We start from the raw sequence: 225766 nt of genomic DNA, 5'->3' as shown, positions 1-225766 counted from the left end.
GATCTCGCTGGGCTCGCTCGTGCTCGCCTTCGGGTGGGGCATGGCCATCGCCTCCATGGCGGGGCTGCCGTGGCCGGCGGGGATCGCCGCCGGCGCCCTCACCACCGCGCTGTTCGCCTTCCACGGAAGGACCTTCCTGGCCTGGCGGCAGGCCAGGGGCACCGGCCGCGGTCTGGCGCTGTCCGCCCTGGCCGCCGCCGCGCCCGTCATCGTGCTGCTGGCGGCCGCCGCCCCGCACCTGCTGGACAACGCCGCGCCCGCAGGGACGCTGAATGTGCTCAGTCTCATGGTCGTGCCGTTCGCGCCCGTCATGGTAGGCGCGCAAGTATGGGTGTGGCGCACCTTCCGGCCAGTCAAGGGCGCCGACCGCATCCCGTCGTTCTTCTAGAGGACTCGTTGCACAAGGACCTTCTGCGGCTCATGCGAGCCGAGCGCGCGGTGCGCACGCACCTGACCGTCACCATGGCCGCCGCCGTGACCGCGGGTCTTCTCGTGCTGGTCCAGGCCGAACTGCTCGCCGGGGTGCTGTCGGGCAGGTTCACCACCGCGGCCCTGTCGGCGCTGGCGGCGGTGGTAGGGCTGCGCGGCCTGCTCGGCTGGGCGCAGGGCATCTTCGCGGCGCGGACCTCCACGGGAGTGAAGTCCGCGCTGCGCCACCGGCTGCTGGCCAGGCTGCAGGAACTCGGGCCCGCCCGCCTGACGGGACACCGCTCGGGCGAGCTCGTCACGCTCACCGGCCGCGGGCTCGACGCGCTCGACCCCTACCTGACCGGGTACCTGCCCGCGATGGCGGTGGCGGGCGTGGTGCCCGTCGCCGTTCTCATCAGGCTCTTCGCCGCCGATCTCACCAGCGCGCTCATCGTGCTGGTCACGCTGCCGCTCATCCCGATCTTCGGAGCGCTCGTCGGCATGCACACCAAGGCGGTGACCGAACGGCAGTGGCGGGCGCTGTCCAGGCTGGGCGGGCACTTCCTCGACGTCGTGCGCGGCCTGCCCACCCTGCGCGCCTTCGGCAGGGCCCGCTACCAGGCGACCGTCATCCGGCAGGTGGCCGACGCGCACAGATCCGCGACGATGCGGACCCTGAGGGTCGCCTTCCTGTCCTCGCTGGTGCTCGAACTGTGCGCGTCGCTCTCGCTGGCGCTGGTCGCGGTGCCGATCGGGCTGCGCCTGCTCGGCGGGTCGCTCGACCTGACGACGGCGCTGCTGGTGCTGCTGCTGGCACCCGAGGCGTACCTGCCGTTGCGGATGATGGGGACCCGTTTCCACGCCTCCATGGAGGGCGTCGCGGCCGCCGACGCCGCCTTCGCCGTCCTGGACGACACCGCCGATCCTTCGCAGGAGACCCAGGAGCGGGCCGGCGCCCGATCACCTCGGCCAGGGCCGGCCTCCGAGAGCGCCCCTCACCCTGTGCCGGCCTCCGAGAGCCACCCTCGCCCGGAGAGGACCTCCGAGAACCCGCCCGAGATCCGCCTGGAGAACGTCACCGTGCGCTATCCCGGCCGCGACGACCCCGCGCTCCAGGACGTCAGCCTCGTCATCACCCCTGGCGAGCGCGTGGCGCTGGTCGGCGAGAGCGGCGGAGGCAAGAGCACGCTGCTCCACCTGCTGCTCGGCTTCGTCCAGCCCACCGAGGGTCGCGTTCTCGTCGACGGCGCCGACCTCGGTGACCTCGACCAGGCCGCGTGGCGCGACACACTGGCGTTCGTGCCCCAGCGCCCGCACCTGTTCGCCACCTCCGTCGCCGACAACATCCGCCTCGGCGCCCCCTCGGCCTCCCTCGACCGCGTACGGCAGGCCGCCAGGGCCGCGCACGCCGACGAGTTCGTGAGCGCCATGCCCGGCGGCTACGACACGCTCGTCGGCGAGCGCGGCGCGAACCTGTCGGCGGGCCAGCGGCAGCGGCTGGCCCTCGCCCGCGCGTTCTGCAGGCCGGACACCGCCGTGCTGCTGCTCGACGAACCCACCGCGAGGCTCGACGGGCGCAGCGAGGCCGCGGTGGTCGCCGCCACGGCCGAGCTGAGCGACCGCCGCACCGCGGTGATCGTCGCCCACCGGCCAGCGATGATCGACCTGGCCGATCGGGTGATCCGCATCCACGAGGGCCGCGTGGTCTCCGACACCGCCGCCTCCTCCTCCGGCCGTCCTCCAGGGCCGGGCGGAGGACGATCATGCGACGGGGACACGGGGAAGGCGCGGACGGCGGCGCAGGCGGGAGACGAGCGATGACCACCACGCGGCAACCGGGGACGCCGGCCACCACGCGCAGGCGGATGAGCGCCCGCGTGGTGTGGGCCGTGCTGGCGGGCGCGGCGGCCGAGCTGGCGGGCGTGGGGCTCACCGCGTCGGCGGCCTGGCTCATCACCACAGCCGCCCAGCAACCGCCGCTGGCCGCGCTGAGCGTGGCGATCGTGGCGGTGCGGGCGTTCGCGACCAGCAAGGGCGTCTTCCGCTACGCCGAACGCCTCACGGGGCACGACGTCGCCCTTCGCGCCCAGGCCGCCACCCGCGAACGCCTCTACGAGTCGCTCATCCCGCCCAAGCAGCCCAGGCACGGCGGCGCCGACCTGCTCAGCAGGATGGTCGACGACACCGACGCCGTGCAGGACCTGCTCGTGCGCTGCCTGCTGCCCGCGACGGCCGCTCTCATCACCGGCGTGACCGCCGTCGTCGTCGCGTTCGCCGTCCATCCCGGCACCGCGCCGGTGCTCCTGGCGGGGCTCGTGGTGGCGGGCGTGCTCCTTCCCGCGGGTACGGCCGCCGCCGCCCGCCGCTGGTCGGCGCGCATCGCCCCGGCCAGGGCGGCGCTCGCCGAACGGGTGGCAGACCTGGTGCACGGCTCGGCCGACCTGGCCGCCTACGGCGCGGGAGGCAGGGCGCTGACCGACGCGCTCGACGCCGACGCCGCCCTGTCCTCCCTCGAACGCCGCCAGGCCCGCGTCCACGCGGCGGCGCTGGCGATCGGCGTGCTGGTGCAGGGGCTGACGGTGGTCGCGATCGTGTGGCTGGCGCAGAGCACGGGCGCGGGCAGCGTCGCGACTGCCGTCCTGGCGTTGACGGCGCTGGTCTCCTTCGAGCCCGTGCTCCCGCTGGCCGCCGCGGGGGAGCGGTACGCGGGGATCGCCGCCGCGCTGCGCCGGTTGAAGGAGATCGGGTCGGTTCCGCCGGCCGTGACCGAACCCGCCGCGCCCGCCGCGTTGCCGGACGGGCCGCTGACCGTCGAGATCGACGACCTGGTGGTACGGCACGCCAGGCCCGCCGCCCCGAACCCGGCGTCGGCGGAAGGTCAGGGGACGGACGCGCGAGGCACGCCGGCCGCGGCGGTCGACGGGGTGAGCCTGACGCTGACGCCGGGCAAGCGGGTCGCGCTCGTGGGACCCAGCGGCGCGGGCAAGAGCACCCTGCTGGCCGCGTTGATGCGCCTGGTCGAGCCCGAGTCGGGGGCGATCAGGGTCAACGGCGTCGACATCGCCGACCTCGACTCCGACGACGTCCGGACGCTGATGACCGGCCTCACCCAGGACCCCTACATCTTCCAGACCACCCTGCGCGACAACCTTCGCCTGGCCGGCCCCGCCTCCACGCCCGACGAGCGGGAGCAGGCCGTGCGCAGGGCCAGGCTGGACCGCTGGGTGGCGCGCACCGGCTGGGACGCCGAGCTCGGCGAGGACGGCAGGACGGTCTCCGGTGGCCAGCTGCAGCGCCTGGCCCTGGCCAGGGCCCTGCTGTACGACCCGCCCGTGCTGCTGCTCGACGAGCCCGCCGAGGCGCTCGACGAGGCGACCGCCGACGAGCTGATGACCGACCTGCTCGACGTGACGCACGGCCGTACGACGCTGCTCGTCACCCACCGGCTCAAGGGACTGGAGCACGTGGACGAGATCGTGGTGCTGGAGCAGGGGCGGGTCGTCCAGCGCGGGCACCACGACGACCTGGTCAGCGAGCCTGGCTACTACCGGGATCTGTGGCAGTCGGAGGCCCTGGTCTCGGGATGATCTCAACTATGTGCTGAAATCAAGGCACTTCTTGCATGTGTGAGATTTGTCCCGCGAATGTTCTCCCGTACAGATATGAGGGGGACACCGGATGCGGGGCCGGACGACGTGGGTGGTCAAGCGTGCGGCCGCCGAGCCCCTGCTCCCGCTGACGGCGTTCGCGGCGATCCTGCTGGCCACCACCACGCTGGTGTCGTTGGCGATCTCCATCTCCTCGGTGGTCGACGTCGGCGTCCGCTGGAGCGTGACACAGGCCGACCGGGCCAGGACCTCGGCCGAGGTCACCACGTGGGTCAAGCGCGAGAGCTTCGCCCAGGCCGACGCCGCCGTCCGCGCCCAGGCGGCGGAGTCCTTCCCCCGGTTCGCGCCACGCGTCGTCTCCGTCATCAAGTCCGGCCCCTACCAGGGCGAGGACGGAGAGCGGCTGCTCTTCGGCACCCGCTCCGATCTGGAGACCGGCGCCGAGCTGCTCCAGGGCACGTGGGCGCGCCCCGGCGCGGAGCCACTGCAGGCGACGCTGCCGCAGGAGACGGCGCAGCGGCTGGGGGTCAGCGCGGGCCAGGAGCTCACGGTACGGCGCCGCGAGGCGGACCAGCCGCTGACAGTGCTGGTCACCGGCGTGTTCGCCACGCCCGACGGCCTCCATCCCCCTGCCGACGACGCGCTCATGGTTCCAGGGGAGACGTTCCTGGCGAGGTTCGCCGACCAGGTGCTCGGCTACTGGCATGTCACCCCCGACCTGAAGAACGTCGCCACCGGCGATCTCGCCCCCCTCTCGGCGGCGGCCGCGGGCCTGCCCGACCGGCTCAAGGCCCGCCCCGCCTGCGCCGACTGCACGGTGCGCGAGGAGCTGTCGGCCTATCTCGCCCAGCTCGACCGCAGCGCGCTGGTCGGCCAGTCGACCATGCTGGTGCCGGTGCTCCAGCTGCTGATCCTGGCCGGGTACTCGCTGATGCTCACCGCCAGGATGCTGGCCGAGGGCCGCCGCATGGAGATGGCGCTGCTGCGCGCCCGAGGCGCGGGCATGGGCGGGCTGGTGTCGCTGAGCATGACCGAGGCACTGCTGATCGCGCTGCCGAGCGTGGTGATCGCCCCCTTCGCCGCCCCGCACGTCCTCAACGGCGTCAGCGGCCTGCTGTGGGCGCAGGCGGGAGCCGTACGGGTGCCCGCCGCGCCCGAACCGGTCACGTTCGCGATCGCGGCGGCCGCGGCGCTGGCCGGCGCCGCGCTGCTGGCCGCCTCCGCCGCGCGCAGCGCCCGCCGTACCTATGTCGAGGAACAGGCCGCGCGCGGCCGCGGCGACCGCGGGGGCGTGCTGGCCAGGGCAGGCGGCGACATCGCCCTGCTCGTGGTGGCCGGCCTGGCCGTCTGGCAGCTCACCAGGTACGGCTCGCCCGTCACCGCGACCGCCGGGGGTGGGCTCGGCATCGACCCCATGCTCGTCACCGGCCCGGCGCTGGCCCTGCTCAGCGGCGGCATGCTCGGCATGCGCCTGGTGCCGTGGACGTCAGGGCTCGTCGCGAGGCTCACCTCGCGCCGTGCCACGCTGGCCCCCGCGCTCGGCGCGTGGCAGGTCAGCCGCCGCCCGCTGCGCTACGTCGGCCCCGCCCTGCTGCTGACCATGGCCGTGGCCATCGGCGTGCTGTCGATCACCACGACGACCACGTGGGAGTCGTCGCAGCGCGACCAGGCCGGCCACAGGGTAGGCGCCGACCTGCGGATCTCCCCTGCCACGGGGCCGGGCGAGGTGGGCGGGCTCGGCGCCGGCAGGGTGTACGCGAGCCTGCCGGGCGTCAGCGCCGTCAGCCCCGCCGTCCGCGACTCGGTGTCGATCGGGTCGGGCTCGGCCGAACTGCTCGCGCTCGACGCCGACCGGCTCGACACCGTCATGAACCTGCGCGAGGACCTGTCGGCCGTCTCCCTGGCCGCCATGGCGGAGGGGCTCACAGCGGGAAGGCCCACGCTTCGCGCGGTCCCCGTTCCCGGCACGCCCTCCGAGCTCGCCGTGATCGTGCGCACGCGGGCGCCCGCCCCTCTGAAGGCCGAGCTCCTGATCAGCGACGCCGAAGGCGTGCGCTGGCGGCTCGACCTGGCCGACAGGGCAGCTGCCGGCGAGCGGGCGCTGGTCGCCGACCTGGCCGCGCTCGCCGGCAGGGCAGGCAGGATCGCCTATCCGCTCGCCGTGCGCGGCCTCACCTTCGGCGAGACGCCCGCACCCGTCGTGGTCGCCGCGCTCAGGGCGGGCGGCCACGACGTCCAGCCCCCCGGCGACCTGGCATGGGCCGGGTTCGAGCAGGTCGGCAGGTTCCAGGGCAGCGGGGTCGGCGACGGCGGCGTCAAGGAGGTCACGACGGGGCAGGGCGGCCTGTTCGGCATCGACGCCGTGCCCGAACGCGGCAAGGCGGTGGTGCTGGCCGTACCGCCCGGTACGCCGTCGCAGCGGCTGTTCGGCGGCACCGTCGGCGGTCGGGCGACGCTGCCCCAGCCGCTGCCCGTCGTCGTCACCGACGAGCTGGCCGCCGAGGAGAAGCTCTCGGTCGGCATGAGGCTGTTCCTGCCGTTCGACGCCACCACCTCGGCGCTCATCGTGGTCGCCGTCGTCGACAGCCTGCCCGGCATGACCGTCGGCGAGCCCGGCGTCCTCGTCGACCTGCCCACGCTCGCCGACAGGAACATCCTCACCGTCAACGCGCCGCCCAGGGTCACCGAATGGTGGGCGGCCGCCGAGGACGGCGACCCCGGCGCCGCCACGCGAGCGCTCGCCGCTCACCCCGGCTGGAGCGCGCGCGTCCTCGACCGGCAGAGCGTCTTCACCGAGCTGCGCGACGACCCGCTGGCCGGCGGCCTGCAGAGCGCGCTGCTGATCGGCTTCGTCGCCGCGGTCATCTTCGCCGGGCTCGGGTTCGCGGTCAACGCCGCGGTCGCCGCCCGTGAACGCTCGGCCGAACTCGGCCTCCTGCACGCGCTCGGCGTCACCTTCCGCCAGGTGCTCGGGCTGCTCGCGGTCGAGCAGACGTTCCTGATCGGGCTCGGCCTGGCGGGCGGCACCCTGCTCGCCGGCGGCATGGCGGCCGTCGTGGTGCCGCACCTGGTGTTGTCAGGGCAGGTCACGGCGGTGACCCCGCCCGTGCGGCTGGACATCCCCTGGGTCCAGACCGCCGTCCTGCTCGCGGTCATCGCGGCGGGCCTGTTCGCGATCGTGGCCGCGCTCGCGGGCTCGCTGCGTCGTCGCGGCCTGGCGCAGGCCAGGCATATCGGGGAGGACGCATGACCGCCATCCGGCTCGCGGCCCGCCTGACCCTGCTGCATCGGGGCATCGCCGCGCTGCTCGGCGTCCTCGTGCTCAGCATGACGCTGCTGGGCGGGGCGCTGCCGAGGGTGTTCGAGGACTCCTACGAGCGCTCGCTGCTGCAGGCCGTCCGCGAGACCAGGCCCGAGCTGCTGGAGATCGCCGTGGACGCGCAGTCGGTCGCGGTCGGCGCCCGCCCCGCCGACGCCGCCGCGCTGGCCACGCGCATGGACGCGCTGCGCAAGGCCATGCCGCCCGCCCTCGCCTCGCTGGTCGGCGAGGTGAAGTACGGGGTGAGCACCAACCGCCTCAGGCTCGTCGGCCACGTCGGGCGCGAGCCGCGCGCCGACAACTTCGTCGACCTGGCGTGGAACACCGGCGCGGCCAAGCGGGTCCGCTACGTCAAGGGCGTCCCTCCCTCGAACGTCACCACGGGCCCCAACCCGCTCACCGAACGGTCGACGCCCAACCCCCGGCAGGACGCGGCCCTCACCGTCCTGATGGCCAGGCCCCAGCTCACCACCGTCGAGGTCGGCCTGCCCGAGGACGTCACCGAACAGATGGGGCTCGACGTCGGTGCCACGATCGTCTCGGCGGGCGGGCTCCTCATCAAGGTCACAGGCCTGTACGAGCCGATCGACCCCGCCGACCCGTTCTGGTCGGTGTTCCCCTCGATGGCCCGCGTCTACATTCCCAACCCGGCCGCCAACGCCGCCTCGTTCGTGGTCACGGGCCTGGCCGACCAGAAGGTCGTGGCGGCGCTCAGCCAGGTCAGGGAGCGGATGAACTACCGCTGGGGGTTCTCCGCCGTGCCCTCGGCGTTCACCGTCGAGGCCGCTCCCCGGCTCGGGGCCGCGCTGGACGCCTTCACGGCGGCGGCGCGCCGGATGTCGACGCCGGTCATGCCGTACAAGGTGACCAGCAGGCTGCCCGCGACGACCGACGACTTCCTCGGCAAGCTGGGCGCCACCCAGACCCTCATGGGGCTGCAGTTCGCCGGGCTGTTCGCGGTCGCGTTCGGGGTGGTGGCGCTGGTGCTCGGCCTGCTGCTCGGCCGCGTCGCCGCCGGCCTGGTGGCCGCCAGGGCCAGGGCCGCCTCGACGGCCCAGTTCGCGGCCGTCGGCGCGGCGGTGATCCTCTTCGCCGTCGTCCCCGGGGCGGCGCTGGGCTTCGCGCTGTCCAGGCTGGCGCCCGGCCTGGACACGACGATGTCGCTGCTGGCGGCACCCGCGCTGGTCCTCGCCACCTTCCTGTACGGCATGGGCCACCTCCTCGTCGTCCACCGCGGCCCGCTGGTCGAGCGGCGCGACGACCTCGTCGTCAGGCCGTTCACACCGCGCAGGCTCGTCGCCGACCTCCTCGTCGTCCTCCTGGCGGCGGTGGCCGCCTACCTCGCGATCAGCCGCGGCGTGACGGCCGCCCCGCCAGGGTCGGGCGGCGACCCGCTCCTGGTGGCGGCGCCCACCGCCGTCGCGCTCGCCTGCGCGCTGGTCCTGCTGTGGGGTTACCCGTACCTGCTGCGCCTGTTGTCCCTCGCCGCGGCCAGGAGCAGGCGCCCGGTGCTGTTCCTCGCGGTCGCGGCGGCCGCCCGCTCCAGGACCGCCGCCACGCTGCCCGCGCTGATCCTGGTGCCCGCGCTCACGCTGTCGGTCTACAGCGCGCTCACGCTCGACTCGCTCGCCGAGGGGCAGCGCGCCGCCGCCTGGCAGCGGACCGGCGCCGACGCCAGGGTGTCGGTCGGGGAGGGCGCCATCTCGCCGGAGGCGATCGAGCAGGTGCGCGGGCTGCCAGGTGTGCGGAAGGTCATCCCCTTCGAGCTGCGCGCGGGTCGCCTGTCCGGCGGCACGCTCGCCTTCACCTACCTGCGGTTGGACACCGCCGCCTACGCACGGAGCCTCACCGACGCCCCGCCCGCCGTGTCGGTGCCCGTCACGGCCGTCAACAGGGCCGCCGACAGGTCCGCGGCGACCGCCAAGGGCTCCGCGGCCCCCGTCCTGGTGACCAGGGGCCTGGGCACGGCACGGGCCAGGCCGATCGTGCTGTCGGGCAACGACGCCACCCCCGTCGTGGTCGACCACGTGGGCCACATCGAGCGCTTCCCCGGCGTCGAGCCCGCCGGCGAGTTGCTCGTCCTGCCCACCTCGGTGCTGCCGGAGGAGAAGGCGCCGCTGCGCCCCAACGAGCTGTTCGTCTTCGGCGAGGGGATCAATGCGGCCGATCTGGAGAAGGCGCTCGGCGCGTGGGCCGTGGCCGGCACCCGCGAGGCGGACCTGGCCGCGATCGTGTCCACCCCGCTCACCAGGACGATCACGCTGGCCTTCCGGCTGTCGGCCCTCGCGCTCGCCGTCTACTCGCTGCTGGCCGTATGGGTGACGGTCGTCGCGGGCGCCGCCGAGCGGCGGCGCAGCATCTCCTACCTGTCGACGATGGGCATGTCGGGCAGGCAGGCACAGTCGATCACGCTCGGCGAGGTGTCACCCCTGGTGATCACGGCGGGGGTCGCGGGCATCCTGCTCGGCACCGCCTACCCCGCGGTCTTCGGCGGGGGAGTGGATCTGAGCGACTACGCGGGCGGGCTGCCCGTCGGCTACTCCGTCACCTGGACGACCCCGCTCCTGCTGGGCGCGGGTGTCACCGTGGCCGCGCTGCTCGGCGCCGTCGGGCACGTCGCCGCATCCGGCAGGCGCGGCGTCGGAGTGGCGCTGCGGGCGGGGGAATGAGCGTGTAATGCTTGAGGTTCTAAAAAGAGCAAGTTTGACGACGATATGAGGAGCCACTTGTGGCGACCATCGAAGTAACCGACCAGAACTTCAACGACATCGCCGACAAGGGGATCGTCCTGCTCGACTTCTGGGCGGCGTGGTGCGGCCCGTGCCGTACGTTCGGGCCGATCTTCGAGAAGGCTTCCGAGAAGCACGCCGACGTGACGTTCGGGAAGATCGACACCGAGGCGCAGCCCGGCCTGTCGGAGGGATTCGAGATCACCTCCATCCCGACGATCATGGCGATCCGTGACGGCATCGTCGTCTTCGCCCAGCCGGGCGCGCTGCCCGCGCCCGCGCTCGAGGACCTCATCGGTCAGGTCAAGGCGCTCGACATGGACGCCATCAGGGCGGAGCTGGCCCAGGAGATGGGCACCGCCTCCGAGCAGAACTAGAAGCGGACTCCCGGAGCCCTCGCCCGCATGGGGTGAGGGCTCCGCCGCTTTGTCAGCGCAGGACGCCGACGCCCGCGTAGCCGATCGAGCTGGCGCTGTCGCCGACCAGCGGCGGCTGCTCGGGACGCCAGTCCTTGGGGAAGACCAGGCCGGGCTCGACCAGCTCGTAGCCGTCGAAGAAGCGCCTGATCTCCTCCTCGGTGCGCAGCCTGAGCGAGGCGGTGGCGCGCTCGTAGATCTGCAGCGCCTCGGGCGTGGTGTCCGGCTTGGCGTCGATGGCGTGGCTGATGACCAGGTGGCTGCCCGGCGCGCTCGCCTCCCTCAGCGCGCCGACGACGGGATAGGCCTCCGTGTCGGGCAGGAAGTGCAGGACGGCGAGCATCAGGAACGCCACAGGACGCCTGAAGTCGATCAGGTCGCCGAGCTCGACGAGGAGCTTGCCCGGCTCGCGGACGTCCCCGTGCAGGATGTCGACGTTCGTCCCGTCGGCCAGCAGCGCCCTGCCGTGCGCGCAGACGACGGGGTCGTAGTCGACGTACACGACCCTCGCGCCCGGCGCGCTCTCATGGGTGTTGCCCTGAGTGGGCAGGCCCGAGCCCAGGTCGACGATCTGGTCGACACCCTGGCTGACCAGGTGGCGTACGGCGCGGCCGAGGAAGGCGCGGTTCTCCTTGGCCGACCGTCTGGTCTCGGGGAAGAGCTGGAGGATCTGCTCGGCGGCGGCCCTGTCGGCGGCGAAGTTGTTCTTGCCGTCGAGGTAGTAGTCGTACATCCGCGCGACGTTGGGGACGCTCGGGTCCACTCCCTCGGGGGCCGGCTGACCATCCACGATTACTCCACACCTGGGTGACGTTGTCCTGGCGATCATAGAAGACGATTCGGTTTCATGTCCGCCGTACCGCGGACAACCAGGAGGTCCGCGGCACCAGGGGAAGCGGGCCGCGGCTCCCAGGGGAAACCGAGCGCCCGCCCCCTGAGTGAGGGAGCGGGCGCGTGGCGTGGCGGGTCAGACCGACCGGTACAGCTCCGCCACCCGGAAGGCCAGGTCCAGCGACTGGCTCCGGTTGAGGCGGGGGTCGCACGCCGTCTCGTAGCGCAGCGAGAGGTCGTCCTCGACGATCTCCTGCCCGCCGCCGACGCACTCGGTCACGTCGTCACCGGTGAACTCGATGTGGATGCCGCCGGGGTGCGTGCCGAGCGCCCTGTGCACCTCGAAGAAACCGGCCACCTCGTCGAGCACGTCGTCGAGCCGCCTGGTCTTGTGCCCGCTCGGCGCCTCGAACGTGTTGCCGTGCATGGGGTCGCAGATCCACGCCACCTGGGCGCCGGACGCGGTCACCTTCTCCACCAGCACCGGAAGGTGCTCGCGGATCTTGGACGCGCCCATCCGCGTGATGAACGTCAGCCGCCCCGCCTCGTTCTTCGGGTTCAGCTTGTCGACCAGCGCGAGCGCCTCCTCGGGCGTCGTCGTGGGGCCGAGCTTGACGCCGATCGGGTTGCGGATGCGGGAGAAGAACTCCACGTGCGCCCCGTCGAGCTGGCGGGTCCGCTCGCCGATCCAGACCATGTGCGCCGACACGTCGTACGGCAGGCCGGTGCGCGAGTCGACCCTGGTGAGCGCCCTGTCGTAGTCGAGGATGAGCGCCTCGTGCGAGGAGTAGAACTCCACCGTGTGGAACTCCTCGGGGTCGGCGCCGCAGGCCCGCATGAACGCCAGCGCCTGGTCGATCTCCCTGGCCAGCTGCTCATAGCGGCGCCCGGCAGGCGACTCGGCCACGAAGTCCTGGTTCCACGCGTGCACCTGGCGCAGGTCGGCGTAGCCGCCCTTGGTGAAGGCGCGGGCGAGGTTGAGCGTGACGGCCGAGGAGTGGTAGGCGCGCAGCAGCCGCCACGGGTCGGGCTTGCGTGAGTCGGCGGTGAACTCGAACCCGTTGACCATGTCGCCGCGGTAGGCGGGCAGTTCCACGCCGTCGCGGACCTCGGTGCCCTTGGAGCGGGGCTTGGCGAACTGTCCCGCGACGCGGCCGATCTTCACGACCGGGACCTTGGCGGCGTAGGTGAGCACGATCGCCATCTGGAGCAGTGTCTTGAGCTTGTTGCGGACGTTGTCGGCGGTCGCGCCGGCGAACGTCTCGGCGCAGTCGCCGCCCTGCAGGACGAAGGCCTCGCCCCTGGCCACGGCGGCCAGCTGGTCCTTCAGCTGGTCGCACTCGCCCGCGAAGACCAGCGGTGGCAGTCCGCCGAGCTCGGCGACCACTTTCTCGAGCTCGCTGCGGTCGGGCCAGTCCGGCTGCTGGGCCGCGGTCATGGTTCGCCAGGAATCAAGGTTGCTCACGGCATACGAGGGTATTCCACCAGCCCCCCGCACGCCGACCTCGGCGTCCACGTTGTGAGAACGTGGCGGCGCCGGTGGCCGTGACCGTGTCCCCGAAAGGCCAGCGGGGCCGGACCTGCGCGCGCGGCCGTCCTGTCATGTCACCTGGTGGCCACATGTTCGGGACGGACGCCGTTGCCGATGAAGGTCCTGGCCAGTTTGTTGAGCAAGGGGACGCGCGTCAGGTCGGGCACCCGGGTGAGCCGCAGCGAACCCGACAGCGCGGGCGCGATCAGCCGCCTCTGCGCCACCTGCTGGGCCAGCTGCGTCACCCTGGTCGGGAACATGCGCCGCCGCTGGACCTCGCGCACCGCGGAGGGACCCTCCGCGAGGATGATGTTGGCCGTGGCGACCGCGTCCTGGACGGCCAGGTTGATCCCCACGCCGAACACTGGTGTCATCGCGTGCGCCGCGTCGCCGATGCACAGGAATCCTGGCCGATACCAGCGGCGTAGCCGGTTGAGCGCGACGGTGAGGGTGCTGACGTCCTCGAAGCTCTTGAGCAGCGTGACCCGCTCGCCGAGGAACGGCAGCAGCCGGCCCACCTGGCGGCGCAGTTCCTCGATGCCCGCGGCGTGCAGCCGCTCGGCCCCGCCCTTGGGGACGACGTAGCCGAGCTGCCAGTAGGTCTCCCTGTTGATCGTGGCCATGAGCCGGCCCGGCGAGACGCGCAGGAAGGTGTCGCCGGGGTCGGTGTCCTCACGGGGCATCCTGAACCAGACGACGTCCATCGGCACGCCGAACTCCTTCGGCACCAGGCCCGCCGCCTTGCGCAGGACCGAGCCGCGGCCGTCGGCCGCGACCGTGAGGTCGGCCCTCAGCTCGTGCTCGCCGTCCTCGTCGCGGTACCGCAGGCCGCGCACGGCCCCGCCCTCGCGGATCAGCCCGTACGCCTCGGCGTTCATGAGCAGCCGGAACGACGGATACTTCGCGGCCTGGGAGGTGAGGAGGTCGAGGAAGTCCCACTGCGGGACGAAGGCGATGTAGTCGTAGCGTCCCGGCAGGCCGCGCAGGTCGGCCAGGTGGCTGACCCCCGTGTCGGTCACCAGGTCGAGCCCGTACGCCTTGCGGTGCGGAATGCGGTGGAACTCCTCGGCCAGGCCCAGTTCGTCGAGCACCTGGAGGGTCGAGGGGTGGATCGTGTCCCCCCTGAAGTCGCGGAGGAAGTCGGCGTGCTTCTCCAGCAGCGTCACCTCGACGCCCGCTCTGGCCAGCAGCAGGGCGAGCATCGCGCCCGCCGGGCCGCCGCCTGCTATCACACAGCGCATGAATTCATCATGCGTTGAGATCCGTGGATGCGCAAGGGGCGCTCACATGACGTCGGGCGGCGTCCCGTACCGGCTGCTCCATGCCTGGTACGGCAGGCTGCGGTCAGCGACGGCCCGGTGCGCGGACACGGCGGCGGCCAGCACGGTCGCCGACTGCGCGGCCACAGGACCCGCGGTGCGCCAGAGCAGCACGTGCCGCATCCAGAGCGGATTCCCCCTGAGGGGCAGCACGGTCACGGCGGGCCCCGCGTCGTAGAGCGCCTGGCAGGCCGACACCGCGTGCCCCGCGCCGACCAGCTCGCGCCGCACCCCCGCCTCCACCATCTGGTAGCGCGCCCGCGGTGAGAACCCCGCCGCCGCGCAGGCCTCCAGCAGGTGCTCGGGCCAGCCCATACCGTCCGACGGAGGCAGCACCCATTGCTCGCCTGCCAGCTCCGCCAGGTCCACCTCGTCGCGGCCCGCCAGCGGATGCCCCGACGACAGCGCCACGAAGACCGGCTCGACCGCCACCACCCCGAGCCCGAGTGACGCGTGCGACCGTAAGGCGTGGCCCGGGTAGTCGGCCACCAGCGCGACGTCGAGCCGGTCGTTGGCCACCATGTCCACCAGCACCCTGACGAAGTGCTCGGTCTGCAGCGTGATGCGCGAGTCGGGCAGCGTTCTCGACAGGCTCTCCAGCAGCGTGACGACGATCGGGTTCTCGAAGCTGCCGACGCGCACCACCGGATGGGCGGGCGTGCGCGCCTGCAGCAGGTCGTCCACGCCCGCGATGATGGAACGCGTCCTGGCAAGGACGAACTCCCCGAACGCGGTCGGCGACACGCCTCGGTGGTCGCGCTCGAAGACGGGCCCGCCGAGCGTCTGCTCGATGCGGCGCAGCTGGGCGGTCAACGCGGGCTGCGAGACCCCGAGCGACGCGGCGGCCCTGGTGACGCTGCCCTGGTCGGCGATGGTTCTCAGCACCCTCAGATGCCTCAGCTCCAACTGCATGCCCGGACCATAACACCGGGATTATCCCCATATGGGATGTCCCTGCGACCGCCGCACAGGCCGATATTTCGGGGCATGCGGATATTTGTTGCAGCGGTGCTGGCCCTCGCGTGGCTGGTCCCCCTTCCCGCCCTCGCCGAGCCGGGCAGCGCCACGGTCACGCAGGTCCAGGTGACGGGCCCGCCCGGCAAGCGCTTCAACCTGATCATCATGGGTGACGGGTACACCGAGAGCGAGCAGGCGGCCTTCAGAGCCGACGTCGACCGGCACCTCAACGTGATGTGGTCCATCGAGCCGTTCAAGTCCTACCGGAACTACATCAACGTCTACCGCGTGGACATCGTCTCGGGGGAGTCGGGCGTCAGCTGCGACCCCGACCTCACCTCGCCGAGGAAGACCACACCCCTGAGCATGGGCTTCTGGGGCGGCTGCAACGCCTCCAGCGTGCAGCGCCTGATCACCATGAACAACGCGGCGGCCACCCGCTACGCCAACATGATCGCCGGGACCACCTCCGCCAACCGGCAGATCATGGCGCTGGCCAACAGCGGCACCTACGGCGGCGCCGGCGGCTCGTACGCCACGGCCTCCGGCAGCAACGCCATGTCGGCGCTGATCAGCCCGCACGAGCTGGGACACTCGCTCGGCGGTCTGCAGGACGAGTACGACTACTACCAGCGCGGCGTCCCCGGCGGCCCCTACACCGGTGGCGAGCCGAGCAGCGCCCACCACAGCCTGCTCACCGAGCAGCAGATGAAGGACCAGCAGCGCAAGTGGTGGCGCTGGCTCGGCGACGCCAGCGAGTCCGGTGGCCCCATCGCCCGCTACGAGGGCGGCCTGTACACGACCACGGGCGTGTGGCGGCCCAGCAGGCACTCCATGATGAAGACCCTCGGCTACTACTTCGACCAGGTCAGCCGTGAGGTCATGGTCCGGCGCATCACCGCCAAGACCGACGTCGTCCAGGACGCCACCCCCACCGCCGCCCCCGTGGGCGCCGACCGCGTGCTGTGGGTCGAGCCGATGCACCCGGTCGACCACGGCCTGGTCACCACGTGGAACGTCGACGGCGAGGACCTCCCGGGCGACGTCGACGTCCTCGACCTGCGCACGCTCGGCCTCACCCCCGGCACCCACACCGTGAGGGCGACCGTCGCCGACCCGACGGACTTCGTCAGGGACCCCGCGATCAGGACCGCCATGACGAGCACCCGCACCTGGACCGTCGACACCGCGATCACCACCCCGCCCGACGGCGTCACGCCCGCCATCGTCTCCTCCACCCCGACCGACCGGCCCGTCGGCGGTGCCGACGTCGTCCACGTCGAGACCACCCACCCCGCGGCCGCCGTCCCCGCCGTGACCTGGTCGCTGGACGGCAGGCAGATCGCCACCGGAACGGAGGTCGCGCTCAAGGGCCGCACCACGGGCGCGCACACGCTCACCGCCGCCCTCGGCGGCCAGACGCTCACGTGGAAGGTCGACGCCGTCGCCCCCACCACCGCCTACGAGCTGTCGAAGCCGCTGCTCAAGCCGGGCGCCGACACCTACATCTACAACGGGCCCTTCACCATGAGGCTCACCGGCGACGACGACAACGACGGTTACGTCGTCTCGGAGTCGCGGGTGGACGGCGACGGCTGGTTCAACTACTTCGGCTGGCCCACCTCCTCCGAGCAGCCGTGGACCTTCACCGAGACCGGCACCACCATCGACCACCTCGTGTACGGCAAGCTGCCCCGCGGCCGCCACACGATCGAGTACCGCTCGATCGACGCCTCGGGCAACCACGGCAGGGAGCGCGCCTTCACCGTCACCACGATCGCCCCGCCCCCCGCCTGCACGACGACCGTCACCGGCGCGCACCGCGGCCCGCTGACCGTGCGCGAGGGCGTGACCTGCCTGACCGGCGCCGAGATCACGGGCCCCGTCACCGTACGGCCGGGCGCCTCCCTCGTGGTGCGGGGCGGCACGGTCGAAGGCGCGCTCACCGCCTCGAAGGCCGCCGAGCTCCACCTGCTCGACACCGAGGTCGACGGCGCGCTCAGCGTCTCCGGCGGCGCGCTCACCGCCGTCGGCGCCAGGATCCGCGGCGCCGCCGTCCTGAACGGGACCACCGGCGCGATCGTCGCGGGCACCACGGTCAGGGGCGCGCTGACCTGCGCCGGGGCCACCCCCGACGACCTGGGCGCCCCCAACACCGTCACCGGCGCCACCACCTGCCGCTTCGCCGGCCAGGACGCCAGAGCCAGAACGCTGGGCGCCGAGGCGGGCCAGGACTACGAGGCGGTGACCAACTCCGCCGTACCCGAGCACGGCGAGGAGGGCCACCGGCACTAGAGCCGGTCGAGGACCTTGACCAGCGAGGTCATCGCCAGATCGCGCAGTGGAGCGTAGTCGGCCTCCGGGTACTGCCGGGGGCCGTTCTCCACCAGCAGGATGAGGTAGAGATACGCGCGATAGAGGTCGAGCCGCCGGTGTGCCCCAGGAGTCAGCTCCAGCGGGCGCACCGCGCGGTAGCCGGCCAGCAGCGGGTCGTCCTCGTCGATCTCGCGGAAGAGCGTCGGCGTGATCAGGTCGGCCAGCGGGTCGCCCCAGAAGGCGCGCTCGTGGTCGATGATCGCCTGGATGCGGGGGCGTCCCGTCAGGTCGAGGAAGACGTTGCCAGGCCAGACGTCGAAGTGGACCAGGTGCGGCGTGGTCACCTCGTCGAGCACGCCCGAGGCGCCCTCCAGCACCGCCCTCAGCTCGGCGACCGGGCGGGGGAGCGGGGTCGCCGGGTAGCGCAGCGCGTCGTCGAGCAGCGCCCCCACCATCCGCAGGTACGCCTCGCGCCACGTCGAGCCCGTCAGACCGTTGTGCGGGTAGCCGTACACCTCGCCGGTGACGGTGCTGAAACGGGCCAGATGGCCGCCCAGCTCGTACCGCAGCGCCGCGTTCGCGGCCTCGTCGAGCGCCGCCTGGTTCCACGGCGTGCCGTCGAGCGCGGACAGCACCAGGTAGTCGCCGCCGAGCACCGGATCGTCGAACCCCGCCTTCAGCAGCGCCGCCACCGGCACCCCCGCCGACGCCGCCAGCGGGTAGGCGGCCGCCTCCATGCGCAGCAGGTCGTGCTCGTAGGTGAGCTGCTCCAGCTCCGGCGGCGGCGACAGCTTCAGCACGACGCTGCGGCCGTCGTCGAGCGTCAGCCGCCACACCGCGTTGGCGAAGCCGTCGGCCAGCTCCACCGCGTCGCTCACGTGCGAGCCGACCGCCCGATGGGCGAGCCGCGACAACTCGTCCGCGGCCAGCCTGCGCTTGGTCCTGCTCTCCATCAGCGGACTCCGATCGTCCACGACGCTTCGTGCTCGTCACCCGGCTCCAGCACGACCAGGTCGGCTCCCGAGTTGAACGCGTCGGGCGGGAAGGTCATCGGCTCGACCGCCACACCCGTGTAGCCGAGGTGCGTGCCCGTGCAGACCTGCACCCACGGCATCACCGCCGGGTCCCAGCTCACCGTGATGTCGTCGACGGCGACCTCGCCCGACGACAGCCCCGTGAACGTGTGGTCGAGGGGGGTGTCTCCGAGCTCGCGGGGCTGCCTGAAGTCGTACGGCGTGCCCGCCACCTCCTCCAGCGAGCGCGGCAGCATCCGCTCGTCGGGCAGCAGCACCTTCTCGGCGGGCACGTGCAGCCGCCCGCCGAGAAGCCACGGGTGCGGGCCGCAGCCGTAGGGGGCGGCCCGCTCCCCGGAGTTCCCGCAGGAGACCGTCGTCGTCAGGCCCCGCTCGCCGAGCGCGTGGGTGACGAGGAACGACAGAGTGAAGGGGTAGCCGGGCGAAGGGGCGAGGTCGTACGCCAGCCGTACCCGCGACCCGTGCTCCTCGTCCACCCGCCACTCGGCCGCGTGGACGAGGCCGTGCAGGGCGTGGCCGCGCCCCGGCTCGTTGACCGGCAGCTCGTGGCGTTCGCCCGCGAACGTGTAGACGGCGCCGCCCACCCTGTTGGGCCACGGCGCCAGAAGGGTCCCCGCGAAGTAGGGGACGGGGCCGCCTTCGGGCCAGCTGGTGAGCAGCTCGCGCGCGCCGTGACGCAGGCCGCGGACGGCGGCGCCGCGGGTGCTGATCTCGGCGGTGTAGCCGGCGCCGGAAAGTGTGGGCACGAGGGGATTCCTTTCGACCGGCAAAGAATACAGAGGGGGTGCGCGGCGCTCAGGCGGTGCCGCGCAGCACCAGATGGGTGTCGAGGATGAGCACAGGCTGGCGCAGTTCCTCGCCGTTGATCCTGGCGACCAGCAGGTGCGCCATCTGCCTGCCCATCAGCTCCGTCGGCTGGTGGACGGTGGTGAGCGGGGGGTCGGTGTGCAACGCCACCTTGGAGTCCTCGAACCCGACCACGGCCACGTCGCCAGGGACGGAACGGCCCGCGGCCTTCAGCGCCCGCAGCGCGCCCACGGCCATCAGGTCGGAGGCGGCGAAGACCGCGTCGAGCCCGGGATGCGCCTCCAGCAGCTCGCGCATCGCGCTCTCGCCGCTCTCCTCGGAGAAGTCGCCGAAACCGACCAGCTCGCCCATGCCGGAGGCCAGCAACGCGTCGCGGTAGCCCGCGAGCCGGTCGACGCCCACGCCCATGTCCTGCGGGCCCGCGATCGTCGCGATCCTGGTGCGACCCAGGCCGAGCAGGTGCTTGACCGCCTGCCTGGCCCCCGCCCTGTTGTCCATGTCGACGTAGCTGAAGGCCTCGAGCCCGACGGGACGGCCGCCGAGCACGGTCGGCACGCCCATCGCCTCCAGCCTGCCGGGCAGCGGGTCCTCTCCGTGCAGCGACAGCAACAGCACGCCGTCGACGTGCTGCCCTGTCAGGTAGTGCTCCAGCCGCTCGTGCTCTTCAGGGGACTGCGCCATCGCGAGGATGAGCTGCAGCCCCGTCTCCGCCAGCGCCGAGCCGATGCCGCGGATGATGCCCGCGAAGTACGGCTCGTCGAAGATGCGTTGCTCCGACTCCGACACCACCAGCGCCACCGTGTCGGTACGTCGTGTGACCAGCGCCCTGGCCGCCCTGTTGGGGACGTAGCCGAGCTCCTCGATGGCCTTCAGCACGGCGTCCCTTGCCTTCGAGCTCACCTTCGGCGAGCCGTTGATGACGCGGGACACCGTGCCCCTGCCGACCCCTGCGAGCGCTGCGACCGCTTCGAGCGTCGGTCGGTTCATGGCCATTCAGCTATTGTGCCGGATCGTTTCCGCATACCACAGCGCGCTGTCCTTGGGGGTTCTGCGCTGGGTGGCGTAGTCCACGTGCAGGAGTCCGAAGCGCTTGCCGTACCCCCAGGCCCACTCGAAGTTGTCCATCAGCGACCAGGCGAAGTAGCCCTCCAGCGGCACCCCCTCGTCGATGGCGGTCCTGCAGGCGCGCAGGTGGGCGTCGAGGTAGGCGATGCGGTCGGTGTCCCGCACCCTTCCTTCGGACAGCACGTCGTCGAAGGCCGCGCCGTTCTCCGAGACGACCAGGGAGAGGCGGGGGTAGTCGGCGGCCACCCGCACCAGGATCTCCGTCAGGCCGCTGTCGTCGATCTCCCAGCCCATCGCCGTGACCGGCCGGCCGCCGTTGACGAACGAGACGTGCTCGCTGCCCACCCAGGGGGAGGCCGAGTCGGTCGGCGCGGCCGCGGCCGACGCTGCGCCACCGGGGGCGCCGGAGACGGTGAAGCGGCTGTAGTAGTTGACCAGCAGCATGTCGATGTGGGCCTTGATCGTCTCCTGGTCGCCGTCCTTCACGAACGCCATGTCCGTGACCTGCTCCAGGTCCTCCAGCACGTCGGCCGGGTAGCGGCCCTTCAGCAGCGCGTCCAGGAAGAACCTGTTCTGCAGCCCGTCGACGCGCCGTGCCGCGTCGAGGTCGGCCGCGGTGTCCGTCGCGGGGGAGATCGCGTACAGGTTCACGCAGCCGCCGACCCTGTTGCCGTCGTTCTTGAGCACCCGCGCCGACAGGCCGTGCGCCAGGTTGAGGTGGTGCGCGGCCCTGATGGCGCTCGCGGGCTCGCGCCGTCCCGGCGCGTGCTCGCCCGAGGCGTAACCGAGGAAGGCGGCACACCACGGCTCGTTGACCGTGGACCAGTTGCGCACCCTGTCACCCAGCGCCTCGTGCACGGCCGCGGCGTACTCGGCGAAACGGTAGGCGGTGTCCCGCTCGGGCCAGCCGCCCCTGTCCTCCAGCGACTGCGGCAGGTCCCAGTGGTAGAGCGTCACCCACGGTTCCACCCCGCGGCCGAGCAGCTCGTCCACCAGGCGCCGGTAGAAGTCGAGCCCCCGCTGGTTGATCGCGCCCATCCCGTCGGGCTGCACACGCGGCCACGAGATCGAGAAGCGGTAGGCGCTCAGCCCCAGCTCGGCCATCAGCGCCACGTCGTCGCGGTAGCGGTGGTAGTGGTCGATGGCCACGTCGGCGTTGTCGCCGCCCAGCACCCTGCCAGGCTTTCTGGAGAACACGTCCCAGATGGACTGGCCGCGCCCGTCCTCGCCGACCGCCCCCTCGATCTGGTACGCCGAGGTAGCCGCGCCCCACGTGAAGCCGGTGGGGAACAGCAGCCGGTCGTCGAGCCGGTCCTGTTGGGTTGTCACGCCTTGACCGCACCTTCCATGATGCCGCCGACGATCTGCCGGCCGAACGCGATGAACACGATGATGAGCGGGATGATGGACAGCGCGGTCCCCGCGAAGATCAGCACGTAGTTCGTGGAGAACCGCTCGTTGAGCGCCTGGATGGCGATCTGCACGGTGGGGTTGTCGGGCGTCAGCACGATCATCGGCCACATGTAGTCGTTCCACAGCAGCATGAAGGTGTTGATGCCGAGCACCGCCATGCCCGGCCGTACGGCGGGCAGCACGACGTTCCACCAGATCCGCATCGTCGAGGCGCCGTCCACCCTGGCCGCCTCGACCAGCTCGTTCGGGACCGCCTGCTCGGTGTACTGGGTCATCAGGAACACGCCGAAGCCGTTGAGCAGGTACGGCAGGATCACCGCCGTGAGCGTGCCCGTCCACTCCAGGTCGACCATGAGCCGGTAGAGCGGCACGACGCCCATCTGCTGCAGCGGCACCATCATCGTCACCAGGATCGTCAGCAGCAGTAGTCTCCTGCCCCGAAAGCGCAGCCTCGAGAACGAGAACCCGGCCAGGGTCGAGATCAGCACCACCGACACCGTCACGACGGTCGCCACGATGAAGGAGTTCATCAGCCCGGTCATGAAGTGGGCGTCCTCGTTGGCCAGCACCGCCTGGATGTTCTCGCCCAGGTTGCCGCCCGGCAGGAACGGCGGAGGGACCTCCACGGCGTCGTCGTTGGTGCGCGAGGCGATGACGAGCATCCAGTAGAGGGGGAAGGCCGACAGCACGATCGCGAGCACCAGCATGACCCTGGTCATGACGGTGGCGTTCCACAGCCTGGGGCTGCCTGAAGAGCCGGTCATCTGGTGCCCCCGATCCGGCGGACGAACAGGAAGTTGATCAGGGCGCCGAGGAGGATGAGCAGGAACAGCAGCCAGGCCGCCGCTGCGGCGTAGCCGTAGTCGAACTCCCTGAAGCCCTGCTTGACGATGAACATCGCCACCGTCTGGAACTGGCCCTGCGAGCCGCCGTCCACGTTGCCGTTGTAGAAGGTGGTCGGCTCGGCGAACAGGGTGAGGCCGCCGATCGTCGAGTTCAGCACCACGAAGATCAGCGTCGGGCGCAGCATCGGCAGCGTGATCTGCCAGAACTGCCTGCGCCGCGAGGCCCCGTCGATCGAGGCCGCCTCGTACAGGTCGCGCGGGATCGTCTGCATGCCGGCGAGGAAGATGATCGCGTTGTAGCCGGTCCATCGCCAGTCGACCATGGTGGCGATCGCCAGCCACGAGGGCAGCCGCTCGGCGCGCCAGTTGATCGGCTCGACGCCGAACCAGCTCAGCACCCAGTTCACCAGGCCCCAGTCCCTGGCGTACAGCTGGGTGAAGACCACCGCGACCGCCACCACCGAGGTGACCAGCGGCAGCAGCACGCTCATCCTGATCGCCAGCCGCAGGCGCAGGCGCTTGTTGAGCGCGTTGGCCAGCAGCAGCGCCAGCAGTAGCTGGGGGATGGTGGCCAGCAGGAAGATCCCGACGGTGTTGACGACCGCGTTCCAGAAGTCCTCGTCGGCCAGCAACTGGGCGTAGTTGCCCAGGCCCGCCCACTCGGTGGTTCCCGCCAGGTCATAGTCGTACAGCGAGTACCACAACGTGAAGGCCAGCGGGAACAGCCCGAAGAACGCGAAAAGCACAAAATAGGGGGAGATCAGGAAGTACGGCATGGCCCTGATGTCCAGGACGGACCGCCAGCGCCTGCCGTTCCTCGGCGGTGGCGGTGCGGCGACCCTCGAGGGCGCCTTTTCCAGGTGAAGGCTCATGGAGACCTCTCGCTTCGGGGACCGGCGACCGGCCCGCCTGCGACGGGTCGCAACGGCGGGCCGGAGCCGGTCACGGGATCGCGGCTGCCGGGCCTGATCAGCCCGCGGCCTTGACCGCGTCGTCCACGAGCTGCTGCCAGGCCTTGTCCTGGACGACCGAGCCGTCGTCCATGCCCTGCACCACCGACTCGACGGCGTTCTTGACCTGCGTGTGCTTGACGCCGAGGAACACCGGCTGCAGCGAGGCCGCCGACTTGGCGAAGATGTCGCCGATCGGGGCGTCGTTGAAGAAGGCGTTCTTCGCGCCCGTCACCGCCGGGTCCTGCTGGGCCTTGGTGTTGCTCGGCATGTTGCCGAAGTCGGTGAAGATGCCGGCCTGCACCTCGGCGCTGGTCAGGTAGTCGGCGACCTGGGCCGCCTCCTTCGGGTGCGCCGACTGCTTGGGCACCGCCAGCCACGACCCGCCCCAGTTGCCGCCGCCACCCGGAACGGCCGCGACGTCCCACTGGCCCTTGGCGCCCTCGCCCGCGTTGCCGCTGACGACGCCGAGCATCCACGAGGGGCAGCCGACGGTGGCGAAGGCGTTCTTCTTGGTGCCCGTCGCCCACTCCTCGGTGAAGTTGCGCAGCTTGGCCGTGAGGCCGAGCTGGGTCATCTTCTGGGCGAAGTCGAAGGCGGTCTTCACCGCGGGGTTCTTGTCGACGACGAGGGCGTTGGACTTGTCGAAGTACGTGAGGTTGCCGTTCTTGGCCGCCTCCTGGACCAGCACCACGTTGTAGAGGGTGTTGGTGCCGTCGGTGAACTTGGCGTCCTTCACCTTGCCCTGGAACCGCTGGCCGACCTTGAGGAAGTCGTCCCACGTCGGCCAGAGGGCGGCGACCTCCTGACGGTCGGTGGGGAGACCAGCCTTCTCGAACAGCGTCTTGTTGTAACAGACGCTCATGCCGCCGATGTCGGTGCCGAGGCCGAACACCTTGCCGTCGGAGGACACGCCGTTCTCCCACTTCCAGGAGGGGTAGTCGGCCTGGCGGCCGGACAGGCCCTGCTCGCCCAGGTCGGCCCACCACTCGGGGTGCGCCTTCGCCAGGCCCATGCCGCCCTCGTCGATGCCGACGACGTCGCCCGCGCCCTTGCCGGCCTGCAGCCACTGGATCATCTGCGGCCAGTAGACCTGCTCGAACTGGTCGGTGAGCACCTCCAGCTTGATCTGGACGTCCTTGTGTTCGGCGTTCCACTTGGCGACGGCGTTCTTGTAGCCGAAGTTCTCGCCGCCGCCGAACACCTGGACCTTCACGGTGACGGGCTCGGCGGCACCGGAGGCGGCGGGAGCGCCGGCGGGGGTGGAGCCCGAACCGCAGGAGGCGATCGCCAGGGCGGTCGCGGCCAGGGCGGCGGCGGTGAGGCTACCGCGACGCTTGGTGGTCATCATTCTGGACCCCTCTCGGGTGGTCGCGGCCTCGTCCCCGGCCGGTGAACCGCGATGGACATTCATTTGGGAGCGCTCCCACGAAGGGTGTCCGACGACGGGTCGGGGCGTCAATACGGCGCAACAGAACCGTTACCGGAGAGGTGTTTTCCAACTGTGAAGTCGTACTTCTCTGGATAAATGCCCCATAGACGACTTTGGGAGCGCTCCCATCACAGAACCACCGCAACCCTCAGTCGGACGTGACGCCGTCAGGGCGACAGCTCACCACAACCCCCGCTTTTGTGGGGCGCGGCGCTCTGGGTGGCGGCCCACCGCAAGCCGGGGCGCGGCCCACCGCAAGCCGGGGCGCGGCCCACCGCCAGGCCCTGTCGCCGGCGCTATCCTGCGGGCGTGCACTCGACGAAAGTCATGGCCCGCCGCGCCGTCGCCCTGACAGTGGCGCTGCTCCACGAGCACGCCGACACGGAGGGAGTCACCCGCGTCCTCCTGGAATACGGCGAGCGGCCGCCCCTCGACCTCACCCCGAACGACGTCGAGACGATGCGCGAGGCGGCCTCACGACTGGTCCGGGTGTTCGGCGCAGAGACCGTCGACGAGGCCGCCGCCCTGCTGAACGAACTCCTCGCCGGCTCCGCCGGTCCACCCCGCCTCACCAGCCACCACGGAACCAGTACCTGGCACCTCCACGTCGACGAGGCCGACGACGGGCCGTGGGGGTCATGGTTCCTCGCCTCCTCGGCGATGGCGCTGGCCGTCCTGCTCGCCGACCACCAGCGCCTGCCCGGCGGGCTGTGCGCCGCCGCGGGCTGCGGCAAGCCGTACCTGGACCTCGGAGGCGGCAGCCCCCGCCGGTACTGCGGGAGCCGCTGCGCCACCAGGGAACGCGTCGCCGCCCACCGCGCCTCCCACCCCTGACGCTCCGCCCGCCCGCTCCTCCGCCCGTCGGTCTGCCCGCCCGCCCGCCCGTTCGCCCGCCTGCCCGCCTGCCCGTTCGCCCGCCTGTCCATCCATCCGTCTGCCCGTCCGCCTGCTTGCCTGCCTGTCCGCGCGTCCGACCGCGCGGTTCTGGGTGCGGCCCGCACTCGACGACACGTGGGATTGCGGGCCGTGGCTTCGGGTCTCGGCGCTTGGGGCTTTGCCTGGATCGTCGAATGCGAGGCCGCGTCGGGCGGTGATGGTCAGGCGGCGGTCGCGGGGCGGGGAAGGCGGTGGGAGAGGAGGAAGGCGACCGCCGCCACGAGTTGGATGGTCGCGCCCGCCAGCAGTGCGGCGGCGGGGGAGTGGGCGGCCAGCGGTCCGGCCATCGCCGAACCCAGCGCGAACGAGGTGATCTTCAGGCTGGCTCCCGTGGTGAAGACCTGGCTGCGCAACCGGGGCGGCGCCTCGCGGTGCCGTACCGCGAACAGGGCGGTGAGCTGCGGTCCCTCGCCCAGCCCGACGAGCACGACGGCCAGCACCGCCATCGTGAACGTTCCCGCCAAGGCGGCGAGCGCCAAGCCCGCGCCGATGATCAGTACGCTCGCCAGCACGACGGCGTCAGGGCGCGTGGTGGGGAACCTGGCGAGCACCGCGTTCGCGGCCAGAGCGCCGGCGGCCAGCACGGACAGCAGCAGCGCGCCGTACCCGGGATCACCCAGCAGGCGCCCGCCGAGCAGCGGGGCGGTGACCGTCAGCGTCGCGAGGCCCGCGTAGGAGATCATCGAGGTCAGCGTGGCGCGCCTGAGGCTTCCCGCACGGGCGAGGGCCGCGAACCCGGCGACCAGTTCGTGGCGCATGCCGTGGCGCGGCGAATCGTCGGCGTCCCGGGTGGTCGGGTTCGATTCGACGGCGGCCTCGGCCGTGGACGACGCGGTGCCGGTCTTGAACTCCTGCGAGGGGCTGCCACCATCGGGCGTGGCGGGGGCTGCCTGCGACCGCGGAGGAGGAGGGACGGTAGCGGTCTTGGTGGTGGTCTGAACTGCGGCCCCGGGGGTGGTGTCGGGCGTTGCCCGGGCGGCGGGCTCGGGCGTGGCCTGGGCGGTGGCTTCGCGAACGGTCTCGGGCGTGGCCTGGGCGGTGGCTTCGCGAACGGTCTCGGATGTGGCCTGGGCGGTGGCCTCTCGAACGGTCTCGGATGTGGCCTGAGTGGTGGACCCGTGAATGGGCTCGGGGGTGGCCTGAGTGGAGGTCTTGGCGGTGGCCTCGTGAATGGCCTCGTGGCTGGGCTCATGGATGGGTTCGGCGGGGATGGGGAGTTGGCGGGAGGGGAGGGACCAGGCGGCCGGGAGGGCGGCGGCGACCAGGGCGGCGGAGGCGATGACGGCGACGTTCGCACCGGCGGAGGCCGCGACGAGTCCCGCGAGGGCAGGGCCCGCCAGTCCGGCGAGGTTGTAGGCGATGGAATCGAGGACGTTCGCGCGAGGCAGCCGGTCAGCCGGGACGAGACGCGGGAGTTGCGCGGTCCAGCCGCCCGAGAGGGCGGGGCCGAGCAGGCCCGCCGCCACCGCCACCCCGATCACGACCGGGTCCGGTGCCCCGCCGAGCAGCGCGAGGATCGCCAGGAGCCCGGCCGCGTATCCGGCCAGCAGGGCGGCGAGGAGGCGTCCAGGCTCGCGGGCTCGGTCGAGCGCGGCGCCGAGGACGGGTCCGCCAAGGGCCGCGGAGATCGTCAGCCCTGCCAGCAGCCATGACGCCACCGAGGGGGACCCGGTGACCGCCAAGCCCAGCACCAGGAGCGCGGGCCCGGACATCTCGTCGCCCGTTCGCGCGGCCACCACGGCCGTCATGTAACGCCTTAACACTCACAAGACGTTACAGCGTCGAGTCTATCCCGGATAGCCGTGGCGCCGGTTGGCCTGCACAGCGCCCTGGTAGGCGTCGATGAGACCCCAGACCCACAGGCCGAAGGAGACGGGCAGGAGCAGGAATCCGATGATCACGAACGCCAGAATGAACCCGAAGATCAACGTCGCGTACGACCCGACAAGGATGCCGACCCCCTTGGCGGTGTCCCCGTTGACGATCGATCCGACCCCGGGCAGGAAGAACGACAGCAGAACCGAGATCGACGGCTCCTTGCGCGGCGGCAGCGGGACAGGAGGTCGCCGTCTGGTGTACGGCACGGCGGGGTGCCCGAAAGGACCGGGGATTTGCTGGCCGTACGGGATCGGAGCGCTCGATGAGTCGTAGGGCCCTGAAGGGTAGCGCAGGCCGTACGGATCGGACGAGCCGTACGGATAGGGCTGCTGGTCGGACAAGACGACCCCCAGGGACGAGAAGGATTTGTCCCACAACACTATGCCCGGCCCCGCCGATCTGGCCGTGATCGTGGTTAGCCTGACGGTGTGCAGGCACTTATGCTGCGCCTGTCGATGCTCGACACGGGCGCGGAGAGCGCGGTGCGGGTCATCGCATACTTCGACTCGCTGGTGCGCGACCACGTCGGTATCGCGAAGCTACTGCAGGCCACGGCCACGCTGGCGCAGTGCCCCGTGGGGCTGCTCGACGCCTCGACGGGCAGGCGCTGGCGGGCGACACCAGGCAAGAACCCCGCGATCAGGCCGAAGACGCCCACCCAGCCCCAGACCGCCCCAGAACCCGAGGCCGCTGCCAAGCAGGCAGAAGCGACGCCAGGCCCCAACGCTCCGCTCGGATCGAACGCCCCACTGGGGTCGAGCACCGGGCTGGGGCCGAACACTGGGCTGGGGTCGAGCACCGAGCGTGGGTCGATCACGGGGGCGAGCGATGGGCCGAGGTCGACGGCCATCCGGGGATCGAGCGCGGAGCCGAGGCCGACGGCCACCTTACGGGCGGGCGTCGAGCCGGGGGCGAAGATCGCCCTGACGGCCAGGAGCGCGCCAGGGTCGAGCGCTGAGCCGAGGCCCACGATCACCTCGGGGACGAGCACCGTGCCTGGGGCCGACGGCGCGCCTGGAAAGGAGGCCGTCCCAGGACGTGGGGGAGCACCGGTGCACGGGGGCGTAGTGGACGCGGGCGCCGCCGGGGCAGGGTGGCTCGTCAGGGAGCTCGGCCCCGAACTCGGCACGGTCTGGATGGAGCGAGAGGGCGACCCGCACGGCCTCGACGAGATCGTCCTCGAGCGGCTCGCCGTCGCCGCCGAGGTGACGCTCGAACGTACCGCCTCGGCCGCCGACCCGGCGCTGGTCGAGCTCGCCCTGTCGGCGGACACCGGCGACGCCGCACGTGCCAGGGCGCTGCGACTGCTCGGCTTCGCGACGGGCGCGCCGCTGCAGGTGCTCGCCGTGCCCGCCGCCGACGGGCCCGCACTCATGGCGGGACTGCGCGCGCAGGGCACGCACGCCAGGACCACCACGGTAGGCGATGTGGCCGTCGTGATCGTTGCCGCCGAGGTCAAGGCATTGCCACCCACCGTGCGGGCCGGGGTGGGACCGTCCGTGCGCGCCACCAAGGTGGCTGACTCCTGGGAGGCGGCCCGCCTGGCGTTGCGCTTCACCACGGAGGAGTCGCGGGACCGCGTGGTGCGCTGGGCCGATCTGGGGGCGCTTGCGCTGCTGGCCGCCCACGTTCCCGACGAGGCCGTCGCCGAACTGCCCGACGTTCGCGCAATGCGCTCGCTGCCGCCCGAGGTGGCCGCCGCGGTGCGGGCGCTGTGCGAGGAGGGCTCGGTACGGCGGGCCGCCGTCGCCGCGCACCTGCACCACAGCTCGATGGCCGCCCGCATCGCCAGGGCGGAGGCCGCGCTCGGCTTCTCGCTCGCCGTACCGGCGGGTCGCCTCCGCGCCCACCTCGCGCTCTCCCTGGCCCGCCTGGTCGTCTGACCGTCCGGCTCCTGCTCTCGGTCGCCCGCCTGTTCGTCTGGCCGTCCGCGTCCTGTTCTCGGGTAGCCCGCCTGTTCGTCTGGCCGTCCGCGTCCTGCTCTCGGGTCGTCTGGCCGTCCGCCCCGCTCTCGGTCGCCCGCCTGGTCGTTTGACCGTTCCCCGGTCGTCTTGACCGATCGCGACCTCGGGGAGAGAGCCTTGGCACGCTGGCGTTCAGAGGGGTCGGAGAGCCTGGCGTGACCTGCGGGTTGAAGTGCGGCCGACAGCCTTGCGGCGGGGCTACCGGTACCGGCGGGCTCCGCCAGGGCGGCCGGCCGATCAGGCCAGGAGGGCTCGCCGCAGGGCGACGATGCGCGCGGCTCCCGCCTGTCGGCTCACCTCCGCGTCGGGGATGATCAGGTCGAAACCGTGGAACGCGCCCGCGTACAGGTGGAACTCGGTCGACACGCCCGCCTGCGAGAGCCGCTGCGCGTAGAGGAGGCATTCGTCGCGGAAAACCTCGAGCTCGCCGACGTCGATGAACGCGGGAGGCAATCCTGAGAGGTCTTCGGCCCTGGCAGGAGCCGCGTACGGCGAGACGTCGTCGGTGCCTTTGCGGTCGCCGAGCAGCGACGTCCACCCGAAGACGTTGGCCGCCCTGGCCCACACCACCGCGGACTCGAACTCCAGCGTGGACGGCGTGTTGTCGCGGTCGTCGAGCATCGGGCAGACAAGGAGCTGGTAGGCGACGGCGGGGCCGCCCCTGTCCCTGGCCAGCAGCACCGTGCCGGCCGCGAGTCCGCCGCCCGCGCTGGCTCCCCCCACCGCCACGCGTGCCGGGTCGATGCCCAGCTCGGCGGCGTTCTTGGCGGTCCAGGCCAGGCCCGCGTAGCAGTCTTCGACCGGCGCGGGATCGGGGTGCTCGGGCGCCAGGCGGTAGTCGACCGAGACCACCACGCACCCGACCTCCTTCACGAACCGCCCGACGAGCGCGTCGTCGGCGTCGGGCGTACCGACGATCATTCCGCCGCCGTGGATCCAGTAGAGGCACGGCAGCGGCCCGTCGGCGGCCCCGGCGGACCGGTAGACGCGCAGCCGCACGTCGGGAGCGCCCTCGGGGCCCTGCGCCCACCGTTCCTCGATCGTGACGAGCGGATCGTCGACCGCCGTCGCCGCGTACATGGCGGCCGCCTGAGCCCGCATCTCGGGCAGGTCCTCCGCGGTGAGGGTCGACAGGTCGGGAAAGGGCATCTCGAACCGGTCGAGCGCGGCGGCGAGTTCGCGGTCGAGGTTGGGGTGGTGGGGCATCGTCTGGCACCTTCCGGTTGACGGGGCGTGCATCTCGATGGTGCGTGGCGGGCACACCCCTCACAACCGCAAGACGGCGGGGATGCGCGCCGATCTGGCCGCCGGATGGCGGGCCGCTCGCCCCGCCGACCCGCACCGCCGACCAGCTCGGGTGCCGCGGTGGCGCGGGTGGTCACGGTGATCCGCACCGCCGGGTGTGTCGGTTGGCGCGGGTGGTCACGGTGATCCGCACCGCCGGGTGTGTCGGTTGGCGCGGGCGGTCACGGCGACCCGCACCGCCGGGTGTGTCAGGTGGCGCTGGTGATCACCGCGAAGCGGGCGCCGAACGGGTCGTCGAGCGCCGCGAAGCGGCCCACCCCCTCGACCGACTCGGCCGGCATGACGACGGTGCCGCCGAGCTCCTGGGCTCGGGCCACCGCGGCGTCGCAGTCGGCGACCTCGAAGTACGGCATCCAGTGTGGACTGTCGCCGACCGCCAGCGGGACGAGGCCGCCGATGCTCGGATCGTCACCCTGCGCGGTCGAGACCACGGTGTAGTCCATGGGACCCATCGGCACGGTCGCGACCGTCCAGCCGAAGACGGCCTGGTAGAACGGCTGGACCGCGGCGGGGTCAGGCACGTGGAGCTCGACCCAGCCGAGCGAGCCCTGGTCGGTGACCAGATCGAGGCCCGGGATGTCGCCGCCCTGCCAGACGGCGAACTGCGCGCCCGCGGGGTCGGTGAAGTGGGCCATCCGTCCGGCGGTGAAGACGTCGGACGGCTCCACGCGGACGGTGCCGCCGTGCTGCTCGACGAGCTTGGCCGAGGCGTCGGCGTCGGGCGTGGCGAAGTAGGTCGTCCAGGCGGCGCCGGCCCCCTCTTCCATGAGCGGCCCCAGGGCCGCGACCGTCTTGCCGTCCAGCTGCAGGAAGCCGTAGCCGCCGCTGTCGGGGCCCGCCGGCCGGAAGGACCAGCCGAAGACACCACGGTAGAAGGCGGCGGCCTGCTGGACGTCGGGCACGCCGAGGTCTGTCCAGTTGGGCGCGCCTGGAAAGAACTGAGTGGTGAGCATGGAGCCAGCTTGGCACCGTCCGCCGACGAAAACCGGGAACGCCGGAGATCGGCGCGGTTCGCGCGCCGCGGTTGGGCGCGTTTTCCGTGCGAAACCGGGTAGGTGATCGCGGTCATGTTCCACGGAGCGGGGAGGCCGACGATGCCGCTCATCGACACCGAATGCGTCCGGCAGCTGCTGGAGTCCGCGGACCCCGACGCGACCCTGGTGTTCGTGCGGGGCGACTGCGTGGTGATGCCGGGCGACCAGATCGACGAGGCCCACCGCGGCCTGGTCATCGCCAGGCGGGCGGACCTGCGAGAGTTCGTCCCCGGAGAGCACCCCACCGAGCAGCAACTGGAGACTCTCGCGCACCGGCTCGACAACGTGGTCCGCGACCTCGGCTCCTAGACCCGCCGTCCGTAAGGCCGGCCACGCCGAGCCCACGGCCCGGCGTCGGCGCCCCCTCTTGTGTCAGCGGTGCATCGAGGTCGGCACCCCGTCTCGTTCCAACGGCGCAACCGCTCGGGCGAGGTCGGCGTCTGGTTCCGACGGCGCAACCGCTCGGGCGGGCTCGGCGTCCGATGTGGTGGCGACGGCGCAACCGCTCGGGGAGCGGCGTCAGCGTCCGGTCTCGTGCCAGCGGCGCAACCGATCCAGGATCGGCCGCAGCTCGTCCAGGTCGGGGGCGGGCCCGCCGAACCGTTCGGCGCGGACGATCGACGTGGCCAGCCGTACGGCGTCGCTCACCGGAGCCTCCGCCACCTCGACGGTGGTGGTGCGCCGCCAGAGCGGCCAGTCGAAGGCGACCACCACGCCGAGCTCGTACAGCAGCTTGACGTCGCCGGTCTCGAACACCTCGCGCCAGCGGTCGGCGGGCTGGGCGGACAGCGCGGCGACGATCTCGTGGTTGGTCGGCCCTGAGGCGTCGACGGCCTGCTCGAAGGCGGCGTGCGCGTCGTGGCCGAACAGGACGAACCGCACCTCCTCCACGCTCGTGTGCGCGGCTTTGACGGTGCAGGCGGCGATGCGGGCCGCGGAGTCGAGCGGCCAGCCGTAGATCCCCGCGGAGATGGCGGGGAAGGCCACGCTCGTCGCCCCGAGCGAGTCGGCGACCCTGAGCGACTCGCGGTAGCAGGAGGCCAGCAGCGCGGAGCGGTCCTGCTCGGCGGAGTAGACGGGACCGACCGTGTGGATCACCCAGCGCGCGGGGAGCTCGCCCGCCGTGGTGGCGACGGCCTCACCGGTCGGCAGACCGCGACCGTACCTGGAGGCGCGCAACCGGCGGCAGTCCGCGAGGATGGCGGGACCGCCGCGCCTGTGGATCGCGCCGTCGACCCCGCCGCCGCCCATCAGGGAGGAGTTGGCGGCGTTGACGACGGCGTCGACACGCTGCTCGGTGATGTCCCCCTCGACCGTGGTGACCCTCATGTGACAGAAGCCTAGAACGACATCGCGGCGGACCGGCTGTTCTCGCCGCTGACCGGCCTCGCGGCGGGGGCGTGCCAGGAGCGGGCCGACTACGAGACCGGGGTGCCCCTCGCGGCCCTCGACCCGGACGTCGATACCCGGACGTCGATGCGGCCGACCCCGCGGAGATCGGCCGCCTGGCGTGAGGGCGGGTCAGAGACCGTACTCCTCCAGCAGCCGCAGCCACACCTCGCTGACCGTCGGGAACGACGGTACGGCGTGCCACAGCATGTCGAGCGGCACCTCGGCCGTGACCGCGACCGTGGCCGCGTGCAGCATCTCGGCCACGGCGGGACCCACGAACGTGACGCCGAGCAGCACCTTGCGCTCCTCGTCGACGACGATCTTGGCGCGTCCCGTGTAGCCGTCGCCCAGCAGGGACGCGCCCGCGACCCTGCCCATGTCGTACTCGACCACGCGCACGTCGAAGCCGTCGGCGCGGGCGGCCTGCTCGGTACGGCCGACCGAGCAGACCTGCGGGTCGGTGAACACCACCTGGGGCGCGCCCTTGCCGTCGGCCAGGTCGCGCAATCCGGTGGCGTCGTCGGGCCTGCCGTGCGCGCGGGCGGCGATGACGTCGCCGCACACCCTGGCCTGGTACTTGCCCATGTGCGTGAGCAGGTTGCGGCCGTTGACGTCGCCCACGGCGTACAGCCAGTCGGAGCCAGGCACCCGCATGCTGTCGTCCACCTGGACGGGGCCCTCCCCGTCGAGCCCGAGGTCGTCGACGGCGGGTCTGCGGCCGGTGGCCACGAGCAGTTCGTCGGCCTCGATGCTCTCGCCGTCCTCCAGGTGGACGGTGACGGGGCCGCCGTCCGCGGCCCGCTCGATGCGGGTGACCTTGACGCCGAACCGCACGTCGATCCCCGCTTCGCGCATCGAGTCGGCGAGCATCCGCCCGGCGAACGGCTCGGTCCGCCCGAGCAGCCCGCCGCCGCGCACCAGCAGCGTCGTCTCGGCGGCGCCGAGGGCGTGCAGCGCCTGGGCCATCTCGCAGGCCACCACGCCGCCGCCGAGGACGACCAGGCGTGCGGGCACCTCGCGGACCGAGGTGGCGTCCCTGCTGAACCAGGGCCGCGCCTCGGCCAGCCCCGGGATGGGCGGCACGACGGGGACGCTGCCGGTGGCCAGCACCACCGCGTGCCTCGCGCGCAGCGTGGTGATCGTTCCGTCCTTGTCCTTGACCTCCACCAGGCGCTCGCCCGCGAGGCGGCCCCTCCCGCGCAGGAGCGTCGCAGGCAGCTTGGTGACCCATTCGGCCTGGCCGCTGTCGTCGAGGTAGCCGACCGCCTTGTCCCTGCTGTTCAGCACCGCTGCGACGTCGATGGGCCCGTCGAGCGCCAGCCCCGGCACCCTCGACACCTCGGCTGCCAGCTCCATCGGCCGCAGCAGTGACTTGCTGGGAATGCATGCGTAATAGGAGCATTCGCCCCCCGTGAGGTGGTCCTCGACGACGGCGCAGGACAGGCCGCCGCGCACCACCCGCCCCGCCACGTTCTCTCCCGCGGGACCTGCGCCGATCACGACCACGTCCACGTCGGTGCTCTGCATCGTCATGTTCCGACCGTACGGCCTGCGCGAAACGGGGCCGTCACCAGGTGAGGTGGACGGCCTCGGGGGAGCGGTGGATGAGGGTGGGCGACATGCGCACGTCCTCGTCGGCCAGGCGCAGGCCGGGCAGTTCGCGCATCAAAGTGCGCAAGGTGATCTGCGCCTGCTCCTTCGCCAGCTGCGAGCCAGGGCAGCCGTGCGGCCCGTGCCCGAACGACAGCTGCCTGGACGCGGGCCTGGTGATGTCGAACTCGTCGGGGCGCGCGTTGGCGTCGGCGTCCCGGCCCGCCGAGGCGAAGGAGACGAAGAGCACGTCGTCCTCGTCCAGCCGGGTGCCGCTCAGCGTCACCTTGCCGGTGACCGTGCGGCGGAAGCCCTGGACGGGCGCCTCGAACCTGAGCGCCTCGTCGATCGCCGCGGGGACCAGTTCGGGCCGCTCGCACAGCAGCTCCCACTGACGGCGGTCGCGCAGCAGGTTGAGCACCAGCGTGCCGAGCAGCGCGGTCGCGGTCAGATGCCCGGCCAGCAGCAGGTTCTGCAGGTTGGAGACGATCTCCTTGCGCTGGTCGAGTGTCAGCTCGCCGGACCCGGGCGCCAGGTCCCTGACCATCTCGGTGATCAGGTCGTCGCGCGGGTCCTCCCTGCGGGCGCGAGCGTAGCCGTCGAGCAGATGCTGCAGGGCCACGATCTCCTGTGCAGCCTTCACCTGCTCGGCCTCCGTCAGCTCGGAGAACAGCAGGCTCTCGGCCCGCTGCGCGCCGCCGATCGCGCCAGGGACGTCGGAGGGGTCGAGGCCGAGCAGGTGCCCGATCACGTCGGCGGGCAGCGGCCTGGCATAGGCTGCCATCCACTCGACCTGGCCGTCGCCCGCGAACGCGTCGATGAGCGCCTCGGCGCGCTCGGTGACGAACGGGAGGGCGGCGGCCACCCTGGTGGGAGACAAACCCCTGGTGAGCGGCCTGCGCAGGCGGCGGTGCGCCTCGCCGTCGGCGGTGAGCACCGCCTGGACGCCGCCGAGCCCCTTGACCAGCTCTGAGAGCGCGGCGCGACCGGGGAGGTAGTCGGGCTTCAGCGCGCGAGCGGAGGAGAAGTGCTCGGGCCTGCTCAGCACCTCGCGCACGTCGTCCCGCCTGCTGACCAGCCACGCGCCGAGCTCGGGCAGGAAGGTCAGGCCGCGGGTTTTGCGGGCCTCGGCGTAGACGGGATACGGATCGCGGTGGAAGGCCTCAGCGCTCACCCGCCCCATGGTCGCGGGTGGCCGCGGGCAGGACAAGATCTGAGGGCGCCCGGCTATGCCGTCACGGTGTCAGCAAACACGAAACCCCAGGCCCGAGGGCCTGGGGCGTGCTGGTGGACGATACTGGGATTGAACCAGTGACCTCTTCCGTGTCAGGGAAGCGCTCTCCCGCTGAGCTAATCGTCCGAGGTGGAGACGGGATTTGAACCCGTGTGGACGGCTTTGCAGGCCGCTGCCTCGCCTCTCGGCCACTCCACCGAGGGAGGCCCTCAGCGATGGCCTCTCCGAGCGGAAGACGGGATTCGAACCCGCGACCCTCACCTTGGCAAGGTGATGCTCTACCACTGAGCCACTTCCGCGTTGCCGCTCGTTCGCGGCGACAAGGAAACTCTAGCGGAGTTTCCGAGCACATGCGTCATCCATCGTTCCTGCGTAGCTGCCTGGCCACGCTTCGCTCGGTCGACGGCAGGGTCAGGAAGATCTCCAGAATCCTGGTCAGCCGGTGAACCTCGATCCGGTGGAAGGCGGGCCCGTCGGAGCGGGCGAGGATCAGCGTGAGCGCCAGCGGCGGCAGGGGGGCGGCGATGATGTGCACGCCCGATTCGAGAGTGGAGGCGACCGGCCTGGGCGGGGTGGCCTCGGGCAGCGGGACATGCTCGGGCGCGCGCCAGCTGGCGTAGACGAGGGAGCGCGGGTCCCTGTCGGTGCCGGCGGCCGCCCAGTCGGCGCTGAACAGCACCGGCATGGAGTCGATCAGCGTGGACAGCGCCCTGTCGCCCGCCGTGGTGATGTACTTGAGAATCTCGAGCTCAGGGTAGGTGCCGGGGGCCTCCCGCGTGGTCCAGACCCCTTCCACGGTGACACCCTGCACGCTCGCCAGGCTCTTGGCGAGCGTCTCCTTCGAGGTGCTGTCGGGACAGAAGAGCGTGAAGTCGTCCAGCGCCCTTCCCGCGCCCCGCTCCAGCACGGTGACCTGGGTGATGTCGGCTCCTGCCGCACCGAGCGCGCGGGTGACCTGGCCGAGGGCGCCTGGCCTGTCGGGCAGCGCGATGCGCAGTCGCAGAAGCATCCATGGCCTCCCGATGTCGCAGGTCGATCCCCTGTCACACCCTATCCGCGAATAACGCTCACGGGTCCTGGTGCGCTAGAACTTAACAAACCGACCGTCGACGCATTCGCAGGAAGCGAGGGTGGCGTTCCGCCATGAAGATCGGGCCGCTCGAGGTGTGGCCGCCGGTGGTGCTCGCACCGATGGCGGGGATCACCAACGCTCCGTTCAGGGTGCTCTGCCGGGAGCAGGGGGCGGGGCTGTTCGTGTGCGAGATGATCACCACCAGGGCACTGGTGGAGCGCAACCCCAAGACCATGCGGATGATCAGGTTCGCCGACTCCGAGCGGCCGAGGAGCATCCAGCTCTACGGCGTCGACCCCGAGATCGTCGGCAGGGCCGTGAAGATGATCGCCGAGGAGGACCTGGCCGACCACGTCGACCTCAACTTCGGCTGCCCGGTGCCCAAGGTGACGCGCAGGGGTGGCGGGTCGGCGCTGCCGTACAAGAGGAACCTGCTGCGGCGGATCCTGCGCGCCGCGGTGGGCAACGCGGGCGCGCTGCCCGTGACGATGAAGATGCGCAAGGGCATCGACGACGACCACCTCACCTACCTCGACGCGGGCAGGATCGCGGTGGAGGAGGGCGTGGCCGCCATCGCGCTGCACGGCCGCACGGCGAGGCAGCACTACGGCGGCGTCGCCGACTGGGAGGCGATCAGGCGGCTGAAGGAGGCCGTCACCGACATCCCCGTGCTCGGCAACGGCGACATCTGGAGCGCCGACGACGCTGTGCGCATGGTGGCCGAGACCGGCTGCGACGGGGTCGTCGTGGGGCGCGGCTGCCTCGGCCGTCCCTGGCTGTTCAAGGACCTGGAGAACGCCTTCGACGGCAGCGCCGAACGGGCCAGGCCGACCCTCGGAGAGGTCGCGGACACCATGGCCAGGCACGCCGAGGGCCTCACCGAGTGCTTCGACATCGAGCGCTACGCGATCGCCGACTTCCGCAAGCACGTCGGCTGGTACCTCAAGGGCTTCACCGTCGGCGCTGACCTGCGGCGCGAACTCGCCACGGCCGAGTCGCTCGACGGGCTCAGCTCGAGCCTGGCCAGGCTCGAGCGCGACCAGCCGTGGCCGCCCAACACCGACACCCCGCGCGGCAAGTCGGGCGAGCGCGACCGGGTTCACCTGCCCGACGGCTGGCTCGACGACCCCTACGACTGCGTGGTGCCGCAGGACGCGGAGTCCGACATCTCAGGCGGCTGACCGCCCGGGCGAGATCGCCGTCAAAGATCTCTTGACTTTTGGTCGGTGCGCGTGGGTAACGTGCCCAGCGTGAGCGCCTCTGCAGCCGAGGACCTGATCGCCGAATTCGACGCCGAGCGGCCCGTCCGCAAGCTGAGCGGTCGTGTCTCGGCGCTTGTGACGATCATCGCGCTCGGGCTCGCGCTCTACGTGCTGTGGTGGACCTTCTTCCCCGGCGCGGTCCAGCCGTACCGGATCGGATTCCTCGCGGTCGTGCTGCCGCTGGCGTTCATCTGCTTCGGCCGCGACAAGGAGCGGCCCTCGATCCTCGACTGGGTGCTCGCGGCGCTCGCGCTGGTGGCCTGCCTCTACCCGCTGGTGGTGTTCGACGAGTTCATCAGGCGTGCGTTCGACCCGACGACGCTCGACGTCCTCGCCGGCCTGGCGATCACGGTGCTGGTGCTCGAGGCGGCGCGCAGGACCGTCGGCTGGATCCTGCCCGCGGTCTGCCTGATCTTCATCGCCTACGCCTACTGGGGAGGCTGGATCCCGATCGGCTGGTCGATCGGGCACAGGGGCTACGACATCGACCGCGTCGTCGTCGCCTTCACGATGGGCACCGAGGGCATCTACGGCGTGCCGCTCGACGTGGCCGCCACCTACATCATCCTGTTCACGATCTACGGCGCGGTCCTCGACCACTCGGGCGCGGGCAAGTTCTTCGTCGACGTCTCGCTGGCCGCCTTCCGCAGGTCACGCTCGGCTCCCGGCCGTACGGTGACCATGGCGGGCTTCCTGCTCGGCACGGTCAGCGGCTCCGGTGTGGCGACCACGGTCAGCGTCGGCAGCGTCGCCTGGCCGATACTCAAGCGCGCCGGCTACCCGAGGGAGCAGGCCGGAGGCGTGCTGGCCGCCTCCGGCATCGGCGCGATCCTGTCGCCGCCCACGCTGGGCGCGGCGGCCTTCATCATCGCCGAGTACCTGAGGGTCAGCTACCTCCAGGTGCTGCTCTACGCCACCATCCCGACCGTCCTCTACTACCTGGGCATCTTCCTGGCGATCGAGATGGACGCCAGGAAGTACGGCACGCGGGCCGTCGCCGTCGACGCGCCCAGGTTGTGGCCCCTGGTCAGACGGTACGGCTACCACTTCAGCTCCCTGTTCGTGATCATCATTCTGATGGCGCTCGGCCAGTCGCCGTTCCGCGCCGTGGTCTACGCGACGCTGCTGGCGTTCGCGCTGTCGTTCCTCGACCCCGAGCACAAGCTCACCCCGCGCAGAGCGGCCGAGGCGCTGGCGGCGGGGGTCAAGGGCGTGCTGCCCGTCGCGGCCACCTGCGCGGCGGCCGGCACGATCGTCGCGGTCGTCACGCTGACCGGGCTCGGGCTGAAGGTCAGCTCGCTCATCGTGGGCCTGTCGGGCGGCAACCTGATCGCCACGGCCGTGCTGTGCGCGGTGGCGGTGCTGCTGCTCGGCCTGGCCGTCCCGGTGACGGCGTCGTTCGTGATCGCGGCCGTCATCATCGGGCCCGCGCTGACCAAGCTCGGCGTGAGCTCCCCCGAGGCCTACATGTTCATCTTCTACTACGCGGTGCTGTCGGAGGTGAGCCCGCCGACCGCGCTGTCGGCCTTCGCCGCCTCGGCGATCACAGGGGGCAACGCCTACCGCACCATGATGGCCACGTGGAAGTACTCCCTGCCGGCCTTCCTCGTACCGTTCGCGTTCGTGCTGACCCCGGCTGGAGGCGCGCTTCTGGGGCAGGGGAGTCCGTGGCAGATCGCCTGGACGTTCGCCGCGTCGGCGTTGGCGGTCGTGGCGCTCGCGGTGGCCACGGGCGGTCTTGCGGGTCCCGTCGAGCGGGTCCTGTGCGGGGCGGCGGCACTGCTGCTCCTGGTGCTGTCGCCCGTGCCGATCGCGATCGGCGCAGGTCTCGTTCTGCTGGCGCTCGCCGTACACCTAGTGAGGAGACGCACATGAGGTTGTTGTCCGTGGTGTTCCTGGCGGTGGTCGTGGCCGTGGCCGGCTGCGGAGGTGACAGGGGCGCCGAACGAGCGGAGCAGACAGGGGGCGGCGGGAAGCGGCTGTCGATCGCGACAGGCAACACCACCGGCGTCTACTACATCATGGGCGGCGGCCTGGCCGACCTCATCAGCAAGAACCTGCCCGGCTACGAGGCCACGGCCGAGGCGACCGGCGCGTCGGTGGAGAACATCCAGCGCGTGGTCAAGGGCGACTCCGACCTGGGCTTCACCCTCGCCGACTCCGCGGCCGACGCGGTGCAGGGCAAGGGCGCCTTCTCCTCCGCGCAGCCGATCAGGGCGCTGGCCCGCCTCTACAACAACTACACCCAGGTCGTGGCCTCCGCCGAATCGGGGGTGAAGAGCATCGCCGACCTCAAGGGCAAGCGGGTCTCCACCGGCTCACCCAACTCGGGCACCGAGGTGATCTCGCTGCGCCTGCTCAAGGCGGCGGGTCTCGACCCCGACAAGGACGTCACCCGCCAGGCGCTCGGCCTGCCCGAGAGCGTCGACGCCCTGAAGACGGGCGGGCTCGACGCGCTGATCTGGTCCGGCGGCCTGCCCACGCCCGGCATCACCGACCTGACGACGACCATGAAGGAGAAGGCGGTCTTCGTGCCGCTGGACGACGTGCTGCCCAAGCTGCAGGCCGAGCACGGGCAGGTCTACTCGGCGGGCAGCATCGGCAAGGACGTCTACCAGGCGCCCGCCGACGTGGCCACGGTCGTGGTGCCCAACCTGCTGGTGGTCAACGAGAAGATGGATCCCGCCCTGGCCGAGAGCATCACGAAACTGATCTTCGATCACCACGCCGACCTGGTCGCGGTCTCGAAGGCGGCCACGGAGATCACCAAGGAGACGGCCGTGAAGACCGAGCCCGTCCTGCTGCACGACGGGGCGAAGAAGTACTTCGGGTCGTAGGCCCCTCAGGGGTGGGCAGGGCCGGATCGGCCACCGCGCGATCCGGCCGCCGCCCCTGTCACAGGTCGACCTGCCCGCCGCTGCGCCAGTAGACGTTGGCCTCCCTGCTCAGCAGGTCCGCCTCGACCAGGTAGCGCCGCAGCGCCGAGAAATCGTGGTGGAAGGCGCGCAGCACCACGTTCACGTCCTTCTCGGAGTAGCGGACGCCAGGCTCGAACAGCCTGGCGATGTGGTGCAGCACCACCAGCCGCTTCTCGTGCTTGGCGGGGATCTCCTTCAGCCGCCCGTCCACCAGGAAGGCCTGCAGGACCCGCTCCTCCTGCGTCAACGCCCGCGGCGGCGGGGCCGCCGCCTTCAACAGCTCGCGGAACCGCTCGGGCCGCGCGGCCCAGGTCCCGTCCTGCCTCCGTACGGCCAGGCCGCCCCGCTCCAGCCGTTCGAGGACGTCCTCGCCCGCCTCCGGCCGCTCGCCCAGCACCAGGGCGGCGAAGGCGCGCAACGTCGTGTCCTGGTGGAGGAGCCCGAGGACTCGCCGGATCTCTTCGTCGCTCATGCGGCTATTTTGAACCATTGGATCACCTCGAGCGTCTGATCCAGCGTGATGACCAACCTCCTGCTCGCCGGCGCCCTCGCGTTAGCCGCCGCGCCCGCCGACACCATCCCCAAGGGGTTCCTCCTCTGGGAGAGGGCCGCGGCCAAGAAGGACGACAACCCCGAGACGAACTGGGCCGTCAACAGGCGGATCACGGCCAGGCTGACGGTGAACCCGTGCGACAAGAACGCGCTCGCCTCGGCGGGACGCGTCGCGGCCCGCACGATCGTCTACACCTCGGTCCCCGACTTCCAGAAGTCCGAGCAGGTGATCCTCTACTCGAGCGGGGACCAGGCGACCCAGGCGCTGGCCGAGCTCAAGGCGGCGCTGCGGACCTGCGCCTCGGCGAAGACCGGGGGGTTCGCGTACAGGTACTCGGCCAAGCCGGTCACACTCGGTGACGAGGCGCTGGCCGTGACAGGGCAGAACTACGCGGGGCGCAAGCCGGCGATCGGCGGAGAGCGCGCGATCGTCTCGCGCAAGGGCAACGCCCTGATCCTGTACTCGCAGGCGGGTGAGTGGGGCAAGCCGGCGAAGGCGGACTTCACGGCACAGACCAGGGACGCGACGACGATGCTCGGGAAGATCTGCGCGATCGCGTCCTGCTGATTGTCACGAGCTTGAGACAAGATCATGACACGATCGCAGTGTCGTGACAGGGATCCTTGGGGGGAGACGTGTGCCGGGGCGCCCTTGCCAGTCCGTTCCGGCACACGTTCAGCTGTTTCCGCGTGCCCATCCGCTGCTGTCACGCCGTCGATGATCGATCCGGCGCCGGCGGATGTGGCCTCGCCACCGGCGCCGCGCCCGGACGCGTTCAGGGCAGGCGGCCCGCCGTACCCGCGTGGAAGACGCGGTCGCGGGCGAGGGAGAGGGCGAACTCCACCGCGCCCGCTCGGACGGCGTTGCCCGTGACGGCGCTCGGCACCAGCTCGACGGGAGCCTCGCACCGCGTGAGCCGGTCGGCCACGAGCCGGTGGAGCTCGATCCCTCCCGCCCGGAGCAGCGGGCCGCCGAGGACCACCAGGCCAGGATCGAGGACGCCGACGAGGCCGGTGACGGCCGCCGCCAGGCGGGCGGCGAGCTCGCCGAGGAGCGCGGCGTTCCCCCCGGCCAGCGCACGGGCCGCGATCTCGACGGCGCTCCCGCCTTCCACCCGCGTGCCGTGGACGCGGGTCAGCTCGCTCACCGCGGCCGCGTTCAGGAGCGTGCCGAGAGGGCGGCCGCCGGGAGTGAGGATCGAGCCGACCTCGCCGCCGCGGCCCGAGGCGCCGCGCCAGAGCCTGCCGTTCAGCACGACGCCCGAGCCGAGGCCCTGACCGAGCCAGAGCAGGGCGAAGGTGTCCCTGCCTTGGGCCGCGCCCGCGGCCTGCTCCTCCAGAGCGACCAGGTTGACGTCATTCTCCATGCGGACGCGGGGGTTGCCCAGCAGGTCGCGCAGCGGGCCGAGATCGTGCACCCCGCGCGGCGCGGGCTCCCGTGCGGCGACGTCGAGGCGGTCGCCGCCGCCGTCGACGATGCCGGGCATGCCGATCACGATCTGCTCGAGATCGGCCGCCGCCAGCCCCGCGCCGGCCGCCGTCTGCCTGAGCGCCCTGGCGAGCGTGGCGACGGGGTCGGCCTCGGCCGGGATCGCGGTCGTGTGCTCGGCGACCAGATGGCCCTCGAGATCGGCCACCGCCACGTCGAGACCGCAGGAGGTGACGTCGACGCCTGCCACGTGCGCCGCGGACCCCTCCAACGCCCACATCTGCGCGGCGGGGCCCGCGCTGCCGGGTTTGCGGCCGCCTTTGCGCACCAGACCCGCCCCCTCCAGCCGGCGCAGCACCTCGGCGGCGGCGGCCTTCGACAGCCCGGTCCTGGACTCCAGCTCGCCCCTGGTCAACGGGCCCTCACCGAGCAGGAGCTCGAGGGCGGCGCGCTCGTTGAGCGTCCGCAGCACGCGCGGGCTGCCCGACGTCATGACCGTCCTCTCCCGCTCCGTCGATCGATCCGCGGCCGCCCAGGCGGCGGCGGACGCGGCCGCCCGCGCCCGTGGGCGGGGGTCGCGGCCGCCGACGAGGGTCACAGGCGGTTCAGGCCGAGGACGTGGAGAACGGCGCGGCCCTCCTCGTCGGAGGCGGCCAGATCCACCTGGGCGTCGATGCCCCAGTCCCCGTCACCCGCCGGATCCTTGATGACCTGCCGCACCTTCCAGAGCTCCTTCTCCTCCGCGATGCGCAGCAGGCCAGGCCCGCGAGCGTCGGCGTCGGTGAAGATCTCCTCGTGCTCGTCGTAGTAGGCGTCGAGCGCCGCGCCCCAGTCGACGTCGGGCGCCAGCTCCTCCAGCTCGTCCTCCTTCTCCAGCGCGCACAGCTCGACCAGGCGGAACATCGCGTTCCTGACCAGGACCCTGAACGCGCGCGGGTTACCGGTGACGGGCCTGACCTTGCGCTCCAGCTCCTGCTCCTGCTCCAGCGCCGTCTCCGGGTTGCTCAGCTTCTCCCACTCGTCGATCAGCGAGGAGTCGACCTGGCGCACCAGCTCGCCGAGCCACTCGATGAGGTCGACGAGATCGTCGGTCTTGAGGTGCTCGGGGATCGTCCGGCTCAGCGTCCTGTACGCGTCGGCCAGATAGCGCAGGACCGCCCCCTCCGACCTGGACAGCTCGTAGAACTGGATGTACTCGGTGAACGTCATCGCCCGCTCGTACATGTCGCGCACGACGGACTTCGGGCTCACGTTGTAGTCGGCGACCCACGGGTGGCCGCGCCGGTAGGTCTCGTAAGCGCCGAGCAGCAGCGTCTCCAGCGGCATCGGATACATGATCTCCTGCAGCTGCTCCATGCGCTCCTCGTACTCGACCCCGTCGGCCTTCATCTGCGCCACGGCCTCGCCGCGGGCCTTCTTCAGCTGGGCCGACAGCACCTGGCGGGGGTCGTCGAGGATGGACTCCACGATCGAGACCATGTCGAGCGCGTAGCTGGGCGATTCCACGTCCAGCAGGTCGAAGGCGGCCAGCGCGAAGGTGGACAGCGCCTGGTTGAGCGCGAAGTCCTCCTGCAGGTCGATGGTCAGCCGGGCCTTCCTGCCCTGGTCGTCGGGCTCGCTCAGCTTCTCCACCACGCCGCCCGCCAGCAGCGAGCGGTAGATCGCGATCGCCTGGCTGATGTGCCGCCGCTGCCACTTGCGGTCCTCGTGGTTGTCGGTGAGCAGGTGCTTCATGGCGGCGAAACAGTCGCCCGGCCGGTTGATGACGGCGAGGAGCATGGCGTTGCTGACCTTGAAGCGTGAGGCCAGCGGCTCAGGCTCGGCCGTCTGCAGCTTCTCGAAGGTCTCCTCGCTCCAGCCGACGAACCCCTCCGGCGGCTTCTTGCGGGCATAGCCGCGGCGGCGCTTGGGATCATCGCCGATCTTGGCCAGCGCCTTGGCGTTCTCGATGTCGTGCTCGGGGGCCTGGCAGGCGACGTAGCCGATCGTGTCGAAGCCCGCGCGGCCAGCCCGGCCGGCGATCTGGTGGAACTCGCGGGCGCGCAGGCGGCGCACCTTGTTGCCGTCGTACTTCGACAGCGCGGTGAACAGCACGGTCCTGATCGGGACGTTGACCCCGACGCCGAGCGTGTCGGTGCCGCAGATGACCTTCAGCAGGCCCGCCTGGGCCAGCCGCTCCACCAGCCGCCGGTACTTCGGCAGCATGCCCGCGTGGTGGACGCCGATGCCGTGCCGTACCAGACGGGAGAGGGCCCGGCCGAACCGCGTCGTGAAGCGGAAGTTTCCGATCATCGCGGCGATGGCTTCCTTCTCGGCCTTCGTCGCCATGTTGATGGACATGAGGGACTGCGCGCGCTCCATCGCCGCCGCCTGCGTGAAGTGGACCACGTACACAGGCGCCTGGCCTGTGCTGAGCATCTCCTCGAGCGTCTCGTGCAGCGGGGTCATCCGGTAGGAGTAGACCAGCGGGACGGGGCGCTCGGCGTGCTTGACGACCGAGGTCTCCCTGCCCGTGCGCCTGGTGAGGTCCTCCTGGAACAGGGCGACGTCGCCGAGCGTCGCCGACATCAGCACGAACTGCACGTTCGGCAGCTCCAGCAGCGGCACCTGCCATGCCCAGCCGCGGTCGGGCTCGGCGTAGAAGTGGAACTCGTCCATGACGACCTGGCCGATGTCGGCCGCGGCGCCGTCACGCAGCGCCACGTTGGCGAGGATCTCCGCGGTGCAGCAGATGATCGGCGCCCCGGGGTTGACGCTGGCGTCGCCTGTCATCATGCCGACGTTCTCGGTGCCGAACAGCGCGACCAGGTCGAAGAACTTCTCCGAGACCAGCGCCTTGATCGGCGCGGTGTAGAACGTGCGCTGGTCGCGGGTCAGAGCCGTGAAGTGGGCTCCCGCCGCGACCAGGCTCTTGCCCGACCCTGTCGGTGTGGCGAGGATCAGGTTGTTTCCCGAGACGACCTCGATCAGCGCCTCCTCCTGCGCCGGGTAGAGGGTGAGCCCCCGTTCGGAGTTCCACGCGACGAACGCGTCGAAGATGGCATCGGGATCGGCGTCGATCTCTTCGGGAAGGCGGTCTATGAGGCTCACCCTCTCCATCTTGCCAAGGACATGGCCCAACCGGTTAACGAGATCCGGTCAGAACCGCGCACGGGAGGCGGTGAGGTTGGTGCCCGGCGGCGGTGGCGGGCGGGGAGAGGGCGGGTGTGGCTCGTCCGGTCAGAACCGCGCACGGGAGGTGGTGAGGATGGTGCCCGGCGGCGGCTCGTCCGGTCAGAGGCGCGCGCGGGGTGCGGTGAGGAGCAGGCCGGCGGCGATCGCGAGCGTCGACAGGACGGGCGCGCCTCCCGGGGCGAACCCGAAGGCGGTCAGTCCCAGCAGCCCGCCGCCGACCAGGGCCGCCGACACCAGCGAGCCGCTCCACGTGGCCACGCCGTACGGCAGCGCCGGCGGCTCCTCGAACCGGGCGAACGCCCGCAGCAGCGGCCAGATGAGCAGGCAGAGCGTCCCGAACCACACCGGCCATCCCACCAGCCAGCCGAGGCTCCCCGGCGCGGGGGTGTCGAGCCCGAGCCCGACGACCACGACGCCGCTCATCGCGAACAGCGCGGGCATGTGCCACAGGTACACCGTCATCATCCGGGGACCCGCCCACGCCACCAGCCGTTCGGTGCGCAGCCGCATGATCCACGGCCGCAGCAGCGTGACCAGGCCGATCTGACCGATCCCCACCCCCAGCATGGCCAGCGTGGGCGGCGCCATGTTCGACATCTCCGCGCCGGGCAGCCCGATCATGCTGCCGGGGTAAGGGCCGAAGGCCACCAGCAACGCGGCGGCGCCGTACCCGGCCATCGCCAGCAGCCCGGGACGGCCCAGCCTGCGGTCGACGTAGAAGAAGCCCAGCTGGTGGACGGCCAGCCACACGAAGCCGATGTTGAGGTAGCCGATCAGGTCGGGGCCGGAGGTGAACCTGACCAGGTCGGTGGCCACCGCGCCCGCGACCAGGACGGCGGGCGCCCGCCATCCGTGCCTGGCGTGCATCCTGAGCATCAGCGGCGTCGCGGTGACGGCGATCAGGTAGACGACCAGGAACCACAGCAGCTGCCCCGTCAGCCGGGACCCCACCTCCAGCGGCTGCTCCGGCACCCCGAACGTCGCCAGGACGTGCGGGAAGGGGATCCACACCGCCGCCAGCGGCAGCACCGGCCAGGCCAGGCGCCGCAGCCGTACGGCCAGCCACGCGGGCGCCGTGCCGGGAGCGCGGCGGAAGCTGATCGCGTTGGCCGCGCCGCCCGCGAAGAACACCAGCGGCATGACCTGGCTGATCCAGGTGACCACCCACACTCCCGGGGTGGACAGCGCGTTGCCCGTCGTCAGGCGGACGCCGTCGTAGCCCAGCACAGGGATCGTCCAGTGCTGGAGCACGACCAGGGCCATCCCCGCGAGCCGCAGGACGTCGATGAAGGAGTCCCTGGTCGTGGCGCGTACGGCTGGGCGTTCGAGCAGGACGGTCATGGGGGAGCCTCGATTCGGAAGGTGGTGACTCAAGGCTTCCGTCCGGGCCCGTCCGGCGCAGTGACGCGGTCCGCCGTCTTACGGTCAAGATCGCACTACCCCGGATGGTAGGGCTGGCCCTACCCCTTGACGCCTGCCCGCAGGGGCGAAGCAGGACCTGCGAGACTCGTAGCGTGATGTCATGCGCTCCCTGATGAGACGAGTCCTGCTGGACAGTCGTTACCTCCTGGTCGGCTTCCCGACCGCCGTGATCGCCTTCATCCTGCTCATCGCCGGGTTCGCGGCGGGGCTCGGCACGGTGGTCGTATGGATCGGCGTCCCGATCCTCTGCGGCACGCTGCTGGTCGCCAGGGGTTTCGCCGACGTGGAGCGCGGCTGGCTGTCCGACGTGCTCCGCCGCCCCGCCATCAGGCCGCGTTACAAGGAGGCGCCCGCGACGGCGGGCCGTTTCCGTCGCATCGTGAACCCGCTGACGTCCGGGCAGTCGTGGCTCGACCTGATGCACGGCATCATCAACTTCCCCATCGCCATCGTCACGTTCGTGGTGACGGTGGTGTTCTGGGCGATCCCGATCTTGGGCCTGTCCTACCCGCTCTACGGCTGGATCACCTCGCGCATCCCCGGCAACATGGAGCTTCCCGAACTGCTCGGGCTCGGTGAGGGCTACCTGGTCAACTCGGCCTTCTACGGCGGCGTCGGCCTGCTGGGCGCGTTCGTCATGCCGTTCATGGTCAGGGGGGCGGCGCTGCTGCGCGCGGGGCTCGGCAGGGCGCTGCTGACGAGCGTCGCCGAGCTGCACGAGCGCATCGACGACCTGGCCCAGGGCCGGGCGGCGGCGGTGTCGGCCGAGGCCGACGCGCTGCGCAGGCTGGAGCGCGACATCCACGACGGCCCGCAGCAGCGCCTGGTGTCGCTGGCGATGGAGCTGTCCAGGGCCCAGCGCCAGCTGAAGAAGGACCCGCAGGCCGCGCACGCGACGATCGCCGAGGCCATCACGGCCACCCGGGAGACGCTGGACGAGCTGCGCGCGCTCTCGCGCGGCATCGCGCCGCCGATCCTGGCCGACAGGGGCCTCGCGCCCGCGCTCGCCGCCCTGGCCGGCAGGTGTACGGTGCCCGTCGACCTCGACGTGCAGACCGCCGAGCGTTACGTCGCCGCGGTGGAGAACACGGTCTACTACGTGGTCGCCGAGTCGCTGACCAACATCGCCAAGCACAGCCGCGCCACGACCTGTTCGGTCCAGCTCAGCCGTACCGGGAACACGCTGATGCTGACGATCGGGGATGATGGGGTCGGCGGCGCACACGTCGCCAAGGGACACGGTCTGGCAGGGCTGGCCGACCGGCTGCGCGCGGTCGACGGCGAGCTGGTCGTGAGCTCCCCTGTGGGCGGGCCGACAGTGATCGTGGCGGAGGTGCCGTGCGGGTAGTCGTGGCCGATGACGCGGTTCTGATCAGGGAGGGCCTGATCAGGCTGCTGGAGGAGTTCGGCTGCGAGGTGGTGGCGGCGGTCGGCGACGGTGAGGCGCTCGTCGAAGCCGTGGCCTCGTTCAAGCCGGACGTGTCGGTGGTCGACGTGCGCATGCCGCCGTCCTTCACCGACGAGGGGCTGCGCGCGGCGGTGCGGGCGCGCACGCTGGTACCGGGGGCGCCCGTGCTGATCCTGTCGCAGTACGTCGAGGTCTCCTACGCCGACGACCTGCTGGCCGACGCCCGTGGCGCGGTCGGCTACCTGCTGAAGGACAGGGTCGTGGACGTCGACGAGTTCATGGAGGGGCTGCGGCGCGTCGCCTCGGGCGGCACTGTCTTCGATCCGCAGGTGGTGGCCCAGCTGATGGTGCGCAGGCGCAGGGACGATCCACTGGCCCAGCTGACCCCGCGCGAGCGGGAGGTGCTCGGTCTGATGGCGGAGGGAAAGTCGAATCCCGCCATCGGCAGGGACCTGGTGATCAGCGACGGCGCCGTGGAGAAGCACATCAGGAGCATCTTCTCCAAGCTCGGCCTCTACGCCGACGACAGCGACCAGCATCGCAGGGTGCTGGCCGTCCTGGCGTATCTCAGGGGCTGAGAAGTCTGAGCGCGTGGGCGTGCCCGCGTGTCTCGGAGGCTGAGGAGCCGCGGGCGCGTGGCCGCGCCCGTGTGTCTCGGGGGCTGGGGAGCCGCAGCGTGTGGCCGTGCCCGTGTGTCTCGGGGGCTGGGGAGCCGCGGCGTGTGGCCGTGCCCGCGTGTCTCGGGGCTGAGGCGCGCGGCCGGTCCTGGTGGACCGGCCGCGAGGGGACTCAGGCCCCGAGCGCGTCCACGAGCTTCTTCCGCTGCTGGGCGCCCAGGCCGCCGAGACGACGCTTCTCGTCGACGCCGGCCTCCTCCATGAGCGCGGTGGCCTTGGCGGGCCCGACGCCCTTGACGGCGCGCAGCGCCTGGGAGACCTTGATCTTCTTGGCGATGTCGTCGTCGCGCTCCAGCAGGTCGGCGAAGGTCAGCTCACCGGCCTTGACCTTCGCGAGCAGAGCGGTGCGGGCGGCGCGGGCCTCCGCGGCCTTCTCCAGCGCCGCCTTGCGCTGCTCCGGGGTAAGAGTGGGAAGTGCCATCTCGATCTCTCCTCGGGGAGTAATGCTTCGGGACTTTGTTACCCGTGGTGTCGCGGCTAATCATGGCGGATGCCAGCGGCTCTTGTTGCGGAAAGCCGCCGCTCAGCCGGTGCGCCAGACCGAAGCGGCCGCCTCGGCGCACGCCACGTCCTGCGCGACGGTGCCTCCGCTGACCCCCACACCGCCGACCACGCGTTCTCCTTCACCGTAGTCCGCCCACAAGGGGATGCCACCTCCGAAGCACACGAACCGGTCACCCGCGAGGCCGTACAACTCGCCTCCAGGAGCGGTCAGCGGCGCCAGGTCGGCGGTCGAGATCCGGTTGGCCACCGAGGTGTAGGCCTTGCCGGGAGCCAGGACTGGACCGGCGATCTCGGCTCCTTCCATGCGCTGGAAGCTCACCAGATGGCCGCCCGCGTCGACGACGGCGACGGACACCAGCGCGCCCTCCCTCGACGCCTGTCTGATCGCCGCCTCGCACATCCGTAACGCGATCTCCAACCCCACCGTGTCCCGAAATTTCATGAACACATGGGTATCGTCCCGTGCGTCCTGGTTGCAAGATCATCGTGGTTTCTGTCACATTTCGCGTTTCGGGCGTGTCGCACGCCAGAATTCGAGCCCCTCGCGGGTCAGGAAGGCGTCAAACACCGACTCCATCGCCCCGATGAGGGGGCCACGGTCGCCCAGCGCGGAGGGCAGGATCGGCGCCGGCTGCCGCCTGCGCATCTCCATGAGCGCCTCGTCGCAGGAGCGCCGCAACGTCTCGCCCACGAGCGCGACGCCGAGGCCCGACACGGTGACCGCGGCGGGGTCGAGGGCGTTGACGAGCGCGCCGACGCCCTTGCCGAGAGCCCTGGCGTTCGCCTCGATCGCCGCCGCCGCGGCCGGATCGCCCGCGGCGGCCGCGGCGACGATGCCTTCGGCCTGTTCCCTGCCCCTGCCCCGGCCCGCCTCGAGACCCAGGTGCCTGAGCAGGGCGTTGCGGCCCACCGCCAGGCTGAGGCAGCCGCGGGCACCGCAGGGGCACGGGTCGTCGCCGCCGGTCAGCGGCATGTGCCCGAACTCGCCCGCCGTACCGCCCGATCCCGCCAGCGGGCGGCCCTCGATCAGCAGAGCGCCGCCGGGGTCGAAGTCGACGTGGACGTGCAGGCCCACGTGCACGCCGCGCAGGTGACCGCGACGGGCCTCGGCGAGGCCCGCGAGCCTGGCGTCGTTGCCGACCCGCAGCGGCACCTCGCCGAGCGCGAGCGCCGCGGCCACGTCGACGTCGACCCAGTCCAGGTGGGAGATGTCGAGCAGGCCGTCCGCGCGCACGGGACCCGCGGCCGACACTCCCACGCCCACCACCCTGGGTCCGAGCCGTTCGCGCAGTGCCGCGCCCAGTGACCGCAGCGCGCCGGAGGGTGTGCCGTCGTGCTCTCGCGTGGCGAGCACGGTCGAGCCGCCGCCCAGCTCGCACGCCGCGATCGTCCAGGTGTCCTCGCGCAGGTCGGCGGCCAGGGCCAGCGGCCCGTTGGGGTGCGGTCCCGGCAATTGCGTGGGGCGGCCCCTGGCGTGCTCCTTCGGCGGGGCCTCCTGGAGCAGCTCCTCCTCGACCAGCCCGGCCACCAGCACCGAAGCCGTTCCGCGGGCCAGCTCCAGGTCGCGCGTCAGCTGCGATCGCGTACGGCTGGCCGCGCCGTCGTGCACCGCGCGCAGCAGTCCGAGGCGGTTGTGCACGCGCAGGTCTCCCACATCCATGGAACACAGTTTATGCTCTAGCCGTGAACAAAAGAGCTCGTATCGGTGTGTTCGGCTTCTTCTTCCTCTGCGGCCTTGTCATGGGCATGTGGGCGGCGGGCCTGCCCGCCCTGAACGAACGGCTCGCCCTCGGGCCGGAGCGGCTCGGCTTCGCCCTGTTGCTGGTGTCGTTGGGCGCGCTGGCCTCGATGCTGGCGGCGGGCAGGATCGTGGACCGGCTGACCAGCAGGACCGTGTGCTGGTTCGCGGGACCGCTGTCGGCCGTGGTGCTGCTCGGCCCCGCGCTGGCGCCGTCCTACCCGGTGCTGATGGTCACGGCGGTCGTGCTCGGACTGGGCCTCGGCGTGATCGAGGTGGCGATGAACGTCCACTCGGTCGAGGTCGAGCACGCCTACGGCCGGCCGATCATCTCCGCCTTCCACGGCACGTGGAGCCTGGGCGGCGCGACCGGCGGCGCGCTCACCGCCATCGGGCTCAAGCTCGGCGTGGACGGGCAGGCGCTGCTGGTCGGCGCCGCCGTCGTCGTGCCCTTCCTGTATCTTCCCGCCGCCCGCCTGCTGCTGCCTGGGCGGCCCGCGACAGAGCCGGCCGAGCAGGGGGGCGGCATGGGCGCGATGCGCTGGGGGCTGGTGGCGCTGCTCGGTCTGGTCGCCTTCGCCGGGCACCTGAGCGAGGGCGCGGCCATCGACTGGGCCGCGCTGCACGCGCGTCTGGTGCTCGACACCGATCCCGCCGCCGCGCCCCTTGCCTACACCGTGTTCTCCATCGCGATGACCTCGGTCAGGCTGCTCGGAGACCCGATCAGGGCCAGGTTCGGGCCCGTGCGCACGATCCAGCTCGCCGGCGTGTTCGCCACGGCCGGGTACCTGCTGGTGCTGTTCGTGCCCACCGTCGTCGGCGCGTGGGCGGGCTGGGCGCTCGCCGGCATCGGCCTGGCCACCGTGGTGCCCGTCGTCTTCAGCGCCGTGGGCGCGGCCGGAGGGGCGGTCGGGCGGGCGCTGTCGCTGGTGACCGCTTTCGGCTACTCGGGGCTGCTCGTCGGGCCCGCGGTCCTGGGCTTCGTGACGGAGAGGTCGTCGCTGCCCGTCGCGCTGATCATCCCCACCGTGCTGGCCGCGGTGGTCGGCCTCGCCGGCGCCCCGGCGATCCGCGCGATCAGCGCGGCCCCCGAGCCCGTGCCCGCAGGCCGCTGACCGGCCACCCACGGCTGCCTGGACAATGGCACGGTGGAGCTACACGATCTCTCCGCCGGTGACGGCGTGCTCGAACGCGTCGGCGCGGTGGCGCGGGCGGCGCTGGAGCGCTACGACGTGTCACCCGCGGCCACCGCGACGCTGATCAACGTCTCGGAGAACGCCACCTTCCGCGTCGACGACCCCGAGACGGGCGGCCGGTCGATCCTGCGGGTGCACAGGCTCGGCTACCACTCGGCGGCGGCCATCGGCTCGGAGCTGGACTGGCTGGAGGCCCTCAGGAGGGAGGAAGGCGTCCGCACGCCTGCCGTGATCGAGGCGGCCGACGGCGCGAAGGTGGTCGGGGCAGGCGGCAGGAACGTCGTGATGTTCGCGTTCCTGCCCGGCGCCGAGCCGCGAGAGGACCGCCTGGTCGACGGGTTCAAGCAGCTCGGCGCCGTGACCGCGCGCATGCACAGGCACGCCGTACGGTGGCGGCGGCCCGAGGGGTTCACCAGGTTCGCCTGGGACTGGGACGCCGCCTTCGGCGCGGAGGCCAGATGGGGACGGTGGCGGGACGGCGTCGGCGTCGACGGCGAGGCGCACGCCGTCCTGCGGCGCCTGGAGGACCGGCTGCGCGAGCGCATCGCGCGCTACGGCCGCTCACCCGAGCGGTTCGGGCTGATCCACGCAGACATGCGCCTGGCCAACCTCCTCGACGACGGCGGACCCGAACCCAGCGTCATCGACTTCGACGACTGCGGGTTCGGGTGGCACGTCTACGACCTGGCCGCCGCGCTCAGCTTCATCGAGCACGAGCCGGTGGTGCCCGAGCTCATCGACGCCTGGCTGGACGGCTACCGCAGCGAGGAGCCCTTCACAGCGGAGGACGAGCGCGAGATCTGGACGTTCATCCTGTTCAGAAGGCTGCTGCTGGTGGCGTGGATCGGGTCGCACCAGGGGGTGGACATCGCCAGGGAGCTCGGCGAGGGCTACACCCGCGGCGCCTGCGACCTCGCCGACCGCTACCTCGGCTCGGTCTGACGCCGCGCGGGCGACGGGCCCCGCGCGCCGGGAGGGACGCACGGGGCCCGTGCCTCACCCCACGTACGGCCGCTGCAGGAAGCGGCCGAGCGCGGGGTCGTACAGGCGGGCGCCCATGAGCACCGTGCCGCCCAGCGCCGCGGAGACGAACCTGCCGCCGAGCCAGCCGTACCTGCGCGGTCGCGAGGCGATGCCGAACTCGTCGAAGGCCAGCACCGTCGCCGCCCCCGTGTCGAGGTCGAGTTCGGTGCCGACGTCACCGTGCAGGGTGGTCAGCTGCACACGGACCGCGCCCGTCGCCGAGGTGAGCGCCGCCAGCTCGCCGCCGATCCCGGTGACGGTCCTGACGACCGACCCGCCTTCGGCCAGCCAGCGCGGCGTCTCGCCCTCCGCGCCGTAGTGGTGCACGGTCGCCGCGCCGGTCCCGCTCGTCTCCGACCTGACCCGGCCCATGGGGTCGCGCGCCCAGGTGAGCGTCTCGTCGCCCGCGGTCTGCTTCGACGGTGCGCCGTCGTCGAAGTAGTCGACGGTCCTGCCGCCCGGCAGGCTCGTCGTACGGCCGAGCCCGTCGTAGCCGTAGCCGTCCCCGGTCAGGCGGCCGTCGGCGTAGGTGTAGCCGGTGATCGCGGAGGCCGCGTCGTCGGCCTGAGGGCACTCCTCCTCGGAACTCTGGACGGCCAGCCGCGTCCTGTTGCTCTGGCCGTCGTAGGCGTAACGGCGCAGCGAGCACACGGGGAAGGCGATCTCCCGCACCGAGGTGAGCCTGCCCGCTCCGTCGTAGCCGAGCGTGCGGTCGGTCATCGTGTCGGTGCGCAGCTGGAGCACCGGCTGCCCGTGGACGGAGAGCCCGGCCTGGTCGATCAGCACGGGCCCCTCCACCCCGTCCCTGGTGTAGACGCGGGCGAACGGCCGGCCGATCTCGTCGAACAGCCCCGCCATCCGCAGGCCGCCCGGCAGCTCGCCGGCCACCACGCGGCCGTCGTCGTCGTAACGGGCGGTGAAGACGCCCGCCACCGAGTCGGTGACCGAGGTGAGCAGGCCGCGCGGCTCCACCGCGTGGTCGTATGCGTAGACGCTGGTCGAGGGCGCCGAGTCGCTCACCTTGGTCACGCGGTCGAGGTCGTCGTACTCGGTGCGGGTCACCGCCCCGTCCGCGTCGGTGTGGGAGATGAGACGGCCGAGCCGGTCGAAGCCGGAGACGACCTTCGCGGCCGCCTGCCTTCGCTCGACCACCCTGCCGCTGCTCGGGTCGTAGCCGAGCTCCCGCGCTCCGATCGCGACGGGCCTGCCCGCGCCGTCACGCCTGACGGTCGTGACGGAGGAGCCCTCCGTGATCGTGTCGACCTCACCCAGTGCCGTGTAGGTGAAGGTCCTGTCACCGTCCCTGCAGGTCAGCCCCGCCCATTCGGGGCGGCCGCCGCACTCGCCACCGCCGCCGGCGGTGAAGGGCACGGGCCTGCCGACCGTCTTGGTGACGGCCTGCCCGCCGGGGTCCAGGACGGTCCGCAGCGGCAGCCCGCTGCCCCAGTCGTACACGGTGGCGGTGGTGCGCACGTCGGCGTCGGGCATGGACTCCCGTCCGACGATCCTGGCCCCCTTCCTGAGCGTGGTGGGCAGGTCCCTGGCCAGGGCGTCGCCAGGCCGCTGCTCGTCGTAGGCGACCACGGTGCGCGTTCTGGCCCCGATCGCGAAACCGGCGGGCAGATCCTCGTTGATCTCGGCTTCGAGGTTGACGATGTGGACCGGGTCGAGCTCCTCCAGCTTCCTGCGGCCGGCTGGATCGTAGACGGCGCGGGTCGACAGCAGCTCGGCGCGCTCGGCCGGGCCGTACCCGGAGATGCCCAGCTCGCCGAGGCGGTAGTCGGTGTCGGGCCGCTGTGACAGCTCCCTGTTGCCCGCGGTGAGCGTACGGACGGCATGTCCGAAGCGGTCGTACTCGGCCGCGCTCAGCCGCCCGCCCGGCACCAGGGTGTTGACGGCCCTGCCTGCCTCGTCCAGGTAGGTGACCGTGGCCCGCGTCCACGATCCCGGCCGCTGGTCGGGCGGGAGCACGGCGGTGGCGGTGACGGCGGCCGCCTTCTGCCCCCAGGCCGCGACGTGCTCGGCCGCCACGTCGGCGGGGCCGCCGGCGGCCCGGTCGAGCGGCACGCCGTACACGAGGGTGGTGGTGGCCTGCCCCGCCACCTGGTCGGCGGTGCCCGGCCTGAGCGTGGCACGGGTGAGCGACAGCAGGCGGCCTTCCGCGTCGTAGCGAGGCGTCCAGGGCAGTTCGCCCGGCGGGGTGAGCGAGGTGAGGCGGCCCGCGGCGTCGTAGCCGTACAGGGTCTTGAGCGGGGGGCTGATCCGGGGATCCCACACCTCGGCCAGCCGTCCCGCGGCGTCGTAGGCGTACCGGGCGATCGCGAGGCCCTCGAAGCTCAGCGTGGTGACCCGGCCGTCCGCGCCGTAGGCCAGGTCGAGCCTGCGCCCCGCCTGGCTGATCGCCGTCAGCCTGACCTGGTCGCCCACGCTCTCGTACGCGTGCTCAGCCGGGAGGTAGACGCCTCCCTGCCTGGCGAAGACGGTCGCGCGGCCGAGGGAGTCGGTGAGGGTGTAGGAACCGGTGAGCGTGAGGTCCTCGGCGCCGAGCTCGGGCTTCCAGCCTCCGCCGGTCCTGGTGAACTGGACCGGTCTGCCGTCCTGGGTGATCACTTCGACCGACGTGGGGGAGGTCTCCCGCAGGGAGGCGACGGCAGGCGGCCACTCCTTGCCGAACGGCGTGATCGGACTGTTCCCGCCACGCGAGCCGTGGACCCTGGTGACCGACAGGCCGAAGGGGCCGCCCTCGGTGGCCCGCAGCCGGTAGTCGCCGGTCAGCAGGTTGACCTCGCCGGGGCCCACCTCGGCCCTGGCGGCCGCCGAGGCCGACCGGTCGGAGACGATGGTCGCGGGGGCGCTCTCGGCGGCGTTGCCGAAGACCACCGCGCGCACCTGGACGGCGGCGTCGCCCAGCTGCGCGCCGACGTCCCAGACCAGCCCGGAAAGGCGGCCTGGCGCGGCCACCGGCCAGGCGGTCAGCGGCTTGCCGTCGGCGCCGAGCACGTGGGCGACGGGGATGTCGGCCCAGGCGTCGCCGTCCGCTCTGCGGTACTGGAACGTGACCTGGGTGAACCCGGTGCCCGCCACCTCCAGCGGGAGCCTGCCCGTCGTGCGCCCGCCGTCCTTCGGCGAGGTGAGCACGGCAACGGCGGCGCCGGCGCCCACGTTGAAGGCGTAGGCCGTCGTGGGGGAGGCGTTGCCCGCCTTGTCCAGGGTGTACACGCGCAGGGTGTGGGGGCCCGTGGTCGGCGGCGTCACCTTGGCGGTGACGGCGGCGCCCGTGGTGAGCACCCTGGTCTCGGCGCCGTCGTCGAGCCTGTAGGCCAGCCAGCCGGTGTCGGAGCCGGCCGGGGTGAGGGTGAAGGTGCCCGGCCTGCCCGCGTCGCCGTACCAGCCGCCGTCGGAGGGGTAGTCGGCCGAGGCCGCCTTCGGAGCCGGGGGCTTGACGGTGTCGACGGTGAAGGCCGCGCTCTGGTACGCCTTGGACGACAGGGAGCCGTCGTTGGCCCAGGAGCGGATCGTGTACGTCTTGCCGTTGACGAGCTTCCCCGCGGGCACGGTGGCGGAGGAGAAGCCGTTGCTGGCCACATAGTCGCCGTAGAGATCGTTGACGACCAGGCTGGAGCCGTCGTAGACGTCGAACAGGCCGCGGGTGTTGCCCTTGTCGGGGTCGCGCACGTGGTTGCGCAGCTGCGGCGTCACGGTGTTGGTCCACCGCGTGCCCGCGTAGTCGCTGAAGGGCGAGACCCACGTCGAGACCGGCGTGTCCGGGTAGGAGTTGTAGGTCACCGAGATGTACGGCACGCCCGAGGAGGCGTTGCCCGAGTTGAAGCGCTTCCAGGCGAACTCGTCGGACTCGTTGGCGGCCCGCAGGCCCATGCCCGACTCCGTGTACGCCTTGTCCGCCCACATCTGGACCAGCGAGGTGACGTTGGCGCTCACCCAGCCGTTGGCGCAGCCGCTGCCCCAGCCCTTGGTCTCTGTCGAGGTGGCGTAGCGGGTCGCCATGGTGGGTCCGGGCCAGCGGGAGGAGGTCGAGGCGCGGTTGGCCGACCAGACCTCCCACGCCCTGGCGTTGCAGGACCAGGAGTGGTGGTTCCACAGCTTCAGCGACGCCGACAGGATCTTCTTGCCCGCGATGCCGGGGGTCTTCCACGTGATGAAGGATCTGGCGACCTGGCCGCTGCCGTTGTCGCCGATCTTCAGCTCGGTCGCGCCCGACTGGTCGGTGCCGTAGCCCTGCTGCACGAAGGTGTCGAAGACCTGGCCGAGGTTGAGCGAGGGGTCGACGGTGACCGGGTAGCGCGTGGCGGGGTCGTTCAGGAACGCGGGGTCGGGGGTGAGGACGAGGTCCTGGCCCGACAGTGTCATGGCCACGGGCGCCCGGTTCAGGTGGTCGCCCGAGCTCGGGTGCACCTGCGCGTCCCACATGACGGGTGCGGGGATGGTGGCGGCGACCTTGCCCTTGCGGTCGACCAGCTCGACACCGCCGTCACCCGATCGGCGGGCCGTCATCCCCGGTGCCCTGAGCCGCAGCGTGTACGACAGCGGCGTCGCGGGACGCCGCTTGAGCAGCAGGAACTGCTCGGCGCCCGTCCTGGTCGCGGTCACCATCAGATCGGCGCCCGGCAGCACCTCCGGGTAGGTGGCGGTCTCGGCCTGCAGCCGCGGCGTGGGCAGCGAACCCTTCCACCGCATGGTGACCCTGGACTCGCCCTCGCCCACCGTGATGAGGTCGCCGCCCCCGACACCGAGGGTGAGCCCGCGCCGGTGGCCCTTTGCGGCGATCCGGCCGCTCGCGTCCGTGGCGAGACTGATGTCGACCGGAGCCCAGCCGCCGTCGCGGCGGAAGCGGATCGGGCCGGCGAAGCTGTCGACGGTCGTCGAGCCGTCGGGGTTGGCGTAGGTGGTGGTCGTCTCCGTGCGGGCGGACTCGATCTCCACCCGACGGCCGTTCAGGCGGGCGGTGAGCTTGGCGGAGGCCTCGTCGGGCGCGCTCGTCGGCCGGGTCGCCGCCGGGAGCGGCGGTACGGCCGACGCGGCGGCGGAGGCGAGCGGGGTGAGGGGGATCAGGGGGAGGAGGGCGAGCGCGAGACCGCAGGCGACCGCCCGCGGCGTGATGGCAGGCATGGGTGCTCCGGAAGCGGACGTAGGGCGACGCCCCCGCCGCGATGACGGGGGCGCCGGACAAGCAGGGGGAGAGAAGGACTACCTGGTCGAGCAGCTCTGCTTGCGCACTTCACCCCAGGTGATCGGCCCGGGCCACTGCGCTCGGATGGCGAAACACTGGTTCTTCTGCGCGGCTTCGCGGATCTTGTAGATGAAGGAGGCGATGCCGGTCACGACCGCCACCTTGCAGATCAGCTTGACCCGCTTCTCCTTGATCTTGTCGCAGACGTACTTGAGCACCTCGGCGGCGGCGGCCGCGCCGCCGTACAGCCAGGCGTTGTGGATCCTCTTGGTGACGGTCCGCGAGAAGATGACCCTGCACATGGCCTTCCACCAGGTGCACTGCAGCTTCAGCGCCGGATCGGCGACCACGGGGTAGGCGGCGCCCGCGTGGTTGACGGTCTGGACCAGCGTCATGCCCTCGACGCGGTAGGTGGTGGGAACGGGGTTGCCGTTGGCGTCCTTGGCCCACGGAGCGTCGATCTCACCGAGGTAGACCTCCTCGTTGTAGATCAGCACCGTCGAGCCGTCCTCGTCCAGCTCCAGCGTGCTGTTCTCCGGAGCACTGATCGGGAAGCGGTACTCGGTCGGCGCCGAGGCGTCCTTGATCACGGTCAGCACGCGGGCCACCTGGCCGGTGCGGTTGTGCGCGAAGGCGACGCTCGGCTGCTTGGCCGCGTAGGTCACCAGGCCGGGCAGCGGCTGGTTGCCGGTGCCCACCGCGTCGGGGGTACCGATGCCGATGTCGGAGTCGCTCACGGTCGCCGTGAGCGAGTTGTCGACGGCGGTGGAGGCCGCGAAGGGCTGCTGGGTGTTGCCTTCGGGGATCTCCGTGGGCGGCGTGGTCTTGGCCTCCTCGACGATGTCGGGGACGACCTGGGTCAGGGCGGCGAGGGCGGGGTCGTCGGCGGCGGTCGCCGGGATCCCCGACAGTCCGACCGAGCTGATGGTGAGGAATACCGTCGCGATGACGGCCAGTGCACGAGTGCCGATCCGCATGAATGTCCTTCCGCATGCGATGAGGGGGAGTGTGCACAAACGCCGCAAACGTAAGGATCATGGCTGTCCATCAGAGTGATCATGGATGGCTGGACGGTAAACGTTTCCCATCCAGAACGATCATCCGTACCGAGAGTGAAACGGTCCGTGAGCTCGCGCGGGACGGGGACCGTCGCCTTCTCTCGCCGCGTGAACGAGCGGTGACCGTACGCCTGCCGCAGCCTGGGAGCCCCTCTCGTTCGGGCTCGCCTCGGCCGACGAACCGGTCGCTGCCGCCGCCGCCGTCGGATGGGCCGGCGTGACGGGCGCCCTGAAACGATCAACCGTGCGTTGACCTGGTGTTACGTGATCGTGACTTGACCCTCGAAGTTACGTGCATGTTTCATGGGCCCAGCGCCGTAAACGTTTACAGCTTCTTTACTGTAAACGTTTTCAAACCGAGAGGGAGGGCAGCCTTGGCCGAGGGACCCACGATCAACACGATCGCCGAACGGGCCGGGGTGTCGATCGCCTCCGTCTCGCGGGTGCTCAACGGCCTGCCCACCCGGCAGGAGACGGTCCGCAAGGTGCTGGCCGCCGCGGAGGAGCTCGGCTACGTGCGCAACGCCGTGGCCAGGAGCCTCAAGTCGCGCCGCACCAACCAGGTCGCCTTCGCCATGGCCGACATCGGCAACCCCGTCTACCTGGCGATGGTGCGGCAGATCCAGCCGGTGCTCAAGGCGGCTGGATACCGGCTCGTCCTGCACTCCACCGACGCCATCGTGGCCGACGAGATCGACGTGCTGCACAGCCTCGGCGAGCGTTACGTCGACGGGCTGATCATGAGTCCGCTGCGCGTCACCGACGAGCACCTGAAGACGATCGCGACTGCACGGGCGCCCGTCGTCATCATCGGTTCGGTGCCGGACGGCACGCGGGTCGACAACGTCAGGGCCGACTCGCGCACCGGCGTCAGGCTCGCCATCGACCATCTTCACGGCCTCGGCCGCCGCAGGATCGGTTTCCTCAACGGCCCGCTCGACACGGTTCCCGGTGCGGCGCGCGCCGCCGCCTACAGGGAGGCGCTGAAGGAGCGCGGCCTGCCGTACGACGAGGGGATCGTCGAGGTCGGCGACTTCTACCGGGCCGAGGGGGCGCGCGCGGCGCGCGCCCTGCTCGACCGGGCGGCCGGTGTGGACGCGCTGATGTGCGCCAACGACCTGATCGCGCTGGGCGCGCTCGACGTGCTGCGCGCGGCGGGACTGCGAGTGCCCGAGGACGTGGCGGTGGTCGGCATGGACGACACCGACCTGGCCGCCGCCTCGTGGCCGTCCCTGACGAGCGTCTCGCTGGGCTCCGCAGAACGCGGCAAGGCCGCCGCCGAGCTGCTGCTCGACCGGCTCAACGACATGGACAGGGAACCGCGGCTGGTCACGGTGCCGCCCGTGCTCGTCGTCAGGGCCTCCACGGCCGGCGAAGGCGCCGAGCGGAGACCGGTCTCCGCCGGACAGGCGCTCTCCGCGGGAGGGGAGGCGTCCACTCCCCGGGCGGGTTCCCTCCGCCGGACGACAGGACCAGGACCTGACCGGGAGAGCACGGGGGAAGCCGCCGTCACCGCAGTACCCGTCCAAGCCGCACCACAGCCGAAGGGAGGCACGCCATGACGGCGGTCGCGACCAGACCCTCGCGCACCTCGCCGAACCCGCGCCGCAAGGTCCGTTCGAGGCAGGGCCGCGAGACGCTGCTGCTGATGCTCCCCGCGCTGGTGCCGGTGCTGCTGTTCAGCGTCGGCCCGCTGCTGTACGGCATCGGCCTCGCCTTCACCGACGCGCGCGCGGGCCGTAACGCGGTCTACGAGTTCGTGGGCCCGCAGAACTTCGTCGACCTGCTGTCGGACGCCGACTTCTGGTCCTCCTTCAGGATCGGCCTGATCTGGGCGGTCTCGGTCACGGGCCTGCAGTTCCTGCTCTCGCTCGGCCTGGCCATCCTGCTGAACCAGAACCTGCGGTTCAGGGGCCTGGCCAGGGTCCTCGCGGTCGTGCCGTGGGCGATGCCGCCCGTGGTGATCGGCCTGATGTGGCGCCTGGTCTACCACCCCGACGCGGGCATTCTCAACAGCATGCTCGGCACCGACATCGACTGGCTCGCCGACTTCTCGCTGGCGCTGCCCGCCGTGATCGTGATGGGCGTCTGGAGCGGCATGCCGCAGACCACCGTGGTTCTGCTGGCAGGGCTCCAGGGCGTGCCGAAGGAACTGTACGAGGCGGTCGAGGTCGACGGCGCGGGCACCTGGCGCAGGTTCTGGAACATCACACTGCCGCAGCTGCGGCCTGTGATCGTGGCCATCACCTCGCTCGACTTCGTGTGGAACATCAACCAGTTCAGCCTCGTCTACGTGCTCACCCAGGGCGGTCCTGGAGGTCAGACGCGGCTGCCCATGCTCTTCGCCTACGAGCAGGCCTTCCGCTACGGCTTCTTCGGCTACGCGGCGGCGCTGGGCGTGGCGACCATGATCGTCGTGCTCGCGGTGCTCGGCGTCTATCTCTGGCGGCAGATGAGGGAGGCGTCATGAAGCAGATCCCGAAGTACGCCGCGCTCCTGGCCTACATGATCTTCCTGGTGTTCCCGCTGGTCTGGCTGCTGTCGACGGCGTTCAAGACGCCGCAGGAGATGGCCAACCTGAACCCGGCGTGGATCCCGCGCGAGCCGACCCTGAGCAACTTCGAGGCCGCCTTCACCGAGCAGGATCTGGTGGGCGCGGGCGTGCGCAGCCTCATCGTGGCGTTGTGCAGCGCGGTTCTCACCGTGGTCATCGCCCTGCCCGCGGCCTACGCCATCGCCCGCCACCGCAGTCTGGTCAGCAAGATCGCGGTCGGGTGGGTGCTGGTCAGCCAGGTCTTCCCGTTCATCCTGATCATCATCCCGCTCTTCATGGTGCTGCGGAACCTCGATCTGGTGAGCACGCTGCCCGGCCTGATCATCGTGCATGTGACGTTCACGCTGCCGTTCGCACTGTGGATGCTGCAGGGCTACGTGCGGGCGGTGCCACCCGAACTGGAGGAAGCCGCCTCCGTCGACGGCGCCGGACGCGTGCGGTCGATCGTGAGCGTGGTGGCGCCGCTACTGGCCCCCGGCGTGGTGGCCACCTTGTTGTTCTCGTTCATCTCGTCGTGGAACGAGTTCCTCTTCGCGCTCGTGGTCCTCAAGGACCCCGACGTGATGACACTGCCACTCACTCTGGTCCGCTTCACCGGGCCTGAGGGAGTGTCCAGGCTGGGTCCGCTGGCCGCCGCATCGGTCGTGGCGACGATCCCCAGCCTGATCTTCTTCGCAATCATCCAGCGACGGCTGAGGTCCGGCCTCATGGCCGGAGCGGTCAAGGGCTAGGAGGCTCTTATGCGTATCAAATCCGCTTTGGCAGTCGCGGCGATCGTCGCCATGGCGGCCGCGTGCGGCTCCGGCGGTGGCGGCGACGCCGCCGAGCCCGCCAAGTCCGGTGGCGAGCCGGTGAAGCTGAACTTCCTCAGCCTGGCCTGGCAGAAGGAGTCCGTGGCCGCCAACAAGGAGCTCGTGGACGCCTGGAACAAGGCCAACCCCAACATCCAGGTCACCTACGTCCAGGGCAGCTGGGACAACGTCAACGACCAGCTCGTCACCTCCTTCGAGGGTGGCGACGCGCCCGACGTCATCCACGACGACTCCCCCGCGCTGTCCGGCTTCGCCTCGCGCGGCTACCTGCTGGACCTGAAGGACAAGGTGCCCGCCGAGCTGAAGAGCGACATCCCCCAGTCGGCGTGGGACACCGTCACCTTCGACGACGGCAAGGGCAACCAGGGTGTCTACGGCGTGCCGTTCCTGCAGGAGTCGCAGGTCATCATCGCCAACAAGAAGCTGCTCGACGCCGCGAAGGTGCGCGTGCCCACCGTGGACTCCCCCTGGACCTGGGACGAGTTCGCCGAGGTCAGCAAGAAGCTGACCAAGGGCGAGACGTTCGGCGTGGCGTGGCCGATGAAGTCGCCTGTCAACAAGACGCTCAACCTGGCGCTCAACTTCAACGGCACCTTCTTCCAGACCGGCGCCGACGGCAAGACCACGGTCAAGGTCGGAGCCGAGGAGAAGCAGGTGCTCCAGCGCATCCACGACCAGCTCTACAAGGACAAGTCGGCCGACCCGTCGGCGCTCGGCATGGGCACCGCCGACCCGCTGCCCGGCTTCTTCGGCGGCAAGTACGCGCTGCTGCCCGTCGGCGTCTACCTGCGCCAGCAGGTCGTGGAGCAGGCTCCCGACGGCTTCGAGTGGGTCACGCTTCCCCCGATGAAGGGCGAGACCGCCAACCAGGGCGCGGTCTCCCAGACCCTGTCGGTCTCGGCCGACAGCAAGCACCCCGAGGAGTCCATCAAGTTCATGTCGTTCTTCCTGAACGGCCCGAACCAGGCCAAGCTCGCCAAGGGCGACTGGCTGCTGCCGACCTCGCAGAAGGCCGCCGCCGACCCGTCGATCACCACTGAGGAGAACGGCTGGGACGTGGCCACCGCCTCGGCGAAGAACCTGGTCGTCGCGCCGTTCCTCAAGGTCAACGGCTTCGACGAGTGGAAGAGCAAGGTGGCCACCCCCACCCTGCAGCAGTACTACGCCAACAAGATCTCTCTCGACGAGGCGGCGGCGAAGCTGGTCGAGGAGGGCAACAAGGTGCTGGAGCGGTACTCCTCGTGACCTTGACGCAGGATCGCGCCCGAGGGTGTCTGCTCGGCCTCGCGGCCGGCGACGCCCTCGGCGCGCCCGCCGAGAACATGGAACCCGCCCAGATCGCCGCCAGATGGGGCAGGCTCACCGAGATCGAGGGCGGCGGCACCGATGACACCGAGTACGCCATCTTCGCCGCGTCCCTGCTGGTGCGACACGGCCACGAGCTGACCGCCGAGGACGTGGCCGACGCCTACCGCAGGGAGATCATCCCCGCGGTGCTCGGCCCGATGAAGGGCGCCGGCTTCTCCGAGCTCGGCACCATCCAGGCGCTCAGGCGTGGCCTCGAGCCGCCCATGACCGGGATGATCCACTCGCACGGCTGGTCGGACGGCCTGGCGATGAGGGCGGCGCCGTACGGGATCTTCTGCCCTGGCGATCCCGCGGAGGCGGCGCGGCTGATCGAGCAGGACGGCCTGGTCAGCGGCGAGGGAGAGGGCATCAACGGCGGCATGGCGGTGGCCGCGGCCGTGGCGGCCTCGATGGCGGGGGCCGCTCCTGAGGAGGCGGTCGACGCGGGACTGGCCGCGATCCCCGAGGACTCGTGGACCGCGCGCACCATCGCCAGGGCGCGCCCGCTCAGGGACTCACCCGAGCGGCTGCACGAGGCCGTGGTGATCAGGCACTACCCGTGGACCGACCTCGCGCCCGAGGCCGTGGCGCTGGCGTTCGCCGCCTACCTGCACGGCGAAGGCGACGTGGAGGAGTCGGTGACGTACGCGGTCAGTCTCGGCCGCGACGCCGACACCATCGGCGCCATCGCGGGCGCGCTGTCGGGCGCGGGACAGGGCGAGGGCGGCGTGCCCGCCAGGTGGGCCGAGCGCATCGGCCCCGCCACCGGCAAGTGTCTGCCGGTGGTCGCGGGCAGGCACGTGCTCGACGTCGCGGACGAGCTGGCGAGAGGACTCTAGGACAACACATGTCGGGGGACAGGATCACAGGCGCGTTCGTCGGCCTGGCCGTGGGCGACGCGGCGGGCTGGCCGGCCGCCAGGCATCGCTCCGCGCTGCACGCGCCGTGGAGCAGGCGGCTGCACCGCGAGCTCGACGCCTTCGCCGAGGAGCACAGGGTCACGACGCTGCCGGTGCCGTTCGCGCTCAACCAGCAGACCGCGCCGCTGGCCGTCGGGCCTTCCGACGACGCCGAGTGGCTGGCGTGGACGGCGCTGACCATCGCGCAGGACAGGGTGAGGGCCTTCCTCGACCTGGCCGAGCGCGACGACCTGCGGGCGCGGATCTCGGTGACGACCGCGCTGGACAACCTGCGGCGCGGCGTCGAGCCGCCCGCCAGCGGGCACGACAACCCACACTTCTTCGACGACGCGGCCGCCGTGCGGGCCGTCGCGTTCGGCGCCACGGGCCGCGACCCTGTCCCCGACGCGCGGATCACCAACGCGGGAGACGGCGTTCTCGGCGCGAAGGCGATGGCCGCGGCGGTCGGGGCGGCCGTCGAGAGCGGTTCGGCGGCCGCGGCGGTCGAGGCGGCGCTGGCCGAGCTGCCCGAGGACAGCGCGATCGGCCTCAACGCCAGGACGGCGCTGCGCGTCGCGCGCAAGGCGGGAGCGGCCTTCGCCGCGGTGCCCGAGCTCGACGCCGCGCTGATCGACCACGTCTACAGCTACGCCGTCTCCGCCTCGGTGACGGTGCCCGTCGCGCTGGCGCTGGCCGAGGTGTCGGGCGGATCGCTCGCGCAGGCCGTGCCGGCCGCCGCGTGCCTGTCGGCGGTCGCCGACTCCGCGCCCGCGCTCACCGGCGCGATCACCGGCGCCTGCGGCGGATTCTCGGTGATACCTGAGGGGTGGGCCGCCTCCGCACGGAGGCTGGCCGGGTGCTGCCTGCCCGAACTGGCTGGCAGGGATCTAGTGGATATTTCGGAGGGAATGGCATGACGCCGCTGGAAGACAAGGCCGCTGGTTGCGTGGCGGGAGCGGCGGTCGGTGACGCCCTCGGCGGCGCCACCGAAGGCTGGACTCCCGAGCAGATCACGCAGCGGTACGGCGGGACGGTCGAGGGGGTCGTGCCGCCCTTCAACTCCGACTGGCGCAACGCGCGGCCGATCGCGCCGTACCACAAGGGCGACGGCCACATCACCGACGACACGTTGATGACGCACGCGCTGATCCGCGTCTACGAGAAGACCGCCGGACACCTCGACGCCTATGCGATGGCCGAGCACATGGTGCCGGAGATGATGGCGCAGAAGCAGTGGATCCCCGAGCTCGAAGCCGAGGCGCTGCCGCTCCAGCGGGTCTTCCTCGCCGAGAAGTGGATCGTGGCACGCCTGCACTACGGGCACGTCGACCCGCGCGAGGCGGGCGTCGGCAACATCGTCAACTGCGGCGCCGCCATGTACGTCGCGCCGGTCGGCGTCGTCAACGCGGGCGACCCCGACGCCGCCTACGCCGAGGCGATCGACCTGACGGGGGCGCACCAGTCCTCCTACGGCCGCGAGGCCGCGGGCGTCATGGCGGGCGCGGTGGCCGAGGCCATGCGGCAGGGGGCGACGGCCGACTCGGTGGTGGCCGTGGCCTCGCGGCTGGCCAAGGACGGGACCAGGGCCGCGATCGACGCGGTGTGCTCGCGGGCTCGCGACTTCGGCCACTGGGAGGGCTCCTTCGAGGCGCTGCGCGCGGCCATGCGGCCCTACGACACCGTCGCCGACACCTACCGCGACCAGGGGCTCGGCGCCCGGCGGCCGTCCCGCGTGCACAGCATCGAGGAGCTGCCGCTGGCGCTGGCGTTCCTGCTGATCGCCAAGGGCGACTACAGGGACACCGTGCTCGGCGGGGTCAACTACGGGCGCGACGCCGACTCCATCGCCTCCATGGGCGGCGCGATCGCCGGGGCGCTCGGCGGGCTGTCGGCCGTGCCGTCCGCGTGGGTGTCGCAGGTCGGTACGGCCAGCCGTACCGACCTGGTGGCGCCCGGCGTCGCCCTCGCCGGCGTCGCGCGGAGGATCCACCGCGACGACGTGGCCAGGCGGCGCGCCCACGAGGACGCCTTCGCCGAACTGGCCGGCGAATGATCAGGCTCACCTGGGTGCAGCCCGAGGACCTGGTGGGGCACGAGCTGCGCCAGGCCGCCGAGGACGGGCGCGACGTGGCGGACGTCGCGGCGCGCTGGCACGCGGCGGGCGGCCACGAAGCGCCACCCCGCGCGGGCGCCTCCCCGCCCGACGCGCTCGGGCTGCGCGGGCTGGCCGAGGAGCTGCTGGACGAGCTCTCCTCGCGCGAGTCGCCGCTGGAGGAGCCCTCCGGCCTCGCGGAGATCGTCTCCCTGTGCCCGGCCTGGCCGGTCGCCGGCGGGGGGGCAGAGCGGCCCGATCACGACAGGGTGCTGGGCGCGTGGCTGGGCAGGGCCGCAGGGTGCGTGCTCGGCAAGCCGGTGGAGAAGATCCCGCGCGAGGGCGTCAGAGCCATCGCCGAGGCCACAGGGAACTGGCCGATCCGCGGCTGGTTCACCGCGGCAGGCCTGCCGTCCGAGATCAACGAGCGGTGGCCGTGGAACCGGCGCAGCGCGGTCAACTCGCTGGCCGAGAACATCGACGGTGTACCCGAGGACGACGACCTCAACTACCCGCTGCTGGCCCTGTCGGTGCTGGAGCGGCACGGCCGCGACTTCACCACCGACGACGTGGCCAAGCTCTGGCTCGACGAGCTGCCCGCAGGCCGTACCTTCACCGCCGAGCGCGTCGCCTACCGCAATCTGCTGGCGGGCGTCGAACCGCCGGAGACCGCGACCCGCCGCAACCCGTTCCGCGAGTGGATCGGCGCGCTGATCAGGACCGACGTGTACGGCTGGGTCAACCCTGGCGACCCGGCGAAGGCCGCCGAGTACGCCTGGCGCGACGCCAGGCTCACCCACACGGCCAACGGCGTCTACGGCGCGATGTTCGTGGCCGCCATGTGCGCCCGGTCGATGGTGGCGAGCTCGGTGAAAGAGGTGGTCGAGGCGGGCCTGTCCGTGGTCCCGCCCGGTTCCAGGCTGGCTCACGCCGTACGGCAGGCCGTCGAGGACGCCGGGCGCCTGGCCGACTTCGAGCAGGTCCTCGACCGCCTGCACGAGCGGCACGGACACCTGCACTGGGTTCACACGATCAACAACGCCGCCCTGGTCGCGGCCACGCTCGTGCACGGCGACGGCGACTTCACCGCCTCGATCGCGGGTGCGGTGGCGGGCGGCTGGGACACCGACTCGGCGGGCGCGACGGTCGGCTCGATCGTCGGCGCGCTGAACGGCGGGGTGCCCGGCCAGTGGCGGATGCGCGACAGCCTGGCCAGCAGCCTGACCGGGTTCGACGGCATCGCCCTGAGTGAGCTGGCGCGGCGCACAGAGAGGATGATGGTGGCATGATCTCGGTCTTCGGCAGCGCGAACATGGATCTGGTCGCCTACGTGCCCACGGCGCCCAAGCTCGGAGAGACTGTTACGGGTCGCTCCTTCCGCACCATCCCCGGAGGGAAGGGTGCCAACCAGGCGATCGCCGCGTCCCGCGCGGGCGCGGACGTCGCCTTCCTGGGCGCGGTCGGCGACGACTCCTTCGGGGTGGTCCTGCGGGCGACCCTCGTGGAGTCGGGCGTCGACGTCAGCGTGCTACGGCAGGTGCAGGGCACCAGCGGCATCGCGCACATCGTGGTGGAGGACTCGGGCGGCAACTCGATCATCGTGGTCCCCGGCGCGAACGGCACGGTGACCGGGCCCTCGCAGGACGACCTGGAGCTCATCGCCGGCTCCTCCGCGGTGCTGCTGCAGCTGGAGCTGCCGATGGCGGCCGTGATCAGCGCGGCGAAGGCGGCCCACGCGTCGGGCGCGCCGGTGATCCTCACACCGGCTCCCGCCCAGCCGCTGCCCGCCGACCTGCTCGACGCGGTGACGCTGATCGTGCCGAACGAGCACGAGGCGGCGGCGATCACCGGCGTCGAGGACCCGGAGAAGGCGCTGGACGCGCTGCTGGAGCGGGTGCCCGAGGCGGTGATCACCCTGGGTTCCGAAGGGGCGCTGTACGGCTCGCGCGACGGGCTGCGGCTGCGGGTGCCCGCCGTCCAGGTGAAGGCGGTCGACACGACAGCGGCGGGCGACACGTTCGTCGGCGCGCTGGCGGTGGCCAGGTCGGAGGGTCTGGAGCCCGAGGAGGCGCTCCGCTTCGCCTCGGTGGCGGCCTCCATCTCCGTGCAGAGCGAAGGCGCGAGCACCTCGATGCCGACCCGCGCGCAGATCGACGCGGCGCTCGGCTGACCCTTGACCCCTTGCTGCTCACGCGCCGGCGTCCTTCGGGGAGGGGCGCCGGTCGCGGGCGGCGGGGTTCGGGCAGGACAAACGCGTTCATAGTGACGGAAATGCCGGAAAATGGGCGCATGCGTCTCCCCAGCTGGTTCGCTGAGCGTGTCGAACCCACCTCCCCAGACCAAGTACTCCGCGTCTCCACTCTTGAACTCTTCTTCGACCTGGTCTTCGTCTTCACCGTCACGCAGCTGACCACGCTCCTCGTGGACGGGTTCAAGGACGGTGCCCCCGGTGTTCAGGACCACGGCGGGCCCGCTGCGGGCGCCCTGCGGGTGCTGCTCGTGTTCGGCGTCATCTGGTGGATGTACGCCGGATACGCGTGGCTGACGAACACGATCCCGCCCGTCCGTCCCGCGCGGCGGATCCTCGTCCTGCTGGGCATGGTCGGATTCCTCATCATGGCCCTGGCCATTCCCACGGCCTTCAACGGTGGCGGGTGGGCCTTCGCGCTCGGCTACCTGATCATCGTGCTCGTCCACGCGGGACTCTACCTGCAGGCCACCGCCTCGTTCGTCCGGGTCGTACCGTTCAACCTGGCGGCCACGGCGCTGCTGTTCGCCGCCGGCTTCGTCACCGGCGTTCTCGTCTACGTCCTGTGGGTCGCCGCGATGGTGCTGCTGTGGGGCAGCCCGTACTTCATCGGGCAGAGGGGCTTCCCGCTGCACCCTGCCCACATCGTGGAACGGCACGGGCTGCTGGTGATCGTGGCGCTCGGGGAGTCTGTCGTGGCGATCGGCATCGGGGCACACGGCAGCGTCGCTCCCGGCCTGCTGGTCGCGGCCACTCTGGGGCTGGTCCTCGCGGCCTGCCTGTGGTGGAGCTACTTCGGCGCTGAGGACGAGGTGGCCGCCGAACGCACGCTCGCCCTGGCCGAAGTGGTACGCCGGACCAGGCTGATCCTCGGCGCGTACTTCTACGCCCACATTCCCATGCTGCTCGGCATCGTCGCGGTCGCGGCAGGTGTCAAGGAAGCGCTCGGCCACCCACTCGACCACATGCACCCCGGCCCGGCGATCGCCCTGTCGGCGGGCATCACGCTCTACCTGGTCGGTGACATGATGTACCGGCGTGTCCTCGGCATGCCCTCACGTCCGCTGCGCCGGACGGCAGCGGTGCTGGCGCCCGTGACGATCCTCCTCGGCCTGTGGACGGCCCTCTCCCAGCTCGCCGTTCTCGTCGCCCTGCTGGTCACGGCCCTCGCCGTCGAACACTTCGGCCGTTCCCCCAAGCCGGTCGTGCCCGCCGACGAACAGTAGCGAGATCACCGTCCCCCGTGGCAGGACCTGCCAGGGGAGTACGGCTCGTGGCCAACCGACCGGTTCCGGTCGTGGGCGACCAAGGGCGGCTCTAGTCGCGCAGCCGCTCGGCGCACTCGTCGCGGTAGCGCTCCACCAGCGGCCGCACGCGACCGGGGTCGGCCAGCACCGCACGCGACACCGAGGGCAGCACCGACCGGCGCACGCCCGCGAAGAGTCTGGCCACGTCGGCGGGCGAGGCCCCCTGGGCGCCGAGACCGGGGGACAGGATCGGGCCGCCGAGACGGTCGAGCGGATGGCCCACCTTGTCGAGCGTGGCGCCCACGACCACCCCCACCGAACCGAGGCCGCCGGCGCCCTCGTTGGCCTCCGCCACCCCGTCGAGGATCTGGTCGGCGACCGCGCTCTGCAGGGCGCTCGCCTCGGGGTTGGAGGTGCGGGCCAGCACGAACACGCCCGCGTCGTTGCCGCGCGCGACGGCGAGGGTGCCGGCGAGCGACCCGAACCCGAGGTAGGGGCTGACGGTCAGCGCGTCGGCCGCCATCGGGCTGCCCTGCTCCAGGTACGCCTCGGCGTAGGCGGCCATCGTGGTGTCGATGTCGCCGCGCTTGGCGTCCAGGATCACCAGCGTGCCGGCCTCGCGCAGCGCGGGGATGACGCGCTCCAGCACGGCGACGCCCCTGCTGCCCCACCGTTCGTAGAAGGCCGACTGCGGCTTGACGGCGGCGGCGAGGTCACCGACCGCCTCGGCGACGGTGTGGGTGAAGCGCTCGAGGCCCGCGGGGGAGTCGTCCAGGCCCCACGCCGACAGCAGCGCGGGGCTGGGGTCGATGCCGACGCACAGCGGCCCCCGCCGCTCCATCTGCGCGCGTAACCGGCGGCCGAACGGCTCGCTCATGCCCGCGACTCTACTGGACGGCCCCCTCGGGGAGGTCGTCCTCGAGACTGTCCGACGCCTTGACCAGAGCGGTCAGCGCCCGTGCCACCGTGGCGGTCTCCATGCTCGGCCGGTCGGTGTCCGTGACCTGGTGCGGCGCGTACGGCACGTGCACGAACCCGCCTCGCAGGCCGGGCCGCTCGGTCGCGATCAGGTGCGCCAGAGCGTAGGCCACCTGGTTGCACACGAACGTGCCCGCCGTGTAGGAGACGGCCGCGGGGATCCCCTCCGCCCTGACGGCCCGCACCATCGCCTTCACCGGCAGCGTGGACAGGTAGGCGTCCGGCCCGCCCTCCACCACGGGCAGGCCGGAGGGCCGGGCGCCGGCGTTGTCGGGGATGCGCGCCTCGATGAGGTTGATCGCCACCTTCTCCACCGAGATCACCGCACGCCCGCCCGCCTGGCCCATGCACAGGACCAGCGCGGGGTCGTGCCGCTCGATCGCCTCCCGCAGCGCGGCCGGCGCGTCGGCGAACACGCACGGCAGCTCGACCGCGGTCACCCCGGGGACCAGCAGGGCGGCGTCGTAGGACGGGTTGGTCGTCTCCCCGCCGAACGGCTCGAACCCCGTGACCAGCACACGCGACATTCATCTGCTCCTTGGATGCGGCGCCTGACGTCCGGTACGAGTCTCGACCATGAGGGACAGCGGTGAGCCGGCGGGCCGGACGGCGACGGCTATCTCGGCGTGGTCACTTTCGTGGCACGCGCTCCTGGGTAGTCACCTGGCATGTACGAGATCGCCCAGCGTGTTCTCACGCTGCTGACCGAGCCGCCCAGCGAGGTCACGGTGACGATCGGGCTGCCGTTCGAGGAGCCGACAGGGGAGTGGTCCTGCCCGTACAGGATCGACGGGCTCGACGGCTGGGAGCACGAGAGGAAGGTCACCGGCGTGGACTCCCTGCAGGCGCTGGAGATCGTGCTCACCGTGGTGCGCAGCGCCCTCACGGAGTCGGCGGAGGCGCGCGAGGGGTTGCTGGTGTGGGAGGAGTTCACCTGACCAGGCGGCGCCAGCGCGGGATCTCGGTCACCACGGTCGCGGCGGCCAGCACCGACACGACGGCCGCGACGGCGGGCGCCCACGCCACCCACGACGCCGCCACGGCGGCGACCAGCTGCAGCGCCACCAGCAGGATCGTCACGAAACCCGGCACGGCGACGATCACCTGACGCTTGTCGCCGGGGGTGGCGAAGACCGTCGGCAGCCCGACGAGCACGATGACGGACAGTACCGCCAGCGCCACGGAGTGCGGCGCCAACGCCCATGGCGTGGCGATCCAGGCGGCCAACTCGGTGGTGAATCGAAGTGCGGAGCCGATTCCGGCTTTTTCAGGCACCCGGAAACCCTACTATGTGCCGTTATGTCTGACGTAAGACTGTTGGAGCTCAGGGCGCGTACCCGTGAACGCCCCCCAGGACCCGAGATGGTGCGGGTCATCGACCTGACCAGCCCCTCGGGGCTGCGCCTGCGCCGCTACCACCCCGCCGAGCGACCGCGCCCGCTGGTCGTGTACCTGCACGGTGGTGGCTGGGTCTTCGGCGATCTGGAGACCCACGACAGGACCTGCCGCAGGATCGCGCGGGAGTGCGACGTCGAGGTGCTGGCCGTCGACTACCGGCTCGCCCCCGAGAACCCCTGCCCCGCCGCCCTCGACGACGCGGTCGAGGTGCTGCGCTGGACCAGGCCCGTGGCGGTCGCGGGAGACAGTTCGGGCGGCTACCTGGCCACGATGGCGTGCATGCGGCTGCGCGACGAGGGTTGCGCGATGCCGGCGCTCCAGGTGCTGCTGTGCCCGAACACCGACCTCACGCTCTCCTGCCCGAGTGTCGTCTCCAAGGGCTCGGGCTTCGGCCTGGACGCCGAGACGCTGGAATGGTTCGTGGCCCAGTGGGTGCCCGACCCCGCCCTGCGCCCCGCCGCCAGCCCGCTGCTGTCGCCCAACCTGTACGGCATGCCGACTACGCTCCTGGTGACCGCGGAGAACGACGCGCTGCGCGACGAGGGCGACGCCTACGCCGCCAAGCTGGCCGAGGCGGGCGTGAAGGTCGTCCACCGGCAGGAGCCGGGGCTGGCGCACGGCTTCATCCAGGAGGCCTCCCCCGAGGCAGGGCCGGCCTGCGAGCGGGTCTTCTCCGACATCAAGGCCCTGATCCCGCGTTGAGGCTCATGCCGGATAATGCCCGGCATGAGCCTCCCCCGCCTGATCGCCACGGACCTCGACGGCACGCTGCTCGACCCCTCGGGCGCGGTCACCCCCCGCACCCGCCGCGCACTCAGGACGGCCAGGCAGGCGGGCGCGGAGGTGGTGTTCGTCACCGCCAGGCCGCCGCGCGCCATCGAGCGGATCGCCGAGGAGACCGGCGTGTCGGGCACGGCGATCTGCAGCAACGGGGCGGTCGTCTACGACATCGCCGCGGGCCGGATCCTCGCGACCCACCCGCTCGGCCTTGAGGACGCCCGCACGGTCGCGCGGACCCTCTCCGAGGCGCTGCCGGGCGTCGCGTTCGCGATCGAGACGGGCACCGGCGTGCTGTTCGAGCCCGGGTACGGCAAGCACGTCCCCGCCGACCTGCCCTACCGCAGGCAGGTCGAGTCGGTGTGGTCGGCCACGGAGCCCGTGGTGAAGCTGCTGGCCTGGTCCAGCGAGCACCACGCCGACGAGATGTTCACCGCGGCCGTCGCCGCCGTCGACGGCCAGGCCGAGATCACCCACTCGGGCGCCGGCGGGCTGCTGGAGATCAGCGCGGCGGGGGTGACCAAGGCGGGCACGCTGGCCGGACTGTGCGAGGAGCGCGGCATCGCCCCCTCGGCCGTGGTGGCGTTCGGCGACATGCCCAACGACCTGGCCGTTCTGGCCTACGCGGGGACGGGCTACGCGATGGCCAACTCCCACCACACCGTGCTGGCCGCGATCGAGCGCCACACCCTGTCGAACGCGGAGGACGGGGTCGCCGTCGTGCTGGAGGGCTACTTCACGCCGTGAACTCCTCCTGGGCGGCCATGACCTCGTCGGCGTGCTCGAACGCCCACTCACCGAACGCCTCGATCGGCCCGAGCATGCTGCGCCCCAGGTCCGTCAGTGCGTACTCCACCCTGGGCGGCGCCTCGGCGTAGGCGGCCCTGGAGACGATCCCGTTGAACTCCAGGCGCCGCAGCGTCTCGTTCAGCACCTTGGGGCTGATCCCGCCGATCCGTCTGCGCAGCTCGGCCGGACGGCTCGGCCCGTCGCGCAGCGCCCACACCACGACGGCGTTCCACGTGTTGGCGAGCAGGTCGAAGGCAAGCCTGGCCTGGCAGTCGGCGAGGAACATCGCGGCACGCACCAATCGGTATCCATTGGATTTTCTACCTTCGTCCTTACTTACACCTTCGAGGAGGACGCATGCGTATCGGCATTCTCGGCGCGGGCGGCATGGCCGACGCCCTCGGCACCCAGTGGCGTCGCGCGGGACACCAGGTGATGACCAGCAGCAGGAGGAATGAGGGCTCCTTCGCCCGGGCGATGGAGTACGGCGACGCCGTGCTGCTCGCCGTCCCCTCCCACGCGGCGCTCGACGTCGTGGACGGGTCACTGAAGGGCAAGGTGCTCATCGACTGCACGAACCCGAGCGTGGGGGGCGAGCTGACCGGCGACCACCCGCTGGCCGAGCGGGTCGCGGTCGCAACGGGAGCGCGGGTGGTCAAGGCGTTCAACCTGTGCCACGTGGACGTCTGGCGGATGACGCCGCCGGTGTTCGGCGGGCGCCCGCTGGCCGTACCCCTGTGCGGTGACGACGAGGAGGCGCTCGCGGTGGCCAGGGGGCTGGTCGAGGACCTCGGGTGCACGCCGTTCGACGGCGGGGGGCTGGCCAGGGCCGCGCTGCTGGAGGTGACCGCCGCCTTCATGATCGGGCTGTGGTTCAAGGGGCTGGACGCCCAGGCCATCGCGCCGCCGCTGTGACGACTACACCCGTCGGTGTAGTCGCGATGACGACGGGCGGAGGATGTCGCCGAAGAGCGCCGGCAAGATGCTGGCAGACATGGTCAAATACCTCACCCCCTTCAAGATCCTTGCCCTGGTCAACGTGGCGGCGGTGCTCCTCCAGGCCGTCACGGCCGGTCAGCTGCTCAGCGGCGGCGGCAAGGCGCTCCACGGCATGGGCGCGGGCGGCGTCCATGCCGCGGGGCTGCTCCTGCTGATCGTCGGCGTCCTGGTGTGGCGTCCGGGACGGGGGCCGGGCCGGCCCGCTCTGGCAAGCCTGGCGGTCCTGCTGCTGGGCTTCGTCCAGTCGGCCACGGGAGGTTCGGGCGCGACGGCGCTCCACGTGCCGCTCGGCATGACGATCATGGGCCTGAGCGTGTGGCTGGCGGTGTGGGCGTTCACGCCCTCGCGTTCGGCACGCAGTGTGTCACCTTGAGACCCGTGACATCGCGCGGGCCGTTCTCCGACCCGGCGCCCCCTCTCTCTACTTGATTGGCCCCATATCGCGAAGAAAGGCCGATAAAAGTCCATATGGGCTTTGACTCCGGGGAGACGATCAGCATGCTTGCCTCATGAGGGACGTACAAGTGATCGTCGGGCCGGGTCTGGCGGCCGACTGGGCATTGCTGGGGGAAGTGGCCGAACGCGAGTTCGCGGCGCTCGGCGTGAGCGGGGCGCTGCGACACGCCCGCGACGCCGTCGAGGCTCGCGCCCTCCTCTCCAGTACGGCGGGCGGCCCCGTCGTGGCGATCCCAGGACCCTCGGGTGAGCTGCGCGATCTCATGGGCTCGGTCGAGGGGGTCGTCTGGTGCGACTTCAGCCGGGTGCGTCAGATCGAGGGAGCCGCCCACATCCACGGCAGGGGAATCGACGGGCTGGCGTGGGCGATCAGGCACGCCGTCCACCAGGACCGGCAGCGGCCGCTGCGCGTCAGGTACGGCAAGCATCCCGAGCAGTGGGGCGACCTGCACCTGCCCGCCCACGGCACCGCGGATCTCCCCCTGCCCGTCGTCGCGCTCGTCCACGGCGGGTACTGGCGCTCGGTGTGGGCCGCCGACCTGATGGACGCACTCTGCGCCGACCTGACCGCGCGCGGGTTCGCCGCGTGGAACCTGGAGTACCGCCGCCCCGACCTGCACGGCTGGGACGCCACGACCGCCGACGTCGCCGACGGCCTCGGCGCGCTGTCCGGCGTCGCTGCCTCGCTGTCCGGCGCCCGGCTCGACCTGGGAAGGGTCGCGGTCGTCGGACACTCGGCGGGCGCGCAGCTCGCGTTGCGGGCGGCGGCCGACAGCGCGAAGGTGGCCATGGCCGTGTCGCTGGCAGGGGTGCTCGACCTGGTGGAGGGGGATCGGCGCCACCTCAGCTCGGGCGCGGTGGCCGCCGCCCTCGGCGGGCCCGCGCGCGGCGACTGCGGGTCGCCGCACGCGACGTACGCCGAGTCGAGCCCGCTGTTGCGGCTGCCGCTGGGAGTGCCGCAGCTCATCGTGCAGGGATCGGGCGACGACCTCGACCTGATCGACTTCAGCCGCAGGTACGCCAGGGCGGCCGAGGCGGCAGGAGACGAGGTGACCTACATGGAGATGTCGGGCGACCACTTCGCGGTGATCTCGCCCCGCACGCCCATCTGGCGCACCACGGCCCTGGCCATCGCCGACCGCCTCGCCGGCGACAAACCCGCGAAACCAGCCTGAGGCCCGCCCCTCTCGCGCCCGGCGGCTTCGCCCGCCGGGCGGATCCTGGGTACGTGGTGCCGTGACGCGGAACACGTCCTGGCGTTTCGCGCCGCCGCGCCGTACCAAGGAGGGGAGGGAAAGGAGCCGCAGTGGAGGTCTCGATCGTCGGAGCCGGCCTGGTCGGCTGTCTTCTGGCCTGTTTTCTGGCCAGGAGAGGCCATGAGGTGACGCTGTACGAGCGCCGCCCCGACCCCAGGCTGAGCGGAGCCGAGCGTGGCAGGTCGATCAACCTGGCCATCTCCGAGCGCGGCATCGACGCCCTGAGAAGGCTCGGCCTGGCCGAGGAGGCCCTGTCGGACGCCATCCCGATGCCCGGCAGGATGATGCACGCCGTCGACGGCACCCTGACCTTCCAGTCCTACAGCTCCGACCAGCGGCACGCGATCAACTCCATCAGCCGCGGCGCGCTCAACGGCAAGCTTCTCGACGCCGCCGAGGCGAGCGACGGCGTGCGGGTCAGGTTCGGGCACCGGCTGACCGGGATCGGGGACGGCACGCTGGAGTTCGAGGGCGGCATCGTCGAGAAGGGCCAGCAGGTCGTCATCGGCGCCGACGGCGCCTACAGCGCGGTCAGGGCCAGGCTCCAGCAGATGCCGGGCACGGACTTCAGCCAGGAGTACCTCGACTACGGCTACAAGGAGCTGACGATCCCGCCCAAGCTGGGCGAGTTCGCCTTCGACCCCGGGGCCCTGCACATCTGGCCGAGGGGCCGTTCGATGATGATCGCGCTGCCGAACCCCGACAGGTCGTTCACCTGCACGCTGTTCTGGCCACACGACGCGCTGGCCGCGCTCGACACGCCGGAGAAGGTGCGCGCCCACTTCGGGAAGGAGTATCCCGACGCCGCCGAGGTGATGCCGCACCTGGCCTCCGACTACGCGGGCAACCCCGTCGGGCACCTGGTCACCATGCGCTGCGACCCCTGGTACAGGACCCTGAACGGCACCCTCGTCGGGCTGATCGGCGACGCGGCCCACGCCATCGTCCCCTTCTACGGCCAGGGCGCCAACTGCGGCTTCCAGGACTGCGTCGAGCTCGACAGGTGCCTGGACGAGACGGGCGACGACTTCGCCAGGGCGCTGGAGCTGTTCCAGCGCCGCAAGGCCGACACCGACGTCATCGCCCGCCTCGCGCTGGACAACTTCGTGGAGATGCGCGACAAGGTCGGCTCCAGGGCCTTCCTCGCCCAGAAGCGTGTCGAGCACGCCCTGGAACGGGTGCTCCCCGGCCGCTACGTCTCCCGCTACGAGCTGGTCTCCTTCTCCACCACCCCGTACGCCGAGGTGGAGCGGAGGGTGGCCCGCCAGCGCCGCTGGGCGGGAGCAGCGGCGGCGGGGCTGCTGATCGCGGGGGCCGTCGCATGGAAGAGATCCCGATAAGTCATGATTTAGTGCGTGGTTGGCGCACTTGATCACCGCTATCGGGGCGAGCACCCTCTTCGCACGCTCGCCTACCTCTTCACCGACGACCGTCCCCGGCTCCTGCTCGCCGTCCTCACCGGCTGTCCACGATCAGGAACGCCGACCGCATCGTGGTCATGCGCGACGGGAGGATCGAGGAGATCGGCACGCACGAGGAGCTCATGCGCCTGGACGGCGCCTACGCCTCCCTCGCCTGAACCCCCGCCCGCGCGCGCATCCGACCCCCGCGCGCGGGTCGGCCCCGTTCTCCCCGGCCAGGCGCCTACCCTCAGGTGAGCAGGAACACCTCCCAGCCGTCACCGCGTTCCTCGTCTGCGACGGCGTCGGCGGTCAGGCGGCGAAGCTCGTTCACGTCGATGGGGCACAGTCCCGTGCGCAGCGCGGCCAGGCCGTCGCTCGACTCCACCCCCACCAGCTCCCTCAGCCTGTCGCGGTAGGCGACCCGGTCGTCCAGCGTGACGTCGTGGCCGCGGAACCGCCTGGCCGGATACTCCCGCGCGAGCCGCCTCAGCCCCTTCGCCGCCTCAGGCGTCGGCTCGACGGCGGTCACGACCAGCGGGCCGCTGTCCTTGTGCCACACCGCGTACCACTCGCGCTCGGGCAGCCGCGTCGAGCCCAGGTGGCCGTAGCCGATCCCGAGGACGAGCAGCGGCGCCTTGAGCCCGTAGTACCTGAGCGCCCTGAACGGGTCCCCGCCCGGCCCCGAGCGGACGCCGTGATGCCGGAAGGCGGCCGCGATCCACCCCTCCGCCTCGCACGGCCACTCCTCCTCCACGGCGACGTCCTCGTCCTCGGGCTCGTCCTCGGCCACCGTGTCCCACTCGCGGTCGGGCAGCGGCCCGAGGACCACGAGCTTCGCGCCTTCGGGCAGCTCGAACGGGTCGCCGGTGAGCGCGCCCAGCTCCGAGGGCAGGATCGGATACCACCCTTCGGCGAAGGTCGTCAGATGCGGCTCGCAGTCGACGCCCAGCAGCTCCCGCAGCCGCTCCCGGTACTCCACGAGCTGGTCGACCGTCGGCCGCCGCAGCCCCGTGCCGGCGTACAGGTCGCACAGCCGCCGCATTCCCTCCTCGACCCCCGGTGCGGGCTCGACGACGCTGACGAGGTCCTGCCCGTCGTGCGAGACGGCGATCCACTCCCGCCCCCGCGGCAGCGTCTCGGGCATCCAGAGGTTGCCGACCGCCACCGCCAGGACCGGGAGGTCGATCCCGTAGGCGGCCGGCGGCGCGTACGGCACCCGCATCTCGCCTGGGCCGACGAGGTGCCGCACGCCCAGGGCGTCCAGCTCGGCGATGTGCCCGCGCAGGCCCTCGATGAACTCCGCCGGCACCTGATCCATGTCGGTCACGCGGCGATCATGCCAGAGCTACGGCAGCAGGCCCAGCCGTCGGGCGGCCACCACGGTCTCGTGCCTGTTGTGGGTGCCGAGCTTGCGCATCGCCCCGCGCAGGTAGCTCTTGACCGTCTCTGGTAGCAGCCCCAGCCTCCTGGCGATCTCGGCGTTGCCGCAGCCGAGCCCGACCCACGCCAGCACGTCGAGCTCGCGCGGCGACAGCCGTACCGGAAAGGGGGTGGCGCTCCGGCCGTCTCCGGACAGCCGCGCGCACACCGACAGCAGCCGCTCGCGCAGCTCGGGCTCGGCGACCTCCTGGGCGATCGCGCGCAGCTCGGCGTTGGCCTCGCGCAGGTCCTCCTGGCCCGGCGCCGCCCCGGCGCGTTCGGCCAGGGCGAGCCGCCTGGTCACCTCGTCGCGTACGGCCAGCTCGGTCGCCAGCTCGCCGCCCACCCGCATGGCCACGAGCAGCACCCTGTCGCCGAAGGCGAGCGGCTCCCTGATCGCGCCGTAGAGCACCGCCCGCACCACGGAGTTCACGACGACGGGCACGGCCAGCACCGAGCGCAGCGACTCGGCGAGGACGGGCCGGTCGTACTCGTGGGTGATGTCGGTCGCCGTCGCGTAGTCGCCGACCGCCGCCGGCCTGGCCAGCGAGAGCACCTTGCCACCAAGCCCCGCGCCCGCGTTCACGGCCAGCCCGTGCAGCGCGTTCGTGCGCGTGCCGCGCAGCTGCGACATCCTGATGTGGCGCCGATCCCCGACCATCCCGCCGAAGGCCACCTGCACGCCCGCCGAGCGCTGCAAAATGCTGAGCGCCTGCTGGAGCGCGTCCACCTGCTCGAGCATGTCCCGATCCAACCACCGGCGAGCCCGCCGTACCACCCCTGTTCGGGGGTGGTACGGCCGGGGGCACGGTCGCAGACTGTGAGCATGCAGTCCTACTCCAGCGCCGTCGCGGACACGCCGCTGCTCGGCGAGACGATCGGGCAGAACCTCGAGCGCACGGTCAGCCGTTTCGGAGGCAGGGAGGCGCTCGTCGACGTGCCGACGGGCAGGCGGTGGACCTACACCGAGCTCAACGAGCAGGTGGACGGGCTGGCCAGGTCGCTGCTGGCCAGGGGGATCGCCAAGGGCGACAGGGTGGGCATCTGGGCCCCCAACTGCGCCGAGTGGGTGTTCACGCAGTACGCCACGGCGAAGATCGGCGCGATCCTCGTCAACGTCAACCCCGCCTACCGAGGCCACGAGCTGGAGTACGTCGTCAGGCAGTCGGGCATGCGGCTACTGATCAGCGCCGTCTCCCACAAGACCAGCGACTACCGGAAGATGATCGAGGAGATCGGCTTCGACGAGGTCGTCTACCTCGGCGAGGACAGCTGGGACGCCCTGCTCGCCGAGCGGGCCCCCGCCGAGCGCCTCGCGGAGGTCGAGCTGTCGCCCGACGACCCCATCAACATCCAGTACACCTCGGGCACGACGGGCTTCCCCAAAGGCGCGACGCTGTCGCACCACAACATCCTCAACAACGGCTACTTCGTCGGCGAGCTGATCCACTACACCGAGCACGACAGGGTCTGCCTGCCGGTGCCGTTCTACCACTGCTTCGGCATGGTGATGGGCAACCTCGGCGCCACCTCCCACGGGGCGTGCGTGGTCATCCCCGCCGCGGGCTTCGACCCCGAGGCCACCCTGCGCGCCGTCGAGCAGGAGCGCTGCACCAGCCTGTACGGCGTGCCGACGATGTTCATCGCCGAGCTCGCCATGGCCGGCGGGTTCGACCTGTCCAGCCTGCGCACCGGCATCATGGCCGGCTCGCCGTGCCCGGTCGAGGTCATGAAGCGCGTCGTCGGCGAGATGCACATGACCGAGGTCGCCATCTGCTACGGCATGACCGAGACCTCCCCCGTGTCCACCATGACCAGGGCCGATGACGGCCTGGAGCGCCGCACGGAAACGGTCGGCAGGGTGATGCCGCACGTCGAGGTCAAGATCGTGCACCCGGAGACCGGCCAGACGGTGCCGAGGGGCGAGCCTGGAGAGCTGTGTACCCGCGGCTACTCGGTCATGCTCGGCTACTGGGAGGAACCGGGCAAGACGGCCGAGGCGATCGACTCGGCCCGATGGATGCACACGGGCGATCTGGCCACCATGGACGACGACGGCTACGTGAACGTGGTCGGCCGCATCAAGGACATGGTGATCAGGGGAGGGGAGAACATCTACCCTCGCGAGATCGAGGAGTTCCTCTACCGCCATCCCGACATCGCCGACGTCCAGGTCGTCGGCGTGCCCGACGAGAAGTACGGCGAGGAGTTGATGGCCTGGGTCGTCATGCGCGAGGGCGCGGAGCCGCTGACGGCACAGGTGGTCAGGGAGTTCTGCGCGGGGGAGATCGCCCACTACAAGATCCCGCGCTACGTGCACGTCGTCGACTCCTTCCCGATGACGGTCACCGGCAAGATCAGGAAGGTCGAGATGCGCGAGCGCGCGATCCACCTGCTCGACCTGCGGTGACCATGCCGTGCAGCCCCTGCTTCGCCCCTGCACGGAACCGTGGACGCGTGTGGCCACCATCACGTTGCCTTATTAGAAAACTGTCCAAAAAATGATGACATGGCCGACCTTCCCCGTCTGGCGGTGACGCGAACCGCCAAGCTCGCCACGCTCCCCCTCGGATACGCGGGCCGTACCGCGCTGGGCCTGGGAAAGCGCGCGCTCGGCAGACCCGCCGAGCTGATCGCGACCGAGGTGCAGCTGCGCACCGCCGAGCAGATCTTCAAGGTGCTCGGCGAGCTCAAGGGCGGCGCCATGAAGATGGGGCAGCTGCTGTCGGTGCTGGAGTCGGCCCTGCCGCCCGCGATCGTCGAGCCCTATCGGGCGGCGCTCACCAGATTGCAGGACTCCGCCCCTCCCATGCCGTCGGCCACCGTGCACCGAGTGCTCGCGCAGGACTTCGGGGACGGCTGGCGCGAGTACTTCGCCTCCTTCGACGACCTCCCCGCCGCCTCGGCCTCGATCGGGCAGGTTCACCGCGCGGTCTGGGCCGACGGCAGGCGCGTCGCGGTCAAAGTGCAGTACCCCGGCGCGGCCAGGGCGCTGCGCACCGACCTCCGACAGGTCGGCAGGGTCGCCAAGCTGTTCGGCGTGCTGCTGCCCGGGCTCGACGTGAAGGCGTTCGTCCAGGAGCTCCAGGAACGGGTGGAGGAGGAGCTCGACTACGGCCTGGAGGCCGAGGCATGGCACGCCTTCGCCGAGGAGTACGCCGGCGACCCCGACTTCGCGATCCCTGCGGTGGTCGCCGCCTCCGAGCATGTGATCGTCACCGAGTGGCTGGACGGCATTCCGCTGTCCAGGGTGATCGAGGAAGGCACGCAGGAGGAGCGCGACAGGGCCGCGCTGCTGCTGGTTCGCTTCTCGTTCTCCTCGCCGACCCGCTGCGGCCTGCTGCACGGCGACCCCCACCCCGGCAACTTCAAGGTCACCGAGGACGGACGGCTCGGCGTGCTCGACTTCGGCGCCGTCAAGCGGCTGCCCGGCGGGCACCCGGCGGCGATCGGGCCGCTGCTGCGCTGCGGAGCGGCCGGCGACATCGAGGGCGTGGCCGCGGTGTTCAGGGGCGAGGGTGTGATCCGGGAGGGCGTCGAGGTCGACATGGACGCACTGGCCGCGTTCGTCGCACCGTACGCCGAGCCGATCGCCGCGCAGGAGTTCGCCTTCACCCGCGACTGGATGCGCCAGCGCGGCCTGTACATGTTCAGCGACGGATCGAGCGTCTTCCGGATGCTCAACGTGCCGCCCGACTACGTGGTGAGCTTCCGCGTGCTCACCGCGGGCTACGGCATCCTGTCGCAGCTGGCGGCCAGGGCCCGCTTCCGGGCCGAGGCCGAGCGCTGGATCCCCGGCTTCGCCGACCCGGCCTAAGCGACATTTCCGGTAGGTCTTAGCATGTCGTGATGCTCGAAGTCCTCGGCCTGCTCACGGTCGGCGTCGTGGCCGGCGTGGTCAGTACCGTGGTCAGCCTGGCCTCGATCGTCTCCTATCCCGCGCTGCTCGCCTTCGGCCTGAACCCGCTGGCCGCCAATGTGACCAACACCGTGGCCCTGGTCTTCACCGGCATCGGAGCGGCGGCCGGGTCGAGACCCGAGCTTCAGGGGCAGGGCCCCCTCGTCCTGCGCCTGGGCTGGATCACCGCCCTCGGCGGCGCCGCGGGCGCGCTGCTCCTGCTGATCACGCCCTCGCGGACGTTCGAGACGATCGCACCCTTCCTGATCGCGATCGCCTCCGTTGTGCTCATCCGCCCGCCCGGCATGCGGCCGGGCGGCAACCACAGCAGGCTCACGCGGGTCGCGCTGTTCGCGGTCGCCGTCTACATCGGCTACTTCGGCGCCGCGGGCGGCATTCTCATGTTCGCCGTGCTCACCGCGATCATGGACCAGGCGCCCGCCAGAGTGAACGCGGTCAAGAACGTCGTCTCGGGGCTGGCCAACTGCGTGGCGGCCGTGGGGTTCGCGCTGTTCGGGCCCGTGGCGTGGTGGGCGGTCGCGCCGCTGGCCGCCGGATTCCTGATCGGCGGCCGGCTCGGCCCCTCCCTCGCCCGCCGCCTGCCCGGCAGGTCGCTGCGCTACCTCGCGGCGGCTTGCGGGCTGGCGGTGGCCGTCAAGCTCGGCCTCGACGCGTTCGCCTAGCGCGCGGGCTCCAGCGTGTCGAGGACCCTGAGAGCCTGGTGGTCGGCGCCCCGCCGGTTCGGATGCAGGGGGATCGCGGGCCCGATCGGGTCGGTCGACAGCGGCAGGTAGCCCTCCACCCACTTGACGCCCGGACGCTTGCACACGTCGTGGCCGATGCTGGTGCTGTAGGTGTCGACCAGCTCGACGCCCTTGGCCACCGCCACCCTCGCCAGCATCGCGTTGAGCTCCTCCAGCTTGTCGCCGAGCCATTCGAGGTCGCGGTCGGCGGCTTGGACGTACGGATAGCAGCCGCCCTCCTGCGGCAGTCCGGCCAGGTAGTCGACGAGCAGGACGCGGGCCCGCGGGGAGCGCTGCCTGATCCCGTCGACCACCGCGGCCACCTTGGGCTCGGTCGCGAGGATGGCCTGGGACATGCGGTCGACGCCGCCGCTGACCCACGTGCGCCTGCACGACCTGCCGAGCGGGGCGGGCAGCAGGTTGAGGCAGTCGGCCGCCGCCGAGGCGAGCCTCGCGTCGTTGCCGCCGATGCCCAGCGTCACCAGGTCGGTGCTCGCGCGCAGCCGGTCGAACTGCGGTGGGTTCACGCCGTCGAACAGCCTCTTGACGTGGTTGACGTCCTGCGCGGCCGTCATGTTGGCGGTCGTCGCCCCACCGCAGGTCGCGTCACGGAAGACGGGCACCCTGAGCGCGGCGGCGACCTGCTTCGGATAGTTGTAGGTGCTCTGCGCGCAGCCACGGGGCGCGTGCTCGTCGGTGATGTGGAGGACGGAGACGTCGGCGCTCCACGAGTCGCCGAGCGCGACGTACTCCTGGTAGGCCTGGGTGGGCGCGGTCAGCAGACCGGCGAAAAGGATCAGGGAAGCCAGCACGCGGTCATTGTGGGGAGCGTCACTCCGCGTGCGCAGCCGATTTCACCAAGTCATGGGAGTCGGTACGGCAGACGCGTGCCGTACCGACTCCGCAGGGTCAGGGCTTGTGCTCCTTCAGCAGCTCATGCATCTTCTTGATCTTGGCGATCGACGGCGGTTCGGCCACCGCGGAACTGGTCTTGGCGGCGACCGCCGCGCCGGTCGGCGAGGTGGCCGGCTTGCCCGGTGTGAACAGCCAGGTGTCGAACAGCGCGTCCAGTTGCTTGCCCGAGATCCGCTCGGCCAGCGCCACGAACTCGGAGGTCTCGGCGTTGCCGTGCTCCTTGCTGCGGACCCACGCCCTGATGATGGAGAAGAAGGCCGCGTCGCCGACCTCGGTGCGCAGCGCCTGCAGCGCCATGCCGCCGCGGTAGTAGGTGGCGTTGTGGAAGAGGTCGACCATGCCGGGATCGCCCGGCTTGACCTGCCAGAACGGGTCATCGGCCGGAAGGTCGTTGTAGAAGAAGTCGGCCACCTCGGCGGCCGTGCCCTCGCCCAGCTTCTCCGACCACATCCACTCGGCGTAGGTGGCGAAGCCCTCGTTGAGCCAGATGTGCTTCCAGTCCTTCACCGCGATGCTGTCGCCGAACCACTGGTGGGCGTTCTCGTGCACGACCACGTAGGTGTCGGGGCCGCTGGAGAAGAAGCGAGGGTCGTAGACCGGCTGCGTCTGCGTCTCCAGCGCGAACCCTGGCAGCGCGCTGGTGACCGAGCCGCCCATCGAGTGGAACGGGTAGCGGCCGACCTGGCCGGCGAGCCAGTCGACGATCTGCGGCGTCTGCTCCACCGACTCCTTGGCCGCCGCGTCGTAGCGGCCCAGGTTCTTGCTGTAGGAGGTGGTGACCGGCAGACCGGACGAGGAGCGGCCCGTGCGCACGTCGAGCTGGCCGATGAACAGCGTGGCCAGGTAGGTGGCCATCGGCTTGTCCATCACCCACGTGGAGGTCGTCCGGCCGTTCGACGTCCGTTCCCTGGTCTTGATGCCGTTGCTGACGGCCTGCGTGCCCTGGGGCACGCTGATCGAGATGTCGTAGGTCGCCTTGTCCAGCGGGTGGTCGTTGCTGGGGAACCACCACCACGCCACCTGCGGCTGGCCCAGCGCGAGAGCGCCGTCGGCCGTGGCGATCCACGGGGTGAAGCCGCCTGTCTCGTCGGGCACCGGCACCTTGGACGGGGTGTCGGCGTAGGTCACCTCGACGACGAACGGCGTGCCGCGGGTCAGCGTGTGGGCAGGGGTGATCTCCAGCTCGTGCAGGCCGGATCTGGCGAAGGTGGCCGGCCTGCCGTTGACCTTGACGCTGTCGACCTTGAGCAGGAAGTCGAGGTTGAAGCGGGTCAGGTGCTGGGTGGCACTGGCCAGGATCGTGGCCTTCCCCTGCAGCAGGTCGGTGCCCGGCTGGTAGGAGAGGTTCAGGCGGTAGTGCCTGGCGTCGTAGCCGCCGTTGCCGTGGTTGGGAAAGTAGGAGTCTCCGATGCCCGGAGCACCCGGGCCCTTGTCCGTGGCCGCCGCGGGTGTGGCGAGGAAGAGCGCCGCGGCCGTGCTCATGGCGATGAGGGTGCGTGATCGGATTGATCGCATCATCGCAAATTAACCGAGCGCCGCCACCTCGTCTACGACATTCGGGCCACCCCGGCGAAACGTCGTGAGACCTCCCTCCAGACCGGGACGGCGGCCGGCTCGTCGAGCAGCGCCTGCCTGTGCAATGCGGCCAGGTCGAAGCCCCTGTCGTCCCACTCCATGATCCGTCCGGGCCCCACCTCAGGATGGAACTGCACGCCCCACGCCGTCGCGCCCACCCTGAAGGCCTGGTAGGGGCAGGCCTCCGTCTGCGCCAGCCAGACGGCCTCCTCAGGAAGCTCGACGACCGCGTCCTTGTGGTGCTCGATCGCGGTGACGACCTCGGGCAGTCCGTGGAAGAGCGGGTCGGCGGCCGCCTCGGGACGCAGGGTGATCGGGACGCTGCCGTTCTCCGGCTCGCCCGCGTCGGCCTTCACCAGCCCGCCCGCGACCTCGGCGAGCATCTGCCCGCCCAGGCAGATCCCCAGGTACGGCCTGCCGCCGTCGATCGCCTGACCCACCAGCTCCCTGATCGCGGGCAGCCACGGCGCCCTGACGTCGTCAGAGGGCAGGTAGCCGCCGCCCAGCACGAGCAGCGCGCGCTCGCCCAGGCGGGCGGGCACCTCGGCTCCCTCGAAGGCCCGTACGACCTCCAGCCCGAGACCGTCCTCGGCCAGCCAGTCGCCCACCCTCCTGGGGCCTCCACTGGCGGCGTTCTGCACGATCAGGACTTCACGCATCGTCGTAGGCCTCTCTCATCCGGTCGAGACCGTGCTCGCCGGCGTATCAGGGTGGACATCCAACCGCTCGCGCGGGTCTCTCAGCGAGGCAGGGGCCGGGTCTGGTCGTCGCCCTGGTCCGGTGGCTGGTAGGGGGTGAACGCCGACGGGTAGGACGGCGGCTGCTGGGGCGGCGGGCCGTACGGGGCAGGCGGCACGCCCGGCCGCGGCCTGGCCGCGCGCCACCGGGAGGGGAAGGCCGAGGCGGTCAGCAGCAGCACGCCCAGCACGAACATCAGCCCCACCTGGCCGAGGGTGTCGAAGCCGACCCTGAGCGTGGCCGGCAACAGCTCCATCAGGTTGGCCGGGTACAGCTCGACGATGATCATCATCAGTCCCGCAAGCGTGTACGTCAGGCCGGGCAGCAGAGAGGCGACGGGGGACAGGCGCGAACCTGCGAGGAACCCCAGAGCGATCGCGCACGCCGCGAGAGCCAGAGCTCCCGGCCACGGCATGGTGAACATCCTCAGGGCGAAGACGATCTGGCCGGTTCCGTAGGCCAGGGCGACGGCCAGCAAAGGGGTCAGGAGCAGCCCAGCGACCACTCCGAGGACATGGCGGACAGCGTTGGACATGACGGGAAGTCTAGAACGTCACCGGGTGGATTCCCTGACCACCAGCTCGGGCTGGAACATGATCTGCTGGTGGGCGTGCGTCTCGGGGTTGTCGCACTCGTCCATGAGCAGCTCCGTGGCGACCCTGCCGAGCTGGTACGTCGGCTGCCTGATCGAGCTGAGCGACACGGTGGAGGCGGCGGCGAAGTCGATGTCGTCGTAGCCGATCAGCGACACCTGCTCGGGCACCCGCACACCCGCCTGCAGCAGGCCGCGCAGCAGGCCGAGCGCGAGCAGGTCGTTGGCGCAGAAGACCGCGTCGGGCAGGTCGGCCATGAGCTGCTCGGCGGCCTGCTGCCCGGCCTTCGCGGTCATCGCCGGCATCTCCGTCACGCGCAGCTCGGCGGGGTCGCGCCCGGCGGCGGCGAGCGCTCGTTCCGCCCCCTCGCGCCGCTCCCTGCACTGCCGCATCGTGGCGGGGCCCGCGACGTAGACCAGCCGCTCGGCGCCGCCCTCCAGCAGGTGGGTGGCCGCCATCGAGCCGCCCACCACGTCGTTGACCGACACGGCGCACTGGTCGGGCCGCTCGGCCGGATGGTCGACGAGCACCACGCTGATGCCGCGTGAGCGCAGCCGTTCGAGGCGGCGCGAGTCGTCGTCGGACGGCGTGATGAGCACGCCGCGAACCCGCTGCTCGGCGAAGACGAGCAGGTTGCGCTCCTCCTTCGACCTGCTGCCCGAGGAGTTGCCGAGGATCACCGCGTAGCCGCGCTCGCTGGCCAGGTCCTCGACCCCCGCGGCCACGTCGGTGAAGAAGGGGTTGCCGATGTCGATCACCGACAGGCCGATCGTGCGGCTGTGGCCCGCCCTCAGCGTCGAGGCCGAACCGTGGCGGACGAAGCCCAGCTCGCGGATCACCTGCTCGACCCTGCTGCGCGTGGAGCCCGCGACCTTCTCGGGGCGGTTGAGGACGTTCGACACCGTGCCCGGCGACACCCCTGCCCTGGCGGCGACCTCCTTGATGCTGACAGTCTCAGCCAAGCCCGCCTCCAGGGTGGTAGGTGCGCAGCGGCTGGCTGCGCCGTACTAGCTCGCGCGGGTCGGCGGCCAGCCCCATGGCGCGGGCCTGCACCAGGACGTTGCCCAGGGCCGCGGCCTCCACCGGGCCCGCCACCACGGGCAGGCCCGTGGCGTCGGCCGTCAGCTGGCACAGCAGCGCGTTGCGGGCGCCGCCTCCGACGATGTGCACGACCTCGATCTCCCGTCCGCTCAGCCGCGCGGCGTCGCCGACGGCTCTGCGATAGGCGAGGGCGAGGCTTTCCAGGATGCATCGTACGGCCTGCGCCCTGCTCCCAGGCGAGGGCTGCCCCGTGCGCGCGCAGTAGGCGTCGATGCGCGCGGGCATGTCACCCGGCGGCAGGAAGCCGGGATCGTCGGGATCGATCACCATCCGGTACGGCTCGGCCAGCGCGGCGGCCCGCAGCAGGCCGTCCAGGTCGCTCTCGCCCCACACGCGCATGCACTCCTGCAGGATCCACAGGCCCATGACGTTGCGCAGATAGCGGATGGTGCCGTCCACGCCCGCCTCGTTGGTGAAGTTGGCGGCCATGCTGTCGCCGGTCAGCACGGGCTCGTCCAGCTCGACGCCGACCAGCGACCAGGTGCCGCAGGAGATGTAGGCGAAGCCGGGGGTCTGCGCGGGCACGGCGACGACGGCCGAGGCGGTGTCGTGGGAGGCGACCCGCGTGACGACGCCGCCGTGCCCGACCTCGCGCCCGACGTCCGCGTTCAGCGGGCCCACGACGGTCCCCGGCACTGATATTTCCGGAAATATGCGCATCGGCAGCCCGAGCTCGGCGATCAGCGGCCGCGCCCAGTCCCTGCCTCTGACGTCGAACAGGCCGGTCGTGGAGGCGTTGGTCAGCTCGGCGCCCTTGACCCCCGTCAGCCAGTAGGTCAGCAGGTCCGGGATCATGAGCAGCGTCTCGGCGTGGCCGAGGCGGCTCTCGAGCAGTTGGTAGAGCGTGTTGAACGGCAGGAACTGCAGGCCGTTCACCTGGTAGCCGTCGGCGCCGAGGCGCTCGGTGTAGCGGGCGGTGCGCGCGTCCCTGTAGTGGACGGGGTTGCCGATGAGCCCGCCCCGGTCGTCGAGCAGGCCGTAGTCGACCGCCCACGAGTCGATGCCGATCGAGTCGGCCTCGCCCGCCTTCCGCAGCCCTTCGAGCATGTCCTGGTAGAGGGCGAGGACGTCCCAGTGGAGGGTGCCCGCGACGGTGACGGGACGGTTGGGGAAGCGGTGCACCTCGACGAGTTCCACCCGGTCGGCCGTGACCTCGGCGCGCATGACCCGGCCGCTGGAGGCACCGAGGTCGACAGCTGTGAATCGCATGGTGTGATTAAAACGTACAAACCGCTTTGCGGGCACTCTCGTTGACGTATCCGTTCTGGTCGGCCTAGGTTGCGTTAAAACGTTTCGGTTTGGAGTCTCATGGTCAAGGACCTGCTCAGGCGGCAGCACATCGAGACGCCCTCGTGGGCGTACGGCAACTCCGGCACCAGGTTCAAGGTGTTCGCTCAGCGGGGGGTGCCGCGCGACCCCTACGAGAAACTGTCGGACGCCGCCCAGGTGCACGCCTTCACCGGCATCGCGCCGACCGTGGCGCTGCACATCCCGTGGGACAGGGTCGACTCCTACGCGGACCTCGCCCGCCACGCCCACTCGCTCGGCGTCGGCATCGGCGCGATCAACTCCAACGTGTTCCAGGACGACGACTACAAGCTCGGCAGCGTCACCCACCCCGACCCCGCCGTCCGCCGCAAAGCCCTCGACCACCTGCTCGAATGCGTCGACATCATGGACGCCACCGGGTCCGCGACGCTCAAGCTGTGGTTCTCCGACGGCACCAACTACCCGGGCCAGGACGACATCCGCGAGCGCCAGGACCGGCTCGCCTTCGCGCTGGAACGGGTCTACGAGCGGCTGGGGGAGGGGCAGCGGCTCCTGCTGGAGTACAAGCTGTTCGAGCCCGCCTTCTACGTCACCGACGTGCCCGACTGGGGCACCGCCTACGCCCACTGCCTCAGGCTCGGCGACAAGGCGCAGGTCGTCGTCGACACCGGACACCACGCGCCGGGCACGAACATCGAGTTCATCGTGGCGTTCCTGCTGCGCGAAGGGAAGCTCGGAGGGTTCGACTTCAACTCCCGCTTCTACGCCGACGACGACCTGATGGTGGGGGCCGCCGACCCGTTCCAGCTCTTCCGGATCATGTTCGAGGTGATCCGCGGGGGAGGATACGGCCCGCAGGTCGCGTTCATGCTCGACCAGTGCCACAACATCGAACCGAAGATCCCCGGACAGATCCGGTCGGTCATGAACGTCCAGGAGGCCACGGCGAAGGCGCTCCTCGTGGACCGGGACGCGCTGGCCGCCGCCCAGCGCGAAGGCGACGTCCTCGGCGCGAACGCGGTCCTGATGGACGCCTACAACACCGACGTGCGGCCGTTGCTGGGCGAGCTGCGGGCGGAGACGGGCCTGGACCCCGACCCGATGGCGGCCTACGCGAGATCGGGCTACTTCGAGAAGATCGCCGCCGAACGCGTCGGCGGCGCCCAGGCGGGCTGGGGCGCCTGATCCCGCACGCCCACCACGCCCGCCGGCCCGGTATCCCTCCTCTCGTCGGGAGCCGCATCCCACCGGCCGGACGGCCGGGCGCCACGCCGAGGCCACTCGCCACGCACCACGTTCAAGCACCCGTCGACACGCACACACCCAGCAGCACACACCCCAAGGGAGAGACCTGATGACGGTTACCGAGCTGCTCGACCGGGCCCACGCCCTCGGCTCGGACCCGCGCAACACCAACTTCGCCGGCGGCAACGCCTCAGCGAAGGGCGTGCGGCGCGACCCCGTGACCGGCGGTGACGTCGAGCTCATGTGGGTGAAGGGATCGGGCGGCGATCTCGGTACCCTCACCGAGGGCGGTCTGGCCGTCCTCCGCCTGGACCGGCTCCGCGCGCTCGTCGACGTCTACCCCGGCGTCGAGCGCGAGGACGAGATGGTCGCCGCCTTCGACTTCTGCCTGCACGGCAAGGGCGGCGCCGCGCCGTCCATCGACACCGCCATGCACGGCCTCGTCGAAGCCGCCCACGTCGACCACCTGCATCCCGACTCCGGCATCGCCCTCGCCACCGCGGCCGACGGAGCCGAGCTGACCGCGCGGATCTTCGGCGACCGCGTGCTGTGGGTGCCGTGGCGGCGGCCGGGCTTCCAGCTCGGCCTCGACATCGCCGCGCTGAAAGAGGCCAACCCACAGGCCATCGGCTGCGTGCTCGGCGGCCACGGCATCACCGCGTGGGGCGAGACGAGCGAGGAGTGTCAGGCGAACTCCCTGGAGATCATCCGCACCGCCCAGCAGTACATCGAAGAGCACGGCAAGCCCGACCCCTTCGGCCCGGTGATCCACTCCCCGCTGCCCGACACCGAGCGAAGGGAGCGCGCCGCCGCCCTGTTCCCGCTGATCCGCGGGCTGTGCTCGACCGACGCGCGCCAGGTGGGCCACTACACCGACAGTCCAGCGGTCCTGGAGTTCCTCGCCCGAGCCGAACACCCCCGCCTGGCCGCCCTGGGCACCTCCTGCCCCGACCACTTCCTGCGGACCAAGGTGTCCCCACTGGTCCTGGACCTGCCGCCGAACGCGCCGTTGGACGAGGTCGCCGCCCGTCTCCGCATCCTGCATACCGAATACCGCAGCCACTATGCCGCCTACTACCAACGGCATGCCGTACACACCTCACCGCCGATGCGCGGCGCGGACCCGGCGATCGTGCTGGTCCCTGGCGTCGGCATGTTCTCGTTCGGCAAGGACAAGCAGACCGCCCGGGTGGCAGGCGAGTTCTACGTCAACGCGATCAACGTGATGCGCGGCGCCGAGGCCGTATCCACCTACGCGCCGATCCCCGAGTCGGAGAAGTTCCGCATCGAGTACTGGGAGCTCGAGGAGGCCAAGCTCCGCCGTCTGCCCAAGCCCAAGCCGCTGGCCGGACGCATCGCGCTGGTCACCGGCGGCGGCTCCGGCATCGGCGCCGCCACCGCCCGCCGCCTCGCCGCCGAGGGCGCCTGCGTCGTCGTCGCCGACCGCGACCTGCCCGCCGCCGAACGGATCGCCGCCGAAATCAACAACGGATCCGTTCACCCACCCGCCGCCGCACCGGCCCCGGGCCCCGCTCCCCGTCCGTCCGCCGCCGCCTCTGGCGCGTCGGTTCGCGAGCCCGGTGTCGGATCCGTTCACCCATCCGCCGCCGCACCGGCCACGGCCCCCGCTCCCCGTCCGTCCGCCGCCGCATCCGGCGCGTCGGTTCGCGATCCCGACGACGGCACCCCAGGGAAACCGGCGGGCGGCGTCGGCGGGCGTGGGCCTCGCCCGGCGGATGTGGCGGTGGCCGTGGGGGTGGACGTCACCTCGGAGGAACAGGTCGTCGAGTCCGTACGGCAGGCGGTGCTCGCCTTCGGCGGTGTCGACCTGATCGTGAACAACGCGGGCCTGTCCCTGTCGCGCTCCCTCCTGGAAACCACCCTCGACGACTGGGACCTCCAGCACGATGTCATGGCCAGGGGCTCGTTCCTGGTCTCGCGCGAGGCCGCCAGGGTGCTCCTTCTGCAGGACATGGGAGGGGACATCATCTACATCTCCTCCAAGAACGCCGTCTTCGCCGGTCCGAACAACGTCGCGTACGGGGCGGCCAAGGCGGACCAGGCGCACCAGGTCCGCCTGCTGGCGGCCGAGCTCGGACCGCACGGCATCCGCGTCAACGGGATCAACCCCGACGGTGTCGTCAGAGGCTCGGGCATCTTCGCCTCCGGATGGGGTGCCAACCGCGCGGCGGTGTACGGAGTGGAGGAGGAGAAGCTCGGCGAGTTCTACGCGCAGCGGACGTTGCTGAAGCGGGAGGTCCTCCCCGAGCACATCGCGGCGGCGGTGTTCGCCCTGACCGGCGGGGACCTGTCGCTCACCACCGGCATGCACGTTCCCGTCGACGCGGGTGTGGCCGCCGCCTTCCTGCGCTGACCCGCTTCACAAGAGCTCACGCGCTGAAAGGGCTCAAGGGCTCACGGGCACAAGGGGTTGCGGGCAGGCATCGCATGTGTCCGTGCAAGCGCATCACAGGTGTCCGGGGCCGGTTGGACGGCGAGATCCGACCGGCCCCGGTCGGTTCCCCAAGGTGCCCGCGGAGGGCAGCGACTTGCCAGAGTCCGCATCGTCTTCCCGAGCTTCCCAGGGGCGCGGTGGTTTGGGCCTTCTGCCGTGCCGTACCCGAAGGAATCGTGAGCGGCATGAGAGCAGCGATCCTGATGACAGCCGTTTGCGCCCTCCTCGTCGCCACCCCCGCCCAGGCCGTCGCCATTCGGCCCGACACCATCGCCCTGCCCAACGGGTTCCAGCCTGAGGGCATCGCGATCGGCTCGCGTCACGCGGCCTACTTCGGCTCCCGCGCCACCGGCGACATCTACCGGGCCGATCTGCGCACCGGCGAAGGCCGTGTGATCAGCAAGGGGCCCGGTACGGCGTCCCTCGGGATCAAGGTCGACCGCAGGGGCCGGTTGTTCGTGGCGGGCGGCCTCGGTGGAGACGCCCGCGTGGTCGACTCGCGTACGGGTGCGGTGCTCAAGTCGTTTACGCTCGCCACCGCGCCCTCGCTCGTCAACGACGTGTTCCTCGCCTGGGACGCGGCCTGGTTCACCGACTCGACCAATCCCGTTCTCTACAAGGTCCCGGCGGACCTGCGCGGCGAGGTGACCAGGCTCCCGCTGACGGGCGCCATCCGGTACGGCACCGGCATCAACGCGAACGGCATCACCACCACTCCCGACCGCCGTTCCCTGCTGATCGTGCAGTCCAACACCGGCAAGCTGTTCAAGGTGAACGCGGACACCGGCGCGACCACCGAGGTCGACCTGGGTGGCGAGTCGGTGGCCAACGGCGACGGCCTGCTGCTGGAGGGCCGGACGCTCTACGTGGTCCAGAACCGGCTGAACGCCATCGCCGTCGTACGGCTGACCGCCGACGGCTCCAAGGGACGCGTCACCAAGCGGATCACCGACCCGCGCTTCGACATCCCCGCCACCGTGGCGCGCGACGGCGACCGCCTCTACCTGCCCAACGCCCGCTTCTCCACCCCGCCCACTCCGGACACGACCTACTCGGCGGTGGCCGTCCGTCCGTAGAGCTCGTCGCCCGCGGGGCCGGACGGCATGGCGGTCACGCGAGGGGCGGCCGGTCGAGGGAGCCGTCCGCCTAGCATGGCCAGGTGAACGAGATCGACCTGCGGCATCTGCGCCGCTGCGTGGAGTTGGCCGCCGAGGCACTGGAGGCGGGCGACGACCCGTTCGGTTCGGTGCTGGTGGCCGCGGACGGCACCGTCCTGGCCGAGGACCGCAACCGGGAGACGTCGGAGTCCGACCCCACCCGCCATCCCGAGATCGACCTGGCCAAGTGGGCGGCGGCGAACCTGCCCGTGGAGGAACGGGCCGGCACGACGCTGTACACCTCGGGCGAGCACTGCCCGATGTGCTCGGCCGCGCACGGCTGGGTGGGGCTGGGGCGGATCGTGTACGCCGCCTCGTCCGCCCAGTTCGCCGAGTGGCGGGCCGAGCTGGGCCTGCCCGCCTCGCCGGTCAGTCCGCTGCCGATCCGGCAGGTGGTCCCCGGCATCGCGGTGGAGGGTCCCGCCGCGGAGCTGGAGGAGGTCGTGCGTGGCCTCGTGCGCCGTTCGGCGGGGAGGTGATATGCCGAAGGTATGGCAGACAAAGAGCCCGTGACCGAGCTCGACGCCCGGTTCAGCAGCGACAAGGCCACTCCGACGAGCTGGCGTGAGGCGCGCGGCATCCTGGAGGCGGCGGAGATCTACTGGCTGACGACGATACGACGGGACGGCAGCCCCCACGTCACTCCGCTGATCGGGATCTGGCAGGACGGCGCGCTGCACTTCTGCACGGGGCCGACCGAGCAGAAGGCCAGGAACCTGGAGGCCGACGCCCGATGCGTGCTGACGACCGGCGCCAACTCCTTGACGACGGGGGTGGACGTGGTGGTCGAGGGTACGGCGGTGCTGGTGGAGGACGAGGCCAGGCTGGGTCGCCTGGCCGAGGCGTACGAGGCGAAGTACGGCCACGACTGGCATTTCGACGTCGAGGACGGAGCCTTCACCCACGAGGCGGGCAGGGCGCTGGTGTTCGGCGTCGCGCCCGAGCGTGGCTTCGGATTCGCCAGGGAAGGCGAGTACGGCCAGACCCGCTGGCGGTTCTGACCGCCGGGTCTCCGATCAGGACTCGGCGGCGAGGGCGGGGAAACCCGTCCGCCATGTGGGCCAGGCGGGTGTCCAGCCCAGGGCGCGGGCCTTCGCGTTGGAAGCTCCGCGCTCCCAGCCCTCCCGTCCCACCGCAGCCCCCGCGCCCGCCGGAGGGATTTCAGAAGGGCCGGTCGTGACCGGCGGCGCCGGTTCGCCGAGCGCGGACGCCAGCACGGGCACCCACTCCCGCGCCGGTGCGGGCTCGTCGTCGACGACGTTCACGACTCCGTCGGGCCACTCGAGCGCCAGCAGCGCCGCCCGCGCGGCGTCCGCCACGTGCACGAACGAGCTGACCGCCGCCCCGGCCTTCAGCTGTCCCTCCCGGAGCTGGTCGGCCGCCCACTCGCCGGGGAAGTACCAGGTCCCAGGCCCGTACAGCAGCCCGTACCGGAGCACGACGTGCCGTTCGATCTCCGCCGCCGCGGACTCCAGCGCCATCGCGGGCCCGACCAGCCCTTCGCGCGCCAGGTCCAGCGGCTCGTCCTCTGTCGCGGGCTTGTCTCCCGCCGCGTAGACCCACGAGATCGACTGGGCGACGATCCGGCCGACGCCCGCCTTCAGCGCACCGTCGACCAGGTTGCGGGTTCCTTCGCGCCTGATCCGCGCGTTCTCGTCGAACCGGCGCTCGCCCAGCGCGGTCAGCTGATGGATCACCGCCTCGGGCCGGGCGGCGGCGAGCGCGCGAAGCGTGGACTCGCGGTCGAAGACGTCCAGCCGTACGGCGTCGGCCCCTGCGGCGGTGATCGCGGCGAGGCCGGCGTCAGATCTGGAGGTGCCGACCACCTCGTGTCCCGCCTCCAGCAGCATCGGAACCAACAGGCGACCGATGGCGCCGTTGGCTCCGGCGAGAAGAACCCGCATGCGACTCACCCCTTCTCCGCTCCTTCGCCGGCACCCCGAAGAAGCAGCGCTGCAACACCGCGACGATGACGGCGACAGGGATCGTAGCGAGGAGCGCGGCGCCCCGGTTCAGCGGGTACCGGGTACCGGGTGCCGACGCCGAGCGAGCGGCTGACCAGGTCGGCGTAGCCGTCGTCCATGCCGAGCCGCGGCCGATCATTACCGTGAGTAACATCTGGACCGGCCCGGCGGCAGTGGATACTTTTGACCCTCTTCCCAGCAGAGGGCGATGATGAGCGACGAAACCCCAGAACGGCTCCCGATGCGCGAGGACGCCGAACGGTGCCCCGGCACCGACGGTGACCGGCGCTGCGTCCTCCCGCCCGAGCATCGCGGTGACCACGTCTACCCGCCGCTCAGGTGAGGGGAGCGCCGCACGACAAAACAAAACCCCAGGCCAGAAGGCCTGGGGTGGAGTGTGGTGGACGATACTGGGATTGAACCAGTGACCTCTTCCGTGTCAGGGAAGCGCTCTCCCGCTGAGCTAATCGTCCTCGGGTCCGAGCGGAAGACGGGATTCGAACCCGCGACCCTCACCTTGGCAAGGTGATGCTCTACCACTGAGCCACTTCCGCGTTGCCGCTTGTTCGCGACGACGAAGAGAACTGTACCGAATCCTTGCCCAGTCCCCAAACCGAGCGCCTCGGCGGCGAGACGGGCCCGTGCGTCAGGCCGACACGGCGGCGCCGGACCACGACAGCCTCGTGCGGTCCCGCGCCCGGCCTGGGCAGGCCACCGCTCACGGGGTCTTGGCGCGGGCGCGGAAGGCGGCGGTCTTCACCCGGTTCTGGCAGGCGGTGGAGCAGAACCGGCGGGTGCCGTTGCGGGAGACGTCCACGTAGACGCGGTCGCAGTGCGGCGCCGTGCACACTCCGAGCCGATCGTGGAACTCGCTGCCCAGCACGATCGCCAGCGACGTCGCGCAGCTGGCCGCCCAGTCGCCCGCCATGGTGCCGCCGGGCCCGTGGAAGTGCAGGTGCCACGGCTCCCCGTCATGGCGGTTGAGGTGCGGGCGGGCGTCGGTCTCGTCGAGCAGCCGGTTGATCTGATGGGCCGCCGAGTCGATGTCGTCGGCGTCCACCGCCTCGAACACCGTGCGCAGCCGTTCCGCGACGGCGGCCAGCTCGGTCGCCTCCGTCTCGCCTGCCTCCCTGTGGCGCGGATAGCCGGCGCGCAGGCCTTCGGTGGCCGCCGCCGGCAGGTCGGAGGGCAGGACATAGGTGCGGCCCCGCCGCTCGCCGGGCGTCAGGGCGTTGACCAGGCCCACGGCGACCCGCACCACTCCATCGTTGTGACTGTTGAATTCCACTTGACCAGTTACACCTTTGCGCTCTACGTTGTGACTGCCGAAATTGTAAACGACGGTCACAAGGAGATCTTCGTGCTTACCAACGATGCCGCCAAGGAATGGATCGCGCGCTGGGACCGCCAGCAGGAGGGCTACCTGCCCGACCGCGAGGAGCGTTTCACCGCGCTGATCGACGCCGTGGAGGCGATCGGGCGTCCCGACCCGCTCGTCATCGACCTGGGATGCGGCCCTGGCTCGCTGTCGGCCCGATTGGTGGAGCGCCTGCCGAAGGCCACGGTGATCCCCGTCGACGCCGATCCGCTGCTGCTCGGCCTGGGCCGCGCCGCCTATCCCCATCTGGACTTCGTCTCGCTCGACCTGCGCACCCCCGGCTGGAGCAGGGAGCTGGGCCTCGACAGGCAGGTGGACGCCGCGGTGAGCACCACCGCGCTGCACTGGCTCTCCGCGCCCGAACTGGCTGTCATGTACGGCGAGCTCGCCTCGGTGCTGAGGCCTGGCGGGCTGCTGCTCAACGGTGACCACCTGGACTCCGACGACGCCACGCCGTCCATCGCCCGGCTCGAGCGCGCCGTACACGACATGGAGACCGAGCGGTTCTTCGCCGGCGACCGCCCGGAGGGCTGGGGGCAGTGGTGGGAGGCGGTGGCCGCCGACCCCGCCCTGTCGGCGCTCAACACCGGCCGCAGCACGGCGGGTGCCGCGCACAGCGGCTCGGAGTCCAATCTGCTCTCGACGCATGTCGAGGCCCTGCGCGGCGCCGGATTCGCCGAGATCGGCACCCTATGGCAGCGCGGCAACAACCGCCTGCTGTGCGCGGTGGTCGGTGTCTAGACCGTCCCCCTGGGTCGGCGCCGAGACGTGGCCGCGCAAGCCGGTGCTCGCGCGGCCCGTTTCGCGGCCGTCGGCGGGCTCCTCGCCGACCAGGCCCGTCCCGCTGGCTCCGTTGTGGTGATTCGTTCCCGAGTGGGGCATGAGAGGCATAGCGGGGGCCATGTCCTGTAAGGAGCTAACATCACATACGCCGGTTACCTGAGCGAGAGAGTGCAAAATGCGCGACAACGAAGTCGTGAACGTCGGGCCTGAGCCGCTGACCTTCACCGACGTGATCCGAGTGGCCCGACACGGTGCCCCCGTCCAGCTCACGGACGACGCCATCGCCGCGATCTCCGCCGCCCGCCAGCGGGTGGACGAGCTCGCCGAGAGCCCGACCCCCGCCTATGGCGTCTCGACCGGTTTCGGCGCGCTCGCCACCCGGCACATCGACCCCGAGCTGCGCGCCCAGCTGCAGCGCTCGCTGGTGCGCTCGCACGCGGCGGGCAGCGGGCCCGAGGTCGAGACGGAGGTGGTGCGCGCGCTGATGCTGCTGCGCCTGCACACGCTCGCCACGGGGCACACCGGCATCCGTCCGACGACCGCCAAGACCATGGCCGCCCTCCTGAACGCGCACATCACCCCTGTCGTCCACGAATACGGCAGCCTGGGCTGTTCGGGAGACCTCGCGCCGCTCGCCCATGTCGCCCTGACCTTGATGGGCGAGGGCGTCGTCAGGGACAGGTCAGGAAAGGTCGGGCCGAGCGCCGAGGCGCTCAAGCAGGCCGGCATCGAGCCCGTCGAGCTGGCGGCCAAGGAGGGCCTGGCCCTGATCAACGGCACGGACGGCATGCTCGGCATGCTGATCCTCGCCATCGACGACCTGACCAGGCTGCTCAAGACCGCCGACATCAGCGCCGCCATGAGCGTGGAGGCGCTGCTCGGCACCGACCGCGTCTTCGCCCCCGAGCTGCAGGCCCTGCGCCCCCAGCCCGGCCAGGCGCTGGCGGCGGCGAACATGGTCCGCGTCCTGAAGGACTCCGGCATCATGGAGAGCCACCGCGACCCGAGCGCCTGCACCCGCGTCCAGGACGCCTACTCCCTGCGCTGCGCGCCGCAGGTCGCGGGAGCCGCCCGCGACACCGTCGCCCACGCCGCGAACGTCGCCACGTGGGAGCTGGCCTCCGCCGTCGACAACCCCGCCGTCCTGGCCGACGGTCGCGTGGAGTCCAACGGCAACTTCCACGGCGCGCCTGTCGCCTACGTCCTCGACTTCCTGGCGATCGTCGCCGCCGACGTCGCCTCGATGTCCGAGCGCAGGACCGACCGCTTCCTCGACGTGGCCCGCAACCACGGCCTGCCCGCCTTCCTCGCCGACGACCCCGGCGTCGACTCGGGCCACATGATCGCCCAGTACACCCAGGCGGCCGTCGTCTCGGAGATGAAGCGCCTGGCCGCCCCCGCCAGCGTCGACTCGATTCCCAGCTCGGCCATGCAGGAGGACCACGTGTCCATGGGCTGGTCGGCCGCCCGCAAGCTGCGTCGCTCGGTCGACGGGCTGACGCGGGTGCTGGCCGTGGAAGTGCTCACCGCCGCCCGCGCGATCGACCTGCGCGCCCCACTCGAGCCGGCCCCCGCGACCGGCGCGGTGGTCAGGGCGCTGCGCGAGAGCGTGCCGGGCCCAGGCCCCGACAGGTTCCTGGCGCCCGAGATCGAGTCCGTCGTGCGCCTGGTGGCCGACGGCGCCGTCGTCTCGGCCGCCGAGTCGGTCACCGGCCCGCTGGCGTAGGAGCCGCGGCCTGTACGGCAGGCACCCGGCAGCCCGCCCTCGGCGCGTGGCGGGCCCGCGTCCAGGGTGACACTCCTCGGGAGCGCGTGGCGGCCCGCCACGCGCTCCCGAGGTCAGGGCAGGGCGACGATCAGGTCGATCTCCAGCAGCAGCCCCGGCATGAACAGCTTCGACACCTCCACGGTCGTGCTCGCCGGCGGGGTGCCGGTGATGTACTTCCTGCGCACCTGCCCGTACGCGAAGCGCTGGTCCATGTCCGTCAGGTAGGTCCTGATGAAGGCGATGTCCTCGAAACCCGCCCCCTGGTCGGCGAGGATCTTGCCGATGTTCTGGAAGACCGCCTCGGCCTGCGCGGCCATGTCGCCCTCGCCGACCAGGTCGCCCCGCTCGTCGAAGGCGGCCTGGCCGGAGACGTAGAGCATGTCGCCCACGCGGACGGCGTGCGAGTAGAACCCGTTGGTGGCGGGCACGCTCCCCGGGTTCACCGGCACCGCGCGGGGCCCCGCGTGCGCGGGTGGCGCGGCGACGTGTCCGGCGATCGACGTCAGGTCCCGCTCACCGAAGCCCGCCCTCACCGCCGCCTCCAGCCGAGCCTGCGCCGCGCCCGCCATCGTCGCCCCCTCCCACGCTCCCAGCCGCACATCCTTGGCGGCCAGCTCCAGCGCGTACCTGGTCTCGTCAGCCGGAGCCGCGATCCGCGACGCCAGAGCGCCCAGCGGCGTCCCGGCCAGCACTCCGGCCAGCGCCTCCCGCGAGACCCCGTGCGCCTCGCCGTACGCGAACGTCTCGGCCAGCAGCACCTGCGCCGGCACCAGCGCACCCATGACGGCCACCTTCAGCGCCGCGCCCGCCCCGAGCGGGCCGAGTTCGAGGACGTCACCGAAGACGGACAGCACCGACCTGCAGGCCGACACGTCGCCGCCCGCCAGCACCTTCAGCGTGCCGTCGGCGGCGGGGCCGACGCTGCCCAGCACGGGGGCGTCCACCAGAGCCACGGACGGGGGGAGCAGGTCGCGCAGCCGACGGACCGCCGCGGGCCCGATCGTGGACATCTCCACCACCGTCGCCCCGGGCCGCAGCCCGTCGAGCGCCTGGGTCAGCACCTCCTCGACGGCGGGGCCGTCGCGCAACATGGTGATGACCAGGTCGGCGCCCTCCACCGCCGCGCGCACCGGGCCGAGCCCGCGCTTCCACACCGTCACCTGGTGCCCGGCCTCGACGAGGCGGCGGGCCATGGGGACGCCCATGCGTCCCTGTCCGAGAAATGCAATCACGTCCAGATTCAAGCGTGATGCGAGCCATTCCACCACCGACTAGGCTGCATGCCAGCCATGCTTGAGACGAATGACTTGCGCCTGTTCGACGAGGTCGCCCGCGAAGGCTCCTTCACCGCCGCGGCCGAGCTGCTCGGCTACACCCAGTCGGCCGTGTCCCGCCGCGTCGCCGCCCTGGAGCGCGCCGCGGGCGGCCCGCTGTTCGTACGGCTGGCCAGGGGCGTCAGGCTCACCCCCGCGGGTGAGGCGCTGCGCAGGCACGCCGTCGCCGTCCTCGACCGCCTGGACAGGGCGCAGGAGGAGCTGGCCGCGATCCACCGGGGCAGCGGCGGCACGCTGCGCGTCGGCGCCTTCGCCACCGCGAACGTCTCGATGGTCCCGCAGGCGCTCAAGACGTTCGGCGAGCGCCACCCCGGCGTCGAGGTGCGCCTGACCGAGGGGCTGTCGGGGCGGCTGCTCGACCGGCTCGACGCCGGCGCCCTCGACGTGGCCGTGGTCAGCGACTACCCGGCGGGCCTGCCGTCGGCGGCCCAGACGGTGCTGCTGCTGGAGGAGAGGCTGCTGGTGGCGTTGCCCTCAGGGCACAGGCTCGCCGGCCGCGAGGTGATCGACCTGCGGGACCTGGCGGAGGAGACCTGGATCGAGGCGGCCCCCCGCGGCCAGCCGACGATCCTGACCGCCGCCTGCGCCAGGGCGGGGTTCACGCCGCGTGGCGGGCTGCGCGTGGCCGAATGGACCGGCAAGTTCGGCTACGTCGCCGCCGGGCTCGGCGTCACGCTGGTGCCCGAGCTGGCGGCGGGCGCCGTACCCGGCGACCTGGTGGTCCGGCCGATCTCCGAGGAGGGGCCGCGCAGGAAGGTCTACGCGGCGCTGCCGGAGGTGCCGCTGCCGTCCGCGCTGGCGCTGGTCGGAATACTGGGACAATAGGGTCGTGCACGACAGTTTCGCCCACGTCGGTGGCCTCCTGGCGACCAGGCTCAGGGATCTCACCACCGACCTGGCCGCCCTCGACAGCGCCGGTTGGTGGGCCGTCGTGGTCGACTACGAGGGCAAGGTCACCTGCGCCCGCTTCGACGACGTACGACGGGCGCCGCTCCCCTCGTCGGGGGCATGGCACGGGCCCGCGCCGGAGGAATGGCGCACCTCGCTCGACCAGGCCGCCTACGAACGCGGTGTGCAGCGCATCCGCGACTACATCGAGCAGGGCGAGGTCTACCAGGCCAACCTCTGCCGCGTCCTGTCCGCGCCGCTCGCCCCGGCGGCCGACCCCCTCGCGCTGGCTGCCAGGCTCCAGGAGGGCAACCCCGCCCCCTACTCCGCCGTGGTCAGCGTGCCAGGGCTGAGCGTGGTCTCGGCCTCGCCTGAGCTGTACCTCTCGCGCGACGGCTCCACCGTGGAGTCCAGGCCCATCAAGGGAACCGGCGTCACCGCCGCCGACCTGCTGGACAAGGACTACGCCGAGAACGTCATGATCGTCGACCTGGTCCGCAACGATCTCGGCAGGGTCGCCGAGGTCGGCTCGGTGACCGTTCCGTCGCTGTGCGCGGTCGAGGAGCACCCCGGCCTGGTCCACCTCGTGTCGACCGTACGGGCCACGCTGGCCGAGGGAACCGGATGGGCCGAGCTGTTCGCCGCGACCTTCCCGCCCGGCTCGGTGACGGGTGCGCCCAAATCTTCGGCCCTGCGCATCATCAATGAGCTCGAACCCGAGCCGCGAGGGCCTTACTGTGGGGCCGTGGGCTGGGTCGACGCCGACCGGCGCACGGCCGCGCTGGCGGTCGGCATCCGCACGTTCTGGATCACCTCAGGGGAGATCCGCTTCGGCACGGGCGCCGGCATCACCTGGGGCAGCGACCCTCGCGGAGAATGGCGCGAAACCGAGCTGAAGGCGTCGCGGCTCATCCATCTGGCATCCTCAGGAGGAAATCGATGAACGTTCCCGTCTGGGTCAACGGGGAACTGCTGGACCCGGCGCAGGCCACCGTCTCGGTGTTCGACCACGGGCTGATGGTCGGCGACGGCGTCTTCGAGACCGTCAAGTGCGTCAACGGCGAGTCGTTCGCGCTCACCAGGCACCTCGACCGGCTCAAACTGTCGGCCCAGCGCATGGACCTGCCCGAGCCGGACGTCGACGCCATCGCCGCCGGTGTGCGCCGCTGCCTGGCCGCGGCGCCCGCATGGCCGCTCGGCCGCATCCGCATCACCTACACCAGCGGTCCTGGACCCCTCGGCTCCGACCGTGGCGACCAGGGCACGACCGCCATCGTCATCGTCGGCGAGCAGGCGGCCTTCCCGCTGACCGCTGACGTGACCGTGGTCCCGTGGCCGCGCAACGAGCGTGGCGCGCTGGCCGGGGTGAAGTCGACCTCCTACGGCGACAACGCCAAGGCGCTGGCCTACGCCAAGGCTCGCGGCGGCGGCGAGGCCATCTTCGGCAACCTGGCCGGCGACCTGTGCGAGGGCACGGGCTCGAACATCTTCCTCGTGCAGGGCGGGCGCCTGATCACCCCGACGCTGGCCTCCGGCTGCCTGGCGGGCGTCACCCGCGCGCTGACGCTGGAGTGGTGCGGCGGCGAGGAGGTCGACGTGCCGCTGTCGGCGGTGTACGAGGCGGACGAGGCGTTCCTGACCTCGACCACCCGCGACATCCAGCCGATCAGGCTGGTCGACGGGACCGTGCTGCCGTCCGCGCCCGGGCCCGTCACGGCCAAGGCTCAGGAGATCTTCGCCGTCCGCGCGGCCGCCGACCCCGACCCGCGCTGATCTCCCCGCTCCGGCGCGGGCCGCAGGCGGCCGATCCGGTACGGCTCCCGCCGGCCTCGGGCCACCGCGGTCACCGGTGACCGTCCGTCCATCACGCGTGCTCCGGCGGGACTCCGGTCCCCGCCGTCACGTCGCCCCTCACGCGAGGAGGTCTCTCGCTCGACGGGCGAGGTGACGGCGGACGGCCCGCGCCGCCACCGTCACTCCTGACCCGGCTCCCGCCGGGTCCGTCCGTCAGAACGTCTTCTGCGTCTGCACGTTGAAGTCGGTCATCCGCACCGACTTGGCCGGATCCGTCAGGGGGTCGTTGATCTCGATGACGTCCAGGCCGCGCAGTATGTCGCTCGAGTAGATGTAGCCGTTGTAGTAGTACGCCGACCACGAGCCCGCGATCATCGCGTCCCCGCGCTCAGGGCCGCGCTCGAAGAACCCGATCTCCTTCGGCGCGTTCGAGTCCGTGAAGTCCCAGATGGACACCCCGCCCTGGTACCACGCCTGAACCATGATGTCCTTGCCCTTGACCGGGATCAGCGACCCGTTGTGCGCGACGCAGTTCTCCTTGTCCGTCTGCTCCCTGGGCATCTTGTAGTACGCGCGGCGCTCCAGCTTGCCGCCCACGATGTCGTAGATCGCGTTGGCGCCCTTCGTGGCGGGCGTCTTGGTGTCGCAGGTGGCCATTCCGCCGCCGCCGAGCTCGTCGCCGAAGATGACCTTCGTCGCGTCGTTGTTGAACGTCGCCGAGTGCCAGATCTGGAAGTTCTCCTTGTCCTCGACCTGCTGCAGCACCTTCGGCTTCACCCTGTCGGTGATGTCGAGCAGCACCCCGTCACCGAAGCACGCGGCCGCGGCCAGGTTCTTCTCCGGGTAGGCGGTGATGTCGTGGCAGCCCGACATGAACGAGTCCGCGCCCTGTCCGTTGGGGAAGATGTCGGGCGAGCCCACGATCTTGGCCGCCTTGGGGTTCTTCACCGGCACCTCGACGATCTGGATCAGCTGGTGCGGCGCGGGGCAGGTCGCGGAGTCCGGCTCGGGACCTGGCGAGGAGACGTAGATGTAGAGGGTGTCGGGGTCCTTGCCGGGCACCATGGTGTGGGTGTGCGAGCCGCATTCGGTCGCCACCGAGCTCACGTACTTCGGCGCCGCCTTGTCGGTGATGTCGAAGATCCGGATGCCCTCCCACGGCGTGCCGCCCTCGGAGCCGCCCATGCCCGCCGCCTTGGAGGCGCACGTCTCGTCGGTGCGGACCTCGTCCACCGACAGGAACAGCAGGTTCCCGTGGACGGACACGTCGTTCTGCTGCGACGCGCACGCCACCTTGCTGACCGTCTTCGGTTTGGTGGGGTCGCTGATGTCGTAGACGGTGAAGCCGCCGAAGTTGCCGACGAAGGCGTAGTCGCCCTGGAAGGCGAGGTCGGAGTTCCAGTTCATGCCGCCGTCGAGCGGAGCCTCACGCGGCATGTTGGCGACCAGCTTGACGTTGTCGCTCGTCATCACCTCTCCTCCGTCGCTCACCGGGGTCGTGGCGGCCGAAGCCGTCGGCGAGGAGGAGGCGGACGCCGAGGGGGCCGCCCGCTGGGTCTGCGAGGGCGGTGGAGCCGACGCGCACGCCGACAACACCAGGATCAGTGCCCCCACGCCACCCAGCCTGGAAAACTTCACGTGCGCCCCCTTCGGAATCGTGACCCAGTATGGAAGCTATGTCAGGCTGGTTCCGAACGGGCGGACTTGTCGGCACCGTTATGGTGCTGTTGACGTTGACGGGGTGCGCCGCGGCGCCAGAGGGGCCCTCCGCCGTCGGCCCCGGCGCTCCCGTGATCGTCCCGGACATGCCGGGAGGGCCCGGCCGTACGGCCAAGCCGGGGGAGCGGCTTCCCGCCCGCGACTGGTCGGCCGTGGCGGCCGACGTGCGGTTCGCCGAGGCCATGGTCCCCCACCACCGGCAGGCGCTGGAGATGGCGGGGCTGGTCGAGCCGCGGACGGCGGCCAGGGGCGTGCGTCTCATGGCGCGGCAGATCGCCCTCACCCAGAAGCCGGAGATCGCCGTCATGCGGGACTGGCTCGACGCGCTCGGCAGAGCGGCCTTACCCGATCACGGCTCGCACGCCCCCGGCTCCTACGGCATGGCCTCGCCGGCGGACATGACCATGCTGCGCGCGGCGCGCGGCTCCGCCTTCGACCGGCTGTTCCTCCAGCTGATGATCAGGCATCACGAGGGCGCGATGCGCATGGCAGGGGAGGAGCTGTCCGGCGGCAGGGACCAGCGCATGCGGCTCATGGCGAGGGACGTCTACTCCGGCCAGGGCATCGAGGTGGCGCGCATGAAGGAGATCCTCGACGGACTCTGCGCGGACCCAGCAGAATGCCCGCACCCGGGCCGATGAACGGCCCCGGTGCGGGCATCACGGGAGGCGCTGGCTTCTAGGGGTTCGCCGGTCGTGCCAGGACCGCGCGGCGACGTCTCTGACGGGGACGGGGATCGGTCAGGACGGCCAGAGCATGTTGGTGAGCTCGGCGTCCAGATCCATGAAATCGGTCTCCCGGCCTGCGGGCACGAGGTCGTACGTGCGGTGCAGGAACTCGGTGAGAGGTGCCAGCGGGACTTCGAAGAGCGCCTGTCCGAACGGTGACGTCAGGCTGATGTGAAGCGTGCGTTCGCCGTCGGCGCGTGCGGGCCACACCTGCACGTCGCCGTCGCCTACACGCCTCACGATGCCTACAGTCAGCAGTTCACGGGCGAAGATCCACTCGACCGGTTCGTCGTTCCCTACGTGGAAGGCCATGCGGATGGCATACGGGTCGTCGGCTGTATAGCTCAGTCCGGCGAGCAGGGGGACGGTGGTACGGTCGGGGACCACAAGCCGAAGGCCAAGCTCGGCGGAGACGGTGGTGCTGTTCATCGTCAGCCAAACCTTTTCGTCGTACGGTCCCCTCTTCGGGGCTTTCACTGCTCTGACGGACTTCGTCCGGAGCTATGACGCGGAACGAAGAAACCTGTAGGAAAGATTCCGCCTCCAGGCCCTTCTGTAACGCAACTCACAGCTGGACATTTGGGCATCTACCTGGCTAAACATCATTAACTTGGATGATGTTTGCGAGGGTTTTGCGCGTTGCTGGCGTCGTTCCGGCGTGCCCTGCACGACCTTTCGGGCGATCTGGGCCTTCCGGAACAGCTCGATGGTATGCCAACGAGCCACCATGCTGACGGGCAACCGCCGCCTTTGGCTCGAATCCCCCTCCGGCACGCGTCGCTTCGCGAGTGGTCGGGAAGTGCGGTATGGTTTTCCACGTCGGCGCCGCGAGGGGCCGGACAGGGCGGGCGATTAGCTCAGCGGGAGAGCGCTTCGTTCACACCGAAGAGGTCACTGGTTCGATCCCAGTATCGCCCACCATCTCAAAGGCCGCTCCGCAACACGCGGGGCGGCCTTTTCGATCTCCCGAGGACCATCCATCCGAGGGCAAGATCAGGTCCATCGCCTGTGCGCCTTCCAACATCACCGGTCTGAGCTGCCTGCGGTACACGGTCTCCGTGACGGTCGTGTCGAAGGGGCCGCCCAGCCGGCAGATGCTCTCCAACGGCACCCTCTCGTCGGACAGCAGCGAGACGAAGCTGTGCCGCATCTCGCGTGGAGTCCACTCAGCCTCGTCGAGCCCCGCCTTCTTCGTGATCGCCTTGAACGCCCTGCGGACGTTGCCCGCGTCTAACTCGGTTCCGAACCGGGTGCAGAAGACCAGGTCGTTGTCCTGCCACGGGTCTCCGATCCGTTCGCGTATGGCTCGCTGTCGGGTGAAGTGCAGGGCGAGCGCGTCGACGCATCGCTTGGGCAGGGCGAGCGTGCGCCGTGACCTCCTTGTCTTGGTGTCGCCACCCGCGCGGACCGAGTGCCACACCATGATCGACGGGGGGAGCGGGCGGGGAGCTCTCAGCCTTGCCCTTCAGATCGACGTGCGACCAGGTGAGCGCCCTCAGCTCCTCGGTGCGTGCTCCGATCGGCAAGGACAGCACCACGTACGCGTGGAGGAGTGTTCCCTCCGCAGCGTTGAGCACGGCCGCCGCCTGGTCCAGCGTGAGCGACTTGGACGGCTGATCCGGCTTGCCCTTGGGGACGTCACACAGGAGCACGGCGTTCCGCTTGACCTTGTCTCTTGCCTGCACTGCCGCCATCGACCACACCCACACCCAGCCCGCGATCAACGAGCAGACCGGATGGCCAGAGATGAGCCCGGACGGCCTCATCGTGCTCGCGCTGTGACTGGCTCAGAGTTTCTTTACTGGGTCAAGGGCTCGCTCCGCTTGCCACGCCGCCGCCCGCTCCGGGCGGCCTGCGCGCCGGGCGTGCGGCCTTGGGGGCCGGTCCCGGCGCGCACCGCCCCCGCTCCGCGGCGGCGTGACGATCCACGGCACCTGCAGTCAGAGCGCGATGGGCCGGTAGGCCAAAGCTTCATCAACCACCTGCTCCGCAGTAGGTTCAGGCCCTTTGGGCCAGAAGATCAGATCGGAGACGTGGCCCTGAGGACATCCCAACGAGCGGGCGAGCGCCTCCAGCAAGAGATCTGCTTCCCGTTCGTTGACATAGTCGACGTCCATGATCCGCTGCACGACGGCAACGGCTTCCTCACGGCTCAAATTGCCCGGTTTCGCGTGCTCGGCCATGATCCGCTCCTGGAGCAGTCGATCAACGATCCCGGCAGCCTACAGACCTTAAAGATCGCGAAGGCGCGGCCTAGAGCGCCGTTCCGCCGCCGGCCCCCACCGCTACGCGGCCCCTGCGGGGTGCTTCGCATGGGCGCCGGCCGCTGCACTCCGAAGACGCATGGATCACGGGCTGAGGTCCGTACCCCCGCCCCCGACACCGCATTGTTCGTGTCCCTCGGTCGGCGTCAACTCCGCCTGTGCGCCATGGGTGAAGGCCGCGTGGAAGCCGCACCCTGACGGCATCCGGAGACGGAGTGGACACCTCGGTCGGGCCACACAATCTGGCAGCTATCGGGGGCGGGGGGAGGGGTGGGCCGTGGGATGAACCGACCCACGACCAACGGCACGACGCCCCGGCTCGTTCGATGGCCGTGCTCACGAGATCACGGCCAGGTGAATGCAGTCGGGGCAAGCCCGATCCGTTGTGGGCGAGAACGGTATCGACCAGCCGCACACCGGCAACGGGTACACCGGCTCCCCGCACAAGCTGATCTTCGTGTCGACTGGTACGGCGTGCTGCACCGCTTGCCGTCCAGCACCGGACAGCCCGAGTCGGTAGACGCCACAGGGATGGTCCGACCCGGATTCCGTGCCGTACACGAGCAGGTCGTCCCAGTGGACCGGCCAGCGCCGAACGCCGCCCGGCAGATCCTCGGCCTCTGAGTCGAGCTCGAACAGAGCCAAGGTGCCGGTACGCAAGACCATGACCACGGTTCCACGCTGACCCACCAGCCACGCACCAGAGGCACGGGTCCGAGCCGGACTGTGCAGCAAGTCCACGATCTTGGCCCGCACCCCCGGCGCTTGCAGGGGCGATGTCACCTCGGAGCCTTGCTCGCAGTTCCCACGTCATCAGATACGGCCGACAGCGGCCGTGTCCGCCGTAGGCCGTCATAGCGGAAGACAATCCGCCGAGCGGCGCGTGACGGCTCTGTCGCCGGGTGGCGGGCGTAGATGGCACGGTTGCGTCGCTCATCCCATCCGGACCGCCACCAGAACCACTCACTGTCACACTGCACCACCAACTCGACCCAGACCGACACCAGCGCCAGACCCGGCCCCTCATGAACGTCAGCGGGTATGCCGAGGTCCGCCAGGGATGACCGGAGCTGTTCCGCAGCCTCCGCAGCCGAAGGCCTTGTGGCTACTGGCCTGATGGACGCTCTCTGAGTGGGGCAACAGGCGCACTGATCGCGCGTACCCCTCTGTTCGTCCTGCATGTGCGGCCTTCACTCCTGTTGGGGATGCGACTGATCACGTCGCGCAGGAGGAACCGTAGGTACGGCTGATGGCCGGAACCCGTACCGATGTGAAGGTCGAGAAGCCGCACAAAAGTCCGGGTCAGACGATGCCCGCCCGGTGAGCCAACTCGCGAAGCTGCGGCGTGCTGGCGCGATGCTCGCGCTTGAGCAACTGCGTCAGCAACTCTCGGGGATGCTCGCCGTACCGCACGAGTTCGGGCGACAGCCGCTCTGCATCGAGGAGCATGTTGACGGAAGCGGCGTCCTTCCGTTGCAACGCGTAGGCCCGAGCCAGGTCGAGGTGTACTTGAGCCCGCCGCCCGACGAGTCCTGGAGCCAGCTCGCCCAGGTTGAGCGACTCTCCCTTTCCGATGGCTCCCCGCGCATCTCCGAACTCGACGGCCGCTGAGACCTCATGAATGGTCACGTTCGTCATACCGAACGCCGTCCAGAAGTCGTTGCGATCTTCTCCGAGCGCGTCTGCGATATGACGAGCTTGGGCGAGGAAGTCGCGAACCGCGGAGTGATCGTAGGCCGCAGCAGCAGCGGTGACGGCTCCGAGATACAGCCCGCCGATCACCGGCAGCATGCGCGAGGTGGGGCGTCGTACGGAGCGCTGCAAGGCATCAGCAGCCTGAAGCACGACGCGCAACGCCTGATGTGTCTCGCGCAGCCGTACCAGGACGTAGCCGAGGCGGTATGCGCTCACGGCGGCCAGGAGTGGCCTACCGGCTTCTTGCGCGGCAGCCAGCGACCGGTCAGCTGCCACCCAGGCGAGTTCCGGGTCTCCCACACGTTGGAGCGTCGTCGTTGTCGAGTGGTAGGTGAGTGACCGGAGCGTCTGATACGTCCTGCGTCGGGCGGCGGGAGCGTAACGACTGCCGAGTTCTGTAGCCACGATCAGTCCGGGCAGCCTCCTGCCGACCTCGTCATAGCGCGCGGCCTGATAGAGGCCGTTCACTCTGGCGATCTCGTGTCGGAGCCATACGAAGCTCTCAACCGAGCCCTCAGCATGCCGAGGGTCTATCAGCGAGGAGAGGCCGTCATAGCTCATCATGGCTTGTCGTATGGCGGATGCAGCCTGGTAGCGCGTCATCGTGTTGCTCTTCTTCGCGGTGAGTTCATCGACGGCCAGGCCGAGGACCTGGGCCAGAGCGTTGATCACCGTGTGGTTGTCCACGGCCCGCTGACCCCGCTCAACCTGGCTGAGCCAACTCTCCGAGCGGCCGACCAGGCCGGACAAGACGGTTTGGGACAGTCCACGGCGACGGCGAGCCCGAGCGATGCGCTGACCGATCTCTTTGCGGGCATCCACGCCATCACCCCTGTGTCTGTCGACCCCCGACAACGGTGTGCAGCTCCTGCATGATTCTTTCCCAGGATGGCATGCGTGACTCGGGCGGCGCCTCGGGATCGAACAGGACGCTCACGCCCATCTCCTGGAGGGCGGCCAGGCTGCGGCCGAAGGCGAGATGCCGCGCAAGCGCGTCCTTGAGCAGCGGCACGGCAAGGATCGGCACACCGAACCCCATCACCTCGCAGAGCAGGCCGACGGCGAACGTGTCGGCGATGCCGTTCGCCCACTTGTTGATTGTGTTGAAGGTCGCAGGAGCCACGATCACCGCGTCGGCAGGAGGAAGCCCCTTGGGTTCACCCGGCATGCGGTAGGTGCTGCGGACGAGATCACCAGTCAGGCGCTCCAACTCCGGGATGTCGACGAAGCGTTCGCCCGTTGGCGTCACGACCGCATGTACTTGCCATCCCGACGTCTGGGCCAGAGGAACCAGGTGATGAAGGTCGGCGGCGGCAGGGGCAGCGCACGCGATCACGTAGAGAACTCCGCGCGATCCTTCGAGGGGCTCCATATAGCGTGATCCTAATCAAGGGGCTCGCTGGCATCCCATCGATGAGCAGCCGCAGCACCTCGACGCCGGGGTGATGTGCCCCTCGGCGGCGGGTGACGAAATGAGTGACAACGCCCACGGAACGAGCGGGACAGTGGGAGATCACCAGGGACATCGGTCGCAGGTCAGGAGCCCTTTTACCCACTAGCGGATCTGATTCACACCGAAGAGGTCACTGGTTCGATCCCAGTATCGCCCACCATCTCGAAGGCCGCTCCGCAACACGCGGGGCGGCCTTTTCGATCTCCCGAGGACCATCCATCCGAGGGCAAGATCCGGTCCATCGCCTGTGCGCCTTCCAACATCACCGGTCTGAGCTACCTGCGGTACACGGTCTCCGTGACGGTCGTGTCGAGGAACCGACCAGCCGGGAGATGCTCTCCAACGGCACGCCCATCCCCGGCGAGGACGACGGCCAGGGCGGCGAGACCTACGGCCTCTCCCACACCATCCCCGCCCGCCCGCTCCGGGCGGCCGTGTGACACCCCGAGCCGGAAGCCGTCGACAGGGTCGTCCGCTCCCGGTTGCGTGCCGTACACGAGCAGACCGTCCCAGTTCACCCGCAGACTGGCCACTCTTGGCATCCCATCGCCCTGATGGCCGGTCTCGCCGTCTCCCAGGCCACCACCGCCACCGCGGCCGATTCCCTGACCCCTCTGGACAACGCCACAGGGTCATTCGACATCGCAGGCGACATCGCCGTTGGCGGCGGCAAAGTCTTCACCTCCATGGACGACCGCATCATCGTCGCAGACACCGAAGGCAGGCTCACCGGTGCCATCACCGGCCTATCCGACGTGAGAGACCTGGTCACCACACCTGATGGCACCCGCCTGTACGCAGCCCTCGGAGGCTCACACGAGGTGGCCGAAATCAACACCGCCGACCTCGGCATCATCCGGAGGATCCCCCTCGCCCCGTACCAGTGCCCCAGCCGGCTCGCACTGGCGGAGCACCAGCTCTGGGTTTCCTACGGCTGCCCGGCAGACAGTTCGGGCGGCGCCGTCGGCGTCGACCTGTCCGCGTCCATACCGGACCCTGTCCCCGTCCCGACCAACCCCCTCGTCGATGCGCCGAAGATCGCCTCTGCGGGGGACACGCTGGTGGTGGCGGACTTCTGGGATCTGCGGGTGTACGACATCCAAAACGGCACGCCAACGCTGCGCGGCACCATCAACTCCTACGACCATCAGCTGTGGAACGGATGGGGTCAGGTCACCCTCGCCCCGGACGGGTTGACGGCTTACACGACACCTGGATCTGCGAACGACTTCGACGCCTGGGACCTGACCACCCTCACCAAGGCCCGCTCCTACGGCAAACGCGGTTCAAGCCCGCCACCTTCACCGGCAAGCTCACCCGGCCTGACGGCACCGCTCCCGGCGTGCAGACGCTCACGGTTTCCCGCCGCGCCTGGGGCGAAAACGATTTCGCGCCGCTGCCCGACGCCTCCACGGACGCCGACGGCACCTTCACCTTCACCGACGTCCCCAGGGTCGAGACCACGTGGACCTACAAGGTCGACTACGACAACACTCCAGACAGTCGAAGCTGCAGCGCCACCAAAACGGTGGAAGTCACCAGGTGATGCACGCCGCCATTTGGGCTGACGGCGTACGGACGTACGTCCGCTCTCTGCGCCTTCCAGATCGTCTGGTCTGAGACGCGACAACGGCTCTCCGCTACACACGGAGAGCCGCCTCGTCCCGTCAGTTTCTCGCCCACCACCCTCCTCGCCCGAGCTCGCCTCGCCGTCGGACGCTCACGACCAACTCGCCGAGCTCGTGCGCCGGCTGTGCCTGATCGTGGGCGGGAGTTCGTCTGCAGGACGATGCCCGCGGCCGAGGGCACCCAAGAGCGGACGCGGCCTCTTGCTCGAAGCCGTGCCGGGACGCGGCGGCGCAGAGGGCCCGCAGGTAGCGCGTCAGCGCATCGCTCATGGACATGCACTGACATTTCCTGACCTGATCAATAATCGGGTGTGACACGTCATGCCTGCCTCTAGGGTTTTGCGTGTGACCAAGCTCAATCAGATCCTCGCCGTGGAGAAAGGCGTCAAGGCCGGCAGCCAGCGTGCGGTTACTGACGCCTACCACGTCATTCAGAAGGCTCCGCTGCTGTCGGGCCTGTCGCGCACCTACCAGCCAATCGACGACGAAGGCGAGCAACTACCGCCCGAGTCGACCAGGGTGCAGGTGAAGGCCGAGCAGGTCCTTGCCGACGTGGCGAAGGCGATGATTCGGTTGTTCGATGTGACCGCGACGAAGGACTGGACGAACACGGTCGCCAAGGCGGACGTGGTGGTGGACGGCCAGGCCCTGATTGAAGGCGCCCCGGTCACCTACCTGCTGTTCCTGGAGAAGCAGCTCGTCGACCTGCACACGTTCATCTCGAAGCTGCCGACGCTCGACCCGGCAGAGACGTGGACGTTCGACGACAACGCCGAGACGTGGCGTACCGAGCCGGTCAAGACGACCCGCACGAAGAAGGTGCCCCGCAACCACGTCCTTGCGGAGGCAACCGACAAGCATCCGGCACAGGTTCAGGTGTTCACCGAGGACATCGTGGTCGGCTACTGGACCAAGACGGCGTTCTCTGGTGCGCTGCCTGCCCGCCGCGTCAACGAACTGCTCGCCCGGGTGCAGAAGCTGCAAGATGCTGTGAAGTTCGCCCGCGAAGAGGCGAACGGCGCGGCTGTCGAGGACCGGCAGGTCGGCGACGCCGTGTTCACGTACCTTTTCGCCTAACCTGAAGACTCCCCGTTGAGCGCGGGGTGCGCGAAAGCGCAAAGCTGAAGCTCAGGCTGAAGCTGACGAACGGCTCAAGTGGAGGTTCGAAACCTTCCCCGGGCACAAACGGGCCCGGGTAGCCCAAGTGGAAGAGGCGGCCGATCAAGTTCAGATTCTCGCTCGAGACTCAGCATTGACCGTCGAGTGCCAGATCAACCGAGGGCGGGCGATGATTGTTGAGATGCCGGTTCGAATCCGGCCCGGGGTTCTCCGCGCCCCGGTGGCTCAATGGCAGGGCGCACATCGTCAGGACTGACCTGCCCTCTTAAACGCCGCTGGCACTCACATGTGGCGGCAACATTCGAGGTCCCCCGGCTTGGGTAGGCCGGGGGACCGCTGCTTTCCATGCCGGAGCGCCGACTTGTCGATCAGAGCGTGACGCGGTACCCGGTCATGTCTTGGGAGCTGGCGCGTTCATTGATCTTGCAGGCGTGATGACCTCCCTCCCGTCGGGAAGGAGCCGCAGGGCCGATTTTGGGAGCCAACACCTTGTGACTTTCGCGTCCTCCTCGGGGCGTTCGTGATCTCCGGGGTGATCCGGACATGGCAGCCCCGGTTTGACCTGGTTGGGCATGCATTCGCCGTATCCGCGCAATGGAGCCCGTGGGGGTCGGCGGGGTCCGCGCGAGCCGGAGCAGGATGTCTTGGTGCGCCCTCGAGCCGTCAGTCGCCGCGCGACTCGCTGTAACCGTCGGGCTCGTGTGGTGGGGGCGGACGGCGGGAGCATGCGCCAGGGCAGGGATCCAGGGCCCCAATAGTCCCATAAATCTACTTATGTCACTGGGGTTGCGGCCTCATTCGCGCGTCCACTACCAGCCCTTGTCGAAGTCGCAGATGTTCACTGTGAGGCTCTGCCGCCGGCTCACGGGAGTGATCACCTGGAAGATCACACGGTATGTGCCCGGCTGCTTCCAGGTGGGGGAGCCCAGGAAGATCTTGTCCGAGGGGCTGCCGTCGTGCCTGCCCATGCTCTGCCCGTTGACCGTCCATCGGTAGCTGATCGTGCCCGTCCCCTTCACGTCGGCGAAGATGTTGGTGTCCGAGCGCCAGCAGTCTCCGAGCTGGAAGCCCTCGTAGCGCAGCCGTACCGAGGTCACGCCGCCACTGGCGGCGGTCGGTTCGCTCGTGCGTGCGGCGGGCGGGGCCGTGGGTGTGGAGCTGGGGCGCGGGGAGCGGGGACGCGTGGTGGGCCCGGGGGTCGTGGCGGCCGGTTTCGCGGTGCGCTTGCCTGCGGACTCGGCGGTGGGGTGAGGGGTACGGCGCGCGGGGTGCGTGTCGGTGGGCTTGGCGTGAGAGGTCGTGCCCGCGGGGTCCTCGGTGCCCGTCGTGGTGGCGGAAGGGCTCGAGGGGCTCGTGGGAAGCGCCGCGACGGTGCCGGTGATGTCCGGCCAGAACGAGACGGCACCCCAGGCGGCGGCGGCCACGCAGACCACCGCGAGCGCCGCCCCGCCCGCCACGAGCGCGGGCCGGTGGCGGCTGCGGGTGGGCTCGCCTCCCGACGGCCGGTCTCCGATGAGCCGGAAGAGCACGTCCTGCATGGTGGGGCGGAGGGCCGGATCCTTGGCCAGGCAGTCGGCCACGATCGGGCGCAGCGCGTCGGGGACGTCCGCCAGGTGCGGCTCGCCGTACTGGATCCTTCTGATCAGCTCGGGGAGCGACCCCCTGCCGAAGGGCGGCGTGCCCGTGGCGGCGAACACCATCACCCCGGCCCAGGCGAACACGTCCGCCGAGGGCCCGACCTCCATACCCGCCAGCTGCTCGGGGGCCATGTAGGAGGGGGTGCCGACGATGCTGCTGGTGACCGTGAGGGCGGAGCCGGTGGCTCGCGCGATGCCGAAGTCGATGACGCGCGGCCCGTCGCGCCCGAGCAGCACGTTGGCGGGTTTGAAGTCCCTGTGCACGACACCGGCCCGGTGGATGGCGGCCAGCGCCGTGGCCGTGCTGATGGCCAGCCGCTGCAGGTCGGCGCCGAGGTGGCGGCCGGCCTCGTGCAGGGACGGGCCTTCGACGTACTCGGTCACGATGTACGGCCGGCCGCCCAGCGACGCGTCGAGAACCTGCGCGATGCAGAACGGCTCAACCCTGCGGGCCGCGGCGATCTCCTTGGCGAAGCGGTCGTCGCCGGCGAACCCCTCACGCAGGGTCTTGACCGCCACGGGCCGCCCGTCAGGCGCGGTGGCGAGATAGACCACGCCCTGGCCGCCCTCGCCGAGCTGCCTGACGACCCGGTAGGGACCGATCGAGAGCGAGGCCATCAGTAGTCCAGCGAGCAGACGTCGATCGAGACGCTTCTGGCGGCCGTGCCGGGTGAGGTGACCTGGAGGGTGATCGTGTGCCGGCCTTCCTTCAGCATGTACTGCCCTGCGGTGACGAACGAGGTGTAGTCGTCCTCGGGGACCCAGGTCTTGCCGGCGGCGACCCGCTTCCCGTCCACGATCCACTGGTAGGTGAACCACAACGCCTTCCTGCTCGACTCCACCGTGGTCTGGAAGTGCACCGGAGGCATGTAGCAGCCGTCCGCCCCGCTCTGCCCTGGACCTCCGAACAGCTCGATGGGCAGGACGTCGAACCTCGCGCTCGTGGCGGCGGTCTTGCGCGTGGCGGTAGGCGAGGGCGTGGCGGTGGACGTCGGCCTGGCGGTCGTCGGCTTGGGGGTCGGGGTGCGTTCGGGCGACGGCTCGGGTGACGGGGTGGCCCTGCGGGTCTTCTTCGCGCGAGGGGTGACGCGCTTGGACGGCGTGCCCGAGGCGTCGGCCGCCGTGCGGGTTCCCGTGGTGACGGCGGCGAGCGCGGGAGCGCCCGACCCGTCCGCCGCGGGTGGGCGCCAGAGGACGGCGGCGGCCAGGGCCGCGGACACGACGACGGCGGTGCCCGCGACCGCGGCGACGATGACGCGGCCGCGACGGCTGGGAGGCGTGCCGCGCGCGGGCGCGGTCGGCTCGTCCGGCGCGGCGCCGCCGAGCAGCCGCAGGAGCACGTCCCGCATCGCCGGGCGCCGCGCGGGATCCTTGGCCAGGCACGCGTAGACGATCGAGCGCAGCGGATGCGGAAGGTCGCCCAGCTGGGGCTCGTTGTTCAGGATGCGGTTGATGATCGCGGGCAGCGTGTCCTCGCCGAACGGCGGAGCGCCCGTGGCCGCCCACACCATCACCGACGCCCAGGCGAACACGTCCGCGGGGGGACCGACGTTCGCCCCGGCGAGCTGCTCGGGAGCCATGTAGGCGGGAGTGCCCACGATGCCGCTCGTCACGGTGGCCCCGGCGTCGGCGGCGCGGGCGATCCCGAAGTCGATGACGCGCGGCCCGCCGGGGCCCAGCAGCACGTTCGCCGGCTTGAAGTCGCGGTGGACGACGCCCGCCTGATGGATCGCCGCCAGCGCGGTCGCCGTGGCGACGGCCAGCCGCTGGAGCTCCGCGCCGCCGTGGCGGCCCGCCTGCTGCAGGGTGGGGCCGTCGATGTACTCGGTCACGATGTACGGCCGGCCGCTCAGCGACGCGTCGAGCACCTGGGCGACGCAGAACGGCTCAACCCTGCGGGCCGCGGCGATCTCCTTGGCGAAGCGGTCGTCGGGGGCGACCCCCTCGCGCAGGACCTTGATGGCCACGGGCCTGCCGTCGGGGGCCCGGCCGAGGTAGACGACGCCCTGCCCGCCCTCTCCCAGCAGGCCGATGACCAGGTAGGCGCCTATCGCGGCAGGGTCACCTTGACGCAGTGGCGCGACGTGCGGCATGAGGAGTGACTCCTGAGGCGGACGAGATCAACCCCAGCACCTTAGCGGGATAAGTCAGGATTTGTGGGCGCCTCTGGTTGATCACCCCACACCCGCTGCCGAAGGCACGTCCACCCGTGCCGGCATGGGCCTACGCCGGGGGCCGGTCGTCCAGGACAGGCCTTCACCCCTACGCCCGGTGGTGTTCGGGAGGCGTGCCCCGCCGTCCGGTGGCGTTCGGGAGGCGTGTACCGCGGAGCGTCCGGTGGTGTTCGGGAGGCGAACCCCGGTCCGCCCGGAAGCGGTAGATTGCGGCGTTATGGAGATCACGCCGCGCAATCCTGTCGAGGGTGTCTACCCGGCGACCGACGACTACGTTCACGCCATGGAGGTCCGGGGCGCGCAGCGGTTGCTGTACGTCTCGGGCACCATGGGTCTCGACCCCCAGGGAGTGCCGGGGGCCACGCTCGAAGACCAGCTGGAGCTGGTCTGGTCGAACATCCGGGCGATCCTCGCCTCGGCCGACATGACCGTCGACAACATCGTCCGGCTCACCAGCTACCTGCGCGACCCCGCCTACGCGGAGGCCAACGCCAAGGCCAGGGTGGCGGCGCTCGGTGGTCGTGCCGTGCCGACGACCGCGATCGTGGCCCAGACGCTGTTCAGCGAGTGGCTGGTGGAGATCGAGGTCGTCGCCGCGGCCTGAGCGGGGGAGCGGGTCCCCCCGGTCTACGGGCGGCCTCGGTCTATGGGTGGCCCCGGCCCGCGGGCGGACAGGGCCTGTCGACCGGTCGCCCCGGTCTGCGGACCGGTCGCCCCGGTCTGCGGACAGGGCCCGTCGACCGGTGGCCCAGGTCGGCGGACGGCCGGGGTCAGCGGTCGAACCAGGTCCTCGCGGACGAGGGAAGCAGGAGGAGGCCCACCACCACGACGGGCATGATCAGGTGCGGGTTGGCCAGAGACAGCATCCCGAAATCCGATTCCGAGAGCGTCCTCAGCCCCGCGGCGGCGAACGCCACGGCCTCCAGCGCGACGAGCAGGACGAGGACGCGCCGCCCGCGGGTGGAGGCCTTGTTCGCCAGTCTCCAGCCGGAGATCCCCGCCACCAGCGCGACGGCGATCAGCACCCACGCGATCCACGGTGCGCCGCCTCCTGCCAGGGCCAGCGAACCCATGAGCACCGCGCCGACCACCGCCAGCGCCGCCTGGATCGTCACGAGCAGGCAGGCGACGTCGACGGGCCGCGGCATCCGTTCCTTCTGGTCCATGTGGAGATCATCAGAGATCTCACGGGGCGGGGCAATGCCGGCTGGTCCGCCTCCCCGCAGGGACGTCTGGGCGTGACGGTTGCGGGGCTCGGTGCCGCAGGTCGCGGGTGGCCAGGAAGAGGAGGGCCGCCCAGACCGCGCAGTAGCCGCCGAAGAGCGCGCCGCCCCGGTCGGTGAGGAGCGCGCCGCCGAGCATGCCCACCGCGCCGACCACCGCGACCGCCGTGCACGCCCAGTGGGGCAGCACCAGCAGCACAAGGCGTGACCTCCGCCCGCGAAGGGGGAGCCGCCCGGCGAGCAGGATGCCCACGACGACCAGCCCGGCGGCCGCGTTGGCCCACTGCGCCGCCGCCACCTCGCCCGGCCCGAACGATCGGTAGCTTTCGGGGGGGGACGTGCGGCCCGCCGGTGATTCCGAGCCGCCCCTCGAGCGCGAAGTGGATTTTGGACGCCACGTACAGGCAGGTCCACGCGATCGCCGCGTATGCGCTTCTCACATCACCGACTCTTCAGGCGGAGCGCCCTGATCGCCTCCCCTGTGCAGGGGAGGTGGCTCACCCGCCCAGGGGAATAAAGGGTACGGGGGTAGGGTTCTAGGCGGGGTTCAGAAGGAGGAGACATGAGACGTCTTGACCGTCTGGCACCCGAACAGGCGCCGGAGAAGTCGAAGGAACTGCTCGAAGGCATCCTGGGGCGACACGGCGGCGCCGGGGACATGGTCTCGACGATGGCCCACTCGCCCGCGCTGCTGCAGGGATATCTCGACCTCAACAGGGCGACGAAGCGCGTCAAGCTCCCACGGGCGCTCAGCGAGAAGCTGTCGCTGGCCGTACAGGAGTGGATCGGTTGCGCCTTGTGCCGGCAGGCGCACGCCGACGCGGCGCGCGCGGCGGGCCTCAGCGAGCTGGACATCACGCTCGCGCGTCAGGGGGCCTCGACCGACCCGCGCGAAGGGGCGCTGATCGCGGTGGCGGTGAGGCTGCTGGCCGAGCCCGCGTCGATCACCGACGCGGACGTGGCCGAGCTGCGCGACCTCGGATGGAGCGACCGTGTGATCGCGGACGTCGTCGGCCTGGTCACACTCAACTTCATGACAGGGGCGTTCAACCTCCTGGCCGGCCTCGAACCGCAGGCCAAGGCCGCCTGAGAGCCCCTACCAGCCGCTCGCGGGGGTCTACTGGCCGCCCGCGGCGGCCCGCCTCTCGGCCAGGGCCTCGCGGCGTTCCTGCGCCTTGGCGGCCTTCTCGTGCTTGAGCAGGGCGCGGACGCCCAGCAGGAAGGCGGTGGCCACGATCGCGGGCGGCGCGAGTGCCGAGAAGACCTCGAACATACAGATCACCGTTTGGGTCGGCGGACTAGGATCAGTCCAGGATATGACGCCGGTCCCTCGGTGCCTCCCCCCACCCTGTCCGAAATGCGGCTTCCGGCTGACCGGCGGGGCCAGGCCGAAGGCCGTCAGGCGGCAGGGGAGGAAGGCACCGTCAGGCCGTCGCCTCCGGTTCGTCCACCGTGAGCTCGCCGAAGAGCTCCAGCGCCGCCTGCCGTACCTCGGCGGGGTCGAGGCCGTCGAGCACGCTTCTGGCGTGCTCGGCGTCCCTGGTGGTCGCGAGCGTGATCGCGACCGAGTGGGCGGCGGTACGGCTGAGCGACCCGACGGGTGCGCTGTCGGCGAGTTCCTGGGCGCGGGCGGCCAGGTCGAGGTTGTCCGTCATAGTCCGCACGTTATAGACGAACACGACCGGTGACGTCCAGCTCCGCGAGATCCGCGATCACCATGTCGGCGCCCAGTTCCTTGAACGAGAGCCCGGCCCTGTCGACCGCGACGATCAGCCCGAACCCGCCCCTGCCCGCCGCCGCGATACCCGGCAGCGTGTCGCCGACCACGGCGACCTCGTCGGGCCTGAGGTCCAGGAGCTTGGCCGCCTCGTCGAACGAGGCGGGGCCCGGCTGGTCGTGCCGCCCGTCGACGACGACGTCGAACAGGTGCATCAGCCCCGCCGCGGTCACCACCTTGCGGCAGTGCACGCTCGCCGAGACCGCTCCCGTACGGCTGCCGCGACGTCGTAGCTCGCGCAGCAGCACGACGGCCGAGGGGAAGGCGGCCACGCCGTACCGCTCGATCTGCTCCACGAAGATCCGGTCCTTGGCCGCGCCGAGAGCCGCCACGTCCTCCTCCGAGGGGGCGAGCCCGCGCGAGCCGAGGAACGTGCGGACCCCGTCGAGGCGTGTGCGGCCGTCGACGTGGCGCAGGTAGTCCTCGCGGACGTCGAAAGGCTCCGAGCGCCCCCGCAGGTAGGGGTCGAAGACACTCTTCCACGCCGCGGCGTGCACCCTTGCCGTGTCGGTGACCACACCATCGGTGTCGAACACCACGGCCCTGATCCCGGTCAGATCGATCGCTGCCACATCTGCGACGCTACGCCTTGACACGCTGTCGGGGGAGAGCCATGTCTTGAACGTGAGAGTGCTGCTGGCCACGGTCGTGGTGATGACGCTCGGCGTGGTCGCCGTCGCCGTCGTCGCGCTGGTGATCCTTTTCTAGCCGGCTAGAACGCGACGGGCAGCTGCTTCAGGCCGTACACGATGGCCAGCTCCCTGAACGGGACCTCCTCGTACGGCACCGCGAGCCGCAGTCCGGGGAAGCGCCGCAGCAGCGCGGGGTAGGCGATGCGCATCTCCATCTGCGCCAGGGGAGCGCCGATGCAGCGGTGGATGCCGTGCCCGAAGGCCAGGTGGGAGGGAGCCTCCCGCATCGGCCTGACAGTGTCCATGTCGGAGCCGAGCGCCGGGTCGCGGTTGGCCGCGGCGAGCGAGCACAGCACCATCTCGCCCTTGGCGATCGGCTGTCCCGCCAGCTCCAGGTCCTCGCGCGCGAAACGGGGGAAGGCCACCTGCACGACGGTCATGTACCGGAGGAGCTCCTCCACCACCCTGGTGACGTGCTCGCCGCCCTCGCGGACCCTCGCCAGCTCGCCGGGGTTCTCCAGCAGCCACAGCGTGCCCAGCGCGAGCATGCTGGTGCTGGTGTCGTGGCCCCCGGTCAGCAGCCCGTCGGCGAATCCCGCCAGCTCCTTGTCGGAGATCTCGTCGCCGTGGTCGCGCACCAGCTGGCCCAGCAGGCCCTCACCCGGATTCTTGCGCTCTCTGACCGCCAGCTCGGTGAGGAAGGCCATCGACTCGTTGACCGCCGCCAGCGACGCCTCGGGGCCCGCGGAGAAGTCGAACCTGTCGGTACTCAGACGCAGGAAGTCGGATCGCTCCTCGTACGGCACGCCGAGGAGCTCGCACACCACCAGTGAGGGGATCGGCAGCGCGAACTCCTCCACCAGGTCGACCGGCGAGCCCTTGCGCTCCATGGTGTCCAGGCAGTCGTTCACGATCGCCTCGATCCGGGGCTCCAGCCTGCGCAGCCGCCGCATCGTGAACTCGGGCGTCAGGTAGCGCCGCAGCCTGGTGTGCTCGGGCGGGTCGCGGAAGCCGAGGCCGCCGGGGTCCTCCTGCGTGGCCCCCAGGCCGATCACGTTGCCGAAGTCGTTGCTGAAGCGTCCCGCGTCGCCGAGGACGGCCCGCACGTCCTCGTAGCGGGTGACCAGCCACACGGTCTGCCCGCCAGGGATCTGCATGGGGAAGACCGGCTGCTCCGTGCGGATACGGGCAAGCTCGGCGACCGGATCGAAACCCTCGCGCATGAACTGCACGAGCGGGAACTCGTTATCAGACACGACTCACAGCGTAGGGGTGGGTGTCGCCGGTTATGTGATCCCCTGGGATGAAATGCACCTCATTCCGAGGGGGGAAGATCGGCCGGCCCGCCATCCAGGGGCGGAGTCCGCAGGCGAGGGCGCGAAGTCCGGTTCGTCCTGTGAGATGGTTGCGAAATGGTCAGCCTGCGGCTGTCAACACCGCGGTTTGGCATACAGGAAGCCGACATTCTGCGATGATCTCGTCGATATACAGTCGGACATCGAGACTGACGGAAAGTGACTGATGCCTCTCTTCGAGCAAGCCGCCACTTTCGCGTCGGAGCACCCGGTCAGCGCGGTCTTCATCTGCCTGCTGGCCCTGATCGCCCTGGCGCTCGCCATCCTGGCCCTCCGCGTCGCCATCCGCGCAGGCACGCGCTTCTACCTGCAGGTGATAGCCCCCCGCCCGATCGAGGACATCCTCACCGTCGTCGCCGCCTCGATCGCCACGGGAGTGTCCGCGCAGGGCATGTGGCGCTTCTCCGGTGACGTGCTCGGCCTCGACGGGCCGCTCAGACTGCTGCTGTTCGCGTTCATCGAGGTCGCGATCGTCACCTCGGCCGTGCGGGCGCGGCGCAACATGCGGGAGAACTACTCCGCCGGCATCGACGGCATCGCCGTGTGGGCGCTCACCTGCCTGACGGCTGTGCTGTCCAGCCTGGACGCGCGCAGCCTCGCCGAGGCGGTCTTCCGACTGGCCGCGCCGCTGGTCGCCGCGTGGCTGTGGGAGCGCGGCATGGCGATCGAACGGCACCGCATCCGCGGCACCGGCCGCATCAACTGGCGCTTCACGCCCGAGCGGGTGCTGGTGCGGATGGGCATCGCCGAGGTGTCGGACCGTACGGCGAGCGAGGTCGACGCGCACCGCAGGCTCACCCGCGTGGCGCTGGCCGCGAAGAAGGCCCGCTCCCTGCGCGAGCAGGGCGCATCCGACCGCAAGCTGCGCGTCGCCATGGCCCGCCTCGACAGGGCGATGGACCAGGCGGTCGAGCACACAGGGCTGGCCGTCGACCCCGCGCGCCAGGAGGCGCTGCTGCAGCAGATCGCCGCCCTCTACAACACCGCCAAGCTCATCGACGCCGACCCCCGCGTGCCGTGGGCCGCCGAGACCGACCACCAGCCGGTGCCCGCCAGGCCCGCCCTGCCGCCGGCGCTGGCCCGCCTGGTGGAGGACGAGGACGAGGACGTCCAGGTGCTCGACACCACCCCGCAGGTCATGGACACCGCCCAGCGCGCCGCGCTGATGCGGGCCGCCAGGGAGTACTGGGACCGGCAGATCGCCAAGCGGATCGTGCCCCGCACGGTCGACATCGCGCAGGAGATCGGCATCTCGCTGGCGACCGCACGGGAGTACCGGGCGCTGTGGAAGCTCGAGCCGCAGGCCCACGCGCTCATCGAGGCGCTCTACCAGGAACACGGGATCGTGGACACCGGCACCTTCCCCATCATCGCGGACGGCGACCGTATCCTCACCGGGTGACCGACCCAGGGATGAGCCGCACCCTCGACCGGGTGCGGAAGCTGCTGGCCAAGGCCGAGGGCACCGACAACGAGCACGAGCGCGAGACGTTCATGGCGGCGGCGACGGCGCTCATGGCCAAGTACGGCATCGAGCGGGCCGCGCCCTCGGCGGCCCGCAGCACGCCCGCGAACAGGGTGGTCACGCTCGGCGACCCGTGGGCTCGGGAGAAGGCCAGGCTGGTGTACCTGGTGTCGGAGGCGGTGCGCTGCCGTCCCGTCCTGATCGGCAAGGGGGACGGCGGGCAGCGCGTGCACGTGTTCGGGTTCGCGTCGGACCTGGAGCGGGCGGACCTGCTGGCGACCTCGCTGCTGCTGCAGATGGCGTCGGGGGTGGCGAGGGTGCCGGTGCCCGCTGACCGGGTGCGGGCCTATCGGCGGTCGTGGATGCTGGGCTTCACCGACGAGGTGTACCGGCTTCTGGTGGCGGCGGAGTCACGGGCGGCGTCGGCGGGGGCGCCGGGGACCGAGCTGGTGCTGGCCGACAGGAAGGCGGAGGTGGAGCGGGCGGTGGCCGAGCTGTACCCGCGCATCAGGCGCAGCGTGCCGCGGATGAGCGGCACGGGCTATCGCGACGGGGTGGCCGCCGGACGCCGCGCCGACCTGGCCCGCACGGCCGTCCGCCCCGACGCCGGGCTCGCGCTGGACGGCTGAGCCCGGCCTCCCGCGGGAGGCCGGGTACGTGGAGGCGGGCCGGTGAGTGTCAGCCGAGCGCGGACGAGACGACCGCCCTGGCCTCCTCCTGGACCTGGGCGAGGTGGTCGGGGCCCTTGAAGGACTCCCCGTAGATCTTGTACACGTCCTCCGTGCCCGAGGGCCTGGCCGCGAACCACGCGTTCTCCGTGCACACCTTCACCCCGCCCAGCGGCGCCCCGTTGCCCGGCGCGCTGGTCAGCACAGCGGTGATCGGCTCGCCCGCCAGTGTGTCGGCGGTGATCTGCGACGCCGACAGCTTCGCCAGCACCGCCTTCTGCTCCCTGGTCGCGGGAGCGTCCACCCGGGCGTAGGCGGGCGAGCCGAACCGCGAGGTCAGCGAGGCGTAGTGGGCGCCGGGCGACGACCCCGTCACCGCCTGGATCTCCGAGGCCAGCAGCGCCAGGATGATCCCGTCCTTGTCGGTGCTCCACGGCGAGCCGTCGCGCCGCAGGAACGAGGCCCCCGCGCTCTCCTCGCCGCCGAACCCGAGCGACCCGTCCAGCAGCCCCGAGACGAACCACTTGAACCCGACGGGCACCTCGTACAGTTCCCGCCCGATGGAGGCCGCCACCCTGTCGATCATGCTGCTGCTGACGAGCGTCTTGCCGACGCCCGCCCCTGCCGGCCACGCGGGACGGTGACCGTACAGGTAGGAGATGGCCACGGCCAGGTAGTGGTTGGGGTTGAGCAGTCCGGCGTCGGGAGTGACGATGCCGTGCCTGTCGGCGTCGGCGTCGTTGCCGGTGGCGATGTCGTACGTCGACCGGTTGGCGATCAGCGACGCCATGGCGTAGGGCGACGAGCAGTCCATGCGGATCTTGCCGTCCCAGTCGAGCGTCATGAACCGCCACGTCGGGTCGACGAGCGGGTTGACGACCGTGAGGTCGAGGTCGTGCCTGGTGGCGATCTCGCCCCAGTAGGCCACGCTCGCCCCGCCGAGCGGGTCGGCGCCGATACGCACGCCCGCCGACCTGATCGCGTCGAGATCGATCACGCTGGGCAGGTCGTCGACGTAGGAGCCGAGGAAGTCGTAGCGCTCGCCGAGCGAGGGCCTGTAGGGCACCCGCCGCACCTCCTTCAGGCCGCCCGCGATGAGCGCGTTGGCGCGGTCCTGGATCCACGAGGTGGCGTCGGTGTCGGCGGGCCCGCCGTTGGGAGGGTTGTACTTGAAGCCGCCGTCGCGCGGCGGGTTGTGCGAGGGGGTGACCACGACGCCGTCGGAGCCCGGATGCGTCAGGATCGCGTGGGAGACGGCGGGGGTGGGCGTGTAGCCGTCGCGGCTGTCGACGAGCACGGTCACGTCGTTGGCGGCGAACACCTCCAGTGCCGACACCTTGGCGGGCTCGGACAGCGCGTGCGTGTCCGCGCCGAGGAACAGCGGCCCCGTGATCCCCTGTGCGGCGCGGTACTCCACGATCGCCTGGCTCGTGGCGAGGATGTGGTCCTCGTTGAAGGCCGTGTCGAGGGACGATCCGCGGTGTCCCGAGGTGCCGAAGGCGACGCGCTGCGAGACCTCGGAAGGGTCCGGGTGCAGCGCGTAGTAGGCGGTCACCAGGCGGGCCACGTCGATCAGGTCGGATGGCTGGGCGGGCTGTCCGGCGCGCTCATGCGTCATGAGATCCAGCGTACAGATCCGACTTGACGCAGACTAAACCTACCTGAATTATAGGAAATATGAGTCCTCGTCTTGCGAGCCTCGCGGTCGCGACGCTCTGCGCTCTGTCCGCCTGTGCGTCCCCCGCCGCGAAAGCGCAGCAGGGAGCCGTACTCAAGCTGAAGGATCCGGGCAACGCAGGCCCGCTGGCGTACGCCAAGAAGAACGGGATCCTGGAGAAGCGGCTGGCCGCCGTCGGCGCGTCGGTCGAGTGGGGCGGCACCTACGCCTCCTTCACCGCCACCGTCGACGCCGTCCGCTCGGGCTCGGTGAACGTGCTGGAGGGCGCGATCTCGCCCGCGCTCGGCTACCTGGCCAACGGCAGGGACATCAAGATCTTCTCGATCACCGACAGGGTCACCGACCCCGCCGCGCCCAGGACCGACGGGCTCGTGGTGCCGGCCGACAGCCCGGTCAAGGACGTCAAGGAGCTCGCCGGCAAGAAGATCGCGGTCAACAAGGGCGGGCGGGGGGAGTACCTGCTGCTGCTCGCGCTGGAGAAGGCCGGTCTGCGGCCCGACCAGGTGACCCGGATCTACCTCAACCCGGACCAGGCCGCCTCCGCCTTCGCCACCGGCAAGGTCGACGCCTGGTGGGCGATCGTGCGCGCCTACCCGGAGGTCGTGGCCAAGGGCGCCAGGGTCCTCGCGCACAGCAACGACCTGCCCGACCAGGACCTCAACATCCAGGCCGCACGCGTGGAGCTGCTCCAGAGCCACCCCGAGGTGGTGCGGGTCTACCTCGACGTGCTCGGCGAGCTCACGGCACAGGCCAAGAAGGAGCCGGAGAAGTTCCAGAACGTCTTCCTCACCCAGGGGCCCACCGCGCTGTCGGGCGCGCGGCTGCAGGAGGAGCTGGCCAAGGCCAGGTACGCCCTCCCGCCGCGCCCGGCCACCGCCGCCGACCTGTCCTACGTCAAGGACGTGGCAGGCGTCTTCCAGAAGTACGGCGTGCTGCCCGCCTCGGTGAACCCCGCCGACGTCGTCTTCGAGCAGAAGGCGGCCCGATGACGACCCTCACCAGGGCCGAGCCCGTGGAGGGGCTGGAGGAGCCGCGCTTCCTCGGCAGCAGACGGCGCCCGCCCGCCCTCGGCGCCGCCGTGAGGGCGTCGGTGCCGCTGGTCCTGCTGGCCGCCTGGTGGTACGGCGCGGCCCGCGGCGCCATCCCCTCCGACGTGCTGGCCGCCCCCGCCCAGGTGGCGGCCGCGCTCGGCGAGCTGACCCGGACGGGACAGCTGGCCGACTACCTGCTCGCCTCAGCCCACCGAGCAGGTCTCGGGGTCCTGCTCGGCGGCGGGCTCGGCCTGCTCCTCGGCGTGGTCGCGGGCCTGTCCGCGCTCGGCGAGGAGCTGGTCGACCCGACCATGCAGATGAAGCGCGCCGTCCCCTTCCTGGCGCTGGTGCCCCTGTTCATCTCGTGGTTCGGGGTGGAGGAGACGTTCAAGGTCGTGCTCGTCGCCGTGGCGACGGCCGGCCCGATGTACGCCTACACCTATCTCGGGGTGCGCGGGGTCGACCGCAAGGTGGTCGAGGCGGCCAGGGGCTTCGGGCTGAAGGGCCCTGGACTGGCGCTCGGCGTGATCGTCCCGACCGCGCTGCCGAGCATCCTCATGGCCCTGCGCGTCTCCCTGTCGGTCGCCCTCACGGGCCTCATCGCCGCCGAGCAGATCGGCGCCACCGAGGGCATCGGCTACCTGGTCACGCTCTCGCAGCAGTACTACCGCAACGACTACATGATCCTCTGCGTCGTGATCTACGCCGTGCTCGGCCTGGCGATCGACCTGGCCGTCCGCGGCGTCGAGAGGGTGAGCATGCCGTGGCGGCGGTGATCGTCCAGGGGCTCGGCAAGGCCTTCGGCCGCAAGACCGTCCTGAAGGACGTCGGCCTCGACCTCGCCCGTGGCGAGTTCTTCGCCCTGCTGGGCCCCAGCGGCACGGGCAAGACGACCCTGCTGCGCATCCTCGCGGGACTGGAACGGCCCGACACGGGCACGGTGCTCGCGCCGCGCCGCCGTACCACGGTCTATCAGGAGCCCAGGCTGGTGCAGGCCCGCAGGGTGCTGGCCAACGTGACGCTCGGCCTGCCGCGCTCGGCCCGCGAAGCGGGGCTCGCGGCGCTGGCCGAGGTGGGCCTCGACGGGTACGGCGACGCGTGGCCCGCCACGCTGTCCGGCGGGGAGGCGCAGCGCGTCGCCCTGGCCAGAGCCCTGGTCAGGGAGCCCGAGCTGCTCCTGCTCGACGAGCCCTTCGCCGCCCTCGACGCGCTGACCAGGCTGCAGATGCAGGACCTCGTCGCCGAGCTGTGCGCCCGCCACCGCCCCGCCGTCGTGCTCGTCACCCACGACGTGGACGAGGCGGTACGCCTGGCCGACCGCGTCGCCGTCCTGCGCGAGGGCGAGCTGGCCGTGGACCGCCGCATCGACCTTCCCCATCCGAGACAGCGCGACGACCCCGCCTTCCTCGCGCACCGCGCACTGTTCCTCTCCCACCTTGGAGTGCACGTATGAAGATCTGGTACACCCGCTGCCCGGTGCCGACGGCCTCCGGGCTGGCGCACAACCTGGGTTGGCTGGAGCAGGAGCTCGGCGAGGTCGGCATCCTGCAGGACGCGCCGCCCGAGATCGCCAGGCACCACTTCGACCACGACCTGCTCGGCCTGTTCCGCGAGGGCGGCAACGTCCCCGCGCTGGCCGCCCGCTCCGAGGGGGCGCGCACCAGGCTGATCGGCCTCACGTGGATCGAGGAGTGGCAGTCCGTCCTGGTCAGGCCGGAGTCGGGGATCAAGGACGCGGCCGGCCTGCGCGGCGCCAGGTTCGCCCTTCCCGCGTGGGCCGCGACCAGGGCGGAGAGCTTCCCCCGCGCGATGGCGCTGCACGGCGCGAAGGGCGCGCTGTCGCAGGCGCGGCTCACGCTCGACGACGTGAGCTTCGTGGACGTGGGAATCGCCGGGCCCGACGTGGGGCGCGGAGCGAGGAACGGGCCGTGGTCGTGGCCCGGTATCGAGGAGCTGGCCAGGGGCGAGGTGGACGCCGTCTACGTCAAGGGCGCCCGTGCCGCCGAGCAGGCCGCCCAGGTCGGCGCGGTCGTGGCGGTGGACCTCGACGCCCACCCGGACCCGCGCACCCGGGTGAACAACGGCACCCCCAGGCCCATCACGGTGCACGAGGACCTGCTCGCCGAACGCCCCGAGGCCGTCACGGGGTTCCTCGTCCAGACACTGCGCGCCGCCGACTGGGCGGCCACCAGCCTGGAGGAGGTGCGCACCATCCTCGGCAGGGAGACCCGCTCGGGCGCGCAGGGCGTGGCCACCGCCTACCGTGACGACTTCCATACCTCGCTGCACCCCGACCTGTCGGCCGAGCGCCTAGACCTGCTGCGCGTGCAGAAGGAGTTCCTGCGCCTGCACGGCTTCCTGGCCGCCGACGTCGACATCGACGCCTGGGCCGCCCACGGGCCGCTGGCCGCCGCGCGCGAGATCCTGGCGGGCGCGTGATGGCCGAGTTCTTCATCACGCTGCCCAGCCAGGGCCAGCGGCGCGGCGGCGACCACCTCCTGCAGGTGGGCAGGGCGGCGGAGCTGACCGGCTACACCGGCGCCTACGCCCCCTTCGATCCCGAGGGGGAGGAGTCGCTGGTCATCGCGGCGGGGCTGCTCAGGCAGTCCAGGTACCTGCGGCTGCTGGCCGGGTTCCACCCCGGCATCGCCACCCCGGTCTACGCCGCCAAGGTCGCCGCCTCCCTGCAGCGCTTCTCCGGCGACCGGCTCGACTGGCGGATCGACGTCGACCTCGACCCTGCGGTCGCCAGGGCGCACGGCGACTTCACCGAGGGCGCCGACCGCTACGCGCGGGCGGAGGAGTTCCTGACGATCGCCAAGGGAGTCTGGCACCAGCGCGAGTACACCCACGAGGGCCGCTTCTACCAGGTGCTGTCCGGCGGCTTCGCGCCGCCGCTGTCGGGGCGGGCCTTCCCGCGCGTCCACCTGTCGGGCACCTCGCCCGAGGCCCTCGCCCTGTCGGTACGGCACGCCGACGTCCACGTCTTCGACCACGGCGACGACCTGTCGCTCACGGCCGAGTTGCCGGGTCTCACCTACGGCGTGCGGCTGGCGGTCCACGCCAGGGAGACCGACGAGGAGGCGGCGCGCGACGGCTTTCCCGGCCTCGCCGGGTCCTACGAGCGGATCGCCCGCCACATCCGGGACTACATCGACCAGGGCGTCGAGGTCTTCTACCTGGAGGCCACGCCGTACCTGGAGGAGACCTACCGCCTGGGCGAGCACCTGCTTCCGCTGCTGGCGAGGGAGATCGCTCATGCCGGTTGACATCTACTGGCGCATCGGCACCCACGGCGACCAGCCGTCGCTGCGCCGCCGTACGCCCACCAGGGGAGACTGGGCGCCGCTCGCGCCCGGCAACCTCGCCCCGGGGACGCGCGACGACTACAGCTACGTCGAGCACATGGCGGACGTGGCGAGGGCCTCCGAGGGCGCGGGGTTCGCGGGCGGGCTGCTGCCGTCCTTCCCCAACACCGACGACCCGTGGGCGACGGCCGCCACGCTCGGCCGCGAGACCTCCACCTACCGGTTCATGATCGCTTTTCAGCCGGGGTTCCTGCACCCGGTGCAGGCGGCGCGGATGACCGCGACGCTGCAGCGCGCCACCGGCGGGCGGGTCGTCTACAACGTGATCTCCGGAGGTGGCGGGCCCGACCAGCTGTGGTGGGGCGACAAGGTGGACCACGACGACCGCTACGCGCGCACCTCGGAGTTCCTCGACGTGCTGAGGGGCGTGTGGGGCGAGCGGCCGTACTCCTTCCACGGGCGCTTCTACCGGGTCGAGGGCGGGCGGCTGCCTGCGCCGCTGCTCGGCCAGCCCTTTCCCGAGATCTACTTCTCCGGCTCCTCACCCGCCGCCATCGAGGCCGCGGGACGGCACGCCGACTACTACCTGTCCTGGCTGGAGCCGTTCCACGCCCTCGAGGAGAAGTTCGAGCGGGTGCGCGAGCGCAGCCTCACCCCGCCGAAGTTCGCGGTCCGCATCGACGTGCTGGCCCGCGAGACCGAGCAGGAGGCATGGGCCGAGATCGCGCAGGGCTGGGACAACATCGACCCCTCGGTGCTGCGCGGCGCCACGGGCGACTCGATCGGCTGGCAGCGCAGCCAGTCGTTCGTCACCGGGCCCGTCACCGGCCACCGTGACCTGGAGGTCACCCCCAACGTGTGGGGCGGCTTCCACCTGCTGCGCGGCGGGCCCGCCTTCGGGCTGGTCGGCAGCTACGCGCAGGTCGCCGAGCGGCTCGACGAGCTGACCGCGCTCGGCGTCGACTCCTTCATCCTGGCCGGCGTGCCTCACCTGGAAGAGGCCTACCGCGTCGGCGAGAACGTGCTCCCCCTCATGAAAGGACTCTCCTGATGACCGTCCGCGTCGGATACTTCCCCTCCAACAACTCCCTCTGGGTGCTGCGCCACCGCGGCATCCTGGAGAAGAGCCTGCCTGAGGTCGAGTGGGTCGACCTCAGGGACCTGCCCGCGGGTGAACGCCCCTCGCCCACCGAGGGGCTGCCCTCACTCCACGGCGACCACCTGTTCGACGGCGGCTACGACTTCATCGGCACGGGATCGACGCCGCCGGTCACCGCCCAGGGCAAAGGCCACGACATCGTCTACGTCGGCGTCTCGGGCTCCCGTCACGAGAACGGCCGCCTGGTGACCAGGGCCGACTCCGACGTCAGGACGGTCGCCGACCTCAAGGGCAGGAAGGTGGCGCTCGGGCACGGCTCATGGCAGACGACCCTGCTGCTGTTCGCCCTCGACGACGCGGGGCTCGCCTGGAGCGACATCGTCCCCGTCGACGCGGGAGTCGACGCCGCGCGGCTCCTGCTCGACGGCGAGGTGGACGCGTGGGTCGGCTCCTACCCCTCGCTGAGCAAGGTCGAGGACAGGACCAGGACGCTCGTGGAGACCGACGGCCTGTTCAGCCACCGCTCGCTCTGGTTCACCCGCCGCGACTTCGCCACCGAGCGCCCCGACGCGGTCAGGGCCATCGTCGCCGCGCTCAAGGAGTCCGACGCCTGGATCGCCGAGCACCCCCGCGAGGCCGCCGAGCTGTTCGCGGCCGACGGCGGCGGCAGCGTCGACGACTGGGAGAACGCTCTGCGCAGACGCCCCTTCGGCGTGGAGGAGGTCACTCCCGAGTTCGTCGCCGAGCAGCAGCGCGCCGCCGACCTGTTCCACGCCGCCGGCCTGATCGACAGGAAGATCACCGTGGCGGACGCGGTGATCAGGATCTAGTGGGGCTAGACTCGCCGCATCCTGATGAGAACGGAGTTCGGTTGCGATGCGAGTCGGACTGTTCCTCAACGACCCCAAGGGTGCTGACCCCATCGCCGAGCTGCGGGAGTCGATCGCCCGAGCCGCCGGCGACGGATTCGCCTCCGCCTGGCTGTCCAACATCTTCGGCCTCGACGCGATCACCACGCTGGCCGTGGCGGGCGGCCAGGTGCCCGGCATCGAGCTCGGCACCGCGGTCGTCCCGACCTATCCGCGCCACCCCGCGGCACTGGCCCAGCAGGCGCTGACCGCCAACCTCGCCCTCGGCGGCAGGCTCGCCCTCGGCATCGGCGTGTCGCACCAGGTCGTCATCGAGCACATGTTCGGCTACAGCTTCGAGCGGCCGGCCAGGCACATGAAGGAGTATCTGGACATCCTGCTGCCGCTGGCGCGCGGCGAGAAGGCGAAGGTCAAGGGCGAGACCCTGCAGGCCGACATCAGGCTGAACATCCCCGGCGCGGGCATGCCGGTGCTGATCGCCGCCCTCGCGCCCCGCATGCTCGAACTGGCGGGCTCGATGGCCGACGGCACCGTGCTCTGGATGACCGGGCCCAGGACCGTCGAGGAGCACGTCGTGCCCGCCATCACGCGGGCCGCCGAGCGGGCGGGCAGGCCCGCCCCCCGCGTGGTGTGCGCGCTGCCCGTCTGCGTCACCGACGACCCCGAAGGGGCCAGGGCGCGCGCCGCCGAGGTCTTCTCGGCGTACGGCCGGCTGCCGTCCTACCGGGCGATGCTCGACAAGGAGGGCGCGGCCGACCCCGGCGACGTGGCGATCGTCGGCGACGAGGCCGCGGTGCGCGCCCAGATCGAGGCGCTGGACGGGATCGGGGTCACCGACTTCGTGGCGGCCGAGTTCTCCTCGTGGGAGCGCACCAGAAACCTCCTCAAGACCCTCCTCTGAGGCCCGTCCTGCACGACACGCACCCCGGGCCTACGGCAGGACCCGCCCCGCCCTGTGGCGATCGGGGCCGCGGGTCAGCGCTTGCGCTGGGTCAGGCTGAACCAGTTGCCTGAGTTGTCGCGGAAGACCGCCTCGATCCCGTAGGGGCGGTCGGCCGGCGGCTGGACGAACTCCACGCCCTTGGCCGACAGCTCCTCGTAGCTCTTGTGGCAGTCGTCAGTGGCCATGACCCCGGGGCCCAGCGCCCCCTTGGCGATCACCGACCGCAGTTGTCCCGCCGTCTCCTCGTCGAAGTGCGGCGCGCCGATGGCCGACAGGATGATCGTCGCTTCCGGATGATCCTTCGGAGCCACCACCAGCCAGCGGTAGTCGCCGAGGCTGACATCCTCGCGCACCTCGAAACCCAGCTTCTCGGTGTAGAACGCCTTCGCCTCATCCTGGTCGAGGACGTAGACGCAGGTGTGCGACAGTCCAGTGATCATGATGTTCCTCCTCCTCGTCCGTCTCCTCCGACCGTAGGAGAACGGCTCGAAGGACCGCTTCTCCCAGATTGCTCGAACGGCGGACGGGTGCACATCAGCACGAAGCAGCCGGGGATCGGGGGAGGGCCGCCCTGCCGTACGGACTCCTCCCTGAAGGCGCTCGGCGACATGCCGACCATGGCGGTGAAGCGGGAGCTGAAGGACCCCAGACTGGAGAAGCCGACCAGGACGCAGATCTCGGTGACGTTGAGGTTCGTGGCGCGCAGCAGGTCCTTGGCCCGTTCGATGCGGCGCGAGGTCAGGTAGCGCGCGGGCGTCTCGCCGTACACGTGCTTGAAGGAGCGGGCGAAGTGATGGCGCGAGCAGCCTGCGGCGCCGGCCAGGGCCTCGAGGTCGAGCGGCTCGGCGTAGTGGCGGTCGGCCAGGTCGCGGGCGCGCCGCAGGTGAGGAAGCAGGTCAGGGGCCGTCATGGGCGAAGCCTACGTAGTTCTCCGCCAGCGTGGTCGCCGCCGCCTTCGACGAGACGACGTACTCCAGGTGGGACAGCTGCAACCTCCTGGCGAAGGCGTCGGCTGAGTGGTCGGTGTGCAGGAGCGTGGTCATCCAGTAGGAGAAGTGCTCGGCCCGCCACACGCGCCTGAGCCTGGCGGAGGAGTAGCCGTCGAGCAGCGCCGAGGAGCCCCCCTCGTAGCGGGCGGCGATCGCGGAGGCGAGCGCGGTCACGTCGGACACCGCGAGGTTGAGCCCCTTGGCGCCGGTCGGCGGCACGATGTGCGCGGCGTCACCGGCCAGGAACAGGTTGTCGTGCCGCATCGGCTCGGTGACGAAGCTGCGCATCGGCGTGATCGCCTTCTCCCTGATCGGGCCGTCCTTCAGCGTCCACCCGTCGCGGGTGGCGAACCTGGTGCGCAGCTCGCTCCAGATGCGCTCGTCGGGCCACGCGGCCAGTTCCTCGTCGGGCGAGACCTGGAGGTAGAGACGGCTGACCTCGGGCGAACGCAGGCTGTGCAGGGCGAAGCCGCGGTCGTGGTGGCAGTAGACGAGCTCCTCGGTCGAGGGCGGCACGTCGGCCAGCACCCCGAGCCACGCGAACGGGTAGTCGCGCTCGAACACCTTCGCCCGGGGCACGGCGGCGCGCGAGACCCCGTGGAAGCCGTCGCAGCCGGCGACCAGGTCGCAGTCGAGCGTCCTCAGCACGCCGTTCTCGCGGTAGGTGACGCGCGGCGAGGCGGGATCGACCTCGAGGACCTCCGCCTCGAACCTGATCCTGCCCTCGGGCGACAGCGCGATGAGATCCTTCACGATCTCGGTCTGCGCGTAGATCGTGACCGTCCTGCCACCGGTCAGCTCGCTCAGCGCGATCCGGTGGCCGGCCCCGCCGAAGCGCAGCTCCAGACCGTGGTGGGTGAGCCCCTCGCGGTCCAGCCGCTCGCCCGCGCCGGCGGCCCGCAGCACGTCCACCGTGCCCTGTTCCAGCATCCCCGCCCGCTGGCGCCGCTCGCAGTGGGCGCGGTCACGGCTCTCCAGCACCACCGCGTCGATGCCGCGCCGTTCGAGCAGATGGGAGAGCAGGAGACCCGCGGGTCCCGCGCCGATGATCGCTACCTGGGTACGCATGCCCTGATCCTCATGGTCGGCCCCCGAGGCTCGGCCGCCGGTCTTCCGGTCAGCGGAACCATTCCATCAGTAGTGGCCGCTGACATCCCGCGACAGCGCCCGCGCGCTGGTCACCAGCGTGGGCACCACCGCCCGCAGGTCGGCGCGCGGCCTGGTGACGATCGACAGCGCGGCGACCACCTGCCCGTCGGCGCCGCGCACCGGGGCCGCCACCGAGCAGGTGCCCAGCGTCATCTCCTCGCGCGTCACCGCCACACCCGTCCTGCGCACCTCGGCGAGGGCGGCGCGCAGCCGGTCGGGATCGGTCACCGTGTGCCTGGTCAGTGCGCTCAGACCGGCGGAGACCACCTCGTCCGTCACCTGCTCGGGCGCGAAGGCCAGCAGCACCCTGCCCACCCCGGTGGCGTGCAGGGGAAGCTCACCGCCGACCCTGCTGACGGTGGGCACCGAGGCGGGTCCCCGCAGCCGTTCGAGATACAGCGCCTTCAGCCCGCGCCGCACGGCCAGCTGCACGTTGGCGCGCGTGACCTCGTACAGGTCCTCCATGTACGGCAGCGCCAGCTCGCGCAGGTCCGCCGCGGCCGCCGCCTGGGCGCCGATCCGCCACAGCCTGATGCCGACCCGGTAGGCGCCGTCGGGCAGCCGCTCGACGAAGCCGCCCCTGCTCAGCTCTCCCACCAGCCGGTGCCCCGTCGCCAGGGGCAGGTCCGCCCTGCGGCAGATCTCGGTCAGCGTGAGCCGTACCTCGCCCTGGGAGAAGGCGTCCAGGATCGCCATCACTTTTCCTGCGACGCTAACGGGCGGCATGTCCGGATATTAACCCTCAGTCAGCACCTCGGGCTCGGTGGCCGCGCGCACCTCCTCCACGCTCACGCCGGGCGCGGTCTCCACCAGCCTGAGCCCGTCCGGGGTCACGTCCAGCACGGCCAGATCGGTGATGATCCGGTGCACGCACGCCGCCCCCGTCAGAGGTAGCGAGCACTCCTTGACGATCTTCGGCGAGCCGTCGCGGGCGAGATGCTCCATGACCACGATCACCCTGCGCGCACCGTGGACCAGGTCCATCGCGCCGCCCATCCCCTTGATCAGCTTGCCGGGCACCGACCAGTTGGCCAGATCGCCACGGGCCGAGACCTGCATCCCGCCGAGCACCGCGACGTCGATGTGGCCGCCGCGGATCATCCCGAACGACAGCGAGGAGTCGAAGAACGAGGCCCCCGGCAGGACGGTGACCGTCTCCTTGCCCGCGTTGATCAGGTCGGGGTCCACCTCGTCCTCGAGCGGGTAGGGGCCCACGCCCAGCACCCCGTTCTCCGAATGGACGACCACGTGCACGTCGGGCGGGATGAAGGCGGGAATCAGCGTCGGCAGCCCGATGCCGAGGTTGACGTAGGCGCCGTCGGTGAGCTCGGCCGCCGCCCTGGCCGCGATCTGCTCTCTGGACCAGGCCATCAGGCGCGCACCGTCCTCTTCTCCACGTGCTTGTCTGCCGCCTGCTCGGGCGTCAGCGCGACCACCTTCTGCACGAACACGCCGGGCAGGTGCACCTCGTCGGGTTGGAGCTCGCACAGCTCCTCCACCTCCGCGATCGTCACCCTGCCCGCCATCGCCGCCAGCGGGTTGAAGTTGCGCGCGCTCCTGTCGAAGACCAGGTTGCCGTGGACGTCGCCCTTGGCCGCTCTGACCAGCGCGAAGTCCGTTCTGATCGACTCCTCCAGCACGTACGGCACGCCGCCGAACTCCCGCACCTCCTTGGCGGGCGAGGCCACGGCCACGCTCCCGTCGGCGGCGTAGCGCCACGGCAGCCCGCCCTCGGCCACCAGCGTCCCGACCCCGGCGGGCGTGTAGAAGGCGGGGATCCCGCTGCCACCAGCCCTGAGCCGCTCGGCCAGCGTGCCCTGCGGTACCAGCTCCACCTCGATCTCGCCGCTCAGATAGCGCTTGGCCAGCTCCTTGTTCTCGCCGATGTAGGAGCCCGTCGCCCGCGCGATCCTTCCCGCCGCCAGCAACAGCCCCAGCCCTCGCTCGTCGACACCGCAGTTGTTCGACACCACGTGGAGCCCGCCCGTGCCCTGCCGGTGCAGCGCGGCGATCAGCACCGACGGCACGCCGCACAGCCCGAAACCGCCCACGGCCAGCGACGACCCCTCACCGATGCCGGCGACCGCCTCCGCCGCCGACCCGACCAACTTCCCGACCTTCATGGCGCTCACCGTTCCAGCCGACGCCGACAACACCACTGTGTCCTTCCGGTGAGCGGAAGCCCAGGCAATCCTCAGGTCCGCTTGTTAACGTCCAACCGCATGAACTGGATACGGAGGGTGAACACGACCTTCGGCAAGATGACGGGTTTCCAGCTCACCAGGCTGCCCGCCGCCGTGCCCGCCGCCGTGCCCGCCGCCGTGCCCGGGGCCGAGGCGGACGTCAGGCCGCCGGCCGACCCGGCCTCTGACAGGCTGCTGCGCGAACCGGTCTTCCTCCTGTGCCCCGTCAGGTCGGGGTCCACGCTGCTGCGCGCCGTGCTCAACGCCCACTCCAAGATCCATGCCCCGCACGAGCTGCACGTGCGCAGGCTGACGGTCGGCTACGGCACGCCGCTGGCCGAGCGGGCCATGGACGCTCTCGGCCACAACAGAGCCGACCTGGAGCACCTGCTGTGGGACCGCGTGCTGCACAGGGAACTGCACAGGAGCGGCAAGCAGATCATCGTCGACAAGACGCCGGCCAACGCGTTCGTTTTCCAGCGCATCGCCACCTGCTGGCCCGACGCCAGGTACGTGTTCCTGCTCCGCCACCCCGCCTCCATCGCCCGCTCGTGGCAGGAGAGCACGGGCCGCTCCGCCGACGACGCGGTCGCCGACGCGCTGCGCTACATGAAGGCCGTCGACCGCGCGCGGAAGGCGCTGCCCGGCCTGACCGTGCGCTACGAGGACTTCACCGCCGATCCCGCGGGCAAGGCCGGTGAGATCTGCTCCTTCCTGGGCGTCGACTTCGAGCCGGCCATGCTGGAGTACGGCGACGCCCCCTGGGTCAAGGGCCTCGGCGACTGGAAGGACAAGATCCGCACCGGCGCCGTCCAGCCCGGCCGCCCGCTGCCCACGGCGGAGGAGGTGCCCGCCCCGCTGAGGGAGCTGACCGGCCGCTGGGGCTACCCATGAAGATCCACTACCTGCTCCTGCACGCCTACGGCACGGGCGGCACCATCCGCACCGTCCTGACCCAGGCGGGCTGGATGGCGGCGGCCGGCCACGAGGTCGAGATCGTCACCGCCGTCAGGCGGCGTACCAGGCCGGGTTTCGCCTTCCCCGAGGGGGTGAAGGTGCGCACCCTGGTCGACCAGCGTGCGGGCGTGCGTCCTCCGCAACTGCAGGCCAGGGTCCTGCGCAGGCTACGCGGCCACGTCGTGCCGCGCGGCGAGCCGGCGGCCGGCTACTTCACCCCCGAGGTGGAGGCCGCCGTCGCCGCCTGGCTGCGCGGGCTGACCGGCGGGATCCTCGTCACCACCAGGCCCGCGCTCAACCTGCTGGCCGCCAGGCACGCCTCGGGCCTGGTCCGCATGATCGCCCAGGAGCACATGAACCTCGCCTCCCACCGCCCGGCCGTGCAGAAGGCCATCAGGCGCGGCTATCGCAGGTTCGACGCCGTCACCGTGCTCACGGAGACCGACAGATCCCACTACGAGACGGTCATGCCCGGCGCCAGGATCATCCGCATCCCCAACGCCGTCCACCCCATGGAGCGCGAGCCCGCCGACCACGCCTCCACCAGCGTGATCGCGGCGGGCAGGCTGGTCCCCCAGAAGGGCTTCGACCTGCTCATCCCCGCCTTCGTCAAGGCCACGGAGAACCGTCCCGACTGGCGGCTGCGCCTCTACGGCACCGGCCCCAAGCAGGCCGAGCTCGTCACGCTTGCCGAGCCGGCCGCCTCCAGGGTCGCACTGATGGGCCGCACCGGCGCATTCCACCAGGAACTGGCCGCCTCCTCCCTGTACGTGCTCAGCTCCAGGTTCGAGGGCCTGCCCATGGTCATGATCGAGGCCATGGCCCACGGGCTGCCCGTCGTCGCCTTCGACTGCCCGACGGGACCGGGCGAGGTCATCACGCACGACGTCGACGGCGTGCTGGTGCCGCCGCAGGACGTCGAGGCGCTGGCCAGGGCGATCGCCGAGCTGATCGACGACGAGCCGCGGCGCAGGCGGCTCGGGGCGCAGGCCGTGCGGACCGTACGGGCCTATTCGAAGGGGGTGGTTGCCCCGATGTGGCTGGAACTGTTCAATGACCTGCAGACGGCGAGGCGAGGGGCCGATCGCAGGTCCCTTTCGTAAACTCCGGCAGGGTGAAGCGCGTGCTACACGGCATAGACGTGTCCAACTGGCAGGGAACGGTCGACTGGGCCGGTCACGCCGAGGACGGGGTCGCCTTCGGATTCGCCAAGGCGTCAGAGGGTGGCACGTGGGTCGACAAGTGGTTCGACCGCAACTGGCAGCTCATGCGCGAGCACTGGCTGGTCTGTGGCGCCTACCACTTCGCCAGGCCCAAGGGCGACCCCGGCGAGCAGGCCCGTCACTTCCTCCGCACCATCAGGAACGCGGGCGGCCTGCGCAGGGGCGACCTGGTGGCGCTCGACCTGGAGTCCGACGACGGGCTGCCGCCCGACCAGGTGGCCAGGTTCGCCCGCCGCTGGTGCAGGCAGATCGAGAAGCACGCGGGCATGCGGCCCTTCATCTACACCTTCCAGTGGTTCGCCAACGAGGGCAACTGCGCGGGCCTCGGCGAATACCCGCTCTGGATCGCCTCGCCGGAGAAGGCGAAGGGCAACCCGGTCGTGCCCAGGCCGTGGCGCGACTGGACCATCCACCAGTACGCCAACAGCCCTCTCGACCGCAACGTCTTCCACGGCAGCCGCGAGGACCTGACCAGGCTGGGTTACGACCCGCGATAGCATCGGTGTTCATCATCGAAACACTGCTATCCAAGGAGTCACCGTGTCAGCCGAGCTGCATATCACCCTCGCCGGAGCCGAGCGTGTGGTCGCGGCCGGCACGACGTACGGCGAGGCGCTCGAGGCCGACGGCCGCACCGTCGTCGCCGCCCGCGTCGGCGGTGAGCTCCGCGACCTGGCCTCCCCCGTCCGCGAAGGCGACGTGGTCGAGCCGGTCCAGATCAGCAGCGAGGACGGCCGCGCCATCCTGCGCCACTCCACCGCCCACGTCATGGCCCAGGCGGTGCAGGAGCTGTTCCCCGAGGCCAAGCTGGGCATCGGCCCGCCCGTCGACAACGGCTTCTACTACGACTTCGACGTCGAGACGGCCTTCCACCCCGACGACATCAAGCGCATCGAGAAGCGGATGCGCGAGATCGTCAAGCAGGGCCAGCTGTTCGCGCGGCGCGAGGTGTCCGACGACGACGCGCGCGCCGAGCTGGCGGGCGAGCCGTACAAGCTGGAGCTGATCGGCCTCAAGGGCGGCGCCTCGGCCGCCGAGGACGGCGCCGGCGTCGAGGTCGGCGAGGGCCAGCTGACCATCTACGACAACCTCGACCCCAAGAGCGGCGAGCTGTGCTGGAAGGACCTGTGCAGGGGCCCGCACCTGCCCTCGACCAGGGTCATCCCGGCCTTCAAGCTCATGCGCACCGGCGGCGCCTATTGGCGGGGCAGCGAGAAGAACCCGCAGCTGCAGCGCATCTACGGCACCGCGTGGGAGAGCCGTGAGAAGCAGGAGGAGTACCTCCACCTGCTGGAGGAGGCCGAGAAGCGCGACCACCGCAAGCTGGGCGCCGAGCTCGACCTGTTCTCCTTCCCCGACGAGCTGGGCTCGGGCCTGCCGGTCTTCCACCCCAAGGGCGGCATCATCCGCAGGGAGCTGGAGAACTACTCCAGGCGCAGGCACGAGGAGGGCGGCTACTCCTTCGTCAACACGCCCCACATCACCAAGGGGCACCTGTACGAGGTTTCGGGCCACCTCGACTGGTACAAGGACGGTATGTTCCCCGCCATGGAGGTCGAGGGAGCCGACTACTACCTCAAGCCGATGAACTGCCCGATGCACAACCTGATCTTCGGCGCGCGTGGAAGGTCCTACCGCGAGCTGCCGCTGCGGCTGTTCGAGTTCGGCACCGTCTACCGCTACGAGAAGTCGGGCGTGGTCCACGGCCTGACCAGGGTCCGCGGGCTCACCCAGGACGACGCCCACATCTACTGCACCCGCGAGCAGATGAAGGACGAGCTGGCGGGGGCGTTGCGCTTCACGCTCAGCCTGCTGCGCGACTACGGCCTGGAGGACTTCTACCTGGAGCTGTCCACCAAGGACCCGGAGAAGTCCGTCGGCTCCGACGAGGTCTGGGACGAGGCCACCCGCACGCTGCGTGAGGTGGCCGAGGCCGAGAACCTCGAGCTGGTCCTGGACCCGGGCGGCGCCGCCTTCTACGGTCCGAAGATCTCCGTGCAGGCACGCGACGCGATCGGCCGCTCCTGGCAGATGTCGACGATCCAGCTCGACTTCAACCTGCCCGAGCGCTTCGAGCTGGAGTACCAGGCTGCCGACGGCTCCCGCCAGCGGCCCGTCATGATCCACCGGGCGCTGTTCGGGTCGATCGAGCGCTTCTTCGGTGTCCTGGTCGAGCACTACGCGGGCGCCTTCCCTCCGTGGCTGGCGCCCGTGCAGGTCATCGGCATCCCGATCGCCGACGCGCACGCGCCGTACCTGCTCGACGTGGCCAAGAAGCTGCGCGAGCGCGGCATCAGGGTCGAGGTCGACACCGCCGACGACCGCATGCAGAAGAAGATCCGCAACGCGCAGAAGTCGAAGGTGCCCTTCATGCTGCTGGCCGGTGACGACGACATCGCCAACGGCGCGGTGTCCTTCCGCTACCGCAGCGGCGAGCAGAAGAACGGCGTCCCCGTCGAGGAGGCCGTCGCCGAGATCGTCAACGCCGTGGAGCGTCGCGTCCAGGTCTGAGTAGGGGCCTACTCATGCACGCGCGCGCCCGCCGGGAGACCCTCCTCAGGAAGCGATTCCAGGGGAGGAACATCCATGCGACTCACGCGCTTACTGGTGGCGGGCGGCCTCGGCCTGGCCGTCCTCACCGCGGTGACCGGCGCCGCGCAGGCGTCGAGCACGGCCGCGCCCAAGTGGAAGTGCTCGAACGGGGACGTCTGCCTGTACGACAAGCCCAACGGGGCGGCGCTGTTCTGGCAGGAGAGCGAGTGCGGCGTGCACGGCCTCGGCACGGGATTCCTCGGCAGGGCCAGCTCGGTCAGGAACCGGACGGGGACGACCGTGACGCTGTTCACCGTGTTCCACGCGAACGGGGGCCCGAACTCGCTCGCCGAGGAGATCGTCTCGGTCGAGGACGGGGAGAAGGTCAACCTCGAGGACGACGAGGACAACGCGACCGCGCTGGTCTACATCCCGTGTGACTGACACGCGTCAGAGCAGACCCCCTGCCGCCGCGCGGCAGGGGGTCTTCCCGCTCAGCGCTCGAACAGCCGGAAGGTGACCGCGGGACGCCCGTCGAACCGCTCGGCGGCCTGCCGCGTGACCCCTTCGAGGAAACTCCTGCAGTACGCCTCGGGATCCTCGTCGGTCAGCGCCTCGATGTAGGCGCGATGCTCGAGCAACGACCGCACGCCCTGCTCCAGGGTGTCGCCGACGTCCACCGCGTGGGTGGGCTCGTCGGCGCCCGCCACGGCCACCCAGCGCACCCCGTTCCACGGCTCCGGGCCGTCGCCGGGGAAGATCCATCGGTTGCCGGCGTCGGCGGCCGCGTCGAGCACCGCCCTGCCGACGGCCTTGTGGTCGGGGGTGTTCCAGTACCTCCCGCCCCACGTGTCACCGAAGTGCAGAGTGATCACCAGTTCGGGCCTGTGCCGGCGGATCGCCGCGGCCAGATCACGCCGCAACCTGACGCCGTACTCGATGATCCCGTCCTCATGGTCGAGGAACTCCACCTCGCTCACTCCGACCACGGCCGCCGAGGCCCGCTGCTCCCGCTCGCGCAGCGGCCCCGCCTTGGCCGGCTCGACGGTGTCTATGCCCGCCTCGCCGCGCGTCACGAGCAGGTAGGCCACCTCCCGGCCCTCGGCGGTCCACCTGGCGACGGCTGAGGCGCAGCCGTACTCCAGGTCGTCGGGATGCGCGACGATCGCCAGGGCGCGCCGCCAGTCCTCGGGCATGGGTGGGAGCGGTTCGGTCATCAGGGTCCTCCGTGTCGCTGTCGGGGACGGCCAGCGTAGCGATCGCGGGTCACGCGCCCGCGTCGTCAGGGCCTTCGCGTGCGGGCCGCGGCTCTCCGGGCAGCCGGACGTCGTCCACGGTGACGTTCACCTCGGTCACCCGCAGGCCCATCATCCTGCTCACGGTCGTGGCGACGTTGGTCTTGACCTCGGCGGCCACCTGCATGACCACGTGCCCGTACTCGATGACGATCGTCACGTCGACGGCGACCTGGCGGTCCTGGATGCGGGCGCCGACGCCCTGGTTGGCGCGGCGGGAGCCGATGCCGATGCGGTCGCGGACCGACTCGAGGGCGCGGGCCAGGTCGCCGCCGAGGTCGGCCACCCCTCGCACCTCCAGGGCGGCGAGCGCCGCCACCTTCTCGACGACCTCGTCGGCCACCGTGATGCGGCCTTTCACGACGGCGGCCGCGCCGGTGCCGTCGCTCGTGGCGATCGCGTCGGGAGAGGAGTCCTCTCCCGCATCCTCGCCGAGGTCGCCTTCGGTGTCCTCTTCGCCGCTCTCCTCGGCGTTCTGCGAGGTCTCGGAGCCCGGAGGGGCGGCGTCGGCGCGGGGGGAGGGGGCGGGACGCCAGGCCGGGCCCGGCGGTACGGCTGAGGTCGTCTCGGTGGCTCGCGGGGCTGGGGCGGAGGACTCGGTCTCCTCGGCCAAGGCTTCACTCATCGTGCCTCCTTTGCGGCTGTTTGGGATTGTGCCGGAAGGACTCCTGGTTTGTCCGGAGACCCATGGTCATATGCTGCAGAACATGCAGGAGAGCGAACCGATGGAGCAGGCTGGGGCGGGGTCGCCCGACAACTTCCAGCGGCTGTGGACACCGCACCGGATGGCCTACATCAAGGGGGAGAACAAGCCGAGCGGCGAAGGAGCGGGCGACGGCTGCCCGTTCTGCGAGATCCCGAAGATGAGCGACGAGGAGGGCCTGATCGTCGCCAGGGGTGAGACGGTGTTCGCGGTGCTCAACCTCTACCCGTACAACTCGGGTCACCTGATGGTCTGCCCCTACCGGCACGTCTCCGACTACGACGAGCTGAAGGACGACGAGATGACCGAGCTCGGCGACTTCACCAGGCGGGCGCTACGGGCGCTGCGCCAGGCCAGCGGCGCCCAGGGCTTCAACGTCGGCATGAACCTCGGTCACGTCGCGGGCGCCGGCATCGCCGCCCACCTGCACCAGCACGTCGTGCCCCGGTGGGGCGGCGACACGAACTTCATGCCCGTCGTGGCCGGCACCAAGGTGCTGCCGCAGCTGCTGCGCGACACCAGGAGGATGCTGGCCGAGGCCTGGCCGGGCGCCTGATTGGGCTCACACCTTGGCGAGCGGGCGTTCCTCCGTGGCGCTCCGTCCAGGGAGGGCCGCGATGCCCGCCGACAGGACCAGGGGGATCGCCAGGGCCAGGGCCATGGAGAGGACGGCGGCGCCCGAGTCGTTGACCAGGGTGCCGACCACTCCGCTGATGAGCGTGCCGATGAGGCCCGCCTTGAGCGAGGGGGAGTACTCGAAGGCGGCGGGCAGCACGCCCGCCGTCGCCTGGTCGGGCCGCATGACCGCGTAGACCAGGAACGCGACGGCGGCGATCACCACGGGCATCAGCGTGGGGCTGAGCAGCGTGCTGAGCATCGCCACCAGCTTGCGGACGATCACGTCGATCGCCTCTCCGCTGATCACCTGGCCGACGAACCTTCCCAGATGCGACTGCTCGGCCGCGGGCCGCAGGTAGTTGGCGATCGCGAAGCCCATCACGACGACGCCGCCCGCCACGCAGAACGCGCCCAGCTTCCACAGCGAGATCCGCTTGCCGAGGATCAGCAGGGCGGTCACGGCGATGCCGGGAACGAAGGCGATCACCCCGCCGAAGTCGCTGCCCATGCCCGAGCCGCCCAGCACCATCGCGAACGTGCCGAGGACGGCCACGACCGCGGCGCCCCAGGGCCGCGACAGCCGGTGCGCGATCACGGTGGCGCTCAGCAGCGTGCCCGTGGCGAGCAGGGCGAACGGGATGTTGCCCAGGCCGTAGTAGCGGGCGCCCTGCTCGGCGCTGAAGCCCATGAAGCTGTTGAGCTGCAGGGTGGTGCCGGTCAGCAGGTCTCCGGCGAGCGTGAGCGCCGTGACGCCCGCGACCACCGCCAGCGGCCCGAGCGGGCTGCGCCGCCACGGTCCCGCGAACGCGGCGAAGGTGATCACGGCCAGCCAGGCCAGCATGCCGCCGAACAGCTCCAGGTGCGTCGACCACGGCAGCAGGTTGACCAGGATCGAGGTGATGGGGATCGCCGCCAGCGTCACCGCCGCCGGCCGTACCCAGGAAAGGCCCTTGCGGCGGCGCAGCAGCACGAACGCGACGACGTAGAACAGCACCTGCAGCACGGCGAGGGCGATGAAGTAGTAGCCCTTCACCGAGCGCATGGTCTGGGCGGTCTGGTCGGCCTCCGCCATCTGATCGAACGTCGCGCCCGGCCCGTTGACCTGCATGACCTGGCCGACGACGCTGTCGGGCACGGCGACGCCCAGCTTGGTCAGCACAGTCGTGGTCAGGTCGGGCAGGATCGAGATGTCGTCGCGGCGGGTCGAGGCCGCGCCGAGCGCGTGCCCCTGCGCGCCGGGCTGCCGCAGCGCGGCCACCCGCAGGTGCGGCACCGAGCCGTGGTCGGACATGCCCGACAGCAGGACGGTGGTGTCCTGGGGCAGCACGGCCAGCAGCGCGCCCGCCTTGGCGTCGGCCAGGCGCAGTGCCGCCCGCCTGTCCTGGGCCGACAGCTTCTCCGCGACCCGGGGAAGCTTGCCGTCGTCGGAGATGTACGGCCTGATGAGATCGTCGACGTCCATGGCCACCAGACGGCAGCGCTCCAGCTCCTCGGTCTTCATCTGGATGGGGGAGGCGTAGTAGGTGGTCACCGCGCCCTTGCCGTCGGCGAGCCCGAGCGCGGCACCGGGCCCGATGGCGATCGCGCACTCCCCGGCCTTGGCCAGCGTGTCGCCCAGCAGGCCCGCGTAGCGCTGCCCGGCCACCTCGTGCAGGTAGTCGTAGTCGGGGATGACCGCGCCGCGTCCCTGCTGCTCGGGCATCGGAGGCGGCCCGCAGCGGTAGCCGGAGGCCGATCGGATGCCGGCCGAGACCGTCAGCCAGCCGTCATAGGGGCAGGTGATGTTGCCGACCGTGCGGACCGACATCGAACCGATGGCGCTGCCACCGGCCAGCTCCCACAGGTTGGGCGTGTCGGCCCTGGACAGGTCTGTCCAGTGCAGGCCGGAGACGCCGATGAGAGCGACCCGCTCCTTCTCCGAGGCGTGCGCGGGGGCCCAGCCCAGCAGCATCTGGCTGACCAGTACGGCCAGCACCAGCAGGGTCCGCCTCACGCACGACCTCCCGAGTCTTGACAATCGTCGGAGGCACGCTACACCGGCTCGTCGCTGTCAGGTGACGTGCTTCATGTAGCAGAGCGAGTTCGGCACCAGGTGGTAGGGCGGATAGACGGCGATGGGCGTGTACCCTTCGCGCTCGTACAGGCGCACCGCGTCGGGCTGCCTGTCACCCGTCTGCAGCACCACCCGCCCGGCCCCCAGACGCGCCGCGGCGCCCTCCGCCGCCTCCAGCAGGGCAGTGGCCACCCCGTTGCCGCGGTGCTCCGGGGCGACGAACATACGTTTGATCTCCAGGTCCGCGCCGAGCCTGCGCAGCGCCACATGTCCGACGGGGACGCCCCCGGCGGTGATCGCCACTCCGGTGTAGACGACGCTCTCCGGCGAGACGGAGAAGTCCTCGGGGAAGTCGAAGTCCCCCATGTCCGCGTAGCGCTCGCCCATCTCCTTGGACATCGCCTCGCGCAGCCGCACGGCGGCGGGGTCGTCCCATGCGACACTCTCGACGTTCACGCATCTCAGCCTATGCTCGCGCGCACGCACACCAGGGTGCCGCCCCCTCGCATGGCCGTGGGCGCGAAGCCGTGCGAGGACAGGACACGGGTGAGGTCGCCTGCCAGGACGGCGGCGCGGTCCGCGCCTGGCGGCTCGTAGAACAGCCAGAGCGTGCCGCCGGGGGCCAGCAGGCCGGCGATGAGGGCCAGCTCGGCGGCGGGGTCGCGGGTCCAGAAGAGGTTCACGTTGACCGCGAAGACCTTGTCGAACCGCTCGCCGTCGAAACGGATCTCCTCCAGCGAGGCCTGGACGACGGTCGCCCTGCCCGACGCCACGTGTGCGGCGTTGCGGGCGCGGGCCCTGGCGACCGCGGTGGCCGAGCGGTCCACAGCGGTGATCGTGCCCGTGGTCAGCCGGTCGCAGACCAGGGACACGGCCACGCCGGGGCCGCAGCCGATCTCCAGCAGGCGGTCGCCCGGCGCGACGTCGAGCGTGTCGACGGCCCATGACAGGCGTCGTGGTACGGCAGGCATACGCCCAGCCGTATCACAGCTCCGCGCTTCGCGGGCGCCGTCGCGGCGGCCCGCCACGCGCGCCAGGGGAGCGTCCCTCGGAGGGACGGCATGCGGTGACCCCGGAGGCGCGTGGCCCGGCGTGCCGTACGTGCTCGGATCAGGTGGCGGAGACGGTCGCCTCGGCGGGCTTGCTCTCCCGCGTGAGCGCGTCCAGTGACGTGACCAGGTACCTGCCGGGCGCCTGGGCGGTGTAGGAGGAGCCGCTGACGACCGCGATCAGGTTGCGGGCGTCGGCCGCCTGGCAGCTCCTGCCGGAGGCGGGCACCTTGTAGACGGCGTAGGAACGGGCGCCGGGCACCGGCGTCCACGTCAGCGCCGAGCCCGAGGACTTCAGCCCCGACGGCTTGGCGAGCGCGTCGCCGCCCTGCGGCAGCGGGAGCAGCGCGGGACGCGAGTAGTGCTCCTTGACCAGGCGGTCCATTACCTTCAGCGGGTTGGTGTCGAGCTGCTTGGCACTGAAGTAGACGTCACCGTCGATCTCCTCGAACCTGCGGTTCAGCGTCAGGTGCGCGGGGATCTCGCCGGGCTTCGTCCAGGTGGGCACGTCTCTCGCGCCGACCCGGTAGAGGCCCTGCCCGATGTACAGGCGCACGTCCGTGCCCTTGACCTCGTTGGCCCACCACGGTGCCAGCACCTTGTAGTCGGCAGCCTTGAAGCCGCGCGGCCAGTAGAGCTGCGGGATCAGGTAGTCGACGGTCCCCGCCTTGATCCACGCCCTGGCGTCGGCGTAGATCGCGTCGTAGGCCGACATCCCGGTGGTCGCCGAGCCCGTCGGGTCCTGCGCCTTGTTGCGCCAGATGCCGAAGGGGCTGATGCCGAACTTCACGTCCTTCTTGGTGTCGTGGACGGCCTTGTGCACCTGCGCGACGAGCTTGTTGACGTTGTCGCGGCGCCAGTCGGCGAGCTTGGCGCCGTCGCCGTACTTCCTGAACGCGGCGGTGTCGTTGAACGTGCCCCCGCCGCCCGGGTAGGGGTAGAAGTAGTCGTCGAAGTGGACGCCGTCGACGTCGTAGCGCTTGACGACGTCGGTGACGACCTTCACCACGTGGTCGCGCACCTGGGGCAGGCCGGGGTTGTAGTAGACCTGGTCGCCGTACTTCACCAGCCAGTCGGGATGCTGCCTGGCCGGGTGGCCCGCGGGCAGCCTGCCCACGTTGGCGTCGTAGGCGGCCCTGTACGGGTTGAACCACGCGTGGAACTCGAGGCCGCGCTTGTGCGCCTCGGCGGTCAGGAACGGCAGCGGGTCCCAGCCGGGGTCCTTGCCAGGAGTGCCGGTGAGGTACTGCGACCACGGCTCGTACGGCGACTTGTACAGCGCGTCGGAGGCCGGTCGCACCTGCACGAAGACCGCGTTGAGGTTGCGCCTGACGGCGTTGTCGAGGATCTTGACGTACTCGGCCCGCTGCTTGGCGGCGGTGAGGCCGGTCGCCGAGGGCCAGTCGATGTTCTTGACCGTGGCGATCCAGACGCCGCGCAGCTGGCGCTTGGGGTATCTGGCGTCGGCGACGCACTTCTCGGCCGGCTTGGCGGCGGTCTTGGCCTTCGTCTCAGGAGCCGCGGCCTCTGCGCCCGGGCCCCCGAAGGTGTAGGCGGCGGCAGTGGCGGCGATCGCGACAGCGGCGGCGGCAAGAAGAGGTCGTCCTGTACGCATAGTCCCTCAGTGTGACATCGCCACTGGGGTGCTTCGGCCAAAAAACGAAATGGATTTGTGATCGTAGTGTGACTCGGGGGGAGGACGTTACCCTCCCCCCAACGAGGGGTGTCAGTCCTCGGCTGTCACCTTGTCCGTCAGGTGTGACGGGAGAGGTTCGTAACGCAGGAACGTGCGCTGGAACGTCCCCGTCCCGTGCGACATGGACCGCAGGTCGATCGCGTAGCGGGTGATCTCCAGTTGCGGCACCTCCGCCTTCACCAGCGTCCGTCCCGTGCCCACGGGCTCGGTTCCGAGCACGCGGCCCCTGCGCGAGGACAGATCGGACATGACCGAGCCGACGTGCTCGTCGGCGACCAGCACCGCGATCTCGTCGACCGGTTCGAGCAGCAGGGTGGCCACCTTCGCCGCGGCCTCCTTCAGCGCCAGCGAGCCGGCGATCTGGAAGGCCATGTCGGAGGAGTCGACGGAGTGGGCCTTGCCGTCATAGAGCGTGACCCGCACGTCCACCATCGGGTATCCGGCCAGCACGCCCCGCTCCATCTGGGTGCGCACGCCCTTCTCCACCGACGGGATGAACTGCCGGGGGACCACGCCGCCGACGATCTTGTCAACGAACTCGAAACCCCCGCCGGAGGGCAGGGGCTCGATCTCGAGGTGGCAGATGGCGTACTGGCCGTGCCCGCCGGTCTGCTTGACGTTGCGGCCCATCGCCTGGCACCTGCCGCCGAAGGTCTCGCGCAGCGGCACCCTCAGGTTGACCCGTTCGACCTCGACGCCGTGGCGCTTGGCCAGCCGGTCGAGCAGGACGTCGGTGTGCGCCTCGCCCATGCACCACAGCACCAGCTGCCGCGTCTCGGCGTTGTTCTCCAGGCGCAGCGTCGGATCCTCCGCCACCAGGCGGGCCAGGCCCTGCGACAGCTTGTCCTCGTCGGCCTTCGACTTGGCCCTGATCGCGACGGGAAGCAGCGGGTCGGGCATGCTCCACGCGGTCATGAGCAGCGGCTGTTCGGGATCCGACAGCGTGTCGCCGGTCTCGGCCCTCGACAGCTTGGCCACCGCGACGATGTCGCCCGCCATGCCCTTGGCGATGCTGCGCTGCTGCTTGCCCAGCGGACTGGTCAGCGTGCCGATGCGCTCGTCGACGTCATGGTCCTCGTGTCCGCGGTCGGACAGGCCGTGTCCCGAGACGTGCACGGTCATGTCGGGGCGCAGCGTGCCCGCGAACACGCGGACGAGGCTGATCCGGCCCACGTAGGGGTCGCTGGTCGTCTTGACCACCTCGGCCACCAGCGGCCCGTCGGGATCGCACGCCTTGACCCGCACCGGCTTGCCGTCGGGGGTGGTGATCTCGGGCAGCGGGTGCTCGAGCGGCGAGGGGAAACCCTGGGTGATGAGCTCGAGCAGCTCCTGCGCGCCCACGCCCATGCCGCTGGCGAGCACGGGGTAGAAGTTGCCGCGCGCGACCGCCTTCTCCAGGTCGTCGATGAGCACCTTGGCGTCGATCGCCTCGCCGGACAGGTACCTGTCCATGAGGGACTCGTCTTCGCTCTCCTGGATGATTCCCTCGATCAGGCTGCCGCGGTACTCCGCGATCCGCGACTCGTACTCCGCGCCCGGATCCTTCTCCGTACGGTTTCCTGTCGCGTAGTTGTAGAACTTCTGCGACAGCAGCCCGATCAGCCCGGCCACATGACCGTTGGTCACGACCGGAAGGTAAAGCGGCGCGACTCCGTCTCCGAAGATCTCCTGGCACCCGGCCAGAACCTGGTCGAAATCCGCCCGCTGGTGGTCGATCTTGGTGATCACGACGGCCCGGGGCATGCCGACCTGTGTGCACTCCTCCCACAGCATCTGGGTCAGCCCGTCGATGCCGTCCGTCGCCGAGACCACGAACAGCGCGGCGTCGGCGGCGCGCAGCCCCGCCCGCAGATCGCCGACGAAGTCGGCGTAGCCGGGGGTGTCCAGAAGGTTGATCTTGATTCCGTTGTGGACCATGGGCGCGACCGACAGGTTCACCGAGCGCTGCTGGCGCACCTCCACCTCGTCGAAGTCGCTGACCGTGGTGCCGTCCTCCACGCGTCCCACGCGCTGGATGGCGCCCGTGGTCGCGAGCAACTGCTCGACCAGGGTGGTCTTGCCCGCTCCCGAATGGCCGACCAGTACGACGTTGCGTATCGCGTCCGCCCTGTCGGCCGCTGGTGCCCTGCCCGCGGCTCCTATGGCCGCGCCGTGGTGCTTCTCAGCCACATCGCCTCCGCTTCCGTTGGGACGGAGCTCGCAGGGGTACGGCGCGCGCCGCCCAATTCGTCGTTCGGTTCAGCGCCACGCCCAGCGGAGTCACCGCAAGGACGCGGTTAGTTCACCAAATACCCGTGTGGCGAATATCACAAGGGGGGCGAGGCAAAGAAGTGGTGGCGGCCCCGATGGCCTACGATCAAAGCGCGATGCTCAAACTCCTGCGCCCGGCCATGACCCGGATACTCACCCCGCTGGGCAGGGCACTCGTCCGCCGCGGGATAGGCCCGAACGCCGTCACAGCGATCGGCACGGCCGGCACCGTCGTGTGCGCCCTGGTGTTCTTCCCCCTCGGCCAGCTGTGGTGGGGATCGGTGGCGATCACCGTCTTCGTGCTCTTCGACCTGCTCGACGGCGTCGTGGCCAGGATGGGCGGGAACGGCGGCAGCACGTGGGGCGCCTTCCTCGACTCCACGCTCGACAGGGTGGCCGACGCGGCCATCTTCTCCGGCCTGATCATCCACTTCCTCATCGGACGAGACCTGCTGATGGCGGCGGTCGCGCTGTTCTGCCTGGTGGCGGGGGCCCTGGTGTCCTACGTCAAGGCCAGGGCCGAGGGGCTCGGCCTCACCTGCGACGTCGGGCTGGCCGAGCGGCCCGAACGGCTGGTCGTGGGTCTCGTGGCCGCGGGCTTCTCAGGACTCGGCGTGCCGTACATCCTGCCCCTCGGCCTGTGGCTGCTGGCCGCGGCCAGCGCGATCACCGTCGTGCAGCGGGTCGTTCACGTCCATCGCCAGATTGGAGCGCGATGACCTCCCTTCAGGAACGCGCCGTGGCCGCGGGGTTCGCGGCGGGGTGGACGCTGCTGCCGCACCTGCCTGAGCGGCTGACCGCGGCCGCCTTCACCCTCGTGGCCGACAGGGCGTGGCGCAGGAGGGGCAAGAGCGTGCGCCGTCTGGAGCACAACCTGGCCAGGGTGACGGGGCTGGCCGAGGACAGCGCCGAGCTGCGCGCGCTCAGCCGCGCGGGCATGCGTTCCTACCTGCGCTACTTCCACGAGATCTTCAGGCTGCCGAAGATGGACGGCCAGGAGATCGTGCGGCGCACCCACGTCACGGGCGCCGAGCACATCTTCGACACCGTCGCCGCGGGCCGCGGCGTCGTCCTCGCGCTGCCGCACATGGGCAACTGGGACCAGTCGGGCGCCTGGCTGATCGGTTGCGGACACCGCTTCACCACCGTGGCCGAGCGGCTCAAGCCCGAGTCGCTGTTCCGCCGCTACGTCGCCTTCCGCGAGGGTCTGGGCATGGAGGTCCTGCCGCTCACCGGCGGCGACGGCCACAACTTCGGCACCCTGGCCCAGCGCGTGCGCAAGGGCGGCATCGTCTGCCTGCCGGCCGAGCGCGACCTGACCAAGAACGGCGTCGAGGTGGAGTTCTTCGGCGCCACCACCAAGGTGCCCGTCGGGCCCGCGCTGCTCGCCGTCAAGACGGGCGCCGCGCTGCTGCCGGCCACCATGTGGTTCGAGGGCGCCGACTGGGGCCTGCGCATCCACGAGGAGATCAAGGTGCCCGCCGAGGGCACCCTCCAGGAGCGCACGGCCGCGGCGGCGCAGAACCTGGTGACGGTGTTCGAGAAGGGCATCGCCGAGCACCCCGAGGACTGGCACATGCTGCAGCGCCTCTGGCTGGAGGACCTGACGTGAACGTCGGCATCGTCTGTCCCTACTCGTGGGACGTGCCGGGCGGCGTCAAGCAGCACATCGACGACCTGGCGCAGGCGCTCATGGCGCAGGGGCACCAGGTGTCGGTGATCGCGCCCGCCGAGGAGGACGCCGATCTGCCGCCGTACGTGACGGGCACGGGCAGGGCGGTGCCCGTGCCGTACAACGGCTCGGTGGCGCGGATGTCGTTCGGCTTCCTGTCGGCGGCCAGGGTGCGGCGGTGGATCCGCGAGGGCGGCTTCGACGTGCTCCACATCCACGAGCCGCTGGTGCCGAGCCTGGGCGTGCTGGCCTGCTGGGCCGCGAAGGGCCCGATCGTGGCCACCTTCCACGCCTCCTTCAACCGCTCGCGCGCCATCGCGATCGCCGAGCCGATGCTGCGCAGCGCGCTGGAGAAGCTCAGCGGCCGCATCGCCGTCTCCGACGCGGCGCGCAAGAGCCTGGTCGAGCAGTTCGGCGGCGACAGCGTGCTGATCCCCAACGGCGTGACCGTCAGCCGCTACACCGAGGCGGAGCCGCTTCCCGGCTGGGGCCCCGACGGGCGCACGCTCGGCTTCCTCGGCAGGATGGACGAGCCGCGCAAGGGCCTGCCCGTCCTGCTCGAGGCGCTGGAGCAGGTGCCCGACGCCAAGCTGCTGGTCGCCGGCCCCGGCGAGGTGAAGATCCCCAAGTCCATCCGCGATCGCGTCACCCTGCTCGGCATGGTCAGCGAGCAGGACAAGATCCGCGCCTACCACTCCGTCGACGTCTTCGTCGCGCCCAACACCGGCGGCGAGAGCTTCGGCATCGTGCTGGCCGAGGCCATGTCCGCCGGAGCCACCGTGCTGGCCAGCGACATCCCCGCCTTCCGCAGGGTGCTCGGCGACGGACAGGCGGGCGCGCTGTTCCCCAACGGCGACGCCGCCGCGCTGGCCCGCGAGGCCCGCGCCCTCCTGTCCGACCCCGCGCGCAGGGCCAAGCTCGCCGACGAGGCGCTGCTCGCGGTGCGCAAGTACGACTGGTCCACGGTCGCCCGCGACGTCGTGCGCGTCTACGAGACCGTCACGGCCGCGGCGGGGCAGGTCGAGGAAGACACGGTCGCATGAGCACCACCATCGTCGTCCTGGTCGTGGGCATCGTCATGGTGCTCGCGGCCGTCTACGTCTCCTGGCGGGCCGGCCGTCTCGACCGGTTGCACATCAGGCTGGAGCTGGCCAGGGAGGCCCTCGACGTCGCTCTGGTGCGGCGGGCCGCCGTCGTCCTCGAACTGGCCGGGTCCCGCCTGCTCGACCCCGCCACCTCTCTGGTCCTCGCCGCCGCCGCCCACGAGGCCCGCACGGCGGGTCCCGACGAGCGCGAGCACGCGGAGAGCGACCTGTCCAGGGCGCTGCGCGCCGCCATCGACCAGGACAGGTTCAGGGAGCGGCTCAGCGAGTCGCATGGCGGCCGGGCACTGCTGGAGGAGCTCGACGCCGCCGTCGCCAAGGTCGTCTACGCCCGCCGCTTCTTCAACAACGCGGTCGGCGTCACCCGTACGGCCCAGCGCCGCTGGCTCGCCCGCTCGCTCCGTCTGGCAGGGCGCACCGACTTTCCTGAATTCTTTGAGATTGATGACAATCCGCCGGAGACCATGGCAACCGAATGACCCCATTTGGGGGAGCCCGGTAAGCTTCCTTCCGTTTTCGTGGCCGAGCGGAGGAGTTGAGCTGGTGCGGGTACCCCGAATGATGGCGGTGGCGCTGGCGGTGCTCGCTCCAGTCGCGGCCTGCTCGAGCGGAGGCGGCGCCGCGTCGCCGTCGAAGGAGCCGCAGGCGGCCCCGGTGAGCGCCTCCCCGACGCCTGAGGCGAAGGGGCATCCGTTCACCGGCCTGCCGTACGAGGAGCTCAAGCCCGTCCTCGCCGTGAAGATCGAGAACACCGCCGCAGGAAAGCCGCAGCTCGGGCTGAAGAGCGCGGACATCGTCTACATCGAGCAGGTCGAGGCGGGACTGACCCGTCTCATGGCCGTCTTCTCCTCGAAGGTGCCCGCCAAGGTCGGCCCCGTCCGCAGCGCGCGCATCTCCGACCTGCACATCACCCCGCAGTTCGGCAAGCCCGCCTTCGCCTACTCGGGCGTGCAGTCCAAGATGCTGCCGTTCATGGCGGAGGCGTCGCTGTTCGACGTCGGCGACACGCGCAATCCCGGCGCGTTCTTCCGCCAGCCGGGACGCTTCGCCCCCTACAACCTGTTCGCCAACACCAAGCAACTGCTGTCCAAGGCGCCCAAGGCGTCCGAGGCGAAGGACATCGGCTTCACCTTCGGCGACGCCCCCGCGGACGGCGGCGTGCCGAAGAAGTCGTGGACGGTCAAGTGGCCCGCCGCCCGCTTCACCTTCGCCTGGTCGGAGGCCAAGAAGCAGTGGCTGATCTGGCAGGACGGCAAGAAGGACATGGCGGCCGAGGGCGGCCAGCTCGGCGCGCCCACGATCGTCGTCCAGTACACCAAGACCGAGCGCTCGCAGTTCCACGACAAGAACCAGAGCTACACCCCACTGGTCCACTCCGTCGGCAAGGGCTCGGCCATCGTGCTGCGGGACGGCAAGGCCTACAAGGCCAAGTGGTCGAGGGAATCCGAGGAGGAAGGCACGACGTTCACCACTGAGAGCGGCGAGCCGATGAACTTCGCGCCTGGTCAGGTGTGGGTCGCGCTCGCCAGCCGTAAGCCCGTCATTCCTTAACGTACAAAATCAGCCTGCGACCCTGACATGGTGGTGTGTCCGGGCGTGGGGTGTTAAGGACCTACGATGGGCTTGAGAACTTACCGACCTGCCGTTGTGAGGAAGACCGTGTCTACCAGCCCCGTCACCGGAACCGCGCGCGTCAAGCGCGGCATGGCCGAGATGCTCAAGGGCGGCGTCATCATGGACGTCGTCACCCCCGAGCAGGCGAAGATCGCCGAGGACGCCGGGGCGGTCGCCGTCATGGCCCTGGAGCGCGTGCCCGCCGACATCCGCGCGCAGGGCGGCGTCTCGAGGATGAGCGACCCCGACATGATCGACGGCATCATCAACGCCGTCTCCATCCCGGTCATGGCCAAGGCCCGTATCGGGCACTTCGTCGAGGCGCAGGTCCTGCAGTCGCTGGGCGTCGACTACATCGACGAGTCGGAGGTCCTGACCCCGGCCGACTACGCCAACCACATCGACAAGTTCCAGTTCACCGTGCCGTTCGTGTGCGGCGCGACGAACCTCGGCGAGGCGCTGCGCCGCATCACCGAGGGCGCCGCCATGATCCGTTCCAAGGGCGAGGCGGGCACGGGCGACGTCTCCAACGCCGTCACCCACATGCGGACCATCAGGGGCGAGCTCAAGCGCCTCACCTCGCTGCCCGAGGACGAGCTGTACGTCGCGGCCAAGGAGCTGCAGGCGCCGTACGAGCTGGTCGTCGAGGTCGCCAAGACCGGCAAGCTGCCCGTGGTGCTGTTCACCGCCGGTGGCATCGCGACCCCCGCGGACGCGGCCATGATGATGCAGCTCGGCGCCGAGGGCGTGTTCGTGGGCTCCGGCATCTTCAAGTCGGGCGACCCGGCCAAGCGGGCGGCGGCCATCGTGAAGGCCACCACCTTCCACGACGACCCCGACGTGGTCGCGAAGGTGTCGCGCGGTCTGGGCGAGGCGATGGTCGGCATCAACGTCGACGAGATCCCGCAGCCCCACCGCCTGGCCGAGCGCGGCTGGTAGGTCTTCTTCGCAAGAAAGCGGCATCCCTGAGGGGGTGCCGCTTTTTTCGTGCCCGAACCCGATCCCGCCTGGCCGCGCCTGTCGGGAGTCGCGCCCGGTGGGGGCTGAGACAGGGGATCTGGGCGTTCTTCCGCTGCAGGGCGGGTTCAGGCGGCGCGCGGAGGAAATTTCCGTGAATAGCGAGTCTGCTGGTAAAAATCGCCATTTGTGTGACAGATGGTGTTAACCGGTGAGTCATGATCTTCGGCAAGGCTACGGGCGTCCCACCCTTGATCGCCTTGGGAGCACCCGTGTCCAAGCTCAACCGCCGCTCCTTCCTCGTCACCGGGTTAGCCGCAGGCGCCACCGCCGCGCTCCCCGCCACCGCCTCCGCCGACCCGGGCCCCGCCGCCGACCCCGCCGCGGAGAGCGCCGCGACCCTCGCCTCGCGCGGCCTCAAGACCGACCCGTTCACGCTGGGCGTCGCCTCGGGCGACCCCGACCACGACGGGTTCGTCATCTGGACCCGCCTGGCCCAGCAGCCGCTCGCCGAGGACGGCATGGGCGGCATGCCGCAGCGGCCCTTCCTCGTCCTGTGGCAGGTCTACGCCGACGAGCGCTGCCGCCGCGTCGTCCGCGCCGGTGTCGCGACGGCCGCCCCCGAATGGGGCCACAGCGTCCACGTCGAGGTCGACCACCTGCCCTCCGGCAGGGAGTACTGGTACCGCTTCAGGGTGGGCCCGTACGTCTCGCCCGTCGGCCGCGCCCTCACCGCCCCGCACCCCCTGGCGTACGGCGGAGCGCTGTCCATGGCGTTCGTCTCCTGCGCGCAGTACGAGCACGGGTTCTTCACCAGCTACCGCCGCCTGGCCGAGGAGCACCCGGACCTGGTCCTGCACCTGGGCGACTACCAGTACGAGTACACCAAGAACACCTACACCATCCCCGGCGGCAACGTCCGCGACCATGAGGGTCCCGAGACCGAGACCCTCGCCAACTACCGGCAGCGCCACGCGCAGTACAAGGCCGACCCCGACCTGCAGGCCGCGCACGCCGCCGCGCCGTGGCTGGTGGTGTGGGACGACCACGAGGTCGACAACAACTGGGCCGACGAGGTGCCGGAGAAGCCCGAGGTGCCGCAGCCGAACTTCCTGCAGCGCCGCGAGGCCGCCTTCCGCGCGTACTACGAGAACATGCCGCTGCGCCGCAGCTCCATCCCCAGCGGCATCGACATGCAGCTCTACCGGCGGATCCGCTGGGGGCGCATGGCCACCTTCCACATGCTCGACACCCGTCAGTACCGGGACGACCAGGGCTGCGGCGACGGCTACAGGGACTGCCCCGCGGCGGTGGACCCCGCGCGTTCGATCACCGGCGCGGCGCAGGAGGAGTGGCTGCTCGACGGCTTCCACCACTCGCAGGCGCAGTGGGACATCATCGGGCAGCAGGTCTTCTTCGCCCAGCGCGACAACAACGCCGGGCCCGCGAAGGTCACCAGCATGGACGCGTGGGACGGCTACGTGGCCTCCCGCCGGCGCATCACCCAGGGCTGGATCGACGCGAAGGTGCGCAACCCCGTCGTGCTGACCGGAGACGTGCACGCGCACTGGGCCAGCGACCTGAAGCTCGACTACGACGACCCGACCGGGCCGTCCGTGGGCGCCGAGCTGGTCGCCACGTCGATCAGCACCGGTGGGAACGGGGCCGACTCCAACCCCGCCACACACCCGTTCCTCAAGATCAACCCGCACCTGAAGTTCTACAACAACCAGCGCGGCTACGTGCTGACGAAGATCGAGCGGGACCTGATGACCGCCGACTTCCGCGTGGTGCCGCAGGTGCAGACGCCCGGGTCGCAGGTGTACACCAGGGCGACGTTCGTGGTGGAGGACCGCGTGCCAGGGGTGCAGCAGACGTACCTGCGTCCGCTCGACCCGTCGATCAGAGCGGTGCCCGAGATGACCGTCGAGGACACGGTGCGCCTGGAGACCGAGCGCCCCTAGCCGAACCCTCCGAACACCCGATCCCCGGCCGCCGCCGGCGGCCCCCGGGTCCCGGTGTCCGGAATTCTCGGCGCCTGGGCGGCGTCCCCGCAGGGGGCGTCGCCCTTACTTCCGTTGAATACTTAGTCAGACTAATTTAATCTGCCTCAGTATGACGTCCGACGACCCCGACCTCCTCGCGACGCGACTCGCCGCCACCCTCCGTCACCTGGTGCTGCTGGTCCGGCGAGCCGTCGCGGGCCAGCCCATCACCAGCCAGCAGTACTCCGTCCTCGGCTCGCTCGAGAACGGCCCCCGCCGGATGACCGAGCTGGCCGAGGAGCACGCCGTCCAGCTCCCCACCATGACCGTCCAGATCAACCGCCTGGAGGATCCCGGTCTGGTCGCCAGGGGCATCGACCCGGCCGACGCCCGCGTCAGGACGGTCGAGCTCACCGAGGAGGGGCGCGCCAGGCTGCGTGCCGTACGCAGGGCCAGGGCCGAGTTCATCGCCCGCGAGCTGGCCCAGCTCACCCCCGAGGAGCGGGCCGCCCTCACCGCGGCCCTGCCCGCCCTCGACAAGCTGGGGCGGCGACAGTAACAGAAGGAGAATCATGTACACGCTGGGGGCGGTGTGCTGCCTGGCCGGCATCGCCGTCCTGTACGCCAGGAGGCACCACCTGCGCCCCCTGGCCCGCGTGGACATGGACCACACCTTCCAGGAAGTGGTTGCATAGCGGTTCATGTTGGATCAAGCCATCATCACGGTGATGACCTGGAACGTCTGCACGGGCACCAACGCGGCCTGCGAGCTGTACCGCAGGAGCCCGCAGGAACTGGCCTGGCACATCAGCGACCGCCTTCTCGGCGATCCTGACGTGATCTTCCTGCAGGAATTCTGCACCGGCGCCACGGGCACGCTCGAGCAGTGGCTCGAATGGCGGACAGGACGGAGCTGGACCGTCAGGTCATGGGGTCTGACGACGGCGGAGGGCAGGCCGTACGAGTGCCACCCCGACAGGAACGGCCGCCCGAGGGGCGCGCAGAGCGTCACGGTGGCGGTCGCCGACCACGCGGCCGACTTCGAGACCGTGCCGCTGACCTCCCCGCCCTGGTTCGCCAGGCGCGCCGCGCTGTGCGCGACGATTGCGGCCGTCAAGGTGCGGGCCTGCGGCACCCACCTGTCGTCCGGCATGGCCAACGACGACGCGCAACGCGGCGCGCCGTACCGGCACAGGCAGGTCAGGCAGCTGATGGCGGCCGCGCCGAAGGCGGGCCACACCAGTGTCTTCGGCGGCGACCTGAACCTCACGCCCGGCAGGGTCGCCGCCTACGGCTTCTACGACGAGTGCGATCCGCGCATGCGGTGGACCTACGTGAAGAAGCGCAAGATCGACTATCTCTTCGCGCCGAAGGGCCGGGTGCTGCGGTGCTGGGTCGGCGCGGAGACCGGGGGCTCCGACCATCTGCCGATGGCGGTCAGGGTGGCCCTGTAGGAAGAGCACGGACCGCTCTGGTGTTGAATCAGGGGAACCCGGACCACGAAGGAAGGACGACCGTGCCCACAATCGGTGTACTCGCACTCCAGGGAGACGTGCGCGAGCACGTCCACATGCTGGAGGAGGCGGGCGCGAAGGCCATGGCCGTGCGCAGGCCCGCCGAGCTCGAGACCGTCGACGGGCTGGTCATCCCCGGCGGGGAGTCCACCACGATGTGGAAGCTCGCCGAGATCTTCGAGATGCTCGAGCCGTTGCGGCTGCGCGTCAAGGAGGGCATGCCCGCCTACGGCTCGTGCGCGGGCATGATCATGCTGGCCGACCGGATCCAGGACGGGATCGACGGGCAGCAGACGATCGGCGGCATCGACATGGTCGTCAGGCGCAACGCCTTCGGCCGCCAGGTCGACTCCTTCGAGTCGGACCTGTCCTTCGCCGGCGCCCCCGTGCACGCCGTCTTCATCCGCGCCCCATGGGTGGAATCGGTGGGTTCTGAGGTCGAGGTGCTGGCGACCGCTCCCCCTGGGGATAGGATCGTCGCGGTCCGCCAGGGGCCGCTGCTCGCAACATCGTTCCACCCGGAGCTGACCGGGGACACACGCGTGCATGAATATTTCGTCAACATGGTGAGGGAGCTCTAGGTAATGTCCGGCCACTCCAAATGGGCGACGACGAAGCACAAGAAGGCCGCACTCGACGCCAAGCGCGGCAAGCTCTTCGCCAAGCTCATCAAGAACATCGAGGTGGCGGCCAGGACCGGTGGCCCTGACCCGGATGCCAACCCCACCCTCTTCGACGCCATCTTCAAGGCGAAGAAGAACTCGGTGCCCAACGACAACATCGAGCGCGCCCGCAAGCGCGGTGGCGGCCTCGAGGCGGGCGGCGCCGACTGGCAGACCATCATGTACGAGGGCTACGCGCCCGGCGGTGTCGCGGTGCTCATCGAGTGCCTGACCGACAACCGCAACCGCGCCGCCTCCGAGGTGCGCGTCGCGCTGACCCGTAACGGCGGCTCGCTGGCCGACCCGGGCTCGGTGTCGTACATGTTCAACCGCAAGGGCGTCGTGATCGTGCCCAAGAACGGGCTGTCCGAGGACGACGTGCTCGTCGCGGTGCTCGAGGCGGGTGCCGAGGAGGTCAACGACCTGGGCGAGTCGTTCGAGGTCGTCTCCGAGGCCGGTGACCTGGTGCCGGTGCGCAAGGCGCTGCAGGAGTCGGGCATCGACTACGACTCGGCCGAGTCGAGCTTCCTTCCCACGATGAACGTCCCGCTCGACGAGGACGGCGCGCGCAAGGTGTTCCGTCTGATCGACGCGCTGGAGGACAGCGACGACGTGCAGAACGTCTGGGCCAACTTCGACGTGAGCGACGACATCATGGAGAAGCTCGACGCCTAAACGGTTCGCCAGGCGTGTCCCGCGGTGCGTAGGTTGACCTGCTGTGGACATTCGTGACCTGACGCCGGACGACCTCGACGCCGTCCTCGACACCCGTAAGCGATCTTTCGGACCGGTGCCCGACGACACCGTCGACGCCTGGCGTGCGACGGCGCGGGCCACCATGGAGCGGGGGCGCTACCTGGGCGTCTTCGACGGCTCCAGGCTGGCGGCCGCAGGCCGGCTGCCCGGCTTCACCCAGTGGTGGCACGGCAGGCCGCAGCCGATGGCGGGGATCGCGGGCGTGGTCGTCAACCCCGAGGACCGCGGGCGCGGCGTGGGCAGGCGGCTCATGCGCGCCATCCTCGCCAGAGCCGCCGAACTCGGGGACGCGGTCTCCGCCCTCTACCCCGCCACCACGCCGATCTACCGCTCGCTCGGCTGGGAGCACGCGGGCGCGGAGAACGTCGTCACGCTGTCTCCGGAGGCGCTGCGCACCATCCGCCCCACCGAACCGGTCAAGCTGCGCAGGATGGGACCCGGCGACGCCGCCGAGGTGATCGCGATCGTCGGCCGGGTCCACGCCGCCAACCGCGCCAGCGGCCCCATCTGCTGGGACGAGGCCGCGTGGCGCGACTTCCTCGGCGACGAGGACGACTTCCTGTACCTGGCCGACGACGGCTTCGTCACCTACACGTGGGACGACGGCGACATCGCCGTCGACAATCTCGTCGCAGGCTCGGCGGCGACCGCCCGCGCGCTGTGGTCGCTGGTCGGCACCTCCTCCTCGGTCGCCACGAAGGTCACGGCGGTGGTCGCGCCCGACGACCCCGTCCTGTGGCTGCTGCGTGAGCGGGGGAAGGAGGAGGTCAAGAGGACGCGGTGGATGTTCCGCGTCGTGGACGTGGCCGACGCGATCGCCAGGCGCGGCTTCCCCTCGGTGGTCTCGGCGAACGCCCTGGTCACGGTCGAGGATCCGGAGCGGCCTGCCAACACCGGCACCTGGCGGCTGGAGATCTCCGGAGGCTCCGGCACGGCCGGCGCCACCGAGGGGGAGGGGCCGCGCTTCACCGTCAACGGCCTGTCGGCGCTGTACGCCGGGATCCCGACCTCGACGCTCCGGCTCGGCGGCCTGCTGTCCGGCCCCGAGGAGTTCGACGAGGCGCTGGACGCGGCGTTCGCCGGCACCCCCTACATGCTCGACTACTTCTGATCCTCCCCGCCTCTCCGCTCCCGCCGCCACCACGCTCGGACTCGGGCTGCGCGAGGATGCCGACGAGATCCGCTTGTTCGACGCCGGCGCCTTCGGCCCCCGGCCTGGACCGGCGTCCCGCCCGCCCCCCCGACGCGTGTTCGCCGTGCGCCGCCCGCCCAACCAGGGTAGAGTTCGCTGCCGAACAGATGTTCGGCAGCGAACGGAGGGCGGGCCGTGCGGGTGATGGGCGTCGACCCAGGGCTGACCAGATGCGGCCTCGGAGCCGTCGAGGGCCGCCCCGGCGCGCCGCTGACGCTCGTCGCGGTCGGCGTCGTGCGCACCTCGGCCGACGACGAGCTCGGCGCCAGGCTCGTCGACATCGAGCGCGGCATCGAGCGGTGGCTCGACGACGTCCGCCCCGACGCGGTCGCCGTCGAGCGCGTCTTCGCCCAGCACAACGTCCGCACCGTGATGGGCACCGCGCAGGCGGCCGGCATCGCGGTGCTCTGCGCCGCCAGGCGCGGCCTGCCCGTGGCCCTCCACACGCCCTCGGAGGTCAAGGCCGCCATCACCGGCAGCGGCACCGCCGACAAGAAGCAGATCGGCACCATGGTCACCAGGCTGCTACGGCTGGCCGAGATGCCCAAACCCGCCGACGCGGCCGACGCGCTCGCCCTGGCCATCTGCCACGTGTGGCGGGGCGGCACCCAGAACAGACTGGCCGAGGCGCTGGCCAAGGCATCGAGAGGACGTGCGCTGTGATCGCGTCGGTTTCCGGGGTCGTGGCGGCGCTCGCGCCCGACGCGGCCGTGCTCGAGGTCGGCGGGGTGGGCGTGCTGGTGCACTGCACGCCGGGCACGCTCGCCACCCTCCGGGTCGGCGAGCACGGCAGGCTGGCCACCTCCCTCGTCGTCAGGGAGGAGTCACTCACCCTGTACGGCTTCGCCACCGACGACGAACGCACGGTCTTCGAGCTGGTCCAGACGGCCAGTGGCGTGGGCCCGAAGCTGGCGCTGGCCATGCTCGCCGTCCACACGCCCAACTCGCTGCGCCTCGCTGTCGCCTCGGCCGACCTCAAAGCGCTCACCAGGATCCCCGGCATCGGGCAGAAGGGCGCCCAGCGCATCGTGCTGGAGCTGAAGGACAAGCTCGGCACCCCGCAGGAGGCGGTCAACGCCGCGCTCAACGGCCACGGCGCCGTCCCGCTGTGGCGCGATCAGGTCCACTCCGGCCTCGTCGGACTCGGCTACTCCACCAGAGACGCCGACGAGGCGATCGCCCTGGTGGAGCCGCAGGCCGACGCCGAGGTCGTCGCGGGCAGGCAGCCGCAGGTGGCCGCGCTGCTGAAGGCGGCGCTCCGGGCGCTGAGCGTCCGATGAGGCGGCCGGGGGCCTGGCGCGACCGCGCGAACGGCGATAGGGAGAAGCGGTGAGCATCGAGCGCGACCTGGTGTCGCCTGACGCCGAGGGCGACGAGCTGCAGATCGAGGCGGCGCTGCGGCCGAAACGGCTGGCCGACTTCATCGGTCAGGCGCGGGTGCGCGAACAGCTGTCGCTGGTGCTGGAGAGCGCCGTCAAACGTGACAGGCCGCCCGACCACGTGCTGATGAGCGGCTCGCCCGGGCTGGGCAAGACCACCCTCGCCATGATCGTCGCAGCCGAGCTCGGCGCCCCGCTGCGGATCACCTCGGGTCCCGCGCTGGAACGGGCGGGCGACCTGGCGGCGATCCTGTCGACGCTGACCGAGGGGGAGGTGCTGTTCATCGACGAGATCCACCGGATGGCCCGCCCCGCCGAGGAGATGCTCTACCTCGCGATGGAGGACTTCAGGGTCGACATCATCGTCGGCAAGGGGCCAGGGGCGACCGCGATCCCGCTGGAGATCGCGCCCTTCACGCTCGTGGGGGCGACGACCAGGGCGGGCCTGCTGCCCGCCCCGCTGCGCGACAGGTTCGGCTTCACCGCTCACATGGACTTCTACGAGGTGGCCGAGCTCGAGCAGGTGCTGCGCCGCTCCTCCAGGCTGCTTGGGGTGTCGCTGCCCGACGAGGGCGCGCACGAGATCGCCAGGCGCTCGCGCGGCACGCCCCGTATCGCCAACCGGCTGCTGCGCAGGGTGCGCGACTTCTCCGACGTCCGCTCCGACGGTGTCATCACCCGCGACATCGCCTCGGCCGCGCTCAACCTCTACGAGGTCGACGCCGAGGGCCTCGATCGGCTCGACCGGGCGGTGCTCGGCGTGCTGTTGCGCAAGTTCGGCGGCGGACCCGTCGGGCTCTCGACGCTGGCGGTGGCCGTGGGAGAGGAGCCGGAGACGGTGGAGGTGGTGGCCGAGCCGTTCCTGGTGCGCCAGGGGCTGCTGGCCCGCACGCCGCGCGGGCGGGTCGCCACCAGCGCCGCCTGGCTTCACCTGGGGCTCACCCCGCCGCCGGAGGCGCCTTTCTGATCTGACGTGCTGATCCGCGGGCGTGCTTCTGTCAAGCTCGGGCGTGTTCTGTCAAGATGGAACCTGACGGCCCGCCGTCCTGAGGGGCGGCACCCGGGGTCACAGAACGGTTGCAAGCATTGCGAATTGGGAACTTCCCCGCGCGCCGAACCGCTGCCTCGTTGCCGGGTTTCGCAACAACCGCCTACACTCCGTGGCTTGGCTGGCTGTGTAAGCTGACGGGCTGAGCGGCGCGGCCCTCGACGCAACGCATGGAATTTCCGGCTCGAAGCCGGTGTCATCATCTTTGATAGACGATGGAAGGTCGCCCTCGTGGACTCAGCAACGCTCATGAACATCCTGCCGCTTGTCCTGCTGGTAGTGGTGTTCTACTTCCTGCTCATCAGGCCGCAGCGCAAGCGGCAGCAGGAAGCCGTTCAGATGCAGAACTCCCTGGCGCCCGGCGCAAGGGTCATGACCACCACTGGTCTGTTCGCCACCGTGGTCGCCGTTGACAACGAGGATGTCATCCTGGAGGTCGCGCCCGGCGTGGAGACCCGCTGGGTGAAGGCGGCCGTCGGCCGTGTCCTCACCCCGACCACCGACGACAAGATCGCCGGTACGGCGGTCTCCGAGACGACTGCGCCCGAGACGGTTGAGACCAAGGACTCCGACGGAGTCGACGAGCCGGTCGACCGCAACAACGATGAGGACACGAATAGCAAGAAGTCCTGACTAGGCTTGCGGCAAACCTCTAACTGAAAGAACAGACGACCAGTGGCCCGACCGACCAGCGGCCAGAGCAAGCCGGGGCGCACGCTCCTGTTGCTCCTGGCGCTCATCCTCGCCATGAGCGGGGCGATGTTCCTGCACCCGGCGTTCACGCCCAAGCTCGGACTCGACCTCGCGGGCGGCACGACGGCGACTCTGTCGCCGATCACACCGAACGGCTCTCCCCCTTCTGAAGAGAGCCTCAACCTCGCCGTCAACATCATCCGTGACCGGGTGAACGGCACCGGAATCTCCGACGCTGAGGTCGCCAAGTCGGGCGACAACATCGTCATCTCGGTTCCCGGCGCGGGCAAGGACGAGGTCATCAAGCTGGTCGGCACCACGGCGGAGCTGCGCTTCCGCCAGGTTCTGGCCGCCGAGGCGGCCCAGCCGCAGCCGAGCACCATGCCCACCCAGGCGCCCACGCCCTCGGGCAGCGGCCAGCCGAGCGGGCAGCCTTCCGCACAGCCGAGCGCCCAGCCGTCGGCCAACGCCCCGTCGCCCAGCGCCTCGCCGACGGGCAAGGCCCTGTCGTCCGCGCTGACCTCGCCCAACCCGTCGCCCTCTGCCACCGCCGGTGCCGAGCAGAAGGGCCAGGACAAGGGCCGGCAGGACAACGGCCAGGACGGCAAGGGCCAGGACAAGGGCAAGAACGCCAAGGCGACGCCGAGCGCGCAGCCCAGTGCCCAGCCGAGCGCCCAGCCGTCGCAGGACCCCGCGCTCGCGGGCATCGACCCCGCGCTCGTCAAGCAGTTCAACGAGCTCGACTGCGCCAAGAACAAGGGCCAGGGCGTCCAGGACGACCCGAGCAAGCCGTACGTCACCTGTGACGAGGACGGCACCGCCAAGTACATCCTCGACAAGGCCAGGGTCGTCGGCACCGACATCGACACCGCCAGCGCCGGCGTGCAGCAGACCACCGGCCAGTGGGTCGTCCAGCTCAACTTCAAGGCCAAGGGCGCCACGGCCTGGTCGACCCTGACCACCGAGGCCTACAAGGCCCAGCCGCCGCGCAACATGGTCGCCGTGGTCCTCGACGGTGTCGTCATCACCGCCCCGAACATCAACGAGCCGATCCCCGGCGGGCGTGCCGAGATCAGCGGCGGGTTCACCCAGCAGACCGCGACCCAGCTGGCCGACCAGCTGAAGTACGGCGCGCTGCCGCTGAAGTTCGTGCGCAGCTCGATCGACACGATCTCCTCGACGCTCGGCCAGGACCAGCTGATGGGCGGCCTGATCTCCGGCGCCATCGGTCTCGGCCTGGTGGTCCTGTACTCGCTGCTCTACTACAGGGGCCTCGGCCTGGTCGCGGTCCTGAGCCTCGTGGTCGCCTCGATCATCACCTACGAGGCGGTCGTGCTGCTCGGCACCTACGCGGGCTTCGGCCTGTCGCTGCCGCACATCATCGGTCTGGTGGTCTCGATCGGCATCACCGCCGACTCCTTCATCGTCTACTTCGAACGAATAAGGGACGAGATGAAGGAGGGCAGGCGCACGCTGCGCGCCGCCGTCGAGGTGGCCTGGGTGCGCGCGCGGCGCACGATCCTGATCGCCGACGCGGTCATGTTCATCGCCGCCATCGTGCTCTACTTCCTGGCGGTCGGCGGCGTGGCCGGATTCGCCTTCGCGATGGGCCTCACGACGCTCATCGACGTGCTGGTGGTGTTCCTGTTCACCAAGCCGTTCATCGCGCTGCTGGCGAGGCTGAAGTTCTTCGCCAAGGGTCACAAGCTCTCCGGTCTCGACGCCGAGCGCATGGGGCCGGAGACTGTTCGTACGACCACCCCGCAGGAGGCCTGACATGGGACTCGGGCGTCGCCTCTACCGAGGCGAGATCGACGTCGACTTCGTCGGCCGCAGGAAGCTGTGGTACGGCCTTTCGGCCTTCCTCATCGCCTTCTCCATGGCGGGTCTGGTCTTCAGCGCCGTCACCCACGGCAGCCCGCTCAACCTGGGCGTGGAGTTCAAGGGCGGCTCGGTGTTCTCCTTCACCGCGCCGAAGGCCACCATCGAGCAGGTCCGCGAGACCATGACCGACGCGGGCGTCCACCAGCCGATCGTGCAGCAGGCCGGCACCGCCGGCTGGCGCGTGACGACCGAGACCCTCGACGAGGCCAACCTCAGCAGGGTGCAGAAGTCGGTCTCCGAGGATCTCGGCGTCGACGCCAAGCAGATCTCCATCACCTCGATCGGCGCCTCGTGGGGCGGTGAGGTGGCGAACAAGGCCTGGATCGGCCTCGGCGTGTTCATGCTCGCGATCATCCTGTACCTGAGCATGGCCTTCGAGCCGAAGATGGCCTTGGCGGCCATCGTCGCGTTGATCCACGACCTGGTCATCACCGCGGGCATCTACGCGTGGTCGGGCTTCGAGGTCACCCCTGCGACCATGCTGGGCTTCCTCACGATCCTGGGCTACTCGCTGTACGACGCGGTCGTCGTGTTCGACATGATCAAGGAGGTCACCGCCAAGCTCGGCACGACCTCCAAGAAGACGTACACGATGGCCGCCAACGACGCGCTCAACCACACGCTGATCAGGTCGCTGAACACCTCGCTCGTCGCCATCCTGCCGGTGGCGGCGATCCTGTTCATCGGCACCACGGTGCTCGGCGCGGGCACGCTGAAGGACCTCTCGCTCGCCCTGTTCGTCGGCATGCTCGTCGGCACGTACTCCTCGCTGTGCGTGGCCACGCCGCTGCTGGTGACGCTGAAGGAGCGCGAGCCGAGGTACCAGGCGATCGCCAAGCGCCTGGCCTCCACCGGCGGGGGCAAGGGCGGCGCCAAGCGGCCCGCCACCGCCAAGAACTGACCGCTCCACCTTCGACGCCCTCGCTCCCTCATCGGGGACGGGGGCGTCGCCCTGCCACCGGCCGGACGGGTCCGGTGTCGTCGGCGGGGCGGGTGTGTGGGAAGGTGATGCGTCCGGCAGACGGACGCACCAGACGATGAGGGAGAGAGCCCGACGTGAGCGAGCTGAGCCAGCTGATCCTCGACCGGATCAGGGACGTCAACGACTACCCGAAGCCGGGCGTCGTGTTCAAGGACATCACCCCGCTCCTGGCCGACCCGCAGGCCTTCGGCGCGGTCGTCGACGCGCTCGCGGGGCTCTTCCCCGGCGTGGACAAGATCGTGGGAATCGAGGCGCGCGGCTTCATCCTGGCCGCCCCCGCCGCCTGCCGCGCCAACGCGGGCTTCGTGCCGGTCCGCAAGAAGGGCAAGCTGCCCTCCGCGACCCTGGAGGCCTCCTACGACCTGGAGTACGGCTCGGCCACCATCGAGGTGCACCAGGACGCGTTCGAGCCCGGCGACCGCGTTCTCATCGTCGACGACGTGCTGGCCACGGGCGGCACGGCCGAGGCGACGGTGGAGCTGATCAGGAGGACGGGTGCCGAGGTCGTCGGCGTCGCCGTCCTCATGGAGTTGGCCTTCCTGAAGGGCCGTGAGCGGCTGGCGGACATCGACCTGCGGGCGCTCGTGATCGTGTGATTGCCGACCGGCCGACGCGCGGGTGACACACCTGGATACACTGAGGGATCTGGACTCGAACGTAAGGAGTCTGTGTGCCCCGTGAGGTAGTCGTGCCCGACGTAACCGACGCCGGAAATTCCGATGGAGGGTCCGGCGTTCCAGCGGTGCGTCGACGACGGTTTGGGGGTGGGGCCATGAATCCGGTGCTGGAGCCGCTTTTCAGGACGGTCCGCGCCACCCATCCCAAGGCGGATCTTCGCCTCATCGAGCGTGCCTACGACGTGGCCGCCTACCATCACCGCGACCAGAAGCGGAAGAGCGGCGACCCGTACATCACCCATCCGCTGGCCGTGGCGACGATCCTGGCCGAGCTCGGCACCGACGACGAGACGCTGTGCGCCGCTCTCCTGCACGACACGGTGGAGGACACCGCCTACAGCCTGGACGAGCTGCGTGGCGACTTCGGTGACAAGATCGGGCTGCTCGTCGACGGCGTCACCAAGCTCGACAAGGTCAAGTTCGGTGACGCCGCGCAGGCCGAGACCGTGCGCAAGATGGTCGTGGCGATGTCGCGCGACATCAGGGTGCTGGTCATCAAGCTCGCCGACCGCCTCCACAACATGCGCACGATGCGCTATCTGCCGGAGCACAAGAGGCAGCAGAAGTCCCGCGAGACGCTGGAGATCTTCGCCCCGCTGGCCCACCGCCTGGGCATGAACACGATCAAGTGGGAGCTCGAGGATCTCGCGTTCGCGATGCTCTATCCCAAGCGCTACGACGAGATCGCCCGCATGGTCTCCGAGCGGGCCCCGCGCAGGGACCTGTTCCTGCAGGAGGTCATCGAGAAGGTCTCGGCGGACCTGCGCGACGCCAGGATCCGCGCGGTGGTCAAGGGCAGGCCGAAGCACTACTACTCGGTCTACCAGAAGATGATCGCCCGCGACGTGGCCTTCGACGACATCTACGACCTGGTGGGCATCAGGGTCCTGGTCGACTCGGTCCGCGACTGCTATGCGGCGCTCGGAACGATCCACGCGCGGTGGAACCCGGTGCCCGGCCGGTTCAAGGACTACATCGCGATGCCCAAGTTCAACATGTACCAGTCGCTGCACACCACGGTGATCGGCCCCGAGGGCAAGCCCGTCGAGCTGCAGATCCGCACCCACGCCATGCACCACAGGGCCGAGTACGGCGTGGCGGCCCACTGGAAGTACAAGGAGGACGCCGGCACACCCGGCCCTTCGGGCAAGGTCAAGCCGGGCGGCGACATGGCGTGGTTGCGCCAGCTCCTCGACTGGCAGAAGGAGACCTCCGACCCGGGAGAGTTCCTGGAGTCGCTGCGCTTCGACCTGTCGGTGTCGGAGGTGTACGTCTTCACCCCGCGCGGCCAGGTGGTGGCGCTGCCGGAGGGGGCGACGCCGGTCGACTTCGCCTACGCCGTCCACACCGAGGTCGGACACCGGTGCATCGGCGCCCGCGTCAACGGCCGTCTGGTGCCGCTGGAGTCGCGCCTGGGCAACGGCGACACCGTCGAGATCTTCACCTCCAAGTCTCCCGACGCGGGTCCCTCGCGCGACTGGCTGAAGTTCGTCAAGTCGGGCCGCGCCCGCAACAAGATCAGGCAGTGGTTCTCCAAGGAGCGCCGCGAGACCGCGATCGAGGCGGGCAAGGAGGCCATCGGCAGGGCCATGCGCAAGCAGGGCCTGCCCCTGCAGCGGCTCATGTCGGGCGAGGCGCTGCTGGCGCTCGCCCGCGACCTGCGCTACCCGGACGTGTCGGCCCTCTACGCGGCCGTCGGCGAGGGGCACATCGCCGCGCAGGCGGTCGTGCAGAAGCTCGTGGCCTCCATCGGCGGCGTCGACAGCGCCGAGGAGGACATCGCCGAGGTCTCGCTGCCGACCAGGCTCAGCCGCCGTCCCAGGGGCGGTGGCGGCGCCGGGGTCGTGGTGGCGGGCGACTCCGACGTGTGGGTGCGGCTCTCGCGCTGCTGCACGCCCGTGCCCGGCGACGAGATCGTCGGCTTCGTCACCCGCGGCCACGGCGTGTCGGTCCACCGCTCCGACTGTTCCAACGTGGAGCAGCTGAAGGAGCAGCCCGACCGGCTCGTCGAGGTGACGTGGGCGCCGAACGAGGACTCGGTGTTCCTGGTGGCGATCCAGGTGGAGGCGCTCGACCGGCCGCGACTGCTGTCGGACGTCACGCGCACGCTGTCCGACCAGCACGTCAACATCCTGTCGGCGTCGGTGACGACCTCCCGCGACAGGGTGGCGGTCAGCAAGTTCACCTTCGAGATGGGCGACCCCAAGCATCTGGGCCACGTGCTCAAGGCGGTGCGCAGCATCCAGGGCGTCTACGACGTCTACCGGGTCAGCGGAGCCTCTGGCGGATGAAGACCCACAGGTAGAGCCCCCAGCCGAAGGCGACGATCGCCAGCGTGAGCACGGGCTGCACCGAGGTTCCGAGTTCGGCGAAGGCCTGCCCGCACACCGCGAGCGTGATCGGGACGGTGTAGCCGAGCAGGAACGCCAGGCCCAGCACTCGGCCGGCGATCAGGAACCAGGCGTAGACCCGCACGCCGCGCGGGGTGTCCGCGCCTCGGTGGCGCAGGTAGGCCTGGGCGTCGGCCATGAGGTTCTTGTTGCCGGTGGCGTTGGCGAAGGCGTAGTAGACGTCGGTGCGCATGAAGAACAGGAACTGCCAGACGATCTGCGAGGCGCAGATGGCCAGCACCAGGCGGGCCACGGCGTTCTCGGCGACGTACAGCGCGCAGGCGGCGCACGCGGCCAGGAACAGGTCGGTGCGCATGCCCGCCAGGTGGGCGCGGTAGCGGGCGCGGCGGGGCAGCCGCCAGACGCCGGTGACGTTGGTCTGCACCACGAGGAACTGCAGGCGGGTGCCGAGCGACAGCTGCGCACGCACGCCGAGCGAGCGTGCGGCGAGGATGTGGCTGAGTTCGTGGACGAGGACCAGCACCCAGGAGCCGACCGCGAACGCCAGCGTGAACGACAGGCTGTCCGACCAGACCAGCCCCGACATGCCGGACGCGATCCGCGGCCTGGCCACCACGGCGGCGACGGCGGCGAGCGCCGCCAGCGCGACGACGGCGTTGGCGGCGGGGGAGAAGAGCCAGCGCACGTGCACGGGCCTGACACGGTCCCAGGGGCTCGGCGGGAGGTCGGGCTCCTGGAGCAGCCCCAGGCCGTCCAGACCGCCCACGAAGGCCGCCACGTCCACGTCGGCACCGTGGCGCTCCAGCACCTCCTTCCTGACCTCCTCGACGGTCCTGGTGCCGTCCAGCAGCGCCAGCACCTTCGCGGCGATGCCGGGAACGTTGACGAACCTGGCCCCGTTGCCCACCACGTAGTCGTCGGGGCCGTCCTCGACCACGCTGAGGAAGGTCAGGTCGGGCTTCACCCGCAGACCTCGCAGTCCTGGAGGCGCTCGAAGGCGTGGGCGGTGGTGGTCAGGTCGAGCAGATCCAGGTGGACGGTCCTGCCCTCGATGGCGGGCGGGCCCGTGCCGGTCAGGTGACGGACGGTCTCGGCGGCCAGCAGGCCCGAGACCGCCGCGCAAAGGGGGCCGAAGGCGGGGATCGTCCTTCCGGCGTTGTCGGCGGTGGGCAGTTCGGCCGAGCTGTACCGCTCGGCGAGCGTGCGCTCCCTGCAGGCGAGGCAACCGGTCGTGCCCGGCACCACGAGCGGGCCGATCAGGCCGACGTGCTGGTTGAAGCCCCCGGTCACGAACGGCACGCCCGCCCGGACGCAGGCCCTGTTGACCCAGCGGAGGATGTGCGGCTGCGGGGTGTCGACGGTGTTGACCACGAAGTCCGCGCCTTCGACGGGGACGTCGTCCGGGCCCTCGACGCGGCGCTCGATCTCGGCGATCTCCGCGTCGGGCCGGTGCGCGCGCAGCCTGGCGGCGGCCGCGCCGACCTTGGGCCTGCCGATGTCGGCGGTGGTGTAGAGGTGCTGGCGGTGCAGGTTGGACGGCTCGACCCGGTCGTCGTCGACGAGCGTCAGCCGCCGCACACCCGCGGTGACGAGCTGGACGGCGACCGCGCCGCCGATGGCCCCCGCGCCGAGCACGGTGATCCGCAGGTCGGCGAGCTCGCGCATGGCGGTGACCGCCCGGCCGGCCGGATGGAACATCGACAGGAACAGCGCCTGCCTGGACAGGCGGTCGTCGGCGGTCAGCGCGGACAGATCGCTCTCGGTGACCAGGAGGCGGGCGGCGAGCAATTGCCCGACGGCCGCGTCTATCTCGCCGGGGGTGACGCCGTCGAGCAGCCGGTAAAGCTCCTCCTTCGAACGAGGACGCTTCGCGCAGAGCCTGAACAATTCGCGCAGCGGCTTTTCCGCGGAGGAGAGCACGCGGCCGGTCGGCGGAAAGTCGCCGAGCCGGACCTGTTCGCGGGAGTCGTCGATGTACAAGGGGAACGCCGGATTCACCTGAATCCGTTCGCGCATGGGCGGGGCTCCAAGAGAGGTGGTGCGGGACCTCTGTCGAGGCCCCGCACGAACGGGTTCAGCAGCTGTTGCTGTTACCGGTCGTCTCCACCTCTTCGACGGGCTTGATCTCGATCGTCATCTTGACCCCTTTCGCCGATACCTCTGAGAGCCCTGTGATCTTAAGAAGAAAAAGGGAAAAAGGGGGAGGCCCAATGACCCTCTGTGATCACGTTTTTCGGGGTTTTTCCGAAGAAATCAGGAAAGGTTGAATCTCAGAACGTATGCGGCGGGAAATCGGCCTGACAGGCTCCGGGCGGCGCACCCGCCCGGAGCCGCGAGATCAGCTGAACTCGGCGAGCGTGCGCTCGGCCTCCTGCAGCCACGAACGGCGGGCCGCCAGCGCCTCCTCGGCGTCCTTGACGTCCTTGGCGCGCCCGGCGGCCTGGGCCTTGCCGAGCTTCTTCTCCAACTGCTCGATGGAGGCGCGCAGCTGGTCGACCGCGCTCTGCGCGCGCGCCCTCGCCTCGGGGTTGGAGCGCTTCCACTCCGCCTCCTCGGCCTTGCGGACCGCCTCGTCGATGCGGCGCAGCCCGCCCTCCAGCTTGTCGCGCTGCTCGCGCGGCACGGGGCCGACGGCCTCCCAGCGCTCCAGCATCGTGCGCAGCGAGGCCCGGGCGGCACGCGGGTCGGTCACGGGAAGGATCTTCTCCGCCTCGGCCAGCAGCACCTCCTTGGCCTCCGCGTTGGCCGCCAGCGAGGCGTCCCGCTCGGCGAAGACCGCCGAGCGGGCCTGGAAGAACTGGTCCTGCGCGGCCTTGAAACGGCCCCACAGCTCGTCCTCGGCCTCGCGCGAGGCCCTGCCCGCCGACTTCCACTGCTGCATGAGCTCGCGGTAGACGGCGGCCGTCTGGCCCCAGTCGGTGGAGTCGGCCAGCGCCTCGGCCTCGACCACGATCCGCTCCTTGTAGGCGCGGATGCCCTCGCGCTGCTCGTCGAGCCCCGCGAAGTAGGCCTTGCGCCGCTTGGCGAAGGCCGTGCGGGCGGCCGACAGCCGCTTCCACAGGGCGGCCTCGGTGACGCGGTCGATGCGCTCGGCGGCCTTCCACTCCTCCACCAGCTGGCGCAGCCGCTCGCCACCGGACTTCCAGTGGGTCGTCTCGTCGGCGATCCGCTCAGCCTCGGCGACGATGCGCTCCTTGACCGCCTTGGCCTCGGCCCTGGCCACGTCGCGCGCGGCCTTGACCTCCTCGCGGCGCTTGGCGACCAGCTCCGTCAGCGCGTCGAGGCGCTGGACGAGCGCGCCGAGGTCGCCGATGGCATGCGCGTCGGCCACGGCCTCGCGCAGCTTGACGATGGTCGCCTCGGCCTGCGCAGGAGCCAGGTCGGTGCCCTTGACACGCTGCTCGAGCAGCTGGACCTGGCCCGCCAGCTCGTCGTACTTGCGGTGGAAGTAGGCCAGCGCTTCTTCGGGCTCACCGGCCTGCCAGGACCCGACGGCCCGCTCTCCCTCGGCCGTACGCACGTAGACGGTGCCGTCGTCGTCTACCCGGCCCCACGGGTCGGTGCTCACCGTGTCCTCCCGCACTCTCATCAGACCCTTCGGGGACTACTGCCCCTAGTTGTATTACGTCAGCTCTTGGCAGAGATTGTCACGTCTTTGATTTCGACCGTCTCCTTCGGTGCGCCGGTGCCGTCCGGACCAGGAGTGATGACGCCCGCCTTGTTGACCTTGTCGAGAATGTCGAGACCCTTCGTGATGGTACCGACAGGCGTGTAGTCGGGGCTCAGCCCGATGTCGCCGAAGACCAGGAAGAACTGGCTGCCCGTGGTGCCGGGCTCGCTGGTCTTGGCCATCGCCATGACGCCGCGCTTGTAGGTGGCGCCCTCCAGGTTCTCCTCGGCCAGCCGGTAGCCGGGGCCACCCTGGCCGTCGCCCTGCGCCTTGCCGTCGGCCTTGGCCGTCGGGTCGCCGCACTGCAGCATCGGGAACTGCGCGCTGCCGAGACGGTGGCACTTGCTGCCGTTGTAGTACTTCTTGGCGGCCAGGTGCTTGAGCGAGTTGACGGTGCACGGGGCCTTGACGCCGTTGAGCTCGACGACGATGTCGCCCTGGCTCGTCTTGAGCGTCATGGTCGCGTCCTTGGCCTCCGCCTTGGCGGGCGGCAGTCCGACGTCCTTGACCGTGCCGCTGGTGTCGGCGAGGTAGCCGCACTCGCCCGTCGCGGGGTCGAAGGGCTTGGGGCCCGCCACGGCCGAGGCCGAGGCGGAGGGCGCGGCCGAGGGCGTCTCGGACGCCGAGGTGTCGTCGCCACCGCCGAGGAGGGTGACCGCGGCGATCACGCCGCCCACGACCACCAGGACGCCCACGGTCGATCCGATCACGGCGGTGCGCTTGGCCTTGGTTTCGCGTTCGACACGACGCTGCATCTGCCGCTCGTAGTGCTCACGTGCCAGCTGACGCTGGCGGTCCTTGCCCGTGGACACCGCTTTGCCTCCCTATCGAATCAACTGAGGTGGGCGAATCGTATCGGCCAACCGGTAATGGTTCGCAGCCCGGCGGCCAGCACCGGTACGCTTCGGTTACATTCTCATCCGCTTTCTTGACGAGACTCAGCCGAGGCAGATGCTCATCGCAGGCTTCCCCGCAGGGGCGTTCCAGACCAATTGCTACCTCGTGGCGCCGGCCGCCGGCGAGGAGTGCGTCATCGTCGATCCCGGCCAGGACGCGGTCGACGGCGTCGACGACCTGCTGCGCGAGCACCGGCTGAAGCCCGTCGCGGTCCTTCTCACCCACGGTCACCTCGACCACGTCTGGTCGGTCGCCCCCGTGTGCGGCGCGCGCGACGTCCCCGCGTGGATCCACCCCGAGGACCGCCACCTGCTGAGCGACCCCGCTGCCGGCTGGTCGCCGACCTCGAGCCAGCTGTTCGGGGGCATCACGCTGAGCGAGCCCGACGACGTGCGCGAGCTGTCCGACGGCGCGGTCATGGAGCTCGCCGGGATGGAGTTCGTGGTCGACCACACCCCCGGCCATACCAGGGGGTCGGTGAGTTTCAGGTTGCCGCCCGAGGAGATCATGTTCTCGGGAGACCTGCTGTTCGCCGGCTCCATCGGCCGCTCCGACCTGCCGGGCGGCGACTACCCGACGATCCTGCGCAGCCTGGCCGCCAAGTGCCTGCCGCTGCCGGACGAGACGGTCGTCCTGCCGGGCCATGGACCGCAGACCACGATCGGCCGCGAGCGCGCTTCCAACCCTTATCTCAAGGAAGCTGCGCCGCACGCCGGTCCCACACGAGGGATCTGATGACTTTCCAAGCACCCAAGGGCACCTTCGACTGGCTGCCGCCCCGCTCCGAGCGGGTCCTCGCCGTGCGCGAGACACTCGTCTCCCCCGTCCGGCAGGCGGGCTACGGCTACATCGAGACGCCCGTCTTCGAGGACACCGAGCTGTTCAAACGCGGCGTCGGCGAGTCCACCGATGTCGTGTCCAAGGAGATGTACACCTTCCCCGACAAGGCGGGCAGGTCGCTGACCCTGCGCCCCGAGGGCACCGCCCCCGTCGTGCGCGCCGTCCTGCAGCACAACCTGCACACGGGCCAGCTGCCGGTCAAGCTGTGGTACTCCGGCAGCCAGTTCCGCTACGAGCGCGCGCAGAAGGGCCGCTACCGCCACTTCTGGCAGGTCGGGGCCGAGGCGCTCGGCGCCGAGGACCCGGCACTCGACGCCGAACTGATCGTGCTGGCCTGGCGCGGGTTCCGCGACCTCGGCCTGCGCGAGGTGACGCTGCTGCTCAACTCCCTCGGCGACAAGACGTGCCGGCCCGTCTACCGGGCCGCGCTGCAGGACTTCCTGCGCGTGCTCGACCTCGACGAGGAGACCAGGGCCAGAATCGAGATCAACCCGTTGCGCGTCCTCGACGACAAGCGCCCCGAGGTGCAGGAGCAGCTCAAGGGCGCGCCCCTGGTGATCGATCACCTGTGCGAGTCGTGCAAGGCCTACCACGAGGAGGTCCGCGGCCTGCTGACCGCCTGCGAGGTGCCCTTCACCGACGACCCGCGCCTGGTGCGCGGCCTCGACTACTACACCCGCACCACCTTCGAGTTCGTCCACGGCGGGCTCGGGTCGCAGTCGGCCGTCGGCGGCGGCGGGCGCTACGACGGGCTCAGCGAGATGCTCGGCGGCCCTTCGCTGCCCAGTGTCGGCTGGGCGCTCGGCGTCGACCGCACGCTGCTGGCGATGGAGGCCGAGGGTCTGCTCGGCGACACCGCCGACAGCCGCGTCCAGGTGTACGGTGTCCCGCTGGGTGACGAGGCGCGCCGCAGGATGTTCCTGCTCGTCGAGGAGCTGCGCAGGGCCGGGCTCGCGACCGACATGGCCTTCGGGGGCAAGGGGCTGAAAGGCGCGATGAAGGGCGCCGACCGTTCGGGCGCCCGGTTCGCGCTGATCCTCGGCGATCGTGACCTGGCGGCGCAAGCCGTGCAAGTGAAGGACCTGACCACCGCTGAGCAGACCGAGGTGCCGCTGGCCCAGGTCGCTGACGTCTTGAAGGGAAAGCTGCAGTGATTCGCACGCACAAGGCCGGGGAGCTCCGCAAGGAGCACGCCGGGCAGCAGGTGACGCTGGCGGGCTGGGTGGCCCGTCGCCGTGACCACGGCGGGGTGGTCTTCATCGACCTTCGCGACGCCTCCGGCTCCTCGCAGGTGGTCTTCCGCGAGGAGGACGACGCCCACGGCCTGCGCAACGAGTACTGCGTGAAGGTGATCGGCGAGGTCAGGGTCCGTCCCGAGGGCAACGCCAACCCCGACCTGCCCACCGGCGAGATCGAGGTCGTCGCCACCACGGTCGAGGTGCTGAGCGAGGCCGCGCCGCTGCCCTTCCCCATCGAGGGCAGCACGGGGGTGTCGGAGGAGGCGCGCCTGCGCTACCGCTATCTCGACATCCGCCGCCAGCAGGTCGCCCACGCCATGCGGGTCCGCTCCAAGGCGACCTACCTGGCCAACGAGGTCATGAACGAGCACGGCTTCGTCTACGTCGAGACGCCGACGCTGACCCGCTCGACGCCCGAGGGCGCCCGCGACTTCCTGGTGCCGGTACGGCTGCAGCCGGGCAAGTGGTACGCGCTTCCCCAGTCGCCCCAACTGTTCAAGCAGCTGCTGCAGGTGGGCGGACTGGAGCGCTACTACCAGCTGGCCAAGTGCTACCGCGACGAGGACCTGCGCGCCGACAGGCAGCCCGAGTTCACCCAGATCGACGTCGAGATGTCCTTCGTGGACCAGGAGGACGTCATCGGGATCGGCGAGGCGCTGATCGGGAGGGTCTGGAAGGAGATCCTCGGCTACGAGATCCCCACGCCGCTGCCGCGCATGACCTACGCCGACGCGATGGCCCGCTTCGGCTCCGACAAGCCTGACCTGCGCTTCGGCCAGGAGCTCGTCGACATGACGGAGTACTTCGCGAACACCACCTTCCGCGTCTTCCAGGCCCACTACGTCGGCGCCGTCGTCATGCCCGGCGGGGCCTCCCAGACCCGCAAGGAGCTGGACGGCTGGCAGGAGTGGGCCAAGTCCCGCGGCGCCCGCGGCCTGGCCTATGTGCTGGTGCAGGAGGACGGCACGCTCGGCGGCCCCGTCGCCAAGAACCTGTCGCCGTCCGAGGCCGGGGGGCTGGCGGACAAGGTGGGCGCCGAGCCGGGTGACGCGATCTTCTTCGCCGCCGGCCCCCGCAACACCTCGCGCGACCTGCTCGGCGCGGCCAGGCTCGAGATCGGCCGCCGCTGCGGCCTGATAGACGAGTCGCAGTGGTCGTTCCTGTGGGTGGTCGACGCCCCCATGTTCGAGGAGGACGGCGAGGGCGGCTGGACCGCGGTCCACCACCCGTTCACCGGGCCGAAGCCCGAGTGGGCCGACAACTTCCAGGACCACCCGGGCGAGGCGCTGGCCTACGCCTACGACATGGTCTGCAACGGCATGGAGATCGGCGGCGGCTCGATCCGTATCCACCGCGCCGAGATGCAGCAGCGCGTGTTCGACGTGCTCGGCATCTCCAAGCAGGAGGCCGAGTCGAAGTTCGGCTTCCTGCTGGAGGCGTTCAAGTACGGCCCGCCCCCGCACGGCGGCATCGCCTACGGCTGGGACAGGATCTGCATGCTGCTGTCGGGCGGTGAGTCGATCCGCGACGTGATCGCCTTCCCGAAGACCGCCTCGGGCTTCGACCCGCTCACGAGCGCGCCGACGCCGATCACCGACGAGCAGCGCAAGGAAGCCGGCGTCGACGCCAAGCCGAAGGACGAGGAGGCCTAGTCCGGCGGGTCGATGAGCCGGTACGCCTGCCGTACCGGCTCATCGCCGTTCAGAAGCGGACGGGAAGCCGGGACAGACCGCGGACGACCGAGCCGGTCAGCCGCCAGCTCAGCTCCTCCTCCGTGCACCCGAGCTCAAGGCCCGGCAGCCGGTCGAGCAGGGTGCCGATGGCGATCTGGCCTTCCATACGGGCCAGCGGGGCGCCGAGGCAGAAGTGGATGCCGTGCCCGAAGGCCATGTGCCTGTTGTCGGAGCGGGTGATGTCGAGCGTGTCAGGATCGGCGTGGACCGACGGATCCCTGCCGACCGCGCCGATCGAGATGTGGACCATGGAGCCCCGTGGGATGCGGGTGCCCGCGATCTCCAGGTCCTCGGCGGCGAAGCGCGGGGTGGAGCGCTCGACGGGGCCGTCGTAGCGCAGGAACTCCTCGACCGCGTTCGGCAGCAGCTCGGGCTTGGCGCGCAGCAGGTCGAGCTGGTCGCGGTTGCGCAGCAGCGCGAGCACGCCGTTGCCGATGAGGTTGACGGTCGTCTCGTGGCCCGCGATGAGCAGCAGGCTGAGTGTGGAGATGAGCTCCTTCTCCGTCAGCTCGTCCATGGCGACCAGCGCGCTGATCAGGTCCTCGCGTGGCTCGGCCCTGCGCTCCTTGCTCAGCTCGCGGAAGTAGGCGGTCGTCGCCCGGGCAGCCGCCCTGCGCCTTTCCACCTCCTCAGGCTCGAAGGTGGGGTTGACCAGCAGGGCCGACCACTCGCGGAACAGGTCGCGGTCGTCGGCGGGCACGCCGAGCAACTCGCAGATCACGATGATCGGCAGCGGGAAGGCGAACTCGTCGAGCAGTTCGGCCGTGCCGCCGTCGAAGGAGGAGATCAGCTCGTCGGTGATCTGCTGGACGCGGGGACGCAGCTCCTCCACCCTGCGCGGGGTGAAGGCCTTGGAGACGATCCTGCGCAGCCGCGTGTGGTCGGGCGGGTCGACCGACAGCATGTTGGAGTCGAAGAGGATGTCGTCCTCGGTGGCGATCGCCCTGAAGTAGTCGCCGAACCGTTGCATGTCCTTGGACAGGCGGGGGTCGTTCAGCGCGGCCCTGCCGTGCTCGTGATCGATGATCAGGTACGCCTCGAAGCCGGGCGGGAAGTCGATCGGGAAGACCGGTCCCTGACCTCGCAACGGGGTGTAGACGGCGTAGGGGTTCCTGCTGAACTCGGGCGTGAACAGGAACTCGAATGGAAGTTTGTCCGGCACGCCGACCACCCTAGATCGTTACCGGGAGGGCGGACAGGGAACGCAGGATGGAGCCGCTGAAGCGCCAGCTGAGCTCCTTCTCCTCGCAGCCGAGCGCGATGTTCGGCAACCGGCCGAGCAGCGAGCCGAAGGCGATCTGCCCCTCCATCCGCGCCAGCGGGGCGCCGAGGCAGAAGTGGATGCCGTGCCCGAAGGCGACGTGGCGGTTGTCGGAGCGCTCGATGTCCAGCGTGTCGGCCCGCTCGAACGCCCTGGGGTCGCGGCCGGCCGCGCCGATCGAGACGTGCACGAAGCTGCCCTTCGGGATGTGCGTCCCGGCGATCTCGAGGTCCTCCAGCGCCGTGCGGAAGGTGCCGCGCTCCACGGGCGCGTCGTAGCGCAGGAACTCCTCGACCGCGTTCGGCAGCAGCTCGGGCTCGGCGCGCAGCAGGTCGAGCTGGTCGCGGTTGCGCAGCAGGGCCAGCATGCCGTTGCCGATGAGGTTGACGGTCGTCTCGTGCCCGGCGATCAGCAGCAGGGCGAGCGTCGAGAGCAGCTCCTGCTCGCTCAGCTCCGTGCTGGTGACCAGCGCGCCGACCAGGTCGTCGGTGGGGGTGGCGCGCCGCTCGGCGATCAGCCCGGTGAAGTAGGCGCGCAGTGCCGTACCGGCCTCGTCGCGCTGCGCGGCCAGCTCCTCTGTGACGGCCGGGTTGACCAGCGCGCCCGACCACCGGCGGAAGTCGGCTCTGTCGGCGTCGGGGATGCCCAGCAGCTCGCAGATCACGATGATCGGCAGAGGGAAGGCGAAGGCGTCGATGAGCTCGATCCTGTCGCCGCTGAACGCGTCGATCAGCTCGTCGGTGATCTGCTGGACGCGCGGGCGGAGCTCCTCGATCCTGCGCGGGGTGAACGCCTTCTGCACCAGGCGCCGCAGCCGCGTGTGGTCGGGCGGGTCGGCCATCAGCATGTTGTCGGCCAGCACGGGGTTCTGCTGCGAGATCGCGTCGCGGAACCACTCAGGCCCGTTCGCGAGGTTCTTGGACAGGCGCGGATCGTTCAACGCGGGCCTGGCGTACTCGTAGTCGACGACCACGAACGAGGTGGCGCCGGGCGGGAAGTCGATCGGGTGGACTGGCCCCTTCGCCCGGAGTCCGGCGTAGACCGCGTAGGGGTCGGCGCTGAACTCCGGGGAGAAGAAGAACTCGAACGGCAGTGTGTCGGTCACTGCTCCAGCGTGCCCCCGCCCTCGCCGGGCCGGGCGGCGGCACCGCTGTGACCTGGATCACTAGGAGACGCGGACGTCCTTGATGACGAGCGGGTTCTTCAGCGCGGTGGTGCCGCCGTCGCCGGTGACGTCGTTGGGGTTGACGATGAGGTCCTTGCCGTCCTTGGCCAGGCCCAGCATCATGTCCATGCCCTTGCTGACCACGCCGAGCACGCCGTACTCGCCCTGGATCTGGGTGTTGTCGTTGGACAGCGAGATGGCGAACTGGCTGCCGTTCTGCCCCGCCGCGCCGCTCGGCTGCGTCACGAAGACCACGCCCTGGGTGTACGGCATGCCGATGTTCTCGTCGCCGTAGGTGAAGCCGGACGAGCCCTGGCCGTCGGTGGGGTTGACGCCGTCGGCCTTGGCCAGCGGGTCGCCGCACTGCAGCAGGTGCAGGCCTGACACGTCGGGGGTGACGAGGCGCTGGCACTTGGTGTTGTCGAAGAAGTTCTTCTTCGCCAGGAAGGCCATCGCGTTGACCGTGCACGGCGCCTGCTCGGTCATCAGGTCGATGACGATCTCGCCGCGATTGGTGTTGATCGTCATCTGCTTGAGCTTCTTGTTCGGCTTCTTGCCCGGCAGGCCGACGAACTTGGTCGGGATGGCCGGGTCGTTCTGCTTCGTGTAGGTGCACGAGACGGGGCCCGCCGAGGCCGAGGGCGCGGCCGACGGCACCGCCGGCACCGAGGTGCTGGCCTTGGGGGAGGCGGAGGGCGCGTCCTCGGCCACGGGCTTGGCGTCGCTCGTGCCGAGCATCGTGGTCGCCGCGACGATGCCGCCCGCCACGAGTGCCACCGCCACTCCCGCGCCGATGAAGGTGTTCCGCTTGGCCTTCGCGGCCTGCTCGGCCGCACGCTGCGCCTGCCGCTCCTTGTGCTCCCGCGCCAGCTGGCTCTGGCGGTCTTCGCCGCTCACCGGTATTTCCTCCACGTTTGCCGACACATGACCAAACTGCTCCGCGCATGCTATCGGGCTTGGGAATGTGCTGGACGTAAGGAGCTGGAGCGACAGATGGGGTGTATGTCCTGAGAAGTAGATGAGAAACCGGTCTCGGTGAACCGCGGCGTGGTGGGATCCGTAGTCATATGAGAACGGAGTCGTAAAATGTTCAACGAGATCCTCGGTCTGCCCGCTCACCCGCTGATCATCCACTTCGCAGTGGTGCTGACCCCGCTGCTGGCCGGCGTCTCAGCCGCCCACGCCCTCGTGCCCCGCATCAGGCCGCACCTCGGATGGGCGGTGGTGCTGCTCGCCGTCGCCGCGCCCGCCGCGGTCTTCGCCGCCCGCCAGAGCGGCGGCGCGCTGAAGGAGGCGCGCTTCTCCCAGGTGGAGGGGGAACTGGGCCGGCGCATCGCCGAGCACCAGAGCTTCGCCCTGCCCCTGCTGCTGACCACCGCCTCCCTCGGCGTCGCCTCCCTGCTGTCGGTCTACCTGGCGCGCACCAAGACGAACGTGCCCGCGTGGGTCTCGACGGCGGTGACGGCGGTGACGGTGGTGCTGGCCGTGGCGGCGGGCTACTACGTGTTCCGAGCAGGGGATTCGGGCGCCAGGGCAGTGTGGGGCCTGTAGGCTCGTTTTGTGGAGAGTCTGTTCGATTCGGCCGCTGAGGAGGCCACCCCACAGCCCCTTGCGGTGCGGATGCGCCCCCGCACGCTCGACGAGGTGCTCGGCCAGCGCCACCTGCTGGGCCAGGGCACGCCGCTGCGCAGGCTCGTGGAGAGCGAGGCGCCCATGTCGCTGTTCCTGTGGGGTCCTCCCGGCACCGGCAAGACCACGCTCGCCTACGTCGTCGCGGGAGTCACCAAGCGGCGCTTCGTCGAGATCTCCGCGGTGTCGGCGGGCGTGAAGGACGTCAGGGCGGCCATCGACAACGCCCGCCGCGAACTCGGCATGACGGGACGGCAGACCGTGCTGTTCGTCGACGAGGTCCACCGCTTCAACAAGGCCCAGCAGGACGCCCTGCTGCCCGCCGTGGAGAACAGGTGGGTCACCTTCATCGGCGCCACCACCGAGAACCCCTTCTTCTCCGTGATCTCGCCGCTGCTGTCGCGCTCCCTGCTGCTCACCCTCGAGTCGCTGTCCGACGACGACATCCGCGCCGTCCTCGAGCGGGCCGTCACCGACGAGCGCGGCCTCGCGGGCCGCAACACCCTCGCCCCCGAGGCGCTCGAGCACCTGGTACGCCTGGCGGGCGGCGACGCGCGCCGCTCGCTGACCTACCTCGAGGCCGCGGCCCTGCTGGCAGGCGACATCACCGTCGAGGTCGTGGAGAAGGCGGTCGACAAGGCGGCCGTCCGCTACGACCGCCAGGGCGACCAGCACTACGACGTCATCAGCGCCTTCATCAAGTCGATGCGCGGCTCCGACGCCGACGCCGCGCTCCACTACCTCGCCCGCATGATCGAGGCGGGCGAGGACCCGAGATTCATCGCCCGCAGGATCGTCATCTTCGCCTCCGAGGACGTCGGCATGGCCGACAACACCTGCCTGCAGACCGCGGTCGCCGCCGCCCAGGCCGTCCAGCTCATCGGGCTGCCCGAGGCGGGCATCAACCTGGCCCACGCCGTCATCCACTGCGCGCTGGCGCCCAAGTCCAACGCCGTGGTCAAGGCCATCGGCGCCGCCGGCGAGGACGTGCGGCGCGGCCTGATCGGCCAGGTGCCCGGCCACCTGCGCGACGCCCACTACCCGGGCGCCGCCAAGCTCGGCCACGGCAAGGGCTACAAGTACCCGCACGACTTCGAGCACGGCCTGGTCCGTCAGGACTACGCGCCCGAGGAGGTCCGTGAGCGCCGCTACTACGAGCCGACCAGGCACGGAGCCGAGGCAGGCGTCGCCGAGCGCTGGGGGAGGATCCGCGACTTCCTGAGGGGATCGTCGTGACCCTGCACCACGTCGAGCTGTGGGTCGAGTCGCTGGACGCGGTGCTGCCCGGTTTCACCTGGCTGTTCGCCCGGCTCGGCTACGAGCCCTTCCAGGAATGGGAAGGCGGCAGGTCGTGGCGGCACGGGGCGACCTACGTCGTCGTGGAGGAGTCCCCCGCGCGGGTGCGCGAGCCGTACGACAGGATGCGGCCAGGCCTCAACCACCTGGCCTTCCACGCCGACGACGTCGACGCGATCGCGGCGGAGGCCGGAGCGCACGGCTGGCGGCTGATGTTCGCCGACCGGCACCCGCACGCGGGCGGACCCGCCCACTACGCCGCCTACCTGGAGAACGAGCAGGGCTTCGAGGTCGAGCTGGTCGCCACCTCCTGGTCGCCGCCGGGATGAGACGATCGCGCGACATGCCGCAGGCAGGCCGTCGCGTTGTATCAGGCACGATAGGGTCTTCTCCATTCCACGACGCCAACGGGGACGGATCCGCTGATGCTGACCGCAGGAGAACTGGCCGGGCTGATCGTCGCCATGGCCTGGGCGATCCTCGTCTGCTTTCTGGCCATGGTGCTCGTCAAGCTCGCCCGCCTGCTCAGGGAGACCACCAAGCTGGTCGCCGACCTCAACGAGCGGGTCGTCCCGCTGCTGGAGGACATGAGCATGACGGTCAACGAGGCCAACAGGCAGCTCGTCGCCGTCGAGGCCATCACCAGGGACGTCAAGCAGGTCAGCGGGCACGCCGCCAAGCTCAGCGCCGTCACGCAGACCATCTTCACCGGCCCGCTCATCAGGGTCTCCGCGCTCAGCCACGGCGTGCGCAGGGCCATCGAGGCGCGCAAGCACCCGCGCAGCAGGCGGCGGCGATGATCAGGCGGCTGTTCTACATGGCGCTCGGCGCGTTCGGCGCCGTCTGGGTGATGCGCAAGCTGCAGGCGCTCAAACCCGACCACGTGGCTCGCCGCGCCGCCGACGGCGCCAGCGGGCTGCTGCTGCAAGTGAGAGACTTTACCTCCGACGCGCTCGGCGAGGCCGCCGACCGCGAAATCGAGTTGCGATCCCGCTTCGGGCTCGACAACCCTGACACAACCCACTAACGCAAAGGATGGCCGCTGATATGGAGTCGGCAGAGATCGCCCGCCGCTTCCTGCGCTTCTTCGAGGAGCGTGGGCACAAGGTCGTGCCCTCGGCCAGCCTGATCGCTGAGGACCCGACGCTGCTCCTGGTGCCTGCGGGCATGGTGCCCTTCAAGCCGTACTTCCTGGGGCAGCGCAAGCCTCCGGCGGTCCGGCTGGCCAGCGCGCAGAAGTGCGTGCGCACGCCCGACATCGACGAGGTGGGCAAGACCACCAGGCACGCGACGTTCTTCCAGATGCTCGGCAACTTCTCCTTCGGCGATTACTTCAAGGAACTGGCGATCCCCTACGCCTGGGAGCTGCTGACCAAGCCTGAGTCGGAGGGCGGCTTCGGCTTCCCCGAGGACAGGCTCTGGGCGACCGTCTACCTCGACGACGACGAGGCCTTCGACATCTGGCACAACAAGGTCGGCGTCCCCGCCGACCGCATCCAGCGCCGCGGCCTGGAGGACAACTACTGGAGCATGGGCGTGCCGGGCCCCGGCGGGCCCTGCTCGGAGATCTACTACGACCGCGGGCCCGAGTACGGACGCGAGGGCGGGCCCATCGCCGACGAGAACCGCTACCTCGAGGTCTGGAACAACGTCTTCATGCAGGACCAGCTCAGCGTGGTCCGCAGCAAGACCGACTTCGACATCGCGGGCGAGCTCCCCGCCAAGAACATCGACACCGGCATGGGCCTCGAGCGCATGGCGGCGATCCTGCAGGGCGTCGACAACATCTACGAGATCGACACCACCTACAAGATCCTCGACAAGGCCGCCGAGCTCACCAGGGCGCGCTACGGCCGCGACCCGCGCGCCGACGTCAGCCTGCGCGTGGTCGCCGACCACGTCCGCACCGGCACCATGCTGGTCGCCGACGGCGTCGCGCCGAGCAACGAGGGCCGCGGCTACGTGCTGCGCCGCATCCTGCGCCGCTCCATCCGCAACCTGCGCCTGCTCGGCTCGGGCGAGGAGCGCTACATGCACGAGCTGACCTCGGTCGCCATCGACGTCATGGGCGAGCAGTACCCCGAGCTGAAGAACGACGCGCCGCAGATCCACGCGGTCATCGACGCCGAGGAGGCCTCCTTCCTCGGCACGCTGCGCACCGGCACCGCCATCTTCGACGTCGCCGTCGAGGAGACCAAGCGCAAGGCCGGCAGCACGCTCTCCGGCGACCAGGCCTTCCAGCTCCACGACACCTACGGCTTCCCCATCGACCTCACGCTGGAGATGGCGGCCGAGCAGGGTCTGAAGGTCGACGAAGAGGGCTTCCGCCGCCTGATGAAGGAGCAGCGCGAGCGCGCCAAGGCCGACGCGGCGGCCAAGAAGACCGGCAACGCCGACATCTCCGTCTTCGGCCAGCTGCTGGAGAAGGCCGGCACGGTCGACTTCCTCGGCTACGACCTGACCACCGCGGAGTCCAGCGTCGTCGGCATCCTCGTCGACGGCGCCTCGGTACCGGCGGCGGGCGCGGGCACGAGCGTCGAGGTCGTGCTGGGCCGTACCCCCTTCTACGCCGAGGGCGGCGGCCAGCTCGCCGACCAGGGCGTGCTGCGCACCTCGGGCGCGCACGTCGACGTGCTCGACGTCCAGTCGCCGATCAAGGGCCTGGTCGTCCACAGGGGCAAGATCCGTTCGGGCGAGCTGCGGGTGGGCGACGAGGTGCAGGCCGAGGTCGACGTCGAGCGCCGCAAGGCGATCTCGCGCAGCCACAGCGCCACCCACCTCGTGCACCGCGGCTTCAAGAACGCCCTGGGCGAGTCGGCCGCGCAGGCGGGCTCGGAGAACTCTCCCGGCCGCTTCCGCTTCGACTTCACCGCCGCCGGGGCGGTCGCGCCCAGCATGCTGCGCGACGTCGAGGACGAGGTCAACGCCGTCCTCATCAACGACCTCAAGGTCAACGCCTTCTACACCTCCCAGGCCGAGGCCAGGGCGATGGGCGCGCTGGCCATGTTCGGCGAGAAGTACGGCGACGAGGTCCGCGTCGTGGAGATCGGCGACTACTCCCGCGAGCTGTGCGGCGGCACCCACGTCCACAGCTCCGGCCAGCTCGGCCTGGTCAAGGTGCTGGGCGAGCAGTCGGTGGGCGCGGGCGTGCGCCGCGTCGAGGCGCTGGTCGGCATCGACGCCTTCCGCTTCCTGGCCCGCGAGTCGCTGCTGGTCGCCCAGGTGACCGAGCAGCTCAAGGTGCGCCGCGAGGAGCTGCCCGAGCGCATCGAGGGCATCGTCTCCCGGCTGCGCACGGCGGAGAAGGACCTGGAGAAGCTGCGCTCGGCCCAGGTGCTCCAGATCGCGGGCGACCTGGCCGCACAGGCCCGTGACCTGCACGGAGTATCCATCGTGACGCACCGCGCGCCTGATGGAACCGGGCCCGATGATCTGCGTAAGCTCGCGCTTGACGTGCGCGGCAGGTTCCCTGGCGACCGTCCGGCGGTCGTCGTGCTCGCCGGCGTTCCGTCTGACCGGCCTGTGGTGGTTGCCGCGGTCAACGAGGCGGGGCGCGAGCGGGGGCTCAAGGCCGGAATTCTGGTCGGCGTCGCCGCCAAGGCGCTTGGGGGTGGCGGTGGCGGCAAGGACGATGTCGCTCAGGGCGGGGGCACCCGTCCTGAGTCGATCGACGAGGCATTGCGCGTGGTCGACGAGACCATCGCGGGTCAGCTCGCCTGACATGCGGTTCGGCGCGCGACTCGGCGTCGACGTCGGGTCAGTACGCATCGGAGTGGCCCGCAGCGACCCCTCGGGGATGCTGGCCACTCCGGTGGAGACCGTCAGACGCGGTGCGGGCGACCTCGACCGCATCGCGGTCCTGGCCGACGAGCACGCGGCGATCGAGGTGATCGTCGGGCTGCCCACGTCGCTGTCGGGACGTGAGGGCCAGGCCGCGGCGTTGGCGCGCTCCTTCGCCGCCGACCTCGCCGTACGGCTGGCGCCCGTGCCCGTCCGGCTGTTCGACGAGCGCCTGACCACGGTCGCAGCCCAGCAGGGGCTGCGCGCCAGCGGCGTCAAGGCCAAGAAGCAGCGTTCCGTCGTCGACCAGGCGGCAGCCGTCGTGCTGTTGCAGGACGCTCTCGACGCGGAAAGAGCCACGGACAGACCACCAGGCAGACCCGTCGATCCGCCCACAGGGGCGGACGACGGGGCTGCCCGGTGAGCGGGCCGGACGACGAGGGACCCGGCTCGAGGCCGGGCTACTCCCTGGACGACACCGCTCCGCTGCCGGTCGCCGAGCTGCCTTCCGCGCGAGGGCCCGACGACGACGGTGACTCGCTGGCCGAGGTCATCCCCTTCGCCAGGCCCGCCGACGGCGAGGACGAGACCGGTGACGACGGTCCTGACATGCCCGCCGCGGGCAGGGTCATCCCGCTCGCGGACCCGGTGGACGAGCTCGTCTTCCGGGGCAGGGACAGGGCCGTGCGCAAGGCCGGAGTGCTGGCGGGCGGCGCGGCCGCCTCGGTGCTGGCTCTCGGCGCCGCGGGCTTCGTCGTGCTCAAGCCGTACGTCATGCCCGACGACTTCGAGGGGGCCGGGGCGGGCACGGTCACCGTCCGGATCGACCCGGGCGCCAGCGCGGGTGACATCGGCGCGCTCCTGGCCGACGCGGGCGTGGTGGCGAGCGCCAGGTCGTTCGCCAACATCGCAGAGGAACGTTCCAAAGCGGCCAGCCTGTATCCCGGTTCCTACGTGATGCGCAAGCGGATGGCCGCGGGCGCGGCGCTCGACCTGCTGCTGACTCCTGGCTCGCGGGTGGTCAAGCGCGTCACGCTGCCCGACGGCATGCGGCTGGCCGAGGCGCTGCCGCACCTGGCCAGGCAGTCGGGCATCCCGCTCAAGGACTTCCAGACCGCCAGGGTGCCGACCCTCGGCCTGCCGGGCTACGCGCGCGGTCTCGAAGGCTTCCTGTACCCGGCGACCTACGAGGTCGAGCCCGGCACCACGGCGAGCGACCTGCTGCGGCAGATGGTCACCCGCTTCAAGCAGGAGGCCACCGGCATCGCCCTGGAGTCGCGCGCGGCGCGGGTCAAGCTCACGCCCCTGGAGGCCGTCACCGTTGCCAGCCTGGTCCAGGCCGAGGGCGGCAGGGACGGCGACTATCCGAAGATCGCTAGAGTGATCTACAACCGGCTCAGGGGCGGCACCCCGCTCCAGCTCGACGCCACCATCACGTACGCGCTCAACCGGCGGACGCTGAAGGTGTCGCACGCGGACACCATGGTGCGCTCCCGGTACAACACCTACCGGCACAAGGGGCTGCCTCCTGGGCCGATCGCCAACCCGGGGGAGAAGGCGCTGCTGGCGGCGCTCAACCCGGCCAAGGGAGACTGGAACTGGTTTGTCACAACGAACCCGGCGCATAGAATCACGAAATTCACCGACAAAGAGAGTGAGTTCGTGAGATACCGGGAAGAGCTGAACGACTACCTCGGGACACATTGATGCTCATCGGGACCCTCTTAGTCCCGCCGAGGCCAAGGGCCAGGGTGGGGGCGTTCGCGCATCCCGCATCCCCTAGCATTGCTACCCATAGTGATAACCGCTGGTCACCGGCTAAAGGCCGGCGGATCCCCTCGTTCGGCTCGGTAACCCCCACCGGTTTGGCACACCCCCTTGACGCCAGGCCGCTCGTACCGGGAGATTGGCCACCGCATCTATGAACGATCTCGATATGGACTTTCTGCTAGGCGCCGAGGACGACGAAGGTCGGGCCAGGGGCCGCTCCCGCGGTTCCGGCAAGAACGGGCGTGGCCGCCGCAGGCGCAGGCGCCGCAACCGCGGCGGATTCCTCGCCCCGCTACTCGCCGTGATCGTCCTCGTGGGCATCCTCGGCGGTGGCGGCTACTACGGCTACCTGTGGCTCAGCGACGCGCTGGTGCCCGACGACTTCAAGGGACCTGGCACCACCGAAGTGGTGATCCAGGTCAAGGAGGGCCAGAACGCCACCGACGTCGCCAAGACCCTGCAGGCCCAGGGCGTGGTGGCCAGCGAGCGGGCCTTCACCAACGCCATCGCCGCCGCGGGCAAGAGTTCGGAGCTGCGGCCCGGCCAGTTCACCCTGAAGAAGGGCATGTCCGCCGCCGCCGCCGTCGAGGCGCTCGTGTCGGGCAAGAAGCTGCAGAACACCATCCTGATCAAGGAAGGCGTACGGCTCAGCGAGGTCTTCGACATCCTGGCCAAACAGACCAAGAAGCCGAGGAAGGCGTTCGTCGAGGCGGCCAAGGACAAGGAGGCCATCGGCCTGCCGTCCTATGCCAGAGGCCTGGAGGGTTACGCCTTCCCCGCGACCTACGAGTTCGAGCCCAACGCCAGCCCCACCCAGATGCTCACCCAGATGGTCGACCGCTACACGCAGGCGGCGGGAGCGACCAACCTGGAGCAATCGGCCAAGCAGCTCGGCTACACGCCGGCGCAGATCATGACGGTCGCCAGCATCGTTCAGGCCGAGGCCGGCAACCACGAGGACATGCCGAAGATCGCCGAGGTGATCTACAACAGGCTCGCGCTCAAGCCGCCGATGAAGCTCCAGATGGACAGCACGGTCATGTACGCGCTCGGCAAGTACGGCATCTCCGCCTCGCACGCCGAACTGGAGACCAAGTCGCCGTACAACACGTACAAGCACCAGGGGCTGCCACCCGGACCGATCAGCAACCCCGGCGAGCACGCGATCGAGGCGGCGCTCAACCCGAGCGACGAGGGCTACAGGTTCTTCGTGACGACCGATCCCAAGAACAGGGTCACGAAGTTCACCGCCAGCGAGGACGAGTTCTGGAAGCTCAAGCAGGAGTTCGAGCGCAACGGCGGCGGGTGAGCTCAGGGGGCGGTGTCACGCGGCGTGCCACCGCCTCCTGCGGCCTTCCGTCGGGGCGGCCGGCCACGCGCGCTCGGTGACGCGTATCCCTGGACGGAGCCCGGCCACGTGCCAGGGGTGGTGCCCGGGCGGCCGGCCGTACGGGAAGATGGTCTCCTGGAGAGCATGGCGCGGCGGAAGGAGCAGGTGTGCGGACCACGGGACGGGCGGCGGTGCTGGGCTCACCGATCACGCACTCGCTCTCACCCTTCCTGCACAGGGCGGCCTACGCCGCCATGGGGCTGACCGGGTGGACCTACGAGGCGCGCGAGTGCGACGAGGCAGGGCTTCCCGCCATGCTCGACGCCGCCGGCTGGGCAGGGCTGTCGCTGACCATGCCGCTCAAGCGCGCCGTGCTCCCGCTGCTCGACACCGTCTCCGACCTGGCCGTCGCGGTCGGGGGGGCCAACACGGTGGTCTTCCGCGACGGCGCCAGGCACGGCGACAACACCGACGTCTACGGGATCCGGCAGGCTCTGGCCGAGGCGGGCATCCCCCCGCCCGGCTCGGCGCTGGTCCTCGGCGGCGGAGCCACCGCCGCCTCCGCGCTGGCCGCGCTGCGCGAGCTCGGCACCGGCTCGGCCACGCTCGTCGTGCGTGATCCCGCCAGGGCCGGGGAGACGGCCGAGGTGGCCGAGCGGCTCGGGGTGGCGCTGGCGGTCGAGACGTTCGACAAGCTCGACGCTCTGCTCGAGGTCGACCTGGTGGTCTCCACGCTTCCGGGCGGCGCCGCCGACATGTTCGCCGGGCAGGTGGCGCGGGTGCCCGCGCTGTTCGACGTCGTCTACGCCCCCTGGCCGACGCGGCTGGCCGACGCGGTCGAGGCCGAGGGCGGGAAGGTGGTCGGCGGGTTCCCCATGCTGCTCCACCAGGCGGTGCGGCAGGTGGAGCTGATGACGGGGTGCGCGGACGTGCCGGTGGAGGCGATGCGCGTGGCGGGCGAGGCCGAGATCCTCAGGCGCGCCGCCCTGCGGTGAGCCCGCCAGGTGGAGTCCGGGAAAAGTCACGGGCGACGGGATGATTCGAAGAACTCCCGTGGTTGTGGTAACGTAGCTCCCTGATCGGTCCGGCATGCCTGCTGGACGCGCAAGCGGAGGTCTCCCTCCCACCTGAGTCGCCACGAGGCGTCCAGGTCCAGGATCACGCCGGACTTACTCCGGGGAGCTTACGGCCGCTGAGCCGGTGAGCTCAGTGGCCCCGCATGCGCGACGTGCGGGGCATTTTCGCGTTTACACGCGTGCGGATGCCCGGCACGATCGAGCGCGTAGGGATCGCAACCTAGGAGGCCCCATCAGCACTGAGCCCCGCATCAACGAGCGCATCCGTGTGCCCGAGGTTCGCCTCGTCGGCCCGAACGGTGAGCAGGTCGGCATCGTCTCCATCCACGACGCCCTGAAGCTCGCCCAGGAGGCCGACCTCGATCTCGTCGAGGTCGCGGCCACGGCTCGTCCGCCCGTGTGCAAGCTCATGGACTACGGCAAGTTCAAGTACGAGTCCGCGATGAAGGCGCGCGAGGCGCGCAAGAATCAGGCGCACACGATCATCAAGGAGATCAAGCTCCGGCCGAAGATCGACCCGCACGACTACGAGACCAAGAAGGGTCACGTGGTGCGGTTCCTCAAGGCGGGAGACAAGGTCAAAGTCACGATCATGTTCCGCGGGCGTGAGCAGTCGCGTCCCGAGCTGGGCTTCAGGCTCCTGCAGAGGCTGGCCGAGGACGTCACGGAGCTCGGCTTCGTCGAGTCCCAGCCCAAGCAGGACGGCCGTAACATGATCATGGTGATCGGTCCGCACAAGAAGAAGGCCGAGGCCAAGGCCGAAAAGGCAGCGGCCAAGGCACAGCGTGGCGGCGAGGAGCCTTCCGTACCGGAAGAGTGACCCGCAGTTCGGGTTAGCCTTACAGGCAACCCAGCCAGCGCCAGAGGAACACAGCCGCAACCGGGCCGGCCCGCACCGGCCCGGGATGTTGGCACGGACGAATTGAGGAGAGACGGCGAGATGCCGAAGATGAAGACGCACAGCGGTGCGAAGAAGCGGTTCCGGCTTACCGGCACCGGCAAGCTCAAGCGCCGTCGCGCCAGCCGCGCGCACTACAACGAGTGGAAGTCGTCCACGCTGACGCGCCGTCTCAAGAATGAAGTCGTCGTTTCCGACGCTGACTCCAAGAAGATCAAGAAGCTGCTCGCTAAGTAGCGCAAGTCCCCGGGGAGATAGAACATGGCACGCGTGAAGCGGGCGCTCAACGCCAAGAAGAAGCGCAGGGTCGTCCTCGAGCGGGCGAGCGGTTACCGTGGCCAGCGGTCCAGGCTGTACCGCAAGGCCAAGGAGCAGATGCTCCACTCGATGACCTACGCCTACCGTGACCGCAAGGACCGCAAGGGCGCCTTCCGCCGCCTGTGGATCCAGCGGATCAACGCGGCGGCCCGTCAGAACGGCATCACCTACAACCGTCTGATCCAGGGTCTGCGTCTGGCCAACATCGAGGTCGACCGCAAGATCCTCGCCGACATGGCGGTCAACGACAGCCAGACCTTCGCGACGCTGGTCGAGGCCGCGAAGAAGGCTCTGCCGGCGAACGTGAACGCTCCGGCTGCGGGCTGATCGTTCCACACGGTCTTCACGGGCCCACCGCCCCGTCGGTGGGCCCGTTTCGTTTGCCCGGACGGACTCGCGCTCGCGGCGGCCCACGGGTCTCACGGCGGCCGACAGGCCCCGCGGACCTGTACGCGTGACGTCCGCACCCGGTACCGGGCCGCCGCGCGTCCCCTTGAGGACCCTGAGCCCTCGGCCACAGGGGCGCTCGCCTGGAGGGCTCCCCATGAGCGCCGGGCAGTCGGGCCCGCGGGAAGCGGTGGCGGTTCCACGCGCGCTCTGTCGGGCCGGAGGCGGCGGTTCCTCACGAGCGCCGCGTGAGCGGGTCGCGGGGAACGGCTGTCAGCCGGGAGGGGACGCGTCCCGCGGGGGCGATGGTTCTCCAGGCATGTGCCACTGGCCTGCCGGACGAATGCCCGCCGCCAGGGTGTCTCCGGTGAAGTGCGTGATCGTCGCCAGCGGCCCCTCCGGTCGCTTCACATGGTCGGGGGCGGGCGGCGAGGGCTGGACAATGGCTGGTGCGGGGCACGAGCGTTCGACGAGTGGGGGACTGGAGCATGGCGGGATCCGAACTGACCAACGTGAAGTCGCCGCGCGTGAAGGCCGCGCGCAGGCTCACCAAGCGCGCCTTCAGGGACCAGGACCGCAAATTCCTCGCCGAAGGACCCCAGGCCGTACGGGAGGCGCTCAGGCTGGACGACGTCGTCGTCGAGCTGTTCACCACCGCCGAGGCCGAGCTACGCCACGGCGACCTCATCAGCGAGGCCCTGCTCAAGGGCGTCCCGGTCCAGCGGGCCAGCGGCGAGGTGATGGCCGAGCTGGCCCAGACGGTGACACCGCAGGGCCTGGTGGCGATCTGCCGGTTCGTGCACACCCCGCTGGAGGAGGCCGTCACCTCGCGGGCGCGGCTGGTGGCGATGCTCGCGCACGTGCGTGACCCGGGAAATGCGGGCACCGTGATGCGTACGGCTGACGCGGCGGGCGCCGACTCCGTGGTGTTCACCGACGCCTCGGTCGACCCTTACAACGGCAAGTGCGTCAGGGCGAGCGCGGGCAGCCTGTTCCACCTGCCCGTGGTGATCGGCTCGCCGGTCGCCCAGGCCGTTCAGCGGCTGAAGGACAGCGGGCTGCGGGTGCTGGCTGCCGACGGGGCGGGCAAGCACACGCTGGACGACGTCGACCTGTCGGGCCCGACGGCATGGGTGTTCGGCAACGAGGCGTGGGGGCTGCCGGAGGAGATCCTGGCGCTCACCGACGACGTGGTGCGGGTGCCGATCTACGGGCAGGCCGAGAGCCTCAACCTGGCGACGGCGGCCGCGGTGTGCCTGTACGCCTCGGCCAGGGCCCAGCGCAACGCCTGACCCCGCACGGCCGACCCGCGGGGCATGATCGCCCGGCAGACGGCCGGCTGACACGCGACCGCCCGGCGGATCGGCGGGTGACACGCGACCGCCCGGCGGACCGGCGGGTGACACGCGACCGCCCGGCGGACGGGCGGGTGACACGCGCCCACCAGGCGGACCGACGGGACGCGCGACCGCCAGGCAGGACGGCCTCGCGCGCGGACGGCCGCCCGGCGGGACCGGTCGCGCTCGCCGGGTGAGGTTCGCTCCCGACGGGTGGGGGTGCCTGCCTCGTCATCTCGGCCCGCCGGCGAACTTGTTCGCCGCCTCGCTGGACAGCTGGGCGCCCACCCATCGGGCGGGCGATGGCCCTACACGATGTGCCGTCTCCCTGAACGGGTGGGGGCTCGCGTATCGGGCGGGTGGTGGCCGTGCGCGATGTGCCGTTTCCTCGAACGGGTGGGGGCTCGCGTATCGGGCGGGTGGTGGCCGTGCGCGATGTGCCGTTTCCTCGAACGAGTGGAGGGCCGCGCATCGGGTGCGGCGGTGGCCGTGCGCGATGTGCTGTCTTCTTGCGGGAGTGAGTAGCCGCGCCTCTGGTGGGCACGGGACGGTCGTGGCCGTCCACGATGAATGGTGTGTCTGGGGTTGCCGTGCACGGTGGGTGGCGGCTCGGCGATGGTCGTGCACGGTGGGTGGCGAACGGCGGAAAACCGGTGCCGTACAGGGGTTCGCGGCATGTGCGCGGGTGCCCTCGGGCGTGCGAAACCCGCTATTGTCGCCCTTGTAGGTCGAGGAGGCGGGGTTCGTGCAGGGCGAAGATACCGGTTGGCGAGCGGCCGATCCGGCGTGCACGGTGCCGATCGACGACCTTCCCGACGGCCTCATCGTGACCGACCGCTTCGGCGTGGTCCTCGCCGTCAACAGGGCCGCGGCCAGGCTCACCGGCGTCAGCCGTGAGCGCGCGGTCGGCGGTGACCTCAACGAGGTGTTCCCGTTCCGCGACCACGACGGCCGCGAGTGGTGGAAGTGCCTCGACCCCGACGGCGGCCTGCGCACCAGGACCAGGGTGCCCGAGCGGCCGCTGCACCTGCCCGGCGGGCAGGAGCTGCACGTGTCGGCCAGGCTGGTGCGCGAGCCCGAGCGCGGCGGCGACGTCACGCGCGTCACGATCACGCTGAGGGACGGCGGCGCGAGGGCCAGGCTGGAACGCAGCCGAGCCGACCTGGTCTCCACCGTCGCCCACGAGCTGCGTTCCCCGCTCACCAGCGTCAAGGGGTTCACCGCGACGCTGCTGGCCAAGTGGTCGCGCTTCACCGAAGAGCAGAAGCTCGTGATGCTGGAGACGGTCAACAACGACGCCGACAGGGTCACCAGGCTGATCACCGAGCTGCTCGACGTCTCCAGGATCGAGTCGGGGCGGCTGGAGATCCACCGGGCCGTCGTCGACATCCCCGCCCGAGCCCGCAAGATCATCGCAGGCAGGGTGGCCGCGGGGGAGCCGGAGAGCCGCTTCAGGCTGTCGGTCGCCGACGAGCTGCCCGAGATGTGGCTCGACGGCGACAAGATCGACCAGATTCTCGGTAACCTGGTGGAGAACGCGGTGCGCCACGGTAGGGGCACCGTCACGATCGACATCGAATCCGTCGGCTGGGGAGTTGCCGTGTCCGTGCGAGACCAGGGCGAGGGCGTCGCGCCCGAGCTGGCTCCGCGCGTGTTCAGGCAGTTCTGGCGAGGCAACAGCCGCAGGCGCGGCGGCACGGGTCTTGGCCTGTTCATCGTGAAGGGCCTGGTCGAGGCCCACGGCGGCACGATCACCGTGCAGCGGGCGCCCGAGGGCGGGGCTGAGTTCCGATTTACCATGCCCGCCGGGACCCCCGACTTCGCCTGACGTACGGCGAGCAAGGACCCCGACGGGCTTTCCACAGGCGCGGCGCGCGGCCTCCCGTTTTCCACAGGCAGGTGTCGCCGCGCACGACCCTTCCTGCCGATCCGACTAGACTCGGGTCCGCTCAAGCCCTGGATACGGAGCTCTCTCTTGTCTGACTACGACCCCGTCGAGGTCACCCCTCTGCACGCCGACGAGTTGGCGCGCACGGAGGCCGACGCCGTCGCCGCGATCAAGGCGGCGGGCGACCTCGACGAACTCAAGCAGGTGCGCCTCGCGCACGCCGGAGACCGCTCGCCGATCGCGCTGGCCAACCGCGAGATCGGCGCCCTGCCGCCCGCGGCCCGCGCCGAGGCGGGCAAGCGCATCGGCGGCGCCCGCAAGGCGATCAACGAGGCCCTCGCCGCGCGCCAGGCCGAGCTGGAGGCCGAGCGCGACGCCCGCGTCCTGGTCGAGGAGACCGTCGACGTCACGCTGCCGTGGGACCGCGCCCCGAGGGGCGCCCGCCACCCGCTCACGACCATGCAGGAGCGCATCGCCGACACCTTCGTCGCGATGGGCTACGAGGTCGCCGAGGGTCCCGAGCTCGAAGGCGAGTGGTTCAACTTCGACGCGCTCAACATCGCGACGGACCACCCCGCCCGCTCCGACCACGACACGTTCTTCGTGGAGTCCACCGACTCGGGCAAGGTGCTGCGCACCCAGACCTCGCCGGTGCAGATCAGGGCGCTGCTGCAGCGGGGCGTGCCGGTGTACGTCGTCTCGCCTGGCAAGGTGTTCCGCACCGACGAGCTCGACGCCACCCACACGCCCGTCTTCCACCAGGTCGAGGGCCTGGCGATCGACGAGGGCCTGACGATGGCCCACCTGAAGGGCACGCTCGACAGGTTCGCCGAGGTCATGTTCGGCGAGGGCATCACGACCAGGTTCAGGCCCAACTACTTCCCCTTCACCGAGCCTTCGGCCGAGATGGACCTGAAGTGCTTCGTGTGCAGGGGCGCCTCGGCCGTCCCGGGCAACCCGCCGTGCCGCACCTGCAAGTCCGAGGGCTGGATCGAGTGGGGCGGCTGCGGCATGGTCAACCCGCGCGTGCTCGTCGCCTGCGGCGTCGACCCGCGCAAGTACTCCGGCTTCGCCTTCGGCATGGGCATCGAGCGGACGCTGATGTTCCGCCACAACGCCGAAGACATGCGTGACATGGTCGAGGGCGACGTCCGCTTCACCCTCCCGTTCGGAATGGAGATCTGATGAAGGTCCCGCTTTCCTGGCTGCGGGAGCACGTCGACCTCCCCGCCGTCACCGCGCACGAGGTGGCGGACAAGCTCACCGCCGCAGGCCTCAAGCTCGAGAGCATCACCTCCCACGGCCACGACGTGAAGAACGTCGTCGTCGGCGAGGTGCTCACCGTCGAGGAGCTGACCGGCTTCAAGAAGCCGATCCGCCACTGCATGGTCGAGGTCGGCGAGGCAGAGCCGCGCCAGATCGTCTGCGGCGCCAGCAACTTCGTGGCCGGCGACCGCGTGCCCGTCGTGCTGCCCGGCGGCGTGCTGCCGGGTGGTTTCGAGGTCGGCGCGCGCAAGACCTACGGGCGGCTGTCCGAGGGCATGATCTGCTCCGAGCGTGAGCTCGGCCTGGGCGACGACCACGACGGCATCATGGTCCTGCCCAAGGACACCCCGATCGGCACCGACGTGGTGGAGCTGCTCGGCCTGCGCGACGACGTGCTCGAGCTGGAGATCACCCCCGACATCGGCTACTCCCTGTCGATCAGGGGCGTGGCGCGCGAGGCCGCCGTCGCCTTCGGCGTGGCCTTCCACGACCCCGCGGCCGTCGAGCTGCCCGCCGACACCGAGGCGTCCTACCCCGCCTCGATCGGCGACCCGACCGCGTGCGACAGGTTCGTGCTGCGCGAGGTGCGCGACTTCGACCCGTCGGCGCCCAGCCCGCTGTGGATGCGGACCAGGCTCACCAGGGCGGGCATGCGACCGGTGTCGCTGGCCGTCGACGTCACCAACTACGTGATGCTGGAGCTCGGCCAGCCGCTGCACGCCTTCGACCGCTCGAAGCTGACCGGCGAGATCGTCGTACGGCGCGCGGCGCAGGGCGAGACGCTGGAGACCCTCGACCACGTCGTCCGCAAGCTCGACACCGACGACATCCTGATCACCGACGGATCGGGCGCGATCTCGATGGCCGGCACCATGGGCGGCCTGCGCACCGAGATCTCCGACGCCTCGACCGACATCGTGATCGAGGCGGCCCACTTCTCCGCCACCGGCACTGCCCGCATGTCCCGCAGGCACAACCTGGTGTCGGAGGCGTCCAAGCGCTTCGAGCGCGGCGTCGACCGCGAGCTGCCGCTGGTCGCCTCGTGGCGGGCGGTGCAGCTGCTGACCTCGCTCGGCGGGGCCACCGAGGTTCCCGGCGTGACGCATGCCCAGACCGAGGTGTCGCGGGTGCGGATCGCGATTCCGACCTCGCACCCCGGCGACGTGGCCGGCGTGCCGTACTCGCGTGAGACGGTCGTCACCCGCCTGGAGCAGGTGGGCTGCGAGGTCGTGGCGGGCGCCGACCCCGCGCCGCAGCGCGGCGGAGTCGACGCCACGGGCGTGGTGTCGGGCGGCGACACCGACGGGCTGCTGGCGGTGACGGGCGACGACATGATCACCGTGACGCCGCCGTCGTGGCGTCCCGACCTGACCGACCCCAACGACCTGGCCGAAGAGGTCATCCGGCTCGAGGGCTACGCCGACCTGCCCTCGATCCTGCCCAAGGCGCCCGCGGGAGCGGGGCTGACCGAGGCGCAGCGCCTGCGCAGGCGGGTCGGCCGCGCGCTGGCCGGCGCGGGCTACGTCGAGGTGCTCGCCTACCCGTTCATCGGCGAGCGCGACCTCGATCACCTGCAGTTGCCGGACGGCGACGAGCGCCGCCGAGCCGTGCGGCTGGCCAACCCGCTGTCGGAGGACGAGCCGCTGCTGCGCACCACGCTGCTGCCCGGCCTGCTCAAGACGCTGGTACGCAACGTGGGCCGCGGCTTCGGCGACGTGGCGCTCTTCGAGACGGGCCTGGTCTACCGGCCCGTCGAGGGCGCGCCCGCCAAGGCGCCCGTGCTCGGCGTCGACCACCGCCCCTCGCCCGAGGAGCTCCAGTCGATCGAGGCGGCGCTGCCCAGGCAGCCGCAGCGGGTCGCCGTCGTCCTGGCGGGCGAGTTCGAGCGCTCCGGCTGGTGGGGCAAGGGCCGCCAGGCCACGTGGGCCGATGCCGTCCAGGCGGCCCGGCTGGTGGCCGGGGAGGCGCGCGTGGACGTCACCGTGGTCGCCGACCAGCACGAGCCGTGGCATCCCGGCAGGTGCGCCGCCCTCTACGTGGGCGATGTGCTCGTCGGCCACGCGGGCGAGCTCCACCCCAGGGTGGTCGAGGCGTACGGCCTGCCGCCGCGCACCAGCGCGATGGAGCTGGAGCTGACCCGCCTGGAGCAGGCCATGCCGGGCCCGGTCGAGACGCCTCCCGTCTCCTCCTACCCGGTCGCCACTCAGGACGTCGCGCTGATCGTCCCCGACTGGACTCCCGTCGCGGACGTCGAGGCGGCGCTGCGTGACGGTGCGGGCGAGCTGCTGGAGGCGGTGCGGCTGTTCGACGTCTACACCGGGGCGCAGGTGGGCGAGGGCAACAAGTCGCTGGCCTACACGCTGCGCTTCCGCGCCGCCGACCGCACGCTGACGGTGGAGGAGACCACCGCCGCCCGCGACGCGGCCGTCGCGATGGCCGCCGACCGCGTCGGCGCCCAGCTGCGCGGGGCGTAGGCCCGGACACGACGAAGGGGCCCGAGGATCACCTCGGGCCCCTTCGTCATGCCCGGCGTCGTGTCGTCGGGCCCCGGTCAGAGCCGGTCGATCTCGGTGAGGTCGATGTCGAGGTCGAACGGCACGGTGAGCTTCAGCCTGTCGTGGTGGATGCCGGTGAGCGCGTAGGCGGCCGTGGCGGGATCGAGCTCGTAGACGTAGACGACGATGCGGTCCGCGTCGTTCTCGACGCGCCAGAAGTGCTTGATGCCCGCTTCCGCGTAGAGCTGTGGCTTGCGCTTACGGTCGCGCACCGCCGAGTCGGGCGACACGACTTCGGCGACCAGAAGGACGTGCCTGGCCTCGAAGAAGGTGGTGTCCCGCTCGATCGTGGTCTCCGGCCCGAGAACCAGCATGTCAGGCTCCGGCCGCTGGCTGGGGCCCAGTTTGACGCCCATCTCCCTACGCACCCTGTGCCCTGTGGGGACGCTTTCGAGCAGACCCTTCTGAAGGACGTACATGATCGACGTATGGAAGTCGCGCTGTGGGCTCACGAACACCAAGCTTCCGTCAATCAACTCAGTGTGCGCAGGCAATTCCGGAATGTGATCGAGGTCCTCCGCGACGAACCCTTCCGGCGGAGGAAAGACCCAGTCGGGCAGCGAGGGAGGCTTCATCTCCGGGATCACCGCTTCGGCCGTCATACGTCTACGGTAGCAATCTACGCCGCTCCGGCCTGGCGAACGAGGAAGCGGGGCCGACCTCTAGGCTTTTCGTCCATGAGGCAGTTGCTGGTGTTCGCCGAGCGGGACGACGCCGAAGAGGTGGCAGAGACGCTGGCGGAGTGGTTTCCAGGGCTCGGCGTGCCTGCCGTGGTCAGGGAGACGCTCGCGGGCGAGGACGACGCCGAGGACGCGCAGTGGCTCGTCGTGCTCGAAGGGCTCGACGGGAAGCACCTGCCCCAGGTCGACGCGCTGGTGGAGGAGCGGGACGGCTGGCGCGAGAGCGGCTGACCGTTGCGCCTCGGGTGAAAGACCTTGAGGGGCCCCAGCCCGCTCCGGCAGCGTGAAGGCATGCGCATCGCCGTTCTGTCCGACATCCATGGCGTGCTGCCCGCGTTGGAGGCCGTCCTGGCCGAGCCCGACGTCGCGGCGGCCGACCGGCTCGTGCTCACCGGCGACATGGCGGCGGGGCCGCAGCCGGTCGAGACGCTCGACCTGCTGGTCTCGCTGGGCCAGCGGGCGCTGTGGGTGAACGGCAACGCCGACCGTGAGCTGGTGGAGGTGGCGCACGGCAGTCCCAGCGCGTACCCGATCTCGCAGTGGGCGGGGGAGCGGCTGCGCGAGGACCAGGTGAAGCTGCTGGCGGGCCTGCCCGCGGGGCTGGAGCTGGAGCTGGGCGCGCTCGGCACGACGTTGTTCGTGCACGCCACGCCGCGGCGCGACGACGAAATGATCCTGGTCGACAGCACGCTCGAGCGGTGGGCCGAGGTGCTCGACGGTGTCACGGCCGACACGGTCGTGCTCGGCAACACGCACATGCCGTTCGTCAGGCTCGTCGACCGCAGGCTGGTGGTCAACCCGGGCTCGGTCGGCATGCCGTACGGCACGGTGGGCGCCCACTGGGCGCTGCTCGACGCGGGCAGCGGCGCGGTCACGCTGCGTCGCACACTTTTCGACGCCCGGGCGGCGGCGGACCGGATCGTCGCGGAGAGCGGGTTCGCCGACGCCGAGGGTTGGGTGGCCGACTACGTCACAGGCGTCCACTCCGACGCCGAGGCGCTGCGCGTGTTCGGCAAGGCCGAGGGCAGGCCCGCCTAGCCTCACGCCTCCGCGGGGGCGCTCGCCCTGCGGGCCTTCTCGGCCAGGGCGTGCTCGCTGGTCCTGGCGTCGTAGGAACGGAAGGACGGCAGCAGCCACGCCAGCAGCGCCACCGAGCCCACGCACAGCAGCCCGCCCACGCCCATCGAGAACCTGGCGCCGCCCGCCTGCGCCATCAGCCCCGCCCGCGCGTTGCCGAGCATCGGGCCGCTGGCGTAGGAGAGCAACTCGATGCCTGCCAGGCGGCCGCGTAGTTCTTCCGGGATGGTCTGGTTCCACATGGTCATCCGGAAGATGCCGCTGATCATGTCGGCCGCGCCGGCCAGCGCGAGGCAGAAGAAGATCGCCCAGATGTTGGGGATCACCGCCGCGAGCGCGATCGCGGCTCCCCACAGCGCGGCCGCCAGGATCACCCCGAGACCCTGCCGCTGCACGCGCGCCGCCCAGGCCCCCGTGAGCGAGGCGACGAGCGAGCCGACCGCTCCGGCCGAATACAGCAGGCCGAGCGCCTGCGGCGCGCCGTAGTGGTCGACGATGAACGGGAACAGCGCCGTCGACATGGCGAACACCATCGCGGCGATGTCGACCAGGTAGGTGCCCATCAGGTCGCGCCTGCTCACCGCGTAGCGGACGCCCTCCACCATCGAGCGCAGCGACGCGGGGGCGGCGTTCTCCTTCGGCGGCACGGCCCTGATCCGCCACAGCAGCAGCAGGGAGAGCACGAAGGAGACCGTGTCGACCGCGTAGGCGGTGGCCACGCTGAACGTGGTCACCAGCAGGCCGCCGAGCGCGGGCGCGGTGATGGCGCCGACGTTCCAGCGCAGGCTGGCCAGCACCGCCGCCGACCCGAGCTGTTCGTGCCTGACGACCTGCGGGATCAGCGCCTCCAGGCTCGGCCGCTGCAGGCTGGCCAGGCCGGTCGACAGGGCGCCGACCAGGTACAGCACCCAGATCTGGGGGTCGGGCAGCATCGCGTTGACCATCAGCAGCGCCGAGGTGACCATCAGCCCGACCTCGCCCAGCAGGATGACCTTGCGCCGGTCGAGCGCGTCGGCGATCGCCCCGCCCCACAGCCCGCAGATCACCATGGGCACGAACTCCGCCAGGCTCACCAGGCCGACCGCGACGTAGGAGCCGGTCAGCTCCTTCATCTGGTACGGCACCGCGACCATCGTGATGAACGTGCCGAACATGGTGATGACGCCTGAGGCCATCAGCAGCCGGTAGTCGCGCGAGTCGCGCAGCGGGCCCAGGTCGATGGTGAAGTGAGCGAGCAGGCGCCTGAGTCGATCGGACACGAGAGTTCATTCTGTTTCGGGTCCGCCTGCCGGCGCAAAGGGTTTTCGCCATGGCATGAAGCAGGCCCCCTGGTATCCAGGGGGCCTGCGGTGGGGGAGAGTCAGCCGGGCACCTTGTCCAGGAAGCCGAGCACCTGGCGGATCCTGCCGTCCTCGGCCAGCTTCACCACGTCGAACCCGACGGCCAGCGCCTCGCCGCCGGCGGGGCCGAGGTGCCAGGTGAAGCGGACCAGGTCGTGGTGGGCGTCGTGCAGCTCGCCGGGGGTGAAGACCAGGCCGGGGAACATCTCCTGGGCTCCGGCGATCACCGCGTCGATGCCATCGTGTCCCGCCACGTCCGCCAGCGGGTCGGTGTAGGTGGCGTCCTCGGTCCAGACTTCGGCGACGGCCTTGGCGCGGGCCTCGGCGTCGGTCTCGTTCCACGCGGCCAGGTAGCGCTCGACGATCGTCATGATGGTTCGCCCTTTCGAGTGATGTTCAGGATGGTCGGTCAGGTCGGTGTGTGGCCGGGGAGTCAGCGGGCGGCCTTGCGCAGGCCCATGATCTGCAGCTCGGCGAAGGCGCCGACCACGAGGGCCTGGGCGATCGCCCAGATCGCGCCGATGGTGGTGAACTCCATGAGGCCGGTGGCGACGGCGGCGACGCTGCCGAGGGTCCAGACGATGTTCAGGGCGATCACCACCTGGGCGGCGGCCCTGCTGATGTTCGCCCTGCCGGCGAGGAATCCGACGGCCGCGCCGTACACGAGGAGGAAGACGCCGATCTCGCGCAGGATCCCCGCGTCCGGGCCGAGGAGGCCGCTGACGGGAGCGGCGGCGAGCAGGTAGATCAGGCCGTTGCCACCGGTGACGACGGCGTCCGCGGCCAGGGCCATGCGCAGGAACCTGGTCCGGTCGGCGGTGACGGGGATGGTGGTCATCGGGTGCTCCTTCGGAGGTGTTTCGTTCCGGTGGTGCAACCGTGTCATCCGTGACATCAAGCCCGCGATTACGCGCGAGGTAACGGCGCCGCCCTGCGGGGCGCTGACCTGCGGAAAGAGAAAGAAAATCGGCCGCGCCCCGGCCGAAAGGGGACGCGGCGCGACGTCATGCGGCGTCAGAGGGCGAGGACCTCCTGGCGCAGCCGCGTCTTGAGGATCTTCCCGCCCGGGTTCCTGGGCAGCTCGGCCTCCCTGAACCAGTAGTGGGAGGGCACCTTGAACCCCGCTATGCGCTCCTTCAGGAACGTGGTCAGCTCTTCGGCGGTGGCGGGTCCCGACAGCCGGACCACCGCCCCGACCTGCTCGCCGAGCTCGTCGTGCGGCACCCCGATCACCGCCACGTCGTCCACGGACGGGTGCTCGAACAGCGCCGCCTCCACCTCCGCGCAGTAGACGTTCTCGCCCCCGCGGATCACCATGTCCTTGGCTCTGTCGACGATGTACACGAATCCCTCGTCGTCCACCCGCGCCAGGTCGCCCGTGTGCAGCCATCCGTCGACGAACGTCTCGGCCGTGGCCGCGGGCTTGTTCCAGTACCCGAGGATGACGTTGGGCCCCCTCAGGCACAGCTCGCCGATCTCGCCCACGGGCACCGGCGCCCCTGTGGGGTCGGAGACGCGGACGTCCACGACCGCCGACGGCAGCCCGATGCTGTCCGGCCTGCGCGCGTAGTCGGCGCCGGAGTTGTTGATGGCCAGCGCCGTCGTCTCCGTCATGCCGTACCCGTTGCTGGGCGCGCGGCCCGGCAGCTCGGCGGTGATGCGCTCCATGAGCTTGGGCGGGGCGGGGGCGCCGCCGTACGAGATGCCGCTGAGCGAGGACAGGTCGTACTTGCCCACGTCGGGGTGCGACAGCAGCTGCCAGGCGTTGGTGGGCACACCGGTCATGCCGGTGATCTGCTCGCGTTCGATGAGCCGGAGCGCCAGCTCGGGGTCCCACTTGTACATGAGCACGAGCCCGCCGCCGGTGAACATGGTGCCCATGAGGGCGGCGAAGCACCCGGTCACGTGGAACAGCGGCACTGTCAGCAGCGTGACCCGCCGCTCCCCGGACACGCCCGACGGGTCCTTGCCCGCCAGGACGACCGCCCTGACGAGCGAGTAGGCGACGGTCATCGGCGCCTGGCCGAGGTTGCGGTGGCTGCCGAGCGCGCCCTTGGGCAGTCCCGTCGTGCCGGAGGTGTAGAAGATCGTCGCGGGATCCTCCGGTGACAGCTCCACCTCGGGGAGTGTCACGTCCGCCCTGACCTCGCCCATGACCTCGTCCCACGGCCGCCCGCGGCCCGCGCCCCTGGTGACGATCATCGGCACGCCCGTGTCCGCGAGGCGCTCGGCCCGCTCGCCGTCGGCGATCAGCACCTTGGCTCCGGAGTCGGAGACCCCGTAGGCGAGCTCCTGCGCGGTCCACCAGGCGTTCAGTGGTACGGCGATCGCCCCCGCCGCCAGCACGGCGGAGAAGGAGACGACCCATTCGGGGTAGTTGCGCATGGCGATGGCGACCCTGTCGCCCTTGGCGACGCCGTAGTCGTCGACGAGCCTGCGCGCCAGCGTCGCCGCCCGCCGGTAGTGCTCCTCGTAGGTGATGCGCTCGTCCTCGTAGACGAGGAAGACCTTCTCGCCCTGGAAGCGGCTGTTCTCGAGCAGGGTGCGGAAGTGTCCCGGTGCGTGCTTCCACGTGCGGATCCCGGAGCCGAGCTCTTCGGTTTCGAACAGCTGGCCGGCAGCCGTGAGCTGGGCCTGGACCTGGGCGTGCGTGATGCTCATGGGCAAGAACTCCCGCAGGGTCTGTTAACCGGAGGTTTCACAGTACCGACCGGTAGGTACGTCGCGCTAGATCCGCAACTGTGAGTGGTTATGCACTAAATAGGCGTTTGGTCCGATCTCGACATGTGGACACTCCGGCCCGGCTCGCTTGCATGCCCATCGGCTCGCATGCATAATCTTTCTAAGCAAAAACATGAGTAAGGGTGAATGGATATGCAGCGTGTGGCGATCGCCGGAGCCAGCGGCTACGCCGGGGGTGAGCTCGCGCGCCTGCTGCTCATGCACCCCGAGCTGGAAATAGGCGCGCTGACCGCGGCGACGAGCGCCGGCAGTCCGCTCGGCGCTCACCAGCCGCACCTGCCCCAGCTGGCCGGCCGCGTCATCCAGGAGACCACGCCCGAGATCCTCGCCGGGCACGACGTGGTCTTCCTCGCGCTCCCGCACGGCCAGTCCGCCGCGATCGCCGCCCAGCTCGACGCCGACACCGTGGTCGTCGACTGCGGCGCCGACCACCGGCTCGCCGACCCCGCCGCGTGGGCCGAATTCTACGGCGGAGACCACGCCGGCACCTGGCCCTACGGCCTGCCCGAGCTTCCCGGACAGCGCGACCTCCTCAAGGCCGCGCGGCGCATCGCCGTACCCGGCTGCTACCCGACGGCCGTCACGCTCGCCCTGTTCCCCGCCTTCGGCGCGGGCGTCGCCGAGCCCGACGTGGTCGTTGTGGCCGCCACCGGCACCAGCGGCGCGGGCAAGGCGCTCAAACCGAACCTGCTCGGCAGCGAGGTCATGGGCTCGGTCAGCGCGTACGGCGTCGGCGGCGTCCACCGCCACACCCCCGAGATGGAGCAGAGCCTGTCGGCCGTCGCGGGCGTCCCTGTCACCGTCGCCTTCACCCCGATGCTGGCACCCATGAGCCGCGGCATCCTCGCCACCTGTACGGCTCCCGCCGCCCCCGGCCTCACCAGGGCCGCGCTCCGCGAGGCGTACGAGAGCGCGTTGAAGGACGAGCCGTTCGTCACGCTGCTGCCCGAGGGCACCTGGCCCGCCACCGCGATGACCTACGGCGCCAACACCGCCGCCCTGCAGGTCACGCTCGACGAGCGGGCCGGCCGCGTGGTCGCCGTCATCGCCATCGACAACCTCACCAAGGGCACGGCGGGAGGCGCGATCCAGAGCGTCAACCTCGCCCTCGGCCTACCCGAAGAGCTCGGTCTTCCCCAGAACGGAGTCGCCCCGTGAGCGAGCGTAGCGAGGGAACCATCAGACACTGTGCGTTGACGCTCATGCGTCCGACGAAGGAGGACGCATGAGCGTCACAGCGCCCCTCGGTTTCAAGGCCGCGGGCATCGCCGCAGGCATCAAAGCCAGCGGACACCGCGACCTGGCCCTCGTCGTCAACGAGGGGCCCAGCCGCGCCGCGGCGGGCGTCTTCACCGCCAACCGCGTGAAGGCCGCCCCTGTCCTGTGGTCGCAGCAGGTCCTGGCAGGCGGCAGGGTGCGCGCGGTCGTCCTCAACTCCGGCGGCGCCAACGCCTGCACGGGACCCGAGGGCTTCCAGGACACCCATGCCACGGCCGAGAAGGTCGCCGGCGTGCTCGCCGACTCCGCGGGCGAGATCGCGGTGTGCTCCACCGGCCTGATCGGCGAGCGGCTCCCCATGGAGACGCTGCTGGCGGGCGTCGACAGCGCCGCTACGCAGCTCTCGCGCGACGGCGGACTGGCCGCCGCCGACGCCATCCGCACCACTGACACCGTCTCGAAGATCTCCTTCAAGCGCGGCGACGGCGGCTACATGGTCGGCGGCATGGCCAAGGGCGCAGGCATGCTCGCCCCCGCGCTGGCGACCATGCTCTGCGTGATCACCACGGATGCCGACCTCACCTCGGAACAGCTCGACGCGGTGTTGCGCAAGGCCACGTCGAAGACCTTCGACCGGCTCGACGCCGACGGCTGCATGTCGACCAACGACACCGTCCTGCTGCTGGCCAGCGGCGCCTCCGGCGTCACCCCCGACCTCGGCGAGTTCGAGAAGAAGATCACCGAGGTCTGCGCCGACCTGGCACGGCAGTTGCTGGTCGACGCCGAGGGCGCCTCCAAGGCGATCGCCATCGAGGTCGTCGGCGCCGCCAGCGAGGACGACGCGGTCAAGGTCGGCCGCACGGTCTCCCGCTCGAACCTGCTCAAGTGCGCCATCCACGGCGAGGACCCGAACTGGGGCCGCGTGCTGTCGGCGGTCGGCACCACCGACGCGGTCTTCGAGCCCGACCGGATCAACGTCGCCATCAACGGCATCTGGATCTGCAGGGGCGGCGCCGTCGGCGACGATCGCGCCAAGGTGGACATGCGCCCGCGCGATGTCACCATCACCGTCGACCTGTCGGCAGGCCCGCACTCGGCGACCATCCACACCACGGACCTGACCGCCGCGTACGTGCACGAGAACTCGGCGTACAGCTCATGAGAGCCAACGGAGCGCTCGCCAAGGCGAGCACGCTGATCGAGGCGCTGCCGTGGCTGGCCAGGTTCAGCGGCGCCACCGTTGTCATCAAGTACGGCGGCAACGCCATGACCGAGGAGGCCCTCAAGGAGGGCTTCGCCGAGGACGTCGTCTTCCTGCGTTACGCCGGGCTCAAGCCTGTCGTCGTGCACGGCGGAGGGCCGCAGATCAACGCCCAGCTCGACCGGCTCGGCATCGAGTCGACGTTCACCGCCGGACTTCGGGTCACCACCCCCGAGGCCATGCAGGTCGTCAGGATGGTCCTGGTCGGCCAGGTCAACCGCGACGTCGTCGGCCTGATCAACCACCACGGCCCCTTCGCGGTCGGCATGTCGGGCGAGGACGCCCACCTGTTCACCGCCGAGCGCAAGCACGCCATCGTCGACGGCGAGGCTGTCGACATCGGCCAGGTCGGCGAGATCGTCAGGGTCGACCCCGGCGCCGTCCGGGCCATGCTCGACAACGGCCGCATCCCCGTCGTCTCCAGCGTCGCCCGCGGAGAGGACGGCCAGGTCTACAACGTCAACGCCGACACCGCGGCCGCAGCGCTCGCCGTCGCGCTCCAGGCGCAGAAGCTGATCGTCCTCACCGACGTCGAGGGCCTGTACGCCAACTGGCCCGACGACACCGACGTGATCGACCAGCTCAAGGCGGACGAGCTGGCCGAGATGCTGCCCACGCTGTCCAGCGGCATGGTGCCCAAGATGGAGGCGTGCCTGACCGCCGTACGCGGCGGCGTGCCCCAGGCGCACGTCCTCGACGGCCGCGTGCCGCACTCCCTGCTGCTCGAGATCTTCACCGACCACGGAATCGGAACCATGGTGATGCCCTGATGAACCTGTATGAGAGGTTCGAGAACGCCTTCATGCCGAACTACGGCGTCCCGCCGCTGGCTCTGGCCCGAGGCGAGGGCACCACGGTGTGGGACCTGGACGGCAGGCCGTACCTGGACTTCATCGGCGGCATCGCGGTCGACTCGCTCGGCCACGCCCACCCCGCGCTGGTGGAAGCGGTCTCCAAGCAGGTGGCCACCATCGCCCACACCAGCAACCTGTTCCTGCACGAGCCCGAGGTGCTGCTCGCGGAGAAGCTGCTCGAGCTGCTGAAAGAGCCCGCCAAGGTCTTCTTCGCCAACTCCGGCACCGAGGCGAACGAGGCCGCCTACAAGCTGTCGCTCAAGTACGGCAGGGCCACCGGCCGCTCCTACTTCGTCGCCACCGAGAACGGCTTCCACGGCCGCACCATCGGCGCCCTCTCGCTGACCGGCAAGAAGGCGATCCGCGACCAGTTCGGCCCGTTCCCCGTCGAGGTCCGCTTCGTGCCGTACGGCGACGCCGACGCCCTCGCCCAGGCCGTCACCGAGGAGTGCGTCGCCGTCTTCCTGGAGCCCACGCAGGGCGAGGCGGGCGTCGTGCCGCCACCGGACGGCTACTTCAAGGCCGCGAGGGAGATCTGCACCTCGGCCGGAGCGCTGCTGGTCGCCGACGAGATCCAGTCGGCCATCGGCAGGACGGGACACTGGTTCGCGCACCAGGCCGACGGCGTCGTCCCCGACATCCTGACCCTGGCCAAGGGCCTCGGCGGCGGGCTGCCGATCGGCGCCTGCGTCGGCTTCGGCTTCGCCGGCACGCTGTTCGAGAAGGGCGATCACGGCTCGACGTTCGGCGGCAACCCCGTCTCGTGCGCCGCCGCGCTCGCCGTCCTGGACAACGTCGACCTCGACCACGTCAACCGGGCCGCCGAGCTGCTGTGGTCGGGGCTGGAGGGCGTGCGGCACCCGCTGCTGAAGGGCGTGCGCGGCCGCGGCCTGTGGCTCGCCCTGGTGCTCAACGAGCCCGTCTCCGTCAAGGTGCAGCAGGCCGCGCAGAACGCCGGCTTCCTGGTCAACGCCCTGCAACCAGACGCGGTACGGCTCGCCCCTCCGCTGGTCGTGACGGCCGAGGAGATCCGGTCGCTCGTGGCCGCCCTTCCCTCGATCCTCACGGAGGCCTCGCATGGTTAGGCACGGCGCGGACCCTGCGCACGTCAGGCACTTCCTCAAGGACGACGATCTGTCGCCCGATGAGCAGGCCGAGGTCCTCGACCTGGCCGCCGCGATGAAGAAGGACCCGTACGGCTACCGGCCCTTCGAGGGCCCCAAGACCGTCGCCGTCCTGTTCGACAAGCCGTCCACCAGGACCCGCATCTCCTTCGCCGTCGGCATCGGCGAGCTGGGCGGCCTACCCATGATCATCGACGGCGGCACCTCCCAGATGGGCCGCGGCGAGCCGATCGAGGACACCGCCAAGGTGCTGGAGCGCCAGGTCGCCGCCATCGTGTGGCGGACCGGCGGCCAGGAGCGCATCGTCGCCATGGCCTCGGCCTCGAACGTTCCCGTGGTGAACGCGCTGACCGACGAGTACCACCCCTGCCAGATCCTCGCCGACCTGCAGACCGTCAGGGAGAGCTTCGGCAGGACGGCGGGGCTGACCCTCGCCTACTTCGGCGACGGCGCCAACAACATGGCCCACTCCTACCTGCTCGGCGGCGCGACCGCGGGCATGCACGTGCGGATCGGCGCCCCCCTCGGCTTCCAGCCCGATCCCGAGATCCTCACCAGGGCCGCGGCGATCGCGGAACGGACGGGCGGCTCCGTCGTCGTCCACCAGGACCCGGTCGTCGCCGCCCACGGCGCGGACGTCGTGGCCACCGACACCTGGGTGTCCATGGGACAGGACGGCAAGGAGGAGCGCGTGGCCGCGCTCATGCCGTACCAGGTGAACTCCGCGCTGATGGCGCACGCGGCGCCCGAGGCGATCGTGCTGCACTGCCTGCCCGCCTACCGCGGCTACGAGATCAGCGCCGAGGTCCTCGAAGGGCCGAGCAGCGTGGTGTGGGACCAGGCGGAGAACCGCCGCCACGCGCAGAAGGCACTCCTGCACTGGCTGGTGACCGGGCGCGGCGAGAGCACAGGCGAACACAGTACGTTCGGGCCGACGAAGGAGGCCCGATGACCATTCCCATGACCAAGGTCGCCAGGCAGGCGAAGATCACCGATCTGCTGCAGCGTCAGGCCGTGCGCTCCCAGCCCGAGCTGGCCAAGCTGCTGGCCGAGAGCGGGGTCGAGGTCACCCAGGCCACGCTCTCCCGCGACCTGGACGAGCTCGGCGCGCTCAAGCTGCGTGCCGAGGACGGCTCGCTGGTCTACGCGCTGCCCGGCGAGGGCGGCGGTCGCATTCCGCTGGCCCGCCTCGGCACCGGGGAGTCGCCCGCGGCCAGGCTCAACCGCATCGCCGAAGAGCTCCTCGTCTCCGCCGAGGCCTCGGCCAACCTGGTCATCGTCAGGACACCGCCCGGCGCCGCCCAGTTCCTCGCCTCCGCCATCGACCACGCCGACTGGGAGTCCATCCTCGGCACCGTGGCGGGAGACGACACCATCCTCGTCATCAGCCGCGATCCGCAGGGCGGGCAGTCGGTCGCCGACGCCCTGCTCAACATCGCCAACCGCAAAGGATCATGATCATGTCCGAGAGAGTCGTCCTAGCCTTCTCAGGGGGCCTTGACACCTCCGTCGCCATCCCCTTCCTCGCCGAGAAGATGGACGCCGAGGTCATCGCCGTCGCCGTCGACCTCGGCCAGGGCGGCGAGGACATGGACGTCATCCAGAAGCGCGCCATCGACTGCGGCGCGGTCGAGTCCGTCGTCATCGACGCCAAAGACGAGTTCGCGGCCGACTTCTGCGTACCCGCGCTGCAGGCCAACGCCCTCTACATGGACCGCTACCCGCTGCTGTCGTCGCTGTCGCGGCCGCTGATCGTCAAGCACCTGGTCTCCGCGGCCAAGCAGTTCGGCGGCACCACGGTCTCCCACGGCTGCACCGGCAAGGGCAACGACCAGGTCCGTTTCGAGGCGGGGCTGGCCGCGCTCGCCCCCGACCTCAAGGTCGTCGCCCCCGCCCGCGACTTCGCCTGGACCCGCGACAAGGCCATCGCCTTCGCCGAGGACAAGGGCCTGCCGATCGAGACCACGAAGAAGAACCCCTACTCGATCGACCAGAACCTGTGGGGCAGGGCCATCGAGACCGGCTACCTCGAGGACATCTGGAACGGTCCGACCGAGGACATCTACGCCTACACCTCCGACCCCGCCCAGCCGCGCGAGGCCGACGAGGTCGTCATCACCTTCGAGCACGGCGTCCCCGTGGCCCTCGACGGCCGCGCGCTCACGCCATTCCAGGTCATCGACGAGCTGAACAGGCGCGCGGGCGCCCAGGGCGTCGGCAGGATCGACATGGTCGAGGACCGGCTCGTCGGCATCAAGTCGCGCGAGGTCTACGAGGCGCCCGGCGCGATCGCGCTGATCACCGCGCACATGGAGCTGGAGAACGTCACCGTCGAACGCGACCTGGCGCGCTTCAAGCGCGGCGTGGACCAGCGCTGGAGCGAACTCGTCTACGACGGCCTGTGGTTCTCGCCCCTGAAGAACGCCCTCGACACGCTCATCGCCGACGCGCAGAAGTATGTCAGCGGCGACATCAGGATGACCCTGCACGCCGGCCGCGCCGTCGTCACCGGCAGGCGCTCCGAGCAGTCGCTGTACGACTTCTCGCTGGCCACCTACGACACCGGCGACACCTTCGACCAGTCGCTCGCCAAGGGATTCGTCCAGCTGTGGAGCCTGCCGTCCAAGATCGCTGCAGCCCGTGACGTCAAGCATGGCTAGGATCGCGGGGGACTTCGCGGAAAAGACGGAGGGTATGACGGTGAGTGATGGCAAGCCGATGAGGCTGTGGGGCGGGCGCTTCGAGTCGGGCCCTGCCGACGCGCTGGCTCGGCTGTCGGTGAGCGTGCACTTCGACTGGCGGCTGGTGCCGTACGACCTGATGGCCTCGCGGGCGCACGCCCGCGTGCTGCATCGGGCGGGCCTGCTGACGGACGAAGAGCTCGAGCGCATGATCGGCGCGCTCGACGATCTGGAGCGCGCCTGCAAGAACGGCGAGTTCCGGCCGACGGTCGCCGACGAGGACGTGCACACCGCGCTGGAACGCGGGCTGCTGGAACGGCTCGGCTCCCTCGGCGGCAAGCTGCGCGCCGGGCGCAGCCGCAACGACCAGATCGCCACGGACCTGCGCCTGTACCTCCGCGACCACGCGCGCACCATCGTCTCCAGGCTGGTGGAGCTGGAGACGGCGCTCATGGCCCAGGCAGAGACCCACGCCGACACGGCGGCCCCCGGCATGACGCACCTGCAGCACGCGCAGCCGGTGTCGTTCGGCCATCAGCTGCTGGCGCACGTGCACGCCTTCGCGCGCGACATCGACCGCCTGATCGACTGGGACAGGCGGGCCGCCGTCTCGCCGCTGGGCTCCGGCGCGCTCGCCGGCTCCTCGCTGCCGCTCGACCCCGTCGTCGTCGCCGCCGAGCTCGGCTTCGACGCCGCCGCGCCGAACTCGATGGACGCCGTCGCCGACCGCGACTTCGCCGCTGAGTTCCTGTTCGACGCCGCGATGATCGGCGTGCACCTGTCACGGCTGGGCGAGGAGATCGTCCTGTGGGCCTCGCAGGAGTTCCGCTGGATCGAGATGGACGACGCCTACTCGACCGGCTCGTCGATCATGCCGCAGAAGAAGAACCCCGACGTGGCCGAGCTCGCCCGTGGCAAGTCGGGACGGCTCATCGGCAACCTCATGTCGCTGCTGACCGTGCTCAAGGGCCTGCCGCTCACCTACAACCGCGACCTGCAAGAGGACAAGGAGCCCGTCTTCGACACCGTCGACACCCTGCTCCTCGTGCTGCCCGCGGTGGCGGGGCTGGTCTCCACCATGCGCGTCAACACCGCCCGCATGTCGGCGACGGCCTCCGACGGCTTCGCCCTGGCCACCGACCTCGCCGAGCTGCTGGTCCGCAAGGGCGTGGCCTTCCGCGACGCGCACGAGGCCGTCGGCCACCTGGTCGTCTACTGCCAGGTCAACGACGTCGACCTGGGCGACGTGAGCGACGAGGACCTGGCCAAGGTGTCCCAGCACCTGACGCCGGACGTCCGCGACGTCCTCAACGTGCCCGGCGCGCTGGCCGCGCGCAAGGCGCATGGCGGCACCGCGCCCGACAGGGTCCGCGACCAGCTCGCCGCCCTGCGCGAGACCGTCGACGTGCAGGCGGCATGGGCGTCGAACTTCTGACGAGGGACTTCTTCGACAGGCCCGCCGACGAGGTCGCGCCCGAGCTGCTCGGGCGCGTCCTCGTCCACGGCGACGTCGCCGTCAGGCTGACCGAGGTCGAGGCGTACGGCCTGCCGGGGGAGGACCCCGCGTCCCACACCTACCGCGGCCGCACCCCGCGCAACGCGGTCATGTTCGGCCCGCCGGGACACCTCTACGTCTACTTCACGTACGGCATGCACTACTGCGCCAACCTCGTGTGCCTGCCCGAGGGACACGGCTCGGCGGTGCTGCTGCGCGCCGGCGAGATCGTTTCGGGCCTTTCCGAGGCACGTGCCCGCAGACCGGGCGCCAAGGATCGCGACCTGGCACGCGGACCGGCCAGGCTGGCCGTCGCGCTCGGCATCGGCCGCCCCGACAACGGCCTCGACATGGTGGGAAACGTCATGGCGGGCGATCCGGTCCCGCAGGTCGCCTCAGGGCCGAGGACCGGGATCTCCACCGGCGCCGACACCCCGTGGCGGTTCTGGATCGCCGGCGACCCGACCGTCTCGCCGTACCGCGCTCACACCCCGCGGCGGCGCAACAACGCGGCCACCTCCGTGCAGGACGCGCCGCCGAGCTCGTAGCCGCTCAGCAGGTGAAGATGGTCGCCCGTGTCGATCTCGAGCAGCTCGCTGCGCAGGCCGAACCGCCTGCGCACGTCGACCCGCACGTCCTCGATCTGCTCCCACGGGACATGGCGCCTGCCCATGAACCCGTGCACGACGGTGATGCCGCTCTCGTCGGCGGCCAGCCGTACGGGGGCGAGCACGTCCCTGACGCCCATCGCGCCCACCAGCAGGGCCCCCGGCACGGCCAGGATCACGCCGCGCACGTCACCGGCCAGATACCAGTAGACGCCGAGCCCCGCACACGCCAGAGCCCCTAGGATCTTGAAAACGGCCAGCTCGCGACGGACCCTCCACATGGACACCGAGCGTATCCAAGTGGCGAGGATGCCCGCCTATCGGGCAGGCTGTAGCCAGTCAACCTCAACCTTGGGAAAGCCGTGACCGACATCCTCGATGAGCTCGAATGGCGCGACGTGCTCGCGCAGACCACCGACATCGACGCGCTGCGCAAGGCGCTGTCCGAGGGTCCGATCACGGTCTATGCGGGCTTCGACCCCACCGCGCCCTCCCTGCACGTCGGCAACCTGGCCACGCTGCTCATCCTGACCAGGTTCCAGCGGGCGGGGCACAAGCCGATCGGGCTGGTCGGCGGGGCCACCGGCCTCATCGGCGACCCCAGTGGGCGCAGCACCGAGCGGGCGCTGAACACCTCCGAGGTCGTGGCGGAGTGGGTTCGCCGCATCCGCGTCCAGGTGGAGAAGTTCCTCTCCTTCGAGTCGGGGCCGACGGCGGCGACGCTGGTCAGCAACCTCGACTGGACCTCCGAGCTGTCGGCGATCGACTTCCTGCGCGACGTCGGCAAGCACTTCCCCGTCAACCGCATGCTCGCCCGCGAGTCCGTGGCGGCGCGGCTGGGCGGTGACGGGCTCAGCTACACCGAGTTCAGCTACCAGATCCTTCAGGCCAACGACTACCTGGAGCTGTTCAGACGGCACGGCTGCACGCTGCAGCTGGGCGGCAGCGACCAGTGGGGCAACATCACCGCGGGCGTCGACCTGATCCGCCGCGTCGAGGGCGGCCACGTGCACGCGCTCACCGGCAAGCTGATCACCAAGGCCGACGGCACCAAGTTCGGCAAGACCGCCGGCGGCGCCGTCTGGCTGGACTCCGCGCTGACCTCGCCGTACGCGTTCTACCAGTACTGGCTCAACGCCGACGACCGCGACGTGGTGCGCTTCCTCAAGGTGTTCACCTTCCGCTCGCGGGAGGAGATCGAGGAACTGGAGAAGGCGGTGGCCGAGCGGCCGTTCGCCCGCGAGGCGCAGCGGGCGCTGGCCGAGGACCTCACCACCATGGTGCACGGGGCCGACGAGCTGGCGGCCGTGGTCGCGGCGTCGAAGGCGCTGTTCGGGCAGGGCTCGCTGGAGGAGCTGGCCGCCTCGACGCTCGAGTCCGCGCTGGCCGAGGTGCCGCTGGCCAAGGTCGACGCGCTCGGCGCCTCGCTGGCGGACCTGATGGCCGAAAGCGGCCTCGTGGAGTCGAAGTCGGCCGCCAGGCGCGCCATCAAGGAGGGCGGCGCGTACCTCAACAACGTGAAGATCACGGATGAGGCCTTCGCGCCCAACTCGGACGATCTGCTGCAGGGCCGGTTCCTGGTGCTGCGTCGCGGCAAGAAGTCGATCGGCGGCGTCGTCGTCGGCTGACCCGCCGCTTGACGGGCGGGCCTTCCTCAGCGGAGGCCCGCCCTTCTGCGTTCCAGGGCCTAGCCGTCAGCGGACTCCGGGGCCCTGCTGTACAGGGCGACGGTAAGGCCGGGGATGTCGGCCGAGTGCCAGGCCTGAACGCGGCCGAAGCCCGCCTGCCGTACCTTCTCGATCGCGGGCAGGTCCTCGTTCTTCGCGCCCCGCCACACCAGCCACAGCCTGTCGCGGCCCTTGAGCGCGGCGGCGACGTCCTCCTTCTCGGGGTAGCCGAAGCTGTCGGGCGCCGGCGCGGCGCCCTCGCGCAGGACGTCGTCGGGCATGACGGCCTTCGCGTAGTAGTCGAAGCCGGCGCGCAGGGAGCTCTGGCCGTACACGATCGCGTCGCCTGGCTCGAGCCTCATCCGGCGGATCGCCCACGGGACGTCCTCGAAGCGGCCGTTGGACTCGCGGATCTCCAGATGCTGCGGCACGGCCAGCGCGCCCGCGGCGAGCGTGAGGGCCACGGCGGCAGGGACGGCGAACCTGGGCAGCTCGGCCACCGCGATCGCCGCCAGCAGCGCGAGCGCCGGAGCGGTGACGAAGAGGTAGCGGTCGACGTAGGCAGGTGTCACCAGGTGGGAGACCGCCAGCAGCAGGACCGGCGGGAGCACCAGCCAACCGGCGAGCGCCGCACCCCACCGCCTGTCCCGCCTGGCCATGAGCACGGCCCCGGCCAGAGCGACCGCGAACAGCAGCAGGCCGATCTCGCTCGCACCCGCCGCCATCTTGGGGAACTTGAGCAGGACCTCCGGGCCGCGCTGGGGGATCCAGCTGATCGCGTGGCGCTCGCCGTACCCGATGAGCCCGAGCACGGCCGCGGGGACGAAGCCCGCGCCCATGGCGAGGACCGTCTTCACGGCGGTGCCCCGTCGCAGGAGTGCGAGGTGTGCGGGGAGGACGAGGACGGCGAACAGGTGCGTGCAACCGACGAACGCCACGGACAGGGCGTACTGGACCCATCGCGCACGATCGAGGGACGGGTTCGCACGATCGCGGGGGCCGGAACGGTCCAAGGTGCTCGCGTGGTCCAGGGTGCTCGCGTGGTCCGGGAACGGGCTCGCGTGATGCGGGAACCGGGTCGCGCGATGCAGGCACCAGACGGAGATCGTGACGGCCGCGGCGGCGAAGGCGTAGGACCGGGCGAAGGCGCCGTAGTAGGAGACCGACGGGAGCACGGCGAACAGCGCGGCGGCGGTGAGGCCCACGGTCGGACCGTGCAGGCGGCGGCCGAGCGAGACCAGGAAGGCGGCGGTCACGCCGATGGCGAGCGCCGAGGGGAGGCGGAGCCAGAGCTCGGAGGTGCCGAGCTTGGTCCAGAAGTGCATGAAGAGGTAGTACGGCAGGAAGTGGCCGTCGATGTGCTGGGCGAGCTCCCACAGGCCGGAGATGTCTCGCCCGGCCGCGCTGAGCGTGGCCAGCTCGTCGCCGTTGAGCGTGGCTGCGCCCGACCCAGTCAGCGCGATGGCGCAGGCCACGATGCCGGCCGCGACGGCGGCCCATGGAGGGGTGCGGGGCAGGGCGCGCGGCGGGCTGTCGGGTGCGGAGATCGTGGCGGTCACCCAGTGGAGGATACGGGCAGAGATCGACATGCCAGACGCGGATTTGACGGGATGCCGATCGCGACCTAATCTCGTCTGTGCCCCGGGAGCGAGCCGGACGCCGCAGACGGCGGACGGGCCCCGAGGGGGAACTTCTTCTCAACGCAGCCAGCTACCACGGCGCACCCCCGTATCACCCGGAAAATCGGTTGATTGGACAAGCGCCCAATGGCAGGGTAAGTTGAGAGGGTTGCCCCGGAGACGGGGTGGTCGAGATTGTAGCCAGGTTCGCCGGTTTGACATCAAATCG

At 70.8% G+C, this 225766-nt stretch carries 209 protein-coding genes, 6 tRNA genes and 1 pseudogene (1 of these 216 cut by a window edge); 124 read left to right on the top strand and 92 right to left on the bottom strand.

Going from position 1 to position 225766, the window contains the following annotated elements:
• The 6 genes from ACFSKW_RS11180 to ACFSKW_RS11155 all read left to right on the top strand — a co-directional run.
• On the top strand, positions 1-388 hold the 3' portion of the coding sequence (locus ACFSKW_RS11180) for a cytochrome d ubiquinol oxidase subunit II (protein ID WP_379571932.1). Its footprint begins 341 nt before the window's first position; the window shows 388 of its 729 coding nt (coding positions 342-729); the start codon falls outside the window, past its left edge; its stop codon occupies positions 386-388.
• 32 nt (positions 389-420) lie between these two features.
• A complete protein-coding gene (gene cydD, locus ACFSKW_RS11175; protein WP_379571930.1) occupies positions 421-2229 on the top strand; it encodes a thiol reductant ABC exporter subunit CydD in 1809 nt (602 codons plus the stop codon).
• Positions 2226-3995: a thiol reductant ABC exporter subunit CydC gene (gene cydC, locus ACFSKW_RS11170; RefSeq protein ID WP_379571928.1), complete on the top strand. Its 1770-nt coding sequence runs from the start codon at positions 2226-2228 to the stop codon at positions 3993-3995. Before cydD ends, cydC begins: the two co-directional genes overlap by 4 nt.
• A gap of 91 nt (positions 3996-4086) precedes the next feature.
• Positions 4087-7266, top strand: coding sequence for an FtsX-like permease family protein (locus tag ACFSKW_RS11165; RefSeq protein WP_379571926.1), 3180 nt, complete (start codon positions 4087-4089; stop codon positions 7264-7266).
• Positions 7263-10004: an FtsX-like permease family protein gene (locus ACFSKW_RS11160; RefSeq protein ID WP_379571924.1), complete on the top strand. Its 2742-nt coding sequence runs from the start codon at positions 7263-7265 to the stop codon at positions 10002-10004. The genes ACFSKW_RS11165 and ACFSKW_RS11160 overlap by 4 nt, the downstream gene beginning before the upstream one ends.
• Positions 10005-10063: 59 nt before the next feature.
• Complete coding sequence (locus ACFSKW_RS11155) at positions 10064-10441, top strand: thioredoxin family protein (protein WP_379571922.1); 378 nt, start codon at positions 10064-10066, stop codon at positions 10439-10441.
• Between the two features lie 52 nt (positions 10442-10493).
• Here the strand turns inward: ACFSKW_RS11155 and ACFSKW_RS11150 are convergent, their stop codons facing one another.
• The 4 genes from ACFSKW_RS11150 to ACFSKW_RS11135 all read right to left on the bottom strand — a co-directional run bounded on the left by ACFSKW_RS11150 (position 10494) and on the right by ACFSKW_RS11135 (position 15073).
• On the bottom strand, positions 10494-11270 hold the full coding sequence (locus tag ACFSKW_RS11150; protein WP_379571920.1) for an SAM-dependent methyltransferase: 777 nt from the start codon (positions 11268-11270) through the stop codon (positions 10494-10496).
• Positions 11271-11447: 177 nt separating this feature from the next.
• A complete protein-coding gene (locus tag ACFSKW_RS11145) occupies positions 11448-12776 on the bottom strand; it encodes a class II 3-deoxy-7-phosphoheptulonate synthase (RefSeq protein ID WP_379571918.1) in 1329 nt (442 codons plus the stop codon).
• A 140-nt stretch (positions 12777-12916) separates the two neighbouring features.
• Entirely contained in the window at positions 12917-14083 is a 1167-nt protein-coding gene (locus tag ACFSKW_RS11140) for an FAD-dependent oxidoreductase (protein ID WP_379571916.1), read from the bottom strand.
• Between the two features lie 42 nt (positions 14084-14125).
• Positions 14126-15073, bottom strand: a complete 948-nt coding sequence (locus tag ACFSKW_RS11135; protein ID WP_379571914.1) for a LysR family transcriptional regulator — start codon at positions 15071-15073, stop codon at positions 14126-14128.
• Positions 15074-15148: 75 nt separating this feature from the next.
• Between ACFSKW_RS11135 and ACFSKW_RS11130 the strand changes: the two genes are divergently transcribed.
• The gene (locus tag ACFSKW_RS11130) at positions 15149-17413 is read left to right on the top strand and encodes a M64 family metallopeptidase (protein ID WP_379571912.1); all 2265 of its coding nucleotides are present in this window, start codon (positions 15149-15151) and stop codon (positions 17411-17413) included.
• On the opposite strand, the gene ACFSKW_RS11125 is transcribed toward ACFSKW_RS11130, so the two are convergent.
• From ACFSKW_RS11125 to ACFSKW_RS11095, 7 genes are all read right to left on the bottom strand, one after another.
• Entirely contained in the window at positions 17410-18408 is a 999-nt protein-coding gene (locus ACFSKW_RS11125; protein ID WP_379571910.1) for a phosphotransferase, read from the bottom strand. The two genes, ACFSKW_RS11130 and ACFSKW_RS11125, sit on opposite strands and share 4 nt — an antisense overlap.
• On the bottom strand, positions 18387-19214 hold the full coding sequence (locus ACFSKW_RS11120; protein WP_379571908.1) for an aldose 1-epimerase family protein: 828 nt from the start codon (positions 19212-19214) through the stop codon (positions 18387-18389). Before ACFSKW_RS11120 ends, ACFSKW_RS11125 begins: the two co-directional genes overlap by 22 nt.
• A 49-nt stretch (positions 19215-19263) precedes the next feature.
• Entirely contained in the window at positions 19264-20268 is a 1005-nt protein-coding gene (locus tag ACFSKW_RS11115) for a LacI family DNA-binding transcriptional regulator (protein WP_379571906.1), read from the bottom strand.
• A complete protein-coding gene (locus ACFSKW_RS11110) occupies positions 20269-21669 on the bottom strand; it encodes a GH1 family beta-glucosidase (protein ID WP_379571904.1) in 1401 nt (466 codons plus the stop codon). It lies immediately after the preceding gene.
• A complete protein-coding gene (locus ACFSKW_RS11105) occupies positions 21666-22517 on the bottom strand; it encodes a carbohydrate ABC transporter permease (RefSeq protein ID WP_379571902.1) in 852 nt (283 codons plus the stop codon). The genes ACFSKW_RS11110 and ACFSKW_RS11105 overlap by 4 nt, the downstream gene beginning before the upstream one ends.
• Positions 22514-23470, bottom strand: a complete 957-nt coding sequence (locus ACFSKW_RS11100; protein ID WP_379571900.1) for a carbohydrate ABC transporter permease — start codon at positions 23468-23470, stop codon at positions 22514-22516. Before ACFSKW_RS11100 ends, ACFSKW_RS11105 begins: the two co-directional genes overlap by 4 nt.
• Positions 23471-23567: 97 nt before the next feature.
• A complete protein-coding gene (locus ACFSKW_RS11095) occupies positions 23568-24899 on the bottom strand; it encodes an ABC transporter substrate-binding protein (protein ID WP_379571898.1) in 1332 nt (443 codons plus the stop codon).
• 390 nt (positions 24900-25289) lie between these two features.
• On the opposite strand from ACFSKW_RS11095, the gene ACFSKW_RS11090 reads away from it, so the two are divergent.
• Positions 25290-25814 carry a CGNR zinc finger domain-containing protein gene (locus ACFSKW_RS11090; RefSeq protein ID WP_379571896.1) on the top strand — a complete coding sequence of 175 codons (525 nt, stop codon included), beginning with the start codon at positions 25290-25292 and terminating at the stop codon, positions 25812-25814.
• Between the two features lie 263 nt (positions 25815-26077).
• Here ACFSKW_RS11090 and ACFSKW_RS11085 read toward each other — a convergent pair whose 3' ends face one another.
• A complete protein-coding gene (locus tag ACFSKW_RS11085) occupies positions 26078-27679 on the bottom strand; it encodes an MFS transporter (protein WP_379571894.1) in 1602 nt (533 codons plus the stop codon).
• A gap of 24 nt (positions 27680-27703) precedes the next feature.
• On the bottom strand, positions 27704-28135 hold the full coding sequence (locus ACFSKW_RS11080; RefSeq protein ID WP_379571892.1) for a hypothetical protein: 432 nt from the start codon (positions 28133-28135) through the stop codon (positions 27704-27706).
• An 87-nt stretch (positions 28136-28222) separates the two neighbouring features.
• Here ACFSKW_RS11080 and ACFSKW_RS11075 point away from each other — a divergent pair, with 87 nt between their 5' ends.
• A complete protein-coding gene (locus ACFSKW_RS11075; RefSeq protein WP_379571890.1) occupies positions 28223-29677 on the top strand; it encodes a helix-turn-helix domain-containing protein in 1455 nt (484 codons plus the stop codon).
• Between the two features lie 318 nt (positions 29678-29995).
• On the opposite strand, the gene ACFSKW_RS11070 is transcribed toward ACFSKW_RS11075, so the two are convergent.
• Together ACFSKW_RS11070 and ACFSKW_RS11065 are read right to left on the bottom strand one after the other, a co-directional pair.
• The gene (locus ACFSKW_RS11070) at positions 29996-30964 is read right to left on the bottom strand and encodes an alpha/beta hydrolase (protein ID WP_379571888.1); all 969 of its coding nucleotides are present in this window, start codon (positions 30962-30964) and stop codon (positions 29996-29998) included.
• 287 nt (positions 30965-31251) lie between these two features.
• Positions 31252-32016, bottom strand: coding sequence for a VOC family protein (locus ACFSKW_RS11065; protein ID WP_379571886.1), 765 nt, complete (start codon positions 32014-32016; stop codon positions 31252-31254).
• A 141-nt stretch (positions 32017-32157) separates the two neighbouring features.
• Between ACFSKW_RS11065 and ACFSKW_RS11060 the strand changes: the two genes are divergently transcribed.
• Positions 32158-32406 (top strand): hypothetical protein, encoded by a 249-nt coding sequence (locus tag ACFSKW_RS11060; protein ID WP_379571884.1) that lies wholly within the window; start codon positions 32158-32160, stop codon positions 32404-32406.
• A gap of 210 nt (positions 32407-32616) precedes the next feature.
• Here ACFSKW_RS11060 and ACFSKW_RS11055 read toward each other — a convergent pair whose 3' ends face one another.
• The 8 genes and pseudogenes from ACFSKW_RS11055 to ACFSKW_RS11020 form a co-directional block, all read right to left on the bottom strand.
• Entirely contained in the window at positions 32617-32853 is a 237-nt protein-coding gene (locus ACFSKW_RS11055; protein ID WP_379572105.1) for a DUF6508 domain-containing protein, read from the bottom strand.
• A 66-nt stretch (positions 32854-32919) separates the two neighbouring features.
• Positions 32920-33426 (bottom strand): annotated as a pseudogene (locus ACFSKW_RS11050) (O-acetyl-ADP-ribose deacetylase); the annotation flags it as partial.
• Between the two features lie 192 nt (positions 33427-33618).
• A complete protein-coding gene (locus ACFSKW_RS11045) occupies positions 33619-35022 on the bottom strand; it encodes a dihydrolipoyl dehydrogenase family protein (protein WP_379571882.1) in 1404 nt (467 codons plus the stop codon).
• 34 nt (positions 35023-35056) lie between these two features.
• Entirely contained in the window at positions 35057-36253 is a 1197-nt protein-coding gene (locus ACFSKW_RS11040; RefSeq protein WP_379571880.1) for a cytochrome P450, read from the bottom strand.
• A gap of 111 nt (positions 36254-36364) precedes the next feature.
• Positions 36365-36439, bottom strand: a tRNA-Val gene (locus ACFSKW_RS11035).
• Between the two features lies 1 nt (position 36440).
• A tRNA-Cys gene (locus ACFSKW_RS11030) sits at positions 36441-36511 on the bottom strand.
• 29 nt (positions 36512-36540) lie between these two features.
• A tRNA-Gly gene (locus ACFSKW_RS11025) sits at positions 36541-36612 on the bottom strand.
• Between the two features lie 56 nt (positions 36613-36668).
• Positions 36669-37322 (bottom strand): ACT domain-containing protein, encoded by a 654-nt coding sequence (locus ACFSKW_RS11020; protein WP_379571878.1) that lies wholly within the window; start codon positions 37320-37322, stop codon positions 36669-36671.
• Positions 37323-37456: 134 nt separating this feature from the next.
• Between ACFSKW_RS11020 and dusB the strand changes: the two genes are divergently transcribed.
• The 3 genes from dusB to ACFSKW_RS11005 all read left to right on the top strand — a co-directional run bounded on the left by dusB (position 37457) and on the right by ACFSKW_RS11005 (position 41484).
• Positions 37457-38566: a tRNA dihydrouridine synthase DusB gene (dusB, locus tag ACFSKW_RS11015; protein WP_379571876.1), complete on the top strand. Its 1110-nt coding sequence runs from the start codon at positions 37457-37459 to the stop codon at positions 38564-38566.
• 69 nt (positions 38567-38635) lie between these two features.
• Positions 38636-40522, top strand: coding sequence for a TRAP transporter permease (locus tag ACFSKW_RS11010; RefSeq protein WP_379571874.1), 1887 nt, complete (start codon positions 38636-38638; stop codon positions 40520-40522).
• The gene (locus ACFSKW_RS11005) at positions 40519-41484 is read left to right on the top strand and encodes a TAXI family TRAP transporter solute-binding subunit (RefSeq protein ID WP_379571872.1); all 966 of its coding nucleotides are present in this window, start codon (positions 40519-40521) and stop codon (positions 41482-41484) included. The genes ACFSKW_RS11010 and ACFSKW_RS11005 overlap by 4 nt, the downstream gene beginning before the upstream one ends.
• A gap of 58 nt (positions 41485-41542) precedes the next feature.
• On the opposite strand, the gene ACFSKW_RS11000 is transcribed toward ACFSKW_RS11005, so the two are convergent.
• On the bottom strand, positions 41543-42037 hold the full coding sequence (locus tag ACFSKW_RS11000) for a DUF2087 domain-containing protein (RefSeq protein ID WP_379571870.1): 495 nt from the start codon (positions 42035-42037) through the stop codon (positions 41543-41545).
• Between the two features lie 48 nt (positions 42038-42085).
• On the opposite strand from ACFSKW_RS11000, the gene ACFSKW_RS10995 reads away from it, so the two are divergent.
• The gene (locus ACFSKW_RS10995; protein WP_379571868.1) at positions 42086-42685 is read left to right on the top strand and encodes a hypothetical protein; all 600 of its coding nucleotides are present in this window, start codon (positions 42086-42088) and stop codon (positions 42683-42685) included.
• 208 nt (positions 42686-42893) lie between these two features.
• On the opposite strand, the gene ACFSKW_RS10990 is transcribed toward ACFSKW_RS10995, so the two are convergent.
• The 3 genes from ACFSKW_RS10990 to ACFSKW_RS10980 all read right to left on the bottom strand — a co-directional run bounded on the left by ACFSKW_RS10990 (position 42894) and on the right by ACFSKW_RS10980 (position 48061).
• Positions 42894-44039: an ROK family protein gene (locus ACFSKW_RS10990; protein WP_379571866.1), complete on the bottom strand. Its 1146-nt coding sequence runs from the start codon at positions 44037-44039 to the stop codon at positions 42894-42896.
• 101 nt (positions 44040-44140) lie between these two features.
• Positions 44141-46645, bottom strand: coding sequence for a DEAD/DEAH box helicase (locus ACFSKW_RS10985; RefSeq protein WP_379571864.1), 2505 nt, complete (start codon positions 46643-46645; stop codon positions 44141-44143).
• Positions 46646-46819: 174 nt separating this feature from the next.
• On the bottom strand, positions 46820-48061 hold the full coding sequence (locus ACFSKW_RS10980) for an acyltransferase family protein (RefSeq protein WP_379571862.1): 1242 nt from the start codon (positions 48059-48061) through the stop codon (positions 46820-46822).
• Between the two features lie 181 nt (positions 48062-48242).
• On the opposite strand from ACFSKW_RS10980, the gene ACFSKW_RS10975 reads away from it, so the two are divergent.
• Positions 48243-49490: a sensor histidine kinase gene (locus ACFSKW_RS10975; protein WP_379571860.1), complete on the top strand. Its 1248-nt coding sequence runs from the start codon at positions 48243-48245 to the stop codon at positions 49488-49490.
• Positions 49481-50128, top strand: coding sequence for a response regulator (locus ACFSKW_RS10970; RefSeq protein WP_379571858.1), 648 nt, complete (start codon positions 49481-49483; stop codon positions 50126-50128). The genes ACFSKW_RS10975 and ACFSKW_RS10970 overlap by 10 nt, the downstream gene beginning before the upstream one ends.
• Positions 50129-50339: 211 nt before the next feature.
• On the opposite strand, the gene mihF is transcribed toward ACFSKW_RS10970, so the two are convergent.
• From mihF to ACFSKW_RS10955, 3 genes are all read right to left on the bottom strand, one after another.
• Positions 50340-50648, bottom strand: coding sequence for an integration host factor, actinobacterial type (gene mihF, locus ACFSKW_RS10965; protein ID WP_183659676.1), 309 nt, complete (start codon positions 50646-50648; stop codon positions 50340-50342).
• Positions 50649-50750: 102 nt separating this feature from the next.
• A complete protein-coding gene (locus ACFSKW_RS10960) occupies positions 50751-51173 on the bottom strand; it encodes a GlcG/HbpS family heme-binding protein (protein WP_358131934.1) in 423 nt (140 codons plus the stop codon).
• A 54-nt stretch (positions 51174-51227) separates the two neighbouring features.
• A complete protein-coding gene (locus tag ACFSKW_RS10955) occupies positions 51228-52391 on the bottom strand; it encodes an ROK family protein (RefSeq protein ID WP_379571856.1) in 1164 nt (387 codons plus the stop codon).
• Between the two features lie 23 nt (positions 52392-52414).
• On the opposite strand from ACFSKW_RS10955, the gene ACFSKW_RS10950 reads away from it, so the two are divergent.
• Positions 52415-53584 carry an MFS transporter gene (locus ACFSKW_RS10950; protein WP_379571854.1) on the top strand — a complete coding sequence of 390 codons (1170 nt, stop codon included), beginning with the start codon at positions 52415-52417 and terminating at the stop codon, positions 53582-53584.
• 33 nt (positions 53585-53617) lie between these two features.
• The gene (locus ACFSKW_RS10945; RefSeq protein ID WP_379571852.1) at positions 53618-54607 is read left to right on the top strand and encodes a phosphotransferase enzyme family protein; all 990 of its coding nucleotides are present in this window, start codon (positions 53618-53620) and stop codon (positions 54605-54607) included.
• 54 nt (positions 54608-54661) lie between these two features.
• Here ACFSKW_RS10945 and ACFSKW_RS10940 read toward each other — a convergent pair whose 3' ends face one another.
• Both ACFSKW_RS10940 and ACFSKW_RS10935 read right to left on the bottom strand, forming a co-directional pair.
• Positions 54662-59815, bottom strand: a complete 5154-nt coding sequence (locus ACFSKW_RS10940; RefSeq protein WP_379571850.1) for a DNRLRE domain-containing protein — start codon at positions 59813-59815, stop codon at positions 54662-54664.
• 78 nt (positions 59816-59893) lie between these two features.
• A complete protein-coding gene (locus ACFSKW_RS10935) occupies positions 59894-60853 on the bottom strand; it encodes a hypothetical protein (RefSeq protein ID WP_379571848.1) in 960 nt (319 codons plus the stop codon).
• Positions 60854-61308: 455 nt separating this feature from the next.
• Here ACFSKW_RS10935 and ACFSKW_RS10930 point away from each other — a divergent pair, with 455 nt between their 5' ends.
• From ACFSKW_RS10930 to ACFSKW_RS10885, 10 genes are all read left to right on the top strand, one after another.
• Positions 61309-62496: a LacI family DNA-binding transcriptional regulator gene (locus tag ACFSKW_RS10930; protein ID WP_379571846.1), complete on the top strand. Its 1188-nt coding sequence runs from the start codon at positions 61309-61311 to the stop codon at positions 62494-62496.
• Complete coding sequence (locus ACFSKW_RS10925; RefSeq protein ID WP_379571844.1) at positions 62493-63404, top strand: carbohydrate ABC transporter permease; 912 nt, start codon at positions 62493-62495, stop codon at positions 63402-63404. Before ACFSKW_RS10930 ends, ACFSKW_RS10925 begins: the two co-directional genes overlap by 4 nt.
• Positions 63401-64219: a carbohydrate ABC transporter permease gene (locus tag ACFSKW_RS10920; protein ID WP_379571842.1), complete on the top strand. Its 819-nt coding sequence runs from the start codon at positions 63401-63403 to the stop codon at positions 64217-64219. The genes ACFSKW_RS10925 and ACFSKW_RS10920 overlap by 4 nt, the downstream gene beginning before the upstream one ends.
• 9 nt (positions 64220-64228) lie before the next feature.
• Positions 64229-65545 carry an ABC transporter substrate-binding protein gene (locus ACFSKW_RS10915; RefSeq protein ID WP_379571840.1) on the top strand — a complete coding sequence of 439 codons (1317 nt, stop codon included), beginning with the start codon at positions 64229-64231 and terminating at the stop codon, positions 65543-65545.
• Complete coding sequence (locus ACFSKW_RS10910; RefSeq protein ID WP_379571838.1) at positions 65542-66486, top strand: ADP-ribosylglycohydrolase family protein; 945 nt, start codon at positions 65542-65544, stop codon at positions 66484-66486. Before ACFSKW_RS10915 ends, ACFSKW_RS10910 begins: the two co-directional genes overlap by 4 nt.
• Positions 66487-66494: 8 nt before the next feature.
• Positions 66495-67463 (top strand): ADP-ribosylglycohydrolase family protein, encoded by a 969-nt coding sequence (locus ACFSKW_RS10905; RefSeq protein WP_379571836.1) that lies wholly within the window; start codon positions 66495-66497, stop codon positions 67461-67463.
• Positions 67460-68599: an ADP-ribosylglycohydrolase family protein gene (locus ACFSKW_RS10900; RefSeq protein ID WP_379571834.1), complete on the top strand. Its 1140-nt coding sequence runs from the start codon at positions 67460-67462 to the stop codon at positions 68597-68599. Before ACFSKW_RS10905 ends, ACFSKW_RS10900 begins: the two co-directional genes overlap by 4 nt.
• Positions 68596-69927, top strand: a complete 1332-nt coding sequence (locus ACFSKW_RS10895) for an ADP-ribosylglycohydrolase family protein (RefSeq protein WP_379571832.1) — start codon at positions 68596-68598, stop codon at positions 69925-69927. The genes ACFSKW_RS10900 and ACFSKW_RS10895 overlap by 4 nt, the downstream gene beginning before the upstream one ends.
• Entirely contained in the window at positions 69924-70808 is an 885-nt protein-coding gene (gene rbsK, locus ACFSKW_RS10890) for a ribokinase (protein ID WP_379571830.1), read from the top strand. The genes ACFSKW_RS10895 and rbsK overlap by 4 nt, the downstream gene beginning before the upstream one ends.
• A 119-nt stretch (positions 70809-70927) precedes the next feature.
• Entirely contained in the window at positions 70928-72112 is a 1185-nt protein-coding gene (locus ACFSKW_RS10885; protein ID WP_379571828.1) for a low temperature requirement protein A, read from the top strand.
• 91 nt (positions 72113-72203) lie between these two features.
• Here ACFSKW_RS10885 and pyrF read toward each other — a convergent pair whose 3' ends face one another.
• Together pyrF and pcp are read right to left on the bottom strand one after the other, a co-directional pair.
• On the bottom strand, positions 72204-73010 hold the full coding sequence (gene pyrF / locus ACFSKW_RS10880) for an orotidine-5'-phosphate decarboxylase (RefSeq protein WP_379571826.1): 807 nt from the start codon (positions 73008-73010) through the stop codon (positions 72204-72206).
• A 10-nt stretch (positions 73011-73020) separates the two neighbouring features.
• Positions 73021-73638 carry a pyroglutamyl-peptidase I gene (pcp, locus tag ACFSKW_RS10875; protein WP_379571824.1) on the bottom strand — a complete coding sequence of 206 codons (618 nt, stop codon included), beginning with the start codon at positions 73636-73638 and terminating at the stop codon, positions 73021-73023.
• Between the two features lie 141 nt (positions 73639-73779).
• Here pcp and ACFSKW_RS10870 point away from each other — a divergent pair, with 141 nt between their 5' ends.
• Positions 73780-74049, top strand: coding sequence for a DUF6968 family protein (locus ACFSKW_RS10870; protein ID WP_379571822.1), 270 nt, complete (start codon positions 73780-73782; stop codon positions 74047-74049).
• Here ACFSKW_RS10870 and ACFSKW_RS10865 read toward each other — a convergent pair.
• On the bottom strand, positions 74042-74386 hold the full coding sequence (locus ACFSKW_RS10865; protein ID WP_379571821.1) for a hypothetical protein: 345 nt from the start codon (positions 74384-74386) through the stop codon (positions 74042-74044). The two genes, ACFSKW_RS10870 and ACFSKW_RS10865, sit on opposite strands and share 8 nt — an antisense overlap.
• Positions 74387-74410: 24 nt before the next feature.
• Between ACFSKW_RS10865 and ACFSKW_RS10860 the strand changes: the two genes are divergently transcribed.
• Positions 74411-75211 (top strand): alpha/beta hydrolase, encoded by an 801-nt coding sequence (locus ACFSKW_RS10860; RefSeq protein ID WP_379571819.1) that lies wholly within the window; start codon positions 74411-74413, stop codon positions 75209-75211.
• Between the two features lie 24 nt (positions 75212-75235).
• On the top strand, positions 75236-76033 hold the full coding sequence (locus ACFSKW_RS10855; protein ID WP_379571817.1) for a Cof-type HAD-IIB family hydrolase: 798 nt from the start codon (positions 75236-75238) through the stop codon (positions 76031-76033).
• Here ACFSKW_RS10855 and ACFSKW_RS10850 read toward each other — a convergent pair.
• Entirely contained in the window at positions 76023-76373 is a 351-nt protein-coding gene (locus ACFSKW_RS10850; RefSeq protein WP_379571815.1) for a winged helix-turn-helix transcriptional regulator, read from the bottom strand. The two genes, ACFSKW_RS10855 and ACFSKW_RS10850, sit on opposite strands and share 11 nt — an antisense overlap.
• Before the next feature lie 59 nt (positions 76374-76432).
• Between ACFSKW_RS10850 and ACFSKW_RS10845 the strand changes: the two genes are divergently transcribed.
• The 4 genes from ACFSKW_RS10845 to ACFSKW_RS10830 all read left to right on the top strand — a co-directional run bounded on the left by ACFSKW_RS10845 (position 76433) and on the right by ACFSKW_RS10830 (position 80126).
• Positions 76433-76990, top strand: a complete 558-nt coding sequence (locus ACFSKW_RS10845) for an NADPH-dependent F420 reductase (protein WP_379571813.1) — start codon at positions 76433-76435, stop codon at positions 76988-76990.
• Between the two features lie 79 nt (positions 76991-77069).
• Positions 77070-77447, top strand: a complete 378-nt coding sequence (locus ACFSKW_RS10840) for a hypothetical protein (protein WP_379571811.1) — start codon at positions 77070-77072, stop codon at positions 77445-77447.
• Positions 77448-77583: 136 nt separating this feature from the next.
• Complete coding sequence (locus ACFSKW_RS10835; protein ID WP_379571809.1) at positions 77584-78705, top strand: alpha/beta hydrolase family protein; 1122 nt, start codon at positions 77584-77586, stop codon at positions 78703-78705.
• A gap of 131 nt (positions 78706-78836) precedes the next feature.
• Entirely contained in the window at positions 78837-80126 is a 1290-nt protein-coding gene (locus ACFSKW_RS10830) for an FAD-dependent oxidoreductase (RefSeq protein WP_379571807.1), read from the top strand.
• Positions 80127-80436: 310 nt separating this feature from the next.
• On the opposite strand, the gene ACFSKW_RS10825 is transcribed toward ACFSKW_RS10830, so the two are convergent.
• Both ACFSKW_RS10825 and ACFSKW_RS10820 read right to left on the bottom strand, forming a co-directional pair.
• Positions 80437-81516 (bottom strand): hypothetical protein, encoded by a 1080-nt coding sequence (locus ACFSKW_RS10825; protein ID WP_379571805.1) that lies wholly within the window; start codon positions 81514-81516, stop codon positions 80437-80439.
• Positions 81517-81534: 18 nt separating this feature from the next.
• Positions 81535-82350, bottom strand: a complete 816-nt coding sequence (locus ACFSKW_RS10820; RefSeq protein ID WP_379571803.1) for a helix-turn-helix transcriptional regulator — start codon at positions 82348-82350, stop codon at positions 81535-81537.
• 84 nt (positions 82351-82434) lie between these two features.
• Here ACFSKW_RS10820 and ACFSKW_RS10815 point away from each other — a divergent pair, with 84 nt between their 5' ends.
• The 3 genes from ACFSKW_RS10815 to ACFSKW_RS10805 all read left to right on the top strand — a co-directional run bounded on the left by ACFSKW_RS10815 (position 82435) and on the right by ACFSKW_RS10805 (position 86189).
• Complete coding sequence (locus ACFSKW_RS10815) at positions 82435-84018, top strand: AMP-binding protein (RefSeq protein ID WP_379571801.1); 1584 nt, start codon at positions 82435-82437, stop codon at positions 84016-84018.
• 99 nt (positions 84019-84117) lie between these two features.
• Positions 84118-85425: an ABC1 kinase family protein gene (locus tag ACFSKW_RS10810; RefSeq protein ID WP_379571799.1), complete on the top strand. Its 1308-nt coding sequence runs from the start codon at positions 84118-84120 to the stop codon at positions 85423-85425.
• A gap of 32 nt (positions 85426-85457) precedes the next feature.
• The gene (locus ACFSKW_RS10805; RefSeq protein ID WP_379571797.1) at positions 85458-86189 is read left to right on the top strand and encodes a sulfite exporter TauE/SafE family protein; all 732 of its coding nucleotides are present in this window, start codon (positions 85458-85460) and stop codon (positions 86187-86189) included.
• Here ACFSKW_RS10805 and ACFSKW_RS10800 read toward each other — a convergent pair.
• The 6 genes from ACFSKW_RS10800 to ACFSKW_RS10775 form a co-directional block, all read right to left on the bottom strand.
• The gene (locus tag ACFSKW_RS10800) at positions 86186-87061 is read right to left on the bottom strand and encodes an SGNH/GDSL hydrolase family protein (protein WP_379571795.1); all 876 of its coding nucleotides are present in this window, start codon (positions 87059-87061) and stop codon (positions 86186-86188) included. The genes ACFSKW_RS10805 and ACFSKW_RS10800 overlap by 4 nt on opposite strands.
• A 97-nt stretch (positions 87062-87158) precedes the next feature.
• Complete coding sequence (locus ACFSKW_RS10795) at positions 87159-88646, bottom strand: M1 family metallopeptidase (protein ID WP_379571793.1); 1488 nt, start codon at positions 88644-88646, stop codon at positions 87159-87161.
• Positions 88647-88711: 65 nt separating this feature from the next.
• A complete protein-coding gene (locus ACFSKW_RS10790; RefSeq protein ID WP_379571791.1) occupies positions 88712-89398 on the bottom strand; it encodes a type 1 glutamine amidotransferase in 687 nt (228 codons plus the stop codon).
• 80 nt (positions 89399-89478) lie between these two features.
• Entirely contained in the window at positions 89479-90012 is a 534-nt protein-coding gene (locus ACFSKW_RS10785; protein WP_379571789.1) for a hypothetical protein, read from the bottom strand.
• Between the two features lie 18 nt (positions 90013-90030).
• The gene (locus ACFSKW_RS10780) at positions 90031-91032 is read right to left on the bottom strand and encodes a LacI family DNA-binding transcriptional regulator (RefSeq protein ID WP_379571787.1); all 1002 of its coding nucleotides are present in this window, start codon (positions 91030-91032) and stop codon (positions 90031-90033) included.
• The gene (locus tag ACFSKW_RS10775) at positions 91025-92380 is read right to left on the bottom strand and encodes a rhamnulokinase (protein WP_379571786.1); all 1356 of its coding nucleotides are present in this window, start codon (positions 92378-92380) and stop codon (positions 91025-91027) included. The genes ACFSKW_RS10780 and ACFSKW_RS10775 overlap by 8 nt, the downstream gene beginning before the upstream one ends.
• A gap of 99 nt (positions 92381-92479) precedes the next feature.
• On the opposite strand from ACFSKW_RS10775, the gene rhaI reads away from it, so the two are divergent.
• From rhaI to ACFSKW_RS10750, 5 genes are all read left to right on the top strand, one after another.
• The gene (gene rhaI, locus ACFSKW_RS10770) at positions 92480-93625 is read left to right on the top strand and encodes an L-rhamnose isomerase (protein WP_379571784.1); all 1146 of its coding nucleotides are present in this window, start codon (positions 92480-92482) and stop codon (positions 93623-93625) included.
• Positions 93626-93791: 166 nt separating this feature from the next.
• On the top strand, positions 93792-96059 hold the full coding sequence (gene rhaD, locus ACFSKW_RS10765) for a bifunctional rhamnulose-1-phosphate aldolase/short-chain dehydrogenase (protein WP_379572103.1): 2268 nt from the start codon (positions 93792-93794) through the stop codon (positions 96057-96059).
• 266 nt (positions 96060-96325) lie between these two features.
• On the top strand, positions 96326-97216 hold the full coding sequence (locus ACFSKW_RS10760; protein WP_379571783.1) for an SMP-30/gluconolactonase/LRE family protein: 891 nt from the start codon (positions 96326-96328) through the stop codon (positions 97214-97216).
• Between the two features lie 83 nt (positions 97217-97299).
• Positions 97300-97776: a nucleoside deaminase gene (locus tag ACFSKW_RS10755; RefSeq protein WP_379571781.1), complete on the top strand. Its 477-nt coding sequence runs from the start codon at positions 97300-97302 to the stop codon at positions 97774-97776.
• Positions 97777-97788: 12 nt separating this feature from the next.
• Positions 97789-98298, top strand: a complete 510-nt coding sequence (locus ACFSKW_RS10750; protein WP_379571779.1) for a pyridoxamine 5'-phosphate oxidase family protein — start codon at positions 97789-97791, stop codon at positions 98296-98298.
• A gap of 15 nt (positions 98299-98313) precedes the next feature.
• On the opposite strand, the gene ACFSKW_RS10745 is transcribed toward ACFSKW_RS10750, so the two are convergent.
• Positions 98314-99201 (bottom strand): NAD-dependent epimerase/dehydratase family protein, encoded by an 888-nt coding sequence (locus tag ACFSKW_RS10745; RefSeq protein WP_379571777.1) that lies wholly within the window; start codon positions 99199-99201, stop codon positions 98314-98316.
• A gap of 268 nt (positions 99202-99469) precedes the next feature.
• Between ACFSKW_RS10745 and ACFSKW_RS10740 the strand changes: the two genes are divergently transcribed.
• Positions 99470-99604, top strand: coding sequence for a hypothetical protein (locus tag ACFSKW_RS10740; protein ID WP_379571775.1), 135 nt, complete (start codon positions 99470-99472; stop codon positions 99602-99604).
• A 55-nt stretch (positions 99605-99659) separates the two neighbouring features.
• On the opposite strand, the gene ACFSKW_RS10735 is transcribed toward ACFSKW_RS10740, so the two are convergent.
• From ACFSKW_RS10735 to ACFSKW_RS10725, 3 genes are all read right to left on the bottom strand, one after another.
• A tRNA-Val gene (locus ACFSKW_RS10735) sits at positions 99660-99734 on the bottom strand.
• Positions 99735-99743: 9 nt separating this feature from the next.
• Positions 99744-99815: transfer RNA gene (locus ACFSKW_RS10730), tRNA-Gly, on the bottom strand.
• Positions 99816-99979: 164 nt separating this feature from the next.
• Complete coding sequence (locus tag ACFSKW_RS10725; protein WP_379571773.1) at positions 99980-100549, bottom strand: CGNR zinc finger domain-containing protein; 570 nt, start codon at positions 100547-100549, stop codon at positions 99980-99982.
• Between the two features lie 72 nt (positions 100550-100621).
• Between ACFSKW_RS10725 and ACFSKW_RS10720 the strand changes: the two genes are divergently transcribed.
• A complete protein-coding gene (locus ACFSKW_RS10720; protein WP_379571771.1) occupies positions 100622-101380 on the top strand; it encodes a class I SAM-dependent methyltransferase in 759 nt (252 codons plus the stop codon).
• A gap of 217 nt (positions 101381-101597) precedes the next feature.
• The gene (gene hutH, locus ACFSKW_RS10715; RefSeq protein WP_379571769.1) at positions 101598-103148 is read left to right on the top strand and encodes a histidine ammonia-lyase; all 1551 of its coding nucleotides are present in this window, start codon (positions 101598-101600) and stop codon (positions 103146-103148) included.
• Between the two features lie 113 nt (positions 103149-103261).
• Here the strand turns inward: hutH and ACFSKW_RS10710 are convergent, their stop codons facing one another.
• Entirely contained in the window at positions 103262-104422 is a 1161-nt protein-coding gene (locus ACFSKW_RS10710; protein WP_379571767.1) for a Rid family hydrolase, read from the bottom strand.
• Between the two features lie 57 nt (positions 104423-104479).
• On the opposite strand from ACFSKW_RS10710, the gene ACFSKW_RS10705 reads away from it, so the two are divergent.
• The 3 genes from ACFSKW_RS10705 to ACFSKW_RS10695 are packed head-to-tail and all read left to right on the top strand — an operon-like array spanning position 104480 to position 107185.
• Complete coding sequence (locus ACFSKW_RS10705; RefSeq protein WP_379571765.1) at positions 104480-105349, top strand: LysR family transcriptional regulator; 870 nt, start codon at positions 104480-104482, stop codon at positions 105347-105349.
• A gap of 4 nt (positions 105350-105353) precedes the next feature.
• On the top strand, positions 105354-106355 hold the full coding sequence (locus ACFSKW_RS10700) for a chorismate-binding protein (RefSeq protein ID WP_379571763.1): 1002 nt from the start codon (positions 105354-105356) through the stop codon (positions 106353-106355).
• Entirely contained in the window at positions 106352-107185 is an 834-nt protein-coding gene (locus ACFSKW_RS10695) for an aminotransferase class IV (protein WP_379571761.1), read from the top strand. The genes ACFSKW_RS10700 and ACFSKW_RS10695 overlap by 4 nt, the downstream gene beginning before the upstream one ends.
• A gap of 234 nt (positions 107186-107419) precedes the next feature.
• On the opposite strand, the gene ACFSKW_RS10690 is transcribed toward ACFSKW_RS10695, so the two are convergent.
• Positions 107420-108844, bottom strand: a complete 1425-nt coding sequence (locus ACFSKW_RS10690; RefSeq protein WP_379571759.1) for an LVIVD repeat-containing protein — start codon at positions 108842-108844, stop codon at positions 107420-107422.
• Between the two features lie 167 nt (positions 108845-109011).
• Here ACFSKW_RS10690 and ACFSKW_RS10685 point away from each other — a divergent pair, with 167 nt between their 5' ends.
• The gene (locus ACFSKW_RS10685; protein WP_379571757.1) at positions 109012-109566 is read left to right on the top strand and encodes a DUF305 domain-containing protein; all 555 of its coding nucleotides are present in this window, start codon (positions 109012-109014) and stop codon (positions 109564-109566) included.
• A 99-nt stretch (positions 109567-109665) separates the two neighbouring features.
• Here the strand turns inward: ACFSKW_RS10685 and ACFSKW_RS10680 are convergent, their stop codons facing one another.
• Positions 109666-110082, bottom strand: coding sequence for an SsgA family sporulation/cell division regulator (locus tag ACFSKW_RS10680; RefSeq protein WP_183659751.1), 417 nt, complete (start codon positions 110080-110082; stop codon positions 109666-109668).
• A 417-nt stretch (positions 110083-110499) separates the two neighbouring features.
• On the opposite strand from ACFSKW_RS10680, the gene ACFSKW_RS10675 reads away from it, so the two are divergent.
• Positions 110500-110574 (top strand) — tRNA-Val (locus ACFSKW_RS10675).
• Here ACFSKW_RS10675 and ACFSKW_RS10670 read toward each other — a convergent pair.
• The 5 genes from ACFSKW_RS10670 to ACFSKW_RS10650 all read right to left on the bottom strand — a co-directional run bounded on the left by ACFSKW_RS10670 (position 110531) and on the right by ACFSKW_RS10650 (position 114984).
• On the bottom strand, positions 110531-111076 hold the full coding sequence (locus ACFSKW_RS10670; protein WP_379572101.1) for a tyrosine-type recombinase/integrase: 546 nt from the start codon (positions 111074-111076) through the stop codon (positions 110531-110533). The genes ACFSKW_RS10675 and ACFSKW_RS10670 overlap by 44 nt on opposite strands.
• 517 nt (positions 111077-111593) lie before the next feature.
• Positions 111594-111836, bottom strand: coding sequence for a hypothetical protein (locus ACFSKW_RS10665; RefSeq protein WP_379571755.1), 243 nt, complete (start codon positions 111834-111836; stop codon positions 111594-111596).
• 417 nt (positions 111837-112253) lie between these two features.
• Positions 112254-112589 carry a hypothetical protein gene (locus tag ACFSKW_RS10660; protein WP_379571753.1) on the bottom strand — a complete coding sequence of 112 codons (336 nt, stop codon included), beginning with the start codon at positions 112587-112589 and terminating at the stop codon, positions 112254-112256.
• A gap of 630 nt (positions 112590-113219) precedes the next feature.
• Positions 113220-114434: a helix-turn-helix domain-containing protein gene (locus ACFSKW_RS10655; RefSeq protein WP_379571751.1), complete on the bottom strand. Its 1215-nt coding sequence runs from the start codon at positions 114432-114434 to the stop codon at positions 113220-113222.
• Between the two features lie 4 nt (positions 114435-114438).
• A complete protein-coding gene (locus ACFSKW_RS10650; protein WP_379571749.1) occupies positions 114439-114984 on the bottom strand; it encodes a flavoprotein in 546 nt (181 codons plus the stop codon).
• Positions 114985-115619: 635 nt separating this feature from the next.
• Between ACFSKW_RS10650 and ACFSKW_RS10645 the strand changes: the two genes are divergently transcribed.
• Entirely contained in the window at positions 115620-116633 is a 1014-nt protein-coding gene (locus tag ACFSKW_RS10645; protein ID WP_379571747.1) for a YncE family protein, read from the top strand.
• Positions 116634-117038: 405 nt separating this feature from the next.
• On the top strand, positions 117039-117770 hold the full coding sequence (locus tag ACFSKW_RS10640) for a DUF7873 family protein (RefSeq protein WP_379571745.1): 732 nt from the start codon (positions 117039-117041) through the stop codon (positions 117768-117770).
• An 851-nt stretch (positions 117771-118621) separates the two neighbouring features.
• On the opposite strand, the gene ACFSKW_RS10635 is transcribed toward ACFSKW_RS10640, so the two are convergent.
• A complete protein-coding gene (locus tag ACFSKW_RS10635) occupies positions 118622-120067 on the bottom strand; it encodes a serine/threonine protein kinase (protein WP_379571743.1) in 1446 nt (481 codons plus the stop codon).
• Positions 120067-121542, bottom strand: coding sequence for a serine/threonine-protein kinase (locus ACFSKW_RS10630; RefSeq protein ID WP_379571741.1), 1476 nt, complete (start codon positions 121540-121542; stop codon positions 120067-120069). The genes ACFSKW_RS10635 and ACFSKW_RS10630 overlap by 1 nt, the downstream gene beginning before the upstream one ends.
• 298 nt (positions 121543-121840) lie before the next feature.
• Here ACFSKW_RS10630 and ACFSKW_RS10625 point away from each other — a divergent pair, with 298 nt between their 5' ends.
• Positions 121841-122227: a RidA family protein gene (locus ACFSKW_RS10625; protein WP_379571739.1), complete on the top strand. Its 387-nt coding sequence runs from the start codon at positions 121841-121843 to the stop codon at positions 122225-122227.
• A gap of 166 nt (positions 122228-122393) precedes the next feature.
• Here the strand turns inward: ACFSKW_RS10625 and ACFSKW_RS10620 are convergent, their stop codons facing one another.
• Positions 122394-122789, bottom strand: coding sequence for a hypothetical protein (locus tag ACFSKW_RS10620; RefSeq protein ID WP_379571737.1), 396 nt, complete (start codon positions 122787-122789; stop codon positions 122394-122396).
• 19 nt (positions 122790-122808) lie between these two features.
• Positions 122809-123144: a hypothetical protein gene (locus ACFSKW_RS10615; protein ID WP_379571735.1), complete on the bottom strand. Its 336-nt coding sequence runs from the start codon at positions 123142-123144 to the stop codon at positions 122809-122811.
• Positions 123145-123408: 264 nt separating this feature from the next.
• Between ACFSKW_RS10615 and ACFSKW_RS10610 the strand changes: the two genes are divergently transcribed.
• On the top strand, positions 123409-123936 hold the full coding sequence (locus ACFSKW_RS10610) for a carboxymuconolactone decarboxylase family protein (RefSeq protein ID WP_379571733.1): 528 nt from the start codon (positions 123409-123411) through the stop codon (positions 123934-123936).
• Positions 123937-123963: 27 nt separating this feature from the next.
• Here the strand turns inward: ACFSKW_RS10610 and ACFSKW_RS10605 are convergent, their stop codons facing one another.
• The 4 genes from ACFSKW_RS10605 to ACFSKW_RS10590 all read right to left on the bottom strand — a co-directional run bounded on the left by ACFSKW_RS10605 (position 123964) and on the right by ACFSKW_RS10590 (position 126511).
• Positions 123964-124119 carry a hypothetical protein gene (locus ACFSKW_RS10605; RefSeq protein WP_379571731.1) on the bottom strand — a complete coding sequence of 52 codons (156 nt, stop codon included), beginning with the start codon at positions 124117-124119 and terminating at the stop codon, positions 123964-123966.
• Positions 124120-124270: 151 nt separating this feature from the next.
• Positions 124271-124501 carry a hypothetical protein gene (locus tag ACFSKW_RS10600; protein ID WP_379571729.1) on the bottom strand — a complete coding sequence of 77 codons (231 nt, stop codon included), beginning with the start codon at positions 124499-124501 and terminating at the stop codon, positions 124271-124273.
• Between the two features lie 10 nt (positions 124502-124511).
• Positions 124512-125195 carry an HAD family hydrolase gene (locus ACFSKW_RS10595; RefSeq protein WP_379571727.1) on the bottom strand — a complete coding sequence of 228 codons (684 nt, stop codon included), beginning with the start codon at positions 125193-125195 and terminating at the stop codon, positions 124512-124514.
• Positions 125196-125335: 140 nt separating this feature from the next.
• Positions 125336-126511: a cytochrome P450 gene (locus ACFSKW_RS10590; protein WP_379571725.1), complete on the bottom strand. Its 1176-nt coding sequence runs from the start codon at positions 126509-126511 to the stop codon at positions 125336-125338.
• A gap of 265 nt (positions 126512-126776) precedes the next feature.
• Between ACFSKW_RS10590 and ACFSKW_RS10585 the strand changes: the two genes are divergently transcribed.
• Entirely contained in the window at positions 126777-128012 is a 1236-nt protein-coding gene (locus tag ACFSKW_RS10585; protein WP_379571723.1) for a hypothetical protein, read from the top strand.
• Positions 128009-128704 (top strand): DUF2786 domain-containing protein, encoded by a 696-nt coding sequence (locus tag ACFSKW_RS10580; RefSeq protein ID WP_379571721.1) that lies wholly within the window; start codon positions 128009-128011, stop codon positions 128702-128704. The genes ACFSKW_RS10585 and ACFSKW_RS10580 overlap by 4 nt, the downstream gene beginning before the upstream one ends.
• A gap of 49 nt (positions 128705-128753) precedes the next feature.
• Here the strand turns inward: ACFSKW_RS10580 and pgm are convergent, their stop codons facing one another.
• Positions 128754-130361: a phosphoglucomutase (alpha-D-glucose-1,6-bisphosphate-dependent) gene (gene pgm, locus ACFSKW_RS10575; RefSeq protein WP_379571719.1), complete on the bottom strand. Its 1608-nt coding sequence runs from the start codon at positions 130359-130361 to the stop codon at positions 128754-128756.
• 59 nt (positions 130362-130420) lie between these two features.
• On the opposite strand from pgm, the gene ACFSKW_RS10570 reads away from it, so the two are divergent.
• Genes ACFSKW_RS10570 through ACFSKW_RS10535 form a run of 8 tightly spaced genes read left to right on the top strand, consistent with a single transcriptional unit; the run spans position 130421 to position 137629 of the window.
• Positions 130421-131410 (top strand): ABC transporter substrate-binding protein, encoded by a 990-nt coding sequence (locus ACFSKW_RS10570; protein ID WP_379571717.1) that lies wholly within the window; start codon positions 130421-130423, stop codon positions 131408-131410.
• On the top strand, positions 131407-132228 hold the full coding sequence (locus ACFSKW_RS10565) for an ABC transporter permease (RefSeq protein WP_379571715.1): 822 nt from the start codon (positions 131407-131409) through the stop codon (positions 132226-132228). The genes ACFSKW_RS10570 and ACFSKW_RS10565 overlap by 4 nt, the downstream gene beginning before the upstream one ends.
• Positions 132216-132905: an ABC transporter ATP-binding protein gene (locus ACFSKW_RS10560; protein ID WP_379571713.1), complete on the top strand. Its 690-nt coding sequence runs from the start codon at positions 132216-132218 to the stop codon at positions 132903-132905. The genes ACFSKW_RS10565 and ACFSKW_RS10560 overlap by 13 nt, the downstream gene beginning before the upstream one ends.
• On the top strand, positions 132902-133891 hold the full coding sequence (locus tag ACFSKW_RS10555) for an ABC transporter substrate-binding protein (protein WP_379571711.1): 990 nt from the start codon (positions 132902-132904) through the stop codon (positions 133889-133891). The genes ACFSKW_RS10560 and ACFSKW_RS10555 overlap by 4 nt, the downstream gene beginning before the upstream one ends.
• Positions 133891-134721, top strand: coding sequence for an LLM class flavin-dependent oxidoreductase (locus tag ACFSKW_RS10550; RefSeq protein ID WP_379572099.1), 831 nt, complete (start codon positions 133891-133893; stop codon positions 134719-134721). Before ACFSKW_RS10555 ends, ACFSKW_RS10550 begins: the two co-directional genes overlap by 1 nt.
• The gene (locus ACFSKW_RS10545) at positions 134711-135811 is read left to right on the top strand and encodes an LLM class flavin-dependent oxidoreductase (RefSeq protein ID WP_379571710.1); all 1101 of its coding nucleotides are present in this window, start codon (positions 134711-134713) and stop codon (positions 135809-135811) included. The genes ACFSKW_RS10550 and ACFSKW_RS10545 overlap by 11 nt, the downstream gene beginning before the upstream one ends.
• The gene (locus ACFSKW_RS10540) at positions 135811-136689 is read left to right on the top strand and encodes an ABC transporter substrate-binding protein (protein WP_379571708.1); all 879 of its coding nucleotides are present in this window, start codon (positions 135811-135813) and stop codon (positions 136687-136689) included. Before ACFSKW_RS10545 ends, ACFSKW_RS10540 begins: the two co-directional genes overlap by 1 nt.
• Before the next feature lie 46 nt (positions 136690-136735).
• A complete protein-coding gene (locus tag ACFSKW_RS10535) occupies positions 136736-137629 on the top strand; it encodes a TIGR03564 family F420-dependent LLM class oxidoreductase (protein WP_379571706.1) in 894 nt (297 codons plus the stop codon).
• A 74-nt stretch (positions 137630-137703) separates the two neighbouring features.
• On the opposite strand, the gene ACFSKW_RS10530 is transcribed toward ACFSKW_RS10535, so the two are convergent.
• The 6 genes from ACFSKW_RS10530 to ACFSKW_RS10505 all read right to left on the bottom strand — a co-directional run bounded on the left by ACFSKW_RS10530 (position 137704) and on the right by ACFSKW_RS10505 (position 141932).
• Positions 137704-138111, bottom strand: coding sequence for a VOC family protein (locus ACFSKW_RS10530; RefSeq protein ID WP_379571704.1), 408 nt, complete (start codon positions 138109-138111; stop codon positions 137704-137706).
• Entirely contained in the window at positions 138108-138581 is a 474-nt protein-coding gene (locus ACFSKW_RS10525; RefSeq protein WP_379571702.1) for a helix-turn-helix domain-containing protein, read from the bottom strand. The genes ACFSKW_RS10530 and ACFSKW_RS10525 overlap by 4 nt, the downstream gene beginning before the upstream one ends.
• Positions 138568-139728, bottom strand: coding sequence for a 4-hydroxybenzoate 3-monooxygenase (locus ACFSKW_RS10520; RefSeq protein WP_379571700.1), 1161 nt, complete (start codon positions 139726-139728; stop codon positions 138568-138570). Before ACFSKW_RS10520 ends, ACFSKW_RS10525 begins: the two co-directional genes overlap by 14 nt.
• A gap of 66 nt (positions 139729-139794) precedes the next feature.
• Positions 139795-140535 (bottom strand): IclR family transcriptional regulator, encoded by a 741-nt coding sequence (locus ACFSKW_RS10515; RefSeq protein ID WP_379571698.1) that lies wholly within the window; start codon positions 140533-140535, stop codon positions 139795-139797.
• A gap of 9 nt (positions 140536-140544) precedes the next feature.
• On the bottom strand, positions 140545-141180 hold the full coding sequence (locus ACFSKW_RS10510; protein WP_379571696.1) for a CoA transferase subunit B: 636 nt from the start codon (positions 141178-141180) through the stop codon (positions 140545-140547).
• Positions 141180-141932, bottom strand: coding sequence for a CoA transferase subunit A (locus ACFSKW_RS10505; RefSeq protein ID WP_379571694.1), 753 nt, complete (start codon positions 141930-141932; stop codon positions 141180-141182). Before ACFSKW_RS10505 ends, ACFSKW_RS10510 begins: the two co-directional genes overlap by 1 nt.
• A 99-nt stretch (positions 141933-142031) precedes the next feature.
• Here ACFSKW_RS10505 and ACFSKW_RS10500 point away from each other — a divergent pair, with 99 nt between their 5' ends.
• The 5 genes from ACFSKW_RS10500 to ACFSKW_RS10480 all read left to right on the top strand — a co-directional run bounded on the left by ACFSKW_RS10500 (position 142032) and on the right by ACFSKW_RS10480 (position 147148).
• Positions 142032-142886, top strand: a complete 855-nt coding sequence (locus ACFSKW_RS10500; protein WP_379571692.1) for a sulfotransferase family protein — start codon at positions 142032-142034, stop codon at positions 142884-142886.
• On the top strand, positions 142883-144052 hold the full coding sequence (locus ACFSKW_RS10495) for a glycosyltransferase family 4 protein (protein WP_379571690.1): 1170 nt from the start codon (positions 142883-142885) through the stop codon (positions 144050-144052). The genes ACFSKW_RS10500 and ACFSKW_RS10495 overlap by 4 nt, the downstream gene beginning before the upstream one ends.
• Positions 144053-144063: 11 nt before the next feature.
• A complete protein-coding gene (locus ACFSKW_RS10490; RefSeq protein ID WP_379571688.1) occupies positions 144064-144669 on the top strand; it encodes a glycoside hydrolase family 25 protein in 606 nt (201 codons plus the stop codon).
• A gap of 43 nt (positions 144670-144712) precedes the next feature.
• Positions 144713-146683 carry a threonine--tRNA ligase gene (thrS, locus tag ACFSKW_RS10485; protein ID WP_379571686.1) on the top strand — a complete coding sequence of 657 codons (1971 nt, stop codon included), beginning with the start codon at positions 144713-144715 and terminating at the stop codon, positions 146681-146683.
• Between the two features lie 75 nt (positions 146684-146758).
• Entirely contained in the window at positions 146759-147148 is a 390-nt protein-coding gene (locus tag ACFSKW_RS10480) for a peptidase inhibitor family I36 protein (protein ID WP_379571684.1), read from the top strand.
• Positions 147149-147198: 50 nt separating this feature from the next.
• Here ACFSKW_RS10480 and ACFSKW_RS10475 read toward each other — a convergent pair whose 3' ends face one another.
• Both ACFSKW_RS10475 and ACFSKW_RS10470 read right to left on the bottom strand, forming a co-directional pair.
• Positions 147199-147921 carry a PIG-L deacetylase family protein gene (locus tag ACFSKW_RS10475; RefSeq protein WP_379571682.1) on the bottom strand — a complete coding sequence of 241 codons (723 nt, stop codon included), beginning with the start codon at positions 147919-147921 and terminating at the stop codon, positions 147199-147201.
• A gap of 49 nt (positions 147922-147970) precedes the next feature.
• The gene (locus ACFSKW_RS10470) at positions 147971-148624 is read right to left on the bottom strand and encodes an Asp23/Gls24 family envelope stress response protein (RefSeq protein ID WP_379571680.1); all 654 of its coding nucleotides are present in this window, start codon (positions 148622-148624) and stop codon (positions 147971-147973) included.
• An 82-nt stretch (positions 148625-148706) separates the two neighbouring features.
• Between ACFSKW_RS10470 and ACFSKW_RS10465 the strand changes: the two genes are divergently transcribed.
• On the top strand, positions 148707-149258 hold the full coding sequence (locus ACFSKW_RS10465; RefSeq protein WP_379571678.1) for an HIT family protein: 552 nt from the start codon (positions 148707-148709) through the stop codon (positions 149256-149258).
• A 6-nt stretch (positions 149259-149264) separates the two neighbouring features.
• Here ACFSKW_RS10465 and ACFSKW_RS10460 read toward each other — a convergent pair whose 3' ends face one another.
• From ACFSKW_RS10460 to ACFSKW_RS10440, 5 genes are all read right to left on the bottom strand, one after another.
• On the bottom strand, positions 149265-151313 hold the full coding sequence (locus tag ACFSKW_RS10460) for a hypothetical protein (protein WP_379571676.1): 2049 nt from the start codon (positions 151311-151313) through the stop codon (positions 149265-149267).
• A 57-nt stretch (positions 151314-151370) separates the two neighbouring features.
• Complete coding sequence (locus ACFSKW_RS10455) at positions 151371-151829, bottom strand: GNAT family N-acetyltransferase (protein ID WP_379571674.1); 459 nt, start codon at positions 151827-151829, stop codon at positions 151371-151373.
• Between the two features lie 5 nt (positions 151830-151834).
• Entirely contained in the window at positions 151835-152344 is a 510-nt protein-coding gene (locus ACFSKW_RS10450; protein WP_379571672.1) for a class I SAM-dependent methyltransferase, read from the bottom strand.
• A gap of 139 nt (positions 152345-152483) precedes the next feature.
• The gene (locus ACFSKW_RS10445; protein WP_379571670.1) at positions 152484-154037 is read right to left on the bottom strand and encodes a glycoside hydrolase family 10-like protein; all 1554 of its coding nucleotides are present in this window, start codon (positions 154035-154037) and stop codon (positions 152484-152486) included.
• Between the two features lie 111 nt (positions 154038-154148).
• Positions 154149-156287, bottom strand: coding sequence for an elongation factor G-like protein EF-G2 (locus tag ACFSKW_RS10440; RefSeq protein ID WP_379571668.1), 2139 nt, complete (start codon positions 156285-156287; stop codon positions 154149-154151).
• Between the two features lie 176 nt (positions 156288-156463).
• On the opposite strand from ACFSKW_RS10440, the gene pgsA reads away from it, so the two are divergent.
• The 21 genes from pgsA to ACFSKW_RS10335 all read left to right on the top strand — a co-directional run bounded on the left by pgsA (position 156464) and on the right by ACFSKW_RS10335 (position 176777).
• Positions 156464-157087 carry a phosphatidylinositol phosphate synthase gene (gene pgsA, locus ACFSKW_RS10435; RefSeq protein ID WP_379571666.1) on the top strand — a complete coding sequence of 208 codons (624 nt, stop codon included), beginning with the start codon at positions 156464-156466 and terminating at the stop codon, positions 157085-157087.
• Positions 157084-157980: a phosphatidylinositol mannoside acyltransferase gene (locus ACFSKW_RS10430; protein WP_379571664.1), complete on the top strand. Its 897-nt coding sequence runs from the start codon at positions 157084-157086 to the stop codon at positions 157978-157980. Before pgsA ends, ACFSKW_RS10430 begins: the two co-directional genes overlap by 4 nt.
• Positions 157977-159083 carry a glycosyltransferase family 4 protein gene (locus ACFSKW_RS10425; protein ID WP_379571662.1) on the top strand — a complete coding sequence of 369 codons (1107 nt, stop codon included), beginning with the start codon at positions 157977-157979 and terminating at the stop codon, positions 159081-159083. The genes ACFSKW_RS10430 and ACFSKW_RS10425 overlap by 4 nt, the downstream gene beginning before the upstream one ends.
• Positions 159080-159622 (top strand): hypothetical protein, encoded by a 543-nt coding sequence (locus tag ACFSKW_RS10420; protein WP_379571660.1) that lies wholly within the window; start codon positions 159080-159082, stop codon positions 159620-159622. The genes ACFSKW_RS10425 and ACFSKW_RS10420 overlap by 4 nt, the downstream gene beginning before the upstream one ends.
• A 64-nt stretch (positions 159623-159686) precedes the next feature.
• Positions 159687-160694 carry a DUF3048 domain-containing protein gene (locus ACFSKW_RS10415; protein ID WP_379571658.1) on the top strand — a complete coding sequence of 336 codons (1008 nt, stop codon included), beginning with the start codon at positions 159687-159689 and terminating at the stop codon, positions 160692-160694.
• Between the two features lie 66 nt (positions 160695-160760).
• Positions 160761-161696 carry a pyridoxal 5'-phosphate synthase lyase subunit PdxS gene (gene pdxS, locus ACFSKW_RS10410; protein ID WP_379571657.1) on the top strand — a complete coding sequence of 312 codons (936 nt, stop codon included), beginning with the start codon at positions 160761-160763 and terminating at the stop codon, positions 161694-161696.
• A gap of 290 nt (positions 161697-161986) precedes the next feature.
• Positions 161987-163678 (top strand): alkaline phosphatase D family protein, encoded by a 1692-nt coding sequence (locus tag ACFSKW_RS10405; RefSeq protein WP_379571655.1) that lies wholly within the window; start codon positions 161987-161989, stop codon positions 163676-163678.
• Between the two features lie 151 nt (positions 163679-163829).
• Positions 163830-164258, top strand: coding sequence for a MarR family winged helix-turn-helix transcriptional regulator (locus ACFSKW_RS10400; RefSeq protein ID WP_379571653.1), 429 nt, complete (start codon positions 163830-163832; stop codon positions 164256-164258).
• A gap of 13 nt (positions 164259-164271) precedes the next feature.
• Positions 164272-164394: a hypothetical protein gene (locus ACFSKW_RS10395; protein WP_379571651.1), complete on the top strand. Its 123-nt coding sequence runs from the start codon at positions 164272-164274 to the stop codon at positions 164392-164394.
• Between the two features lie 33 nt (positions 164395-164427).
• On the top strand, positions 164428-165153 hold the full coding sequence (locus ACFSKW_RS10390; RefSeq protein ID WP_379571649.1) for an endonuclease/exonuclease/phosphatase family protein: 726 nt from the start codon (positions 164428-164430) through the stop codon (positions 165151-165153).
• Positions 165154-165269: 116 nt separating this feature from the next.
• Complete coding sequence (gene pdxT, locus ACFSKW_RS10385; RefSeq protein WP_379572097.1) at positions 165270-165794, top strand: pyridoxal 5'-phosphate synthase glutaminase subunit PdxT; 525 nt, start codon at positions 165270-165272, stop codon at positions 165792-165794.
• 3 nt (positions 165795-165797) lie between these two features.
• Entirely contained in the window at positions 165798-166550 is a 753-nt protein-coding gene (locus ACFSKW_RS10380; RefSeq protein ID WP_379571647.1) for a YebC/PmpR family DNA-binding transcriptional regulator, read from the top strand.
• Positions 166551-166593: 43 nt separating this feature from the next.
• Positions 166594-167742, top strand: a complete 1149-nt coding sequence (locus ACFSKW_RS10375) for a GNAT family N-acetyltransferase (RefSeq protein WP_379571645.1) — start codon at positions 166594-166596, stop codon at positions 167740-167742.
• Positions 167743-167958: 216 nt separating this feature from the next.
• On the top strand, positions 167959-168486 hold the full coding sequence (ruvC, locus tag ACFSKW_RS10370; protein ID WP_379571643.1) for a crossover junction endodeoxyribonuclease RuvC: 528 nt from the start codon (positions 167959-167961) through the stop codon (positions 168484-168486).
• Positions 168483-169103 carry a Holliday junction branch migration protein RuvA gene (gene ruvA / locus ACFSKW_RS10365; RefSeq protein ID WP_379571641.1) on the top strand — a complete coding sequence of 207 codons (621 nt, stop codon included), beginning with the start codon at positions 168483-168485 and terminating at the stop codon, positions 169101-169103. Before ruvC ends, ruvA begins: the two co-directional genes overlap by 4 nt.
• A gap of 49 nt (positions 169104-169152) precedes the next feature.
• On the top strand, positions 169153-170169 hold the full coding sequence (gene ruvB / locus ACFSKW_RS10360; RefSeq protein WP_379571639.1) for a Holliday junction branch migration DNA helicase RuvB: 1017 nt from the start codon (positions 169153-169155) through the stop codon (positions 170167-170169).
• 312 nt (positions 170170-170481) lie between these two features.
• On the top strand, positions 170482-170883 hold the full coding sequence (gene yajC, locus ACFSKW_RS10355) for a preprotein translocase subunit YajC (protein ID WP_379571637.1): 402 nt from the start codon (positions 170482-170484) through the stop codon (positions 170881-170883).
• A 42-nt stretch (positions 170884-170925) separates the two neighbouring features.
• Complete coding sequence (secD, locus tag ACFSKW_RS10350; protein ID WP_379571635.1) at positions 170926-172719, top strand: protein translocase subunit SecD; 1794 nt, start codon at positions 170926-170928, stop codon at positions 172717-172719.
• 1 nt (position 172720) lies between these two features.
• Positions 172721-173728, top strand: coding sequence for a protein translocase subunit SecF (secF, locus tag ACFSKW_RS10345; RefSeq protein ID WP_379571633.1), 1008 nt, complete (start codon positions 172721-172723; stop codon positions 173726-173728).
• Positions 173729-173883: 155 nt separating this feature from the next.
• A complete protein-coding gene (locus ACFSKW_RS10340) occupies positions 173884-174405 on the top strand; it encodes an adenine phosphoribosyltransferase (RefSeq protein ID WP_379571631.1) in 522 nt (173 codons plus the stop codon).
• Positions 174406-174479: 74 nt separating this feature from the next.
• The gene (locus ACFSKW_RS10335; protein WP_379571629.1) at positions 174480-176777 is read left to right on the top strand and encodes a RelA/SpoT family protein; all 2298 of its coding nucleotides are present in this window, start codon (positions 174480-174482) and stop codon (positions 176775-176777) included.
• Here the strand turns inward: ACFSKW_RS10335 and ACFSKW_RS10330 are convergent.
• The 4 genes from ACFSKW_RS10330 to ACFSKW_RS10315 all read right to left on the bottom strand — a co-directional run bounded on the left by ACFSKW_RS10330 (position 176755) and on the right by ACFSKW_RS10315 (position 181319).
• Positions 176755-177801: a hypothetical protein gene (locus tag ACFSKW_RS10330; protein ID WP_379571627.1), complete on the bottom strand. Its 1047-nt coding sequence runs from the start codon at positions 177799-177801 to the stop codon at positions 176755-176757. The two genes, ACFSKW_RS10335 and ACFSKW_RS10330, sit on opposite strands and share 23 nt — an antisense overlap.
• On the bottom strand, positions 177798-178853 hold the full coding sequence (locus ACFSKW_RS10325) for a TOMM precursor leader peptide-binding protein (protein ID WP_379571625.1): 1056 nt from the start codon (positions 178851-178853) through the stop codon (positions 177798-177800). The genes ACFSKW_RS10330 and ACFSKW_RS10325 overlap by 4 nt, the downstream gene beginning before the upstream one ends.
• A gap of 322 nt (positions 178854-179175) precedes the next feature.
• Positions 179176-180426 carry a DUF349 domain-containing protein gene (locus ACFSKW_RS10320; protein WP_379571623.1) on the bottom strand — a complete coding sequence of 417 codons (1251 nt, stop codon included), beginning with the start codon at positions 180424-180426 and terminating at the stop codon, positions 179176-179178.
• Positions 180427-180464: 38 nt separating this feature from the next.
• Positions 180465-181319 carry a peptidylprolyl isomerase gene (locus ACFSKW_RS10315; protein ID WP_379571621.1) on the bottom strand — a complete coding sequence of 285 codons (855 nt, stop codon included), beginning with the start codon at positions 181317-181319 and terminating at the stop codon, positions 180465-180467.
• Between the two features lie 139 nt (positions 181320-181458).
• Between ACFSKW_RS10315 and ACFSKW_RS10310 the strand changes: the two genes are divergently transcribed.
• Genes ACFSKW_RS10310 through aspS form a run of 3 tightly spaced genes read left to right on the top strand, consistent with a single transcriptional unit; the run spans position 181459 to position 185134 of the window.
• Positions 181459-182139, top strand: coding sequence for an MBL fold metallo-hydrolase (locus ACFSKW_RS10310; protein ID WP_379571619.1), 681 nt, complete (start codon positions 181459-181461; stop codon positions 182137-182139).
• Positions 182139-183398 (top strand): histidine--tRNA ligase, encoded by a 1260-nt coding sequence (gene hisS, locus ACFSKW_RS10305; protein ID WP_379571617.1) that lies wholly within the window; start codon positions 182139-182141, stop codon positions 183396-183398. The genes ACFSKW_RS10310 and hisS overlap by 1 nt, the downstream gene beginning before the upstream one ends.
• Positions 183395-185134 carry an aspartate--tRNA ligase gene (aspS, locus tag ACFSKW_RS10300; protein WP_379571615.1) on the top strand — a complete coding sequence of 580 codons (1740 nt, stop codon included), beginning with the start codon at positions 183395-183397 and terminating at the stop codon, positions 185132-185134. Before hisS ends, aspS begins: the two co-directional genes overlap by 4 nt.
• Before the next feature lie 49 nt (positions 185135-185183).
• Here aspS and ACFSKW_RS10295 read toward each other — a convergent pair whose 3' ends face one another.
• From ACFSKW_RS10295 to ACFSKW_RS10285, 3 genes are read right to left on the bottom strand one after another with little or no spacing between them, the layout of a single operon-like run.
• Entirely contained in the window at positions 185184-186377 is a 1194-nt protein-coding gene (locus ACFSKW_RS10295; protein WP_379571613.1) for a cytochrome P450 family protein, read from the bottom strand.
• A gap of 10 nt (positions 186378-186387) precedes the next feature.
• The gene (locus tag ACFSKW_RS10290; protein ID WP_379571611.1) at positions 186388-187581 is read right to left on the bottom strand and encodes a cytochrome P450 family protein; all 1194 of its coding nucleotides are present in this window, start codon (positions 187579-187581) and stop codon (positions 186388-186390) included.
• 60 nt (positions 187582-187641) lie between these two features.
• On the bottom strand, positions 187642-188538 hold the full coding sequence (locus ACFSKW_RS10285) for a peptidylprolyl isomerase (protein WP_379571609.1): 897 nt from the start codon (positions 188536-188538) through the stop codon (positions 187642-187644).
• 189 nt (positions 188539-188727) lie between these two features.
• Here ACFSKW_RS10285 and ACFSKW_RS10280 point away from each other — a divergent pair, with 189 nt between their 5' ends.
• The 17 genes from ACFSKW_RS10280 to ACFSKW_RS10200 all read left to right on the top strand — a co-directional run bounded on the left by ACFSKW_RS10280 (position 188728) and on the right by ACFSKW_RS10200 (position 207090).
• Positions 188728-189192 (top strand): hypothetical protein, encoded by a 465-nt coding sequence (locus ACFSKW_RS10280; protein ID WP_379571607.1) that lies wholly within the window; start codon positions 188728-188730, stop codon positions 189190-189192.
• A 69-nt stretch (positions 189193-189261) separates the two neighbouring features.
• On the top strand, positions 189262-190506 hold the full coding sequence (locus ACFSKW_RS10275; protein ID WP_379572095.1) for a replication-associated recombination protein A: 1245 nt from the start codon (positions 189262-189264) through the stop codon (positions 190504-190506).
• Complete coding sequence (locus tag ACFSKW_RS10270) at positions 190503-190895, top strand: VOC family protein (protein WP_379571605.1); 393 nt, start codon at positions 190503-190505, stop codon at positions 190893-190895. The genes ACFSKW_RS10275 and ACFSKW_RS10270 overlap by 4 nt, the downstream gene beginning before the upstream one ends.
• Before the next feature lie 96 nt (positions 190896-190991).
• Entirely contained in the window at positions 190992-191366 is a 375-nt protein-coding gene (locus ACFSKW_RS10265; RefSeq protein ID WP_379571603.1) for a DUF948 domain-containing protein, read from the top strand.
• Positions 191363-191593: a hypothetical protein gene (locus ACFSKW_RS10260; RefSeq protein WP_379571601.1), complete on the top strand. Its 231-nt coding sequence runs from the start codon at positions 191363-191365 to the stop codon at positions 191591-191593. Before ACFSKW_RS10265 ends, ACFSKW_RS10260 begins: the two co-directional genes overlap by 4 nt.
• Before the next feature lie 20 nt (positions 191594-191613).
• Positions 191614-194286 carry an alanine--tRNA ligase gene (gene alaS, locus ACFSKW_RS10255; RefSeq protein ID WP_379571599.1) on the top strand — a complete coding sequence of 891 codons (2673 nt, stop codon included), beginning with the start codon at positions 191614-191616 and terminating at the stop codon, positions 194284-194286.
• A gap of 1 nt (position 194287) precedes the next feature.
• On the top strand, positions 194288-194770 hold the full coding sequence (gene ruvX / locus ACFSKW_RS10250; protein WP_379571597.1) for a Holliday junction resolvase RuvX: 483 nt from the start codon (positions 194288-194290) through the stop codon (positions 194768-194770).
• The gene (gene mltG / locus ACFSKW_RS10245) at positions 194767-196053 is read left to right on the top strand and encodes an endolytic transglycosylase MltG (protein ID WP_379571595.1); all 1287 of its coding nucleotides are present in this window, start codon (positions 194767-194769) and stop codon (positions 196051-196053) included. Before ruvX ends, mltG (ACFSKW_RS10245) begins: the two co-directional genes overlap by 4 nt.
• 229 nt (positions 196054-196282) lie before the next feature.
• A complete protein-coding gene (gene mltG, locus ACFSKW_RS10240) occupies positions 196283-197425 on the top strand; it encodes an endolytic transglycosylase MltG (RefSeq protein WP_379571593.1) in 1143 nt (380 codons plus the stop codon).
• Between the two features lie 188 nt (positions 197426-197613).
• Positions 197614-198441 carry a shikimate dehydrogenase gene (locus ACFSKW_RS10235; RefSeq protein WP_379571591.1) on the top strand — a complete coding sequence of 276 codons (828 nt, stop codon included), beginning with the start codon at positions 197614-197616 and terminating at the stop codon, positions 198439-198441.
• Between the two features lie 313 nt (positions 198442-198754).
• On the top strand, positions 198755-199342 hold the full coding sequence (gene infC / locus ACFSKW_RS10230) for a translation initiation factor IF-3 (protein WP_379572093.1): 588 nt from the start codon (positions 198755-198757) through the stop codon (positions 199340-199342).
• A gap of 120 nt (positions 199343-199462) precedes the next feature.
• Entirely contained in the window at positions 199463-199657 is a 195-nt protein-coding gene (gene rpmI / locus ACFSKW_RS10225; RefSeq protein ID WP_379571589.1) for a 50S ribosomal protein L35, read from the top strand.
• A gap of 24 nt (positions 199658-199681) precedes the next feature.
• Positions 199682-200065: a 50S ribosomal protein L20 gene (gene rplT / locus ACFSKW_RS10220; RefSeq protein WP_379571587.1), complete on the top strand. Its 384-nt coding sequence runs from the start codon at positions 199682-199684 to the stop codon at positions 200063-200065.
• A gap of 548 nt (positions 200066-200613) precedes the next feature.
• A complete protein-coding gene (locus tag ACFSKW_RS10215; RefSeq protein ID WP_379571585.1) occupies positions 200614-201417 on the top strand; it encodes a TrmH family RNA methyltransferase in 804 nt (267 codons plus the stop codon).
• Between the two features lie 790 nt (positions 201418-202207).
• On the top strand, positions 202208-203290 hold the full coding sequence (locus tag ACFSKW_RS10210; RefSeq protein WP_379571583.1) for a sensor histidine kinase: 1083 nt from the start codon (positions 202208-202210) through the stop codon (positions 203288-203290).
• Positions 203291-203437: 147 nt separating this feature from the next.
• A complete protein-coding gene (gene pheS, locus ACFSKW_RS10205; protein WP_379571581.1) occupies positions 203438-204535 on the top strand; it encodes a phenylalanine--tRNA ligase subunit alpha in 1098 nt (365 codons plus the stop codon).
• Positions 204535-207090: a phenylalanine--tRNA ligase subunit beta gene (locus ACFSKW_RS10200; protein ID WP_379571579.1), complete on the top strand. Its 2556-nt coding sequence runs from the start codon at positions 204535-204537 to the stop codon at positions 207088-207090. The genes pheS and ACFSKW_RS10200 overlap by 1 nt, the downstream gene beginning before the upstream one ends.
• Before the next feature lie 77 nt (positions 207091-207167).
• Here ACFSKW_RS10200 and ACFSKW_RS10195 read toward each other — a convergent pair whose 3' ends face one another.
• Positions 207168-207746, bottom strand: coding sequence for a Uma2 family endonuclease (locus ACFSKW_RS10195; RefSeq protein ID WP_379572091.1), 579 nt, complete (start codon positions 207744-207746; stop codon positions 207168-207170).
• Between the two features lie 102 nt (positions 207747-207848).
• Here ACFSKW_RS10195 and ACFSKW_RS10190 point away from each other — a divergent pair, with 102 nt between their 5' ends.
• Both ACFSKW_RS10190 and ACFSKW_RS10185 read left to right on the top strand, forming a co-directional pair.
• Positions 207849-208082: a hypothetical protein gene (locus tag ACFSKW_RS10190; protein ID WP_379571577.1), complete on the top strand. Its 234-nt coding sequence runs from the start codon at positions 207849-207851 to the stop codon at positions 208080-208082.
• A 60-nt stretch (positions 208083-208142) separates the two neighbouring features.
• Positions 208143-208889 carry a metallophosphoesterase family protein gene (locus ACFSKW_RS10185; protein ID WP_379571575.1) on the top strand — a complete coding sequence of 249 codons (747 nt, stop codon included), beginning with the start codon at positions 208143-208145 and terminating at the stop codon, positions 208887-208889.
• Positions 208890-208891: 2 nt separating this feature from the next.
• On the opposite strand, the gene ACFSKW_RS10180 is transcribed toward ACFSKW_RS10185, so the two are convergent.
• From ACFSKW_RS10180 to ACFSKW_RS10165, 4 genes are all read right to left on the bottom strand, one after another.
• A complete protein-coding gene (locus tag ACFSKW_RS10180) occupies positions 208892-210187 on the bottom strand; it encodes an MFS transporter (RefSeq protein WP_379571573.1) in 1296 nt (431 codons plus the stop codon).
• 101 nt (positions 210188-210288) lie between these two features.
• On the bottom strand, positions 210289-210639 hold the full coding sequence (locus tag ACFSKW_RS10175) for a nuclear transport factor 2 family protein (protein ID WP_379571571.1): 351 nt from the start codon (positions 210637-210639) through the stop codon (positions 210289-210291).
• A 62-nt stretch (positions 210640-210701) separates the two neighbouring features.
• Entirely contained in the window at positions 210702-211106 is a 405-nt protein-coding gene (locus tag ACFSKW_RS10170) for a hypothetical protein (RefSeq protein ID WP_379571569.1), read from the bottom strand.
• A 176-nt stretch (positions 211107-211282) separates the two neighbouring features.
• Entirely contained in the window at positions 211283-212929 is a 1647-nt protein-coding gene (locus tag ACFSKW_RS10165; protein WP_379571567.1) for a class I adenylate-forming enzyme family protein, read from the bottom strand.
• Positions 212930-213142: 213 nt separating this feature from the next.
• On the opposite strand from ACFSKW_RS10165, the gene argC reads away from it, so the two are divergent.
• From argC to ACFSKW_RS10120, 9 genes are all read left to right on the top strand, one after another.
• Entirely contained in the window at positions 213143-214168 is a 1026-nt protein-coding gene (gene argC / locus ACFSKW_RS10160; RefSeq protein ID WP_379571565.1) for an N-acetyl-gamma-glutamyl-phosphate reductase, read from the top strand.
• Positions 214169-214235: 67 nt separating this feature from the next.
• Positions 214236-215390, top strand: coding sequence for a bifunctional glutamate N-acetyltransferase/amino-acid acetyltransferase ArgJ (gene argJ / locus ACFSKW_RS10155; protein ID WP_379571563.1), 1155 nt, complete (start codon positions 214236-214238; stop codon positions 215388-215390).
• Positions 215387-216259 (top strand): acetylglutamate kinase, encoded by an 873-nt coding sequence (gene argB / locus ACFSKW_RS10150; RefSeq protein ID WP_379571561.1) that lies wholly within the window; start codon positions 215387-215389, stop codon positions 216257-216259. Before argJ ends, argB begins: the two co-directional genes overlap by 4 nt.
• Complete coding sequence (locus ACFSKW_RS10145) at positions 216259-217428, top strand: acetylornithine transaminase (protein ID WP_379571559.1); 1170 nt, start codon at positions 216259-216261, stop codon at positions 217426-217428. Before argB ends, ACFSKW_RS10145 begins: the two co-directional genes overlap by 1 nt.
• Positions 217421-218419 carry an ornithine carbamoyltransferase gene (gene argF, locus ACFSKW_RS10140; RefSeq protein ID WP_379571557.1) on the top strand — a complete coding sequence of 333 codons (999 nt, stop codon included), beginning with the start codon at positions 217421-217423 and terminating at the stop codon, positions 218417-218419. Before ACFSKW_RS10145 ends, argF begins: the two co-directional genes overlap by 8 nt.
• On the top strand, positions 218416-218925 hold the full coding sequence (locus ACFSKW_RS10135; RefSeq protein ID WP_379571555.1) for an arginine repressor: 510 nt from the start codon (positions 218416-218418) through the stop codon (positions 218923-218925). Before argF ends, ACFSKW_RS10135 begins: the two co-directional genes overlap by 4 nt.
• Positions 218926-218927: 2 nt before the next feature.
• Positions 218928-220127, top strand: a complete 1200-nt coding sequence (locus tag ACFSKW_RS10130) for an argininosuccinate synthase (RefSeq protein ID WP_379571553.1) — start codon at positions 218928-218930, stop codon at positions 220125-220127.
• Between the two features lie 34 nt (positions 220128-220161).
• Positions 220162-221583 carry an argininosuccinate lyase gene (gene argH / locus ACFSKW_RS10125; RefSeq protein ID WP_379571551.1) on the top strand — a complete coding sequence of 474 codons (1422 nt, stop codon included), beginning with the start codon at positions 220162-220164 and terminating at the stop codon, positions 221581-221583.
• Entirely contained in the window at positions 221565-222191 is a 627-nt protein-coding gene (locus tag ACFSKW_RS10120; RefSeq protein WP_379571550.1) for a DNA-3-methyladenine glycosylase, read from the top strand. Before argH ends, ACFSKW_RS10120 begins: the two co-directional genes overlap by 19 nt.
• Here the strand turns inward: ACFSKW_RS10120 and ACFSKW_RS10115 are convergent.
• Positions 222128-222532 (bottom strand): PH domain-containing protein, encoded by a 405-nt coding sequence (locus ACFSKW_RS10115; protein WP_379571548.1) that lies wholly within the window; start codon positions 222530-222532, stop codon positions 222128-222130. The two genes, ACFSKW_RS10120 and ACFSKW_RS10115, sit on opposite strands and share 64 nt — an antisense overlap.
• 81 nt (positions 222533-222613) lie before the next feature.
• On the opposite strand from ACFSKW_RS10115, the gene tyrS reads away from it, so the two are divergent.
• Entirely contained in the window at positions 222614-223879 is a 1266-nt protein-coding gene (gene tyrS, locus ACFSKW_RS10110) for a tyrosine--tRNA ligase (protein WP_379571546.1), read from the top strand.
• Positions 223880-223938: 59 nt separating this feature from the next.
• On the opposite strand, the gene ACFSKW_RS10105 is transcribed toward tyrS, so the two are convergent.
• Positions 223939-225477 (bottom strand): glycosyltransferase family 39 protein, encoded by a 1539-nt coding sequence (locus ACFSKW_RS10105; RefSeq protein WP_379571544.1) that lies wholly within the window; start codon positions 225475-225477, stop codon positions 223939-223941.
• Positions 225478-225766: the final 289 nt, after the last annotated feature.

Source organism: Nonomuraea mangrovi, assembly GCF_042681425.1.
Lineage (GTDB): Bacteria > Actinomycetota > Actinomycetes > Streptosporangiales > Streptosporangiaceae > Nonomuraea > Nonomuraea mangrovi.
This window is presented reverse-complemented; position numbering and strand designations above follow the sequence as displayed.

What these genes read in the sequence shown, in the direction of transcription:
- cydD (WP_379571930.1), top strand. Translation starts at nt 421, where the DNA reads ATGCGAGCCGAGCGCGCGGTGCGCACGCACCTGACCGTCACCATGGCC.
- cydC (WP_379571928.1), top strand. Translation starts at nt 2,226, where the DNA reads ATGACCACCACGCGGCAACCGGGGACGCCGGCCACCACGCGCAGGCGG.
- ACFSKW_RS11165 (WP_379571926.1), top strand. Translation starts at nt 4,087, where the DNA reads ATGCGGGGCCGGACGACGTGGGTGGTCAAGCGTGCGGCCGCCGAGCCC.
- ACFSKW_RS11160 (WP_379571924.1), top strand. Translation starts at nt 7,263, where the DNA reads ATGACCGCCATCCGGCTCGCGGCCCGCCTGACCCTGCTGCATCGGGGC.
- ACFSKW_RS11140 (WP_379571916.1), bottom strand. Translation starts at nt 14,083, where the DNA reads ATGCGCTGTGTGATAGCAGGCGGCGGCCCGGCGGGCGCGATGCTCGCC.
- ACFSKW_RS11135 (WP_379571914.1), bottom strand. Translation starts at nt 15,073, where the DNA reads ATGCAGTTGGAGCTGAGGCATCTGAGGGTGCTGAGAACCATCGCCGAC.
- ACFSKW_RS11130 (WP_379571912.1), top strand. Translation starts at nt 15,149, where the DNA reads ATGCGGATATTTGTTGCAGCGGTGCTGGCCCTCGCGTGGCTGGTCCCC.
- ACFSKW_RS11115 (WP_379571906.1), bottom strand. Translation starts at nt 20,268, where the DNA reads ATGGCCATGAACCGACCGACGCTCGAAGCGGTCGCAGCGCTCGCAGGG.
- ACFSKW_RS11105 (WP_379571902.1), bottom strand. Translation starts at nt 22,517, where the DNA reads ATGACCGGCTCTTCAGGCAGCCCCAGGCTGTGGAACGCCACCGTCATG.
- ACFSKW_RS11100 (WP_379571900.1), bottom strand. Translation starts at nt 23,470, where the DNA reads ATGAGCCTTCACCTGGAAAAGGCGCCCTCGAGGGTCGCCGCACCGCCA.
- ACFSKW_RS11095 (WP_379571898.1), bottom strand. Translation starts at nt 24,899, where the DNA reads ATGATGACCACCAAGCGTCGCGGTAGCCTCACCGCCGCCGCCCTGGCC.
- ACFSKW_RS11070 (WP_379571888.1), bottom strand. Translation starts at nt 30,964, where the DNA reads ATGCCCCACCACCCCAACCTCGACCGCGAACTCGCCGCCGCGCTCGAC.
- ACFSKW_RS11065 (WP_379571886.1), bottom strand. Translation starts at nt 32,016, where the DNA reads ATGCTCACCACTCAGTTCTTTCCAGGCGCGCCCAACTGGACAGACCTC.
- ACFSKW_RS11060 (WP_379571884.1), top strand. Translation starts at nt 32,158, where the DNA reads ATGCCGCTCATCGACACCGAATGCGTCCGGCAGCTGCTGGAGTCCGCG.
- ACFSKW_RS11045 (WP_379571882.1), bottom strand. Translation starts at nt 35,022, where the DNA reads ATGACGATGCAGAGCACCGACGTGGACGTGGTCGTGATCGGCGCAGGT.
- ACFSKW_RS11020 (WP_379571878.1), bottom strand. Translation starts at nt 37,322, where the DNA reads ATGCTTCTGCGACTGCGCATCGCGCTGCCCGACAGGCCAGGCGCCCTC.
- dusB (WP_379571876.1), top strand. Translation starts at nt 37,457, where the DNA reads ATGAAGATCGGGCCGCTCGAGGTGTGGCCGCCGGTGGTGCTCGCACCG.
- ACFSKW_RS11005 (WP_379571872.1), top strand. Translation starts at nt 40,519, where the DNA reads ATGAGGTTGTTGTCCGTGGTGTTCCTGGCGGTGGTCGTGGCCGTGGCC.
- ACFSKW_RS11000 (WP_379571870.1), bottom strand. Translation starts at nt 42,037, where the DNA reads ATGAGCGACGAAGAGATCCGGCGAGTCCTCGGGCTCCTCCACCAGGAC.
- ACFSKW_RS10995 (WP_379571868.1), top strand. Translation starts at nt 42,086, where the DNA reads ATGACCAACCTCCTGCTCGCCGGCGCCCTCGCGTTAGCCGCCGCGCCC.
- ACFSKW_RS10990 (WP_379571866.1), bottom strand. Translation starts at nt 44,039, where the DNA reads ATGACGTCGGGCAGCCCGCGCGTGCTGCGGACGCTCAACGAGCGCGCC.
- ACFSKW_RS10985 (WP_379571864.1), bottom strand. Translation starts at nt 46,645, where the DNA reads ATGGAGAGGGTGAGCCTCATAGACCGCCTTCCCGAAGAGATCGACGCC.
- ACFSKW_RS10980 (WP_379571862.1), bottom strand. Translation starts at nt 48,061, where the DNA reads ATGACCGTCCTGCTCGAACGCCCAGCCGTACGCGCCACGACCAGGGAC.
- ACFSKW_RS10975 (WP_379571860.1), top strand. Translation starts at nt 48,243, where the DNA reads ATGCGCTCCCTGATGAGACGAGTCCTGCTGGACAGTCGTTACCTCCTG.
- mihF (WP_183659676.1), bottom strand. Translation starts at nt 50,648, where the DNA reads ATGGCACTTCCCACTCTTACCCCGGAGCAGCGCAAGGCGGCGCTGGAG.
- ACFSKW_RS10960 (WP_358131934.1), bottom strand. Translation starts at nt 51,173, where the DNA reads ATGAAATTTCGGGACACGGTGGGGTTGGAGATCGCGTTACGGATGTGC.
- ACFSKW_RS10955 (WP_379571856.1), bottom strand. Translation starts at nt 52,391, where the DNA reads ATGGATGTGGGAGACCTGCGCGTGCACAACCGCCTCGGACTGCTGCGC.
- ACFSKW_RS10940 (WP_379571850.1), bottom strand. Translation starts at nt 59,815, where the DNA reads ATGCCTGCCATCACGCCGCGGGCGGTCGCCTGCGGTCTCGCGCTCGCC.
- ACFSKW_RS10935 (WP_379571848.1), bottom strand. Translation starts at nt 60,853, where the DNA reads ATGCGGATCGGCACTCGTGCACTGGCCGTCATCGCGACGGTATTCCTC.
- ACFSKW_RS10925 (WP_379571844.1), top strand. Translation starts at nt 62,493, where the DNA reads ATGACGGCGGTCGCGACCAGACCCTCGCGCACCTCGCCGAACCCGCGC.
- ACFSKW_RS10920 (WP_379571842.1), top strand. Translation starts at nt 63,401, where the DNA reads ATGAAGCAGATCCCGAAGTACGCCGCGCTCCTGGCCTACATGATCTTC.
- ACFSKW_RS10915 (WP_379571840.1), top strand. Translation starts at nt 64,229, where the DNA reads ATGCGTATCAAATCCGCTTTGGCAGTCGCGGCGATCGTCGCCATGGCG.
- ACFSKW_RS10905 (WP_379571836.1), top strand. Translation starts at nt 66,495, where the DNA reads ATGTCGGGGGACAGGATCACAGGCGCGTTCGTCGGCCTGGCCGTGGGC.
- ACFSKW_RS10900 (WP_379571834.1), top strand. Translation starts at nt 67,460, where the DNA reads ATGACGCCGCTGGAAGACAAGGCCGCTGGTTGCGTGGCGGGAGCGGCG.
- ACFSKW_RS10895 (WP_379571832.1), top strand. Translation starts at nt 68,596, where the DNA reads ATGATCAGGCTCACCTGGGTGCAGCCCGAGGACCTGGTGGGGCACGAG.
- rbsK (WP_379571830.1), top strand. Translation starts at nt 69,924, where the DNA reads ATGATCTCGGTCTTCGGCAGCGCGAACATGGATCTGGTCGCCTACGTG.
- ACFSKW_RS10885 (WP_379571828.1), top strand. Translation starts at nt 70,928, where the DNA reads ATGCGTCTCCCCAGCTGGTTCGCTGAGCGTGTCGAACCCACCTCCCCA.
- pyrF (WP_379571826.1), bottom strand. Translation starts at nt 73,010, where the DNA reads ATGAGCGAGCCGTTCGGCCGCCGGTTACGCGCGCAGATGGAGCGGCGG.
- pcp (WP_379571824.1), bottom strand. Translation starts at nt 73,638, where the DNA reads ATGTCGCGTGTGCTGGTCACGGGGTTCGAGCCGTTCGGCGGGGAGACG.
- ACFSKW_RS10870 (WP_379571822.1), top strand. Translation starts at nt 73,780, where the DNA reads ATGTACGAGATCGCCCAGCGTGTTCTCACGCTGCTGACCGAGCCGCCC.
- ACFSKW_RS10860 (WP_379571819.1), top strand. Translation starts at nt 74,411, where the DNA reads ATGTCTGACGTAAGACTGTTGGAGCTCAGGGCGCGTACCCGTGAACGC.
- ACFSKW_RS10855 (WP_379571817.1), top strand. Translation starts at nt 75,236, where the DNA reads ATGAGCCTCCCCCGCCTGATCGCCACGGACCTCGACGGCACGCTGCTC.
- ACFSKW_RS10845 (WP_379571813.1), top strand. Translation starts at nt 76,433, where the DNA reads ATGCGTATCGGCATTCTCGGCGCGGGCGGCATGGCCGACGCCCTCGGC.
- ACFSKW_RS10840 (WP_379571811.1), top strand. Translation starts at nt 77,070, where the DNA reads ATGGTCAAATACCTCACCCCCTTCAAGATCCTTGCCCTGGTCAACGTG.
- ACFSKW_RS10835 (WP_379571809.1), top strand. Translation starts at nt 77,584, where the DNA reads ATGAGGGACGTACAAGTGATCGTCGGGCCGGGTCTGGCGGCCGACTGG.
- ACFSKW_RS10820 (WP_379571803.1), bottom strand. Translation starts at nt 82,350, where the DNA reads ATGCTCGAGCAGGTGGACGCGCTCCAGCAGGCGCTCAGCATTTTGCAG.
- ACFSKW_RS10815 (WP_379571801.1), top strand. Translation starts at nt 82,435, where the DNA reads ATGCAGTCCTACTCCAGCGCCGTCGCGGACACGCCGCTGCTCGGCGAG.
- ACFSKW_RS10810 (WP_379571799.1), top strand. Translation starts at nt 84,118, where the DNA reads ATGGCCGACCTTCCCCGTCTGGCGGTGACGCGAACCGCCAAGCTCGCC.
- ACFSKW_RS10805 (WP_379571797.1), top strand. Translation starts at nt 85,458, where the DNA reads ATGCTCGAAGTCCTCGGCCTGCTCACGGTCGGCGTCGTGGCCGGCGTG.
- ACFSKW_RS10795 (WP_379571793.1), bottom strand. Translation starts at nt 88,646, where the DNA reads ATGAGCACGGCCGCGGCGCTCTTCCTCGCCACACCCGCGGCGGCCACG.
- ACFSKW_RS10790 (WP_379571791.1), bottom strand. Translation starts at nt 89,398, where the DNA reads ATGCGTGAAGTCCTGATCGTGCAGAACGCCGCCAGTGGAGGCCCCAGG.
- ACFSKW_RS10785 (WP_379571789.1), bottom strand. Translation starts at nt 90,012, where the DNA reads ATGTCCAACGCTGTCCGCCATGTCCTCGGAGTGGTCGCTGGGCTGCTC.
- ACFSKW_RS10775 (WP_379571786.1), bottom strand. Translation starts at nt 92,380, where the DNA reads ATGCGATTCACAGCTGTCGACCTCGGTGCCTCCAGCGGCCGGGTCATG.
- rhaI (WP_379571784.1), top strand. Translation starts at nt 92,480, where the DNA reads ATGGTCAAGGACCTGCTCAGGCGGCAGCACATCGAGACGCCCTCGTGG.
- ACFSKW_RS10760 (WP_379571783.1), top strand. Translation starts at nt 96,326, where the DNA reads ATGAGAGCAGCGATCCTGATGACAGCCGTTTGCGCCCTCCTCGTCGCC.
- ACFSKW_RS10750 (WP_379571779.1), top strand. Translation starts at nt 97,789, where the DNA reads ATGGCAGACAAAGAGCCCGTGACCGAGCTCGACGCCCGGTTCAGCAGC.
- ACFSKW_RS10745 (WP_379571777.1), bottom strand. Translation starts at nt 99,201, where the DNA reads ATGCGGGTTCTTCTCGCCGGAGCCAACGGCGCCATCGGTCGCCTGTTG.
- ACFSKW_RS10740 (WP_379571775.1), top strand. Translation starts at nt 99,470, where the DNA reads ATGATGAGCGACGAAACCCCAGAACGGCTCCCGATGCGCGAGGACGCC.
- hutH (WP_379571769.1), top strand. Translation starts at nt 101,598, where the DNA reads ATGCGCGACAACGAAGTCGTGAACGTCGGGCCTGAGCCGCTGACCTTC.
- ACFSKW_RS10705 (WP_379571765.1), top strand. Translation starts at nt 104,480, where the DNA reads ATGCTTGAGACGAATGACTTGCGCCTGTTCGACGAGGTCGCCCGCGAA.
- ACFSKW_RS10695 (WP_379571761.1), top strand. Translation starts at nt 106,352, where the DNA reads ATGAACGTTCCCGTCTGGGTCAACGGGGAACTGCTGGACCCGGCGCAG.
- ACFSKW_RS10685 (WP_379571757.1), top strand. Translation starts at nt 109,012, where the DNA reads ATGCCGGGAGGGCCCGGCCGTACGGCCAAGCCGGGGGAGCGGCTTCCC.
- ACFSKW_RS10680 (WP_183659751.1), bottom strand. Translation starts at nt 110,082, where the DNA reads ATGAACAGCACCACCGTCTCCGCCGAGCTTGGCCTTCGGCTTGTGGTC.
- ACFSKW_RS10670 (WP_379572101.1), bottom strand. Translation starts at nt 111,076, where the DNA reads ATGGTGTGGCACTCGGTCCGCGCGGGTGGCGACACCAAGACAAGGAGG.
- ACFSKW_RS10665 (WP_379571755.1), bottom strand. Translation starts at nt 111,836, where the DNA reads ATGGCCGAGCACGCGAAACCGGGCAATTTGAGCCGTGAGGAAGCCGTT.
- ACFSKW_RS10650 (WP_379571749.1), bottom strand. Translation starts at nt 114,984, where the DNA reads ATGGAGCCCCTCGAAGGATCGCGCGGAGTTCTCTACGTGATCGCGTGC.
- ACFSKW_RS10645 (WP_379571747.1), top strand. Translation starts at nt 115,620, where the DNA reads ATGGCCGGTCTCGCCGTCTCCCAGGCCACCACCGCCACCGCGGCCGAT.
- ACFSKW_RS10635 (WP_379571743.1), bottom strand. Translation starts at nt 120,067, where the DNA reads ATGGCCTCGCTCTCGATCGGTCCCTACCGGGTCGTCAGGCAGCTCGGC.
- ACFSKW_RS10630 (WP_379571741.1), bottom strand. Translation starts at nt 121,542, where the DNA reads ATGCCGCACGTCGCGCCACTGCGTCAAGGTGACCCTGCCGCGATAGGC.
- ACFSKW_RS10625 (WP_379571739.1), top strand. Translation starts at nt 121,841, where the DNA reads ATGGAGATCACGCCGCGCAATCCTGTCGAGGGTGTCTACCCGGCGACC.
- ACFSKW_RS10620 (WP_379571737.1), bottom strand. Translation starts at nt 122,789, where the DNA reads ATGGACCAGAAGGAACGGATGCCGCGGCCCGTCGACGTCGCCTGCCTG.
- ACFSKW_RS10610 (WP_379571733.1), top strand. Translation starts at nt 123,409, where the DNA reads ATGAGACGTCTTGACCGTCTGGCACCCGAACAGGCGCCGGAGAAGTCG.
- ACFSKW_RS10605 (WP_379571731.1), bottom strand. Translation starts at nt 124,119, where the DNA reads ATGTTCGAGGTCTTCTCGGCACTCGCGCCGCCCGCGATCGTGGCCACC.
- ACFSKW_RS10600 (WP_379571729.1), bottom strand. Translation starts at nt 124,501, where the DNA reads ATGACGGACAACCTCGACCTGGCCGCCCGCGCCCAGGAACTCGCCGAC.
- ACFSKW_RS10585 (WP_379571723.1), top strand. Translation starts at nt 126,777, where the DNA reads ATGCCTCTCTTCGAGCAAGCCGCCACTTTCGCGTCGGAGCACCCGGTC.
- pgm (WP_379571719.1), bottom strand. Translation starts at nt 130,361, where the DNA reads ATGACGCATGAGCGCGCCGGACAGCCCGCCCAGCCATCCGACCTGATC.
- ACFSKW_RS10570 (WP_379571717.1), top strand. Translation starts at nt 130,421, where the DNA reads ATGAGTCCTCGTCTTGCGAGCCTCGCGGTCGCGACGCTCTGCGCTCTG.
- ACFSKW_RS10565 (WP_379571715.1), top strand. Translation starts at nt 131,407, where the DNA reads ATGACGACCCTCACCAGGGCCGAGCCCGTGGAGGGGCTGGAGGAGCCG.
- ACFSKW_RS10555 (WP_379571711.1), top strand. Translation starts at nt 132,902, where the DNA reads ATGAAGATCTGGTACACCCGCTGCCCGGTGCCGACGGCCTCCGGGCTG.
- ACFSKW_RS10550 (WP_379572099.1), top strand. Translation starts at nt 133,891, where the DNA reads ATGGCCGAGTTCTTCATCACGCTGCCCAGCCAGGGCCAGCGGCGCGGC.
- ACFSKW_RS10545 (WP_379571710.1), top strand. Translation starts at nt 134,711, where the DNA reads ATGCCGGTTGACATCTACTGGCGCATCGGCACCCACGGCGACCAGCCG.
- ACFSKW_RS10540 (WP_379571708.1), top strand. Translation starts at nt 135,811, where the DNA reads ATGACCGTCCGCGTCGGATACTTCCCCTCCAACAACTCCCTCTGGGTG.
- ACFSKW_RS10535 (WP_379571706.1), top strand. Translation starts at nt 136,736, where the DNA reads ATGCGAGTCGGACTGTTCCTCAACGACCCCAAGGGTGCTGACCCCATC.
- ACFSKW_RS10530 (WP_379571704.1), bottom strand. Translation starts at nt 138,111, where the DNA reads ATGATCACTGGACTGTCGCACACCTGCGTCTACGTCCTCGACCAGGAT.
- ACFSKW_RS10525 (WP_379571702.1), bottom strand. Translation starts at nt 138,581, where the DNA reads ATGACGGCCCCTGACCTGCTTCCTCACCTGCGGCGCGCCCGCGACCTG.
- ACFSKW_RS10520 (WP_379571700.1), bottom strand. Translation starts at nt 139,728, where the DNA reads ATGCGTACCCAGGTAGCGATCATCGGCGCGGGACCCGCGGGTCTCCTG.
- ACFSKW_RS10515 (WP_379571698.1), bottom strand. Translation starts at nt 140,535, where the DNA reads ATGCCGCCCGTTAGCGTCGCAGGAAAAGTGATGGCGATCCTGGACGCC.
- ACFSKW_RS10510 (WP_379571696.1), bottom strand. Translation starts at nt 141,180, where the DNA reads ATGGCCTGGTCCAGAGAGCAGATCGCGGCCAGGGCGGCGGCCGAGCTC.
- ACFSKW_RS10505 (WP_379571694.1), bottom strand. Translation starts at nt 141,932, where the DNA reads ATGAAGGTCGGGAAGTTGGTCGGGTCGGCGGCGGAGGCGGTCGCCGGC.
- ACFSKW_RS10500 (WP_379571692.1), top strand. Translation starts at nt 142,032, where the DNA reads ATGAACTGGATACGGAGGGTGAACACGACCTTCGGCAAGATGACGGGT.
- ACFSKW_RS10495 (WP_379571690.1), top strand. Translation starts at nt 142,883, where the DNA reads ATGAAGATCCACTACCTGCTCCTGCACGCCTACGGCACGGGCGGCACC.
- ACFSKW_RS10480 (WP_379571684.1), top strand. Translation starts at nt 146,759, where the DNA reads ATGCGACTCACGCGCTTACTGGTGGCGGGCGGCCTCGGCCTGGCCGTC.
- ACFSKW_RS10475 (WP_379571682.1), bottom strand. Translation starts at nt 147,921, where the DNA reads ATGACCGAACCGCTCCCACCCATGCCCGAGGACTGGCGGCGCGCCCTG.
- ACFSKW_RS10470 (WP_379571680.1), bottom strand. Translation starts at nt 148,624, where the DNA reads ATGAGTGAAGCCTTGGCCGAGGAGACCGAGTCCTCCGCCCCAGCCCCG.
- ACFSKW_RS10465 (WP_379571678.1), top strand. Translation starts at nt 148,707, where the DNA reads ATGCAGGAGAGCGAACCGATGGAGCAGGCTGGGGCGGGGTCGCCCGAC.
- ACFSKW_RS10450 (WP_379571672.1), bottom strand. Translation starts at nt 152,344, where the DNA reads ATGCCTGCCGTACCACGACGCCTGTCATGGGCCGTCGACACGCTCGAC.
- ACFSKW_RS10445 (WP_379571670.1), bottom strand. Translation starts at nt 154,037, where the DNA reads ATGCGTACAGGACGACCTCTTCTTGCCGCCGCCGCTGTCGCGATCGCC.
- pgsA (WP_379571666.1), top strand. Translation starts at nt 156,464, where the DNA reads ATGGCCTACGATCAAAGCGCGATGCTCAAACTCCTGCGCCCGGCCATG.
- ACFSKW_RS10430 (WP_379571664.1), top strand. Translation starts at nt 157,084, where the DNA reads ATGACCTCCCTTCAGGAACGCGCCGTGGCCGCGGGGTTCGCGGCGGGG.
- ACFSKW_RS10420 (WP_379571660.1), top strand. Translation starts at nt 159,080, where the DNA reads ATGAGCACCACCATCGTCGTCCTGGTCGTGGGCATCGTCATGGTGCTC.
- pdxS (WP_379571657.1), top strand. Translation starts at nt 160,761, where the DNA reads ATGGGCTTGAGAACTTACCGACCTGCCGTTGTGAGGAAGACCGTGTCT.
- ACFSKW_RS10400 (WP_379571653.1), top strand. Translation starts at nt 163,830, where the DNA reads ATGACGTCCGACGACCCCGACCTCCTCGCGACGCGACTCGCCGCCACC.
- ACFSKW_RS10395 (WP_379571651.1), top strand. Translation starts at nt 164,272, where the DNA reads ATGTACACGCTGGGGGCGGTGTGCTGCCTGGCCGGCATCGCCGTCCTG.
- ACFSKW_RS10390 (WP_379571649.1), top strand. Translation starts at nt 164,428, where the DNA reads ATGACCTGGAACGTCTGCACGGGCACCAACGCGGCCTGCGAGCTGTAC.
- pdxT (WP_379572097.1), top strand. Translation starts at nt 165,270, where the DNA reads ATGCTGGAGGAGGCGGGCGCGAAGGCCATGGCCGTGCGCAGGCCCGCC.
- ACFSKW_RS10380 (WP_379571647.1), top strand. Translation starts at nt 165,798, where the DNA reads ATGTCCGGCCACTCCAAATGGGCGACGACGAAGCACAAGAAGGCCGCA.
- secF (WP_379571633.1), top strand. Translation starts at nt 172,721, where the DNA reads ATGGGACTCGGGCGTCGCCTCTACCGAGGCGAGATCGACGTCGACTTC.
- ACFSKW_RS10325 (WP_379571625.1), bottom strand. Translation starts at nt 178,853, where the DNA reads ATGCGCGAACGGATTCAGGTGAATCCGGCGTTCCCCTTGTACATCGAC.
- ACFSKW_RS10320 (WP_379571623.1), bottom strand. Translation starts at nt 180,426, where the DNA reads ATGAGAGTGCGGGAGGACACGGTGAGCACCGACCCGTGGGGCCGGGTA.
- ACFSKW_RS10310 (WP_379571619.1), top strand. Translation starts at nt 181,459, where the DNA reads ATGCTCATCGCAGGCTTCCCCGCAGGGGCGTTCCAGACCAATTGCTAC.
- hisS (WP_379571617.1), top strand. Translation starts at nt 182,139, where the DNA reads ATGACTTTCCAAGCACCCAAGGGCACCTTCGACTGGCTGCCGCCCCGC.
- ACFSKW_RS10280 (WP_379571607.1), top strand. Translation starts at nt 188,728, where the DNA reads ATGTTCAACGAGATCCTCGGTCTGCCCGCTCACCCGCTGATCATCCAC.
- ACFSKW_RS10275 (WP_379572095.1), top strand. Translation starts at nt 189,262, where the DNA reads ATGCGCCCCCGCACGCTCGACGAGGTGCTCGGCCAGCGCCACCTGCTG.
- ACFSKW_RS10265 (WP_379571603.1), top strand. Translation starts at nt 190,992, where the DNA reads ATGCTGACCGCAGGAGAACTGGCCGGGCTGATCGTCGCCATGGCCTGG.
- ACFSKW_RS10260 (WP_379571601.1), top strand. Translation starts at nt 191,363, where the DNA reads ATGATCAGGCGGCTGTTCTACATGGCGCTCGGCGCGTTCGGCGCCGTC.
- alaS (WP_379571599.1), top strand. Translation starts at nt 191,614, where the DNA reads ATGGAGTCGGCAGAGATCGCCCGCCGCTTCCTGCGCTTCTTCGAGGAG.
- ruvX (WP_379571597.1), top strand. Translation starts at nt 194,288, where the DNA reads ATGCGGTTCGGCGCGCGACTCGGCGTCGACGTCGGGTCAGTACGCATC.
- mltG (WP_379571593.1), top strand. Translation starts at nt 196,283, where the DNA reads ATGGACTTTCTGCTAGGCGCCGAGGACGACGAAGGTCGGGCCAGGGGC.
- rpmI (WP_379571589.1), top strand. Translation starts at nt 199,463, where the DNA reads ATGCCGAAGATGAAGACGCACAGCGGTGCGAAGAAGCGGTTCCGGCTT.
- rplT (WP_379571587.1), top strand. Translation starts at nt 199,682, where the DNA reads ATGGCACGCGTGAAGCGGGCGCTCAACGCCAAGAAGAAGCGCAGGGTC.
- ACFSKW_RS10215 (WP_379571585.1), top strand. Translation starts at nt 200,614, where the DNA reads ATGGCGGGATCCGAACTGACCAACGTGAAGTCGCCGCGCGTGAAGGCC.
- ACFSKW_RS10200 (WP_379571579.1), top strand. Translation starts at nt 204,535, where the DNA reads ATGAAGGTCCCGCTTTCCTGGCTGCGGGAGCACGTCGACCTCCCCGCC.
- ACFSKW_RS10195 (WP_379572091.1), bottom strand. Translation starts at nt 207,746, where the DNA reads ATGAAGCCTCCCTCGCTGCCCGACTGGGTCTTTCCTCCGCCGGAAGGG.
- ACFSKW_RS10190 (WP_379571577.1), top strand. Translation starts at nt 207,849, where the DNA reads ATGAGGCAGTTGCTGGTGTTCGCCGAGCGGGACGACGCCGAAGAGGTG.
- ACFSKW_RS10185 (WP_379571575.1), top strand. Translation starts at nt 208,143, where the DNA reads ATGCGCATCGCCGTTCTGTCCGACATCCATGGCGTGCTGCCCGCGTTG.
- ACFSKW_RS10175 (WP_379571571.1), bottom strand. Translation starts at nt 210,639, where the DNA reads ATGACGATCGTCGAGCGCTACCTGGCCGCGTGGAACGAGACCGACGCC.
- ACFSKW_RS10170 (WP_379571569.1), bottom strand. Translation starts at nt 211,106, where the DNA reads ATGACCACCATCCCCGTCACCGCCGACCGGACCAGGTTCCTGCGCATG.
- ACFSKW_RS10165 (WP_379571567.1), bottom strand. Translation starts at nt 212,929, where the DNA reads ATGAGCATCACGCACGCCCAGGTCCAGGCCCAGCTCACGGCTGCCGGC.
- argC (WP_379571565.1), top strand. Translation starts at nt 213,143, where the DNA reads ATGCAGCGTGTGGCGATCGCCGGAGCCAGCGGCTACGCCGGGGGTGAG.
- argJ (WP_379571563.1), top strand. Translation starts at nt 214,236, where the DNA reads ATGAGCGTCACAGCGCCCCTCGGTTTCAAGGCCGCGGGCATCGCCGCA.
- argB (WP_379571561.1), top strand. Translation starts at nt 215,387, where the DNA reads ATGAGAGCCAACGGAGCGCTCGCCAAGGCGAGCACGCTGATCGAGGCG.
- ACFSKW_RS10145 (WP_379571559.1), top strand. Translation starts at nt 216,259, where the DNA reads ATGAACCTGTATGAGAGGTTCGAGAACGCCTTCATGCCGAACTACGGC.
- argF (WP_379571557.1), top strand. Translation starts at nt 217,421, where the DNA reads ATGGTTAGGCACGGCGCGGACCCTGCGCACGTCAGGCACTTCCTCAAG.
- ACFSKW_RS10135 (WP_379571555.1), top strand. Translation starts at nt 218,416, where the DNA reads ATGACCATTCCCATGACCAAGGTCGCCAGGCAGGCGAAGATCACCGAT.
- ACFSKW_RS10130 (WP_379571553.1), top strand. Translation starts at nt 218,928, where the DNA reads ATGTCCGAGAGAGTCGTCCTAGCCTTCTCAGGGGGCCTTGACACCTCC.
- argH (WP_379571551.1), top strand. Translation starts at nt 220,162, where the DNA reads ATGACGGTGAGTGATGGCAAGCCGATGAGGCTGTGGGGCGGGCGCTTC.
- ACFSKW_RS10120 (WP_379571550.1), top strand. Translation starts at nt 221,565, where the DNA reads ATGGGCGTCGAACTTCTGACGAGGGACTTCTTCGACAGGCCCGCCGAC.
- ACFSKW_RS10115 (WP_379571548.1), bottom strand. Translation starts at nt 222,532, where the DNA reads ATGTGGAGGGTCCGTCGCGAGCTGGCCGTTTTCAAGATCCTAGGGGCT.